Here is a 230686-nt window from a genome sequence, read left to right on the forward strand (position 1 = left end):
CGGATCTTCCAGCGCTTCCTTGATCGCCACCAGGAACTGCACCGACTCGCGGCCGTCGACGATGCGATGGTCGTAAGTGAGCGCGAGATACATCATCGGGCGGATCTTGATCTCGCCGTCGACCACCATCGGACGCTCCTGAATCTTGTGCATGCCGAGGATCGCGACCTGCGGCGGATTCAGAATCGGGGTCGACATCAGCGAGCCGAACACGCCGCCGTTGGTGATGGTGAACGTGCCGCCGGTGAGCTCTTCCAGAGAGATCGAACCGTCGCGGGCCTTCTTGGCGTACTCGCCCACCGCGATTTCGAGATCGGCGAAGCTCAGCGCCTCGGCGTTACGAATGACCGGCACCATCAAGCCACGATCGGTGGAGACGGCGACGCCCACGTCGTAGAACTCGTGATAAACGATGTCGTTGCCGTCGATGGACGCATTCACCGCCGGGAACTTGCGCAGCGCTTCGATCGACGCCTTGATGAAGAACGAGCTGAAGCCGAGCTTCACGCCGTGAGCCTTCTCGAACTTGTCCTTGTAACGCGCGCGGATCTCGTTCACCGCCGTCAGGTCGACTTCGTTGAACGTCGTCAGCATCGCAGCCGTGGACTGCGCCTGAATCAAACGCTCGGCGATACGAGCACGCAGACGGGTCATCGGCACGCGCTGTTCGTTACGCGAGCCAACGGCCGCTGGCAACTTCACCGCAGGAGCCTGCTTGGCCGGAGCCTTCGCTTCCGCCGGAGCGGACGACTTGCCCGACATGTGTTGAATCACATCGCCCTTGCTCACGCGGCCATCGCGGCCGCTGCCAGCGATCTGCGTGGCGTCGAGCTTGTGCTCTTCGACCATGCGCTTCGCGGCGGGAGCGAGCTTGCCGCCGGCAGCTTTGCTCTCGGCAGCAGCCGGAGCTTCAGCCTTGGCTTCGGTCTTCGCAGCCGGAGCGGCGGCAGCAGCGCCCTCGCCCGCTTCCAGAATCGCGAGCACCTGGCCGCTGGTGACAGTGGCGCCGTTCTTGACCTTGAGCTCCTTGATCACGCCGGCCGAGGGCGCGGGCACTTCGAGCACCACCTTGTCGGTTTCGAGATCGACCAGGTTTTCATCGCGGCTGACGGCCTCGCCCGGCTTTTTGTGCCAGGAGACCAGAGTAGCGTCGGAAACAGACTCGGGTAGTTGCGGAACCTTGATTTCGATTGTCATCACTTGATCCTGTTATGCGGCGTTACTTGTTCGCGGCCTTGAGGCGCGTGGTATGCCGCAGCGACTCTTCGGTGCTGGTGGAGCGCAGCGCGGCGTCGACCAGCGCCTGCTGTTGTTCCTGGTGCATCTGAGCGATGCCGGTGGCGGGAGCGGCCGCCGGAGCGCGGCCTGCGTACAGCAGCTGATGATCCTTCGACAGCGACTCCTGCAGACGATGGCGGATCTGATACCAGGCGCCCTGATTCTGCGGCTCCTCCTGACACCAGACGATTTCCTTCGCGTTCGAATATTTCTTGACGATCGCCGCGTATTCCTCGGCCGGGAACGGATACAACTGTTCCACGCGCACGATGGCGATGTTGTGCAATCCGTCGCCGCGACGCGAGTCGAGCAGATCGAAATAGACCTTGCCCGAGCAGAACACGACACGCGTCACCTTGCTCGCCTGGATATCGTCCACCTCGTCGATGACGGTGCGGAACGAGCCCTGCGTCAGATCTTCCAGCTGCGACACGGACAGCTTGTGACGCAGCAGGCTCTTCGGCGTCATGATGATGAGCGGCTTGCGGAAGCTCTGCTTCATCTGACGACGCAGCATGTGGAACATCTGCGCCGGCGTCGAGGGCACGCACACCTGCATGTTCTGCTCGGCGCACAACTGCAGGAAGCGCTCCAGACGCGCGGAGGAATGTTCCGGACCCTGGCCTTCATAGCCATGCGGCAGCATCAGCGTCAGACCGCACAGGCGGCCCCACTTCGCTTCGCCGGAGCTGATGAACTGGTCGATGATGACCTGCGCGCCGTTGGCGAAATCGCCGAACTGCGCTTCCCAGATGTTCAGGCTGTTCGGCTCGGTGGTCGAGAAGCCGTACTCGAAGCCGAGCACCGCTTCTTCGGACAGGAACGAGTCGTACACGTCGAAGCGCGGCTGGCTCGGCGCCAGGTGCTGCAACGGAATGTAGTTCTCGACGCTGTTCTGGTCGTGCCACACCGCGTGACGATGGAAGAACGTGCCGCGGCCGCTGTCCTGGCCGATCAGACGAACTTCATAACCTTCGGTGAGCAACGTCGCGTACGCCAGGTTCTCGGCGAAGCCCCAGTCGAGCGGCAACTGACCGGCCGTCATCTTCTCGCGATCCTGGACGATCTTCGCGACCTGACGATGCAACGTGAGATTCGCGGGCAACGTCGTGAGCTTGGTGGCCAGCTCGCGCAACTGCTCCACGCGCACGCCGGTCTTCACCGTCTCGGTGAGATCGACGTTGTGATACTTGGTCCAGTCGACGGTGTGCTTGTTGCCGATCAGACCCAGCGACTGCTTGGCCTGCGACTTGCCTTCGTCCATCTCGCGGCGGTACTCGTCGACCATCGCGTCGGCGTCGGCCATGGTGATCACCTTCTCGGCGACCAGGCGTTCGGCGTAGATCTGACGAGGCGTCTTCTGCGAGCGGATCTTGGCGTACATCACCGGCTGCGTGGCCGACGGCTCGTCCGACTCGTTGTGGCCGAGGCGGCGGTAGCAGACCAGATCGATCACGACGTCCTTGTGGAACGTCATGCGGTAGTCGAGCGCCAGGCGCGCGACGAACGCGACGGCTTCCGGATCGTCGCCATTCACGTGGAAAATCGGCGCTTCGATCATCTTCGCCACGTCGCTGCAGTACATGGTCGAGCGAGCGTCTTCCGGCTTCGAGATCGTGAAGCCGACCTGGTTGTTGATGATCACATGCACAGTGCCGCCGGTGTAGAAACCACGGACCTGCGACATCTGCAATGTTTCCATCACGACGCCTTGACCCGCGAAAGCGGCATCGCCGTGAATCAGCAACGGCATGACCTTGTCGCCCTTCGTGTCGCTACGGCGCTGTTGACGCGCGCGCACCGAGCCTTCGACCACCGGGTTCACGACTTCGAGATGCGAGGGATTGAACGCCATCGCGACGTGCACGTTGCCGCCGGGCGTCTTGATGTCGGTCGAGAAGCCCTTGTGGTACTTCACGTCGCCCGAGCCCTGCATGTGGTTCACGTCGTAGTGACCTTCGAACTCGGAGAACAGTTTCTGCGGCGACTTGCCGACCACGTTCACGAGCAGGTTCAGGCGGCCGCGGTGGGCCATGCCGATGACCATCTCTTCGATGCCGCGCAGGCCGCCCTGCTGAATCAGATCGTCGACCAGCGGCACCAGCGCGTCGCCGCCTTCGAGCGAGAAGCGCTTCTGCGCCGGGTATTTGGTGGCGAGATAACGCTCGAGACCTTCGGCGGCCGTCAGGTGACGCAGGAACGTCTTGCGCTCCTCCGCCGAGAAGCGGTTGGTCACGCGACCTTCCTGGAAGCGATTCTGCAGCCACAGACGCTCGGTGGAATCGGACACGTGTGCGAATTCGGCGCCGATGGTGCCGCAATAGATCTGGCGCAGCTGAGCGACGATGTCCTTCAGCTTCATGCGCTTCGCGATCGCATCGGTGCGGCTGCCGGTGAAGAACTCGGTCTCCAGATCCGCGTTGCTCAGACCGAAGTGCGACAGCTCGAGCACCTCGGGCACCGGGCGCTTCATCAGGCCCAGCGGATCGATGTCGGCGACCAGATGGCCGCGGTTTGCGTACACCTGCACGAGTCGGGACACAGCGCCTTGTTTCGCGAAGGCATCGTTCGTCGCAGACGAAGCCGCGGGGGCTGCTGCAGCGGGTGCACCGATCGAATAGGCGCGCTTGGCGAGCGCGTCTCGAATCGGGCCGTGCGCAACGTCGCTTGCGCCGCCTGCTTTACCGAGCCCAGCGAAGTAGTCGCGCCATTTCGGCTCGACCGACGCTGGGTCAGCTAGAAACTGTTCGTAGAGGGATTCGATATAGGGGGCGTTGCCAGCCCCGAGAGGCGTAGAGTCGAGCAAAGCTCGCAAAGAGTCGCTCATTGCGCTCGCAAGTTCCTGTTCGGACTATGGAAGGGTTGGCCCACACCGGGCGCACAAAACGAATAAGGGGTCATAAAGAGGGCCGGTAGTGTAGCCGAACCACGCCGTGGTTGAGAAACGCCGTGTGATCACTCACACGTCGATCGAGATAGATTTCACACCTGATGGCTCCGGGGCCTGGTCGCAGGGCTAGTCAACAGCCTGTCCATCATGGTGCATAGGTGGGGTCGGGCGGCGGAATTTCATCGTCCGGCAGTCAAACGAAACCGGGCTCAAGCCGCGGTGTTCTGGCGGGAGCTCACCGGGAATTGAGTGACATTGGGCGCGGCCTCGCCCTGCCCCGTCGCCGAATTGCGACTCATGGCGATGATGCGATCCGCGCCGACAACGGTGGCTCCGGGAGGGATATCGCGAGTCACGACTGCATTGGCGCCGATGGTCGCGCCATTACCGATGCGAACGTCACCGAGCACACGCGCGCCTGCGCCGATGGTGACATCGTCGCCGATGACCGGAGCGATGAGCTGATTGTGATCGCGTCCGCCGATCATCACTTGCTGCATGATGGTCACGCGGTGACCGATGACTGCCTGTCGATGCAGGACGATGCCGTACGGATGCGGCATGTGAACGTCGGCCGGCAGTCGACAGTGAATATCGCTGTTGAACAGCACGCGCACCAGCTTGCTCAACAGCGGCACATGCCGGCGACAGAAAAACAGCAGCACGTCGGTGGAGGTCGGATTGTCCTTGCTGGTATCGGGTAAGCCGAGACGTCGGGCGGTACGTCGCACGAGTTGAGCGACGATGGCGCGCTCGGCCTCCGCAGTGATCTCATCGAGCGGCTTGCTCGCATCCAGCACGACGACGTCTTCTCGACGACGAAGCACTTTGCGGTATTCGCTGCGCAGTCGTGCGGCTTCCTCGGCGGCCACTTCGCGAGTCCGCGTTTGCAGGACTTCGGAAGGAACATCGAAGACCAGCCACAACTCGGGTCGTGGAATCCAAGGCAACAGCCAGCGCGCCAGGCTGCGGAAGCGATCGATGCGGTAGTAGCTCGGGTCCACCAGGATGTCGTCGAAGTAACGATTCGACACCACCATGGTCGACGCCACGAGCTTGGGCCGGATCTGCAGCCAGTAGCCGAGCCAATAGTCGGCAACGAACATCATGAGTTTGGCCATGGTGCCGAACCGACCGCGCGGCACCTTGTTTTCAGGATTCACGGGCACCGGGTGCATGATGTGAGGACGCAGATCCATGATATGAGCGTCGGCGAATGGCGCGAGCGGTCGGGCGCCCAGTCGCTCCACGACGTTGGTTCGACCGCTGGCCTCGGGGCCCAGGCAGGCAATCAGCAATCCACACGGCTCGCGCCAGCGGTTCAACTGCTCCCGCTTGCGTTGCCACCAGCCGCCCGCCCTGGCGTTCGGATGTTTGACTCGCAATGAAACAAATTCGGGACGTTGCTCGGCGTCGAACCAGCCGAGCATGAACATCTGCTCGCCGGCGCGATGACAGTGATCCACCAGGCTCATGTCGTTGCGACGGCAGAATTCATGCAACACGCGCGGCAGCTGTGGCAAGGATTCCGCCGCTACCACCAGGCTCGCGCCCTTGTGCTTCGGCTCGCCCGAGTCGCCGTCTTCCTCGACGACCACGTGCTCCACTTGCTCCGCTTGTAAATGACGCAGCAAGGCAGCGAGTCGAGCCTCCGCCGACTGATTAGCAACCGCTTGGGCAATCGCCTCGGCCATGATCATCAGCCCATATCCATCGAATCCACCGAAAACTGGCGCCGTCTTCAGAACGGCAAATGAATGGCGCCGGTCTGCACCGCTTGGGCCGCTACCGCCAGCGCGCAGAACATCATCGTGATCCAGACGTGCAGTTGGCTTTTACGCATGGCTCTACCTTTCAATATGCATTGCGATCTCGCCATACCAGCGAAGCCGTTCGCAGCAGGATGACCAGGTCCAGGGCCAGGGACCAATTGCGCAGATAGTCGAGGTCGTATTCGACCCGACGCTGCATCTTGTCGACGGTGTCGGTCTCGCCGCGCAGCCCGTTGACCTGCGCCCAGCCGGTGATGCCCGGCCGTACTTTATGACGCAGCATGTAGCCTTCGATGATGCGGCGATATTCCTCGTTGTGAGCCACCGCATGCGGACGCGGCCCCACCAGGCTCATCGAACCGAGGAACACGTTGAACAACTGCGGCAGCTCGTCCAACGAGGTCCGTCGCAGGAAAGCGCCGAAACGTGTCACGCGCGGATCGTTGCGCTGGGCTTGCGTGACGGTGCCGCCGTCCTCGCACACCGTCATGCTTCGGAATTTGAAAACATTGATGGCTTCACCATACATGCCGTAGCGACGCTGACGGAACAGAATGGGGCCCGGCGAGCTCAACCGAACGCCGATGGCGATGAGCAGCAGCACCGGCCACAACATCAGCAACAGCACCGAAGAGAACACGATGTCGCTGGCGCGCTTGATGACGCCGTCGAGACCGGCGAACGGCGTCTCGCAGACGGCGAGCATCGGAATGCCGTCGATGTCGCAAACGCGAGCCTGCATCAGATCGAACATGAAAATGTCCGGGACGAAGTACACCGAGGCGGTCGTGTCCTTCAGCTCTTCGAGCAACTTCGTGACGCGCTCGTCCGCGCGCATCGGCAGACAGATATATATGTTGCTGACCGCGTTGAGGCGCACGTAGTTGACGATATCCGTCATGTCGCCGAGCAACTGCTCCATGGGCATGTCGGGCAGTCGCGCCGTATCCCGGTCGTCGAAAAAGCCTTTGAAGGGGCCCAGATGCGGATTGGCCATGATCCGTCGGGCCAGACGCGAGCCAGCCTCATTCGCGCCGATGATCACGTGGCTCTGCTGAATCTTGCCGCGCAGAGCCGAGAATGCCGCATAGCGTCGCAGAGCGGCTTCAGCAGCCACCACCACGAACGGCGTCACGGCGAACCAAGTAAGAATTACCCGACGTGAGAAGGTTTCGGTGACTTTGAATGCGAACGCCATCAACAGCAGCGCCGCCGAGACCAGCAGCCACTCGGCGAAGATCGGATGCTGAAGCAAACTCATCAAGCCGCCGTTACGCGCCGAGTTGTCCATCACCGGTTCGCTCACTACCTGCGAGGCGATCAGAAACGCCAGCGCCGCCAACGCGAAATACGGCGGAGTGAGCTTCTGCGAGAACAGGAACGCACACATCAGCAGCGAGAGCACGATGACCGAGGGATTTAGCACGTGTCTAAGCAGCGCTACGGTCGGCGGCTCGGAACTTCCCTGATGAACGCGCAGATTGCGACGCCTGAACGCCACACCGCTATCCACGCCATGCGCAGGTGCGCCGCGCGGGTCTGCGCGGGTGCTGTCTGCTTGGAGAGATTCGCGCATGACTCGTCGATCGGCTGACAATTTTTACTTGGGAAGCTGCTTTTTAACTGGCGTTGTCCCTGAAAAGTTCCGGATCGCATCGGCGTCTGCTTGCAGCTACGCCTGGATCGGATGACACATCGACGACGATCGCCTCCAAGGCGGCCACTGCAAAAAAACAACGACGCGCACCTCGCGATGCGCGCCGTCGTTAGCAAGGAAGCGAGGGCGTCGGAGCTGTGCTCAGGAGCGGGCCTGGCCCAGTCCCTCCTCGATGCGACGGACCAGCTCGACCAGACGCGGCCGCACGTCGTTGAGTAAATATTCCTGCGAAACCTTGAAGGCCGGCGCGCCGCAATTGATGGACATCGGCGGCAGACCGTTACCCGGGCGGAAGCCCACGGCGATCCCATTCACGTCCGGCTGCCACTCGCCGAACGAGCTGCACACGCCGAGCTCCTGGTACATGGCCAGCGACTTGTCGATGCCCTGCTTCAAGCCTGGCCAGGCGAGATGATCGAGCTCTTTCAACTGATCGAGCAGATCGGCGCGCTCGGTGTCGCTGCAAACCGCCAGATACGCACGGCCGATGGCGGCCGTTGCCAACGGCAGACGCATGCCGACTTCCATATTCAACGACAGCACCGCGTTGCCCTTGCAAACCTCGACGCACACCATGCTGAGCCGCTGCCGTGCGCCCAAAGCCACCGACGTGCCGGTCGCATCGGCGAGTTCCTGCATCAGCGGCCGTGCGAGATCGCGCACTTCGAAACGACCCAGCACCGCGCTCCCCAGCGCGAGCGTGGCCGTGCCCAGGCGGTACTTGCCCGACTCTTTTACGTAGTGGAGATAGCCCAGCTTGGTGAGCGTGTAAGTCAGACGCGAGACGGTCGACTTGGGCAGCTTGCACCGTTCGGAAATGTCCTGGTTACCGAGCAGCCGGCTGCCGCTACGGAAGCAGGACAAGACGTCCAACCCGCGCGACAACGCAGTGACGAAGTGTCGGTCCTGCTTGCCCACATGAGGTTTTGGCGCCGCCGCCGAGGTCCCCGTCGTCTCGATCATGCGAGTCGTTTCTGATGCTCTGGTAGCCATAATAATTTCCCGCCTTATCCGTAACCGCCCTGTTTATATTGCGAGGGATCGGGCATCCTGCCACGACCCTCGCGCTGCTTCGGAAAAAAACGTGGTTTTTTCCTCGCAGCCGCCGCCTGCGGCGGCGGGGTACATCCATGTACCCATACCTTGAAAATTTGCCGCCATTTAAACGGGCGCCGCCGCCCGCGCCGTTTCCGCTTCCTGCAACAAACGCCACTGCACTTTGCCGGTCGCCGACTTCGGCAGCGCCTCCACGAATTCGACGATTCGAGGATGTTTGTAGGTCGCCATGTTCTGGCGCGTCCACTCGATGATCTCTTCTTCCGTCACCTTGCCTTTGTGAGTCGCCCGCAGCACCACGACGGCTTTCACCGTCTCGCCACGATGCGCGTCCTTGGCCGAAATCACGCAGGCTTCCTGGATGGCCGGATGTTGGTACATCAGCGCCTCGACCTCGGCCGGCCACACCTTGAAGCCGGAGCAGTTGATCATGCGTTTGAGCCGGTCGACCAGGAAGAAATAACCGTCCTCGTCGACGTAACCCAGATCGCCGGTCCGGAAGAACTTCTTGCCGTCGAGGTGCATGAACGCGGCCTCGGTGGCTTCAGGATTGCGCCAGTAACCCTGGAACACCTGCGGACCGTGTGTGACGATCTCGCCCACGGTTCCCTGCGGCACTTCCTGCAAGGTCTCCGGATCGATGATGCGCGAGTCGGTGTTGAAAATAGGAATGCCCAGACACTGGCGCTTCGGCCGATCGGGCGGATTCACGTGAGTCGGCGCAATCGTCTCGGTGAGACCGTAGCCTTCGATATATGCAGAGCCGATCAACTGCTGCAGGCGTTCACCCACCGCCGCGGGCATGGCCGCGCCACCGCCCGATACCCGGACCAGCGACGACAAGTCATATTCATTGAGACGCGGGTTGGCGAGGAAGTCGATGACCATGGTCGAGATCGCGGTCCACGACATCAGCTTGTAGCGTTGAATGAGCTCGGCCGCGACTTCGCGGTCCCAGCGGCACATCAACACGATGGTGCCGCCCTGGTACATCGGTGCGTTCATGCCACCCTGCATGCTGGTGACATGGAAGAACGGCAAGACCACCAGCTGACTGGTGTTCGAATTGCCGCCGAACCAGAAACCGTTGGTGATCAATGTATGCATCACATTGTGATGCGTGAGCATGCAGCCCTTCGGCCGGCCCGTGGTGCCCGAGCTATAAGGAATCACGCACAGATCCTCGAAACCCATGGTCAACGGACCCGGCGTGCGTTTCGCCGCCAGCGCATTCGTCCACAACGTGACGTTGTCATCCGCGATGGCCTGCCTGGGCGCGCTGACGACCTCTGGCATGCGTAGCGTCGTGGCCGGATCGATGTAATCGCTATACGCCGCGACGACGGCGTGTTGAAGCTGCTTGCCGAGCAGCGGCTGCACTTGCGGATACACTTCCTGAGCGACCAGCGCCACCGTCGCGCCGCTGTCCTGCACGTAATGTTCGAGCTCCGCCGTGACGCTCATCGGATTCACCGGCACCACGACCGCGTTCGCGCGCAGGATGCCGTAGTAGCCGAGAATGAATTGCGGGCTGTTCTGCATCACCAGCAACACTCGGTCGCCGGCCTTCACGCCGAGGTCGTTCTGCAAATAGCCCGCGAGCCGCTCGGCCTCGTCCTTGAAACGGGCGTACGTGAGCGGCGCCTCGAAAAAGATCACGTATGGCTTGTCTGGAAATCGGGCCGCCGAGACTTCCACGTTGTAAAACACGTTGGTCGCCGGGGCCGTGATATTGCGTGGCAGGCCGACCGGCCAGAAATCGAAATGCTTTTGGGACATGCGCCCATTCCCCCACTAGTCCTTAGCAAAGCCAGATCGCTTCCACGCGCGGCCAGCTTGGCCAAGCCATTCGCTCGCGAGTCGATCGGGCACCCACAGCGCCTTTCAGGATTCTTCCGGAATGTCGCATTGGGTTCCACAATGCGGGCGCTTGTTCTGCCGAAAAACTATCACATCTCGCACAGCGCAACCAAGCCGCCCATTTGTCAAGGTATGTGAGCATCCAGAGGCAGGCAAGGAGCGAAAGTGCGGAACTCGCCGCTGTTGGCGCGAGTCTGCCCGAGGCTCGGAAGTTGCGGACGCGCCGTGCCCGCCCCTATGATCCCCGTCTGCATCGAGAACTATCATTCTGCACAGCAGCCAGAGAAAGGCCATTCCATGGATTTGAATTTCACGCCCGCGGAGCTGGCGTTCCGCGACGAAGTCCGCCAGTTCATGCGCGATCAGCTCCCGCAGGACATTGCTCAGCGGGTCAAGAACGGACTGGCGCTGCATGCCCAGGATTACACCCGCTGGCAGAAAATCCTGTATCAGCGCGGCTGGGGCGCCCCCGGTTGGCCGAAGCAGTTCGGCGGTCCCGGCTGGGGTCCGGTGGAGATGCATATATTCGATGAGGAAGCGGCCGCGGCCGGCGCTCCTCGGACCATTCCATTTGGCTTGAAGATGGTCGCGCCCGTGATCATGGCGTTCGGCTCGCCCGCCCAGCAGCAGCAGTTCTTGCCGGGAATCATCAGCGGTGAAGTGTGGTGGTGCCAGGGCTATTCGGAACCTGGCGCGGGCTCGGACCTCGCCTCGCTCAAGTGTCGCGCGGAACGTCATAAAGACGAATCGGGCGATCACTACATCGTCAACGGCCAGAAGACCTGGAACACGCTCGGCCAATACGCCGACTGGATTTTCTGCCTGGTGCGCACCGACCCCAATGCGCCGAAACCGCAGCAGGGCATTTCGTTCCTGCTGATCGACATGAAGACGCCGGGCATCACCGTGCGCCCCATCATCACCATGGATGGCGCGCACGAAGTGAACGAGGTCTGGTTCGAGAATGTGAAAGTGCCGGTGGAGAATCGCATCGGCGAAGAAAACAAAGGCTGGACCTACGCCAAGTTCCTGCTCGGCCACGAGCGCACCAACATCGCCGGCGTGGGCGCGTCCAAACGCGAGCTGGGTCGCTTGAAAGACATCGCGCGCAAGGAAACGAAGAACGGCCGTCCGCTGCTCGAGGATCCGCTGTTCGCAGCTCGCGTGGCGCAGGTCGAGATGGACCTGATGGCGCTGGAGATCACCAACCTGCGCGCTCTGTCCGCCGAATCGGAGAAACGCGCGCCGGGTCCCGAAGCCTCTATTCTCAAGATCAAAGGCACCGAGATTCAACAGGCCATTTCCGAGCTGATGATGTATGCGGTGGGCCCGTACGCCCTGCCCTTCGAGCGCGCCTCCATCGAGGAAGGCGACTTGCGAAGCGTCGCCGGCCCCGAGTACGCCGCGCCGCTGGCCGCGACCTATTGCAACGTTCGCAAGGTCACCATCTACGGCGGCTCGAACGAAATTCAGCGCAACATCATTTCCCAGATGATTCTTGGACTGTAAGAGCAGAATTCCATGGATTTCAATTTCAGCGAAGAACAGCAACTGCTGGTCGACACCGTGCAGCGCTACGTGCGCGACGAGTATTCCTTCGAAACCCGGCGCGACATTCTCAAGACGCCGCAGGGTTGGAGCCGCGAGAAGTGGCAGGCCCTGGCGGGCCTGGGACTCACGGCGCTCAACGTGCCGGAGGAGCATGGTGGCTTGGGCAGCGGACCGGTGGAAACGATGCTGGTGATGAATGCGCTCGGCGAAGGTCTGGTTCTCGAACCTTTCCTCGCCGCCGCTGTAATGACGCCGGTATTGGTGACTCATCTCGCAGACAAGGCCGCAGCCGAACAACTGCTGCCGGACATCGCATCGGGCGAGCGCATCGTCATCATCGCCCATCAGGAGCCGCAGACGCGCGGCGAGATCAATTACGTTGCCACCCGCGCGGAGAAAACATCCAGCGGCTACGTGCTCGATGGTGTGAAGAACGTCATCGTTGGCGGCGGCGCGGCCGATGAATTGCTCATCAGTGCACGGACCAGCGGTCGCGTCGGCGACACTGATGGGATCAGCATCTTCCGCGTCGATCCGAAGGCCACCGGGGTCACCGTGAAAGACTACGGCACCATCGATGGCCAGCGCGCCGCCGACATCGAGTTGAAGAAAGTCTCGCTGCCCGCCTCTAGCCTCGTGGGCGCGGAAGGCAAAGCGTTCGCGGCCATCGAAGCTGCGCACGATCAAGCGCTGAGCGCGCTATGCGCCGAAGCGGTGGGCATTATGAAAGCGGTGAACGCCACCACGCTCGACTACACCAAGAGCCGCAAGCAGTTCGGGCAGCCGATCGCGCGCTTCCAGGTCTTGCAACATCGCATGGCGGATATGTTCCTGCACAGCGAGCAGGCCCGCTCGATGAGCTATCTCGCCGCCATCAAATGCGTCGAGACGGATGCCGGTGAGCGCCGACGCGCGCTGTCGGCCGCCAAGGCGATCATCGGCCAAGCGGGTCGTTTCATCGGCCAGCAGGCGGTGCAGCTGCATGGCGGTATGGGCATGACCGACGAGTTGATGGTGAGCCACTACTTCAAGCGGCTGACCGCCATCGATCTCACGTTCGGTGACGCGGACTTCCACACGCAGCAGTTCATTTCTGCGTCGAACGCGGCGTAACTGTCACAAATGCGGGCGACTGGCGCTGCAGTCGCCCGCTCACTTCAGCTTATAAATCAGTTTCGGTCCGCGCTCGGTTTTCGACTCCAGCGCGAGCCATTCCTTCTGCTCCGAATACCACAGGTCGATCGACAGCTTGAAGCTGCGTAGCTCATAGCGCCGCGCCGGCGTTTTCACGCCCCGCACATCGATGGAGTCGAGCCCCGCGTCCGTGATCTTCACATCGACGTAATCGCCATTCTGCGAGTTCAGCAAGCGCGTCTGCTGCAGCATCGCGGGGTTCCAGTAAGCGAAAGTCATCACGCACTCGCCCAGCCACTGCACTCCCTTGCCGGGACCCTCGAGCCTTTTCACGATCGTCTCGCGATTGGCGCGCTTCACTTCGATGCGGTGTTTCTCACCGTTGTCGTCGGTTTTGGACGAAAGCGTGTTCAAACACTCGCCGTCCCAATGCTCGACATCGTGGTGATCGTACGTGTACGCATTCAGGAACAGCACCTTGACCTTCATGCGCGCCTGGCTGGTGAGCTGACGCTCGGCGCCCTGTTCGATGAGATCGAAACGATGAGTGCCGATTTCTTTGTCGTCGAGGAACACCCGGAAGTCCCAGGTCTGATCGGCGCGCGCCGCGGAACCCAAGCTCACAGCCAACAGGGTCGCCAGCAAGCCGGGTCCGAGAATCTTGCGGATCGAGTTCATCTCAGCTAGTCATTGCATCCCCTGACGGGGACAACCTGAACGGACTTCGCTGAACCGACGGCTTAGGATTCGCCCAATCCCAATCGACCATGCGCTACGACAGTGCACACAGGGATACCGATCGCCGTCGCACGCCGATCTGGATGGCTCAAACGACATACGCGTCATCCGCAATCCCGGCCCGGCTGCAATGTGAATTCGCGGCAGCGTGCTACGATTCGGCCCGCTCTCAACGACAAGTCCGGCAGCGGCATCGTTGGGGCATCATCGGGGAGGCATCATCGTGCGTGATTGGTTGGCGACGTGCCTTTGGGCGCTCGGCGCCTGCCTGCTGGCCATGCCGTCCGTCGGCAGCGCCGCGGCTCCCGTGGTAGGCGGCGGCAGTCTGCACGTAGAGATGCTGGATCCCGCCGCAGCCGATGTGAGCATCGAGTCATTGACCGGCGGCTCTCTCGATTCGCGTTTCCGACCTTTCGATTTCACCGCCGCCCGCAAACGCGACACCGCTTTCTGGTTGCGACTCCGCGCCGAAGAGAGCTCCGCACCAGGCTCGGTGCCGACGCTGAACGTCAGCAAGGGCCGTCATCTGCAGATTCAAGCCTTCACGGTCGAGGGCGATCGAACCGTTCAGCTGCGTACGGCCACTTACCTGCCCGGCTTCCGCGGCATGCATCAAGCCGTCTTGGCTTTGCCCGACCGGCTGTCGCGTGGGCAACTCCTCTATGTTCGCGTCGATCCTCAGGGCGAAGGTTGGGAAGGATTGCAGTTCACCGTCTCCACGCTTGAACAGACGCTGGCGACGGGCGCCGAGCGCGCACGAATGATCGCCCTCGCCTTTGGCGCGCTGATGGCGATGGCAGTTTCGTCGATGCTCATCTGGCTCGTGCTCTCGGACCGATTGCTGTTGTTCTACGCGGCGCTGTTCTCGCTGCAAGCCTTGTACATCGCGTATCTCTCCGGACAGGGCTTCGAATGGCCGGTGCTGGCGCTGGGCGCTCCCGTCATGTCGTACACATGGAATGTGACCGCGGCGTTGAGCGGCGCCGCTGCCTGTCTGTTCGTGCGAGAGATAGCCGAACTGCGTCTGTACTCGCCGCGCGTCCACACGATCTTCGGCTGGATGGCCGCTACCTTCGTGGTGCTCGCATTCGCCAACCTGGCTCAGCACATCGGCCTCGGCGGCGTGGTCGCCGCCATCGGCAATCTGGTCTTCATGGGCTCCGCGATCTTCACGCTGATCGTCTCCTTCCTCGCCTGGCAGCGGAACAACCGGGCCGCCGGCTGGTTTTTGATCGCCTGGGGCTTGCTGGAAGGCTTCACCATCGCCGTGGCGATCCGGTTGCTGCTTACCGATCCGGAGGGCGCCGAAGGCCTGCTCTATTACGGATTGCCGCTGTCCATGGTGGCCGCCGCCGTGTTGATAGCGCTGGGCGTGGCGGACCGCCTGCGAGACCAACGACTCGCACTGTCGGATGCGGAGCTGCGAGCGCAGACCGATCCGCTGACCGGCGTGTTGAATCGCCGCTCGCTGGTGGAGCGCCTCGAAGCGGCGTGCCTGCGAGCGCGAGCGCGCGGGCTGCCGATCGCGCTGCTGTTCATCGATCTGGACCACTTCAAGGAAATCAACGACACGCGCGGACATCAGGCGGGCGACGCGTGTCTGCGCGCCGTCATCGATCCCATCCACAAGGAGCTTCGCCAATCGGACGTCATCGGACGCTACGGCGGCGAGGAGTTCGTGGTCATTCTGAGCAGCGCCGATATCGAAGCCGCGGGCCCGATCGCCGAACGCATCCGGAATCGGGTCGCGGAAGTGCGCGTGGAGGGTTTCGGCGAGCCGATCCGGCTGACTTGTAGTATCGGCGTGGCCACCAGCGACACCCTCGGCGTCTGGGGCGAGCACCTCATCGCTCGCGCGGATGCGGCCGTCTATGATGCAAAAAGGTCTGGTCGGAACCGCGTCCAGATCGCCGGAGCGTTACCGGCGTGACGATTCTGTCCAATCGCCCCAAGACCGACAGCAGCTGCCGAGGCACTCAGGCGGTCCCCTACGATCGACCACAATTAATTGCCCTAACCCTTGGATTTTTCACGGCCAACCCCATCGTTGGCCAACGCCCGGCGAGCGCTCCGACACATCCGGAGCCGCGGTCGTGAGCGAATTGAGTGCGAATCCGACCCCAAATTGAGTCGAATCCTGCGTGAAACTGGCGTTAGAGGCGGTCCCAGCGGCCGCTTTTTGGCATACAATCCGCGCCCCGAAAATTCCCGCTGCCTTGTCTGCCTGAAGATCGGCCCGACTATTGGCCCAGAGACTGTGTAAGACCCAATCCGCGTTGGACTGATTTTTTGGCTTTGCCGGCGAGCTTAGTTTTGTCTACCCCCCGTAACCAACCCCAGGAAGTGAATGTGGAACAAGCGCAACTTGAGCTGCAGTTGAAAGTTTGGAAAGAGCTTGCGATCAGCAAGCAGATTTTGATGCGGTCGGCGACCGACGCCTTGAAGCTGGATCCCAACTGCTCTCAGGATGAACTCAAAGTAGCGCTTGACGCAGTCATCAAGAAGATCGCCGAGGCCGACTCGAGCGTCGCCACTGCCCGCCAGGAGGCCAAGCAGGCGATCGCCGAGATGGAGAAGAAGCTGCAGGTCGCCGAAAAGGCGCGCACCGTCGCCGAGGCCACCTCTGCCGAAGTCCGCGCCGCGCAAGAGAACGCCACGCGCCAGATCGAGATCGAGCGCGCCAACTTCACCAAAGAAATGCAGCAGATGAAGGCTGTCGTCGCCGAGAAGGACAAGACAGTCAAGGCGATCAATGCCGCGCTGGCGGACACGCCCGAGAACGTGGTGAAGAAGCTCAAGGCGCTGCGCAAGGAGAAGCAGGACGAGGCCGATGGCCGCCGTCAGGCCGAGTCCAACATGGCCACGCTGCGCAAGGAAAAGCAGCAGACCGAAGAGCAGCTCACCAAGGCGAACGAAAAGAACGCCAAGCTGGTCACCGCTTACACCGAGACGCACGCATTGGCGAGCAAGCTGCACGAGCAGCTCAAGCCGCTGCTGACGGACGAGAAGGATCTGCCCGCCCTGCCCGAGCTCGACAAGAGCCTGACCGAAGAAGCCAAGGACGAGCCCGCCAAGGGCAAGAACGGTAAGAAGTAAGCCCGGCACGCGTCATTCGTTGCGAATGACGCGCGCATGCAACGAAATCGGCGATGTAACATACGTTATCTAAAAGGTAACCTATGTTATATCGCGCGCCTCAGGCGCCCAGCTGACGCCCGCGTACCTGCCGAACGACACCTGTCGCCGTTCTTCTACGCAAAGACCATTGTAAAATGGACCTCAGCAGGCATAAGGTGATCCTCCCGAAGAGATTAGCGGACGGAGGTTCCTATGTACGCCACTGCCATCCCTGCGGGAACGCTGACGATTCGCGCCTCGCGCGATAACACGAGCTGCGAGTTGTGGCTCAATGACAATTTCGTGGGCTCGTTTCCATCGGCCGCCGCCGCGGCGCAGAGCGTGAGCCGCCACAATAGCGGTTGCGAATTGATCGACGAAGGCGGCGCCAAGCTGCCCGAGAGCATCGATGCGTGGCAATGGATCAGCGTATCGAAAACGGGCAGTCAGCCGATGTTCCTGGTGAGAGCTTCTGTCCCGACGGTTTGACGCGCTTCTTCGCATTCCCCGCATCCCGCGCCGACGGGATGCAAGAACAACAGCGGGTCAATGGACAGATGCTCGACGGTCACGCTGACGATGTCTCGCGAGTTTGCCAGCCGCGCGTGAGCGTGACCGACCTGCCCTTCCGATTGCAATCCCCGCGCACGTAACCATTCATCCGCGAATGCGAAGCGAGAACAACAGTGATTGTTCTCGCCGTAGTCGATGCGCTTGATCTGACCCTTCTCCAGCACGGTGCAATAACTCGGCGTTCGATAGGGAACGCCAGCGATCAGCTCCGCCAGATGCATCGTGGTGTTCGCGTCATGCCCCACGCCGAGCAGCAACACTTGTCCATCGGCGTCACGCACTCGACCGACGGGACTCGCAGGGATATGCGGAGGCAGAGGCAGCGGATCCGCAGTGATGAATTGCGCCTGCGGGCCCACGGCCGCGAACGCATGAAAGTGATCGCTGCGAACGACGTCCGGCAATCGCCAGAACATCTGCGCCGTAACACCCAGATCCGTCGCGCTTGGCGTGGTGAGCGGATCGAAGGGTTCGTCGTCCAACTCGGTCCACGACGGCATTACCAAAGTGCCGTCGGTGCCGAGCGCATCGCGTAAGGCTTCGATCAAGCCCAAGGGTCCGCGCTCGACTGGCCGGACCGCGCGGAACGACGTATGCACGAGCAATACGCCGCCACGTCTGACTCCGAGCCGACGCAGCTGTGACGCCACGTCGGCCACGCTCAACTCGCTCTTCAATCTAAGCCTTCTCCATCATCGAACGTCACAAGGTGGCGGCGAGCGCCGCGAGCTGATCGGTGCACAGACCCCAGCCCTGGTGAAATCCCATCTTCTCATGGGCGTCGCGATCCTCCGCGGACCAGTGCTGCACGCGTGCAGTGTACTTGCTCCCGCCGCCGTGCTCCTCGAAGGTGATGATGCCCACCATGAAGGCCTTCTGCGAAGGCTCCCAGGCGTTGACGAACGCGTCGGTGAACACCAGCTTCTCGTTCTTGACCACGTCCAGATACACGCCACGATTCGGAAACTCGGGTCCCTCGGGGCCACGCATCACGATCAGGCTCGAACCGCCCGGGCGCACGTCGATCTCGGCAGTCGGCACGGTCCACGGCGCCGGCGCAAACCACTTCTTGATCAGCTCCGGCTCGGTCCAGCAGCGATAAAGCTTGGCCCGAGGCACGTCGATGATGCGGGTCAGGACCAGCTCGCGCTGAGCGATGGGGGCAGCAGCTTCCGTCATGTCGTCACTCCGTTGGAAACAATCTAATGCGAATCGTTACAGCTCAAGAACGCTGGGGCCGCGGAGTATCCGACATCCGTTGCAAAATTTTTAGCGCCCCGTTTTATCCGTACTTACACGCTTCACTTTTTAGAAACAGGCGCATTCCTGCGATTTCGCGCGCTCGGACGCCTGCGCCCCGTATTGTGCATTACTGCCGAAATATTTTAGCCTTCCCATCGGGGTTCTTCAGCCTGAGAAGATAACGAGCAGACTCATGCCGACATTCGAACAAAAGATGAGCTCGCTGCGTCGCGCAATCGGACATTGCCTCAGTGGTATCCGGTGGCGGAACGTTCCAAAAGCGGAGGCGCCGAAGCTCACACCCGACGCTGGCAACCCGCCCGACATAGTGAGCAGCATTCTCGACCGCACCGCTGCGGATCTGCGCAAGCTATCGGCGTCGGACGAGGACTTCGACGCCCGTCCCATCATCGACCGCGCCGTGCAGGAACTCGGCCAGCTCGGCTTCCAGTCCCGGCCTGTCGAAGAAGCACTCATGGACCGTTACCTGGAAGAGCTGCCGGAAACCGATTACCAGATCCTGCGCCACTTCAAGCAGGGCATGAAACACAGCGAGATCGCCGAACTGATGGGCACCGACGTGCGATCGGTGCGAAGCTCGCTGATCAAAACCTATTCGGACCTGCGCATGAGAATGCACGGCTCGGACGATGGCGGCGGCGGACTGCCCGCCGAAGAGCCGCCGCACTCGAAATCGATGCACAAGCCGATGAAGCTGACCTCGCTTCACCCATAACTGAACCACTCCGCCGATCCACGCATCGGGACGCGCACGAACCTGTGCGCGCGAGCTCATATTTCACACGCGCCGGGCCGGCGCAACGAACCTGTCATCTTGGCGCACTAAGTTAGGCGTCCATCTCAAGCGTGAGATGTGCCATCGATGCCGATGTCTGCGTCCCCGTTCGAACTCGCTGGACCGCTCAAGCGCGTGCCCGCAGTCGGTCCGCTCATTCTCAACGTTGCCGAGCGCGCCCTCGCCCTGCAACGGCTGGCGAACATTCATCGCCAGCTCGCGGGCCGCGATCTCAGCCCCGAGCAGTTCGCGGGCGAGGCGCTGGAAATATTGCAGGTTCGTTTCGAGATCGACGCCGCGCGTCTCGATCTCATTCCCAAGAGCGGCCCGGTCGCGGTCGTCGCCAATCATCCCTATGGCGGGCTCGAAGGCCTGTACGTGCTTCAGTTGCTGCTCGGCTTGCGCCCCGACAGCAAGCTCATCGGCAATCAGCTGCTGCAACGGATCCCGGAGTTGCGCGACGTCATCATTCCCGTCGACGCGTTCGGCGGGGCTCGTGCCGCGAAAGCCAATGGACGCGGCATGCGAGCAGCGCTGCGACATGTGCAGGATGGTGGATTGATCGTGCTGTTTCCGGCTGGCGCGGTGTCGCATTTGCATCTGTCCGCGGGCCGGGTCTGCGATCCGCCATGGAATCCGACGGCCGCGCGTTTCCTGCGCATGGCGGGCTGTCCGGTGGTTCCAATGCATTTTGGGGGCGGCAACAGCTCGATCTTTCAAACGCTGGGTCTGCTGCATCCTCGGATGCGCACCGTCATGCTTACGCACGAGTTTCTCAACAAACGTAATCACGTCATTCCCGTGACCGTGGGCCGTGCGATCAAGGCAAGCACACTTCGCGACGAAACCGACGATGTGGCGCTGGCTCGATCGCTACGCCTCAGCACGTACGCGCTCGAAGCTCATCGCACGGTTCAGCGTCGCGTCGCTCGCACGCCGGAGCCGACCGCCGAGCCCGTGGCCACCGCGCTGATCGAGGCCGAGATCGCCAATTTGCCGGCGCAGAACATGCTGGCTGCGACTCAGGGCGCGCAAGTCATGTTCGCGCGTCCCGAACAGATCCCGTGGACGCTGCGTGAAATTGGCCGGCTGCGTGAGATTGCTTTCCGAGCGGTGGACGAAGGCACCGGCCGCAGTCGCGATCTGGACAAGTACGACGAGCACTACGTCCATATGTTTTCGTGGGACACGCAGCGGCGCGCCATCATCGGCGCGTACCGCATCGGGCATGTGGACGAGATTCTCGCCAAGCACGGCCGGCGCGGGCTCTATACGCATTCCCTCTTCTCTTATGGCGCGCCCTTCCTGCGGGCCGTTGGGAATGCGCTGGAGCTGGGCCGCTCGTTCATCGTGCCCGAGCATCAGAGAAATTTCGGCGCGCTGTTGCTGCTGTGGAAAGGCATCGCGCAGTACGTGGCGCGTCATCCGCGCTATCACGTGCTGATCGGACCGGTCAGCATGAGCGCTGAGTATCGCCCGCACTCGCAGGCGCTGCTGGTGGACTTCATCAAGCGCCGCTGCTTCGACCATCAGCTCGCCCAACTGATTCGCCCTCGCCGCCCATTCCGCCGGACGCACTCACTGGCGGCGTTGAGCGGCGACCTGGCGGGGCTCGGCGATATCGAAGGCCTGTCCGAGCTCATGGAAAAGATCGAGCCCGACGGCAAGGGCGTGCCGGTGCTGCTCCGTCAGTATCTGAAGCTGGGCGGGCGTGTCGTGGGCTTCAACGTCGACGCCAACTTCAGCGACGTGGTGGACGGCATGATCGTCGTCGATCTGACGCGCGTCGAACCGCGAGAGCTCTACAAGTACATGGGCCGTGAAGCGGCGGAGACTTTCCTCGCAAGCCAGCCGGCAGCGACCAGGCTCAGCCAGCAATCTTGACGCCCCGCCGAGCCCCAGCGCATTCTGGCGCCGGGGGGCTCATTCGAGGCGGAGACTCAGCTGGCTACGCGGGCAGAAAAGCGGCGACCACGCCGTCAAGTTCAAGAAGTGACCATCGACGACGTGGCGGCTGCGGCCGGCGTCTCACGCATGACGGTATCGCGTGTCTTGCGAGGCGGGCATCTGGTGCGTGCGCCGTTGCAGGAACGCGTGTTCGCGGCGGTCAAGAAACTCAATTATCGACTCAACGTTTCGGCCCGCGCCCTCGCCGGCTCCGGCCCTTCGCGCGTCGGCCTGGTGTATTCGAATCCCAGCCAGGCGTTCTTGAGCGAGCTGCTGACCGGCGCCCTCAGGGAATCGAGCAAGCTGGGCATGCAGCTGACACTCACGGCCGATGCCGACACGCACGACCGCACAGCCGAGATCGCCGCGCTCCTGCGCAGTGGCGTGCAATCGTTCGTGTTGCCATCGCCTGCCTGCGACGCCCCCGACGTGCTGAAGTTGCTTCGCGAGGCGCAGGCACGCTGGGTGGCGATCTCGCCCGCCAATCTGGAGATTCATCCGCTCAGCATCTCGGCGGACCACTTCGATATCGCCGGCCGCATGACCGCGCGGCTCATCGAGCTCGGCCATCGTCACATCGGCTTCATCGCCGGCGTTCCAGCCTCCAAGGGCGCAGCCGAGCGCCTGCGCGGCCACATGCGCGCGATGGCTGCGGCCGGCATCAAACGATGTCCCGTCGAACAAGGCTACTTCACGTTCCAATCGGGCCTCGAAGCCACCGAAAAGATGCTGGCCTCGTTCCCGGAATGCACGGCCATCATCGCCTGCAACGACGACATGGCCGCCGCCGCGATCTCCGTCGCTCATCGACATCACCTCGACGTGCCGCGAGATCTCACCATCGTCGGCTTCGACGACACACCCATCGCCTCCATCGTCTCACCGGCAATTACCACCGCCCGCCAGCCCATTGCCGAAATGGCCCAGAGCGCCATTCGCCTGCTGCACTCGGCTGCCATGGCCGCTGGCGCGGACGAAAACAAGCGAACGCAGAAGGTGCTGCCGTGTACGCTGATCGAACGGGAGTCGAGCGCACCGCCGCGGCCGACGGCAAAGACCAAGTAGCCTTCAAAGCTTGGGATCGAGCAAGTGCTCTATATGCTCAAGATTCGTATTGAGCTGCTCCAGCCGATCGCCGTCGCACATGAGCACGAACACTTGATCCAGCAAGTGTTGCAAGGCTGACTGATACAACAATGGCTGGATGTGCGAACGCTCGTCATGCGCCGACACCAGCAGCGTAGCATCCGCATGCGCGCGAAGCGGATTGGAGGTGTGGCGCGTGACGGAGATGACCTTGCCGTGCCGCTCCCGAAACTGGCGAGACAGCTGATTGAGCGCCGCTTGCTGGCCCTGCTCCGAGAACACCATCAGCACATCGCCACGCTCGGCGCTCGAACTGGTGGCGGTCATGCGCACCGGATCGGCGTGATGAACCGTTAATGTTCCTAATAGCGCCAGGCGCTGGGCGAATGCCTGCGCGGCGCTGCCATCGTCGCCCAGTCCAATGCAAAACACCCTGCCGGCGCGGCCGAGCATCGAAGCAATCTCGCTGAGCTTCTCTGCGTCATTGATGAGCCGTGTTTCCTCCTCGGCTCTCGACTTGCTTTGCCACAACGTCTCAGCGAGCGACTCGCGCGCCGCCGCGCGAGTGGACCTGGCCGCCGTCTTGACCTGCCCGTCACTGGCGCGCGCGACAGCCTCGCCGACCGAATATTTGAGATCGGGATATCCCTTGAAACCCAGCTTCTGGCTGAACTTCACCACGCTCGACTGGCTGATCTGCAACGCGTCGGCCAGCTGCTGCGACGAGTAGTCGCGCAGAAGGTGCGCGTTGTCGAGCATGAAATCGGCGATGCGGCGCTCGATCGCCGACATCTGATCCCGTTCCGCGCGAATTTTCACGAGCGGCGACATTTAACTCACAACCTCTCCAGACCTCGAATCTCCCGAATGCCCAGACCCGGCGCATCCGTGATCGAAATCTCCGATTCGTTGAAAATCACACCGCCATCGACCGGATTGAACGCGCACAGCGACGGACCGTCGAGGTCCACCTTGGTGATCACGTTGGCCTTGGCCACCGCCAGGTGCACAGCCGCCGCCACGCTGATGCTGGTTTCGAGCATGCAGCCGATCATGCACTCCACACCATAGAGCGCCGCGATGTCGGCGATGTGAATGGCGCTGGAGATGCCGCCGGTCTTCATGAGCTTGATGTTGATGATATCGGCGGCGCGCATCCGGATCAGCTCGATCACCTGCGTCGGACCGAACACGCTTTCATCCGCCATGATGGGCGTATGCACCCGCTCGGTGACATAGCGCAACCCATCCAGGTCCTGCGCCTTGACCGGCTGCTCCACCAGTTCCAGCCTCACCCCCGCGTCTTCCAGCGTCTGCAGCGCGTACACGGCCTGCTTCGCCGTCCAGCCCTGGTTTGCATCCAGCCGCAGCAGCGCCCGATCCTCGACCGCCGCGTAGATCGCCTTGACGCGCTCGATGTCGACGCCGATGTCCTTGCCCACCTTGATCTTGAGCGCCTCGAAGCCCCGCTCCACCGCCTGGATGGAGTCGGCGACCATCTTATCGATGTAATCCACGCTGATGGTGATGTCCGTGGTCACGACCGGATCGCCGCCGCCGAGCATCTTGTACAGCGGCGCGTCGTACAGCTGCCCGAACAAGTCATACACCGCGATCTCGACCGCCGCCTTGGCGCTGGAGTTTTTTTCCAGCGACGTCTGGATCAACTGCGTGATGCGATTCAGATTGGCGATGTTCTGCCCGATCAGGCGCGGGGCGATGAATTTGGCGATGGCTTCGACGATGGAGCCGTGCGTGTCGCCGGTGATCACCGCCGTGGCCGGCGCCTCGCCATAGCCGATGTGACCCGTGTCGGTGTGAATCTCGACGACGATGTCTTCGACGATATCCACGGTGCGCAGCGCTGTCTTGAACGGGGTCTTCAACGGCACGCGCAACATGCCATACCGAATATCCGTGATCTTCATGATGGTCTCAGTGCCGGATTCGCTGAATGCTGTAAATGCGGTCGATCATGGGCTGGCCCTCGCTCTGCAATAGAGGCAGCAAGGGCGTGACCGAGACGCCGTTCAATCTGGCGCGCTCGATGTCACCCGCGCCGCGACGAAAGCTGATCCCGGTCGTGTCGTGAATCACATAAGGACCGCTCGGGTCCTGGCCGATGACCATCATCACGTGCCCGGGAATATAAATGAGATCGCCGACGTGCGCCTGTCGCAGCAGCTCCACGCGTTTTTCATGATCGTCGGCTTGCGTGAGCGCGATGCGATTGAACGCGGGGCTCACGCCTTGATCTCGGGTATTGCGAGGCAGCTGCACACCGAAGCTGCGGTACACCTCGGAAACAAAACCGCTGCAATCTCGCGCGTCGTACGAGTGCCCCCAGCCGTATCGCTCGCCGAGGAACTTGAACCCCTGGCGCACAATGTTCGCGCGGGTCAGCGGCAGATAATCGGATTGCACGTCCTGCCGCTTCGGCAGCAGCGCCGGCGAGAACTGCAGTGAACCATCGGCGGCGCGATACGGCAGCTCGATGACATGCGAGGTGTATGAATGCTGACCGTTGACCGGCGCCTCGATGGGCCAGTCCGCCATCACGGGCACGCGCGCGCTCATCTCGAGTTGCACGCTGGAGACTTCAGGCCGCTCAGGCGTGAAGACCGTGTGCACCTTCGCGCCCGTCACGACGAGGTACGGCGACTTGCGCGGATACGCAAAGACGATCTCACGACTGCCTTCGGCAACGGCCTCCTGCTCTATCCAGGCACTGTAGAGGTCGCTGACGACAAACAGCCATTTCCCGTCGCGGCTCGCGTGCGCAATCGCCACGGGCGTTCCAGGAAACAACGCATTCTCTTGAAAGCGATCGATGTCGGTGTCGTCCGTGCTGGAGAACACGCGCGCCCTGGTCGGAAACGTGCGCAGGTCGGCTCGCCGCACGACCATGGCGTAACGTGTCGGTTGAGTCGAAGGAACCGCGTCGAGGTTCAACGCGGCCATCCACTCATCGACGCGCGCCGCAGCGACTTCTTGTCCTTCGGCATCGAATAGCTTCCGCTCCGGCCGCGCCGACATGGCCCCGATCCACTGACGCACGTCAGCGGCTGTCAGCGAGGCAGGCAGACGTTCGATATCGCGCACCGATGGGTCGGTTTGTTTCAACCGCTCGTTCTGCTCGGCAATTTCCGCCGCATCGAGCACGATCGCATTCGCGCGCGGGGCGAGCCGAGTCCAGTATTCCGGAGTGAGATGAGTAGCGTCCACGCCGATAACGCCAGTAGTCGATCCAGTGTCGGATTTCTCGCCCGGCGCGCCAGCGCAACCCGCGACGAGAACCACCAGCGACAACAATAGCGAATGCCTGAGCATCATGCGGCTCCCGCCGGGGCCAGCGCCGACAGCACGCTTGCCATGAACAGTCCCATGCCGGTCCCGAGGATCAGCCCGAGCATGGCCAGCAGAATGGCGATGGGAACCAACACTGGCGAATATGTAGCAGCGAGCACCGGCGCCGACGCCACGCCGCCGATCTGCGCGAGCGAGGAGATGCCGCACAAGTACATGTCGAATCGGAAGACGCGCGCCAGCACCGCGAGGATCGCGATGTGCAACAACATCGTGGTGAAGGCGCAGAGAATAAAGAGCGGCGCGGATGCCAGGCCACGGAAATTGCTCTGGGATGCAAGAACGGCAACGAGCAAAGCCAACAGCGCTGAGCCGGTCGTCGCCGAGCCTGGAATACGAGCGAACCGCGTGCGAGCGACGATCAAACCGGCGGCTGTCGCAAACAGAACTGTCCACGACGTCTGCGTCAGCATCGTCGAGGTCGGCATGATCGTGGCGACGCGACCAGCGCCCATGCCGACCACCATCCCCAGCGCCAGCCACAACAGAATGTTTGCCGCCTTGGCCGGCCCGGTCGAAGCCACCGGCGCCAATTGCGGATACTCTCGGCCGTCACGATCCGCCCGCGTCCATCGATTGAATATCGGTGCGAACGCGCCGGTGGAAAACAACACGAGCACCCAGACCGAATAGCACAGTGCATCGGCCAGGAGCACGGCGGGCAACGCGTTCTCCGACAGGCCAATGACCTGCTTGACCGCCACCAGATTCGCCGAGCCTCCAGTCCAGGTGGCGCTCAATGCCGCCAGCATCTTCCATCCTTCCACTGGCAGCAGCGATCGGAACAGCAGAAAGGTCAGAACGATCGCCACAAGAATACTCAGCATCGCGCAGGCAAAGACCGCCAGCACCCGCGGCCCGACAGCGAGAATGGCTCGCAAGTCGCAGGTGACCATCAACAGAAACAGCAGAGCCGGCAGCAGCAGCGAAGTCAGCGTCCGCTGCGCTCCCTGAATCTCAGGCGTCGCGTTCCAGACCCCGGCCACCGCCAGCGCCGTGACAAACAGATAAGTCCAGACGATCGGCGGCAGCACGTTGAACACCCGCCATTGGAAACGCTTTTCCAACGACGGGAACACTCCGGCGGCCAGCGGCATGAGCGCGAGATACGGCCAGACCGTCTCGATCATCGCGGCACGTCGTCTGAGTTGGGGTCCGCTCGAGTCGTTCGCATGGGTTCAGAATATTCGCTTCTTCTTCGTTTTGAATCAAGAATAAATTATTGACCACGACTTCGGCGGCGTGTTACACCATTACTACACCGCGCCTGAGCCAACCTTCGCCGACGTGGACACCCTCAAGTGACTGCTCGAACGCATTCTGTCGCAGTACTGGCGTTGATCGCCGCCATGAGTTGCCCAGCGCTCAGCGCCGACGGGATCTCCACGAACCCGCAGCCCGTGGCTGCAATAGTACAGCTCGTGGACGACGGCGCATTCAGCGATGCCCAGCGCGCCATCGACAACGCCCTTCGCTCCTCCTCTCTTTCTTCCGAGCAACGGAACGCTTACGAGTTCGAACGTGAGCGCATGCGGCGCATTCTGCTGGATTTCAGCCTCACGGCGATGGATGCGCAAGCGCGAGTCCGCAAACAAATTCCGGATTTGAAGGATGCGGAGTTCGCGGCCTGGGATGCGGCCGGGTTGCTCGAATCCCGCGTCATCGATGGCAAGAAGTGGTACTTCAATCGCGCGCCCTCGAATCTGTTCCGGCTGAGCGCGGAAGCACGCGCCCGTCGAGCGAACCCAACGCCATTCAACGACAGCCCGCTGGAGCAACCGCATGCTCACCACCGCGAGGTGCTGGAACAGGCGAAGAAGACCGGTCGCGATGCCGTCGCGCCACGTCGCGTGCGCATCACGCAATCGATCTCAGTCGATGCCGACGCCGTGCCCGCCGGAGAAACCCTTCGAGCCTGGATCCCCTACCCGCGCTCCATTCCCGGCCAGCAAGAAAACATCCAGTTCATTCAGAGCACACCCGCCAAGCATCAGATCGCGCCCGAGTCGGCGCTACAGCGCACGGTCTATTTCGAGCAAGCGGCGACTGCGAAGAAACCCACGCAATTCTCGCTGACCTATGAGTTGACCATCTATGGGCAGCACCGGCAGATCGACGCTGACAAAGTCGTTCCAGTGACAACGTCGGCGGCGTTGGCTCCGTACCTGGGCGAACGCCCTCCGCACATCGTGTTCACGGACGAGATGCGAAAGTTTTCGCGTGAAGTCGTCGGCGATGAAAAGAATCCGTATCGAATCGCGCAGAAGCTGTTCGCAGCAGTGGATCGCATTCCGTGGGCTGGCGCTCTGGAATATTCGACGATCAGCAACATCAGCGACTATGCATTGCGCGCCGGCCATGCGGACTGCGGTCAACAGACGTTGCTGCTCATGACGCTGTTACGGATGAACGGCATTCCGGCCCGCTGGCAATCGGGCTGGATCTTCTCCGACGGCGCCTACAACAACATGCACGACTGGGGCTGGCTGTACCTGGCGCCGTACGGCTGGGTGCCGATGGATGTGACCTTCGGCCGGCTGAATTCCGGAGAGCCCGCGCTCGATGCCTTCTACCTCGGCTCGTTCGACGCCTATCGCGTCGCCTTCAACGACGACTACAGCCAGCCATTCGTACCGGCCAAACAACATTTCCGCTCCGAAACCGTCGATCTGCAACGCGGCGAGGTGGAGTGGCGCGGCGGCAATCTGTACTTCGACCGCTGGGATTACGACTTCGAGGCGACGCTGCTGCCGTCGCCGCAGGATGCAATTCTCCGATAACAAACACTGGCCGGGAGGGTGTATGAAAACAAACATGTCGCTCAGAGCTGCGCTGAAGGTGGCGCTGAAACTGGGTGCCACCGCTGTATTCGCGGCGACGCTGCCGCTGCACGTATCGCATGCCGCGAGCGGCGACGGCTCGCTCGTCGGCAAGATCATTGCCAGCGATCAAGGTTCGCTGGAAGGCATCGAAATCACGGTGCGCAATCCGGAGACGGGATTCACACGCACGGTGAAAGCCGAAGCCGATGGCTCCTATCGCTTTCCCTACTTGCCAGTGGGCAAGTATATCGTCGAAGGGTCGCGCAATGGCTCTGCGCTGGGCAAGCTCACGGAAGCGACCGTCGGCCTCGGCACCGCGACGACCGCCGACGTGACGGTCAATCTCAGCAACGTCGAGGAAATCTTCGTGGTCGGCAGCCGCGTCATTCGGGCCGTCGACGTCCGTTCGACCGAGTCCGCAACCAACCTGACACGGGACGATCTGGAACGCCTGCCGGTCGGACGTGACATTCAGTCGGTGGCGCTGCTGGCGCCGGGCCTCGCCAAGGGCGACAGCGGCCTGTGCGACAACGACTACTGCGGCGTCTCCTTCGGCGGCTCGTCGATCGCCGAGAACACGGTCTACATCAACGGCCTCAATGTCACGGACTTCTACAATCGTGTCGGCGCCTCGGCAGTGCCCTACGCGTTCTACAAGGAGTTTCAGGTCAAGACGGGCGGCTATTCGGTCGAGTTCGGCCGCACCACCGGAGGCGTCATCAACGCCGTGACCCGCTCCGGCACCAACGAGTTCGAGTACGGCACCGAAGTCGCCTGGGAGCCGCGCTCGCTCCAGAGCAGTAAAACCGATCGCTTCAACGGCGACGGCTCGCCACGACTCATTGGCAGCCAGGACGAGTACGACAGGACCACCGCGACATTTTACGCCTCCGGCCCCATCGTCAAGGACAAGCTGTTCTTCTTCGCCTTGTACGAAGCGCGCGACTATCAGAACGACTACACCACTGACACTGCCAATATCATTTACGAGGCGCAGGAAGACAACGGCTTCTGGGGCGCCAAGATCGACTGGCAGATCAACGACAGGAATCTGCTCGAGCTGCTGGCGTTTTCAGATGAGAACGAGGAAGAGCGCGACGCATTCGGTTTCGACTATGCCGCGCGCGCCAAGGGCAATTACCAGCAGACGCGCTTCACCGAAAATGGCGGATTGAACTGGTCTGCTACTTACACGGCCTACCTGACCGACAACTTCTCGGCGAAAGCGCTGTATGGCGAGAACCAACGCGACTACTCCCGTTACAGTCAGAACGACCTGGAGTGTTCGCGCGTGCGGGATTTGCGGCCAGGCGGCGCCGGCGATGTCGGGTGTACCACTTCGGGTAGCGTCAGCTCACGAGACGACACGCGTGAGGCCGCACGTCTCGATTTCGAGTGGGTGCTCGGCGAACATCAACTGCGCTTCGGCCTGGATCACGAGACCAACACTTCGGATTACATCCAGTACTACCCGGGACCGGACCGCCTGCTCTATGACGTCAACCGGGCGATCTCGACCAACGTCAACTTCGTGCCCATCGGCATCGGCACCGATTACGTGCGCGTGCGCCAGAACGAGGTCGAGGGTGTGTTCGAGACCATCAACTCGGCTTACTACCTCGAGGACAACTGGTCGATCACGCCCAACCTGCTGCTCAATGCCGGCATCCGCGTCGAAGCGTTCGACAATAAAAATGGCGAGGGCGACACGTACATCAAGATGGATGACATGATCGCGCCGCGCTTCGGCTTCTCATGGGACGTGAAAGGCGACCAGCGCAGCAAGATTTTCGGCAACGCCGGCCGCTACTTCCTGCCGGTCGCCAATGTGATCAACATCAAGCAGGCCGGCGGCTTCCTCGATCGCCGCACCTTCTACTACTTCGAAGGCTTCGAGCCGTTCGACTATAACGGCGTGACACGCTATCGGCCGATTCTCGGCGCTCAGTTCGGCGCGGTGGACGATTCGCAGGGTGACGGCACGGTCGGCGATCTGCGCGGCGAAGTCGATGCCGACATGGACCCCGTGTATCAGGACGAACTGATCCTCGGATTCCAGTCGATGCTCGGCGAGCAGTGGTCATGGGGCGTGCGTGGCATCTATCGCAAGCTCAACAATGCCATCGACGATATGGAAATCACTTCCACCGGCGTCTTCTGCGACGGCGAGCCGGTCTCGGCGGGCTACGTGATGGGCAATCCGGGAGAGCCGGTCACCATCTATTCGGACACCAACTGCGACGGCGAGAATGACGGCTGGGTGACTGTCGACACCGGCAAGGCCGGCTGGGCCTTGTACGATGACGCCGGCAACTACCTCGGCGATGTCGGCTATCCCAAGCCGAAGCGCAATTACAAAGCGCTCGAGCTGATGATCGATCGCGCCTGGGACGACCTATGGTCGTTCAACGCCGTGTACACGCTGTCCTGGGCCAAGGGCAATGCCGAAGGCCCCATCAACTCGGACACCAACTTCGGCGATACCGGACGCACCGAGGCTTTCGACAACCCCTGGGTGAACTTCGGCTCCTACGGCTATCTGCCCAACGACCGTCGTCATCAACTCAAGGTGCGCGGCGCTTATGCGCTCGGCGAGCATTGGGAGCTTGGCGGCACGCTCACGGTGCAGTCGGGTCGTCCCAAGAACGCGCTGGGCGAGTGCAATCCTTACGACGCCGAGTGCTTCTATAGCTTCTTCGTCCTCAATCAAGAAACGGGACAATACGAGTTGCGTCCGCGTGGTTCCGCTGGCACAACGCCGTGGCTGTTCGACCTCGGCGCGAATGTAACCTACAAACATTCGTTCTCGGCGGCGGATCTGCGCGTGCAGCTGTCTGTGTACAATCTGCTGAACCAGCAGCGTGTCACAGAAACGGATGACATGCTGGGCGCGGTGCTGCCGAACGGCAACAGCGACTATGGCGTCGGCACGGGTTATCAGCCAGCTCGTTATGGCCTGCTGACCCTGAAGCTCGATTTCTGACCCTCGGCCTTACGCACGATAGGGCGGCCCGCATGGAGCGGGCCGCCTTTATGCTTGATAGCCCAGTCCAGGTGAGCCATTTTCGTCATGCTTCGTTTGTTCAGCGCTGCGCTCGTGTCCGTCGGTTTGCTCGCCTCGTTGAGCTCGTGCTCGTCCAACCGCACGAGCAACGCCGCTGAGGAGAAGACGGACCGCGCCGCCATCGATCGCATCTTCGATGAAGTCATGGCGAGGTATCGCCTGCCCGGCATGGCGCTAGGCGTGATCGTCGACGGTCGCATCGTTCACACGCGCGTGGCCGGCGAATTGATAGCCGGTTCCAATCAGGCGATCGATAACGACACGCTGTTCAAGATCGCCTCCAACAGCAAGGCCATGACCACTGCCCTGCTCGCCCGACTGGTGGATGCCGGCAAGCTGCGCTGGGACGATCCGGTGGTTCAGCATTTGCCCAAATTCAAGATGTTCGATCCGTGGGTGACGCAGCAGATTCAGGTGCGCGATCTGCTGATTCACAACTCGGGCCTGCGCGAAGGCGCGGGCGATCTGATGTTATGGCCGACGCCGAATCGATTCACACGCGCCGACATTCTTGCGGGGCTCGCGCATCTGAAGCCTCAGCAAAGTTTCCGCTCGCAGTATGCGTACGACAATCTCATGTATGTCGTCGCCGGCGAAGTGGCCGCCGCCGCGGGTGGTGCAACCTATGAAGAGCTCATGCGTCGTGAGGTTTTCGGACCGCTCGGCATGACGCGCTGTCAGGTCGGTGAGTGGGATCGCGATGTCGTCGGCAACGTCGCTCAGCCGCACATGCGCCGCGGCGACGGCAACGTCGTCATCCGTGCCGACAGCAAACTCATTTCCACCGACACGGCCGCGGCTGCGGGCGGCATTCGGTGCAGCTTGAATGACATGCTCACCTGGATGCGCGTTTGGCTGAGCGCTGAGATGTTGTCGACTGACGGCGCGAGCTGGCTCTCGTCCGCACAACGCGAAGCGCTCTGGAGCGCACATACGCCCATGCCACTCGGCAGACGGCAACGCGCGTGGGATGGCAGCCACGTGAATGCCTATGGCTATGGTTGGCGCTTATCGGACGTTGACGGCGTATGGAGGGTGGCTCACACCGGCACGCTCGCCGGCATGTATTCGGCGGTGAACCTGTTTCCGGACAAGCGTGCCGGGTTTGTCTTCATGATCAACGGCGAAGGCTCGCAGGCTCGCATCGTACTCAACAGCGCGCTGGCCAAGTTGATCACTGCGCCTGACAAGCTTCGCCCCATAGCATCGTATGCGGACGAACTCGCGGCGGCGCACGTCGATGCCTCGACATCGACCAAGGTCCCCGACACTTCGTCGCGAATCCCAGTCGCGAGCGCGAACATCGAGTCGTGGTTGGGTATTTATCGGGACCCGTGGTTCGGTGAGGTGTCGGTCTGCCGTCGTGATGGCGCTGTTGTCTTCTCCTCCGAGAAGTCGCCGCAGCTCACTGGCAAAGTCATGCAGGTCGGGCCTCGCCCGCTCGTCGATTGGTCGCAGGACGACATCGACACCGAAGCATGGCTGGTCTTCGCGCGCGCCGGCCTTCCAAGCGCACCGAGCACCGCCACTCTGACCATGAGCAAGGTGGACCCCGACGCGGATTTCAGTTATGACTTCGAAGATCTGGCCTTCACTCGCAGTGGCGAGTGTCCAGCTCAAAGCCACGCGGAGACCGGCGATATGCAATCTCGAGTCGATCAACCGATGAGCCGCTACGACGGGGCAGTGCCGGGCGCCTCACTGTTGATCGTGCAGGATGGCAAGCCGCTCGTGCGCCGCTCTTACGGACTGTCGAATCTCGAAGAGCAAACGGTCGCCACGCCTGATACGAACTACCGCCTCGCCTCGGTCACGAAACAGTTCACGGCCGCCGCCATTCTGTTACTCGCCGAGGACGGCAAACTTGACCTCGACGACCCGCTGCGAAAATGGTTTCCGAGCTTGCCGGAGGTCGCCACGAGAATGACGCTTCGGCATGTGCTGACGCATACCTCCGGCCTCATCGACTACGAGGATGTGATTCCACCCACGATGACCGGCCAGTTGCACGATGCGGACGTCCTCGAGATTCTCGAGACTCAGAACCGCACGTACTTCACTCCTGGCACGGCTTATCGGTATAGCAACAGTGGCTATGCACTGCTCGCGCTGATCGTCGGCAAAGCGTCCGGTAAGGACTTCGCCACCTTCCTCAAGGAACGCATCTTCGTGCCGTTGGGCATGACGAACACCGTGGCGTATGAAGAAGGCGTGTCGAGCGTCAATCGTCGCGCCTTCGGTTACAGCGAGGAGCACGGGCGCTGGACCCGAACGGATCAAAGCCAGACGAGTGCGGTGTTGGGCGACGGCGGCATCTATTCCTCCATCGACGATCTCGCCAAATGGGACGTCGCTCTCTATGACGATCGCCTGCTCAGCGCTCGCTCGCGACAGCTTGCGTTCACCCCGGTCGTCGACAGCGACGATCCCAACGTCCGCTACGGCATGGGTTGGCGCATCACCGAGGAACAGATTGGCGGCAGCACGCTCTGGCACTCGGGCGAGACGATCGGTTTTCGCAACGTGATCGTCCGTTATCCCGAACGACGCTTCACCGTCGTGCTGTTGAGCAATCGCAACGATCCCGAGCCGTATCAGACCGCGCGAGCTATTGCGCAGTTGTTCTTGAGGTAGGTTCTGCGGCGCTCGCTGCTCGCCATTCTTCAGCGAGCTTTTTCATCAACTCGCTAGCCGGCATCTCGCGGGCGAGTGGCGCGCCCTGCCCGGCCCAATAAGCGGCGAATTCATGATTGCCTTTTGCGCTCGCCGCCGCGTGCAAGGCCTTTCCCGCATCGTAGGCAATCGGATAGTCCGGCAGCAACGCTTCCGACATCTCGTACATGCGATTGGGCAGCCCTCGCGCGGGCCGGCCGGAGATCGCGGCAGTAATTCTAGTGTGATGCGCCCGTCCGCTTCTCATCTGTTCCCGGTAAGCGGCATTGGCCGACGACTCCGGGCAAAGAACGAATGCCGTGCCGAGTTGTACCCCCGCCGCTCCCAACGACATGGCGGCCGCAATTCCCTGTCCATCCATGATTCCACCCGCCGCGACGATCGGCCGCTGGTACTGTTGCGCCAACATTCGAACCAGCGCGAACGTACCGATACCGTCATCGCCAAGGTCTGGCTCGAACACTCCTCGATGCCCGCCTGCCTCGATACCTTGCGCCACTATCGCATCGACACCCGCCCGCCCGCACTCGTTCGCCTCGGCCGCATTGGTCGCGCAGCCCAGCGTCACAATTCCCGCCTCGCGTAGCCTGCTAATCCATTCGGGCGCCGGCAATCCAAAATGGAAACTCACAACCGCCGGCCGCTCCTCCAGCAGCATCGCCAACATGGCCTCGTTGCCGATGAACGTCTCGTAGATCTCCCGCAACTTCACCGGCGGCTTCGCCCCAAACTCCGCGAAGATCGGCGCGAGGTGCGCAAGCCATTCGCTCTCACGCTTCACATCCGCGACAGCGCGCCGATGACAAAACAAATTGACGTTAAACGGCCACGATGTGAGCCTTCGCGTGTCGCGAATCGAAGCCCTCGCCTGATCTACGCTGCTCGCGCCGAGTCCCAGCGAACCCAGCCCACCGCTATTCGATACTGCTGCCGCCAGCTTCGGCGTGGAGACGCCCGCCATCGGCGCTTGGATGATCGGGTGCTCGATGCCCAGCAGAGCGAGCAGTGCTTTGGTCTGACTCATGCATCGATAGTAACGCGAACTATCGATGGCGAGTAAATGCTACCAACGTCGCGAGACCTACTCAGAGTTCTCGCCCTGCCGCTGCCGATCTGGGTCAGACACACAGCGTCCATTGAGCCTGACCTTCATATTGATGTAGCCGTGGCCTCGGCATTGACCGCGTGAGTCTGGGCCGTAGTCCGAATATTTCAGAGTCAGTCGCACACAATTCAGCATCGACTCGTCGCGCTCGACCGAGAAGCTGTAGTTTTGACCTTCCATGGGCATCTCTTCCCAATTCGTGACAGCACAGCCTGGCTCGAGGCATAGATCGAACGAGGCCGCCACCTTGTCTTCCACGCAACTGCCGGCGTTGCCCGCTTGCCGGCTGAAAACCTGACTAACACGTTCGGAGGTCTCGACCCTTCGTTTCGGAACTGAATCCGCTTGCTGCGCCAGTCTCCCCGTCGGCGGCACGAACGCCGGGGCCAGACTCACCAGGAATCCCACCAGAATCAGGGCAAGCGCCACCAGCGTCGTATTTGTGACGATTCGCTTGATGACACCGTAGGTTCGCTCCTCGCTCAGTTTCTGGAAAATCCTGAGTGAGAGAATCTTCCCGAGAACCAGGGACAGCATCACGGCTGCCAGGCCGATCAGCGCGAGGGGCTCGCCAAGTTCCGCTACGATCGGGATAAGTCCGTCCACGGATCACTCCCCAACTAAACCGGGGCAGTGGGGAGCCAGGGGAGCCAGGGAATTCGAGGAAACGAACGCGCGCAGCATGATCTGCCCTACAATTCTCGACCGCGTCGACGTCCGCATGACAGTCCTTCGAGCCGCGACTTCTCACTACAGGCCGGAGTGTCGACGGTCTCACCGAACGTCGTCTCGATGAGAGTTAAGGGGAGCGCCTGTTCTTCTCGAAGCGCACCCACATCGCGGGTGCGGTAGCTTGTCTGAAAGACCGGCCGTCGAATGGCATTCGCCCCTCTAAAGATGCGCGCGGCAAAATCCGCGTACTGCTCTCCGAGAAATCGAAATTATTCTTTCGATAAAACGTTCCGATCGGAATATGGTCAGGTCTTCTCTGTAAACGGGGCCGAAACGACGTTTGCATCATCCGTAGTGACCGAAATGATTCGGTCGCACAGGGGGTCAGCCCGAATATCTCACGGTCTTATGGTGTAAGTAGCCGAATTTATTCCCGAGCGAAGGCTGTGCAGTACAACGGAACCAAAATCGGCCGACATTTGACGCTGGTGCGGGAGCGAGCCGGTCTCAAGCAAGCGGACCTGGCCAAACGCATGGACTTGAGTCAGGCCGTCTTGTCCCGCATTGAAACAGGCGAGCGGCCCCTCTCCCTGCAGGAAGCACTGGCCGCCCTGGAGCAAATCGATAGTCCAGAAGCCCGTTCTCTGGCCAACGCCCTGAAACGTTCATGGCAAATTTTGCCGCAACCTCCGCTGGACCATACTGAACAGGATCTGCTGTGGGATGCGGAGAACACCCTCAGGGACCTCATGGCGGTGCGCGACCGGCCTGAGGAAACTCAGCTGCGCGTGCGACGCGCTTCTGAATACATATCGGAGATAAAACGCGGTAGCGCACGCTTGCTCAAACGCGATCATCCCATCGTATTCATGGGCAGCATCGGCATGGGCAAGACTCAGGCGCTATGCCAAGTGCTCGAGTTGTTGGCTATCGCGCAAGATGGCTCACGGGTCCCTGCACTCGAGGTCGGCGGCGGTGGCACCACAGTATGCGAGGTTCACATCCGAACCGGCCCGCAGTATGGCATTTTGGTCGAGCCCCGCACGGCATGGGAGCTTCGCCACGATATCGAGGATCTGGCCGATCAAGTTCTGGGCGACGGCAGCGACAGCAGCTCTCCCATCGCCACTGAATCGCAACGCCTCAACAACGAAGTCTCACGCGCGATACGCAACATGGCGGGTCTGGCCGTGCAGCGGGTCAGGCAGAGCGATGGCAAGCGCATCGTCCACGATCCGCTGAGCACCCTCGCCCTCGATTTTCCGGATCGTGGCGAGCTCGTCATCGAGATTCAGAGCCGCATGGAGCTCCATCAACGTGGCCGGCGGGATATCTGGTATGACAGTGCCTGCGGTAAATCGCCGATGGTCTGGTTGAAGGAAACATTTTCTTCCATCAACAACGGTCAGAACAAAGAATTCCCGCTGCCTAAACGCATCGAGGTCGTCAGGCCGCCACTACCTGGGGACGTACCGGACCTGAACCTGAGATACATCGACACCAAGAGCATCGACCGCATGGTCGCCCGCGAGGATCTCGAGTGTCACTTCGACGATCCACACACGCTGGTCGTGTTGTGTTCCGCCTTCAACAACGCCCCGGCGGCCGAGACGCGCCTGCTGATCGAACGCGCCCGGGACGCAGGTCACCGGAATCTCAAAGCACACATCGCCATCCTGGTACTACCCCGGCCTGGCGAAGCGTTGGCGATGAAGGACGATGCCACCTCGGAACCGGTGCAAAGCGTCCAGGAAGGATACGAGCTGAAAGACGAGCAGATACGCCGTGCCCTGAGCCCGCTACGACTGGAACACATCGGGCTGAGCTTCTTCAACGCCGTGGAGGATTCGCCCACAGACCTGCAGCGGTTCCTGGTGGAACGACTCCGGGAACTGCGGTTCACCTTCAAGGAGCAACTGCAAGCAGTGATAACCGGCGCGCGCGCGTTGATCGATGATGACGAAAAGAATGCGTCGGCTTCGGCGCAGGATGTGAGACAGGCGATGTATGGCTGGGCCGCCACACACGGCAGGATGGATCCGGTCCATACGCACGTCCACGACAGCCTGCTGGCCCAGATCCAAGTCGCCTATGCGAGTACGATCCGTGCATCCATTCGACGGCAAGGCGAATGCTCGGATCTGAGCTACGATCACCATATCGGTTATGGAGCGCGGCGGCTCGCATTCGCCGTGCTCGGCAAGTCTGTTACGGAGTTTCACAACCACTGCAACAGTCTCTTGAATGACTCCCACTATGCCGACGCCAGGGAGCTCATCGAGCAGGCCAGGCGAGTGCTCGATCGCTCCTATGAGGATCTGTTGAGGAAAGTCGAAATGGCAGCTCAGTTCATATTCCGAGAGACTTCGCAGTCGTCTCCGTCGCTCTGGCGCGAGTGTTCCTTGGAGTGGAGCCGCGGCCCGGGGCTCAAGGAGCGAGTTGCGGAAAGAAACCGTGCATGGTTCGTCTCGGAACAGCCGCTTCGCATGGAAAGACAACTGATCGCGCTGATCGAGCGCGAATGGAAAAAAGCCTTGAACGCCGTGCTGGAGTTGAGCTCGACCGATTCCTCCTTGCAACCCATGTCACAGACTCGAACCTTGGAAGTTCCGGTCAGCCTGGCAGGGCCGCAGAGGGTCGCAACAGGATAAGCGGCGTAGCTCCGCCTTCAACGCTGCTTACGGCCGATGAACTCGACCATAAGCGACGCAGCTGCGCCCGCGTGCGTTTCCAACATGAGATGCCCGGCATCGAGAATGTGAGCCTCCATCCTCGGCAGCGCCTGCATCCATGACAGGGTCTCGGCGATGTCGAAGAATGGATCGTGTCTTCCCCACAGCATCAGGGCCGGCGGCTGTCGGCGTTTGAGATATTCGGCGATAGCATCGAAGCGTGCGACGTAGTTCCCATAGTCCAGGAGCAGCGCGCGATGCATTCCCATCCGTCCGGGCAAGGACATCACACGCCAATCTTCCTTCCAACCTTCGCCTGAAATCCGGGCGGCGACGTCCGAGGGAACATTGCCGAAATACTGATATTTCGTACCCTCGAATGTCAGATGCGACGTGGCCGCCGCTTCAGTCTTGGCGTTCGGCTGCGCCCAGAACGCTTGCGTGTCGGCCCATTGCGGCCCAAACCCGCTTCGATGCGCGTTGGCGTTTTGAACGATCAGGCCCAGGACTCGCTCTGGCGCCTGCATGGCGATGTGGAAGCCCACGGGAGCGCCGAAATCATGCAGGTAAATGTAGCGCGGCCCGATCTCTAGCCGAGCGAGCAACTCCGAGATTGCCTCCCCGTAGGCGGGAAACGAAACTGTCGGCAGAACATCCGATTCGCCAAAGCCCGGCAGATCGGGCGCGATCACGTAAGCGACCTGCGAGAGCTCGGGCACAACGTCCCGAAACGTTTGCGCAGAGGTAGGAAATCCGTGCAAAAGGAGCAATGCGGGCTTGGACGCCTCACCCGCCGTGAAGTAGGACAAGTCGCTGCCGCCTGACAAGCGCAGTCGTTGACGCGTCGCTGTGCGCATGTACCAAATCCCTCCTGATCGTCCGTGCCGAACTCAGACCTTTCTGGGCGGAACCACCTCTTTCCACGCTGGGTTCGACTTCCAGCCCGGTTCCGTGGGCGGCTCCCCGTCGCGAGGCACATAGGGCGACGGTTTGCCGGCCGCTAAATCGGGAATGTATCGCGGGCAGTTGGGAAAAATGTCGATCGGCGTAACGCGAACCAATCCCTGCGCGCCCACGAACTCCCGCATCAGCGGATCGTTCAACACGACTTCCGCGCGTCCATTGACACGCAGACGCTTGGGGGCCTCTCCCATGCGAATGAACAACAAACCTACGAACGGGTTGAGGCTGATGTTCCCCAGACTCTTGAACATGCCGTTACCGTCGTAGTCCGGCCACACCAGCAGATCGGGTCGCACGATGCGTACGAAACCGGGCGCCCCGCCCTTGAAGGAACAATCGGGCTGGCCGCCCGGCGCGGCGGTGGCCAGAAAGAAAAACTCCACCGAGTGAATGAACGCCCTGTCTTCATCGTTGAATTCGGACCGGCGCAGACGCTCGACCAACCGGTCGGCCAGAGCCGTCGAACCGAACTGCTGCTGCAGTTCACGGTTACCGTTGTGAAACATCGCCATGGGATGCCTCCGGAGAAGCCTCATTTATAATGAGTCAAGGTCGTTAGCTCGCTCCGAAGTTTCCTTGGATGGATGCGGCGCCTACTGCTTGTCGAACACCAGCACGTTGTCGGCCTTCTCGCCGTTGACCATGGTGAGCTGCATTTTCGAGGTCAATGTCTTCCCGTCCTTGGATACGGTACGGCTGGTGGTGCCGACGGTTTTGCCGCCCTTTTTCAATTTGAACTCGGCGGTATTGGCGTCGACCTGTTCGGCCGAGAGGCTGTCGAAATCGGGGTTTCCCATTACGGGATAGTCCTTGCCGTCGAGCTGATACGAGGTCCGGCTGGTCGCCTCCTTGCCATCGGCGCTCATCGACTTCATGACCAGCGAGATGCGCTGACCGGACTGTGAGTATGTCCTCGTCTGACTCTTGAGCGCCGGACCGGAGGTGAATGTGGACTTCGCGGCGTTGAGCTTCCAGGTGCCGATCACCGGGTCCGAACCCATCTCGGCGGCAACTGCCACACCGCTGACCGCCGCCACGAATGCAAACACCGCGGATATGAATAGCGCTTTCATGTTCGTCTCCCATCGCTTGTTCGATGTTGGACAGGCGTTCGCAAGCATGCTCGCAACCGCTTTGCGCAAACAAGGCAAGCGCAATGCAGCGTGGCGCGTTCGATCACGCCGGAATCCAGATTGCGGCGGCTGAATCGCCGAAACCCGTGACTGATCCTTTGAGAAAACAAACGCCCACCCAGGCACAGACGATCGCATCGATCACATCCTCGGCGGCCTTCTTCGAACGGCAGGATCGAATTGCCTCGGAGATCGCGGACTGGGCCCCTGCGATCTCGTGCTCCAATCGTTCAGCGATCTCCCGCCAGACTCGCAGCAGAGACTCTTTTCTTTCGGATGCGGTCATGCCCGGCCAGTACTGACTGCACTTCGACGCCTTGTACGGCAGGCGACGATCGCTCCTGCAGAGATGGATCAGGGCAGGATGGGGATACACTTCAATCAACTGTTTAGCTGACGTCTGCCGACGCATTGTTTGCAACACGTATCCTTGCTTTTCGAAAGCGCGCTGCAGATTACGACCATGGGCGCCCGGCCGCTCGACAGACGGGCTGTGAGTTCCCGCTCCCATCGCACCGAACGCACTCGACACAAGATCATCTGCCGCGCGCCTTCGTGAAATTGGCTCGGTGGATAGCGGCATATCAACAGCTATCAAGTCCGGCAGTCGCCCGCTCAGGCGAACTGTTGCCTCAAGGATTTCTTCTGCCTCCAACCGCGATCCTTTGCGACTCCGCCAGTCCACCTTGGCATCCTGCTTCAACTCACAAAAGGCAGCGTAGGATGGAGCCGCAGCGAGGAGCACCGCCCGGCGCCCGACGACTTCAACCACAGCCACTCCACTCGATCCCGCTTCCGTCCACCCCGCATCGATCCCGACCACAATGCGTTTCCCGCGACCAGTATTCGACCGAGAGCTTCGCTGACCTTCAGTCACGGAGAACTCCAATGCGTACTCGAAGCCTGCGCTAACGGTGGACGAAATTGCGCCACAGGCGCAGGATCGGCCCCTTGGGGCGTAACGTACAGGAGACTGGCGATGATCAAGGTCAGCGTTATGTATCCGCATCAGTCCAATGCCCGGTTCGACCACGCCTACTATCGCGACAAGCACATGCCCCTCGTGCAGGAGCGTCTGGGATCGGCGTGCCGTTTCTATACCGTCGACAAGGGGCTCGTCGGTGGCAGCCCAGGCGAGGCGCCCACGTACGTCGCCATGTGTCACATCTACTGCGATTCCGTCGACGCGTTCAATAAAGCGTTCGCTCCGCATGCCAACGAAATTCTCGGCGACATTCCGAACTACACCGATCTGACGCCGGTCCTGCAGATCAGCGAGGTCGTGGTCGGTCAGCCATAAGTCCCAACGCGCTCACAATTCGGATGCGAATCATTCGCATTCGTGTATAGTCCCATCCCGTCCGCCGAGGTCGGCGTGGAGACGGGACATGGATTCGATGGGATTTCGCAGCGGTTTCCGGCGTGATTTGCCGAAAAATGCGGTGGCGCTGGCAGTCGCTTTGGCACTGATGTCGGGCGACCGCGCCAGGGCGGCTGAATCGCTGGAAGAAGTGGTGGTCGAGAGCACCTACACCACCGGCGATCGGCTCGACACTGCGACGGGGCTCGGTCTCACGATCCTCGAGACGCCGCAATCGGTCTCGGTGATGACGTTCGAGCGCATTCTCGACCAGAACCTGCGGTCGCTGTCCGATGTCGTGAACAGCGCGCCCGGCGTCTCCGGCAAATTGCGAGACAGCTCGCGCCATGCGTTCTCGGCACGCGGCTTTGACATCGACAACTATCAAATAGACGGCGTGCCGATGGAATGGACCTCCGGCGGTGACGCCGGCGAAACCGAAAGCGACACGGCGCTGTACGAGCGCATCGAAATCGTACGCGGCGCGACGGGCTTGCTGACCGGCGCGGGCGATCCTTCGGCGTCGATCAACCTGGTACGCAAGCACGCGGACAGCAGGGAATTCGAAGGCTTCACGACGCTCGGCTTCGGGCGGTGGAGTCAGCGTCACGCGATGCTCGACATCGGCTCACCACTCGCACTCGACGGTCGAGTGCTTGGCCGCGCCGTGTTGAATTACGAAGAAGGCGACTCCTTCGTCCGGCTGCTCGGAAACAAGAAATCCGTCGGCTACGCGGTTGTCGATGCTGACATCACCGATCGAACGTTGATCCGCGCCGGCTTCAGCTATCAGGACAACGATCCGACCGCTTCGACATGGGGCGGCTTGCCCTCTTGGTACGCCGATGGCAGCCGTACCGATTTCCCGGCCTCGCATACGATCGGCGCGCGCTGGACACGTTGGGCGTCGACCAATCGCAACTACTTTGTAACGGCACGCCAACAGCTCAACGACCGTTGGGACATTCGCATCGATTACAACAACGCCCGCAACGACGCGGAACTGGCGCTGCTGTATCTGTTCGGCTCGCCGGATCGAGACACCGGCCTCGGACTCGGTGCATCACCCTATCGCTCCGACACCAGCCGCGAGCAATACAGCATCGGCGCGCGGTTGTCCGGCAGTTACGATCTATTCGGGCGCACGCATGAGCTCATCGCCGGCTATACATACATCGACCAAACCTACTTCGCCGACAACCGCGCCGCCATCTCAAGCACGATCGCGCCTATCGGCGACTTCAACGAGTGGGACGGCAACTATCCCGAGCCGACCTGGGGTCCGGCCAGCACCGACGTCGATCAGGATACGAAACAATCGGGGTTCTATCTCGCCACTCGCATCTCCATCACCGAGCCCTTGAAAGTAGTGGCCGGCGCGCGACTCGCCGAGTGGGAGCAAACCGGCTTCGCCTATGGCTCGGACACCGATTACGGCGACTCGAACGTATTCATTCCATACATCGGCGCGCTCTACGACGTCACCGAGAGTCATCGCGTTTACGGCAGCTATACAGAGATCTTCAAGCCGCAGAATGCTCGAGATCGCAATGGCCGGCTGCTCGACCCGATTACCGGACGCGCCTCTGAATTGGGACTCAAAAGCGCGTTCTTGAACGGCGCCCTGCATACCACGGTCGCGATCTTCCGGATCGAACAGGACAGTCTCGCACAGCCTGATCCCGGTGGCTTCCTTCCAGGCACGAACCTCCCGGCATCGCGAGCCGCCGAAGGCGCCCAAAGCGAAGGTTTCGAAATCGAAGTGGTCGGCCGTCCGTTGCCTGGCTGGGAAGCGAGCTTGAGCTATACCAAGTTCAGCGTGAAGGATGCGCAAGAGGTGGACGTCAACACCGATCAGCCCCGCGAGCTGTTCAAACTGTTTACGACCTATGAGTTCCTCGACTCCCTGCCCCGCCTGACCATCGGCGGCGGCGTGAACTGGGAAGGCGGCAATTACACCGCAACCGCCAACCCCATCACCCAGGCACCCGAACGTCTGGAGCAAGACGCGTTTGCACTGGTGCACTTGATGGCGCGCTACGCAATCAGCGACACAATCTCCGCGCAATTGAACATCGATAACCTGCTGGACGAGGACTACTACGACCAGATCGGTTTCTACAACCAGCTGGCATTCGGCGAGCCTCGCAATTACAACTTCGGCGTCACCTACCGGTTCTGACAACTGGTTTTATACAACTGCGGCGAAGTGGAGCTACCCCGCGGCGGTCTCGCGTCCTCACACTGCAGCGCCTGACACGGGCAATGCAGGAGACATGAGACATGGAAAAACTGATCAAGTTATCGCGCCGTTACCTGGTCGCAGCGGCGGCCGGTATTCTCATCGCAACCGCGAGCGCCGCTCCAACTCACGCGCAAACAAGTGAGCTGGGTGGCGCACGCTGGGTCGCCACCTGGAGCGCGCCGCTCATGGCGAACGGCACGAGTTATGGCGATGCCTCACGATCTTTCGACAATCAAACCGTACGCCAGATCGTTCCCATCAGTGTGGGCGGCACGAAAGTACGCGTACGTTTGTCGAATGAGTATGGCGAAGCACCGCTGATCATCGGATCCGCCAGCGTGGCCGTGCCCGCGAGTGGCTCGGCCATCGTGCCGAATTCGTATCGTCCGCTGAGATTCCGAGGGCAGACGTCGGTCGTGATTCCGCGAGGCGCGGTGGCGCTGAGCGATCCGATTCAGATGCAAGTGCCAACGAACAGCCAACTCGCAATCAGCGTGTACGTCGCGCAGGACACGGGCATGGCCGCCTATCACCCGAACGGCAACCAGACGGTCTATATTTCCTCTCCGGGAGACTTCAGCGACGCCGCCGACTTTCCGACCCAGGCCATCACACGGTCACGCTACTGGTTGACCTTTGTCGAAGTGTTGTCGCCGCATTGGGTTGGCGCACTCGCCCTATTCGGCGATTCGATCAGCGAAGGCTCCACTACCACACAAGACGCAAATCTCCGGGTCAGCGATGTTTTGTCGCGGACGATCAACTCTCCGCCAGGTGGCGCGCGGCTCGCGATCCTGAATCAGTCCACTGGTTGCGCACGGCTGTTGTTCGATTTCTGTGGACCGAGCGGCATTTCACGATTTGAGCGTGAAGTGCTGAACGCGACGGGCATCACCCACGTGTTAATCGAGCTCGGTTACGTGGACATCATTTATCCCACGGTGTTTGGCGCTCCGGCCGAGACCGTCAGCGCGGATCAGATCATCGCAGGCCTGCGACAACTGATACGTCGCGCCAAGCTCAGAGGGCTTCGAGTCTACGGCGCCACGCTCTTGCCGAACGGCGGCTCGATTTTCGAGAACGTCTTTACTCCCGAGAACGAAGCCAAGCGGCAGGCCGTCAATCGTTGGATCCGCACCACGCGGGAGTTCGACGCCGTGGCGGACTACGATCTGGCCCTGCGCGACCCGAGCGAGCCCACGCGAATGTTGGCAGCGTACGATACCGGCGATGGCCTGCATCCGAACGATGCCGGTCACGCAGAACTGGCCCGCACGATCGTGCTTTCGCTGCGTTGATCGCCAGTTCAATATGATCGGGAAGGATGGCCGCGTCGGTGCCCATGCAGAGCCGATGCGGCCTTCGGCGCATCGCTCTTCAGGGAAGACGAGTCATGGCCAAGATCGTCACGCTGCCGATCCGCATCGAACCTGCCTGCGGTCAAACGCTGCAGGATCAGATCTACGCCTGTATTCGCAGGTCCATCATCGAGGGCCTGCTGACTGCGGACAGCCGCTTGCCCTCCACTCGCGCGTTGGCGGCCGATCTTGGCGTTTCACGCACGACGGTGCTGCTGGCCTTCGAGCAATTGAAGGCGGAAGGCTACATCGTGCCCAAGCCGGGTTCGGGCATTTACATCGCCAAAGAGTTGCCGGACCGGCGACCTGATCTGCACGTCGTGACCGCGGCGTCGACAATGAAACATCCGCTGCTTTCCGCGCGCGGTCGGTCGCTAGCACGTGCTCGGGCCATCGATCGCCGCATGCCGTTACCGCCTCGCCCGTTTCGAGTGGGCACGCCCGCCGTCGATTTGTTTCCTGTTCGACTGTGGTCTCAAATCGCCAGACAGTGCGTGCGATCGTTGTCGCCGGCGCGCCTGGATTACTCGCGACTCGCCGGTCTCAACAGGTTACGTCAGGCGATCGCCGAACAAATGCGCTCACGCGGCACGAGCTGCGACCCAGAGCAAGTACTCGTGGTGGCCGGGGCTCAACGCGGGATCGATCTGGTGTTTCATCTGTTACTGGATGTGGGCGATGCCGTTTGGATCGAGGATCCTGGCTATCCAGGCGCGCATAGCGCTCTGCTCTCGGCGGGCGCGACTGCAGTGTGCATGCCGGTGGATTCGGAGGGAATGATCGTTGCGCGACAAAGCGCCGCTCGCCTCGCATATGTCACGCCGTCGCATCAGTTCCCGCTCGGCATGCCGATGAGTCTCGAACGGCGGCACAGCCTGCTCGCCTGGGCCAGCGAGTCGCTCGCGTGGATCCTGGAGGACGACTACGACTGCATCTTCCGTTACGACGCTCAGCCACTGCCCTGCCTGCACGCGCTCGATCCGGACGGCCGCGTCATTTACGTGGGCTCGTTCAGCAAAACTTTGTTTCCAGCGCTGCGCCTCGGCTTTCTGATCGTGCCCAGCGATCTGGTGGACGGCTTCAGCCGTGCGCGAATGGCGAGCGACGTTCATCCACCGCTGCTCGATCAAATGATTCTCTCCGAGTTCATCACGCGCGGTCACTACCAGCGACACGTCCGTCGCATGCAACTCGAATATGCGGAGAGGCTGCAGGCGCTACGAACAGCCATCGAACGTACCGGCGCGCCGTTACGCCTTCGACCGGTGCACTCCGGGCTCCACGCAGTCGCCGATCTCGAAGGCGTCGATGCCGAACGGGCCTTTTCCCAGGCCGCCGCACGCAACATCGAGGTCACGCCACTGTCGGCGTACAACTATGGCAGCGGCCCAAGTCAAAACGCGCTGATGCTGGGATTCGGCGCGTGCCGGCCAGCGGCGCTTCGCGCCGGCATGTGGCAACTCGCTGCCGCCATCGATGCAGCCTGACGCCGCTGACGTAGGTCTGCTTCCGCTTCCGTTCATGGCGCCAGAGGGCGCATGCTTGCACCTTCGCCACCGTTCGAAGGCAAGTCATGCCGCAAAACGACGACTCCGCCAGCTGGCCGCCGCTGCCCTATCAAGCGTGGCGCGATACGTACCAGACGCTGCATCTGTGGCTGCAAATCGTGGGCAAGATTTCTCTTGCGCAATGCTCGTGGATCAATCACTCCTGGCACGTGGCATTACTCACCACGGCGCGGGGGCTCAGCACGCGCCTCCTCGGTACGGGCGACAAGGCATTCCAGATCGACTTCGATTTCGTGGAGCACGTGCTATCGATCCGACTCCTGAACGGCGCCGTCGTCGCCATTCCGCTCGAGCCCCGATCGACAGCGAGCTTTTACAGAAAGATCATGGACGCGATGAAACAGGTCGGCGTGCCCGTGGCGATTCACACCATGCCTTCCGAACTGCCCGATGCGATCCCGTTCGACACCGACGAGGTGCATGGTTCATACGACCGCGAGTTCGCCAATCGATACTGGCGCGTGCTGGCTCAAACGTCCCGAGTGTTCGAGGACTTCCGGGCGCGCTTCATCGGCAAATGCAGCCCCGTGCACTACTTCTGGGGCAGCGCCGATCTCGCCGTCACGCGGTTTTCCGGTCGGACAGCACCACCGCATCCCGGTGGAATTCCCAACCTGCCGGACTGGGTGGCCCGCGAAGCGTATTCGCACGAAGTCAGCAGCGCTGGATTCTGGGCGGGTAACGACCAGAACCCCGAAGCAGTCTTCTATTCATATGCCTATCCGGACCCTCCGGGGTTTGCCGATGCACGCGTGTCCCCGGAAGCAGCGCATTTCAGCGCCTCGCTGCGTGAGTTCGTGCTGCCCTATGAAGCCATGCGCACTGCCCGTGCTCCTGAACAGGCGCTGCTCGCCTTTCTGCAAAGCACGTACGAGGCGGCCGCAACCTTGGGGCAGTGGGATCGCAAAGCGCTGGAGCGTGCTTCGGATCGGCAATAGTTATAACATCGTGGAGCTTGACGCCCCGGCCAGGCATTATGAGTCAGTCTCCCCATTCCATTCAGAGGCGAAATCCAGAGGCGACATGAGCTCGAAAGCACCCGCGAAAAAGGCCAAGACCACCGCCAAGACCGCGTCCCGCAAACCCAAGGCCAGCTGGGCGGAAACCATGAAAAAGGCGCTGGAAAAGAAGCAGCCGCCGGGCGGCTTCCCAGATCAGGGGAAACCGCGCGACTCCACGGTCCAGAAGGTGAGAAAGAACGCCTTCTGATCTCAGAAGCTATGACGAAATCCGGTATGGTCGGACGCACGTCGCCGCAGTCACGGATGACGCGATCGGGAAATGCTGTCAAGAAGCGAAGCGCACGGCTGACGCCTTGCCGCCGTTCATATATTCATTCAAGGCGGACAACACCTGTCGCAGCGACGCGAGTGCCGAAGGATCGGTCAGGCGTCCTTCGGCATCGAATGCCGAATGAGCATTCGCGAGATAAAGCGCTGGCCCAGTCAGCACGCACGCCTCGGTAGCAAACAACACCTGCCGCAGAGCTGCCTGCGCGAGTCGTGTTCCCCAGCGGCCGGCGCTGGCGCCGATCAGCGCAACCGGTTTGCCGACGAGCACTTCATTCGGACCAGGACGCGACAGCCAGTCGATGGCATTCTTGAGCACACCCGGCATCGACTGGTTGTACTCGGGCGTCGCAATCAGTAGCGCGCTCGCAGACGCAACTTGATCGTGCAAGCCGCGAACCGGGCCCGCTGCGAGCTCCGTCGCTTCAATATCTTCATCGAACATCGGCAGCGATCCCAAGCCCTCATACACCTGTATATGCAGCCCTTCGGGAGCGCAGGCCATCGCCGCCTGCAATAAGCGGCGGTTGAACGAATTGCGACGCAGACTTCCGGCGATTGCCAGGACGTGTCCATTTGCAGGACCAGGGCCAAGAGAAATATCTATCATCGTTTCAACACTCCTGGGGATCATCGCTTGACGAGTAATGCGATCGCCGATGCGGCGAGCGCCACGCCCATCGCGCAGTCGAATCGAGCGCGCGCCGCCGCATCCTTCAGCATGCGCGCAGCGAGGCGACCGAATGCGGCCCACGCGATGAGACAAGCCGACGGAATCGCGACGAACAGTGCGAACAGCATCGCTGTCGTTGCAAATCTTCCAGCATCGTCAGCCGCCGGCATCGCCGCACTGACGGTCAGCGCCAAGGTCCACGACTTGGGATTGGTAAACTGAAAAACAAACATTGCGAGGGCGCCATCGGGCACAACCTTCTCAGGCCGCCCAGCGTCCGGAGCACGCTGCAAGCCGCGCCAGACAAGAGTTAGACCGAGCCAGGCCAGATACGTCCCGCCGCACACGGCAATCGCGCTCCGAACCCACGAGTGTTCCTCAACCAAAGCCGCAAGCCCGAGCTGCGTCATTCCCAGCATGGCGAGGCCGCCGAGCACGATACCTGCCATGGCGGGAAACGCGGCCGGCATGCCGTGCGCGACTGTGATTCGTAGTACGGCCAGATTGTTTGGGCCAGGCGTGATCGCTGCCACAGCGATGAGGCTGGCGCCGGCGATCAGCGCTTCCATCGACGTTCCGCCCATTCCACAGAGTTCATAGCCCGCACTCTGCGGCTTTGAGGTGGTCCATGGACGACCTTCCCTGGTCTAATATCTGGACCATGCTCCCGCTCAACGCTTTACGGGCCTTCGCGCTCGCAGTGGAAAAAGGTGGCGTGCGCGCCGCCGCTCGCGAGCTCGCCATCTCCCACTCAGCCGTCAGCCGGCACGTTGCCGAGCTCGAACGCTGGCTGGGAGTTGCCTTGCTCGAACGCGGTCACGGTCCTCGCGTCTTCGCCGTAACACCGCAGGGCCAGCGCCTGGCGCGCGTGACGCTGAATGCACTCGACGATGTTCGTCGCGCGGCAGACGCGCTTCGCGAGCAGCGATCGCGCTATGCGGTCACTGTGTCGACCACGCCTTCGTTTGCCGGACGTTGGTTGTTACCGCGACTTCCGGCATTGGAGCGGGCGCATCCGAGATTGGAAGTGTCCATCGTGGTCGATCAGCGGCTCGACGATCCGCAAAGCTCGGCCAGCGATTTCGCCATCCGTACAGGCGCCGGCGATTGGCCGGCCGTCGTCGCGGAACCGCTCATGGACGATGCGCTGTATCCCGTCATGAGCCCCACTCTTTGGAAGAACGTCGGCCGTCCGCGCGCACTTACCGACTTGCGCCAACTGCGCCTGCTGCATGATCGCGATCCCAACGCCAGCTGGCAGCTGTGGCGCGACCAGCAAGGTCCTGCGGACCTCGATGTCCGCAAAGGCACGCGCTTCACCTCATCCGATCTGGTCCTGCGCGCCGCAGCCCAAGGCCTGGGCGTCGCGGTCGCACGGCATCGCCTGGTGCTGGAAGACCTCGAAACAGGCGCCTTGGTTCGTCCCTTCGCTTCGCACGCAATCACACTCGCCAATGCTTACTGGATCGTCACGCCGTCCGCAGCCGCTCCGCGTGAGGCGGTAAAAATTCTAATCGCATGGCTGCGGCGAGAAGCAAAGCGTCAGCGACGGCCCGACGCTTGATCGATTAGACTCCGCCCCCTCAGAACGAAGCTGCGTAGCTTCACCTATGTCAAATCCTTCAAGGGTACGCGTGGAACGATGGCTTCGGGATTAGCAGCACTACTCGATGACGTGGCGGCGATCGCCAAACTGGCGGCCGCATCCCTGGACGATGTGACTGCCGCGGCGGGCAAAGCCGGCTCGAAGGCCATAGGTGTCGTGGTTGACGATGCCGCGGTGACGCCCGGCTACGCCATGGGCTTCACCCCCGAGCGAGAACTGCCCATCGTCTGGAAAATCGCGCTCGGTTCGTTACGCAACAAGTTTTTCTTCCTGTTGCCCGGCGCACTGTTGCTGAGCGCGTTCGCGCCTTGGGCGGTGACGCCGATTCTCATGCTCGGCGGCGCCTATCTGTGCTTCGAAGCCACCGAGAAAATCCTCGAGGCCGTTGCCAAGACGACTGGTCAAGCCGACAAGCAGCCGCACATCGAAGAGCTCGCCCTGAGCTCGGCGGAGATGGAGGCGCAGAAAGTATCCGGCGCGATTCGCACGGATCTCATTCTGTCAGGCGAGATCATGGCGATTGCGCTCGCCACCGTCGCCGACCGTCCCTTCGCGATCCAAGCCGCCGCGCTGGTGGTCGTGAGCTTCGCGATCACGGCCGCCGTGTATGGCGTGGTTGGCTTGATCGTGAAAATGGACGACGTGGGCGTCCATCTGGCGCAACGTTCGTCGACGGCCGCGGTCGGGCGAGGCTTGGTCAAATCGATGCCTCACTTGCTGAAAACGCTGAGCTTCGTCGGCACCGCCGCGATGCTGTGGGTCGGCGGCGGCATCATCGTGCACGGCCTCGAGCACTTCCACTTGAACGCCGTGCCTCATTTCATCGAGCACCTCTCCGAGATGGCCGGCCACATTCCTGCCCTCGGCGGCGTCGCCGCCTGGCTGACATTCGCCACAGGCTCGGCCATCGTCGGATTTATCATCGGCGGAATCATCGTTGCAATCGCGCACGCGGTAGCCAAAGGCAAACATTGAAGCTCGCCGTTTCTGCGCCTCGCAGGTGCCGGTGCTAACCTCAGCTGCATGTTGACGCCCGCCGCCAGAGATCAGCGACCGCCGAAAGACACCGTCAAGCCGGCGTAATAGAAGCGCCCGACCGGGCTCACCGGGAAGATCGTGGTCAAGTCCGGACGTTCGTCCGTCAGATTGTTCACACCCGCGTAGACACGGTAATCCTCGAGGAAATCGTACGAGGCCGACAGGTCGTGCAACTCCTGCGCGTCGTAGTAGATGTTCGCCGGCGATGCCTGGTCGGGATTGCCGGCCAGCGTGAGTAACGTGTAACGCGAGGTCTTGCTGAAATAGTTATAACCGTAGTTCACGGTCAGGCCGCGATATTCCCACGTGGTATCGAACGCAGTCGTCCACTTCGGCGCGTACGTGCCACTCTGCAAGTCCGCCGTCTTGCGACTATCGATCTGTTCCGCGCCCAAGGTCGGAATGGTGGTCAGCCGATCGAGCCGGCTGCCGATCAGCGACAGTCTGAACGTGCCGATATCGGCATTCATGCCGAGGCGCGCCGGATCGAGCAGATAATTGACGTTGAAGTCGATGCCGCGCGTGCGGAACGAAGCGACGTTCTCCGGCTGCACCACGAACGTGCTGATGGCGCCAGTGCCGGCTTCGCGCGCTAGCGAGTCGCAGAACACATTCTCGATGGTCGGCTGATCGACGCAGTTGTCGGCGACGTCCTGGGCGTCGGCGGTGCTGATGGCTTGCTTGATGTTGATGTCGTAATAGTCGATGGAGAGCGCCAGCCCCTCGGCAAAGCGCGGCCGGAACACTGCGCCGAAGGTATAGCTGCGCGCAGTCTCTTCGCTCAACTCCGAGTTGCCTGTAGAGACGCCCGCCACCGTCGCCGAATTCGGATCGGTGAACCCGACGGGGTCGACTCCGAGCTCAGAGAGAATGGCGGCACAATTGGCCGCACGGTAGCTCGTGCCATTGGCGAGCTCGGCCGCATCGCAAGGATCGGAAATGGACTCGAATGTTTGACTCTGCGGGCTGTACAGCTCGGCAATATTCGGTGCACGCACCGATTCGGCGACGGTGCCACGGAAACTCACATCTCGCACCGGCGCCCACAACAAGCCGGTGTTCCACGTCGTCGTGCTGCCGACCGTCGAATAGTCCGAAACACGAACCGCGCCCGAAACCTGCAGCATCTCCGCGAACGGCAGATCGGCCAGGAGCGGCACACGCAGCTCGGCAAACGCTTCCTTGACGTTGAACCCGCCGTCGGTGGGGAAGATGACGTTGCCGAACGTCTGCCCCAACTGATCTTCGATCGGCGGCTCCGAGCGGCTGCCTTCGCGACGCCACTCCACACCGACCACCGCATCGATCTCGCCCGCCGGCAGTGTGACGCCCGGCACCGGGCCCGACAGAAACGCGTTGAAAACATTCTGCGTCAGGCGCGACGACGTCTCGTTGTTGAGCATGATCCACGCGAGCGCCGCCGGATCGGCCACACCCTCGCCGAAAATATTCAAAGGCCGGCAGCCGCTGCCGGGCGTGAATGACAGCGGACCGGAAAAATCGAAGCCCTGATAAGGCTGGTACGGCAACGCGCTCGGATCGAGATTGGAGCGACACGTCGGTTGACCGGTGGCCGGATCGGTCACTACGTCGATCGCGGCCAGAAAGCGATCGCTATAACGATTGTTGAGCGCGAGCGAATCGATCTCGGACTGACCGTAGGTGTACGAGACTTCGTAGTTGTAGTCCCCCCAGATATCGCCGTTCACGCCCGTGACGAAGCGCATCGTGTTGCGGGTGGCCTCTTCGCCACGCACGCCGAAGTCGAAATTATCGCGACTGACCAGCACGCCGTCAGGCGCGGCTGGGTCGTCAAAGCTGTCGGCGGCGGCGCCAGGAACGATCTGCGCCGCCACGGCGTACGGCAGGAACGGATTGTCCGCGCTCTGGAACACATAGAAGTCGAAGGTCGGCTGGCTGTATGCGGTGGCCTTGCCGCGCACGAACTTGGCTTCACCGAAAACATTCACCGCGTCGCTGACGCTGAAATTACCGAACACGCTGGCCACGGTGGTCTCCGCATCCGGCAACAGATCGCCGATGTAATCCGCGATGGGCGTGCCGCTGCCGCCTTGGGAATAGAACGGCGAGACGAAGCGCGGGATCTGGAAAGCACCGCCGTCCGGCAGCGTGTCCGGCACCGTGTCGAAGTCGAGATCGATGGCGCCTGCGCGCGCACTGTCGAAAAAGCGGATGTCATTCAGCGGCACTTCGTCCGGGACGTTCGGGTTATCGCCCGCGTCGCTCGGATTGCGCCTCATCGTCGTGTAGTTGGCGCCGCGCAGGTAGCTGCGATCGCTTGCCCGCAAGCGCCCACGTTCGGTGTGTTGAATGGAGCCGGAAATGTTTCCGCTACCGTCCGCGAAGTTCATTCCGCCCGTGACCGAAGCGTATGAGTTCCGGGCGCCGCCTGCGTCCGCGCCACCGTACTGCACGCGCCCCACCAGGCCTTCGAAGTTTTTCTTCATCACGAAGTTCACGACGCCGGACACCGCATCCGCGCCGTAAACGGCGGACACACCGCCAGTGACGATGTCCACCCGATCGATCAAGTCCATCGGAATCGTGTTGATGTCGACCGCCGCGGTTTCGGGAAGCTGCGCGACGTGGCGACGACCGTCGACCAGCACCAGGGTGCGCTCTTCGCCGAGGTTGCGAAGATTGAGCAGGTTCAAACCGGTGCTGCCGATGAAGCCCTGCGAGCCTGTGTTCTGCAGATCGTCCTGCGACGAAGTGAGCGCCGGCATGGTGCGCAGGAAATCGGTGAGGTTCGTCGTGCCCGAGCGTTGGATTGCGTCGGCCGAAACGGCCACCGTCGGTGTCGGGGCGTCGAATTCGTTTTGCTTGATACGCGAACCGGTGACGAGGACCTCGGTCACTTCACCATCGTCCTGCGCATGCACGGAAGTAAAACCCAATACACACGCCGTCACGACCGCGAGCCGGCGGTCCTTCCGTGATATTTTTTTCACGAGCAACTCCTGACACAAAGCGAGCTCAAAAAAGCGCGCTACTGTAGCAGTAGTAATGTCCGCCCTACGATTCGCGCTTCCACCGCATGTCTGCGGCCAGGCCAGCCGTTTGTGCGTAGAGAGTCGCAACGTGCTGTGCCGTGACACGCCGACGGCAATGGCAAAAACGCCACGGATGCCGCAGCCGCCCGCAAATCTCAAATCCTGAGTGAAATCGACGACTTAAGCTCGTATGGCGGGCGCGGCACACGCCCGGCCATCATTTTTCGTCAAAATATTTCACTTTCGATCAATAACTGTCATGATGAGGTTACTCGGACAAATGCTGAATGCCACCGGTGTCAGCCGATCCGGGATCAAGCTCATAACGAAGCCAGATTGGGGGACCTATGTCGATGTCGAAGTACGGTCGATCCTTGGTTTGCGCCGCTGTTTCCGCGGCACTTGGCAGTGCGTCCATCCTCCCGCTCGCAGCGTCAGCCGCCGAAACAGGCGGTGACACCCAGCTAGAAGAAGTCGTGGTCACCGGCTTCCGTGGTTCGCTGAACACGGCGCTGGCTGAAAAACGCTCGGAGACTTCAGCTATCGATGTCATCGCAGCCGAGGACATCGGCAAATTTCCAGACAGCAACCTTGCCGAATCCATGCAACGCATTCCCGGCGTGACGCTGTCACGAGGCGATGGCGGCGAGGGCCGTAATATTTCGGTGCGCGGTCTGGGACCTTTGTTCACACGTGTGCGCATCAACGGAATGGAAGCCGCGGCCCAGACCGGCTCGAGCGACATTTATGGCGCCGGCAACAGCGGGCGCAGCTTTGACTTCAACGTGTTCCCGACAGAAATCTTCTCCGAGCTCGCGGTTCGCAAAACGCCCTCGGCTGACGTCGAAGAAGGCTCGCTCGGCGCGACCGTCGATTTGAAAGCGCCCCGCCCCTTCGATTTCGATGACGAAAGCGTGGTCACTTTGACAGGCCGCGGCGTGTACAACACGCTCACCGAAGACCTGGATCCGCGCGCCTCCATGCTGTTCTCGCAGAAATTCCTGGATAACACCTTCGGCGTGCTCGCCTCCGCCGCGTTCCAGAAACGTAACATTCGCGAAGTCGGTTACTCGGCCGTCGACATTCTTTCGGCCAACACTAACGCCAACAACATAGGCACGCCCCAGAGTCCCATCTGGCTGCCCTACTGCACGCCGGTCGGTTGGACCGCGACCGCGCCAAGCCCGGTCCCCGGCACTCGCGGCGCGACGGACGCGAATTGCAGCACCAACAATCCTCGCAGCAGCGACCTGGCGGCTTATCAGACCGTCTACAACTTGCGTCGCGCCAGTCTGCCCGACGTACCGGGCAGCGGCGCATTCCTGCCACGCTTGCCGCGCTACGTGAACTCGGAGCAGGACACCGAGCGCACCGGCGGCACGCTCACGCTGCAGTGGATGCCGAGCGAAAATACAAACATCGTTCTCGATGGCTTGCTGTCGCGCTATCAGGTGGAACGTCGCGACAACTACATCCTCGGCCTTTCGTTCGGTCGTAATCTCACGAACAACGGCCAGCCGATGGTGTCGGTCCGTGACATCTCGTTCGATGAGCATGGCTCGGTGCAAAGAGCCGTGTTCGACGGCGTCGACGTGCGCTCCGAAGGGCTGGTGGATCAGTTCGTATCGACGTTCGAGCAGGTCAATCTCACGTTCGAGCATAGCTTCAGCGATAAATTCAAGATCACCGGTCTCGCCGGCCGGTCCAACTCCATCTGGGACGGTCCGATGCGACTGCAGACCTTCCTGGACGCCATCGATACCGATAACTTCGCGCTGGACTTCCGCGGCGGCCGCGAAACTCCGTTGATCGGTTTCGGCATCGACGTGAACGATCCGAACAGTTTCCAATACGCGCCTAGTCCCGATGGCAATCAAACCGTGTTGGGCGGCTTCTCCACGCAAGGCAAACCCTCCCGCAACGTGACGCAGATCGCCAACTTCGATCTCGCCCTCGAGTGGCAGGCTACGGACATGTTCGCGTTTACCTGGGGCGGGCAGTATCGCGAGAACGATTTCCACAGCAGAAATTCGAACCTCGTGCCATCGCAAGTTCCAGTGCAGGCGCTGCCCGCCGGCGTGACCGTCGCCGATATCTCGCGCCAGATCACCGGTTTGGACGATCTGTTCGGCTCCGGCGCGCCGGCCAGTTGGGTGGCCGTGGATCCGAAGAAATGGCGCGATGTTTTCAACTTCGCGGACATGGATTTCTGCGGCGTGGAGTGCGGTGCTGCGCAGTCGCAGATTCTCGAAAAGGTCACGAGCGGCTATTTCATGGTGTCCTTCGAGAGCGGCAGCGACTGGTTCATCCCGGTCCGCGGCGACATCGGTGTGCGCTACGTGCAGACGGACCAGAGCGCGGTCGGTCACATTCCAGTGAATGCGCCCGCCGGTGCGCCCTTCCCCACTGTTGGCCAACGCAATCAGGTCGATCGCGACTACAGCGACACGCTGCCCTCGTTGAACGTGGTGTTCGATCTGACGCCCGACCTACTGGCGCGCTTCTCGGCCGCGAAGGTCATGTCCCGGCCCGAGCTGGGCAATCTGACCCCGACCGCGACCATCACGGCCACGACGCGAACCGGGACGGTCAACAATCCGTTCCTCGATCCCATTCGCGCCAAGACCGCCGATCTGAGTCTCGAGTGGTACTTCCGCCCGGGCTCGCTGCTGTCCGTCGCCTACTTCTACAAGGACATCGAAACTTACATCCAGCGCATCACCAGCCCGGTGGTCTATACCGAGCTAGGCCTGCCCGATGCACTGCTGGCAGGCACCCCGGCATCGCCGACCGATGTGTTCAATGTGAGCCGCCTGGAGAACACCGACGGCGGTCCGCTCAAGGGCTTCGAGCTCAATGCCCAGGTGCAGCTCGACATGCTTCCCGGCTTCTGGAGCAACTTCGGCGTCCTCGGCAATTACACGCGCGTTGAATCTGAGATCGAATACATCTTGACGAGCGTGGGCGGCGTCGTGACTTCCTCGACCACGGCCGATCTCGTCGGACTTTCCAAGAACTCCGCGAGCGGCACGCTGTTCTACGATGACGGTCGCTTCAGCATCCGCGGCACGGGCACCTACCGCGACAAGTACATTCGCGGCATCCCGGCTTCGGCGGGCAGCGACCTGCAGGGCAACAGCGACACCTTCTACGTCGATGCCGCTGCCTCCTGGAACTTCAACGACAACCTGACGCTGATCCTGGAAGCGCAGAACCTCACCGAGGAGCGCAACACGTTGTTCATCGACAGCGTGCGTGAGGACACGTTGTTCCAGACCGATATCGGCCGCACCTACACGTTGGGTGCGACGTATAAGTTCTAGCTCGACAGTGTCACGGCGACCGCAGATCGGTCGCCGTGACCTGCCTCGTGCACGACGACCAGAAAAACTGTCCCACTCCATCGCTCCTTTCCCAAGCTCATTGGCGTTAAGCGCCGCTAAGTTTCGTTGTGGATCGCCATCTGCCGGTCTAAAGCTGCGCCTCGATAGCCAGCAGCGCGCTTGGAAGGAATTTGCGCCAAAGGCAACGAAATGCGCGAACGGAAACCGGGCGAATGTCGTCAGGCTGCGAAACACTTCCCAGCGACGGGAGCTAAGAAAAACACGCAGAAAATGACCCTTGCCAACCACAAGTAGTGGAGTCATCGGGACCCTCAGGCAACTATTAATGTTATATCCCGTTATGGGATTCCCTAGAATCCGTCCAGGAGTCGAAAAAATGTCGAGTAGCGACGGGGTCCTCTATGCCGCCAATGACAGCTCACAAAGGATACGTGTACATCCTCAGCCATCCGTGCATGCCTGGGCTGCTCAAGATCGGCAGCACCGATAGACCGCCCGAAAGACGCGCCCGCGAACTTTCCTGCGGGTCGGCTATACCCGGAGCGTTCGTGGTGGAGTTCGAAGTCTTTTGCACGAACCCAAAGGAAGTCGAGCAAGCAGTTCACGCAAGGCTCGAGGCAGACCGGGAACATCCGAAACGCGAGTTCTTCCGGACGAAGCTCGGCGTAGCCATCGATGCGGTCCGGTCCGCGTCGAAGATGCTTTCGACGCCCACTGCAAGCGTCGCTCCGGCGGCTCCGTCATCTCGAATCAGTGTGGATGTCGAATTCAGTTATGAATTCATCGAGGAGATCAGCAGAGCTCCGCGCCTGTCTCGGGGCAAGACCCTCCGCCTGCAAGCCATTCTGAAGCTGCGGCATAAAGGTAATCGTCGAACCAGATGTGAGGCATCGTATCGGCCTGCTCCATCCACTCGGCGACGGTAGCCCCGAGTTAAAGGCTCCAACGAACGCCAGCCCGAGGCAGGATGCCGCGCGACTCGAATCCGACGAACTGCTCGTAACGTTCGTCAGTGAGATTGTCGATCGAAACGTAAGCTTCAACGTGGTTGGAGAGCTGCCAGACGGTATCGAAGTCGACGCGGGTGTAGCCGGGCAACCGCACGTCGCCTGTCGCAATCGAAGAATCGAAGGAAGATCCGACGTAGGTCGCGGCCATCGAAATAGTGAACGCCGGCGCAGGCGCCCAACGAACGCCGAGTGCGCCGCTCCAGTCAGGTCGATTGCGGAGCTCGCTATCGGTCGCAGTGATTCGGCTGCGGGCATGAGTAACGCTCGCGTCGAATGACCATTGCGTGCCCGCTCTCACTCGACCGGCAAGCTCGACACCGCGCGAACGAACGCGATTGCGATTGACGAGCTGCGGCGGCGGGCCGGAATCGAAATCGATGGCGTCGCGGAACTCGCTGTCGAACCACGTTGCGCTCCAACGCCCCGCCCCCAATTCCTGCGACAGCTCGATTTCATACGAACGACTGCGCTCGGGCGCCAGCGTCGGATTGCCGACGAGCGGATGCCCCAGCGCGTACAGGCTGGGCAACTTGAACGCCTTGCCCCAACTCAACGCGATCGTCACATCTTCAGGCATCGCGTAGGCGACGCGCACACGCGGACTCGTCACCGAGCTCTCGCTCTCCGGCATGTCAACACGAGCGCCGGCTTGTGCTGACAAGCCCATCGAGGACTGAACGCGCATCTCAGCAAACGCAGCCCAGTACGAACGCGTCAACTCGAACGAGGTGGGCGCGAGGAAACCACCAAAGTCGAGCTGGCCATCGCTCGCCCCCTCCTCGCGCTGCCAATCAACGCCATAAGCTACGGATACAGCACTCGACAGCGGCTGTGTAGCGGACAATGTCGCCGAATATCGGGTGAGATTGGTATCGACGAGGCTCGCCGGCACGCCAAACGGATCACGAATGCCCGGCGCCACGCCGGGCGAGTCGATGCTTTCGTCGCGTTCGAAATATCCAAGCGTGAGCGACACAGTGGCGTCGCTCACGCGCTGTGTGAGCCCCCCGCCGAACAGAGCTTCTCGAGACTCACGAAGTTCCAAGTCTCGCAAGGCGGCATACTCAAACCCGCCGCTGTCGTCTGGAAATCCCTGCCGAGTCGCTTCGGAGTATCGGCCCGACAAACTGAGATCCGTGGTTTCGCCGAGCGGCGCTTCGACACCGCCCGAGACACGCTGCACCTCGAACTCATTTCCCCGAACCCGATCTCCTTCGTCGGCTTCACCAACCCCAAAATGCCAGCGAGCTCGCTCAGTCGGCAACGTAGCACGCAGCGAAAGCTCACTCGTATCGTAAGCGCCCGCGGCTGCATCCACCGTCATCGTGGGCGTCGTCGCCTCAGAACGCGTGATGATGTTGATCACCCCCGCCAGCGCGTCGCCGCCATAGATGGCCGAATACGGCCCGCGCGCAATCTCGATGCGCTCGACGTCGCCGATATCCAACGCGGACAGGTCGAACGACCCGCCCCGTGAATTCGTCGGATCGTTGACACGGACGCCATTCAACAACACCAGCGTGTAATTCGGATCCGCGCCACGCATGTAAATCGAACCCGTGCCACCACGCCCACCGACCGTATCGACATGCACGCCTGCGACCCGGCGTAACAGATCGGCGAGCTCTAACGGTTTCTCGGCGTCGAAGTCGTCACGCCTGAGCACGGTGACACTCGCTGCGAGATCCTCGTTGGACGTGGGAACCCTGGAACCGATGACGGTTACTTCGGGCTGCATGGTCGCCGCGGCCGCCGCCGCTAGAAAAAGAACGATTTCCACAGGGTTTCCTGAAGCTCCAGGCCGGACTTGAACCCAGGGATTCTAGCAGCTCACCGCGCCATCCTGACGACGCCGGCTCATGTAGACTACGGTGTGTGTCCGCAAGGACCTGCGATCCACTCGAGGCGAACAAGCATGACGCTTCAGAGACATATTATCCCCGCCGGTCACGGCGCGGCCCTGCGCCTGGCTCGGGGCCAACATTTGCGCCTCATCGATCCAGAAGGCGGCCAGAGCGGCGATCTGTTCGCCGTGTCCCAGGATGGAAGACAGCGCCTGTCGAACGGCCGCACGTTCGATTTCGGCGGCACGCTTTATCTTTCCACGGGAAATCAGCTGTGGTCTGACGAGAGCGAGCCACTACTGACGATCGTCGCCGACGACGTCGGCCGTCACGACTTCCTCTATGCGCCATGTAACGACGACATGTATCGCATCCAGTACGGGCTGACCGACCACCCCAACTGCTACATCAATCTCACCGCCGCGCTTCGCACGCTCAACGTTCCTCCGTCACCTCTGCCCACTGCTTTCAACTTCTTCATGAACGTTGAAATCGACACGAACGGAAAGCTGCACATTCGTGCGCCGAGATCGCGCGCAGGCGATTCGATGGTACTGCGCGCAGAGATGGATCTGGCGATCGCACTGTCCGCCTGCCCCGCCGCGACTTGCAATGGCGGGGGGCCGACGAAGCCAGTGGCGTATGAGGTCTTCTGAGCCTCTCCGCCTACGCCAAATGTATGTCGAGCCCTTGCCGTCCCGCGCTCAACGCTTCCTTCAACTCCATCGACGGGATCTCGTAATCGCCGCCATTCTGCATGCGGTAAGGGATGGGCGCCGTGGTCGCCAATGTATCGAGGCGTTCGCCCAACTCGGCGAGCGTCTGTCGATGGCGCGCATCGTCGTATTTGCCGGTGCGATAGAGCACATACGGCGGCAGCACATCGAAACCAGGGTAATAGAGGACGCCGTGATTGATGGGAAACAACAGGTCCTCCATGCGCCCGTTGACCCCTCGCTCGGAGTAGTGCGAAGCCCAGCCTCCGGTCGTCACGATCAGCATGGCGCGCTTGCCCTTGAACGTACCTTCGCCGTAACGATCGCCCCACCTTCGATCCGAGTGCTCGCCGACACCGTACGCGAGCCCGTAGGCGTACACGCGGTCGACCCAGCCCTTCAGGATCGCCGGCATGGAGAACCACCACATCGGGAATTGCAGGATGAGCACATCCGCCCAGAACAACTTGCGTTGCTCAGCCGCGATGTCGGCCGATTGCGCCTCGGCTTCGTAGGCGCGCTTGGATGCGGCCTCCACCTTCAATGGCTGACCGGTTTCGTGATTCAGGAAATCGGCGCTATCGACGACTGCTTTCCAGCCCATCGCGTACAGGTCCGACACGATCACTTCGTGACCGGCGCTTTGCAGCCGATCGACGGCGAAATTGCGCAAGGCGCCGTTCAATGAGCGAGGCTCTGGGTGTGCGTAAACGATCAATACCTTCATTGGCGTGAGCTCGAATAGTTGCCTGACGTGCTCACTATGCAATCCGGCGAGGTATAGTGGAAATGAATAGTCTTGATACCCCATATAGCGATGAACAATCTCCGCAACGTCGATCTGAACCTGCTGGTGACGCTCGAGACGCTGCTGACCGAGCGCAGCGTCACTCGCGCGGCCAAGCGCCTGCATTTGAGCCAACCTTCGGTCAGCGTTCAACTGCGTAAGCTGCGCGAAGTCTTTGCCGATCCGCTGTTATCGCCCGCGCCAGGCGGCATGCTCCCGACGGCGCGCGCTCAAGCGCTGCTACCGCAGATACGTGCAGCGTTGGATCAAGTCAGAAGTGTGGTCGCCCGAAGCGCGCCGTTCGATCCGAAGACCGCGCAGCTGACGTGGCAGATCGCGGCTGCGGACTATGCTGAGTATGCGATCGTACTGCCGCTACTTGCGAAGCTGCGACGATTGGCCCCAGGGATACGCGTTTCGCTCCGCCACGCCGGCCACGCCAAGATGTATCGACAACTGGAGAGCGGCGCGATCGACCTAGCGTTGCTGGCAATGGACGGCCCGCCCGACCACCTGCATCGCCGCGTCCTCTACAAAGAAGACTATGTCGTGATCGCTCGCAAGAAACATCCCGCGCTCAAGCGCAAGCTGACCGTCGACGCGTTCTCCAAGCTCGAACACATCGTCGTGTCGCCGGAGGGCGGCGGGTTCAAAGGCGTCACCGACACCATGCTGGAAAGCCGCGGACGCAAGCGGCAGGTGGTGCTTTCCACCCAGCATTTCCTGTTTGTCCCCGAAGTCGTGGCGCACACCGACGTCGTCGCCGTCGCTCCGCTGCGCCTGGTCCGGGACCGCGCCGACCGGTTGCAGATCGTCGCCCCGCCCTTACCTATCCCTTCCTACGAGATGGGCATGATCTGGCACGATCGCTCGCACGCGGATCCAGCGCACGTCTGGCTACGGGAGCAAATCGCGCTCAGCTATGAGCTCAGGCCGCGACATCGCGAGCGAACGCCACGCATGCGTGCGCCGGCAACTCGAGCGTGACGGCTCCTTTCTCGAAACGCTCGGATACCTCCGCACGCACGATGCCTCCCGACGTTTCAACCAGGTAGAGATAACGCGCGCCGAGAAAGTCGCGCTGCAGAATCCTGCCCGGAATGAAGTTGCGACAGCCGCTCGATGGGCCAGGCTCTTGCTGATGCAGGATGACGTTCTCGGGCCGGACCGCAATCGCAGCGGCACTGCCGTTGCTCGGTTTCAGAATCTTTTCGACCGCGAGCAAGTGCTGCCCGAAGCGGATCTTGCCGAAGCGTGCCTCGGCTTCCTGCACGATGCCATCCAGCAGGTTGCTGTGGCCGACGAAATCAGCGATGAACGGCGATTGCGGCTGTTCGTACAGCTCCACGGGACTGGCGAGTTGCTCGATGCGGCCGCCCTGCATGACAGCGATGCGGTCACTCAGCACCAATGCTTCGGTTTGATCGTGCGTCACGTAGATCGTGGTGATCCGCAGCTTCTCCTGTAATTCCTTGAGCCAGCCGCGCGCGCGCAACCTGAGCTTCGCATCGAGATTCGACAGCGGCTCATCGAGCAGCATCAGACGCGGGCCATAGACGACAGCTCGCGCCAGCGCGACACGCTGCTGCTGACCGCCGGAGAGCTCGTGCGGATACCGATCGATATACGGTTCCATCTCGACCAGGCCAAGCGCCCAGCGGATCTTCTCTTCGCGTTCCGCCGCGCCCACACCTCGCATGCGCAGAGGAAACGCTACGTTCTCGCGCACTTTCATATGCGGCCACAACGCGTACGACTGGAATACCATGCCGATCTGACGTTGCTCCGGCGGCAGGTTGCAGCGCCGGGTCGCGTCGAAAATCGGCTCGCCGTCGATCAGAATGCGCCCGGCTGTCGGCGCGTCGAGGCCGGCGATCGCCGATAACATCGTGGTCTTGCCACAGCCGCTCGGCCCGAGCAGGGTCAGGAACTCGCCATCCTGAACTTCGAAAGAGACGTCGTTGACCGCAGTCTGCGCGCCGAAGCGTCGCGTCAGATGCTCTACAGTGAGCTTACTCATACATCCGTACACCCATCAGACGTCTGACCATCAGTACCACCACGACTGTTGCCGTCACTTGCACGACGGCGAGCGCCGCCACCGGACCGAAGTTGCCATTGGTCCAAAGTTGCAGCATCACCGTGCCCATGATTTCGCTGCCCGGCGCGAACAGGAACACCGCCGACGCGTATTCTTTGAGCATCGACACGAACGCCAGCATGTAGGCTGCGAGCAAAGCGGGACGCGCGATCGGAACGATCACCCGCAGGCTGGCCGTCGACCAGTCGGCGCCGCAGGTGCGGGCGCTCAGGTCGAGCTCCCGGCTGATCTGCGTCAACGACGGCGCGATGGCGCCGAAAGCTGTCGGCAGATCGCGCATGCTGAAAGCAAGCACCATCGCGAACAACGTACCGTGTATCAGCGTGAAGCCTGGCACGGTGAGTCCGATCCACAGGAACCCGATACCTACCACGATTCCGGGAACCGCTCGCGGATACAGCGCGATCGTCTCCAGCGTCTTCGCCAATGGAAACGTCGAACGCTTCACGATCAGCACCACAACCATGACCAGCGCCGTGACGAACGCGGCGCCGAACAACGCCACCACGAAGCTGTTGGTGATCGCGCGCACATACGAAGGTTGCTCGATGAGCGAGCGGAAATGATCGAGGGTGAACAGGTCCCACGGCGGCACGAGAGGCGTGAGGAACTTGACGAAGGAGCGAAACACCAGCCCGACGAGCGGCAACAGGATCACGATCGTCACGTAGGCAGCGACTGCGAAAAACGCCACCCAACGCCACCGACCCAGATCGATAGTATGCGGGCGGGTCGCTTTACCCTTCACCGTCGTGAATCGATGCGTGTTACCGAGCACGCGCGAGTGCAAGCTGACGAGGACTGTCATGAGCAGCAACAACATCACCGACGCAGCAGCCAGCAGACCGTAATCGGGCTCGGTGCGACCGATGCCCTCGCGAAACAGGAAAGTCGTGAACACCTCGATGCGCTCCGCCGTGCCGAAGATCAGAGGAATCGAGAGCACCTCGATGCTGCCGACGAAACACAACAGCAGGCTGTAGAGAATGGCCGGCCGCATGAGCGGCAGAGTGACCCGGTAGAGCGCACGCACTGGCGATGCGCCCGTCGATCGCGCCGCGTCCTCCAGCGAAGCATCCATCAGACGCAACGTGGCCGAACAGTACAGAAACACCACGGGAACCAGCGAGAAGCCCGCCAGCACTCCGATGGCCGGCAATGAATACAGATTCCATGGCACGCCGCCGAGGAACGTCACGGAGGCGAGCGATATGTAGCCCGACGGTCCGTACAGCATGTACCAGCCAAACGCCATCACCAGCGAAGATACATACAAAGGCGCTTGTAACAACTCGCTGAAGGTACGCCGCCAGGGAATATTGGTCCGGATCAATACGATCGCCAACGCGGCGCCGATGACGGTCGCCGTCAGCGACCCGAAGATCGCCAGCGCCATGGAGTTGCGCAACGCCTCCCAGAATCGCTCGTTGGTCAGCAGTCGAACATAGTGATCGAGCGTAAAGGACCATTCCGACTCATACAGCGGCGTGCTACGCACCGATTGCAGCAATGCCACCGCAATCGGCGCGAACACCAGCAGCGCCGTGAAGGCCGCCACAGACCACTGGACCCAGTAGTCCCGCGTCCAACGGACGCGGGAGCGGATAATTGTGAGCTCAGTAGCAGCCATGGCGCGTCAACGCTTCAGTCCGTAAGACGCCTTCCATTGCGAGAGGAACTGATTCTGTTCCTGCAGCATCGTGCGGTCATAGCCCACGAGAATCACGTTGGCTTCACCGACCGTGTCCCGCACCGAATCGAACGTCAGAAACGGCACGGCGCTCTTCGGCACATCCGGACGATACGGCGTGAGACCGCCCTTACCCACGGCGATCTGACCTTCACGTGACAGCGCGAAGTCGACAAACAGCTGTGCAGCAGCCTTGTGAGAAGCGGCCCGCGTGATCGCCATACCGCGCACCATCACGGGAGTGCCATCGCGCATCAGCGCCCATTCCAGCACCTGCTCGCGCCCCTCCTCTTTCATGCGACGAAGAAACGTCACGCTGGAGCCGAAGTACGCGCCGACATACTCGCCAGCCGTGATCTTTTCTACCATCGTCGCGCCGCCGCCCTCCGGTCGCGTTTGCGGCCCGAGCGTACGCAGCGTCTCCCAGCCCTTTTGACCGCGCTGATGCACGTATGCCCAATGCAACGCATAGGCGAACGGATGGGAAGTCGCGTCGTAAGTGGTCAACCGCTTCGCATACAACATCGGCTGCTTGCGCACTTGTGCGGCGAGCCCGTCGAGGGAGTCGGGACGCTGCTCCTTGGTCTTCAACAACAGCTTGTTATAAATCAGCACCACCGGATCGGCCGAGATCGTGTACACGCCCTTCACTGGCTTGCTCCACTCGGGGAGCGCCGCCGCTTCCGGCGTGACATACGGCTCGACCTGATCGCGATCGATGAAACGCATCCACGTATCGGGAGCCGCGACAGCGATGATGTCTGCAGTCCGTCGCTTGACCGACGCCTCCGAGTAGTAGCGCTCGAATGCCTCGGCGGGCCCCAGATCCAGCGCCTCGACCTTGAGCCACGGATATTTGGCGTGGAACGCTTCGATGATCGGGCCCCAGTTGTACGCGGCAATGTTCGAATAGATCAGCACGTCGCGCTCGGACTTCGAACGCTTGACGGCATCGGCGTCGGCGGCCGACGCCGACAGCGGCGCCAGTCCAGCCAACCAGGCCAGACAACTCAACAATACAGATCGAACAGGTGAACTCATGGACATCTCCGCTCGCCGTGGGACTCGTCTCTAGAACTCGACTTCGTACTTGACCGTCGCCGTGGCGCCGGTCGCCTTGTTGTAGGTGTCGTTGCGGTTGAAGCCCTCTGAATAGTTGGTGTAGTAGTCGTTGTTGAACAGATTGTTGATGCCGAGACTGAGACGGCCCTGCGGCAGCTGATAGGTCGACAACAGATCGAACAACGAGCCCGATGTGACGCGGCCTTCGTGGAAACGCTCGCGGCCGACGCTGGCCGGGAACTCATTGCGGCCATCCCACCACACGCCCTGCAAACGTACGAACCAGTCTTCGGTCAGCGAGTGCTCCACATAACCGGTGACCTTGGTCGGCGGCACACGGCGGTTCTGCAACGGCGTCTCGTAAGAGCCGTCGTTGTTGTTGTCACCCTCGCCTTCCATCCACGCAGCGTTGCCGCCAATCTTCCAGCTCGCACTGATGGTCCAGTCACCCGACAGCTCGACGCCTTTCACGCGATCTGGCGCGCGCACCACGCTCGCATCGGTTGGGTTCGCCGGATTCAGCACATAGCTCACTCCGTTGGTCGATTCGACGAAGAAGAACGCCAGCTCCGCCTTGACGCTGTGATTGCCGAAGCGCACGCCCGTCTCGTAGCTGTCGATGATGTTCGGGCGCGGCTTGGTCGATGAGTTACGCAGGTCGATGTCGGCCGGTGTATCGCGCCACAGGAAGCTGAACTGCTGCACTTCGAAGCCTTCCGAGTAACCCAGGAACACATCCCAGTCCTCGTTGATCTCGAAGGACGTTCCCAGGTTGATTGGGGTCGCGTCATAGTCGAGCGATGCGCCGATGACGTTGCGCAACGTGAACAACGACTGGAAATTGCCGATTTCCAGCGTCGCACGCTCGTGACGCACGCCAGCCGTCACCGACCAGCGCGGCGTGATATGCGCGAATGCCTGGACGAAGGCCGCGTAGCTGTCCAGCTTCTGCGGCAGGCCGAAGGCGCGCCCATCCGTCAGCGGCGCCTCGGTGTCATCGTGCAGATAGTCGAGACCGTACAGCAGCTCGCCCTGATCGAGGCCGAGACCCGCGAAGCTGCGATTGAAGTCGAGCCGCACCCCGTGTTTCTTGGTCACGTTCATGCTCTGACCGTCGGGCTGCGAGGTGCGCGGAAAGCGATTGCGCACGAACTGGAACACGCTCTCCGTATCGAGATAGTAGAGCTGCGCCTTGAAGTCGCTGCTCCAGAAGAGATCCGGATGCAGGTACGCCACATTGGCGATCAGGCTTTCGTTACGCCGCGGCTCCTCGCCGGGCAGCAAGCCGGCAGGAATCGTGGTCGTGGGCGTGCCGTTCAACACGCTGCCGGGGACGAGCTGATACTGCGCGCTCTGCTCCTGGCGATGCGTGTTGATGCTGGCTTCGATACGGCCGTTGCCCACGAAAGCGCCGACCTTGCCGAAAAAGCTGCGGAACTCGGAGTCAGAGGTGCCGTCAGGCTGCGGTGGAATACGATCGCCGTTGGCGTCGAAGAACGAGTTGGTCTCGCCGTAGTGCGCCTCGGCGAGATAGTCCCAGTTGTCGGTCCCGCCCGATACCCCCATGCGCGCCGAAGGCTGACTGCTATCGCTGAAGTGCGTGAGCGAAGCGCCCATGCCTGCTTCCAGAAACAACTTGGTTTCGCCGGACTTGCCGCGCTTGGTGATGTAGTTGATGAAGCCGGCGCCTGCGCTGTTGCCGTAAAGCGCCGATGAGCCACGCACGACCTCGATGCGGTCGATGGTCCACGGATCGATCTCGCTCATCTCGCGAGACACATCGTTGAGCGTCGAAGTCATTGGGACGCCGTCGACCAGAATGACCGGCTTGCGACCGCGCAGCGACGTATAGGTATTGATGGTGGCCTGGTTACTCAACGACAAACCCGGCACCAGCTGAGCCAGCACGGCTTGCAGATCCTGGGTGACGCCGAGCTGCTTGCTCAGCTCCTCTTCATTGATGATGTTCACCGAGATCGGCATGGAGGTGATCTCGGTCGGCAACCGCGACCCCATCACCGTGATCTGCTCCACCTCCGGTGCGGCGGCCTCCTGCGTCCATGCCGGAGCCGATGCAGCTGCCAGCAGCACGCTCACACCCAACGTTTCAGCCCGCAGCCCGAGTACACGCGATCGAGTGCCCATCGTACGACTCCCCATTTATAGCTATTGGCCAGCGAAACCTCAGTAGCCAAAAGAGTAGCCAATTATTGCTAACGTCGCAAGACTGCCCTACGATTCCGTTCCAAGGCCGGTCCCAAAGGCCAAATTTCAGGAATAAGGAGATCGCCGTGTCGGCAGTCGATCATCAGGCCCACTTTGCGCTGGGGCGCACTCCGAGCTTCGCTTGTCAGGCGGATCCGAGGTTTTCGTACTGGATGCACGTACCCCGCTGCTATCCGCACGAGATCCCGGCGCACCGTTCGATGGTCGTGGCCCTGCACGGCACCGAGCGGAATGTGCCGCTGCTGCGAACTCTGTTCGAAGAGTTCTCCGAACGATTCGGTGTGCTCGTGGTGGCCCCGCACTTTCCTGCCGGCATCGGCCACCCGCGCGACGTCGACGCGTACAAATATGTGCGGGCGCTCGGGGTGAGCTACGACGAGGTGCTGCTCCATATCGTCGACGAAGTCGCTGCGCGCTACGATTGCGATCGCGCCAAATTCATGATGTTTGGTTTCTCGGGCGGCGCTCATTTCGCGCATCGCTTCTGGTATCTGTATCCCGAGCGGCTGCGCGCCCTCGCGGTGGCGGCGCCAGGCTCGGTGACGCTGCCGACGCAGGACAGCGATTGGTGGGTGGGCGTCAAAGACATGCCACAGCGCTTTGGTCGCGAAGTGAATTTTGCCGCGATGAGCACTGTTCCCACGCTGCTCGTGGTCGGCAGCGACGACACCTCGACCGAGTTGATCACGCACGACCGCGCGAGCCCTTACTGGATGGAAGGCGCCAACGGCGCCGGCCGCACCAGAGTAGATCGCCTGCGCACCTTGCACGGCGCGCTGCGCACTCGAGGCATCGAAACCACGCTGCTGGAATTGCCGGGCGTTACGCACACATATGCTCCTCTGGTCACGGCGGCGACTGACTTTTTTGCCAAATCCGTGACCGGGCTGCAGTCCCTGGCGGAGCGTTGACCTGGCAACTCACCCGCCACGATGAGCTACGCCAGCAACTTTCATTCCATAGGCTATCGCTTCGACGACCTGCGCGACTTGCTCGGCAAAGCCGGCCCCGCGCGTTCCGGCGATAGCCTCGCCGGCATCGCCGCCAGTTGTGCCGAAGAGCGCGTGGCCGCGCAAATGGCGCTCGCGGACGTTCCGCTGCGATCTTTTCTCAATGAAGCTCTCATCCCCTATGAGCAGGATGAAGTAACACGACTGATCCACGACTGTCACGACCGCGCCGCCTTCGCCGCGATCGCCAGCTTCACCGTAGGCGATTTTCGTAACTGGCTGCTGTCGGAGCACGCCGATGAGCAGGCGCTCGCCGCCGTCTCGACCGGCATCACACCGGAGATGGCGGCGGCCGTTTGCAAGCTCATGCGCAATCAAGACCTGATCGCGGTGGCGCGCAAGCGGCGCGTGGTGACCCGCTTTCGCAACACATTGGGGCTGCGCGGCCGCATGGCAGTCCGACTGCAGCCGAATCATCCCACCGACGATCCCCGCGGCATTCTCGCCAGCACCATCGATGGCCTGCTGTACGGCGCCGGCGATGCGGTGATTGGCGTGAATCCCGCATCGGACGACCTGCTGAAGCTACGCCCCGTTTGGGACTTGCTGGCCACCCTGGTCGAGCGGCTGGAGATTCCGACTCAAACGTGCGTCCTCACGCATGCGACACGACAGATCGAAGCGATCGAGCGCGGCGCACCCATCGACTTGATGTTCCAATCGATCGGCGGCACCGAGGCGCTCAATCGCAGCTTCGGCGTTTCATTGGCATTGCTGCGTGAAGCGCAGCAGGCAGCGCTGTCCTTGCAGCGAGGAACCGTCGGCAACAACGTGATGTATTTCGAGACCGGCCAAGGCAGCGCGCTCTCGGCCGATGCGCATCACGGCGTCGACCAACTCACTTGTGAAGCGCGAGCTTATGCCGTCGCGCGCGCATTCGATCCTCTGCTGGTCAATACCGTGGTCGGCTTCATCGGACCAGAGTACCTGTTCGATGGCAAACAGATCGTCAGGGCCGGACTGGAAGACCATTTCTGCGGCAAGCTGCTCGGCGTGCCGATGGGCGTGGACGTTTGTTACACCAATCATGCGCAGGCGGATCAGAACGACATGGACGACCTGCTGTTGCTGCTGGGGGCGGCTGGCGTCAACTACATCATGGGCGTGCCAGGCGCCGACGACATTCTGCTCGGCTATCAAAGCACGTCGTATCACGATGCGCTGTACGTGCGTGAGACATTGGGCCTGCGCCGCGCCCCCGAATTCGAAAGCTGGTTGCAAACAATGGGATTGATCGACGACGCCGGACGACTGACCAACGGCGCGGCTCACGCTTCGCCCGCACTCGCTCATGCGATGGAGCTGCTGAAGTGAGCGAAACCAGCGTCGATCACTGGCACTGGCTACGCGACTTCACTGCGGCGCGCATTGCATTGGGCCGAGCGGGCAATGGATTGCCGACTGCGCATGTATTGAGTTTCGCACTGGCTCATTCGCGAGCGCGCGACGCGATATTCACCGAGCTCGATGTCGACTCCCTGAAGGCCGAATGCGAGCAGGCTGGCTTGACGACCATCCTCGTGCGCAGTCGCGCGCATGACCGGCGAACGTATCTATTGCGCCCGGACCTGGGGCGGCGCCTCGATCCAGAGAGCGCAAATCTGCTTTCGCTGGCGCGTGCTCCACACAGTGACATCGTGTTCGTGGTGAGCGATGGCCTCTCGGCGACCGCCGTTCAACGTCACGCCTTGCCCGTGCTCCGCGACGCGCGCGCATTGCTTCGCGACTTCACGATCGGGCCAGTCGTCATTGCTACACAGGCGCGCGTGGCATTGGCCGATGAGGCGGGTGCGCTACTCGGCGCGCGCATCGCTGTAAGTCTGATTGGCGAGCGGCCCGGCTTGTCTTCACCTGACAGCCTCGGCATCTATGTCACCTATCGTCCTCAAGTGGGCAACGTCGATGAAGCGCGTAACTGCATTTCAAACATTCGCCCAGCCGCCCTGACCCCGGCAAACGCCGCACGCGAGCTTGCGCGGCTGCTGCGCGCCGTGCACTTCAATGGCCGCTCCGGAGTTGGATTGCCGCTCGATACGGTGGCGTTGCCAGACTGACGACTATCGGGCGGCAGCCGCTAGAGCGGCCCTTGCGCCACCCTGCAAGAACCCGACGTCGCTACCGACGGTGACGAAACTGCACCCCGTGGCCATGAGCTCGGAGGCCGTGACGCCCGGCCAGGTGGTTGAACCCAGCCATTTGCCCGATGCTTGCAGCTTCGTTGTCAACGCATCGAACGCGGCGCGCAGCCGCGGATCGTCGAATTGGCCCATGTAGCCCATGTCGGCGGTGAGATCCAGCGGGCCGAGAAACAACATGTCGATGCCGTCCACCCCGGCAATTTCGTTCGCGGCCTGCAATCCGGACGCACCTTCGATCATCGCGACGATCAGCAACTCATCGCGATAGTCCTTCAGGTAGTCCGTCGCCGCGCCGCCCCAGCGAGCCGCACGCGAAACCGTGTAGTGCGCGCCCCGCATGCCGAGCGGTGGATAACGACAGGCGGCCACGAGTGCACGAGCCTGCTCCGCACTTTCCACCTTCGGCGCGAGAATGCCTTCCGCGCCCGCATCAAGGGCGAGCTTCACGAAATGGGGCTGAATGTCGGGGATGCGCACGAGCACCGTGCTGTCGCCGGCCGCTGCAATCGCCCGCATCTGAGCGATGGTCGACTCGATGCCGTTCGGCGAATGTTCCTGATCGATGATGAGCGCATCGAAGCGCTCCAGACCGATGATCTCCGCCACCGCGGGATCGCCGGAAAACAACCACGCGCCCAGACAGCTGCGGTTGGCGGCCAGCGCCCGTTTCAGCCGGTTCACACGCCACATGGAAAGCTTCCTACGATCCCTCGCCGGCCGGGAGGAATTCGCGCCAGCGGTTGAGATGACGATAAACCGAGTGAGCCAGAGCCTCGCCATCGCGCCGTCTCAACATCTCGAGCATTTCGAGATGATCGGCGTTGCTGCGGCGGACGCCGGCCAGGTTATCCCACGTGCCTGAGGCAAAGCCCGAGCCGCGCTCACGCAACTCTCGGATCTGATCGGCCAGCAGATCGTTGCCGCTGGCGCGGTACAGTTTGTCGTGCAGCTGGAAATTCAACTCACGCAGCTGCTCACGGCCGCCGTGCTCAATGGCGTGCTGGAACCGATGCACTAGCTCGGCGAACGCATCGATATCCGCATCGGAAATGCGAGTGACCACCAGCCGTGCCGCCGCCGTCTCGAGGATGCTGCGCGTCTCGTACAGCTGATCGCGCTGCCGATCGCTCGGCTTGGCGACGCGGTACCCGCGGTTGGGAATGTGCTCGAGCAGATGGCGGGCCGCGAGTTCCGACAGGGCGATCCGCACCTCGAACCGGTTCGCCTTATAGAGCGCTTCCAAGTCCGCCTGTTTCAGCCACTCCCCGGGCCGAAAGCGCCCCCGCAACAGGTCCGCACGCAACTCCTCGTTGAAGGCCTTCTCGGCTGTTTCCAATTCCGGGCTTGTCATAGGGGCAAATAGTAGCCAATATTGTCTTTAATTCATAGCCGCCAAGTGTGGACCATGACAGACGCGAAGCCTGCTACCGGCCTGGCCGGATCGTTTCACTGCGCCTGCGTACAGATGATCAGTGGTCCGGACGCGGCCCGCAATCTGGCCGAGGCGCTCGAGTTCGGCCGATCGTCAGCCGCCGCTCGCGCCGATTTCCTCGCCTACCCCGAAGCGGTCGACCTGCTCGATCCCGATGCCGACCGGGTCAAGGCCCATGCACAGCCGCTCGATCGGCATGAGTTCGTGCTCGGCATTCGCCGCCTCGCCGTTCAACAACGGCAATGGATCCTGATCGGCTCGGTGACCGCGCGCTCCGCCAACGGCGCCATCGTCAACCGCAGCGTGCTCATCGAGCCCCGCGGCGAGATCGTCGCGACCTACGACAAGATTCATCTGTTCGATGCGCCGGTCAACCGCGACAATCCCGTTCCGGAATCGGTGCTGTATCGAGCCGGCGAAACCGCGCGCGTGTTTTCTCTGCCCTGGACCTCGATCGGCTTGTCGATTTGTTACGACCTGCGCTTTCCCCTGCTGTTCAGGGCGCTGACGCGGCACGGAGCCAAGGTGCTGTGCATCCCCGCCGCCTTTTTGCAGAGTACCGGCGAAGCGCATTGGCACACTCTGCTGCGCGCTCGCGCCATCGAGAATGGATGCTACGTCATCGCGCCCGCCCAAGTCGGAGTGCCGCATGAGGGCCGGCGCAATTACGGGCACTCGCTCATCGTGGATCCGTGGGGGCGCGTGCTCGCCGATGCCGGCGATCGACCGGGCGTCATTAGCGCCGACATCGACCTGGCCGTCGTCGACGCTTCGCGCGCAGCGCTGCCTTGTCTGATCCACGAAAGAACATTCACGATGAACGCGCCGGGTGTCGCGGAGGTCGATGTCAATGCGCACGCCTGACGAAACGTCCTTTTTGACTCTGCGCAGCGGCCATCGCATTTGCGTGGATCGCTATGGCCCCGCCATCTCGCCAACTTCTGAGGTCGTGCTGCTCGCCAATGGTGGGCCCGGCCTGCCCTGCGATTATCTGCGCGACGCGCACGTGCGCCTCGTGGACCATGGCTACTCGGTGATCGCCTACGATCAGCTGGGCTGTGGCCGCTCTGACCGACCGACGGACGCTTCGCTATGGACGCTCGAACGATACGTCGATGAGCTCGCTCAGCTTTGCGCCATGCTCGCGTTGCCGCGAGTGCAGCTGCTGGGTCATTCATGGGGCACGTGGCTCGGCACGGAGTTCTGTCTGCGCCATCCGCAGCGAGTGAAGAGTTACATCGCCGCCGACGGGGCCTGTGACATTCCGCACCTCGTGCAAGAACTGCATCGACTGCGCTCGGCTTTGGGCTCGGAAACCGCGACAATGATGATTCGCCGCGAAGCCGAAGGCACGATCGATCATCCGGAGTATCACGCCGCGATCACATTGCTCAACTACCGTCACGTGTGTCGGCTGGACCAGTGGCCCGAGTCGCTGCAACGCTCGCTGGCCGATTGGAACATGGGTCCTTACGTCACCATGCAGGGCCCGAACGAATTCACTTACACCGGCAACATGAAGGACTGGAACCGCCTCCCCGCGATGCGTGCCATCGAGATCCCCTGCCTGGTGATCGCCGGCCAATACGACGAGCTGACGCCGGCCTGCGCACGCAAGATCCATGACGCGCTTCCAAACTCGCGGCTGGTCATTTTTCGAAACAGCTCGCACATGCCGTTCTACGAGGAGCCCGCCGCCTATTTCGACGTGCTGCTACCGTTCCTGGACGCTCAGCGAGCCGTTAGCGCTTGAGCTGCTGCGTGACTTCCTCCACCGCATCGCATGTGATTGCCACGATCTGGTCGGCATCCGCTTGCGTCAGTATCAACGGGGGCGCGAAGCCAAGGATGTCGCCATGGGGCATGGCCCGTGCGATCAGACCACGCTTCCGCGCGGCTGCAGACACTCGGGCTCCCACTTTCAACGCTGGGTCGAAACGACGCTTGGTGTCACGATCGGCGACGAATTCCACTGCCGCCAACATGCCTACGCCACGGACTTCCCCGACAAAGTCATTCGATGACAGCTCGCTGAATAGTTGCTCACGCAAATAGCTGCCGACGCGCTCCGCGTTGTCAGCCAGCTTTTCGCGCTCGAGAATGTCCAGGCAGGCATTCGCCGCCGCGGCGGCCAACGGGTGACCGCTATAGGTGTAACCATGCGAGAACGCACCAACCTGCTCGGCGCCATCACGCACGACGTTCCAGATGCGCTCGCCAATGATCGATGCGGACATGGGCACATAGGCGCTGGTCAATCCTTTCGCCGCCGTGATCAGATCCGGCTTCATGCCATATCGCTCGCTGCCGAAGCGCGTGCCGATCCGACCGAAACCGCATACCACTTCGTCGGCGATGAGCAGAACGTCATACCGCTGCAGCACCGACTGGATCTCTTGCCAATAATCTTCGGGCGGCGGAATCAAACCACCCGTGCCCAGCACGGGTTCAGCGATGAACGCCGCGACTGTCTCGGGACCCTCGGCCAGGATCAATGCTTCCAGCTCGCGGGCGCGCCGCTTGGAAAACTCCCGCTCGGATTCACCGGGCTGCGCTCCCCAATAGTGATGAGGCACTCCCACGTGACGGATGATGGGCAGCGGCAGGTCCATGTGTTGGTGATAGAACGACAGGCCTGTCATCGAGCCGGAAATCACCGAGCATCCGTGATAACCGCGCTCCCGCGAGATGATCTTTTTCTTGCGCGGCAGTCCGCGCAGATTGTTGTAGTACCAGACCAGTTTCGCATTGGTCTCATTGGCGTCGGAGCCGGACAGACCATAGAACACTTTGGCCATGCCGGCCGGCGCCATCTCGATCAAGCGCATCGACAAGCGGGCCAGCGCCTCGGTCGTGTGGCCTGCGTACGAGTGGTAATACGCGAGCTTGTGCGCCTGGGCCGCGATGGCATCGGCAACCTCGCTGCGCCCGTAACCGACGTTCACACAATACAAACCGCCGAACGCATCGATCAACTCGCTGCCGTCCGCGCCTTTGATGCGAACGCCCGCCCCCGATTCCACGACGAAACACTCGGCGGCACCCGACGCATAGTCCTTGGCATGGGTGAAGGGATGCAGGACCGTCGCGCGATCCATCGATTGAAGCTGTGCCAGCGTCGTCATGGGTGTGCCCTCGGAAGACGCGATAAAAACTAGCCGACGGGCGTGCGATAAGTTCGCAAGATTCGCCCTGCAATGATAAAAATTGTCGCTGCCCCTGCATGGATACCCAACTCGACCAAGCTGACTACCGATTGCTGGAGTTGCTCCAGGCGGACGCACGCACCTCGATCGCGAAACTGGCCGAAACTGTCGGCTTGTCCGAACCCGCGTGCTATCGGCGCATCCAGCGGTTGAAACGCTTGAAGATCATAGAGCGCGAAGTCGCAGTGGTCTCACCGCGCACCATGGGTTGGCCGCTCACCATGATCGTCCTGGTGACGCTGGAGCGTGAACGAACCGCCATCCTCGATCGATTCATTCGCAAACTGCAGTCCGTTCCCGAGATCGTCGACGTCTGGTACGTCACCGGCGACTATGACTTCGCACTGCGTGTGGTGGCGCGAGACATGGAAAGCTTCGAGACCCTGACGCGCGAGGTGCTGTACGCGGATAACGTCGTCAAGAACTTCAAGACGCTGGTGACGATGCGCAGCGTGAAGAGTCAAGCGCCGCTCGTCGCGGCATCCCGGGATCTGGAGTAGTCAACGGCTCTTGCGCGGACTGTTCGCGCTGTTGTAGACGCGTGGCGTTATCTGCTCGATCTGCAATGACACCGGCTACGACCCGCTTCCCTTCGCACATCCGGACTCAATGCGCCGACACGGAAGAGCTTGCCGAAAATCGGCCCCGGGGCTGTCAGGAGGATCATGATTTACGAGTGGACGCTTCGAGTGCTTCGAGCTTTTCAACGTCGGCCAGGTGCTGGGTGCGGCCGCTTGCCCTCTTGTTGGCGATCAAGTCACTCATGGAGATGACCGGTACGTCGAGGCCGTCGACGTTGACGACGTTTCGCTTGGCATAGGCGTTCTCGAAATCGATGCCGCTGATACGCGTGAGAATATCGATGCGACGAGGGCTATTACCGATCGAAAGACAATTCCCTCAGAAGCGAAATCCGACTCCGAGATTCCGGTGAGCGGCGCGCCGAACCGACTGAGCGCTCGCATCAGGCTCGACGCGTTCACCGGTGACGCCCGTACGAACAAGTCGATATCCTTGGTTGCTCGCGGGTAGCCGTACACCGCAAGCGCGTAAGCGCCGACCAGCAGGAAACTAACGCCTTCCTCGGATAAGCACTCCAACATCTCTTTGTAGTCGGGATTCAGCATCTGCTTGCTGGGAAAAAGCCCAGACCTCACGCGTCAATTCCCATACTTCCAGAAGGCGCTCGGCCGGAGTACCCGGCATGAAGCCGCCATCATCGGCCTCTCGAGAAGACTTGTGAATCGTAACTTGATGACGATTAACTGAGGACATCGCGCGCCATCCCCCGACTGTGAAAGTCGATAGTTGGCGCCCCCGGCCGGAGTTGAACCGACGACCTACCGCTTAGGAGGCGGTCGCTCTATCCACTGAGCTACGGGGGCGACGGGCGGCATTCTAGCAGCTCCCGCCGCGTCATGACGTCGCTGGGTCATTCTTCCTCGCCCCGCGAAGATTGAGGATGAACAGGCCGACTTGCAGCACGATCAGGGCCAGGGCGTCCTCGTGCCAGCCCCAGACGATCCAGAGCACGTTGCTGACGATGAAGGTCCAGAAGCCCCAGCTGCGGCGGGCGCGGGATTGGGAGGCGACCAGCCAGGCGGCGGCGAGGGTCACGACCATCGCGGGCCATTGCAGTAACGACAACACATCCATGAAAGCCTCGGAGCGGATTTGACAGGGGCAAGCAAGCGCCGAGAGCAACCGTCAAAACCATGGACGAGTTCCGGGGCCATGAGCATGCTGTCGGGAAAGCACGCGCTTTGCTAGATTGGCCGCTTTGCCAGGGGCGGGGCTCTCTCGGCGATTCCATGCTCGTAAGACGCATCCGCAAGTGGTACGAAGCCACGCAGTTTCTGCGTGAGCACGGCTGGCTAGGCTATGCCTTTGCCGTGCTCAGCAGCACCGGCGCCATGTACGTGCGCGTGCTGCTCAGTGGCGTGCTCGAAGGCTTTCCCTTCATCACGTTCTTCGCCGCCATCGTGATCACGGCGTTTATTTTCGGCTGGCGGGCCGGCGCGCTGGCGGGCGTGCTCGGCGGGATGATTTCCGCGTATTTCCTGCTGCCGCCGGACTGGTCGCTGGACGGGCACGGCGTCTCGAATACGATCGGTATGGCCTTCTACGTCGTGCTAGTCAGCGTGATTCTGCTGCTCACGGCGGCGATGCACCGGGGCTTCGCGGAATACGCGCAGGACGATCGGCAACGCCAGCAGCTCAACGAGCTCTTGGAGTCCCGGGTTGCCGAGCGCACAGCCGAGTTGCAAGCCGCCAATCAGAAGCTACGCGACGAAGCGCGATCTCGCGCCGAGGCCGAAGCCCTGGTCAGGCAGATGCAAAAGATGGAAGCGGTGGGCCAGCTGACAGGCGGCATCGCGCACGACTTCAACAACATGCTCGCCATCATCATCGGCTCGATCGACATGGCGAAAAAATACACCCAGCGCGATCCAGCGAAGGCAGCGAGAGCCATCGATCATGCGATGGAAGGAGCGACCAGGGCCGCCGAGTTGACCGCTCGCCTGCTGGCATTCTCGCGCCAGCAACCGCTCGATCCGCGCCCGGTGGACGCGAACAAATTGGTCAGCGGCATGTCCGAGCTGCTCACGCGAACACTCGGCGGCAACGTTCGCATGGAGACGGTGCTAGCCGGCGGCCTCTGGCGCATGTTCGCGGATCCGCCGCAGCTGGAGAGCGCGATCCTGAATCTGTGCGTGAACGGGCGGGACGCGATGCCCGACGGCGGCAAGATCACGCTCGAGACGATGAACGCGCACCTCGACGACACTTACGCCGCCACGCACGCCGAAGTGCGCCCCGGTCAGTATGTAGCGATTGCAGTCTCGGACACGGGCGAAGGCATGTCAGCGGACGTGCTGTCGCGCGCATTCGATCCGTTCTTCACCACCAAGAAGCCCGGTCAAGGCACGGGACTCGGCCTGTCGCAGGTGTATGGCTTCGCCAAGCAGTCGGGCGGCCATGTGAAGATCTATTCGGAAGTGGGCCAGGGCACGACGGTCAAGCTCTACCTGCCCCGCTACGTTGGCGACGACCTGCCGGAAACAGTCACGCTGCCAAAGGATCGACCGCTTGAAGGCGCGGCGTCGGAAGTCATTCTCGTCGTCGAGGACGAAGATCGCGTTCGTCAGATGTCAGTGCAGCTGCTGCAGGACCTGGGCTACCCGGTGATTCACGCGAATGACGCAAAACACGCGCTCGCCATGCTCGATACGGACGTGACCTTCGATCTGCTGTTCACTGACGTGGTGATGCCGGACATGAATGGCAAACAGCTCGCCGACCGCGTTCGTGAGCGGCGGCCCGGAACCAAGGTGCTCTACACAACCGGTTATACGCGCAATGCCGTCATTCACAACGGCATGCTCGACCGCGACGTCTCCTTCCTGCCGAAGCCGTTCACGATTCAGCAGCTCGCCACCAAGATTCGCCAGGTGCTGGATCAGAAGTGAGTCACACCGGGCCGGGAGCGATACGGTCGATGGCCGCGAGCTCCTCGCTGGTAAAACTCAGCTGATTCAAAGCGCCAAGATTCTCGCGCACCTGCGCGGCGCTGCTAGCGCCGATGATGGTCGACGTCATGCGACGATCACGCAGCACCCACGCGATGGCCAATTGCGCGAGCGATTGGCCACGCGCCTTCGCGATCTCATTCAGCGCCGCCGCTTTCTGAACGACCGCATCGGAAACAGCCTCGGGCCGCAAGAAACGAGTGCCGCGCCCCACGCGTGAGCCAGCAGGAATGCCCTGCAGATATCGGTTCGTCAGCAGTCCCTGCGCGAGCGGCGAGAACGCGATCATGCCCGCCCCCACCTGCTCCACTGCTTGAAACAAACCGTTCTCGATGGTGCGGTTGAAAATGCTGTACGAGGGCTGATGGATCAGCAGCGGAACCTGCCACCGACGCAGCAGCGCTTCGAACTCGATGGTGTGCTGAGGCGAGTACGAAGAGATGCCGACGTACAAAGCCTTGCCCTGCTGGACTGCCGTAGCCAGCGCCGAGGCAGTTTCCTCCATGGGCGTCTCGGGATCGAAACGATGCGAATAAAAGATATCGACGTAGTCGAGCCCCATGCGACGCAGGCTTTGATCCAGGCTCGCCAGCACGTATTTACGCGAGCCGCCGCCCTGCCCGTACGGCCCCGGCCACATATCCCAGCCGGCCTTGGTGGAAATGATCAGCTCGTCGCGGTGGGCGTGAAAATCTTCTTTCAGCAACCGGCCGAAGTTGGTCTCGGCGCTGCCGTACGGCGTGCCGTAGTTGTTCGCGAGATCGAAATGCGTGATGCCGAGGTCGAACGCCGTGCGCAGGATCTCACGCTGACGCTCGATCGGCGTGTCGTTACCGAAGTTGTGCCACAGCCCCAGCGACAGCGGCGGCAGCTTCAGCCCGCTGCGACCGACGGGGCGGTAGGCGAATTGTTCGTATCGATTGGTGGCGGGGAGGTACGCAATGGCGGGTTGAGTCATGAGCGCAATGTAACGGCCCTGGTGAGATCTTCACAAGGGCCGGCGCGCATCGCCTGAAAACGTCAGAACGAAACAAGAAATGCGATGCGGATCCGATCCAGCCAATCGCCGACGGCGTTGCTGCCCGCGTCGATCGCGTTCTCCGGCTTGTAGTGATACCACCAGGCCGTGAGCAACGTCTTCGGCATCGGCACGTAATCGAGCGTCAGTGCGTGCAGCTCGTAGTTGGTGCCGATCCCCGTATTGTCGTGCGAGAACGCACCGAGCACCGCGTCCGTCTCCGCGACCGAGTAGCCATACGTCACGCGCCAATCATGCGGCTGCGTGACTCGGCCGATGCCGAGATCCATGCCATAGCCGGTGTCCTCCGACGTCTCGGCGCCGAAGTTCTTCACGTAGTCGCCGACGAACCGCACCGGCCAACGCGAGCCGAGGCCGGACCAGGTGGCGCCAACGATCAGGTCGCCGAGATTGAAGTCGGAAAGATAGCTGCCGTCGGGCCGGCGAAGGTTGTTCCTGAAGTCGCCGGCGTCGGCGCCGACGATGCTGCCCAGCGTGTAATCGTAGTACGCGCCGGAGACCTCGAATTTGAAATCGCCGAGCTCGGCGGTGTCGTAGCCCAACTGCGCGCCCGTCATGGTGCTGTCCGCGCCGCCCGCATCTTCATCGACGATGAAGAATAGACCGTTGGCGCGCAACGCCGAACCATTGCCGAACTTGTGCTTGTACATGCCGCTCACGCCGTCCGGATTCACATCGCCGTCCCAGACGAGGTCGGTGCGCGTGAAGGGCTGCGGAATCTTGCCGCCGTAAATATTCAGGTCGCCGAAATTGATCTGCGCGTACGCAAGATCGAGGCTCACCTGAAAATCGTCGTCGAAGTTCGACAGCTGCACGTCGGTGCTGTTCGGATCGTCCGCATCGCCGGTCACCAGGCGAGTGCCCAGGGTGACGCGATCGTTCACCGCGTAAGTAGCGCCCAGGCGGCCACGAACCTGTCCACTCTTGCGAGCGCGGACATCTTCATCGGAGTAGTCGCCCTGATAGCGCAGGCGCAGATCGCCAGTGACATTCAACTTCGGCTTGCCATCGGCGACCAGCGGAGCCGCCGGTGCAGTGGGCGCAACGGCCGGTGCGGTTTGTGCGGGAGGACTGGTGACACCGACACTGGCTTCCAGCGCCCGAATCTTTTCTTCGGTCTGACGCTGCATCTCGCTGATGCGCGCCTGCTCGGCTCGCAGCGCTTGGATCTGCGCGCGAACCGCGGCAGCATCGGCACTCTCCGCGGCGAAGGCACCCTGGCTCAGCATTGCAAGCAGAATTGACACGCCGAGCAGGCTTCTCGCCCTACCGTCTTCGAAATTCATGAACTCTCCCGGTAAAACTCATGCGCGAGGTTCGCGCTACCGGGGCATGATGCCGAAGCCGTCCTGACGTTAACCTGACACCTGATTTGTATCGGATTGCTCAGCTGCCCAGATCGAACATGCCTTCGACCGCAGCCTTGGTGAACACACGGAATGCGATCATGGTTTCGGTGAGCTGCACGCCCGGCAGCTTGCGGATCTTGTCGCTGACCACCTCAGCCAGCTCCTCGTTTTCCTTGACGCGCACGATGGCCACCAGATCGTACTGGCCCGCCACCGAAAACACTTCGGCCACGCCCTTCACTTCCACCAGCTGTTGCGCAAGCTCGTTGACCGAAGAAGTTTCGGCCTTGATGAGGACCACTGCACTGACGCCGCCGATCATGATGCTCTCCTGAACGATTCGTTACTCAGCTCGATACGCGCTATCGCAGGCACGACATCAGCGAGCCGCGATGCTTGATGGTTTTCATGCAGACGGTGGTCTCGACCTTTTGCACGCCCGGCAGGCGCGAGATCTCCGCTCGCAACAGCTCATCCAATTCTCCGATGCCTCGAACCAGGACGTGCAGCAGGTAGTCCGCCTGCCCGGCCGTGGTGAAGCACTCCAGCACCGAAGGATGACGGTTCACCGCCGCCTCGAAATCGGTATGGCGCGCCGAGTTGATGGTCACCTGCACGAAGGCATGCAGTTCCAGCCCGACCGCCGACGCATCGATGTCCGCTCGGTAACGCCGGATCACGCCCCGACGCTCCAGCTCGCGCACCCGCGACCAGCACGGACTCTTCGACAAACCGACCTTTTCGCCCAGCTCGGCGTACGAGAGCCGTCCGTCGTCTTCCAGCAATTTCAGGATAGCGGTTTCCGTTTTGTCCAGCATCAGGACGTTTTCCTTCGAAATGGCGTAACTGTACTACTATCGTTCTTCCCGAGCCTTTGCAAGGCCCGCTTTCCGGAACAATGTCTTGCAGCCCCGGCGCGACACTCTGCGGACGGACAGTCAGACGGCGTGGGGGCCGGCCGATGCATCGCAAATTCGACAAGATCACCACCATCGAGCGACGAGATGCGATTACCTACCCGGCGATCCGCCGCTGGGACCAGGAAGACCCCCTGCGCCACCGGCGTGAAGAGTTCGAGCTGCCGGGCGGCATCATTTATATGGACGGCAATTCGCTCGGCCCGCTGCCCAAGGCGACGCGCGCCCGCATCGACGAAGTGGTCGCCAAGGAATGGGGTCAGGGTCTGATCCGCAGCTGGAACGACCATAACTGGATCGATGCGCCGCTGCGCGTGGGCGACAAGATCGCGAAATTGATCGGCGCTCGCAGCGGCGAAGTGGTGGTCGCCGACTCCACGTCGGTGAACTTGTTCAAGTTACTTGGAGCCGCGCTCGCTGCGCGCCCGGACCGATGCGTCGTGTTGTCCGAGCCGGGCAACTTCCCCACCGATCTCTACATGGCCGAAGGCGCCATCGGCACGCGAAACTGTTCCTTGCAACTCAGGCTGGAACCTGCCGAACGCATCATCGATGCCATCGACACGAACACCGCAGTGGTCATGCTCACGCATGTCCACTACAAGACCGCCGCCATTCATGACATGCGAGCCATCACCGCGAAGGCTCACGAGCATGGCGCGCTGGTCATCTGGGATTTGAGTCATAGCGTCGGCGCGATCGAGGTCGATCTGAACGGCTGCGAAGCCGATATGGCCGTGGGGTGCGGCTATAAATATCTGAATGGCGGGCCGGGCGCGCCGGCGTTTTTATTCGTCGCCGAACGGTTGCAGGCCGAACTGGCCTCGCCGTTGCGGGGCTGGATGGGCCACAACCGCCCGTTCGAGTTCATCGATCAGTACGAGCCGGCCAACGGCATTCGCCGCTTCCTGTGCGGCACGCCGTCGGTGCTCGGCGTGCTCAGCCTGGAAGTGGGCGTCGATCTCATGCTTCGCAGTCGCATGCAGGACATCGTGCAGAAGTCCCGCTGGCTGAGCGAATTGTTCGTCGACCTCATTGCTGACATTTGCCCCTCGCTGCAGCTGGTCAGCCCAGCCAACGTGAACGAGCGCGGCAGTCATGTTTCTTTCGCGCATCCTGACGGCTACGCAATCATGCAGGCGCTGATCGAGCGCGGAGTGATCGGCGACTTCCGTGCGCCGGATCTGCTTCGCTTCGGCTTCACGCCTTTGTATCTGCGTTACCAGGATGTTTGGGACGCCGCCTACACCGTCGCCGACGTAGTTCACAGCGGTTGTTGGGCGGATCCACGTTATGCAGTTCGCGCCGCGGTGACATGATGCTCGCGCAGACACTCCGCATGCCGTACACCTCACACGTGGATGGATTTGCACGGGAGCGCTTGCCGCCGCCGCATCTCTGGCCGGAGTTTCGTTTCGATTTACCGGAGCTGCAGTATCCGGAGCGCATCAACTGTGGCGTCGTCCTTCTCGACGACGCCGTCCGCGAAGGGCACGGCGAACGCGTCGCGCTCTACTCGGACAGTGGTGTGTGGACTTACGCACAACTGCTCGATCGCACCAATCGCATTGCCAATGTGCTCGTGAAAGACATGGGCATCGTGCCCGGCAACCGCGTTCTGCTGCGAGGACCGAACAATCCCACGCTGGTGGCCTGCTGGCTGGCCGTGATGAAGGTCGGCGCCATCGCAGTCACGACCATGCCAATGCTGCGTGCTCATGAGTTGTGCGTCATCGCCGAGCGAGCGCAGGTGGATCACGCATTGTGCGACTCACGTTTCGTACAGGAGCTGCAACACGCGGCCGAGTTGGGCGGCCGGTTTAAGAACATCGTTTGCTATGGAGGGGATTCTGGGGGTGGTCGACTGGAGAAAATGATGAACGGGCAGGCTTCGACGTTCGACAACGTCGACACTGCCCGTGACGATGTCTGCCTGCTCGCGTTCACCTCCGGCACGACGGGCACGCCCAAAGCCACGATGCACTTCCATCGCGATGTGCTTGCCATGCGAGAAGTCGTGGCGGGCCATCTGCTCGAAACCTCGCCCGACGATATTTACATCGGCAGTCCTCCACTGGGATTCACATTCGGCTTGGGCGCGCTGCTCGTGTTCCCGCTCGGCCGGCGGGGCGCGAGCGTGTTGGTGGAGCAGCCCAGCGGCGAGAATCTGCTGTCGGCTGTGCAGCGCTTTCGGGCGACGGCCATGTTCACCTCGCCGACCGCGTATCGCGCGATGATTCCGATGGTGTCGAGATTCGACATCTCCAGTCTCAAGCGCTGCGTGTCCGCGGGCGAAGCGTTGCCCAAGGCGACTTCGGATGCCTGGCATGCGGCCACGGGCATCCGGATCATCGATGGCATCGGTGCGACCGAGCTCATCCATATATTTATCTCGGCCAAGGGCGATCAGATTCGTCCGGGCATGACGGGCAAGCCCCTGCCCGGCTATCAGGCCTGCATTCTCGATCCGGATGGCCTGCCGCTACCGCCGGGCAAAGTCGGCCGCCTGGCGGTGAAAGGTCCCACCGGCTGCCGCTATCTCGACGATCCGCGGCAACGTGATTACGTGCACCAGGGTTGGAACGTCACTGGCGATCTGTACTCGCAGGACGAGGATGGCTATTTCCATTTCGAAGCGCGGGCCGACGACATGATCATCTCGTCCGGTTACAACATCGCAGGCCCCGAAGTCGAAGCCGCGCTGCTGGAGCATCCCGCCGTCAAGGAGTGCGCAGTCGTCGGCATGCCCGATGAGGCGCGCGGGCAGATCGTCAAAGCTTTCGTCGTGCTTCAGGATGGCAACGTAGCGTCGCCGGAGATGGCGCGGACGCTGCAGCAGTTCGTCAAAGAAAACATCGCGCCGTACAAGTACCCGCGCGCCGTCGAGTTCCGAACTTCACTGCCGAAGACGGCGACTGGGAAGCTGCAACGCCACGCATTGCGAGCGCCTCAACCTTAGAGCAGCCGGCGCCAGAAGAACGCCGCGAGCGTCACGGCGCCGCTCGCGAGGATCAGCAGCATCACCCACCAGAACGCGTGCCCGCCATGCAATCCGGGCAGGCCGCCGACGTTCATGCCGAAAATGCCGGTGACCAGCGTCATCGGCAGCAGCACCGCGGTCAGAATGGACAATACATACAGGTTGCGGCCAGTGCTCTCGGCGAGGCGCGACGCCAGTTCTTCCTGCAGCAGCTTGGCGCGCTCGTAGAGCTCGGAGATTTCTTCCAGCGCGAACGCGAGCGTATCCGTGCACGACTGTAGAGCGTCACGATCGTCCGGTTCCAGCGCACCGCTCGGCCGGTGCAGAAAGCGATTCAAGTCGGATCGTTCCGGTGCGAATTGACGCCGCATTCGCGCGCACAGTCGGCGGTTACGACCCAGCAACTCGCGTTGCTGCTCGATCTTGCCGGCCAGAATCTTATCCTCGATGTCGTCGAGCTGATCGGTCATCTGGTTCGCCAGGCGCTTCACTCGACTGGTACGCAGGTCGAGCAGCTGTGCCGCCAGGTCGATGCCGGAGGTGGCCGTGAATTGGGAACGCATCTGCAGACGCAACTCGTCGGCGCTCCGCAGCGGATGCAGCCGCGCCGTGATCAGCAAACGCCGATTCGCGAAACACCACAGCGGCGCGACCTCGGAAGGATCCGAGGCGTCGTCGTAAGAGAAATCGTTGACCACGAGCAACAGGCCGTCCTCGACCATCTCGACGCGGCGATTGCCATCGTGATCGCGCCACAGCTCCCGTAGCGCTTCGGGAAGAAAGGTCGCATCGAGCAGCCAGCGACGGGCCCGGGCGTCGCTCAAATTGAAGTGCAGCCAGACAACCGCGTCCGTCGCGCCACTCTGGATTTGTGACAACGCCGGCGCGACGCCTTCCGCGGGTATCTCCTGGGGCACGCCACCCGGCCGCAGCCGATAGCCGCAAATCAGCCCGCCGTCCGCACCCAGCGTCTCGCTGAGCGCGACCGGTAAGGGCCTGGGCCCGACACCCGAGTTTTCCGTGGCTTGTTGTGACACTGGCGAGTCATGTTGTAACGACTCCGCCAAGAATACCGCAGCGTCCCGCCCGGTCATCGTTACATTTAACGATGCCCACCGCGGTTTGTGGCGGCGGGGTACGTCCTTGTACCCGGGCGGCTTTCCCTACCGAACAGCTGACTCTTAGTTGGTGCGCGTGATGCGGCCTTCGATGGCGGCGTCAAACGGCTGCGGCAGCGATTCCACATACTCGACCAGCGCATCGAGATCGACCGGACCCACGACCCGGTTCGTGCCCGAAGGCAGCACCAGGAAATTGTCGCCGCCGGCAGCGATGAAGCTGTTGACGGTCACGCGATAGGTCGCGTTCGGATCGAGCGGCGTGGCGTCCGAAGTGAGAATCTGCGTCACGCGATCGCCGACCGGCCGCGCGTTGTCCCAGGTATAGGTCAGGCCCGAGGGCTTCAGGATGCGAGCAAAGGTCTGACCCTGCCACTGCTGTTCGAGCAGCGTCTTGATCTGTGCGCCGGTGAGATCCATCGAGACCAGATCGTTGCCGAACGGCTGGATGGTGAACAGCTCGCCCCAGGTCACTTCGCCCGTCGCGAGATCGGCGCGAATGCCGCCCGGATTCATGAAGGCGAAGTCCGCATCCGTCGTCACGCGCTGTGCGTCGGCAATCAGATTGCCGAGCGACGATTCGCCGGCGCTGTTTTCAGTACGCGTCAACGCGCTCGTGACCGTGCCGACGACGCGATTCACCAGCGGCGCGACGCGCTCATCGGCTTGGGCCACGAGCTCGGCGACTTTCACATCCGGCACGAGGCCGGGACCTTCATCGCCCCAGGTCGTCACGATGGCGGCGGACTTCTCCACCACGTCGTCGCTCTTGCGGCTGATCGACAGGTCGATGTCGCCGTAAGCCGTGCTGGCCGAGAACGCCTGCGTCAGCAGAATTTCCTTGCCCTTGTCGTTAGCCACCAGCGCGTTGGTGAAGCCGTGCGCATGACCCGAGATCACCACGTCCACTTCGCTATCGAGCCGCTTGACGATCTCGGCGATGGGACCGGTAGGCGGCGCCACTTCCGGATCGGTGGGACCGGTGTAGCTGGTCTGGCCCGTGCCCTGGTGGATGGTGACCACGATGGTCTTCACACCGTGACGCTTCAACTGCTTCACCGACGCGTTGATGGCGTCGGCTTCGTCGATGAACTTGAGCCCGGCCACCCCGGTCGGCGTGACGATGGTCGGCGTTTCCTTGAGCACGGCGCCGATGAAGCCGATCCGCACGCCCTCAACGGTCTTGACTGTATGAGGCGGCAGCACCGAACGACCGGTGGACTGATCGATCACGTTGGCGCTGATGTATGGAAACTGCGCGCCCTGCCAGCGCTGTTCGAGGAAAGGACCGTCCTCGTGATTGCCGCCGTACACCAGGCGCAGCGCCTCGCCGATGCCCTCGTCGAACTCGTGATTGCCGAAGGTGCCGACGATATTACAGCGGGGCTGGGTATAAGCCTGAATGTCATAGGGCAGCTTGCGGAACAGGCGCACCGGCAAGCAGTGCTTGTTTGCAAGCTCGTTCATCACGCTGATGGCCGGCTCATCCTGCAGGAGGGCCGAGTTCGGCGGCGAGGCGCCGACGTGATCGCCAGCGTGCACGATGAACGCGCCATCCTTCGCCGACTCCGACGCTGCACGCAGATAAGAAGCGAGCACCGCCGCGCCACCCGCCGGACGGGAAGCGACGGCACGCGGCGAGAGCTGACCGTGAAAGTCGTTGATGCCCAGCAGTTTGATCTTCACCACCGGGTCGTACTTCCAACGCGAATCGCGCCAGGTCAGTCGCTGAGCTGCTTTGGTGCGCGCTCCCTGCCCCTCGAGCCGTTCTTCGAATTTATCGGCTTCGTTGGAATGGGAATGTTGATCGTGCGAATGAGCGGCAACGGAAAACGTCGCGGCGACAGCCGCGGCCAGCCACAGGGACTGCGAACGCATGGCAACTCCTTAACCAATGGCGCAATGACGGCGCACTCTGCCGTCGCCGCTTTACAGAATCGTCGCGGCCAGATTGCAATCTGATGGCGATCCGGGCTCGGAACGGTTCACTCGGCCGGCAAACTCCAGTACAGTGAGAACCATTCGCATTTAACCCAGGCGTCACGGGGCCTGCACCGGCATGGCGCCCCTGAATGGATCCTCAGTGTCGGCCACCGAGCTCGCCCCACAGCAACAACTCACCGCGCTGTACAGCGATCACCACGATTGGCTGCAGCGCTGGCTGCGTCGCCGGCTCGGCGATGCGGCCGATGCGCCCGATCTGGCGCAGGATGTGTTCATTCGTCTGCTGGCGCGGCGGCAGGCCGTCGCGACTCGCGAGCCGCGGGCCTATTTATCGACGATCGCACGCGGGCTGGTGATCGATCACTGGCGGCGACGCGAGTTGGAGCAGGCGTGGATCGCGACACTGGCGACGATGCCCGAACCGGAGGCTCCCTCGTCGGAGCATCGCGCATTGATCCTGGAAGCGCTGATCGAGATCGATCGGATGCTCGACGCCCTGCCTCCCCCGGTCCGCAAAGCTTTTCTGCTGGCTCAACTCGACGGCATGACTTGCCCGCGGATCGCACGCGAGCTCGGCGTCTCGTTGGCCACCGCCGAGCGCTACATCGCCAAGGCGCTGCGTGCCTGCTATGAGTTGCAGTTCGAATCGTGACCGACGCGAATCCAGATGCCGCCGTGCTGCCGTCGCAGGTGATCGACGCGGCCATCGACTGGTGCGTCAGGCTCGACTACAGCGATGCGACTCCGGATGTGCGGCTCGCATTCGAGTCCTGGCTCGCAGCCGATGCCCTGCACGCCCTCGCCTGGCAGCGTGTCCGTTCTTTGAATCATCCATTCAAGAAGGTGTCGCCGCGGCTGGTGCGCGCCACGCTTGATTCAGCGGCCGCGGAACGAACCAAACATCGCCGCAATGCTTTGAAGCTGCTGGCCACCGGCGGATTCCTGCTTGTCGGGAGCTCGTATCTATTGCGTGAGGTCACTCCATGGGAGCGATTGCTTGCCGATGCAAGCACGCGCGTTGGCGAGCGCCGCACCGTGCGGCTCGCAGATGAAACCTTGCTCGAGCTGAATACGGACAGTGCGGTGACGACTGACCTGACCGGCGCACGACGCCTCGTGCATCTGAGGCGCGGCGAGATGCTGATCCAGACAGGCGCTGACTCGCTGGCAGGCCATCGCCCGTTCTGGGTTCGCACTCCGTTCGGCACGATGCAGGCGCTGGGCACACGATTCAACGTGCGTTTGGAGGAGCAGAGTGCGCGCATCAGCGTGCAGGAAGGCGCGGTCGAGTTGCATCCAGCAGGCAGCACGGCTTCGACGATCGTCCGCGGGGGAGAAAGCTACCAGCTGCATCGTGACGCGGCGCTGCGCGCCGAATCCACTGGCATCCGTGCCGATGCATGGGTCGATGGCGTAATCGTCGCCAAGGACGCCCGCCTCGCCGACGTGCTCGCCGAATTGGCCCGCTATCGAGTCGGCGCGATCACCTGCGACCCGCAGGTCGCAGATCTGAGGCTCTCCGGAATCTTTCAGGTACGCGACACCGACAAAACATTGCAATTCCTCGTTGAGACGCACTCCCTGCGCATTAGCTATCGCAGCCGCTTCTGGGTCCGGGTCGCCGCTGCCGGACGCTGAGCGAAATATTTTTGCCAAAGGCTGAGGGGATTGGCCCGCTCGTCCGGCCTGACGAATGACACCCCGTCATTCATTCCTCAAGAGATCCCGGCGCCATGTCCGTGTCCTGCTCGATTTCATCCTTCCGGCTGACCTTCGCGATCAAACAAGCGCTGCACGCAGCGCTCGCGGCGACCCTGCTCGGCGGCCCGGCGGTCAGTTCGGCCCAAGCCGGGCAGAGCACGACGGACGAACAGAAACACGACTTCAACATTCCGGCCGGCGCGCTCGACGCCGCATTGGAACAATTCGCCCTGCGCGCCGGTGTAAATCTGAGCTATGAGCCGTCGCTCGTCCTAGCGCGTCAGTCCGGAGGACTGACCGGCGAGCATACCGTCGCGAGCGGGCTGGCTCGCTTGTTGATGGGCACAGGGGTCGAGGCGGTCGCGCAATCCGCCGGCGGCTACGTGCTGCGCGCTTCCGCCAACGCCGCGCAACCTCAACAAACGTTGCCTCGCGTGCGCGTGGTGGAAGCGGAAGATGCACCGGAAGTGACGAGCGCATACGCGGGCGGTCAGGTGGCTCGCGGCAGTCGTGTCGGCATGCTCGGCAACCGAGACTTGTTCACGACGCCGTTCAGCACCAAGTCCTATACCAGCGATCTGATCCGCAATCAGGGCGCACGCAACGTCAATGACATCGTCGCCAACGATCCTTCGATTCGCAACAGCCTGGCGCCCACCTCGCCCATCGATCAAAGCTCCATTCGCGGCTTCCTGGCCAACAGCGATTCGTATCTGTTCGACGGCCTGGAAGGCTTCGTCGCCTACAGCGGCGTCCGGATCAAACATTACGAGCGCTTCGAGATTCTCAAGGGTCCGGCCGCGGCGCTGGCCGGAGCGGCCGGTTATGGCACGGCCGTCGGCGGAATCTTCAATCTGGTGCCCAAGCGCGCTACCGACATCCCCGTGCGCTCGGCCATGCTGTATGTCTCCGACGACTCGTTGTTCGGTACGCACCTCGACCTCGGCCAGCGCTTCGGTAGCGATGGACAGTTTGGCGCCAGGCTCAATGTGACCGCCGAGGACGGCGAGCTTTACGATGGCGCCGAGCGGCAACAACTGTCGCCCCAACTCGCGCTCGACTATCGTGGCGAGCAATTGCGCGTCACATTCGACGCGGGCCACAACCGACAGAAATCGTCTCCGATCTTCAGCCACTGGCGGCTCGCGGCGGGGCAGCCTCTGCCCGCTCTGCCCGATGCACGCTTTCATCCCAAGCCCGCGTGGGAACTGCTGGATTTGAAGCAAAACTTCGCGCTGCTGAGCGCCGAGTGGGATTTGAATGAGCAACTCACCGCCTACGCCCGCCATGGCCGGCTCGAAGAGGATCCGCAGACGCGCATCTACATCGATCAAACGACCATCGATGGCGGCGGCCGAGTCAGATACACCAGCGCATCGAGTTATCTGTGGCAGCTGGAGAATCGAGTGACCGATGCGGGTCTGCGCGGCGATTTCCAGTTGGGCGGGACTCGGCACCAGATCACGCTACAAACCGTGCGGCAGCGACAAAGCACCTACGACGAGCGGCTGCTGACCGTGCAATTGCCCCAGCCGGTCGCCGGCAGCATCTACGAGCAGGCCGACATTCCCAATCCGTTCGTGAACCTCGATACGGCGACCGGGACGCGGCTGGCGAATTCGATTTTGTATCTCGACAGCGTCGCGCTTGCAGATACGATCACGCTGCTCGATGAGAGACTGTTTACGACGCTAGCCCTGCGGCATCAGACCATCGAGAAAGGTGCGTACGATCAGTCCGCCACCACACCAACGGTCGGTGCGTTATACAAAGTCGGCGGCGGTTGGTCGATCTACGCCAACTACGCCGAAGCGCTCTCGCAAGGCGCAATCGCGCCAGCCGGTACGACCAACGTGGGCCAGCAACTGCCGCCTTTTGAGTCCAAGCAACACGAACTGGGCGTGAAATGGGACGGCGGCAACTATGGAATCACTGCTGCCTACTTCGACATCCGCCGCGACACCGCGTTCATCGATTCATCCAATACATTTCGCGCGGCCGGACGCCAGCAGAACAAGGGCGTGGAGCTGGAAACATTCGGCGAGATCTTCACCGGTTTGCGGCTACTCGGCGGCGCGGCCTGGATCGATGCAACCATGACGCGCACTGCGGGCGGCACTTTCAACGGTCGGGACGCCATCGGCGTACCCGATCTCACCGTGAATCTTGGAGCGGAATACGATATCCCCACCCTGCCCGGCGTGACCGCGACGGCGCGTTACATCAGCACCGGCGATGCGTACATCGATCTGGCCAACACGCAGCGGGTGCCGTCGTGGGACCGGGTGGACATCGGCGCGCGTTACACGACCACGGTCAACGGCCGTGCGCTGTTATTCCGAGCCGGCGTCGAGAACCTGTTCGATGACGTGAACTGGACCATCGGCGGCCGCGACTTCATCTCGGTCTCCGCGCCGCGAACCTGGAATGCGTCGGTGTCGATGGACTTTTGAGTGGGAGGCTCAATCGAAGATCTTGCCCGGGTTCAGAATGTTGTTCGGATCCAGCGTGCGCTTCAGCGCCCGCATAACGTCCACGGCCGGCTTGCCATGCTCCGCTTCGAGAAACCGCTTCTTGTGCAGGCCGACGCCATGCTCGCCCGTGCAGGTGCCGCCCATGGCGATGGCGCGATGAACCAGTCGCTCGTTGAATGTCTCGGCCAGCGCCCATTCACACTGACTGGTGGGATCGATGACGAGCGAGACGTGGAAGTTGCCGTCTCCCACGTGTCCCAGCACCGTCGCCGTCAACCCGCTGCCCGACAGGTCCGCTCGGGTCTCGGCAATACATTGCGCGAGCTTGGATATCGGCACACACGCATCGGTCGAGAAAACCCGGCATCCCGGCCGCAGCTGCATGGTGGCGAAGTAAGCATTGTGACGCGCGCTCCAGAGTTTGGTGCGCTCCTCGGGCAACTGCGTCCAGCGGAAGTCCTCGCCGCCATTTTGTTTGGCGATCTCCTCGGCCGCGGTAGCTTGCTCGGCCACCGAAGTCTCGCTGCCGTGGAATTCCATCAACAGCATGGGTCGCTCCAGCAAGCTGAGCTTGCTATGGCGATTCACCGCCATCACCGTCATCTCATCCAGCAGCTCGCAACGCGCGATCGGCAGGCCGAATTGAATGATCTCGCTGGCGGTGCGAACGGCCGCATCCACATCGGGAAAATGCGCGACCGCCACGCTCGACGCTTCCGGCACCGGACGCAACTTCACCACTGCCTCTGTGACGATCGCGAGCGTCCCTTCGCTGCCGATCAACAAGTGCGTGAGGTCATAACCGGCAGACGATTTGCGAGCACGCGTCCCCGTCCGAATGATCTCTCCGGACGCCGTGACCGCGGTCAGCGATAAAACATTGTCTCGCATCGTTCCATAGCGAACCGCATTCGTGCCGCTGGCGCGCGTGGCCACCATGCCGCCGATCGTCGCATCGGCGCCAGGATCGACGGAAAAGAACACGCCCTCCTGTCGCAACCGTTCGTTCAGCTGCTTGCGCGTGACGCCTGCCTCCACGACGGCGATGCCTTCGGCGGCGTCGACTTCGAGGATGTTGTTCATGCGTGACAGGTCGAGGCAGATACCGCCTTGCACGGCCAAGAGATGCCCTTCGAGCGACGAGCCCGCGCCATAGGCAATGACCGGCACGCCATGTCGATTGGCCAAGGCGAGAACGAAGGCGACTTCGTCGGTCGTCAATGCATAGACGACGGCATCGGGCGGTGTGACATCGAAGGCGGATTCATCACGACCGTGATGCTCGCGCACGGCGGCCGATGTGACATAGCGTTCGGCAAAGCGCTCGCTCAATCCAGCAGCCACGGCCGGCGCCAATGGCCGCCGCAGGCCCGCCACCACCGCTCCGGCTGCACTCGTCGACGACATCTCATCCTCCGCAGGTCGAACCTCACGGAGGATCATACCCCGCCTATCTCTTCTTGGTCTTGCCCTTGGCCCGACCATTGTCGTTGCTGGCCTTGCTGGTCTTGCCCCGCGGCTTCTGCGCCAGTCCACGCAGCTCCGGGGCCAATGTCTGTTCGAAGAAGCGAATGAACCCTGCCTGGTCCGGCCCCACGCCCATGAGCACCAGATGATCGAACCCCGCGTCCAGCGCCTTTTTCACTTCCTGGACGTACGGCTCCGGATCGGGACCGTGCGGAATGCTGTCTTTCAGATCCTCGGGCTTGATGTATTTGGTCGCGCCCTCGAAGCCTTTCACGCCGGGCAGCTCCGCCAGCACTTCCCAGCCGAGCGCGCCGAAGCGGGAGTACTCATGGGCAAGTTCGAGCCCTTCTTTTTCGGTTCGCGCGTAAGCAAACGAAAGCTCGAGGTAGCGGGCGCCATCCCCGCCGCCAGCGCTCTGCCAATCCTTGACCAGGCTCTGTTCGGCTTCGACCGCCATGATGCCGACGCCGAGCTCGCCCGCCAGCGTCGCGGACTTCTTGCCACTGATGCCGACGACGATCGGCACGGGCTCGTCGGGAAGATCGTAAACGCGCGCGCTTTCGACTTCGTAGAACTCCCCGCTGTGAGAATACAGCCCGCCTTCCCACAAGCCGCGCATGATCTCCACCGCCTCGCGCAACATCTCGTGTCGATGATGCACCGGAGGCCATCCATAACCGACGACGTGTTCGTTGAGTCGCTCGCCCGCGCCGAGCGCGAGCGTGAATCTTCCTTCGCTCATCACGCCGATGGTCGCAGCGGCCTGCGCGATGATGGCCGGATGATAGCGAATGATGGGACAGGTCAATCCCGTGGCGATGCCGACACGCTCCGTGGTCTCGGCGATCGCGCCCAGCACGCTCCATGCAAACGGCGAGTGCCCGTGCGACTCCAGCCAGGGAAGATAATGATCGGACAGCCCGACGAAATCGAAACCCGCGTCCTCGGCCAGCCTGGCGTTACGGACCAGCTCCTTGGGTCCGGTGGTTTCCGACATCAGCTTGTAACCGAATTGCACCCCCGCACCGCCGGACTTCGCCATGACACCGCTCCTGTTGCTGGACCGGCCATAACGCTCCCCGTGCGCCAAATGATCCGAAAGGCGCTCTGCCCCTTAGCAAACTTCCTTCGTCTCTAGTGCGCCTTGCGCTTGCGATCGGCATCCTTGATGCGCTCGTGCGGCGAGCGCTGCGCCTCCGGTGGGCTGGCGGTGGCCTTCGACCGACGCTGCTGATGACGGACGTTGGCCGACAACACATCCTTCATCGTGCCCGGGGTCTTTTTGCCGGTCTTCGACGTGTGAGTCGTGGTTTTGTGAGTCGCCATGACGCGTCTCCTCGCTGCTCCACTGGTGCTGATCTTAAGCAGCCGAGGACGCCGCGGGTTCCGCCGAAATTACACTCAACACCTCGCGAGACACGCGCTCGTCGATCTCGGCCGCATGCTGCAGCTCGACCGGGTAGCGCACGATCGCGTCGACGCCTTCGGCCGAGAAACGCAGCTGAACCTGCGGCTGCGCATCGCCGGTGCCGTGAGCCGATGCGGTGCGCTGGATCTCCTGCGTCTGCCGGAGGATGTCGTCGCGATAGTCCTTGAGCACGCCGCTGACCGCTTCGATGAGCCGGGTCTTCAACGCCGCATGATCGGCGCCCGTCGGCAGCCGCGCTGTAATCTCGTGCCACGCCAGGTTGATGCCCGGGATCTGTTTGAACAGTCCACCGGACGCCTGAAAGATGATGGAATTGGCGAACGCCACGACGCGCCCGGTCGGGCTCATCGCGCCGCCCTGCCCGCTCAGCTCCATCAGATGCAGGCGGACCAGGCCGAGGTCGATGACCTCGCCGGTCACGCTACCGACCTGCACGCGATCGCCCACGCGAATGCCGTACTTGCCGATGAGGAAGAAATAACCCACCACCGACACCAGCACGCTCTGCATGGCCACGGCCAGACCGGCGGTGATCAGGCCCGCGAACGTGGCGAGCGAGCCCAACTCGGTCGCAAACGTCGCCGCTGCAATCGCGACGACCAGGGCCCACAGCACGATCTTCCTCAACAACAACAGACGCGAGCGCCGTCGCACATCCGTGACGTAACGAAACACCGCACGACGCCACACCTCGGCCGCGGTAAACACCAACGCCAGCAGCGCCCCAAAGAGCACCAGCCGCAAACCCAAAGCCCGCCACGCTTCGCGAGACTGTCTTTGGGTGGCCTCGCGCCAGTTCTCGAGGTTGTTGCGATATTGAGTCAGCAGCACTTCAGCCTTGCTGAGCGGCGTGACGATGGACGATGTTTGTTGGAACAACCACGCGATGGTGTCGTACTGATCACGCACTCGTTTCAGGCTGGCGCGATCTTCCGAATCCGCTTCAGCGGCCAACGCATCGCCGCGCGCCGCCAGCGCCTTCAGCTGTTCCAACGGCAGACTGCGAATCTGCGTGAACACTTCCTGCAACTCCGCCGTGCGCCGATCCACCGTTTCGATGGTTCGCGCTTTCGCCGATAGCCGCAGGACCGTCGCGGTCAGATCCCAGATACCGAACTGGCTGAGCGACGTGCTCACGGCCGATGTAACAGAGGTTGCATTGGCGGCGGGCCCGGCGGTCGTCGTGGTGGTCGTCGTGACAGGCGCGCCGCTTGCCGAGGGAATGGAAGCTGCGATCGCATCGATGTGCGCCTTGAGTGCATTCGCCCCCGCGTTCTCGTTGGCGTACTGGGTCATGTTCGCGAACAGATTGCGTCGCGCGTTGATCAAGTCCAGCTCGCCTTGCAGGACTGCGAGCTTGGCCTGCAGATCGCCTCGATCCTGCGCCGAGGCCGCGCCCATCTGTCGGCGGACGCCTTCGATCTCGGATTGCAGCTCGGTGCGCTGCTCGTCGAGCTTCTGCTTGATTTGCATGAGCGACTGCGACTCGGGCGAGCTCGCCTCCTGCTGCTCCTGCTGAGCGCCGGCTTCGCTGCTGATCAACTCCGCATTGGCCCGTGCGATCTCGAAGGCCAGGGCCATGACCTTATCGGCGGTCTGACGGTTGGCGTACAGGATCAGCAAGTCGCTGGGCTGGGTGGCGGCCTGTTGCTGGGTGCCGAGCGTGCGGTACCAATCGACGGTCTCGTCGAGGATCTGCACCACCTGCTCGCCGGTCATCACCGCCCGCGACGCGATCGGGTCGGCCTGCTTCGAACTGGCGGCTTCCTCGGCGCCCTGGGACGGCATCGCCACGGACCCCAGCAGCGCGGTGAACACAAGAAATCGAGCGAGCATGAATAGTCTCTTGCCATCCATAGAGCGGGACGCCGCGAGACTATAGAGGAGCGCCGGATCCGCCAAGAGGGAGGCGCCTTCGGGTCGCCGAACGCCGACATGATCGGCGTGTCATCTCTTCTGCAGCCAGGCCTCGAAACGTTCCGTGAGCTCGCTGGAATGCTCGACCCAGAACTGCGCATCCAGCTCCACGGCGTGCGCCAGGTTCCCGGCATTCGAGGGGGTATCGACCCGCAGCGCCGGCTCCAGGCTGGCGATGGCCTGTCGGTTGGACAGACCCGTCGGAATGAAATGCGCCAGCCGTGCCTCGTGCTCCGGCTGCTTCATATACTGGACCAGTCGCAACGCCTGCGACTTGCGCCGACTGCCCTTCATGATCACCCAGAAATCCACCGCGTAGATGTTGCCGTCCCACACGACTTTGAAGTGACGGCCCTCGTCGCGATTGGCGACCAGCAGCCGCCCCGGACTGGTGACCGAGGCGATCACCCGCCCCGAGGTGAGCAGGTCCGGCACCTGCGAGATCGACGTCCACCACACCGCGTGCGGTTTGATCTCGTCCAGCTTGCGGAACGCCCGATCCACTCCGGCCTCGGTGCGCAAGACTTTGTAAACATCGTCGGGCTCGACCCCGTCGGCCATCAACGCAAATTCCAGGGTGTATTTGGGCGTGCGGCGCAGGCCGCGTCGGCCGGGGAAGCGTTGCACGTCCCAGAACTCGGCCCAGTTGCGCGGGCCATTCGGCATGCGATCGGCGTCGTAGCCGAAGAGCTGCGACCACACCATCGCGCCGACTCCGCAGTCCTGCACCGACGGCTCGATGAATGCCTCGCGTCCACCGAGCGCGCGCCAGTCCATCGGCTCGAATAATCCCTCGGCGCAGCCGAGCAGCAATTCCTCCACTTCGACTTGCACGATATCCCAGTCGCCACTGCGGGCCTTCTCACGCAACACGTCGATACCGCCGTGCCAGGTGTCCTCCTGCAATGGGATACCGGTATGCACGACAAACGACGTCCAATACGCATCACGATGAGCACGCTGCGAGCTGCCGCCCCACCCCACCACGGTGAGCGGCTGCGAGGGTTCTTCTGCTTCGCATCCTGCCAGTAACAAACAAGCGGTCAGTGCGATGGCGCTCCGTTGCCAGCGTTTCAACCCCATACCTCTCGATAAACACGCGCGAAATTGCCGCCCAGCAGCTTGTCGATGCGGCGAGCGGGCCAGCCCCGGGCGCTCAGGTCCTGCGCCAGGCTCAGAAAACGCCGCGGATGGTTGTATTCAAGGATGAACTGATGCATGTCCGGCGATTCGCCGGGCGCGGCTATTCCCTGCGCCACGCGGTCCTCGTAGTCCTTTCGCATGTCCTCGCGATACCGCTCGTCGATGAGCGTGGCCGAGACATTTCCGTCCGTGCCCAGACCCACGTGGTCTTCACCGCACACATCCACTGCATGCTCGATGTGACGAATCAGGTCGGCTTGGGTGGCGTTTCCCCGCGGCACGAGAAAGGGCATGAAATAGATGCCGACGACGCCACCCTTATTTGCCAGCGCCTTCAGCTCGGTATCGAAAACATTCCTGGGATGATCGTGCAGGTAGCGACAGCCGGTGTGGCTGATGACCGGTGGCGCTTTGGCTTCGCGAATCGCTTCGGCGATGGTGGCGCGACCGCCATGACTCAAATCCATCACGACGCGCGTGCGGTTGAGCTCGGCCACCAGGTCGCGACCAAGATTGCTCAAGCCGCTGTCGGCGCGTTCCAGACAGCCGTCGCCGACCAGGTTGCGGGTGTTGTACGTCATCTGCATCACACGCAAGCCCAGTGAGCGGAGCATCGTTACGCGAGACAGATCGTTCTCCAGCAACGATGTGTCCTGCACGTTGTAAATCAGCCCGAGCCGGCGCGTGGCCTTCGCCGTGCCCAGATCGGCGGCCTTGCGCACTCGCATGAGCGCATCGGGCGCGGCGGCGACCATTTCATCCAGGGTGGCGATGCGGCGGATCGCCTTTGCAATCCGGTCGCCGGTGCTGCCGACACTCAGGGTGACACTGACCGCCGTGAGGCCGGATGCGCGCAGATCGTCGAGTAGCCGTGTCGAGGGTTCCGATTCCGTCGTTGCGGCGGGATCGGGATCGCTGATCGCGCCTAACGCGTCTATGACGACCACGCGCTCATAATCTTCAGCCGTGTACGTGCTGCGTCGGGACCCGGCCTGCGCGCTCATCGCGGCAGTCATGGCGGCGGTGCTCATCGCGATGAATCGGCGTCGGCTCCACATGTTTCTAGTCCTGAGCGTCGACGTACACGACGCCGGCTTTCATGACGAAGGTCACGTGCTCCAACTCGCTCACGGCTGCCAATGGATCGCCGTCGACTGCAACGATGTCGGCCAACTTGCCGGGCGCGAGCGAGCCGATCTCTTTCGACAATCCGAGGTGGTCCGCCGAACCCACGGTCGCAGCACGGATCGCTTCGAGCGGGGTGAGCCCGGCCTGCACGAGCAGTGAGAGCTCGCGAGCATTCGTACCGTGCTTGGCCACACTTGCGTCGGTGCCGAACGCGATCTTCACCCCGCCCGCGTGCGCGCGCCGGCCCATCTCCAGCATCTTGGGTCCGACCTCGAGAGCCTTTGCTTTGGCCGGCGCGCTCAGGAAACTTTCCGGATCGTTGGCCCACGCCGTGACGGTGGCTCCCGCAAGCAAGGTGGGCACGAGATAGGCGCCGCTCGCTTTGAACAACTTGATGGACGCGTCATCGAGAAACGTCCCGTGCTCGATGGAATCGACGCCCCCTCTCAACGCGGCGTTGACGCCGTCGGTACTATGAGCGTGCGCGGTGACACGCCGGCCCATGCGATGCGCTGTTTGAACGATGGCTTGCAGCTCTGCATCCGTGAACTGCAAGCCAACTCCCTGTGCGACGTCGGCGAGCACGGAGCCCGTCGCGACGATTTTGATGATGTCCGCGCCGCGTTGAATCTGATTGCGCACCACGCGGCTGCAGTCGTCTGCCCCGGAACAAAGATTGGACCGCCGGATCGTTGCAGCGACATCCGGGCGATAGCCATGCACGTCACCGTCGCCGCCATGAGGGCTGAGCACGTGGCCAGCCGCGACGATGCGCGGTCCCGGAACATCGCCGCGCTCGATGCCATTGCGTAGAGCGAAAATGGCGTCGTTCTCGTCGCCCAGATTGGCGACTGTCGTGAATCCGGCTCGCAATGTGATATTGGCGAAGCGTGCGCCTTGAATGGCCCAATCGGCCGCAGTCATGGTGACGCGGTTCATGCGGTCGTTCGGGCCGTTCTCGTGGCACAGATGCACGTGGCTATCGATCAGTCCTGGCAACACGAACTTATCGCGCAGGTTGATTTCACGTCCCGGCCCATCGACGTAGCCGCCGCGAACCTCCGCGATTCGGCCGTGGCGGACCACGATGGTTTGTTCGGCGAGTACCCGGCCGCTCGCCGGCTCGGCGAGGACGCGCCCGGCGTGAATGTAAATGTCGTTCGCTGAAGCCGCCGCCGACGCTAATAACGCCGCCGCGAAGAAAAACATTGCCTTGCTGCTTGCCCGGACAATCGCAGCTGCGGAGAAAAGCATATTGCTCATGCTGACGGTGTAGCGCCATTATTCACGGCCACGCTCCGCTTTGATCCACGCGTCGACGTTTTCTTCGAGCATCGGCAACGGCAGTGGCCCGCTGCCGAGCACGATGTCGTGGAAGCGTGTCAGCTGAAAGCGCTTGCCCAGCGCCCGCTGCGCGCGTTCGCGCAACTCGATGATCTTGAGCATGCCGACTGAATAAGACGTGGCCTGACCCGGCAGCACGATGTAACGATCGATCTCGCGTTGATTGTCATAGTGCGAGCCCGGCATGTTGGCGTCCAGATAAGCCACGGCCTGTTCCCTGCTCCAGCGCTGATCGTGCAGCCCGGTATCGACGACCAGCCGCGCGGCGCGCATCAACTCCATCGTGAGGCGTCCGAATTGTTGATAGGGATCTTGATACAACCCCATCTCCGCCGCCAGCCGCTCGGTGTACAGGCCCCAGCCTTCGCTGTACGAGGCCACGGAATTGAGCTTGCGAAACCGCGGCAGCCCGGCCAGCTCGTATGAGATCGCCACTTCCAGGTGATGACCAGGAATGGCTTCGTGATACAGCACCACGGGCAGCAGATAGCGCGGCTGCGCTTTCATGTCGTAGAGATTGATATAGAACACGCCGGGCCGAACGCCGTCTTCCGAAGGATTGTGGTAGTACGCTTTCGCCGATGACTTCTCGCGCCACGCCGGCACTGGCTTCACGACGACATCGGCCTTGGGCACGCGGCTGACCACATGGAGCTGTCGGCCCTTCACCACCTGCAACAGGGCATCGGCATCCTTCAAGTACTGCGCTCGGCCTTCCGCGCTGTCCGCATAGTAGTAACGCAGATCCTCGCGCATGTGAGTAAAGAACGCTTGCAGCGATCCGGTGAAGCCGACCTGCTTCATGATTGCCCGCATGTCATCGTGAATGCGGGCAACCTCCTTCAAGCCCAGCGCGTGAATCTCGGCTGGCGTAAGCGGCAAGGTCGTGTAGCTCTCGATGCAGAAGCGGTAATAGTCCGCCCCCTTGGGCAGCTTCCAGACGCCGTCCGCATCGGTCGCGCTCGTTTGCGCACGCCGCAGTTCGGCAATGAGCGCTCGATAACCCGGGCCGAATCCTTCGAGCAGTGCGGCCTCTGCTTGCTTCAGCAGCCCCTGCGCATCGGCGCCCGGGAACTTCGCTTGTGCGAGCTTGGCGCGAAAATCCGCCAACACCGGACCGTCGCTCGCCACATCCTCGAACGGCCGGCCCTTCAGCAAATTCTCCGCCTCGCTCAACGTGAGGTCGTAAACAAAACGCGGCGGCTGCACGCCCTTGCTGGCCTGCGTTTGCAACTGCGACACCAACTCCATCATCAAGGGCCGAACACCACGGAGTCGCGCGATATACGCCTCCGCGTCGGCGCGCTCGGCGATGGAATGTTCGTTCAGCAGCGTCGTCGCTACCCGCCGGTGTAGCCCGCCCATCTGAGTGATCAGGTAGCCCGAGTGCCGCCATTCGTAGGCCCGCAGCGCCTCCCGTGAATTGCGCTCGAACAGTCGATAGCTGAGCTGGGCGGTCGAATCGAGCTTCGCGAAATCGAAGCGACGCAACCCCTCCAGGTCACCGCGCACCAGTTCGACATCCTCGAGCTGCCGCCGCTCGCTGATGTCATCCCAGCGATCCTGCTGAGTCTTCAAGCCGAGGCGCGTCTGACGCAGCGGGCTGCGCATCAGCGAACGTTCGAACACTCGTTCGAAGAATGCATTCAGGCGCTGGGTCTCAGTGGGCGCGGCGGACGCCACGCCCGAGACCGCCAACGTCAGCCACATCGCCGCGACCGCGACTATTTTGTTCATTGTTTGCTCACCCAAGGATCAAAAGTGAGTGAACAACGTCAGGAAATAGCGCCGTCCGATCGGGTCGTAGCCCGAGAAGCCATTGGGCAAGGCATTGAGCGGCACTTCTTCGTCGAGCACGTTGACCGCGCCGAGCTGAGCACGCATGGCGTCGTTGATTTGATAGCCGAAGGTGACGTTATGCAGCGCATACGACGGGATCCGGCTCGCGGCCAGCAACTCCGGGTCGATGTCCACACCCACGTCCACCGCACTCTTCCACAACGTCTGCCAATCGACATCCAACCGCTTCCAGCGATAGCCGAGGTTGAACTGCACCGAATATTCCGGCACGCCGCGCAGCCCTGCCTGGTCGACGGGCTCGTCCCCCGCGAACACCGTCTCCTCGAAGCGTGCGGTATAGAACACCGTTGTCCCGACACTCAATGATCCCGGTCCCGCCTCGAACGCCGATTCCGTCGAAACGATCAGCCCTTCGAAATCGATGGTGGACAGGTTCACGTAGGTCTGCTCGAACCCATTGGCGAGATCGCCCACCTGCCGGGCGGGAAACGTGGGCGGTAACGCAGCGATGTCAGCTGCGGTATAGCGAGTGAAGCCGTCGCAGGCGGTATTTGGAAACGTGTTGCTGTCGTAGCAGTTCTGCACGCGGCGCTCGATGCCGATCACCTGGATGCCGCCTTCCAGCTTGATATCGGTCCAGTCGATGGCCATGCGAAAATTCGGCCAGGCGACCGGCTGGAACACGATGCCCACCGACCACGATTCGGCGATCTCGTTGTTCAAGTCCGGATTGCCGACCTGACTGCCCGAGGGCGAGATCAATCCCGTCGTGCTCCGGGTGTCGAATGCCGCTGGATTGGCGACACCCGCTGCACCCAGCGCCGCCGCGCAGTTCGCGGCGCGCGCCGATGGATTCGGACCGCTGGTGATCGCACGCGAATCGCAGGGGTCATCGAAACTTTCCGTCACCGGCGTGTTGGTGAACAGTTCGGTGATGGCTGGCGAACGGATCGCCTCGGTGTACACGCCACGAAACATCACGCCATCGCCCCAGCCCGGCAGGCGCGGAGCGATACGGCCACCCGTCGACCACGTGGTTGCGCCGCCGGTCAAGGAATGATCGACGTAACGAACCGCGCCTTCCAGGCTCGCGCTCTTGATGATGGGAACCTGCGAGCTGTCATCGATCATCGGGACTACCAACTCGGTGTAGACCTCGTTGGTGTCGAAGCCGCCCGAGATGGGAAACGACGCGCCAATCTCCCCCGGCGGCCCCAAGATGATATTGCCCGCCCGGAACGCCGAGTCCGGTGAGAACGAGCCCGTTTCCTCCCGATACTCGTAACCTAGATTGAAGGCGATCGGCGCGGCCACGCCGAACGGCAAATTGCCGCCAACGTTCGCCGTCGCGACACGTTGGGTGTTGACTGTGATGCCGGTCGCCGGATCGCTCACGAAATCCAGCGCGTCCTGGCTGAAGTTGTTCACGCCGAACAGGTTCAGCGGCGCGCAGTCGTTGCTGGGATCGCTGCAGACGATCTCCCCGGAAGGAGTCACGGTCACGTCGATCGCCTGCAGCAGCCGGTCCGGATTGATGTAAGTCAGCTCGGAGACGCCGCGGCTGCGGCCATAGTTGAATGACACGTCCCACGACAGTCGCTCACCCCAGGCGTCGAACGCGCCTTCGAATCCACCGACCATTCGATAAAGATCGACCGCCGTGCGGCCGCCGCGCCGATCGGTCAGATCGTTCAAGTTGCGATTCAGATCGAACGTCGCGTCCGCCCCGAGGTTCGCGATCAACGTGTCGCGCGCCTGCTGGCCCAGAAAGGGATTGTTCACCGAAAACGTCAGACGCGGTCCGCCGAGCAGACCGGGCGCGACGAACGAATACAACTCGCTCAGCTCGCGGCCGCGCGTATTCGCATACGACAACTCGAAGATGGCGCGAACGTGATCGTTGATATCGAAGTGCCCGATTGCATTGATGAGCGTGCGCTGCGTGGGCGACAACAGCGAGAAATGTTCGGCGGGATTCATGCCATCGCCGCCGCTGGCGAGCGTCGGTAGCAGGCCGCCAGAATCGTCGATCACGGTTCCGACGTTGAAAGGGATCAGCTCCCCGTTGGCGCCGAAGTGGAGCGGCCGGCCCTGCGAATCGTAGATGTAATTCGGGCGCGTGAAGAATGGCGGGAACACCAGACCGGGCAGGCCTCCGCCCAGCGCCGGCGCGAGCGTATTCGCGTGCGGCAGGCCGCCTTCGGTCAGAAATGGATAGCGCAGCGTGCCCACCACCTGCGCAGGAATGCCATCGTTCGGCCCGGTGTCGGCGGCGTTTGGCAGATGACTGTAGAACTCGGCAAAGCGGTCGGAATACAACAGGCCCTCGGTTTCGGTGTACTCGACGCCGACCGCGATGTTGCCGCGGTCCTGCATGAAGTTACCGCCCATCAGCGCGCGAAAGGTCTTGCTCTCGCCGCCGCCGTGCTCGGTGTCGCCATATTGAGCGGAGGCGTCGAAGCCTTCGTAATCTTTTTTCAGGATGATATTGACGGTGCCTGCGATGGCGTCCGAGCCGTACACGGGCGCGCCGCCGATCGACACCACTTCCACGCGATCCACGAGGCCCACCGGAATCGTATTCAAGTCGACCTGCGCGCCGGCCGCGCCGCCGATGGTCGGCGCTTTCGACGTTACGTACCGTCGCCCGTTCACCAGCACCAGCGTGCGCTGTGAGCCGAGGTTGAACAGATCGACGAACGTTTGACCGACCCCGTGCGTGTCCTGCGTGGTTCCCACCGTGTCGGCGCCCGAACTGCCAAACGTCGGCAACGCATTCAGCGCTTCCGCCACGTTGGTGTAGCCGCGACGCTCGATCTGCTGCGAGTTTGTGACCAGCCCCGTCTGCAAGGTATCGAAGCCGGCCCGTTTGATGCGGGAGCCGGTGACCACGACCTCCATCAACTGTCCCGCGTTGAAACGTTCATCCGGCGGCGTGCCCGGCATGTCGCGAGGGTTGGCGCGACGGATGGTGACGGTGTTTTCGCTGCTGGCGACGACTTCGAGCCCGGTCCCCTGCACCATCAGCTGCATGGCTTCGATGGGCGTGTAGTCGCCGTGCACCGGGTTGGTCTTGATGCCTTGCAGATGTTCCTCGGCGGCGAACACTTGCAACCCTGAAGCGCGCGCCCAAGTCTGAATAGCCGCCGACGCGGGCTGCGCCGGAATGTCGAATGCAACTTTCTGCTGCGCCAGTGCAGTAGAAACGGCGAGCGCCAATGTGAGCAGCCCGCCGGCGAGTTGTTTTGATCCCCTTCTGCGCATGTGTTTCTCCCACGCGTTGTTCTTGGGAGATACGATGGGCCGCGCCGCAAATTCCGCTACTGAGTCAGCCGCAAAGTTTGATCTTGTTCGACGACTCGCATCTCGAAGGCCGCGGCGGCGGCATGCGCGAAGCCGCGCGCATCGCCGATCTTGAACGTGCCGACGAATGCTTTCTGCGCAAGCTCGGGATCGTCCACGACCACACGCAACGCGGAGTAACGATTCACCTCTTCGATGGCGGCGGCGAGCCGTTCGCCGTCGAAAATCAAGCGGCCTTCCTGCCAGGCGAGGCGGCGTTCGATGGCCGCATCGCTGAGCGGCGCCACTTCGATGGGCCGCTCGGCTCGAGCGATGACTTCTTCGTTGTGAGCAACGCGGCGAATGGCGGTCTTGCCGGGATCGTCGGTGCGCAGAATGTCCACGATGCCTTCAGTGACCGTGACTTCGACGCCTCCGGGCTTCATGCGAACGTTGAACGCCGTGCCCACGGCTCGCACCGACACATCCCCGGCCTGAACGATGAACGGCCGCTGCTCGTCGTGCGCGACCTGGAACGTGGCTTCACCGCTGCGAAGTACGATGCGACGTTCGTCGTCATCGTACTTAACTTGCAGGACGGACTGAGTATTGAGCGCCAGCGCCGAGCCGTCATCGAGCATCAAGCGGCGCGTCTCGCCGCGATCCGTGCTTTCACGACCGGCGAGATATCGATTCGACACGCCGACACTCGCAAGCGTCAGGGCCAGAGCGCAAGCCGCGATGGCGGCAGCACGCCGCAATGAGGCGGCGGACCAACGGGGCCGCGGCGCGCTCAGCAACTCGCCTGAACCCAGCGCGGCAACACGATCCATATCGCACCAGATCGCCTGCGCGCGAATGAAGGCGCCACGATGGCGCGAATCTGCCGCCAGCCACGCATCGAGATCGCGCTGCTCGGCCTCGCCGAGCTCGCCACGATCCATTCGCATCACCCAGCGGGCGGCAATGCCGTCGATGTCATCTTTGCCGATGACGGTATTCATGAGCTTTCACTTTGGACTGGACGACCGCGGCGTCGGCCGCTCGTATTTCATTCATGAGCAGGCGCAGCGCCTTCACCAGGTGCTTCTCCACCGTGCTCTCCGATAGTTGCATGCGCTGCGCGATTTCCTTCTGCGACAGCTCCGCGAATTTGCGCAGCTCGAAGGCTTCGCGGCACTTGGGCGGCAGCTTGGACAATATCTGCTGAATGCGCTCGATTTCTTCGCGGCCGCTGATGCGACGCTCGAGCCCGACGTCCTCGTCGGCGATGTTGAGCGACTCGATATCGGCGATGGCTTCGATGGAGACGACGCGCAGCCGACGTAGCAATTCGCCAACGACGTGGCGGGCGGTCACGAAGAAATAGGCGCGCGGATTCACGATGCGCTCGGGGCCGGTCGCCCACAGCCGGGCGTAGGCTTCCTGCACGATCTCGTCGACGTGACAGTCGGGCAGGCCGCGCACCCGTCGCGCCAGCCAGCGCCGCACGTCCGCTTCGTGCGGCAGCACTTCGCGCGCGAACCAGCGAACATGTTCACCGCGTTCCATTGGCATGGGCCAATGTTACTTTTCCGGAATCCTGCGCACCACTTTGCCCGTTTCATCGAGGAATTCCACGCTGGGTTCGCCCGCCCCGTCCACCTTCAGCACCAGGCGCGGCCGGCCTTGCTTGTCGGCGAGGCGCACGACGGAATCGTCCAGCACCTTGCCCGCGAACAGGCGCTCGCCCTGCGGTCCCCAGGTCTTGGCCAGCTCCATCATCTCGCCGCGAATCTTCTCGCGCTCGGCATCGGTGCCGGCCTTGGCGGCCCGGTCGCTCAGCTCGATGGCCGGCAACATATTGGCGTTCGGCCGATCCCAGACCCTGAAACCCGCGGCGCGCTTGCCGTTCTGGTCGCTATACATGACGCCGACGGTCTGATCCTGCTGGTACTGATCGAAGGTCAGACTGGCGCCGGCGCTGTATTGGTCGCCTTTCTTGTCGGCATCGAAAGTCATGCCGCCGACTTCGTCGCCCTGCTGGTTGAAGAACAGGAAGCCGCCGGTGTCGCGGCTGTGGTGTCTGTATTCCTTGCCGCCCCAGTACAGGCCGGGAAACAGCTTGCGATTGGAAATGACGACCCGGGGCTTGCCATCCGGCTCCACCACGTTGATCCGCTGTACGTTGATCTGCTCGAACGTCGCCATCTTCGCGTCCGAGTGGGCCTGGCTGATGGCCACGAAAGCTAGCGCCACCGTGATGAGCGCGAGCCAGCCGAACACCAGATGATTTCGAATCGTCGTCATACGGTCGCCCCTCCCCGAATCCTCGATCCCCGTTGGCTACGATGAATAGCCGCGCGAAATCCGCTATCCGATCCAGCTAATAGTTCCAACTCGCCACATCCGCCCCGGCCGGCGCGTTCGTTTTTACGTGGGCGGCCATCTCGCGGATCATGTCGGCGAAGTCGGTCAGGTGCCAGCTGTGGCCCTGCCTGGGCCGGCCATACTCGAAACGGCCCGGATAGTGCGGGTTTTGGGTGGCCTGGAGCATGGCCTGGAAGTCGTACACCGCGAGGTTCAGATAAAAGTTATCCATCTCGCCGCTGAAGAAGTTCAACTTGCCGACCAGTTTCGGGCCGAGCGTCGCCCAGTTGCGTCGGGTGTACTCGGTCAGGTCATAACCGTGTTCGCGGTAATAGTTGGCCACGTCCTTGTCGATGGCGCCGGTCTTTTTGTCGAAGAGCATGACTGGATAGCCGTCCGGACCCACCGGCCCGTGCACGCTTTGCCAGCCATCGAACTGAAAACCCGAGCGCCCTTTGCTGCCCAACGCCGCCTCGAGCCGCGCCACCTCCCGGAACGTATGCGTGACCTGGCCTTCCACCGTCCGCCGCATCGGACGCTCCGCTGTCGTGAACGATGAGTTCGCTACCGCAAAGGCGTTGTCGTCTTTGTAAATATTCAACAGCTGGTAGTGCGTGAAGTCGATTGGATCGGGATTGAAGATCCACGCCCCGCCGAAGAAGTCTGGATATTTCAATTGCAGCGCCAGGCTCTCCCAGCCGCCGGTCGAGGCCCCTTCGACGATGCGCGCGTAGCTCGCCAGGATCAGCCGGAATTTCTTTTCGAGATACGGGATCAACTCCTCGATGAGCGCCCTGCCGTACGGACCGTTGTTGGCCGAGTCCACCGAGTAGGCTTCCAGGAAATACGGGCTGGACTGCTCCATGACGATGACCACGAAGCGCGGAAAGCCATCGCTCGTCCAGCTTTGATAGAACTCGTAACCGGTCTGCACATTGTGGGCGCGCAGTCCGAGATCGCCTTCATGGCTGGCCGGATCCGGATTGAAATAGAACGGCCGCGTGCGTTCCTGGCTCTGCGCGTACAGCGTCGGATACCTGGTTTTCGGATGTTTGTCGTAATCGCGAGGCACCAGCGCCGTCGCGCCGAGATACACCGGCGTTCCCCAAAACTCGCTGAGGATCTTGCTCTTGATGCGCACGTGGCGCAGCCATTCGGTGTCCTTGGGCTCTTCCACCGGCGCAATCGCATCCGTCAATTCGAAACGCGCCGTGCTGGTCTGCTTGGGATCCAGTTGCAGCTTCTGGACCTTGCTGAACAAATTGCCCGGCAACAGGTGGAACGGCAAACGGCGATGCTGGGTCGGCACCCAGATCGTGTGACCATCGGCGCGGCGCGCCTGACCGTAGCGAATCAACGTCGCCTGCACGAAATATTCCCCGGCCGGCAGATCGTTCAAACTCGGCAGCGGGAAAGTCTCCGCCTTCACATTCACGGTTGCTGTCTGCCCTGGCGCCAACTGCTCCAGATCGACACCCGCGATCATCGGGCCCGTCAGTCCGATGGCCAGCCGCGGCTCCGGCGTCTCGCGCTTGGAGATGGCGATCAGCAGCCGCCCCGTCACGGGCTCGGACGAGACACTCCGCGGTATCGAGACATCGAAGCGCAAACCTTCCGCATCCGCGCGAGAGCCCGGCAGCAGCACCACGGTCAGCACGAGCAATGCCAGCCAGGGCATGCGATGACTCATGAATCTCCCCTTGGTTGATGTTCGTCCGATGGAACGATGCGCGAGACACGAGATTCCTCCATCTGCCGTGGGGGAAATCGCCGCGTCATGCATCGTGCATCGATGAGCCCATAACAAGATGCGGGGATCCGACCGATGCCACGTGGCTGCAGCGCTCTGCTGATGATGTTCATGTTCGCGGTGACGCACGCCGCCGCACCCAAACCCGCGCACTACGATGTGCACGCCGAATTCAACGCAGCGAATGGCGAGTTCAAAGCCGATGTCACGGTCACACTGCCGCCGGAGGAGCTGAAAGATCCGGCGTTCCTGTTCGGCGGCCAGGTGACCATCGACGATGTCGACGTGGGCGCCGGCGGTACCCGCCGAGTCGATCCGGTCGAAAAGCCGCTGCCCGGCTTGAAACTAGTGACACTGCAGTTCGAGACACCGCCGACTCGAACCGTCAAAGTGCGCTTCCGCTATCACGGCTCGGTCAACGCAGAGCGCGAAGAACCGGCGTTCACGCCGAGCGGCGTCGAGTTGCGCCTGGAGCATTTCTGGTTGCCGGTGCGACGTGACCTCGGTTTGTTCTATACCGTGCGCGCCAGGCTCGAAGGCATGCCCGAAGGCGTGACAGTCGTCGCGCAGAACAAATATCGCCAGCGCGGCACGACACTGACGGTTGATCGCACCACACCTGACAACGATCTACCCATCGCAGGCGTGCGAGGCATGATCAAGCAGACCACTGACGACATGGAGTTCTACAGCGCCGCCCCGGAAGATCCGCTAGTCGCTCACATGTATAAGCACGCGCGAGGCGCGGCGGAGTTCTTCCACCGCAAATTCGGGCCATTGCCGGAGCCCTTGCGGTTCGTCGTGATACCGCGCTCGACAGGCAGCGCGTACGCGCGTCGGCATTGGATCGCAGTCTCCTCCTTTCCCATCGGCGCGCCGACACCGCAATTCGACCCGCTCACCGTGGCACGAACCATCTCGCACGAGATTTATCACGCCTGGCTGCCGAGCCCCGAGGGTGGCGGCGAGAATCATTGGATCGCGGAATCCACCGCTGAATACTCGGCGCTGCGTTATCTCGAGGTGGCGTTCGGCGAGCAGGACATGCGCAACTTCCTGGCGCGGAAGATCCGCCCGGCGCTCGAAGGCGGTTCGATGCTCACCCCTGATCGCCCCAGCCGCGCGGCGCTGTATCAGAAAGGTCCATTGCTGCTATTCAAGCTCGAAGATCACATCGGGCGCGAGACCCTCGATGGGATTCTGTATCGACCGGATCGACCTCGCAGCACCACGGCCTTCATGAACCTGCTGCAAGCCGCCGCTGGCGACTCAGTGGCCGGCGAATTCCGCCAGCAGTTGATTCAAACCGGATTGCCGGCGGAGTTGGTCACGCCCGCCCGCTATTCAGTCGTGATGTCCGGCGTCATCAAGGGCGAGCTGACCGTCATGCCCGCCACCGGCAGGGAACGGCGCACGAAATTGCAGTTCGACGATCGTGGCCGCGGCCCTGAGATGGAGATCGTCAGCCGTCATGATGAGCGCGGCATGCTGCTCGGCTATCGACTGCAGGGACTCAACTACGCCAAGCGCCCGATCCAGGAAACATTCGCGGTCGCCGACGGCAAGGCGCACTGGACCAGCAACGCCGACAGCGGCGAAGCGGAAGCCAACGCTTATTACCTGCCGAACGAGGCCAACGCCGAGGACATGGCGGCGCTGGCTCGCGCCTTGATCCAGGCAAAAGGCGCGCTCGCCCTGCTGCCCGCCGGCAAAGCGAATATCGAGAAAAAACAGCAGCTGACGGTCACCGGCGCAACCGGGGCGATGAACGTTACTTTGTACTTGCTCTCCGGCATCCAGCTGCAACCGCAGCCACTGTGGCTAGATGCCGACTACGAGCTGTTCGCGACCGCATCGACTTGGCAAAGCCTGGTTCGCGCCGGCTTCGAGAACACCTTGCCCGAGTTGATCGCCGCGCAGGATGAAACGCTATCGGCGTCGCGCATCGCCCGCGGAAAAGAGTTGCGAAGACAGCCGCAACGCCCGGTGCTCATCCGCAATGCACGGATATTCGATGCCGAACAGCGCACGATGAAAAACGGCATGTCGGTGCTCGTCAAGGGAGATCGGATCGTGTCTGTGGCACCGACCGCCGATCCGATCGCTCCGAGCGATGTAGAGATCATCGATGCCAGCGGCCAAACGTTACTGCCCGGTCTGTGCGAGATGCACGCGCATGTGCTCGCTGAAAGCGAAGGCGTGTTGAGCTTGATGGCCGGCGTCACCAGCGATCGCGATCTTGGCAACAACCCCGACGCCTTGCAGCGCTTGTCACAACTGTTCGACGACGGCGCCCTCCCCGGCCCCTGGATCACCAAGGCGGGATTGATCGACGGCCGGGGACCGATGGCCGCACCGATCGGCGCGCTGGTCGGCACGCCGGAGGAAATGCGCGATGCCGTGAATGCCATCGCGGACCGCGGCTATCCCCAAGTGAAGTTCTACAGCTCTTTGTCACGCGAGTTGCTGGAGGTGGGCATCGCCACCGCGCGTCAACGAAATCTTCGAATCAGTGGACATGTGCCCGCGGGCATGACCATGCGCGAAGCGATCCTGGCGGGCTATCAGGAAGTCAATCACGCCAACTTCTGGTTCCTGAACTTCATGCCGCCCGACGTGGTGAAAGTCACCAACACGCCGGTGCGTTTTTCGGCGGTGCTGGAGCATGGCCACGAGCTCGATCTGAAATCAGCGAAGGTGCGCGAGTTGATCGCGTTGATGAAACAGCGAGGCGTCGTGGTCGATCCGACGCTGGTGACGTTCGAGAACATGTTCACCGGCTACAAAGGCGAGATGGCGCGATGGATGATCCCGTGGGCGGATCGTTTGCCGGCCGCCGTCGTGCGCGGCGGACGATCGGGCGGTCGCGCTTCCACACCGGAGGAACGGGCGGCGTACACGAAGTCGTTCACTCGGATGAAGCAGATGCTGAAGATGCTGCACGATGCGGGCATCCCCATCGTGGCCGGGACTGACGGCACTGCGCTGCTCTACGCGCGCGAGCTGGAGTTATATGTCGAGGCCGGCATCCCCGCCGCTGACGTTCTTTACATCGCCACGCTCGGCGCCGCTCGGGTCATGGGACAAGATCGGGAGGTTGGCTCCATCGCCGCAGGCAAGCGCGCCGACCTGATCCTCGTCGATGGCGATCCGCTCGCGAACCTCGGCGCCCTTCGACGCACGAAGCTGGTCATCAAAGGAGGCGCACTCTACGAGGGCGATGCGCTGGCCCGCGCAGCGGGCCTCGGCCCCAGCTCGTGAAGCTGTAAGCCGTTGTCCTACTTAGGATTTAGAGCGAGTGGGGAGAAGTTGGTGGACCCGAGGAGGATCGAACTCCTGACCTCCTCATTGCGAACGAGGCGCTCTCCCAGCTGAGCTACGGGCCCACCGAAGGGCGCGAATTGTAGCACCGGTCTTGCCGCTGGCAAGGGCAGCGTCGGCTCAATAGCGCAGTCTCACCACTTTGGTCTTGGAGACCTGCGGCACGAACACCATGAACATCGTGTCGTACTCGTCTTCGCCCAAGGTCACCGTCTCGCCGCTCAGCGCCTTCACCAGCTGCGGGATGCTGCTCGGATTGCCCGCGACCAGCACATACTCACCCTTGTGCTCGCGGGTGATGCGGCGGGCGAGTTCCGACCAAGTGGCCGACGGTACGACGTTCACTGGCAGTGCCAGAGTCTCGGACAAGGGCGTTACCGTCTGGTGAGCACGGCGAAATTCAGAGGCAAAAATAGCGTCCAGCCCACGCACCGGGCGGGCCTTGGAAAGCATGGTTGCAAGCCGCGCCGCACGCTCTCGGCCCTGCACACTCAGCGGCGGGTCCGCATCGTTGCCCGCTTCCACTTCGGCATGACGCACAACGAACACGACGGTGGTCGCACGGGCGTCGAACAACCAGGCCGCGGCCGCCACCAAAGCGATGAACAACAGTACCGGGAGCACCAGCGGAAAAAAGAACGGCCGCCGGCGCATCTTGTCGAGATCTCGTTGCATGGCCCGGATTGTAGCATTCGGGCCATGAGAGCCTCGTGAATCGCCCCACGGCCTCCCCGGAAGGTCGGGTCAGCCGGTCTGCGAGTCGAAGCCGCGAACCGTCTCGAGGATGGCGCGAGCCACCTCGGCATCGCTCTTGTTGCCAATCAGGGGATCGAGAAACACCGGATATGACTTGATGGCGAACACCGCGATTCCCATCGGCCCGGCCGGCACTCGCACGGTGAAACAGTCGCGCCGGTCGCGAATGAACGCTGCCGCCGCGCGGACGGCCTCATGCTCCCGCTCATCGGTGTGTTCAGGATAGGAAAAGCGCCATTCCCGCACTCGTTGGTTGATGACGCGCTTGTCGTCGCCGCCGGCCTCGATGCCCGCCGCCGCGAAGATCCGGCAATCGTAGTCGAGACAGGTCTGCGGCCGGTCGGCATAGATGGAGCACTTGCCGCCTTCCAACATGGGACACAGGCCGCTCGACAGCGGACGCACCGTGAGATGACCTTTCGCAAATCCCGGCGCGCTCACTACAAACGTCGCCGGAATCCTCGCCGCGGCCCTGTGATCCTCGGGCCGCAACTGCACCGAATACCCAGACACGCAGCAGCCAACGCAGTCCCCGCAGGGCACATCCATTCCTTCGTTGCCAAGCAGAGAGCGGCGCATTCGTCGCAGCCAGGCGCTGAACGGGCCCGCGGCGACCACAGTTTTCGGAGAAGGCTGAGTCATGAGCGGGGCGCTAGATAGCACCGCCGCGCCGCGGGCGCAAGCACAAACAAAAACGCCGGCGCCAAAGGACGCCGGCGGCATGGGAGTCACTTAATCAGAGCGCGGGGGGACGTGACGACAACGGCACCCAGGCGACGCCGAGTTGGAAGCCGATGTCGGGCGTGTTGTTGATGTTTTGCAGATTCTCGGTGATGCCGAATGTCACCAGCACGTTGTTACGCCGATGGCGGACACCCAAGCTCAGCTGGTACTTCTCGCCCAGCAGTTCCTCGAGATCGGTCTCGTCGTGCGAGTACACGCTCTTGCTGATGTAACCCTGCAAGTTCACGTTGGTGCGCGATGTGAGCATGCGCTCGTAGCCGACGATCAACGTCGGGATCAGCTGCGCATCCTGCTCCGAGACCTGGCTTGCACCGTCGTAGTACACGGCCGCGGCGTCGACATAAAACGCGTGGTGCTGCCCCTTGCGCTGTAACGAAACCTGCATGCCGTAATCGGTGCGTCCGGTGGACAACAACTCTCGACGGCCAGCCACCGGAACCTTCACCGCAACCTCGGTGGCCAGATGCCACTTGCCGGGCAGCGTCCAGCCGGTGTAACGCACGCCTATGGTGGGATCGAGCAAGCCGCCGTCGGTGGGATTGCCGAGGCTCGCATACTGACTCGACTTCAAGTCATAGATCAGGTTGACCTGATTGCGCGTCACCGCCGGCCGGCCAAAGCTGCTGAAACCGAAACTGTCGTGAAAGCCTTCGATGGTGCTGTCGAGGAAGCCGCCCTGATAGGACACGCCGCTCGCGATCAGATACGCCGTCCAGACATTCGAGATCTTGTAATGGAAGGTGACGTCGAGCAACGCCAGCTCCAGATCGATCAAATAGTTCTCGCCGGGCAGATCGCGAATGGCTTGCAGCTCGGCTGCACCAAGATCGCGCCGGCCGCGCGACTCCAGATTGGTCAGATATTCCTCGACGTTCGGGCTCAACGCCCAAGTGTTCTGATACGCCACTTCGGTTTCGATGGCAAAGGCGCCCGGTTCGATCGACACGGCATGCGCCGGTCTCATGTCCAGGCGCAGGAAGCCGAAGGGTGTGAGATCCCGACTGCGTAACAAACCATAAAGCTGACCGTCGTCCTCGGCATGCGCCGCCGGCATGCCACAGGCTAGGCCCGCGAGCGTCAACAGCGTCGCTGGCAATTTTTTCACGTTGAGTCCTTGAAGAATGGCGATTCGAGCTTGCACTGAAGGCGCGAGGCGCGTCTTGGATCGCAGTGCTGCCGCAGTCTTATAGTCGATTTCGCGGGCGAGAATAAAGTTGTCGCCGCGCTCGAACCGCGAACGGAGAGTTATTGCCCCAAGTTATCGCGAGCGGGGACCCTGGCGCCGAGCGAGCATCCGCTCGTGCAGGCGACAGATGCAATCGCTACCGGTGCGCACGAACAGAAAAGGCAGCAACGCGTGCACCAGACAGGCAAGCCCGGCGGTGACCATCTGGAAACCAAAACCGGCGGCCGTGCGCAAATGGGCCAGGTACGTTTCCCCTGCGGCGGCGGGATGCTCGGTGAACGGATTGGCGCGCAGAGTGTTCATGACGGTGAGCCTACCGAAGCGCGCCGGCGACACGATTGCGAAATCGTGGACAGCCGCCCCGCCGGACGCAACAATGTTGCTCAATCCCGCCGCTCGACACTCGCATGGACCGATTGGATCGCCGCATTCTTGACCTGCTGCAACACGACGGTTCCCTGACCGCCGCGGACATCGCCGAGCGGGTCGGATTATCCAAGGCGCCCTGCTGGCGAAGGATCCAGCGGCTGCAGGAAACCGGCGTGATCCAGCGCACCGTGGCCCTGCTCGATCCCAAGGCCGTGAATGTCGGCACGACCGTGTTCGTCACCGTCAAGACCTCGAACCACAGCGCCGCCTGGTTCGAACAATTCGTACGCACGGTGCGTGATATTCCGGAAGTGACCGAGATTCATCGGGTCAGCGGCGAAGTGGATTATCTGTTGCGCATCGTCGTGCCCAACATCGACGCGTACGACGTGGTGTACAAGCGCCTGATCGCCGGCTGCGCGTTCCTCGACGTGAGCGCCAGCTTCTCATTGGAAACCATCAAACAGACGACTGCCATACCGCTGAACTACGCCGCCATCGACGATTGAGGAGCGCGCATGACGACCGGGACGTCCCCCATATCGGCCGCGGAACATTTCGATGTATTGGTGGTGGGCGCGGGATTGTCCGGCATCGGCGCGGGATATCACCTGCAACGGCATTGTCCAGGCAAGCGCTACGCCATTCTCGAAGGCCGCGATTGCATCGGCGGCACCTGGGATCTGTTCCGCTACCCGGGCATCCGTTCCGATTCCGACATGTACACGCTCGGCTATTCGTTTCGCCCCTGGCGGGACGCCAAAGCCATCGCGGACGGTCCGTCGATACTCAAGTACGTGCGCAACACGGCGCGCGATCACGGGATCGATCAAAAAATCCGGTTCAATCATCGCGTGAAGCGTGCGGCGTGGTCGTCCGAGACCGCGCTATGGACTGTCGAAGCCGAACGAGCGTCGGGCGAGATCGCCCACTTCACCTGCGGCTTCCTGTTCATGTGCAGCGGTTACTACAACTACGACGCGGGCTACACCCCCGAGTTCGCTGGCACGGAGCGGTTTAAAGGCCGGATCGTCCATCCCCAGAAATGGACTGAAGACATCGACTATGCCGGCAAGCGCGTCGTCGTCATCGGCAGTGGGGCGACAGCGGTGACACTCGTGCCGGAGCTCGCAAAGACGGCTGCACACGTGACGATGCTACAACGATCGCCCACTTACATCGTGGCGCGGCCGCAGGAGGACGCGATCGCGAACTGGCTGCGGCGGCGCTTCCCTGCCAAGTTCGCGTACGGAGTAACTCGCTGGAAGAACGTGCTGCTCGGGATGCTGTTCTACAACTTGTGCCGGCGCGCGCCCGAGCGCATGAAACAGAAAATCATCCAGCTCGTGAAAGACGAGCTCGGCGGCGCTTGCGACGTGGATCGACACTTCACGCCCCGCTACAACCCGTGGGATCAGCGGCTGTGCCTGGTGCCCAACGGCGATCTGTTCGTGGCGTTGAAGGAAGGCAAGGCGTCGGTGGTGACCGACCAGATCGACACGTTCACCGAGCGCGGCTTGAAGTTGAAGTCGGGCGCCGAGCTCGCAGCAGACCTCGTGGTCACCGCCACCGGCTTGAACCTGCAGGTGCTGGGCGACTTGCAACTCAGCGTCGATGGCCGGCATGTCGATCCGCCGCGCACCATGAGCTACAAGGGCATGATGTTCAGCGACGTGCCGAATCTCGCAGCGGCATTCGGCTACACCAACGCCTCATGGACGTTGAAGTGCGATCTCACCTGCGAGTATGTGTGCCGGCTGTTGAAGTACATGGACGAGCACGGCTATCGGCAATGCACGGCGCATAACGAGGACGCGTCCATCGCCCCCACGCCGTGGATCGACTTCACCTCGGGCTACGTCCAGCGCTCCATCGACCGCTTTCCCAAACAGGGCTCGAAAGCGCCGTGGCGTCTGTATCAGAACTATGCGCTGGATCTGATGAACCTGCGCTTCGCCGCCATCGACGACGGCGTGCTGCGCTTCAGCTCACCGGCTGCTCGCTGACCATGGTCAGCACGTCGTAGCTGGCCACGACCTCGCCGTTCTGATTGGTGATCTCGGTGTCCCAGGCCACTTCGCCATAACCTTTGTCGGCGCGCAGGGACTTGGACTTGCACGTCAGCCGCACTTTGATCCGGTCGCCGGGCTTCACCGGTTTCACGAAGCGCAGATGATCGATGCCGTAGTTCGCCAGCACCGGCCCATACGGCGGATCGACGAACAAACCTGCTGCCGCGGAGATCAAGAAGTAGCCGTGCGCCACGCGTCCGCCGAACAGCGGATTGCGAGCAGCCGCCGCTTCATCCATGTGAGCATAAAAAGTATCGCCCGTGAGCGAGGCGAACTTCTCGATGTCGTCGAGCGTCACTTCGCGCTCGGCCGAGTTCAAGCTGTCGCCGATCTGCAGCTCATGGAAAGCTTTGCGGAACGGATGACGACCGGGATCTTTTTGCACGGCGCCGCGAGTCCAACGGCCTGTGACTGCGGCGATCGTCTGCGGGCTGCCCTGAATCGCCGTGCGCTGCATGTAATGCATGAGCCCGCGAATGCCGCCCATTTCTTCACCACCACCCGCTCGGCCCGGACCGCCGTGTACCAGCATCGGCAGCGGCGAACCGTGCCCGGTCGACTCCTTCGCACAATCGCGATTAACAACCAGCAGGCGCCCGTGCAGCGGCGCGAGACCAAGTACGAGCTCGGTAGCCAACGCGTCGTCCGCAGTGAACACGGACGAGACCAGACTGCCCTCGCCCATGCGCGCAAACGAAATGGCCTCTTCGGTCGATTCGTATGGAACGACCGTGCACACCGGCCCGAAGGCTTCGATGTGATGAAGCGCTTTGGCCTTTCGCGGCTCCCGGCAATAAAGCAATGCCGGCGGCACGAACGCCCCGCGGTCATGCTCTGCTCCGGCCAGATCGATGTGCTCGGAGGTAATCAGCTCGGCTTCACGTCGCAACTCGGCGATGCGACCGAGCACTTCACGACGCTGTGATAACGCAGCCAGCGGCCCCATGCGAACATTTTCGAGCCGCGGATCGCCGACGACGACCTTTCCGAGCGAAGCCTTCAACGCTTCGGCCACTGCGTCGGCATACGACGCTGGAACGATGGCTTTACGAATCGCCGTACATTTCTGTCCTGCCTTGGTGGTCATTTCGCGCGTGACTTCGCGCACGAACAAATCGAACTCGGGCTGGCCCGGCTTGGCGTCTTCGGCCAGCACGCAGCTGTTGATCGAGTCCGTCTCGCTGATGAAACGCACCGAGTGCGCGACCACGCTGTGATGAGTACGCAGCTTCTGCGCCGTGCTCGCCGACCCGGTGAAAGAAACCACGTCCTGACACGTGAGGTGATCGAACAGATCGCCCAGGCTGCCGCACACGAGCTGCAACGAGCCCTCCGGCAGAATGCCCGACTCGACGATGCGCCGGACCACGAGTTCCGTGAGATAAGACGTAGCCGTCGCAGGCTTCACGATGGCAGGCACACCCGCCAGCAAGGTCGGCGACAGTTTTTCCAGCATGCCCCACACGGGGAAGTTGAAAGCGTTGATGTGCACGGCCGCGCCTTCGAGCGGCACGCAGATGTGCTGACCGACGAACGTACCGGTCTTCGACAACATCTCGACGTCGCCATCCACATAGACGCGGCTGTTCGGCAGCTCGCGTGAGCCGCGGCTCGCGTAGGCGAACAACGTGCCGAAGCCGCCGTCGATGTCGATCCACGAGTCGGTCTTGGTGGCGCCGGTGGCGTAAGAAAGCGCGTAGAACTCTTCCTTGAACTCGCCCAGCTTTTTCGCAAGCTGCTTCAGCAGCGCGGCGCGTTCATGGAATGTCAGCTTGCGTAGCGCCGGCCCACCAACCTCACGCGCGTAACGCAGCGTGGCGCGGAAATCGATGCCCGTCGACGACGCCGAGGCGATCACCTGGCCGGTCGTGGCGTCGCGCAGCTGCTGCGCCTCGCCTTCGCCCGCAAACCAGCGGCCTTGAATATAGCTCTGCAATTGCATGTTCATCCCCTCGCCTCCGACCGGCGCTTAGCGACCGGTGAACTTCGGCGTGCGCTTTTCAGTGAAGGCAGCGACGCCTTCTGCGTAATCCTGCGAACGTCCCAACTCACGCTGGAAGTCGCGCTCCTGGTCCAGCTGCTGCTCCAGCGAGTGGCTCCAGGATTCGTAGATAGCTTGTTTGGTGCGTGCGAGCCCGCGGGTGGGCGCAGCGGCCAACTGGGTCGCGAGCTGATCGACCGTGTTCTTGAACTCTGCGTCTTCGACACAGCGCCAGATCAGTCCCCATTGCGCCGCCTGCTCAGCGGGCAACTTATCGCCCAACAGAGCGAGCCCCATCGCGCGAGCATTGCCAAGGAGCCTTGGCAGGAACCAGGTTCCGCCCGAGTCAGGCACCAGCCCGAGCTTGCTGAAGGCTTGCACGAAGCTGGCCGACTTGGTGGCGATGACGAGATCGCAGGCCAGTGCAATGTTTGCTCCCGCACCGGCCGCGACGCCGTTGACGGCCGCGATGACCGGCATGGGCAGATTACGAAGCGCGAGCACCAACGGCTTGTAATACGTCTCGATGGAATCGCCGAGATCGACCCCCTGCCCACCCGGCGCAACGGCGCGATCGCCCAAATCCTGCCCCGCGCAGAAGCCGCGCCCCGCACCGGTAAACACCAGCACGCGCGCTTCGTTGTTAGCGGTGAGCTGCGACAGTGCCTCACGCACTTCCGTATGCATCTGCACGTTGAAGCTGTTGAGACGATCCGGCCGATTCAAGGTCAGCCGCGCTACTCCCCCGGAGACTTCGAACAGAATCGTTTGATAGCTCATGTCAGCGCTCGTCGTAGGTTAGCTCGAGCTCGCGACTGGTCGGTCTCGCCTGACAGCACAGCACGAAACCGGCCTGCACTTCCCAAGGCTCGAGTGCGTAATTCACTTCCATCTCCGCGGTGCCGCTGGTGACTTTGACACGGCACGTCGAGCATACGCCCGCGCGACAGGAGTATGGCAACTCCATGCCGACTCGTTCGGCGGCGTCGAGGATGGTCGCATCGTCGTCCAGCATTGCGAACGTACGCTGGCGGCCATCCATCGTGATGGTGATCTCCGCGACCTCTTCGGCCACCGCTCGCTTCGGCTTGGCCTGCGCCACAACAGGCGTTGCCTGCGCCGTGCCTGCCGGCATGTCGCTGGCAAAGCGCTCGGTGTGAATGCGAGTGGCGTCGACGCCTAGACCCAGCAACGTGTCGCGCACGCTTTCGATCATATTGCCCGGGCCGCACAGGAAGAACGCGTCCGTTTCCAACGGATCGAACACTTCGCGACTCAACAACGTGACCTTCTCGGGATCGAGCCGGCCATTGAACAGTTCCACTTCCTGCGGCTCGCGGCTCAACATGAAATACAACGATAGCCGCGAGGGATAGCGATCTTTCAGCGCCAGCAACTCCTCGGCGAACATGATGGTCGAGGTGGTGCGATTGCTATAGAACAGCATGAACCGGCTCTGCGGCTCGCTCGCCAGCAGGTTCTTCACAATGCCCAGAATGGGCGTGATGCCGCTGCCGCCCGCGAATGCGCAGTAGGTCCGCGCGGCCGACGGCTGCGGCTCGGCGAAGAAACGACCGGTCGGCGTCAGCACTTCGATGCTGTCGCCCGCCTTCAACTGACTCGCCAGATACTGCGACATGCTGCCGTTATCGTGGATGCGCACGCCGATGCGCAAGTGACTATCGTCAGCAGCGCTGCAGATCGAATAGGTGCGACGCACTTCCTGGCCGCCGATCTGCGCACGCACGCCCACGTGCTGCCCGGGAAGAAATCGATACGCCGGACGCAGCGCTTCGGGCACTTCAAACGAAATGCATAGCGCGTCGCTACCCTCGGGACGCACGTCGGCCACTTTGAGCGGATGAAAGGTCAGCATGTTTCAGATGCACTTGAAGTATTCGAAGGGCTCCAGGCAGTTGGAGCAGCGATACAGCGCTTTGCATGGCGTCGAGGCGAATTCACTCACCTTGGCCGTCTGCGCCGATGAGCAGCGCGGGCACGTCACCTTCGGCTCGCGGAACAGATGCTTCGCATTGCTCACCGAATGCGCCGGCGGCGCGATGCCGTATTCCTTGAGCTTGCTGCGCGCACTGTCGGTGAGCCAGTCGCTGGTCCACGGCGGCGACAGCACCGGTTCGACCTTCGGGTTCTCGTAGCCTTCTGCTTGCAGCCGCGTCTCGATGGAGCGAGCAATCACTTCCGTCGCGGGGCAACCGGTGTAGGTCGGTGACACACCCACCGTCACTCTGCCGTCGGCGACTTGCACTCGCCGGATGACTCCCAGCTCGACCACGTTGAGCACGGGAATCTCTGGATCCGGCACGTCGGCCAGAATGCGCCATACCTCACGCTCCGCGGGAGTCGCGACTCGATCGGCGAAGTTGGCGGGCGCCGTATTCATGACTTACCACTGCGAACCTGAATAGGTCCGCTGCATGAACTGCATCTCGGCCAGCAAATGGCTCAGATGCTCGGTGTGCTGCTGGCGTTTGCCGAACCAGCGATAAGGGCCGTAGGCCGGCTTCTTCAACGTCGCTTCGTTCAGCACCTGCTCGACATTGGCGACCCACGCTGCACGGAGCGACGCCGGGTCGGGACCCAAGCCTGCGGCAGCAGCTTCTTCGTCTGCCGCGCCGGGCGCGAACATCTCGCCCGTGAATTTCCACAGTGCATCGAGACCCGCCTGCACGCGCTTGTGACTTTCTTCGGTGCCGTCGCCGAGACGCACCATCCAGCCCGCGCTGAAGCGATAGTGATAGCGCGTTTCCTTCAACGCCTTCGCCGCAAGCTCTGCGAAACGCGGCTCGGAAGAAGCCTGCAGCTTCTCGAACAGCTCCAGCTGCCACGCATCGACCAGGAACTGCCGCACGATGGTCTGACCGAAGTCCACATTGGGCTGCTCGACCAATGCCAGATTGCTGAAGTCCGACGGATCGCGCAGGAACGCGAGATCGTCTTCGCTGCGGCCCTTGCCTTCGATCTCACCTGCGTACGAAAGCAGATAGCGCGCCTGACCCAGGAGATCCAGGGCGATGTTGGCCAGCGCCAGATCTTCTTCCAGCGCTGGCGCATGACCGACCCACTCGCCCAATCGTTGCGCGAGAATCAGGCTCGTATCGCCGAGATACGTGGCGTAACGGAAGCGCAGATCCGGCGAAGCGTTGGTGCTCACGATGGCAGCCGAGGCGCTCATAGGTTCTTCACCTCATCCGGAATCGCATAGAACGTCGGATGACGGTAGATCTTGTCCTTCGCCGGCTCGAACAACGCTTCGGCATCGCCCGGATCCGACGCGGTGATTTCCGACGAGCGCACTACCCAGATGCTGACGCCTTCCTGACGGCGCGTGTACAGATCACGAGCATGCTCGATGGCCATGCGCGCATCGACTGCATGAATGCTGCCGACATGCTTGTGCTCCAGGCCCGAGCGCGCCCGAATGAATACTTCGTACAGCGGCCACTGTTTGCGTTGCTCACTCATGTTCGTCTCTCTCAAGCCGCCTGCGTTTCGCGGGCGCGCTGCTTCTCCGCATGGGCTAGCGCGGCCTCACGCACCCAACGGCCTTCATCGTGCGCGCGTCGACGTGTTTCCAGACGCTCGCGATTGCAAGGGCCGTTGCCTTTCAGCACTTCCTCGAATTCTTTCCAGTCGATGGGGCCGTGAACGTAGTGCTGAGTCGCCTCGTCCCAGCGCATGTCGGGATCCGGCACTTTGAGGCCGAGGAACTCCGCCTGCGGGACGGTGATGTCGATGAACTTCTGCCGCAGCTCGTCGTTGGTGAAACGTTTGATCTTCCAGCGCATGGACTGCGCGGTGTGCTTGGAAGTCGCGTCGTTGGGGCCGAACATCATGATCGACGGCCACCACCAGCGATTGAGAGCATCCTGCGCCATGCGATGTTGCTCGGGTGTGCCGCGAGCCAGCGTCATCATGATTTCGAAGCCCTGGCGCTGGTGGAAACTTTCTTCCTTGCAGATGCGCACCATGGCGCGGGCGTACGGGCCGTACGAGCAACGGCAGATCGGAATCTGATTCATGATGGCCGCGCCGTCGACCAACCAGCCGATCGCGCCCACGTCCGCCCAGGTCGGCGTTGGGTAGTTGAAGATGCTCGAATACTTGGCGGTGCCGGCGAGCAACTGCTCCAGCATTTCGTCGCGGGAGATGCCGAGGGTTTCAGCGGCGCTGTACAGGTACATGCCGTGACCGCCCTCGTCCTGCACCTTGGCGATGAGCACCGCCTTACGACGCAGCGACGGCGCGCGCGTGATCCAGTTGCCTTCGGGAAGCATGCCGACGATTTCGGAGTGGGCATGCTGGGAGATCTGGCGAATCAGCGTCTGACGATAGGCGTCGGGCATCCAGTCCTTGGGCTCGATGCGCTCGTCCGCGTCCACCTTGCCTTGAAAGCGCTGCTCCAGCACGGCGGCGTCCGTGACCTGATGCAGGCAATCGGCGCCCAACGAGTCCAACCCTTGCGTGTACATAAAGCCCCCACGATCCGACCCGAACAATGTGACACAGAATGACACGGCAATCAATTTTTTCTGTGTCAGATGGCATGCGTACTGATTACCCTGGCTGCGCTACCATCCGACCATGTCCGCCAAACCGAACTCGGCTTTCGTCACTCGCACCAACGCCCTCGTCACGCGCTTTCGCCGGCAGCGCCCGCTGCGGGGTGGATCGCTATTGGTGACCATCCTGGGCGACGCCATTGCGCCGCGCGGCGGCACGATCGCGCTTGCCAGCTTGATCAAGCTCGCCATGCCTTTCGGCCTGACCGAGCGGCTGGTGCGAACATCGATTGGGCGCTTGGCCAACGAGCAATGGGTGAGCTTCGAGCGCGCTGGCCGCGCGAGTTTCTACAGCCTCACCACGAACGGCCGCGCCCGCTTCGCCGAAGCGACACAAAGAATCTACGGCGCGCCTCCGCAGGATTGGGACGGCCTGTGGACCATGGCCATCGTCCCGCCCACGCTGAAAACCCGACGCGACGATTTGCGAGAAGAGTTGCTGTGGCTGGGCTTCGGCCAGATCACGCCGGGCGTGTTCGCACACCCCACCTACAAGGAATCCGCCATCAACGTCCGGCTCGACGAGTTGCAATCTTCCGGCCAGCTCGTCGTCATGAAAGGATCGATTCTTTCGCAGGCGGCGAGCGCCAACCTGGTCGCCATGGGCTGGGACCTCGACGATCTTGCCCGCCGCTACAAGCGCTTCATCGATATGTTTTCGCCGGTCGCGGCAGCCTTGGATAGCGCGGGCAACGTTCCACTCGCCGGCGACGTGGCCTTCATCCTCCGCACACTGCTGTTGCACGAGTACCGCAAAATCCATTTGCGTGATCCGCTGTTGCCAGCCGCACTCCTCCCCGACGATTGGGCAGGCGCCGACGCGCAGAAACTCTGCCGCGACCTGTACGCGAAAGTGTTTCCAGCTTCGGAGCAGTATTTGTCGGCAACGGTGCAGACGCAGGCCGGCGCGCTGCCGGCCCCGGCCGCCGAAATATTCCAACGTTTCGGCGGCCTGCCCGGCAACGGCGACGCTCGCTTGGATTAGCTCCAGTTCTCCAAGCGCTCGACCAGCACCTGCAAAAACCGATTCGCGCGATGGCCATCCATCACGCGATGATCCAGCGTCAACGTGATGAAACAGCGCGGCTGAATCACGATGCGATCCTCATCATTCTCGGTGACCACCACCGCACGCTTCTCCAGCTTGCCGACGCCAAGAATCGCCGACTGCGGCTGATTGATGATGATGGGCGTCGCCACCAGACTGCCGCTCACGCCATGATTCGAAATCGTGAACGTGCCATCGCGCACATCGCTCGGCGTGAGCTTATCCGTGCGCGCCCGCTCGACGACTTCACCCAGCTCGCGAGCGATATCGAACAAATCCAGCCCCTGCACGTTGCGAACGACCGGCACCACCAGGCCCTTGCCTTCCAACGCCGTGCCGACGCCGATATTGATCGTGTCCGGCACGATGAGCGCATCCTCGGTCCAGCGGCTGTTCGCCTCTGGCACTTCGCGAATCGCATCCACGCACGCCGCCAGGAAGTAAGCCGTAAACGTCAGCGAAACGCCCTTGCGCTGAAACTCTTCCTTGTGAGCCGCGCGATGGGCGATCACCGCGGACATGTTCGCTTCGAACACGGTTGTGACATGTGGCGCGGTGTGTAACAGGCTCTCGACCATGCGCTCGGCAATGCGCTTGCGCAGAGTTGAATGTGGAACCTTGCGGCCTGCGACGGCAGCTTCAGCCTCCGTCGGCATCGGCTGTTCCTTGCGCTGCTGCGTCCCGCGCTGAGAAGCAACATAGGCGAGCACGTCATCGACGGTGACTCGACCACCCGCGCCCGTACCACGGATGGGCGCTGACTCGAGACCATGCTCGGCAATCAGGCGGCGAACGGCCGGACTGCTACGTCCCGTAGACAAAGCTTCAGCGTGAGCCGTGAACGCCGCCATGCGCACTTCCGCACCGGGCGCAGCGGGCCGGCTCGCGGGCGTTGCGGTTTGCTGAGACGCCGCACCCTCGGCAGCATCCAATGAGGATTGAATCGTACCCAGCAGTTCGCCCGGCTCGATCTCCTCCTGCTCGTGCTTGAGGATCTCGCGCAGCACGCCGCCGGCCGGCGCGGGAATCTCGATGGTGACTTTGTCGGTTTCGACTTCGATGAGCGGCTCGTTTTCGGCCACCGTCTCACCGATGTTCTTCAACCAGCGCTGAACCTGCGAGCGCGTGCCCTCGGACTGCTCGCTGGGCGCGCGCACTTCGATCGTTGTTGTCATTGTGAGTCTCTCGATTAGATGCTTGCGAGTTGGCGGATGGCATCGGTGATACGAGCAACGCTCGGCACCACCGAGTCGAGCAGCAGCGGACTGTGCGGGCTCGGCACGTCCGGCATGGTGACGCGCTCGATCGGCGCGTCGAGATCGAAGAACGCCTCCTTGGCCAATGTCGCCGCAATCTCCGCACCGAAGCCGGCGGTGAGATTGTCCTCGTGCACGATGAGGCAGCGCCGCGTCTTGCGCACCGATGCAAGCACCGCCTCGCGGTCCCAAGGCATCAACGTGCGCAGGTCGAGCAGATCGACATCGACGCTCGATAAATGCGCGGCCTCTTCGCACCGTTCGACCATCGCGCCCCAGCTGACGACGGTGAGCTCCGAGCCTTCACGCAGTCGCTTGGCCTTCCCAAACGGCACGACGAAGTCATCACCCGGATAAGGCCGCCGCGCCCACGCGCCGTCGAGCATGGCGCGATGCTCGAAGAAAATCGTCGGATCGTTGCCGCGCAGAGCACTTCGTAACAGACCGACCGCGTCTTCCGCGTTCGACGGCATGGCCACCCGCCAGCCAATCGCGTGCACGAACTGAACCTCGTTGCTCTGACTGTGCCACGGATCGCCGCACTTGAAGAAGCCGCCCGGCATGCGCACGACCATCGGCGCGGCAAAGCGATTTGCAGTACGCCAGCGCATCGTGCCGCAATCGTTCAACTGCTCGACCGCGGGATCGGCATATTTACGGAACTGAATCTCCGGCACCGGCATCAGGCCCGCGAGCGCCATACCGACGGCGCGACCGATGATGCCCTCTTCAGAAAGGCTCGTATCGAACACGCGAGACGCGCCGAACTTTTCCTGCAATCCCAGCGTGGCCGCGTGCACGCCGCCCTTGCGACCCACATCCTCGCCAAACACGACGACGCGCTGATTCATCGACAACTCGTGCTCCAACGTGCGTCGAATCGCCGTCACCATGTTGATGCGAGGACCTTCGGACCGCGGCGTTTCGTTGCCCTCGGGTGGCTTCACACCGGCATTCAACAGACCACCCTGCTGCTGCAGATCGACGCCCCCATTCTCGGTCTGCTCGGAGAACACATAGCGCGTCGAGCGCGTAACGTCGGGAACTGCACTCGCTTCGACAGCAGCCAATGCGGCCTGCACATCTTCGTGAGCACGTTTCTCCAACGCTTTCCATGCCTGCTCCGAAATCACGCTGGGCACGAGTTGCGCACGCAATTGAATCAGCGGATCGCGAGCACGCTCCGAGCTGATCTCTTCAGGGGTTTTATAGGTCTGCGTATCCTGGCCAGAATGGCCCGACAAGCGCGGAACCAACACACGCAACAGCACGGGACCTTCGCCTGCGCGCACGGCCTCCACACCCTGAGCAATCGATGCCGCCGCGTCGATGGGCTTGGCGCTGTCCGCTTCGATGATGCGCAGATTCTTGAAGCCCGACAGATTGGCGGCGATGTTACCGCCCGGCGTCTGAAAGTCGGACTTCACAGAGATGCCGTAGCCGTTGTCTTCGATAAAGAACAGGATGGGCAGACGCTGCGTGGTTGCGATGGTCAACGCAGACCAAAAACCGTTGGTGGCCGCCGAAGCGTCACCTCCGTGAGCCACGGCGATGCTGCCGTTGGCTTCGGCTTCGCGCAGGACTTGCGTTCGATACTGTAATGACTGAGCCCAGCCGACCGCGGGCGTGTACTGAGCGCCGACGCCACCACAGGCGGGCAACACGCAGACGCCATCATGTCTGGGCAGGTTGAAAACGACGCCGATGTCACGGCCGTCACTGACGCTGCCCGAGCGCATCATCGTGGAAGCCAGCGCATCCTTGAGCGACAGACCCACGGAGAGCATCAACGGCCGGGAGCGGTAATAAACGCCGACGCCATCGCGCGCACCGGTCAACAATTGCCCAAGCAAAACCTGCGTAACGTCGTGACCACGCGCCGTAAATTGATACAACACTTTGCGAGCCGGCAGCAGCTGAGTCTCTTCCAGCTCATCCAGAGCCCGCGACACCAGGATCGTATGCACCACGCGCTGCCAGTCAGGCTGCGGCGCCTTCCGCGTGCCTGGGCCGACGCCGGTGCCAAATAGCGAATGTCGTTCTGCGCTCATGAGCTCGAGTCTTTTTACAAGCGACGCTGGTGCCGCATACGCCAGCCTACGCTCGTCCTGGAAGCGGAAATCAACAAAGTACGGCGGGTTTTGCGCGCCGATTGGTGATAACCTCCACGGCAACGGGCCAAATTAGCCGATTCCACTCCGGACGCCTGCCATGGACTTAGACCGCTACGACGCCGCCATTCTCGACGAGCTGCAACGGGACGGCCGGCTGCCCATCGTCGAGCTCGCCGAAGAAGTGGGCCTTTCGAGCACACCCTGCGCCCGACGCGTCAAGCTCATGGAGCAGGACGGCATCATCCAGGGCTACACCGCCGTCATCGATCCCAGTCGCCTGGGGTTGAAGGTGCAGGCGTTCGTGCAGGTCCGCCTCACTCGTCATACCGACGAGAACATCGAGCAGTTCCGTCGCGCCGTCGACAGCATGGAAGAAGTGGTGAGCTGCCACGCCATGACCGGCGCGTATGACCTGCTGCTACAGGTGGTGGTGACGGACCTTGAACAGCTCAGCAACGTGGTATTGAAGAAGCTCATGCATATCCGCGCTGTCCGCGACGTGCATTCGAGCATCGTGCTCAATACCATCAAGCGCTCGTCGCGCGTTCCAGTGCGTCACCTGGTGCGTTGAGGAATCATGAGCAAGGCCGCAGGCAGAATTCGCGCCGGCATCGGCGGCTGGACCTACGAGCCCTGGGAAGAGACCTTCTACCCTGCCGACCTCCCGAAGAAGTCGCAGCTCAATTATGCGAGCCGCCAGGTCACGGCCATCGAGATCAACGGCACATTCTATCGGCTGCAGAAGCCCGACGTGTTCGCCAAGTGGCGCGACGATGCGCCGGATGACTTCGTGTTCTCGATCAAGGCGCCGCGCTATCTCACGTATCGCAAGGTGCTGTCCGAGGCTGTTCCCTCTGTCCCCAAGTTCCTCGCGAGCGGGCTCTCGTCGCTGCAACACAAGCTTGGCCCGATCCTGTGGCAACTGCCGCCGAGTCTGCACTTCGATGCGGCCGATATCGCCAAATTCCTCGAGGCCCTGCCCCATACGCTGGATGATTTGCCGTTACGGCACGTTCTCGAAGTGCGTCATAAGAGCTTCATGGATGCGGCTTACGTCGAGCTGGCGAGGAAACATTCCGTCGCCACCGTGTTCGCCCACACGGACGAGTTCCCCAACTTCGCCGATGTCACCGGCGACTTCGTCTACGCCCGCCTTCGAAAAGCCGAAGCCTCCGAATCTACCGGCTACTCCAAGCCTGACCTGCAAGCCTGGAGCGACCGCGCGAAACTTTGGGCGTCAGGCGGCGCGCCTACGGACCTGCCGTATGTGACTAGCACCGCACCTGCCAAGAAGCCGCGCGATGTCTTCATCTTCTTCATCAATGGCGCAAAAGAAAGAGCGCCCGCTGCCGCTAAGCATTTGTTGACGCTGGTTTGACTGACTTCGACGTTTCCGCAGAAACGTGGAAACGTGAGGCATCGACTCGCGCATCTTCGAGCTGGGGAAAGGTGGGGGTCTCGTGAAGTTCGCCAAGCCGCGATCACGGTAAACCGCTCGTCATTCAAGCAAGCCGTTGCAGGGTTGGCACACCACCAAGGCGGCGCGTGGCAGCTTGCAGCGCGTTAGCGCGAGCAAGCGACACTGAGCGTAAAGCCAGCCGCTGAGCAAATCGTGCGGTAGCCATCGAGGACGATAAGATGCCGCCAAAGACGCTGGGCGAGTTTCACGAGACCCCCACCTTTCCCCAGCTCTGCCGACAGGCTGCGCGCACCGCGAAGCGCGGCCGCGTCAGCGCAGCGCTCAATCGCGACAGCGACGAAGCGCGACCCTACTTGGACAGCAGGAACTTATAAACAACGAAAAGGACCGCGATCGTGCCCAGGAAGGCGATCGTGGCGACGACCAGGCTCTTTCCCTTGGTTTCTTCATCGAGGCGGGGCTCGAGCATGCGTTGGGACGCGGTGATGCGAGGAGCGCCGGTGCCATCGGTGTGGAACACGCATTCCACCGGGCCGAAGCGAACGCGGTCGCCGGAGGCCAGATAGCTCACATTGGCGCGCTTGCCGTTCACGAACGTGCCGTTGGCCGACATCTGATCGAGCACTTTCCAGCGCTCGCCTTCGTTGACGATCTTGGCGTGCAGCGCCGACACGCCGCTGTCCATGAATTGCACTTCGCGATCCGCCTGGCTACCGATGGTCCATTCGGCATTGCCCGAATCCCCCACCGCCAGTCGGATGTTCAAACCGGTGCGACTGCCGGACACGACCTGCAGATGCGGCCCATCGACCGCGCTGGGATTGGCGGCGATCGGGGAGGCGTTCGCCATTTGTTTCATCTGGGCGGGGTCGATGAACTTGGTCTTGTTGATCCCAGCATCGCCGAGCGCATCCGGATCCGCCCACGCGCCCGGGCGCTTGAACACCCCGCTGCTCTCAGCCACTACCGCGGCCGACTCCGGCGCTCGATATGCCGTTTTGTCCTCGCGTGCGACCGTGGGCTGCGAGCGCGTTACCGGCGCCTGCGAGTGGATGCGGAAATCGTATTCCTCCACGTCGAACCGCAGCCGATCGCCTGAAGCCAGACGCACGCGTCCGTTGATGCGCTTGCCGTTAATGAAGGTGCCGTTAGAAGAGCCGAGGTCTTCCAGCCAGTACCCGTCCTCGGCCTGCAACAACTTGGCATGCCGACGCGAAGTGTGACCTTCCGTCAGCAACACGTCGCACTCGGCCTGACGGCCCAGCACCGTCTCCGGTTTCAAGGCAATCTCACGATTACTGCCGATTTTAATGAGGACTGCGTCAGCGCCCATAGAACCACCACCACATGACTGCCACCAGCGTAGCCGCCGCCATGCCGCCGATAATAGGTAACATCGGGCGGAGTTTCTGCGACCTTGCACTCGAAACCCCGACAGCATCGGGCCCGTCGTATTCCACGACCACGGCGCTGACGTTGTCACGCCCACCTTTGGCCAATGCCGCTTCGATCAAAGCCTCTGTAGCCTCTTCCGGCTGAGGATGCGTACGTAGCACCTCCGCGATCTCGCGATCCTCCAACTCGTCATTGAGCCCGTCGCTGCACAGGAGCAACCAATCCCGCCTTTGCAACGGCAGGGTTGCCACCGAAGGCTCCGGCGTGCCAATCCCCAAGGTGCGCGTCACCAGGTTCCGGTTCGGATGGCCTCGCAACTGCTCCTCGGAAAGCCCCTCCTGGACCCGCAACACTTCCAGATAGGAATGATCGCGCGTCACCGCGCTAAGCGTCCCGCCACGCCACAGATAAGCACGGCTATCGCCGACCCAGGCGATCTCCGCCTGTCGCTCTAGGATTCGCGTCGCGACCACGGTCGATCCCATGTTGTCGTAAGCACTGTTCGTCTTCGCGGTCGCGGCCACCGTCTCGTGCGCCTTGCGAATCGCCTCGACCAGCGGCAATGACAGCGCCTCGCCGAGCAATGTTTCTTTCACGACGCGGCTGGCGACATCGCCACTCGCATGTCCGCCCATGCCGTCGGCGACGAACCAGAAGCTGGTCGCTTCATCCCAACCGATCGCGTCCTCGTTCGGCCCCTCTCGGCGGCCTGGATGGGTGCGACCCGAAAATCGTTTGTGGTCTGCTCTGAAGCGCACGGTGGGGGCTCGTTCAGAATGACCGCTGCGCGTTGGCCGCGGCAGCAGCGAACTGTTGCGGGCTGAACGTCGTGTCGTTCTTGACCGCGTTGTACAGCGCGTCCAGCGCTGCTTTTTTGCTGGCGCGATCGCCGATCGTGTAGCTCAGGCTTTCCAGCCCCAGCACGATCTGCTCCGCCGCCGCGTAATCGCCAGCTTTATCGCTGGTCGCGTAGCGAGCGAGTGTCTTGCGCATCTTAATTACGTCCGCGCTCGAATATTGTTTGCGAGCGAGCGCATCGCGCGGCTCGAGCCAGTTCAGCAACGCCTTCGCCGCCTCGTTCACCGCCGCGCGATCGCGCTGCCCGGCGCGGATCAGCGCGTTGGTGAGCTCGGCGAGTTGTTTGGTCGCGGTCGGCTCGAAAGCATCCATGAGGGCCTGCAGGACGATGAGATTCTGGGTCTGCAAACGCACCGTTCCCGGCTTGATACCGGCGCCTGCGCGCGCGGAATTCCAGCGGATCTTGTCCATCGGATGGTGGCAGCTGTGGCAGTCGTAGAAGGCCAGCTCCGGAAACATATCGCCGCCGTGAAACATGTTTGTTTGCAACAGAGACAGATACCGGCGCGTGGTCTCGATCTGGCCCGTGACCCACAGGTTCATGCCTTCAATCTTGCCTTTGCGCTGGTCGTAGTCGGCGTCGACGATGAAATGCGCCGGCTGATTGGTGGTGTAAGCCTCCAGCTCGAAGCTCAGCCGCGGATGGCCCGCGCCCATGATGGCGTGCGTGGCGAACTGATCCTTGGTGCCGAGGTGACATCCCAGGCACACCTGAACGCGTTTCAACGGCTGCTCGGTTGGATACATGCCGCGCGCCACGTTGTCCTTGTGAGTCGCCGTCTCGGCGGCGTGACTCTCCAGCCATTTCTCCGAGCCGCCGTGGCAACCCTCGCAGCCCACGCCATCGCTGATCTGAAACTTCGGGCCGCGCTTGTCCGCCGGCACATTGTCGGCATGACAGTCCAGGCAGATCTTCGCCGCCGTCGCGTTGGGCAACCCCAGGTTGGCGGCGATGCGCTTGGACTCGGGCAGTTCGAGCGTCCGATAAGCCTGCGCGTGCCGGTCCTCCTGCTGCCAGATCCGATACTCGTTCAACGCCACGTCTTTATCTGACTGCGGCGCGAGCTTGCCGTGGCAGACGCTGGTGGCGCAGCTCGCCACCCCCATGTGTTTGTAATCGGCAATACCGGGCTCGATGGCGAGCGCGGGCGCGCTCGCTCCCAGCAGCGCTGCGATCAGCCACAGCGCTCTTGTCTTTGAGAAGGCGCTCCGCCTCCACCCCATAGAGTTACTCCGCTACTTCAGCGTCACCCTCTGTTCTACTTGGTCGGTGACATACCACGGCTGTCCATTGTCATCCAGGAACAGCTTGCGCATTTCCTGCAGGTTGAGCGGCCGCGAGCCGCGTCGGCCGAACACGGCGATCTGTCCGCCCGTCTCGTCCACGCCGCGGTCGCGCTCGAGCCCCTTCGACAACGCAAGCGCCGGCTTGCTCGTTGAATACATCGCGATCAGCTCCGGCTTGGGCTCGGGGCTGAAGCCGTAGAACTTCGGCTGCGACGCGGGCGATGTGAGCTGCACGACTTTGAGACCGCCCTCGCCGTCCGCCACATACATGAAGAGCGAAGCGTTCGTCGTCGCGACGATCACATCACGCGCATCCGTGATCTTGCCGCCCGCGCTGAAGCGCTGATACTCGAACATCCGCTCCGGTCGCTCGACGTCGACGATCACGACGCCGTCGCTGCCGCCGGCGACATAGGCGTAGGTTCGCGCCACGAACACACGATTCGCGTTCTTGATGCGGATGGTGTTGTCGGGGACGAGCCGCGGCGCTCTCGGATCGGTCACGTCGATGACCTTCAAGCCATCGGCATCGGTGACGAACAGATAACGGAACTGCAGCGCCGTCGCGCGCGCATCCTTGAGCGGCACCTCCGCCACCATCACCGGCTTCTTCGGGTCGTCGACGCTGACGATGGCAAGACCCTTCGCCGTCGTGATGTAGAGGTAATAGCCGCCGACGGTGATGTGCCGCGCGCCGTTGAGCACGCCGCCCGGATTCCAGGTCACCGCGCGCTTGAGGAAGTTATTGCGCGGCTCGCCGTCGGCCATCGTGTTGACGTCGACCAGAATCAGACCTTCCTTCGAATCGGTCACGTAGGCGTAGTTGTAGAGCGGATGGAACGGCTGCTCCATGTTCGCCACGCGCATCTTCTCACCCTGGTTTCGCGGCGGATGAATCGGCTGGTTGGTCGGCAGCGCGACGCAGGTCGCATCCTTCGTGTTGACCTGAGTGTCGTGGCCCAGCGGACTGAATGGCGCAGTGATCAACCGCTGCGAGACGCCCTTGTTGCCCTGGCTCGCAACGTCGTACACCTGCAGTCCGCCGCGGCCCTCGGCCACATACAAGTACTCGCCGCGCAACTGCAAGCAGCGCACTTCTCCCGCGTCGTGGCTATAACCATTCTGCAGCTCGCGCTCATCCTCGTTGTGCTTGTTGAACCAGTCAGGATAGGCATAACGATGCAGGTAGCTGCCGATGACGGCCTGCGGCTCATCCCATTCGGTCACGGTCACGGCGCTGATCTGGCCATCGCCGCCGACGTACGCGTTGTAACCCACGAAGTTGATGAAGTTCGTTCCCTGCGCCAGCAGCTGCGCCATGATGGCGTTGTTGTCGTTCTCCTTCGACAAGTGGCAGTCCGAGCAAGTCTTGGTCTCGGTCTTGCGTTCCGTGTGCGGGTAATGCGGGTTGAACGCCTGCGAGCTGTAGCCGCTCGCCGCGATCGGCGGCTGCTGTATGTAAATCTTCTCTCGGTTGGCGTTGGTCGAAGATAGCACTAGCGCCGAGCTCGACCGTACCGGTGCGATCTTGCCGCCGGCAGCCGGCTCGCGACGCCCCAACAGGAACATTTCATCGCGCGCGACCTGCGGATTGTAAGTCGCGAAGTTACGAGTCTCGCCGCCCTCGTAGTGATTGCGAGTCGTCTTGGCGTTCGCCTCGATGGGCAAGTGACAGCCGCCGCAGCTCGTGGTCCACGAGGTGTGGCACATGTAGCACTCGACGTTCTCGTCGGTGTGCGCGAGGTCGTTCGGCGCGATGCCCTTGCCCCACTGCTGCGACGTCGTGTTCTTGCTCATCAGCTTGGCGCGCGCCGCCTTCGGGTTGTACTCGGCGCTCTGCGGATCGACGGACCGTTTCACCAGACTCATGCGCCATTCGACGCCGGGCTCCATCATCGAGCGCTGATACAAGGTCTCGCCCACCCACTCGAACCGACGGCGGCCGTCCGGCGTCCGCAACGTCGTCATGTCCACGCCGCCACCGAGCGCAGCCGGCCCCGAAGTGTAGAGGTTCGGTAGCTGCAGGGCCGTGCCGTGGCAGTCCTTACAGTCGATCTCGACCGCGGCGGCGACTTCACCGTAGATATAGCCGTTGCCGTGATTGTCCTGCGAGAAGTGGCAGTCGACGCACTGCATGCCGACATCCACGTGGATCGACGACATGTGCACCGCCTTCTTGAACTTCTGCGGATCTTCGTCGCTCACGATGCGGTTGTTGGCGTCGAGCAGGTTGCCTTTGCGATCGCGTTTGAACACTGCGCGGAAGTTCCAACCGTGGCCGTGGTAATCGGCGAACTGCGTGTCCTTGAGCTGCGGATTCAGCTCGGACACCTGCTTCAGGAAGTTCACATCCGACCACTTGCCGCGCGTGGCCGCGCCTTCCGGATTGCGATCCAGCACTTTGCGAATCTGCTCGAGATCCGGGTACTGCTGCTTCTCGGGCCACATGAACGGCGCGTCGGACTCGTAGTCCCACATGGTGTAGCCGAGGAAGCTGTTCATGAACATGTTCGGCTGGTGCATGTGACAGACCATGCACTGGCTGCTCGGCACCGAGCGAGTGAGCGTGTGGCTCAGAGGATGGCCGGGCTCGGTTTTGCTGATGGTCGGATCGACAGTGCGCGTCAGACCTTCATGGCCGAACTTGGCGTAGATGCTCGAATGACGCTTGTCACGATCGTTCGCGTACACCACGTGGCACGAGGCGCAGCCTGAATGGCGAAAGTCGCCCGGTTGATCGTTGGTGCCGATGAACCACGGCAGCGGATCGTTCAAGCGCGTCTTGGTGATATTGATGACCGGCACGGCAATGCGTGCGCCCGTTCCCGGACCGCGGTTCGACTGCCGGAAGTCGGGGCGACCCGGCTCTTCGATACGTTGCAACTGGCCTAACGCATTCGGCAGGCCCGTCTCAGCGAACAAGTTAGCGATGTTTCGACCGCCTCGCTCGAACACACGGAAGATGTCGCCGGGATAGATCGTCTCCCACGACGGTAGCGGATACAGCTGCGGCAAGATGCCCGCGATCGCCGCCTGGTTCACCAGGTGGTCTGGAATCTTCGGTCCCTTGAGCAGCACGCCCTGACCGTTGCGATCGTACGATTCGCCCAGGATGTATTGCTTGAAATCCAGAATGCCGTTGTTATAAGCCGCGCCACCCCACAGCATCGCGCCGGTGGTGTGCATGCTGCGCGAGGTCGCTTCGATCACCTCCATGTGACAGGCGCCGCACGACTCGCGCACGATGCGGTAGTCGGACGGGTTGATGAAGCGAATGAACTCGGGACTTTCCTTGTTGAGCAGCGTGTAGGTGCGCTCCGGATTCGCGCTCGACGGATACTTCCACTCCTCCGGAAAACGCGGCAGCACGTGAGCGAGCTCCTGCTGCTTCATGTAACCATCCGTGCCGCGAACCACGCCGGGCGCGAGACGAACATTCGCATCGCCACCGTGACAGTCGGTGCAACCCAGCTTCACCGCCGGGTTCAAATGCATGGTGTTCGAGTCCGTCTGCGTGTGACAGGTCTGGCAGCCTTCGGTCTTGGACCGGACCATCTCGTCCGTCTGGCTCTTCGGCGCCGGCGGCGCAGTCACATACTTCGGCTCGTCGCTGCCGAACAAACCTGCGGAAGCCACGCCGCTGAACGCGCACAGCACGAGCAGCGCCAGCGCCTGGCCGACCTCACCGAGTTTGGATTTTGGCATCTGTCGCATGATCCGCTTCGCAACTCAGTAGGCGAAAATGGCGTTGAGCAGGAAGTAGCCCGGATCGTCGTCGTCCGGGAACAGCGCATCGAAGCCATCGCCGGCAATCAAGGTCGCATACGACGCCCGCACCACGATGTTCTGGGACATCATGGGTCGATAGATCAGCGAAGCCGACACGTCGTAACCGATGTGCTTGTCGATGGGCCCCTGATTGCGCGCCACCTCGATCACCGTCGGATCGTCGAAGTACAGCGAGTTCGCATTGAGCGACACGCGCAGGGTGGGCATCACGTCCATGTCGACGCCCAGTCCGGCCAGCATCACGCCAGGATTGGTGAAGTTCGACTGCCCTTGTTCCTTGCTCGAGCGCAGGTTATTCAAGACGCCATTGCGCGTGGCCAGCGCCACACGGCCGCCGCCGATCAGCGGCACGGCCTGACGAATGAAGTAGCTGGTGTCCGCGCCCGCGAACTGCGGATTCTCGAACACAGCATCGAAGCCGTTGGCCTCGTCGTCGAACGGATTGTCATCGCCGCTGCCATAGAGCAGCGACAGGCGCGGGCGAATCCAATCGAAATCCACCGACAGCTCGGCCGCCGCGAACACGGCGCTGATATCCACTTCCTGATTCACGAACACGCTCGGCGTTTCGTCGCCAAACGCGTAGTACACCGAGGTCGTGAGATTGAGGCGCCCGAAGTGACCGTCGCCGTTGTAGCCGACGTAAGTCACATCGTATTCGCGCAGGTTCTCCAGCCCGAGCGACGACGGCCGCTCGATGAAGCCGTTGGCGTTGTAGAAAATCTCATCGTCGCGGTTGCGGTTGTGAAGCACCGTGCCCTGCGAGGTGAAGCCGAGCACCGGAAAATCCTGCCGATACAAGTTCACGACGAATACGTCGTCCTTGCGCGGCGTCTCGCCCACGTCGTTCAAGCCGCTGTTGGTGTCTTTTTCCAGGCGGCGGAAGTACGCGATGTTGTACTGCCACTTGTTGTTGTCGCGCGTACCGAACAGGCGCGCGCCAAGCTGGTTGTCCTGAAACAGGAACCCACGGAAGTCCGACGAGAACGGCTGAATGCCGATCCGGAAACTGTCGAAGTCGTAGTTGTCGGAAACATTGCGAATGTGTCGGTCGACGAACGCCGCCTGCAAACCGACGAAGGTGTCGTCGCGATCGAGGCCGCGCCGGGCATCGGCATTCACAGCCTGCACTTCTTCCAACTCGGTGTAGTTGTACGAAAACACCGGCGTGACGCGGAACTCCCAATCTGGTGGCTTGAACACCGTGTTGCCCTTGTAATAGACAAACTCGGCGCTGACGTTTTGACCCATCGACCACTGATCGGTGCTGCCGAACACATCGATGCCGCCGGGCTGATCGGTGGAGATCGCGCCGACGGGCGTCGGCACTTCGCGCAGCTCATACACCGTGTCCGAAATCAGGCCGAGATTGAAAAACCAATCCTCGCCGACCACCGGCTTGTCCGCCTTGAGCACGTTGCGGTTGTAGGGATCCCACCAGCGCTCCTTGTAGCCGAGCGTATCGACGATGCGCCAACGATCGGGCATCGGCACGGAGTCCACGAAGTCCGCGAGACCTGGTCGCGGAATGGGAGAAATCGATGAAGGCGGCGCACGCTCCATGACACGTCGACGCGCAGCGCGGCCCGTATCTTCCAGCGGCGGCACCGGCACCACCCGCTGCGGTTCGGATCGCGGCGCTGGCACAACGTCCTGCACGTCCGGCGGCGGCGGCACGCCCTCGCCCCTCGGAGATGGTTGGGGCGATGCTTGAGGCGCGGCGCCCTCTTCCGGACAAGGCACTTCGGTATAGCCCGGTCGACGGCGCTTCACGATGCGCCCCGTGTCGTCCTGATAACAAACTTCCTGGGCGCTCGCGCTCGTCGACCACGCCGTCGCGGTGACGACGAACGTACTGAGCGTCAGCAACGAGGCAGTCAGTGGTTGACGTCTATTCTTCACGTCACTTCCCTCCACACACGTTGTCATCCGTGGCATCGATGAATGGCGCTTGCGGACACTGCACGTAGCGAAGACGCACGCCCATGGGCGTCAGCGTGTCGGCACGCATGGCAGCCGGTGCATTGTTGATCGCGCCATTCAGCGCCACGCCTGCGTTGTTCAGGCCCATGAACGCGATCATGTCGTCCTGATCGACGCCATCGCCCGAGACGCCGATGCCGCCCACCAGCGTGCTGCCGCGATAGACGGGCACGCTGCCTGGGAAGATTTGCAAGCCATTGCCGAGGCGCACACCGGTGATCGTCTGTCCGACGCTGCTCAGATCGTTCGCGAGCTGCACGCCGGCGCAGCCCGGCGCGACGTCGGGTACTCCCAGGCCAGACACGAACAGCACGTGCTGCAGGATGGCGTTGATCGACAGATCCAGCTGCATGCCGGTGGAGAACGGACTCCACTGGCCCTTCGGCTTGCTCAATGGACCCTGGTTTTCGTAGTTGATGCCGTCCGGGAAGAACGGCCGCGCCAGATTGCCGTACGCACGATCGGTATAGGCGATCGATCCGTCCGCCAACGCATTGGGATTCCCCATGAATGCCTGGAACGCGCTGACGTAGCTATTCAATGGAATGGCGGTCGTGACCGTGGCGCCTGCATCGGTCGTGGCGAGATATTTCGCATCGGGCAACGTCGCGACGAACGCGGCGGCCGAGCTCGATGACATGAACGCTGCGGTACGCGCCTTCTGCAGCGACACGTCCGTGCCGAACAGCGGTGCATCACGCGTGCGGGCGATGCCAAGAATTTCACCGTTCGTGTCAACGACCGAGATCGTCACGCGAGCCTGCGACCCCACCGGACGACGAATCTGCGCACGAGCGCGATTGGCCACGTCCAACGCGGACTGCAACAACGCGCGCACTTCAGCCTCGGTGAGCACCGCCCCGCCAACGACAGCGGCGTCAGTGCCAGTGCGCGGCGGGTAACGCAAAGCGTTCGTCGCATCGACCAGCACGAATGCATCGCGGCCCGGAAAATTCTGATCGCCATCGGGTCGTATGCCCGATGCGGGCATACCGAACATGGTGCCGTCGCGAATGACGCCGTCGGTGTAACCCAGCACGGGGATCACCTGCCCGACCGTGGGACCCAGCGTTGCGAAGCCCGGCGCGTTCTGCGGATTCGTGCTCAGCTGCGCGAACTCCACATCCGTGAAGCGCAACACCTTGCCATCGACGGTGACGCGATCGGCGCGCCGATCGACGGGTGCGCTGAAGCCGAACGTGGCAGCCAGCGCAATCGCTTCATCGATGTCGCTGTCTCGATCGAGGATGCTCTTGTCGATGGTGTAGAAGCCATCGGCCAGCACGCCGACGCCGCCAACCACCGTCCCACCCTTGTACAGCGGGAACCCACCCGGATCCGCTGACAGTCCCAACGGCGTGCGTTGTGGGCCGACGCTCGGTGCGCCGTTGAACTGGCGGACGAGATCCGAGCACGCGAGTGAGCTGAACTGCACGCCGAACAGCGGACCGGCGGGCTGGAGCTGCTCGCCCGGATTGAAATTCTCCTGCACGATCTGACTGGCCACGCGGGTCGAGAACGCGTTGCCTTCGGAAGACAGATAGGCGCCCGTCACCGCCTTGGCGATGGCAGCGGCATGATCGATGAACAACTGCAGCGTCTGCGTCGGCAGACGAATGCCTTCGAGTCCACCCGTAACCGGAGCATCACCCGCTGGCGACGTCGTGACAGTCACCGAACGCGTCGGCGCGTCACCCATGCGATACACCGCCAGCACGTTGCCGACGCGATCCACGACCGCGATCGTTGCGTTGATGCCGCGTGCCTGCGCTTCGGCCACGCCCTGCGCGATCACTTGTTGCACGTCGGCGACGGTGAGATTGAATCCTGTGTTGGCGCAGCTGCCCGTGCAGTTCTGATTGCTGTTGTCGGTGCCCGTCGCAGGCGTAACCGAGTCACCGCCTGAACAGGCCGCGAGGCACACTGCCGAAAACGACAGTAGCAACAGCCGCCACGCGCGCAGTTGGGTGGAATTATGTTTCATGATCCAGCGAGTTCGCCGCGAGCCTCGGTTTCGGTTTCGCGTCTCGTTGTCTGAGGAGTGATTTGCGTGCTCAGCGCGTCCAGCAACTTCGGCTCGCGCGGGTGATATTCGTGGCAGCTCACGCATTGCACGGTGACCTTCTCGACGGTGGCTTTGTCGGCATGACACTCGGTGCATTTCGTAATCCCGGGCACCATCAGATCACTGCTGTCCTGTGATTTTTTGGCGGCGTGACACGACAGGCACGCGTCGTCGCCAGTCAGCTTTCCCTGAATCTGATGGCTGCGATGGTCGAAGCGATTGGCCGGGAAATAATCGCGCGCAAAACGGATCGGCACGACCTGAAAGCGGTCGAACACATTCGCGACCTGCGTGTCGATCACTGCGTGACAACCGATGCAGCCACGACGCGTGAACTGACTTTCGATTTCCTTGCGAGCGCTGCGCATGGCGCAATCGAACGGCTCGCCCGTGCAGGTCTCCTCTTCCCGCTCCTGGCCTGGCAACCGGCGGCGCTCACGCGTCGCTACACGGCCGAAATTCGGATCGGAGAACTTGCGCGTGAAATAGTCTTGCAGCGTCAGCACCACTTCGCGTGGCTTGCCGTGCGGCAGCTGGCGATCCGGCGCGGTCGGGTCGAACGTCAGCTCGTGACACTGCGCGCACTGTTTCTCCTGAGTGATCGGTTCGAAGTGCTCGCCATCCGGCTCCAGGCTATGACAATCGGCGCAGTTCATCGGCTTGCTGTCGCCGCGACGTAACACCCGATTCGGATCGAGGTGCTGGCGATGCGAGAACTTCAGATTGGATTGCTCCATGGCCTTGTCCAACTCGGCGACGACGGTTTTCCAGTCGTACGCGAAGCCACGGCCCGCGGGCGCAGCCACCGATGCAAGCAGGTGCGGCTCGAATTCGGGATGTCGTTCGAGATCGAATCCGTTGACCGGATCGATCTTGATCTGACCGAAGCCGTGCTCGGGCTCGCCATGGCAATCGATGCAGCTGCTGTCGCTGTTGTTGACGAGAAATGTCTGCGGCTCGTTGTGCTCGCGATGGCAGGTCGCACAGCGCGGCGTCGGCCCAAGCTCCGTGAGCGCGAGACGCGCCGGCATGATGTGATCGTGCGTAGTCCGGTGACACGTCTCGCAGGCCGAATCCTGCACGCGTTGAAACAACTTCTCGTGGCAGGTATCGCAACGATCGCCGATGGCTTGTTGATGCACCTGGTGCAGCGGCCCGCTGTTCCAGAACTTATCGCCGGGAAACCAGGCCGGCACGGGGTTGTCGGCGCGATGCGCCTTGAACACCAGCAACGGTAATAACAAGCCGAACACCAGCACCACCACCACGCCGGCCCAGGCCATGGCGCGCTTGCCGAGCCAGGTCTGCGACAGATCGGTGCGAAACGCGCTCTCGAACGTGCTGGCGTCGATTTGATCGTTCGGCTGCAGCTCGATGGCCGCGGAGAATCCCGGCGGCGGCTGAGCGATGCGCAGGAGGTGGCCGCCCAGCTCGATGACGTCGCCCACGGAGAGCCGGGCCGACTCCTTCTTCTTGCCGTTGATGCGAACGTACTCGCCCCTCCGGCATTCCAATACGAGCTGCGCTCCAGCCTGGCGGATGATGGCATGCTCGCCCGCGATGCCGCGGCCCAACAGCTGGATATTGCGATCGGCGGCGCTGCCGATCGTCAGCTCCTTGCTGGAGATCTCGGTATCGTAGTACTCGGCGATACCGTCAGGACCCTCTCGAAGCTCGCGTAGTAGTGCGTCCATACTCTGTGTGCCGCGCTACCAGTAAAAGAAGGTCACGACGATGTGCAGCACCAGCGCGATGAGCAGCGCGATGGTGACCGGCACATGGAAGTACAACCAGATCTTCAACCACCCATACAAACGAATGTCACGCCGGATTCGTCGCAAGACGGCCTGCCGCCGGCACAACAGCACGATGAGTTGTTGCAGGTTGGCAGCCTCGGCGCCCTTCGCCGCTCGCGGCAACCGGGCGCCGACGAAGTCGATGACCTGTTGCTGATCGGTGTTGCGAACCGGCTTGCCTTCGCCGCGGATGAAATAAGAATCGTCGCGGCTGAACAGCTGCGAGTAGATGCCGCCACCCAACGTGGTTCGTTCGATGCTGCTGTCGACGGCGATCGCAACGTCCGGCGCGCAGCGGCTCGCTACCGAGCGTGCGTTCCGATCCAGCTCGAACAACTCCGCAAACAACTCCGAGCGCGCCCCGCCTTCGCGATTCTTAGAAATGAGCTGCGGAAAGCTCATGTACGTGTACAAGCCGAAGAAGCCGCTCAGGATCACCACACACATCAGCACATACGAAAACGTGTGCAGATTCCAGCCAATCTGCATGCCGGAATGCAGAGTGGCGATGACGATGAGCGCCGAGCCCAGATAAACGTGCGCCGAGGTCCAGCCCTGCACCGTGCCCATGGTCCAGCTGTAACGGCGCTTGCGAACGCCCAGCATCGTCAGCCACGCGATCAGCAACGCGCCGATCGTGCCGAGCACATAGCCCTGCCAGGTGCCGCCATTGGGTGGCTGCGCATCGCCCTGCGTGAGATACAAAACACACGACGCGACGATCAGCCCCAGCGACCACCACAGGTAGCGGGCTCCCCGATAGGAAAGGAGATTGCGGTGAATCACCGCTTACGCTCCTCGACCAGATCGATGAACTGCTCCGGGCCGATGCGGATGGCCGCGCCGGTCGGGCAGGCGCGCACGCATGCCGGGCCGCCCTTGATGCCGACGCAGGCGTCGCACTTGGTGGCCTTTTTGCCTTTTTCCTTGGCCTTGGCGGACGGTTTGTAATCAGGCTCCTCGCCTGGGCCGCTGCCGGCCGCGAAGATCATCCACGACACCAGTCCCGGCTTCTTCGGCGCGTCGTAAACCATGCGAATCACGCCGTACGGGCAGTTCGCCTCGCAATTGCCGCAGCCGATGCAGGTTTCGTTGATGTATACCTCGCCGCTCTCGGAACGGCGCAACGCGTTCGGCGGGCAGTCCTTCATGCAGTGAGGCTGCTCGCAGTGTCGGCACGAAATGGGAATGTGAATGTTCGCGAAGGTCGCGCCGGCTTCGCGATCCAGCCGCGAGACGCCTTCGTGTGTTTCCGCGCAGGCCTTTTCGCAATTGTCACAGCCGACGCAGAGCGCTTCGTCGATCACCAGGACGTTGGTCGCCTCGCCGAGGCCCTCGTCCATCAGGAAGTTCATCAGCGTGCCCGCTTCGGGCCGCACTTGCATGCGTGCGTTGTCGACGACGCGCCGGCTCACATCTTTCTGCAAGGGATCCAGGCGGGCGTCATCGCGACGCGTGAGCTCCAGGAACTCGCGGCGTCGGATCTCGATCAACTCAGCGGCGACGTTCGCGGTGGCTGTCTCGCGTCGAACCGGGTCGCCCATCAGCGCCATTTCGCCGATCAGCTGACCGGAGCGAACCTGCGACACCAGCTTGTCCGCCTCGCCCTGGCGACGTAACAAAGTGATAGCGCCGGAGCGCAACACGAACAGCGAGTCGCCCATCTCGCCTTCGCTGAAGAGGATCTCGCCCGCCTTGAGCTTTCGCAGCGTCACGCGGGTCGCGATATTCCGCAGCTCACGGAGCGTGGCAAACGGCGCGAAATGCCGCTGCAATTCGCGCACGATGAATATCCAGTCGATGCCGCTGCGAACTTCCTCGTTGGAGTTCATCAGCTTCAGCATCGTCCGGCGCGGCGTCTCCACGAGGATGCAACCCGGACCCGCCACGGCCTTTTCCAGTCGGGGGCGTCCCGAGAGCAAGCTCATCTCGCCGAAGAACTCGCCGCGCCCCAGCCGCGTGCGGATCTTCTGCGGACCGGTGGCTTCCAGCAGCACTTCGCCGTCGACGATGGTGAAGAACGATGTGCCGAATTCGCCGGGCCCGTAAATTACTTCGCCTTCGCGGATCACCCGCGTCATGCGCGGCTGAGGATCTTTCTTGGCCAGCTTCTTCTCGAGCTGAGCCATGCGCTTGCGCGCATCGTCGAACTCCGCGCCCGGCGGGAACGCCACCATCAGGTCGCTTTCGATCACCAGCTCGCGAAACGCCAGCGCATTCATTTCACGAAACATCGGGATCAGCGTCTGGAAGCGTTCGACGATCTCGTCGACCGTGCGCTCGAACGGCAGGCCGAAGAACTGGTACTCGAGCAACGGATGATCGGCCGGCTTCACGTCGTTGCCGTTGATGAACTCGACCACGTCGTAGCCCTGGTTCATCGCCTGCTTGATCAGCGGGAATCCCGCCAGCGAGCCGATGATGTATACACCGGGGACGTTACTCTCATAGTGACGCGACAGCGCCGGGATCGCATCGGCCCGCTCGTTGGGGAATTTGATGCCGATGGACTCGACGAATTTGCGCGGTGGAATGGCGCCCAGGCGCGCGACGATGCGATGACACTGCACCGTCTTCTCACCCGCCGGCGTCTGCATCACGACGCTGAGCGGCATGGTCGCGCCACTCTGAGTCACGCTCTTGATGCTGGTCTCGTAGTAACAGTTCAAGCGCCGGCGCGGATCGGTGATCGCCGCGACCACGGCGTTGAGGTTCGCATCCTTGGCGCGGCTGAATTCCTTGCCGCGGTTCAAGATCCAGACGTCGTTCTGCTCGGCCAGCGCCAGCGCGTTTTCGATAGCGGAGTCGCCCGCGCCCACCACCAGGATGGTTTCATTGGTGAATTCCTTGGGATCGTCGAGCTGATATTGAACGCGCTCCAGGTCCTCGCCCGGCGCGCCGAGCTTGCGGGGATTGCCTTCCAGACCGATGGCGAGCACCACGTTCGCGGCCTGGATGACCTCGCCGCTGACCAGTTGAATCGAGAACGCGCCCTTGCCGCCGCCGATCTTGCGGACTTCGGCGTTATAACGAATGTTGACGCTGAGCTGACGCAGACCGTCGCTCCACGCCGACAGAATTTTCTCGCGGCTGCCGGCGCCGAAGCCCAGATCGCTGCGCAGATCCAGGAAGCCGGGCTCGGCCATCACATGCTTGCCTTTCTGGTAGCGCTGGATGGTCTTGGCGTGGGCGCTGAAGCCTTCGAGCAGTATGTAACTTGGGCTGCTGCGCCTCGCCTGCCGATCACGCGCGGCGGCGCGCGCGGCTGCGCTCAGGCCCGCGGGGCCAGCGCCGATGATTGCGATTTGGTACATGCAGAAACAAATGCGCCCGCACTTGCTCCTCCCTGCGATTGCTTGCGACTTGCCGCCATCCCGGAATGTTTCGCGCTGAGTATTGTTAAATTCGCGATGGATGCTACCGGCCCGGCGACGACGCTCGCAAGATGTTCGGCGTGCGCTACGTCACGGAATCCAGGACGTTTGTGAGGGCGAATGGGTGGATGACCGAATGGGATGACTGGAGCCGATTCGCGCGCCGCCTGCATTCGGATTTTTCGGACTGCGAAAGCGGCGCGAGCGGATCGCAAAACATTCATCGGCCGTACACAAAGCGCGTGCTTACCTTATGTTGAGGGGCGACGTAAACTCGTCGAGGGTCTGCAAGGAATCGCTAATGAAATTGCTCGTTGCCATCGTGCTGTCCGCCCTGGTCGCCGTCCCGGCGCTGGGACAGTCGCGGGAATACCAGGGTCCGCCGCGCTCGCCGCCGCCGGACACCACCGATCAGATCATCGTGAAGTGGCGCAGCAGCGCCAAGCAGACGCTGTCGGCCACCGCCTCTCAGCGCGCCAGCAAGCTCGCCAACAGCTCGGGCACGGCGATCCGGCACAAACGCCGCAGCACCCCGACCACTGAAGTCTTCAAGCTCGACCATCGCATGAGCGGCAGCGAGCTGCAGGCTGTACTGGATAGGCTCAATGCCGACCCGGACGTGGAGTTCGCGGTCGCCGACAAGCGCCGCCAGATCCAGCAGATTCCGTCCGACCCGCTGGTCACCAACCAGTGGTACTTGCTGAGCGCTCAACCTGCCGCCACTCGCACCGACCAGGCCTGGGACATCACGACCGGCAGCGCCGGCACTGTGGTGGCCGTGCTCGATACCGGCGTGCGTTTCGATCATCCCGATCTGGTAAGCAAGCTGATCCGTGAAGGTTACGATTTCGTGTCCGACCCGCTGAGGGCCAACGACATGGACGGCGGCTGGGATGAGGACGCCAGCGATCCTGGCGACTGGGTGAATCAAACCGATCGGAACAACGCCGTCTTCAGCGGTTGCACGGTCCGCTCGAGCTCGTGGCACGGCACGCGGGTGTCGGGGCTGATCGGCGCCGGCTCGAACGACGGCGTCGGTCTCGCTGGCGCTGCCTGGGGGGCTCGCATCCTGCCGGTGCGAGTGCTCGGCAAATGCGGCGGCGACGACTCGGACATCATCGACGGCATGCGCTGGGCCGCCGGCCTGCCGGTGGAAAACGTGCCGCCCAACATGAACCCGGCCAAGATCATCAACATGAGCCTGGGCGGCAACGACGAGTGCAGCGCCGCTTATCAGAGCGCCGTCGACGAAATCACCGCGGCCGGAACATTGATCGTGGCGTCGGTGGGCAACGACGGCCTGCCGGTCGGCACGCCCGCGAACTGCGCGGGTGTGCTGGGCGTCAGCGGTATTCGTCACGCGGGCACCAAGGTCGGCTACAGCAATCTCGGCCCCGGTGCGGATATCGCCGCGCCTGCCGGCAATTGCGTGAACGATGGCCCGCCCTTCAGCGAGGCTGCGCCCTGCGTGTACCACATCCAGGTGCCGCTCAATACCGGCACAACGGGTCCGGCCACCGATGGCAACATTCAGAGCGACGCCGTCAGCCGACCTAACTTCGGCACCAGCTTCTCCGCGCCGCTGGTGGCAGGCGCGGCGGCCTTGATGCACGACGTGAATCCGCGACTCACGCCGGCGGCGTTCACGACGTTGTTACAGGAATCGGCCATGCCCTTCCCCATGTCGAGCGCGACGACGACGGCGATCTGCCGCGTGCCGACGAATTTCGTACAGGGCGGCGAATGCATTTGCACTACCTTGACTTGCGGCGCCGGCATGCTCAACACGTTCGCCGCGGTGACCGCCGCGCAGAAACCTTTCGGCATCGTGCAATCGACCGGCACCTTCGATCCGAATGTCGCCGTGAACATCAGCGGCAGCAACAGCTTCGGCGCGCGGGATCGCACCATCGCTTCGTATCAGTGGAGTGTGCTCAACGTGACGGGCGCCACGCCGAACATCGTCGACACGGCGGCCGCGTCGACGACGTTGCAAGTGAATGGCAATAGTCGCTTCACCCTGCGACTGCGGGTGACGGACGATCAGGGCGCCACCGACGACACCGACTTCGCGATGGTGACCACCACGGCGCCCGAGCCGCAGCAGCCACCGCCGGCCACTACGCCGATCGGCACGGGCGACGGTGGCGGCGGTAACTTCGATTGGTGGTTGCTGTTCCTGGGCCTGTTGCCGCTGGCGCTTCCAGGCCCCCGCCGCCGTAAGGTGGCGAACAGCTCAGCCGGTCGCAGCCACCGGCGTCGTCGCCGCAATCACTTCCCGGAGTGACTTCTCGATGATGTCGAGGCCTTCGTTGACGATGGCATCGGAGGCCGTGAGCGGCACCAGCAGACGAATGACGTTGCCGTAGACGCCGCATGACAACAGCACCAGGCCATTGGCCGCCGCGCGCTGAACCAGCGCCTTCGCAAGATCCGCATCGGGTGCATGCGGATCGCGATTACGCACCAGCTCCATCGCGACCATCGCACCCAAGCCACGCACTTCACCAACGCAGCTGAACTCGGCCTGCAGCTTGCGCAGCCGCTGAGTGAGGATCTCACCGACCTTCACGGCACGCGCCGGCAGCTTTTCCTTTTCCATCACTTCGATCACGGCAAGCGCGGCCGCACAGCTCACCGCCGAGCCCGCGTACGTACCACCGAGGCCGCCGGTAATCGGCGCGTCCATGATCTGCTGTTTGCCGACCACGGCCGCGAGCGGGAAACCGCCGGCGAGGCTCTTCGCCATCGTCATCAGATCCGGCTCGACGCCGTAATGCTCGATAGCAAACATCTTGCCGGTGCGCGCGAAGCCGGTCTGGATTTCGTCGGCGATGAACACGATGCCGTGCTTGTCACAAAGCGCGCGCAGCGCCTTGAGGAACTCGGGAGGCGCGGCGTAGAAACCACCCTCGCCCAGCACCGGCTCGATGATGATGGCGGCGACGCGCGAAGGCTCGACGTCGGTTTTGAACAGCTGATCCAGCGCCGCGAGGCTGTCTTCAGTCGACACGCCGTGGTAAGTCACGGGATACGGCACGTGATAAACATCGCCAGGGAACGGACCGAAACCCACCTTGTATGGAGACACCTTGCCAGTGAGCGCCATCGCCATGTAGGTACGGCCATGGAAGCTGCCGCCGAAAGCGATCACCGCGGAGCGACCGGTGTGAGCACGCGCGATCTTGACGGCGTTCTCGACCGCTTCCGCGCCCGTGGTCACCAGCATGGTCTTCTTCGGCGTCGGGCCCGGCGCGATCGCGTTGAGCTTCTCGGCCAACTCCACCGCCACTCGATACGGCGTGATCATCACACAAGTATGTGTGAAGCCGGCGTCGAGCTGCTTCAGCACCGCAGCCTTCACATGTGGATGCAAGTGCCCGGTGTTCAACACCGCGATACCGCCGGCGAAATCGATGTAACGGCGCCCGTCGGCGTCCCAGACCTCGGCGTTCTGCCCCTTTTCGATGTAAACGGGCAGCATGGTGGACATGCCCTTGGTGAGCGCAGCGTTGCGCCTATTATGCAGGTCTGAGTTGGCTGACATGATTGGTCTCGAAAGAAACAGACTCGAAAGAGACGGATGAGTACGAAATGGCCGCGAGCCCGCCAAGGCCCGCGGCCAAGGAAGTTATAAACTAGCTCTTGGGCGCCAGCGTGGTCGTGGCGAGGTTGCGCAGATAATCGTGGAACTTGGTGCCGAGGCTTTCGTGCTTCAGGCCGTACTCCACCGTCGCCTGCAGATAACCGAGCTTGCTGCCGCAGTCGTAGCGCTTGCCCTCGAACTCGTACGCGTACACCGACTCTTCGCCGAGCAGATCGGCGATGGCGTCGGTCAACTGAATCTCGCCGCCCGCGCCGCGACCGGTGTTCTCGAGCTTGGCGAAAATCGTCGGCGACAGCAGATAACGTCCGACCACCGCCAGCGTCGACGGCGCATTCGACGGACGCGGCTTCTCGACGATCTGTTTGACGGTGCTGATGCGGCCTTCGCGCTCTTCGGTCGCGACGATGCCGTACTTGTCCGTTTCGGCGCGCGGCACTGTTTCCACGCCGAGCACACTACCGCCACGCTCCGCATGCACTTGAGCCATCTGCCGCAGACACGGCGTGGGCGCGTCGATCAAGTCGTCCGCGAGGTGCACGAAGAACGGCTCGTCGCCCACCACGGGCTTGGCGCACAACACGGCGTGGCCCAGACCCAACGGCGAGGGCTGACGGATATAGATACAGCTGGCCCACGAGGGCACGATGTCTTTCAACGCTTTGAGCAGATCCTTCTTGCCCTGCGCCTCCAATGCCTCCTCCAGCTCGTGATCCGAATCGAAGTGATCTTCGATGGCGCGCTTGGAGCTGCCGGTGATGAACACCAGCTTGCGCGCGCCGGCCGCGAGCGCCTCTTCGGCGGCGTATTGGATCAGCGGCTTGTCGACGATGGGCAACATCTCCTTGGGGCTGGCCTTGGTGGCCGGCAAAAAGCGCGTGCCGCGCCCCGCCACCGGAAACACCGCCGTCCTGATTTCTGTCGTCGATACTTTCGCCACTGCACATCTCCGCGTTAAGGCTTAAAAGGAGCGACGCCGATAATATCGCATGCCGATTACACCCAGGGGGGTGACAAGTGCCCAGTCGGTGGTGACCGGGCACGGTTGTCGGCGTTTAGCCCCATCAGCTGCCTTTGCGAGATTCGGCTGTCGCCGAATCCATACGGATGTTGGCGCGGTTTCGTTCCAGAGTTTTGGCGCCGATGCCTTTGATCTTGCGCAGCTCGTCGGCGCTCTTGAAGGCGCCGTTCTTTTCGCGGTAGGCGACGATGTCCTCCGCCTTGCTGAGCCCGATACCTTGCAGCTCCTTGGCGATGGTGGCGGCGTCGGCGCTGTTGATGTCCACCGGGCCGGCCCAGACCGTCACCGGCAGCAGACTGCAGATCAACAGTTGCATTGCGTATCGCATCGACATGATTCGCTCCTTGAATGCAGATGAATGAAGGTAGTTGAGTCGCGGATGCCCCTCGGCGTCCGTCGCGGGAGATTGTCGAGCGTGTCGCGCGGCCCGAAATGACCGATAACGGGGCAAAAGCCCAATTAATCGCTCACACAATGCTCACTGATTGAGCTAGCGACGGTGCATGCCCGGTGTGAGATCGAGCAAGGCGACGGGTGCGAAGGCGTCCCAGCTGCGGCAGCCGGGGCATTGCCAGAAATGTGAGGAGCTCGCGAAGCCGCAGTCCACGCAGCGATAGCGTTGTGTGCGGCGGAGGATTCGTCCCAGCGCGGTGGCCAACGCCGTACGTTGCTCGGCTGTGAGGTGCGCAGGATCGCCGCTGATGGCGGTGATGATTTCACCGAGCGTCGGGTCTTCACGCAGCAGGTCTGGCAAACATTCGCGTACGAACGGCTCTTGTTCCAAACCCGCGACGATGGCGGAGTATGCAAGCTCGGCGCGCGCCACTGGATCGGGCCGCATCCACGCGCGAAAGCGTCGCTCGATTTCGCTCGCGTCGGTGTCGCGCATTGCACGCATCACCCGTGGCAAGGCCAGCGTCAGCAGTTTTGGATGTAACTCCACCGCACGCTGGCACAACAACGCCGCGAGCTCCGGTTGATTCATATCGAGCGCGATATCGGCTCGAATTAGCGCGCCCCGCGGAAAGTTACGTTGCTCCTCACGCGCCAGGTGCAGCTGGTGCCGCGCGCCCTCGAAGTCGCCTTTGGCGCGCAGTTGCTCGGCAAGCTCGCAGTGATAGTGAGCGATAGCCGTGGGATGTTCCGGAGACGCCACCGCGACCAGCCGTCGATGCACGGCGATGGCCTGCTCCCAATCGCGCTGCTGCTCATAAATCCGTAACAAATAACGCAACGCCGGTACGTGCCGGCCGCCGCCGTCGGCGAGCTGCAGAAACAAACGTTCGGCGCGATCGAACAGCCCGGCGCGGAAGTAATCCTCGCCCAATGCAAACATGGCATGCACGCGATGCTCGTCGCTGAGCGATGGGCGCGCCATGATGTTTTCGTGAACGCGGATGGCGCGTTCCACTTCGCCGCGCCGGCGATACAAATTGCCCAGCGCGAAGTGCGTCTCGACCGTGTCGTTATCGACATCGACCATGCGCAGGAACACTTCCAGCGCCTTGTCCGGCTCTTCGTCGAGCAGGAAGCCCAGCCCCCGGAAATATTCTTCCGAGATTTTGCTGGAGACTTTGTTGCCCGCGGGCCCGGAACGGGGAGCGGAACGATAGCGGCCGAACAGCCAGCCGGCGGCTGCGGCGACGAACAGCGCGGCGATCAGCAATAAGGACGGCGGATCAGCCGGCATTTTCCCCGGTCGCCGCGGCGGCGCGCGCCTTCTGCTCGGCCAGCCGCAACGCGCGTCGCAAGCGGCCCCGCTCGTTGAGCAGTTCGGCCACCCAGTAGACACGCCAGATCAAGCCCGCCACCAGCCCGGCGACGAACGCCACCACCAGCGCCAGCCCGAGCGGCGTCGCGATCCGCAGGAACGCCAGCTCCACCTCGACGCGATCGAGATTCATGGCGCTGACGAACAACGCCACCAGCGCAGCCAATGCAACCGAGAAGAAAAAGACCACGCGGGACATAGGTCCCTAGTCTAACAACTGGAGATGAAAATTAGTCCCGGATCGGGCTATCCGCCCCATCGTTGACGCGCTCGCGCAGATCCTTGCCGGGTTTGAAGTGCGGCACGTATTTGCCAGACAGCGCGACGGTCTCGCCGGTCTTGGGATTGCGGCCCTGACGCGGCGGACGGAAATGCAGGGAGAAGCTGCCGAAGCCACGGATCTCGATGCGGCCGCCTTGCGCGAGCGCATCGCTCATGATTTCCAGCACCTGCTTCACCGCCAGCTCCACGTCCTTGGCTGGCAAATGTTTCTGCTTGGCTGCAATGAGCTCGATGAGTTCCGATTTGGTCATGCTCGGGCCCGTTGTTGTTCTTCCACGGAACCTGCCTTTGAGCGACAAGCACGGCGGTGAAGGTCCACCGCCGTGCCGCTGAGTGTCGCTCGGAACAGGTTAGTTGTCCTGGCTTCCGATGTGCTCCTTCAGCAGATCGCCAAGGCTCGTGCCACTGGAGGTCTCGCCAGTGCGGTAGTTGGACACCGCCTCGGCTTCCTCGTGGATTTCCTTCGCCTTGATCGACAGAGCAATCGTCCGGCTCTTGCGATCGACGTTGGTGAAGCGGGCTTCCACTTCCTGGTCGACCTTCAGCACCGTACGAGCGTCTTCCACGCGGTCACGCGACAGCTCGGAAGCGCGCAGGTGGCCTTCCACGCCGCCGCCCAGGTCGATGATCGCGCCCTTGGCGTCGACTTCACGCACCGTGCCTTTGACGATCGTGCCCTTCGGATGCTCGGCGATCCAGGTCGAGAACGGGTCCTTCGCCAGCTGCTTGATGCCCAGCGAAATACGCTCGCGCTCCGGATCGATCGACAGCACCATGGCTTCGACCTGCTGACCCTTCTGATAATTGCGCACCGCCTCTTCGCCCGGGATATCCCAGGAGATATCGGACAGGTGCACCAGACCGTCGATGCCGCCCGACAGACCGATGAAGATACCGAAATCGGTGATCGACTTGATCTGACCGCTGACCTTGTCGCCACGGTTGTAGTTGTCGCCGAAGTCCTTCCACGGGTTCGACTGACACTGCTTGATGCCGAGGCTGATACGACGACGCTCCTCGTCGATGTCCAGCACCATGACTTCCACTTCCTGGCCGATGTGCACGACCTTGGAAGGATTCACGTTCTTGTTGGTCCAGTCCATTTCGGACACGTGCACCAGACCTTCCACGCCCTCTTCGATTTCCACGAAGCAGCCGTAGTCGGCGATGTTGGTGACCTTGCCGAACAAGCGCGTGCCGGTCGGATAGCGGCGGCCGATGGCCTGCCACGGATCGTTGCCGAGCTGCTTGATGCCGAGGCTGACGCGCTGACGCTCGCGATCGAACTTCAGGATGCGCACGTCGATCTCGTCACCCACGGTGACGACTTCCGACGGATGCTTGACGCGCTTCCACGCCATGTCGGTGATGTGCAGCAGGCCGTCGATGCCGCCGAGGTCCACGAACGCACCGTAATCGGTGAGGTTCTTGACCGTGCCCTTGACCACCGCGCCTTCCTGCAGCTTCTCGAGCAGCTCGGAACGCTCGGCGCTGTACTCCTGCTCGACCACGGCGCGGCGCGAGACCACGACGTTGTTGCGCTTCTGGTCCAGCTTGATGACCTTGAATTCGAGGGTCTTGCCTTCGAGGTACGAGGGATCGCGCACCGGACGCACATCGACCAGCGAGCCGGGCAGGAACGCGCGGACGAAGTCGATCTCGACGGTGAAGCCGCCCTTGACGCGGCCGTTGATGATGCCCTTGACGATCTCCTGCTTCTCGAACGCCTGCTCGAGACGCGACCAGGTGCGGGCGCGCTTGGCTTTTTCGCGCGACAGGCGCGTTTCGCCATTGCCGTCTTCGACGCTGTCGAGGGCCACCTCGACGTCGTCGCCGACGCTAACTTCGATTTCGCCACGGTCGTTCTTGAATTGCTCGACCGGAATCACCGCCTCGCTCTTCAGGCCGGCGTTGACGAGCACCACGTCGGGCCCGACTTCCACCACTCGGCCGGTGAGGATGGCGCCTGGCTTGATCCGTTGGGAGGCCAGACTTTCTTCGAACAGTTGCGCAAAACTTTCGGTCATGAGTATTTCCAGGGCCACGATGAGCCCGCGTGTTTATCCTGTCGGCATCCGGTCCGAGCAGGGGTTGTTGCATCGAGCCGCGCATCCGGCGCGGTACCAAGAAATCAAGACAGAAACACTTTCAGCTTAGATCAGCCCACATTCATCAGATGTGGCCGAAGCGCGCGGCGGCCAGCTCCAGAACTCTGGCCAGGACGGCGTCAATCGTCATCGAGGTGGAGTCCACGATCAGCGCGTCATCCGCAGGCTTTAGCGGGGCGATCGGGCGGCTTGCGTCGCGTCGGTCACGCTCGGCGATGTCCAGCGAAAGGGCGGCGAGGTTAGCATCCAGACCCTTGTCTTTCAACTGGTTATAGCGGCGACGGGCGCGCTCTTCGGCGCTCGCCGTGAGGTAGATCTTGAGGGCGGCGGAGGGAAAAACCACGGTGCCCATGTCCCGGCCGTCGGCCACCAGCCCGGGCGGCTTGGCAAATGCACGCTGGCGCTCTAATAGGGCCGCACGGACGCCCGGCATGGCCCCCACTCGGGAGGCGCCCTCGCCGGCCTGCTCGGTCCGGATAGCCTGGCTGACCTCCTGGCCTTCCAGCCAGATCTGCTCGCCCCCGTCCGGGGCCAGGCCAAATCTGACATCCAGCTGCTCGGCGACGCGTTCGTGCGCAGCCTGGTCGTCCCGCCCGAGCCCCCGACGCTGCCCCGCGAAAGCGACCAATCGGTACAAAGCACCGCTATCGAGCAGGTGCCAGCCCAGCTGATCGGCGACCCGGCGGGCGATGGTGCCCTTGCCCGAGCCGCTGGGGCCGTCGATGGTCAGAATCGGAACGCTATCAGTCATGCACGACGACTTTCAGCCCGGCGGACGCGGCCGTACCCGGGAAATCGGGGAACGAGGTGGCCACGTTGGCCACATCGAGAATCTTGATCGGCGCGGCCGCGCGCAGGCTGGCCACCGAGAACGACATGGCGATTCGATGATCGCCATGGCTGTCGACGGTGCCACCCGAGAATACTTTGCCTTCCGGACGGCCTTGAATGCGGATGCCGTCGGGCAGGACTTCGCAAGTCACGCCCATGGCCTTCAAACCCTCGGCCATCACAGCGATGCGATCGCTCTCTTTCACACGCAGCTCTTCCGCGCCGGTGACGATGGTCTCGCCCTGCGCGCAGGCGGCGGCCACGAACAGCACGGGGAATTCATCGATGGCCAGCGGCACCAGATGTTCCGGCACATGAATGCCTTTCAATTGCGCCGGACGCACTTCGATATCGGCGACCGGCTCGGCGCCCGCGGAGCGGTGATTCACTACGCGCAGATCCGCGCCCATCAACGCCAGGATGTCCAGCAAGCCGGTGCGCGTCGGATTGACGCCGACGCCGGTGATGGTCAGCACCGCATCCTTTTTGGGATTGATCGAGCCCGCAACCATGAAGAACGCCGACGAGGAGAAATCTCCAGGCACTTCCAGAGTGCACGCTTTGAGCTTGGTGGGCGGCGTCAAGGATACTTCGCCGTGAGCCGCGTCGACCTGGCAGCCAAAGGTCAGCAGCATGCGCTCGGTGTGATCGCGCGTGATCGCAGGTTCGATCACAGTCGTCGGCGTGTTTGCATATAACCCGGCGAGCAGCACGGCGGATTTCACTTGCGCGCTGGCCACCGGCAGTTCGTAACGAATGCCCTTCAACGTCGGGCCGCCTTTGATTTTCACCGGCGGCTTGCCGTCGAGCGTCTCGATGCGCGCGCCCATCTCACGCAGCGGCTTGGCCGCGCGCTCCATCGGTCGCTTCATCAGCGACGAGTCGCCGATCAGCTCGCTGTCGAACGACTGGCCCGACAACAGGCCGGTCATCAAACGCATCGCCGTGCCCGAGTTGCCCATGTCCAGTGCATGATTCGCCGGCTTCAAGCCGCGCATGCCGACGCCATGCACGCGCACTGCCTGCGGCCCGATCTGCTCGATGCGCACGCCCAGCGCGCGCATGGCTTTCATGGTCGACAGGCAGTCTTCGCTTTCCAGAAACCCGCTCACCTCGGTCACGCCGTCGGCGATGCTCCCGAGCATGAGCGAGCGATGAGAGACGGACTTATCGCCCGGTACGCGGACCGCGCCGGAGACGCCAGAAACGGGCTCGACTATGTAATGGGACATCGAATTCTTACGAGGGGGTTGCCAGTGTGGGTAGGTTAACTCACAGCACCGCGGCCGGATACGAGCCGAGCACGCGGAACAGCGTCGATGCCTGTTTCAGCTCTTCCAGCGCCGTCTGCAACGGCGGCTGTTCGGCGTGACCGACCACGTCGATGAAGAACACATAGTCCCACTTGCGCTTGCGCGACGGCCGTGACTCGATGCGCGTCATGGTGATGTTGTTGGCGGCCAGCGGGCCGAGCAGCCGATGCAAGGCGCCGGGCGATTGCGTATCGCCGGCCGAGACCAGCAGCGTCGTCTTGTCTTGACCGCTGGCGCTGAACAGCTTGCGACCGATCACCAGGAAGCGTGTGGTGTTGTCCGCCGTGTCCTCGATCTCAGGGACGAGCACGCTCAGCCCGTAAACTTCGGCGGCGGCCTCGCCGGCAATCGCGGCGGTCCCCTCTTCGTCACGTGCGCGACGCGCTGCTTCGGCATTGCTGGTCACCGGCACGCGCTCGATGTTCGGCAAATGCTCATCCAGCCACTGACGACACTGCGCCAGCGACTGCGGATGCGAGCACACGCGCGCGATCTTCTGCAGGCCTTTCATCTTGCCCATCAGGTGTTGGCGGATGCGCAGCTCGATCTCGCCGCAGATCTTGAGCGGCGAGTTCAGAAACATATCCAGCGTGTGATTGACCGTGCCTTCGGTGGAGTTCTCGATGGGCACCACGCCGAAGTCGGCGTGCCCGGCCTGCACTTCCTCGAACACTTCGCTGATGGCCGGCAGCGGCAACGCCCGCACCGAGTGGCCGAAGTGCTTCAGCACGGCTTGCTGAGAGAACGTGCCTTCGGGTCCCAGGAACGCGATCTTCAGCGGCTCCTGCTGCGCCAGGCAGGCGGACATGATTTCTCGGAACAGGCGCACGATTTCGTCGTTGCGCAGCGGTCCGTTGTTACGCTCGATGGCCTTGCGCAATACCTGAGCTTCGCGCTCGGGCTTGTAGAAGTCCGCGGTGCTCAGTCCCTCGCCGCGCTTGGAAAGACCCACTTGCTGGGCCCAGCGTGCCCTTTCGTTCAACAGCTCGTGGATGCGCTGATCGATGTCGTCGATCTGCTCGCGAATCGAGCTCAGCTGCGGGCTCGCCGGCACCGGGGCCAGTTTGGGAGCGGCGGGCGCCTTTTTCTGCTTGCCGGGAGCGGGGGACTTGCCAGCTTTGGCCCGTCTTAATTTGGAATGTTGTTTCATCCCGCCATTTTGCCAGCGTCACCGGCTATAACGCACGTACGTTCAGCACACCCTCGATTTTCCGGATCTGCTCCAGCACCGGGGCCGGCACGCTGCCGTCGATGTCGATCAGCGTGTAGGCCAGCCCGCCCCGCGACTTGTTCAACAGGTCGGCGATGTTGAGGTTGGCGGCGGCCAGCGCGGTGGAGATCTGTCCGACCATGTTCGGCACGTTTTCGTTGGCGATGGATAGCCGGGTCGCATTGAGCGTCCGCGGCAGCACGGCCTCCGGGAAATTGACCGAATGGCGGATGTTGCCGTTCTCCAGGAAATCCTTGAGGGTGTCGGCGACCATGATGGCGCAGTTTTCCTCGGCCTCGCCGGTCGATGCACCGAGATGCGGCAGCGCCACGACCTTTGGATGGTGCTTCAGCAGGTTGGTCGGGAAGTCGCAGATATAAGCACCGAGCTTGCCCGCCTCGAGAGACTCCAGGATCGCCGGCTCATCGACGATGCCGGCGCGCGAAAAGTTGAGCACGACGCCCTTCTCTTTCAGCAGCCGCAACCGCGCGGCATTGACGAAGCCACGTGTCTGTTCCAGCAACGGCACGTGCACGGTCACCATATCGCAGCGTGAGAACAGATCGTCCAGCGACAACGCCTGCTCCACGCCGGAGGACAGCTGCCATGCTCGCTGCACTGTAATTTGGGGATCGAACCCCAGCACGCGCATGCCGAGCAGATGCGCCGCGTTCGCTACTTCGACGCCCACCGCACCCAGGCCGATGACACCCAGCGTGCGCCCCGGCAGCTCATAGCCGACAAACTTCTTCTTGCCCTGCTCGACCGCGACATCGATCTCTTCGTCCGAGCCCTTGAGCGTGCGCGCGTAGTCCCAGGCCTGACAGATGTTGCGGGCGGCGAGAAACAAACCGGCGATGACGAGCTCTTTTACAGCGTTCGCATTCGCGCCCGGCGCGTTGAACACCGGCACGCCGAGCTTGGAGAGACGAGCGACGGGAATATTGTTGGTGCCGGCGCCGGCCCGGCCGACGGCGATCACGCTGGAAGGAATGTCGAGAGAGTGCATGTCCGCCGAGCGGACCAGCACGGCGTCGGGATTACTCAGCGCGGAGGCCACTTCATATCGATCCCGTGGCAGACGTTCGAGTCCGCGCACGGAGATGTTATTCAGCATCAGGATCCGATAAGCCACATCGCTCCCCTCGACGCTTCTGACCAGTCCTTGGTCAATTAGAGTGCCCGTTTAAGCGTGCTTGCGCTCGAATTCCTTCATGAAGTTCACGAGCGCTTCGACGCCCGCCAACGGCATGGCGTTATAGATACTGGCGCGCATGCCACCGACCGAGCGATGGCCTTCCAACGTCACCAGCCCCGCGTCCTTCGCTTCGGCGGTGAAGGTCTTGTCCAGCTCCGGCCGCGCCAGCGTGAAAGGAATATTCATCCACGACCGCGCATCCTTCGCCACCGGGTTCTTATAGAACGACGAGCTGTCGATGGTCGCGTACAGCAACTCCGCCTTGCGACGATTGATCTCGGCCATGCCCTTCAAGCCGCCCTGACGTTTCAGCCACTGGAACACGAGACCCGCCATGTACCAGGCGTAAGTCGGCGGCGTGTTGAGCATCGAGCCTTCCTTCGCCATGGCGCCGTAGTCCATGAACGCAGGGGTGCCCGGACGTGCGTGACCGAGCAGGTCTTCTCGCACTATCACCAGCGTGAGCCCGGCCGGGCCGACGTTCTTCTGTGCGCCACCGTAGATCACACCGAACTTGGAAACGTCGATAGGCCGCGACAGCAGGGTCGAAGACATATCGGCAACCAGCGGCACGCCGCTTTTCAGCTCGGGCACGAAATGAAACTCGACGCCGCCGATGGTTTCGTTCGGCGTGTAGTGCAGATACGCGGCGTTGTCGTTGACCTTCCAGCTCGACAGCCCGGGGATCGAGGTGTACGGCTCGCCGGCGTCGGCGGCGACATTCACTTTCGCGTAGTGCTTGGCCTCGCCAATCGCCTTCTTCGACCAGGCGCCCGTGTTCACGTAGTCCACGACGCTGTCGGGCTTGGACAGGTTCATCGGCACGGCCGCGAACTGCCCGAACGCGCCGCCTTGCAGGAACAGTACCTTGTAGTTCTTCGGCACCGACAGCAGCTCGCGCAGATCCGCCTCGGCTTGCTCGGCGATCGAAATGAACGCCTTGCCCCGATGGCTCATTTCCATGACCGACATGCCGGTGCCGCGCCAGTCGAGCAGCTCCTCGCGCGCCTGCTCGAGCACTTCCTGTGGCAACACGGCCGGACCGGGAGAGAAATTGAAAACTCTCATGTCGGAAACCTGTTCAGTTACTCGGCGGCTCCGCCGCCATCGTTACCTTCGGATGGGCCGTCAGAAGGGCCTTCGCCAGCGCCTTCGGATCCTTCGCCAACGTCTGCACCCTCGCCGCCCTCAGCACCCGCTTCTCCAGCAGCGCCGTCGGAAGCGATGCGCTCCAGGCCGACCAGGCGATCGCCTTCATCGACGCGAATCAGGCGCACACCTTGAGTGTTACGGCCTTGCACGGAGATTTCGTTGACCTGGGTGCGCACCAGCGTGCCGCCGGAGCTGATCAGCATGATCTCGTCTTCCGGCTTGACCAGCAGCGCGCCCACCATCCGACCATTTCGCTCGCTGATTTGCAATGCGATCACGCCCTGGCCGCCGCGACCGTGCACTGGGAAGTCCTCGATGGCGGTGCGTTTGCCGTAGCCATTCTCGGACGCGGTGAGCACCATGCCCTGCTCGTCGACGATGATGAGCGAGATGACCTCTTCCTTGGTGGGCACCACTCCGTCCGCGGGAGCAGGCGGTTCCGGCAAGCGAATGCCTCGAACACCGGCGGCTGTGCGCCCCATCGGACGCACGTCGTTCTCGTCGAAGCGGATGGCCTTGCCGCCGCTCGAGCACAGGATGATCTGTTTGGTGCCGTCGGTGATGTCGACGCCGACCAGGCGATCGCCCTGCTCCAGCTCGATGGCGATGATGCCGGCCTGGCGCGGGCGCGAGAACGCTTCGAGCGACGTCTTTTTCACCGTGCCCGCCGCGGTCACCATGAACACGAACTTGTTCGTTTCGAATTCGTGGATGGGCAGCACGGCGTTGATGCGCTCGCCTTCCTGCAGCGGCAGGAGATTCACGATCGGCTTGCCGCGCGAGCCACGGCTCGCCTGCGGCAGCTGATACACCTTCAACCAATACATCTTGCCGGTGCTGGAGAAGCACAGCAGCGTGTCGTGGGTATTGGCGATGAACAGCTTGTCGACGAAGTCCTCGTCCTTCATCGCCGTCGCCGCCTTGCCTCGGCCGCCGCGACGCTGCGCCCGATATTCCGTCACGGGCTGCGCTTTCGCGTAACCGCCGTGCGACAGTGTGACCACCACGTCCTGCTGTTCGATCAGATCTTCGATGGTCAGATCGGAATGATCCTGGACGATTTGCGTGCGACGCGGATCGGCGTACTTGGCCTTGATCTCTTCCAGCTCGGCGCGGATCACCTGCAGCAGCCGCTCCGGGCGCGCCAGGATGTCGCTCAGATCTTTGATCTGCTCCAGCAGCTCCTGGAACTCGGCGATGATCTTGTCCTGCTCGAGACCGGTCAGGCGGTGCAGCCGCATGTCCAGAATGGCCTGCGCCTGCGCATCCGACAGCCGGTAGCCGCCTTCGACCAGACCGAACTCGATCGACAGCCCTTCGAGGCGCGCGTTCACGCCGCCGGCCCGTTCCAACATTGCGGGCACGGCGCCCGACGTCCACAGCCGGCCCATCAACGCGACCTTCGCTTCGGCCGCGTTCGGCGAGGAGCGGATCAGGGCGATGACTTCGTCGATATTGGCCAGCGCGACCGCGAGGCCTTCCAAAATGTGCGCACGCTCGCGCGCCTTGCGCAGGTCGAAAATCGTGCGACGAGTGACGACTTCGCGGCGATGACGCACGAAGGCTTCGAGCATCTCCTTCAGGTTGAACAGCTTGGGCTGTCCGTCCTGCAAGGCGACCATGTTCATGCCGAACACCGTTTCCATCGGCGTGTGCTTGAACAGCTTGTTGAGCACGATGTCGGCCACCTCGCCGCGCTTGAGCTCGATGACCACGCGCATGCCGTCCTTATCGGACTCATCGCGCAAGCCGTCGGAAGCGATGCCGTCGATGATCTTCTCGCGCACCAGCTCGGCGATGCGCTCGAGCAGACGCGCCTTGTTCACCTGGTACGGCAGCTCGGTGATGATGATGGCTTGCCGACCTTTGTCGTCTTCTTCGATCTCGGTGCGGGCGCGGACATAGACGCGGCCGCGGCCGGTCAGATACGCCTGGGCGATTTCCGCTGAGCCGTTGATGATGCCGGCGGTCGGAAAATCCGGGCCCGGCACGAGCTGCATCAGGGCGGCGATGGAGACGTTGGGATCGTCGATGAGCGCGATACACGCGCTGATCACTTCGCCCAGGTTGTGCGGCGGGATGTTGGTGGCCATGCCGACCGCGATGCCGGCCGAGCCGTTCACCAGCAGGTTCGGCACGCGCGTCGGCAGCACGACCGGCTCTTGTTCCTTGCCGTCGTAGTTGTCGACGAAATCCACGGTCTCGCGGTCGATGTCGGCGAGCAGCTCGCTCGCCAGCGCGGTCATGCGGCACTCGGTGTAGCGGTAGGCCGCCGGCGGATCGCCGTCCACCGAGCCGAAGTTGCCCTGGCCGTCGACCAGCTGGTAGCGCATCGAGAAGTTCTGCGCCATGCGCACCAGCGCGTCGTAAGCCGACGTGTCGCCGTGCGGGTGATATTTACCGAGCACGTCACCGACCACGCGCGCGCACTTCACATACGGGCGGGAGTAGACGTTATTGCTCTCATGCATCGCGAACAGGATGCGACGATGGACCGGCTTCAAGCCGTCGCGCACGTCGGGCAGAGCGCGCCCGACGATGACGCTCATCGCATAGTCGAGATACGACTGACGCATCTCGTCTTCTAGGTTGACGTGCAGAATTTCGCGCGCGATTTCAGCCATGCGGAGCTCGACAGAGGAAGTGCCGAATCTTATCACATCGTGCGTCCAAAACAGGGCGCTCCGTTATACTTCCGGCCGCATGGAACCTATCGACACGCTGCTCTCGGCCCGCTGGATCATTCCGATCGAACCGGCGGGCTCGGTGCTGGAAGCACACTCGCTGGCGATTCACCAGGGACGCATCGTCGCGGTGCTGCCCACGGCCGAGGCAAAACAGCGTTTTTCGGCCCGGGAAGAGATCGAGCGGCCGGCGCACGTGCTGCTGCCGGGCTTTGTGAACGCGCACACCCACGCCGCCAGCAGCCTGTTGCACGGGGCCGTCGGCGCCAGCTCCTTCGAGCAATGGGCGCACGGCATCCGACTGCTGCAGCAACGCTGGGTCGATGCTGAATATGTCCGCGACGGCACGGAGCTGGCGATCGCCGCTGCGTTGTCGAGCGGCACGACATGTTTTGCCGACCAGCACCTGTTCCCCGAAGTCGTCGCGCAAACCGCCGCCGACGCACGCATGCGCGTCTGCGTCGGCCTGCCCGTACAGGACGCGCCGTCGGTGTGGGCCGGCTCGGCCAGCGAATGCCTGGCCAAGGGATTGCAGCTGCGGGACGAGTATCGCGACGATCCCTTGATCACCACGGTGCTCGCGCCGGTCGAGCCTGCGTTGCTCGGCGATGAAACGCTGGAGCGAGTGCGCCGGCTCGCTGACGAGCTGGAACTGGCGATCTGCATGCACGTGAACGAAAGCCGTGGCAGCGCGCCCTCGCTCGAGCGGCTGGAGCAACTCGGCTTGCTGTCGCCCCTGCTTGCCGCCGTCCACATGGTCAAACTCGATTCCGCCGATGTGGAGCGCGTCGCCGCCGCCGGCGCAAGCGTCGTGCACTGCCCGCAATCCAACCTCAAGCTCGGCAGCGGTCTGTGCCCCGTGCCTTTATTCAAGGATCGCGGTGTAAACGTTGCCCTGGGCAGCGGCGGCGTCAGTAACAACGATCTGCTCGCCGAGCTGCGCAGCGCCGCTCTGATCGCGAACAGCATGTTTCCCAACGCCACGCCGGTCGACGCGCACGAGTGGCTTCAAACAGCGACACTGAACGGCGCGCGCGCCCTGGGTCTGGCCGAGTCCATCGGCTCGCTGACGCCAGGCAAGTGGGCGGACATCTGTTGCATCGACCTCGGTCGTCCCAATACCCAGCCCACGTATGACCCGGCCGTGCAGATCGTGTTTGCCGCGTCGCGCGAGCAAGTCTGCGATGTCTGGGTCGCCGGTCGCATGCTGGTGCGTGATCGCGAGCTGACGCATCTGGACACGACCGCGGTGTTGAAGCGCGCCGAGCTATGGCGAGAGAGAATCGCTGCCGAGATTAAAGAGTCATGAACGCAACTGCCTCCAATCACGATCCCGCCGAGATCGCCCGCTTCGACGACATCGCGCAGCGTTGGTGGGATCCCCGCGGCGAGTTTCGTCCGCTGCACGAACTGAATCCGGTGCGCCTCGCCTACATCGACGAGGGCGCTTCATTGCGCGGCAAGCGTGTGCTCGACGTCGGTTGTGGCGGCGGCATTCTCAGTGAAGCGATGGCAAAGCGTGGCGCACAGGTCACGGGCATCGATCTCGCGCCTCAAACCATCGAAGTCGCCGAGTTGCATGCGCTCGAGAGCCAGCTCACGATTCGTTACATGCGCGAGTCGGCCGAAACTCACGCCTCTCATTCGCCGGGCGCTTACGATGTGGTCACCTGCATGGAAATGCTGGAGCACGTGCCCGAGCCCGCCAGCGTGCTGCGCGCTCTGCATGATCTCGTGCGTCCGGGCGGCGACATCTTCGTCTCCACGCTGAACCGCAACTTGAAGGCTTATTTGCTGGCCGTTGTGGGCGCGGAATACGTGCTGAATCTCCTGCCCCGCGGCACGCACAGCTACGAGCGCTTCATCAAGCCTTCCGAGCTGAGCCGCTGGGCGCGCGGCGCGCAGCTGAGCGTCGTGGATATCGCCGGGTTGGCTTACGATCCGTTACAACACACCGCCCGACGCACCAGCGACGTGAGCGTGAATTACATGATGCATCTAAAAAGAGACTCCTGAGTTGGTAGGTACTTCGATTTGGTTGGTCGTATCTGCCGCGCTGGTTGTGGGCGCGACGCTTGGCGCGTTGATCAGCAGTCTTCGCGCTCGTCAGCGTGCGCAGTCATTGCATGTCGAGCTCGCCGTGCTGAAGGCTCAGCTCAAAGGCGAGGAACAGCTGGAGCAGGAGCGGCAGGCGGCGCTCGAACGCTCGATGGAGCAGCTCAAGTCGTCCTTCGACAGCATTGCCAACAAGTCGCTGCACTCGAACAGCGACTTGTTTCTGAAGCTGGCGCGTGAGCATCTCACTCAGCATCAGCAATACGCCGTCTCTGCGCTCACGGCACGTGAGAAAGCCATCGAGACCATGCTCACTCCGATCCGCGAGGCCCTCGGCAAGACCGAGCAGCAGATCCTGCGCATTGAAAAAGAGCGCGCCGAGACCTTCGGCAGTTTGAAGTCGTCGCTCGAGTCGGTGGCGCTCGGTCAGCAGGCGCTACAAAAAGAAACCCGCACGCTGGTGAACGCGCTGCGTCGGCCCGAGGTGCGCGGCCAGTGGGGTGAAATGACCCTGCGCCGCCTCGCCGAGCTGGCCGGCATGGTCGAGCACTGCGACTTCAAGGAACAGGTCCATGTGCGCGTCGAGGACGGCAATCTCCGCCCCGACATGATCGTGCACATGCCCGATGGCCGAGACTTGGTGGTCGATGTGAAGACGCCGCTCGATGCTTATCTCGAAGCCGTCGATGCGGCCACCGACGAGCAGCGCGCTTTGGCGATGCGTCGCCACGCCAACGCGATTGCCGAACGCGTCAAGCAGCTGGGCGCGAAGAGTTACTGGAGTCAGTTCGAGCGCAGCCCGGACTTCGTGATTCTGTTTATTCCCGGCGATCAGTTCCTGTCCGCGGCGCTGGCCGAGCAACCCAACCTGCTGGAAGACGCCATTCGCCAGGACGTGATCATCGCGACGCCGTCGAGCTTCGTCGCCCTGCTCAAGGCAGTGGCCTACGGCTGGCGACAGATGGCGCTCGCGCAAAACGCCGAGACCATTCGCACGCTGGCGGAGGATCTCTACAAACGGTTGGCCGTGTTCACGACGCACCTGAGCAAGCTCGGCCGCAATCTTGGCAACAGCGTCGATCATTTCAACGCCGCCATCGGTTCGCTCGAACGCCAGGTGCTGCCCGGCGCGCGCAAGTTCACCGAGCTGGGCGTCCGGCCCGATCGTGAAATGGAAACGCTAGAGCCCATCGACAAGCTCGCCCGCGAGCCGGCGGACACTGGCCAGCTGCCGCTGCCGGGCACCGCCGACAAGGGCCCGCAGACCAACTGATCAGACCCATGTCGGCCATCGATAACGAACTTGTGAATCGCACGGCCCCGCCGGGCTCGATGCGCTACTTCTCGCTGCTGTATTCGCCGGAGGAGCGCCGCGAGGTCGTGCTCGCTTTATATGCAATCGAGACGGAGATTCGTGAGTCGGCGAAAAGCGCAAGTCACGATGTGGCGCACACGCGCTTGACGTGGTGGCGCGCCGAGACCGATCGGCTCGTCAACGGCAATCCCCAACATCCGGCGACGCGCTTGTTGCACGAACGCACGTCGAGTCACCGCAGTGTGTTCGCAAAGCTTCACGAAGTGCTCGCCGCCGCCGACATGGACCTGGCGCGCATGACGTTCACGAATCAGCAGGAGTTGCGCGCGTACTGCTCTCGTAGCGGCGGCGCCATTCAAGAGTTGGTCGCTTCTCAGTTAGTCGCCCCGGACGCGTTGGATGAAACGGCCCGGGCCGCGGCCAACAAGCTTGGCGTCGGCATTCGAATGACAGAAGTGGTGCGCGACCTGCGCCAGGATGCTTACGACGGTAATGTTTATTTGCCGCTCGACCTGCTGGATAAGCACGAGCTGAAAACGGACCATCTGCGCGCACGGGAAGTCGATCCGAAGTTGAAGGACGCGCTTCGCACCGTTCGCAGCAGCGCCATCGCCGAGCTGGATCTGCCGCCTCGTGGCGTGCACACGGAGCATCTACGCCCGGTGTATGTCCTGGCCGCCCTGCACCGCAAGCTGCTCGACCGCATCGCTGCCCGCAACTACGATGTCGCCACCGAACGCATCGACCTCGGTCCGCTGCAAAAGCCGTGGACTGCCTGGCTCGCGGCGCGCAAAGCATAAGCACCGGAATCTCCCCAACATGACCGACCCTCGCAGCTATCAGCCTTCCAAGGACGCACTCAAAGATCGCGTCATCCTCCTCACCGGCGCGAGCGACGGCATCGGCAAGGCAGTGGCGATCGCGGCTGCTGCGCACGGCGCGCAGGTCGTGCTGCACGGTCGAAACGTTCGCAAGTTGGAAGGCGTTTATGACGCCATCGTCGCTGCTGGCGGCCCGCGCCCTTCCATCCTGCCGCTGGATTTCGAGAAGGCCGGCCCGGAGGAATATGAAAAGCTGGTGGCCGCGCTCGATCAGGAATTCGGCCGGCTCGACGGCCTGCTCCACAACGCTTCGATGTTGGGCGAGCGCGCGCCCATCGAACATCACGACGTCGCGAAGTGGATGCGCACCATGCACGTCAACGTGAACGCGCCCTTCATTCTTACGCGCAGTTGTCTGCCGCTGCTGAAGCGCTCGCCCGATCCGGTGATTCTGTTTACTTCGAGCGGCGTGGTTTCCAACCCGCGTGCGTTCTGGGGCTCGTACCTCGTCTCCAAGTGGGCCAGCGACGGGCTCATGCACATGCTCGCGCAGGAACTGGAGAATCAGCCCGCCATGCGGGTCAACAGCATCAACCCCGGCAAGGTGAAGACCAACATGCGCCTGCAGGCCTATCCGGCCGAAGATCGCAGCACCCTGCCCGAGCCCGAGGCCGTCGTTCCGGCGTATCTTTATTTGCTCGGGCCGGACAGCCGTGGGGTGCAGGGCCAGACCGTCAACGCCCAATAGTTCGAAGATTTTTGTCGGGGCGTGTCGGGTCCGGCACGCCTGGCTCGTCCTAGCAGCGAACGACGCTGATTTGGCACAGACAACTCTCAGGAGCCGACGATGAGCGCAGCACAGAACGACGCTTCCTACCCCAACCCCGAAGTCAAAGGCGGGCTGGTCCCCTATCTGCAGGTCGACGGCGCCAGCAAGGCGTCGGATTTCTACGCCAAGGCGTTTGGCGCCACGGAAGTGTTTCGTTATCCGGTGGATGAACAGGGCCGCACCATGCACATCCATCTGTACGTGAACGGCTCTTCGCTCATGCTGAGCGATCCTTATCCCGATCACGGTCACCCGCTCGAAAAGCCGCAGGCGTTCAACCTCACGCTGCAGGTCAAGGACATCGACAGGTGGTGGCAGCGCGCGGTCGACGCGGGCGCGACGATCGTGTTGCCGTTGCAGGATATGTTCTGGGGCGCGCGCTATGGCCAGCTGCGCGATCCGTTCGGCGTCTTGTGGTCGATGAACGAGCCGAAGTGATTCTCTTTTTGTCGAAAGCTGCCGAGGCCCTTTCGACTTTTTCGGTCGAAAGCGGCCAAGGCCCTTTCGACTATCGCTTCTTCGGCTTCCTGCGCCGATCCGGCGGCGGCCGGCGGCGCGGCCGCTGCTGACGGGCGGCGGCTTCGGGCTTGGGCGGCGGGGTCGGCAATGCGAGATCGACGCTCGCATACAACGCGGCTACGTCGCCCTCCGACAACTCTCGATGCTTGCCGCGAGGCAGATCTCGCGGCAGCTCGAAATCGCCGAACTTCACCTGAATCACGCGACTGACTTTCAAGCCGCGGCTGTCGAACAGCGCGCGAACGGCTGCACGACGATGTGCGCGATGTGACTCCACGCGGAACCAACGATTCGTGCCCTCGCCGCCCGCGGGCTCGATGCTTTCGAACTCGATGGTTTCGTTGTCGTACTGAACTACGCGAGGAATGGATTCGACGTCGTAGTCGGGCGTGGGCACGAGCACGCGTGCGACGTACGCCGATGGCGTCGTTTCCGCCCGGCGGCGCAAGGCGTCGGCCAATCGTCCATCGCTCGTCAGTAATAACAATCCGCTGTCGCCGGCCTGCATGGTGTTCACGACCAGCCAGCGCGAGCCACGCAATGACGGCAGCGATTCCATCACCGATTTGCCGGCCACTTCGCCATCTTCTTCCGTGGCTGTGGGCGTGATCGGCTGGCCTTGCGGCTTGTGATAAAGGATAACTTTAGGGGCCGCGAAGACCTGCAGCCGCGCGCTCACGTCCTTGCCGTCGATGCTGACGCGATCGCCCGGGTTGTAACGATCGCCCGGCTGCGCCGGCTGATTGTTCAGCTTGACGCGGCCTTCCAGCATCCATTTCTCGATCTCGCGACGCGAGCCGAGGCCATGCTGGGCCAGAAGTTTGTGGAGGCGTTCGGACATGATGGAGGCGCCGCGGCTGAGACTCGCGGCGCCGTTGGTTGATTAGCTTTCGCTCGGCGGTTCGCCGATGCGGGCGCGGTCCTGTTGGTCGTCTTCGTCGTCGTCGTCGGAGGCCACCATCGGTGGCGACGCGTCGGAGTCTTCGTCGCCGTCGTCGGCGTCGGCTGAGAGCTCGTTCTCGTCGTCGGCGTCGTCGATGTCGCCCTCTGCGTCACCGTCATCGTCGTCGGGGTCATCAGAGTCGCCGTCGTCGGCGTCGGCCGATAGTTCGGTCTCGTCGTTCGACTCGTCGCTGTCGTCGTCTTCAGCGTCGTTGTCGGCGTCTGCTTCGCTTTCTGCTTCAGCCTCGGCGAGGATTTGCTCCTCCGATTCCGATGCCAACTCGCCTTCGGCGTCGCTCGGTGCTTCGCTCGATTCGGCGGCTTCGGTGCTGGCGACGGTTTCTTCCGAAGTCGCGGCGGCTTCGACGCCGTCCGTGCCCTCGGCAGCTTCGGCGGTTGTCTCGCCCTCGGCACCCTCGCCGCCTTCCGGCGACTGGGCCTGGTCGGCCGGCAGTTCCAATTGCACGCCGATGGTTTCGACGTCCTTCAGCTCGGCCAGCGTGGGCAGCTGATCCAGGCTCTTCAAGCCGAAGTAATCCAGGAACTCACGTGTCGTGCCCAGCAATTCCGGACGGCCCGGGACTTCGCGATGACCGACAGTGCGAATCCAGTTGCGCTCCTGCAGGGTGCGCATGATCGTCGAGCTGATCGACACGCCGCGGATCTCTTCGATCTCGCTGCGAGTGATGGGCTGGCGGTACGCGATGAGCGCCAATGTTTCCAACAGCGCACGCGAGTACTTGGCCGGACGTTCCGACCACAGGCGCGACACGACTTCGGCGGCTCGCGGACGCACCTGAATGCGCCAGCCGCTCGCCACTTCGACCAGCTCGATGCCGCGAGACTCGTAGTCGACCATCAGCATGCCGAGCGCGGTCTGTAACGTCTCGGGCGTGGGGCGCTCGCGTTCCTCGAACAGGTCCAGCAGTTGCTGCGTGGTGACCGGCTTACCGGCCGCCAGCAGCGTCGCTTCGATGATGTGCTTGAGATCTTGTTCGTTCATCTCGATGGTTCCGCGTCCGAATTGTCGGCCTCGCTGGAGGACCCGGTCACTGTGTCGTCGTCGACGGACAGCTCGGTCGTCTCCACCGCCACCGCGTCCTCGACCAGGACGTTGGTCGTTTCCACTGCAGCCACGTCCTCTGCGGCGACTTCAATCGTCTCCAGCGTCGGCCCTTCCTCGGCCACAACGTCAACCTGCTCTTCAGGCTGCGCATCCTCGGCCGCAACCTCGATCGTCTCCAACGCGGGCGCTACCTCAGCTTCGGCAGCAACCGCTTCCAACGGCTGTGCATCCTCGATCACCACGTCGGTCGCCGCTAAGTCGTCAGATACGACCCCCTCGTCAGCGATCTCTGCCGTCTCGTCGATTCGAGCAACGAACTCTTCCGTCGTCTCGACCGTCTCGTCGGCGACGATCTCGTCGCCAACTTGCGCGGTCTCCGCCAGTGCGACGCTTTCCTCGCTCGCCGGCTCGGGCACGATGTGCTCTTCGATCACGTGCTCGGGAACGACGTGTTCCTCGATCTCGTGCTCCTCGACCACGTGCTCTTTGACGACGTGCGATTCGTCCGCTGCGATGACTTCATCAGCAGCGACAACTTCGGCCGCGCTCTCTGCGACGGCTTCGACTACGTCGACAGGAGCAAGCGGATCCGCGTCGAGGCTGTCTTCAGCGCCTGCGTCTTCGAAGGCGACAACGCCTTCGGCAATCGGTTGTTCCTCAACGACCGGCTCTTCGAGAATCGCCGACGCTTCGATCTGCGCAGCTTCCTCAGTAGCGATGGTATCGACCGCACTCTCAGTCGACGCGAGCGCCTCCGACACAGCGGCATCGACAAAGCCAGACTCGCTCGCCGGGTTGTCAGACTCGACGCTGTCGACAGCAATCGAAGAAGCAGCAGCGACATCCGCAACCGCCGCCTGAACAGCGATGGCGGCTTCATCCGCGGCCGGCTCGTCATCCTCGTCAGGAATATCGTTCTCACCGGCCAGCTCGGGCTGCGCGAGCGCGGCCGCATTCTCGGCGTCAGCTTGATCGGCGAGATCCGCGGCGGCGCCACCCTGAACGACTTTCAAATGACGCTGAGCCGTGCGCACATGAATCGGCGCATACGCCTCAGCTTGCACGATTTCGATCAAGCCTTCCTTCATCAACTCCAGAATGGCGATGAACGTCACAGTGACGCCCATGCGCCCTTCCTCGACCTTGAACAGTTGCGAGAACTCGAAGAACGCAACCGTCTGCAATCGCGACAGGATTTCCGTCATGCGCTCACGCTGCGACAGCCGCTCGCGCGAGATGTGGTGGTGCGCGAACTTCTCCGCCCGCGACAGCACGTCGCGGAAGGCATCGAGCATTTCTTTCAGCGTGACGTCCGGAGGACGAGTGACGACCTTGCGCTCCTCGAGCTCGGCCGACGCAGTCATCGTGTCTCGCTCCAGGCGAGTCAGACGATCGATGTCTTCGGCCGCCTTCTTGAAGCGCTCGTACTCCTGCAGACGACGCACCAGCTCGGCGCGCGGATCCTCTTCTTCCTGGCCTTCAGCCGTCGGGGGCCGCGGCAACAGCATGCGCGACTTGATCTCCGCCAGCATCGCGGCCATCAGCAGATATTCGCCGGCGAGCTCCAGCTGCATCTCCGCCATCACTTCGATGTACTGCATGTACTGACGAGTGATCTCGGCGATCGGAATATTCAGGATGTCGAGGTTCTGCTTGCGGATCAGGTACAGCAGCAGATCGAGCGGACCTTCGAACGCGGTCAGGAACACCTGCAACGCATCCGGCGGGATATACAAATCCCGCGGCAGCTGCGTCATCGGCTCGCCTTCCACCACGGCGAACGGCATTTCGCTCTGCTGAGGCGGCAGCTCGATGCTCAGGTCCTCGTCCTGCAGCTGCGAGCCGGTGTCTTCCACCAGCTTCAGTTCGGGCTTGGACTTGCTCACCGGTAATTCATCCCCATCGCCTGGTGCACCTCGTCGAGCGTCTGGCGCGCGACGTCGCGGGCCTTCTCGTTGCCCTCGGCGACGATGCCGCGGACGAGGTCGCGATTCTCTTCGAATTCCTTGGCGCGCGCCTGGATCCCGCGCAGCTCGGCCACGACCGCATCGATGACCGGCTTTTTGCAATCCAGACAGCCGATGCCAGCGGTGCGACAACCCTGCGCGGCCCAGGCCTGCGTCTCGCCGTTCGAATAAATCTTGTGCAGATCGAACACCGGACACTTGTCCGGATCGCCCGGATCGGTGCGCCGCTGCCGCGCCGGATCGGTCATCATGCCCTTCAGCTTCTTCGCGACCGCATCGGGATCCTCGCGCAAGCCGATGGTATTGCCGTAAGACTTGGACATCTTGCGACCGTCGAGGCCCGGCACTTTCGGGGTCGTCGTCAGCAACACGTCGGGCTCGACCAGATAACTGCGGCCCGTGCCTTCGAGATAACCGATCAAGCGCTCGCGATCGGCCAGCGTGAGGCGCGCCGTGCCTTCCAGCAGCGAGTGCGCTTTGGCAATGGCCTCGGCATCGCCCTTCTCTTGATAAAGACGCCGCAACTCGTTGTATCGAGTGCCGTTGCGAGTACCCAGCGCTTTGAGTGCTTTCTCAACTTTGGCTTCGAAGTCGGGTTCGCGGCCATAGATGTGATTGAAGCGACGCGCGACTTCGCGGGTGATCTCCACGTGCGCGACCTGGTCCTCGCCGACCGGCACGAACGCAGTCTTGTACAGCAGGATGTCCGCGGCCTGCAGCAGCGGATAACCCAGGAAGCCGTACATCGCCAGATCCTTGTCCTTCAACTGCTCCTGCTGATCCTTGTAGGTCGGCACGCGCTCCAGCCAGCTCAGCGGCGTCACCATCGACAGCAGCAGATGCAGCTCGGAATGCTCGGGCACACGTGACTGAATGAAGATGGTCGACGACGCGGGATTCAGGCCAGCCGCCAGCCAGTCGATCACGACGTTCCAGACATTGCTCTCGAGCTGCGAGGTGTCTTCGTAACCGGTCGTCAGCGCGTGAATGTCGGCGACGAAAAAGTAGCACTCGTACTGGTACTGCAGCTCCACCCAGTTCTTGAGCGCGCCGTGATAGTTGCCGAGATGCAGGGCGCCCGTCGGTCGCATGCCGGACAGGACGCGTCGGTTGGTAGCGGGAGTCGCGCTCAATGCTTGGCCTCAGGCCCGTTAAATCAAAGCGTTAGCGGGTGTTGTTAATACGAGAAATCAGCAGCTTGCAAAGCTGGGCGCATTATACGCAGCTTGACAGGCAAGCTTGATAGCCGTCATCCAAAGGCGCTGACGTCGCCCTTGCCCCGCCTCACCACCACCGGCGCCGGCCCGGCCAGATCGATCACGCTGCTGGGCTCGAGACCACAGTTGCCGCTGTCGATCACGGCGTCCACGAAGTGGTACAGCCGCTCCTGAATCTCGCGGCCGTCGGTCATTGGATGCTCGTCGCCGGGCAGGATCAGCGTCGAGCTCATGATGGGCTCGCCGAGCTCGTCGAGGATGGCCATGGGGACCGGATGGTCGGGCACCCGGATGCCGATGGTCTTGCGCTTTTCGTTCTGCAAGCGTCGCGGGGTTTCCTTGGTCGCCTGCAGAATGAAGGTGTACGGGCCGGGCGTGAACGCCTTGAGCGTGCGGTACTGCGCGTTGCTCACGCGGGCATAGTTGGCGATCTCGGACAGGTCGCTGCACACCAGCGTGAAGTGGTGATGCCTGTCAGTCTCGCGGATGCGCGAGATGCGCTCCATCGCGGCCTTGTCGCCGAGGTGGCAGCCCAGCGCATAACAGGAGTCGGTCGGGTAAACGACCACCCCGCCCTCACGAATGATCTCGACCGCCTGGCGAATCAGGCGGAGCTGAGGGTCCGTGGGGTGAATCTCCAGATAGCGGCTGGTCATCCCGGTATGATAGCGGCCCTGTCAAATTCGCCGGCGTGTCCGATCCGGCAAGGCCACTGTCCTCGCATGCAGTTGTTGTTCGATTTCTTTCCAGTCATCGCGTTTTTCGGCACATATCAGCTCACGGGCGACCTGTTCACGGCCACGGCGGTCATCATCGTCGCGGTGATAGCGCAGACCGCCTGGCAATGGTTCCGCCACCGCAAGGTCAGCCAGATGGCGCTGGTCTCGGGCGTGCTGGTGCTCATTTTTGGCGGCCTGACGTTGCTGATCCATGACAAGGCGTTCATTCAATGGAAGGTCACGGTGGTGAACTGGTTGTTCGCCGCGGCGTTCCTCGCCAGCCGGTTCTTCGGCGACAAGCTGATCATCGAGCGCATGATGGGCCAGAACCTGCAGCTGGAGCGTTCGCTGTGGCAGACGTTGAATTGGGCCTGGATCGTGTTTTTCATCGCGCTCGGCGCCCTCAATCTGTATGTCGCCTACAATTTTTCCGAGGCGTTCTGGGTCAAGTTCAAGTTGTTCGGCATGCTGGGCCTGACGGTGGCGTTCGCCATCGGCCAGACGCTGTGGCTGTCTTCTAAGATGCCGGCCGAAGACGCTTCCGCCGAGTCGGGGAAGTCACAATGAGCGCCGTTCCCACACGCGCCGAGCGCATCGTCAGCGAGTTGCGCCGGGCATTGCACACCGATCAGATCGAGTTGATCGACGACAGCCACCTGCACGCGGGCCATGCTGGCGCACGCGATGGCAGAGGTCATTTCCGCGTGCGCGTGGTGTCGGCGGATTTCGCCGGCCTGCGGACTCTGCAGCGCCATCAGCTCGTGTACCGCTCGTTGGGCGAGCTGATGCAGACCGACATCCACGCTTTGAGCATCACCGCGTTGACACCGGACGAAGCGCGCTGACGAATCGTCTTACTTTCACACCATCAAGGATTGCCATGAATCGCCATCTTCTTCTCGGCCTGCTGCTGCCTTTCACGCTGCTGGCCGGGTGCGGCAAAGCCGCCGATAACAGCGACTCCGCCGCCAAGGACGCCGGCCCCGCGGTCGCGGTCGTCAACGGCAAGAACGTCAGCAAGTCGGAGTTCGATCTCTACGTCGAGAACGTCGAACGCCAGTCCAAGCGCCAGGTCGCCGACGCAGAGAAGTCGACGCTGCTGGATCAGTTCATCAGCATGCGCCTCGCGGCCGAGGCGGCGCAGAAGGACGGCATCGACAAGGATCGGAAAGTGCAGGACCAGCTGGCGCTAGCGCGGCTCAACGTGCTGGTCGATTCGGGCCTGCAGAAGTGGCTGGAAAAGAATCCGGTCACGGACGCGGAGCTGCGCCCGGAGTACGACGAGCAGGTCGCTCAGATGCCGAAGGAATATCACGCCCGTCACATCCTGGTCGACGACCAGGCGAAGGCCGAAGCCCTCACCAAGCAGCTCAAAGGCGGCGCGGACTTCGCCAAGCTCGCGGAGAAGAACTCCAAAGATCCGTCCGGGAAGAACGGCGGCGACCTGGGCTGGTTTACGCTCGAGACCATGGTCAAGCCGTTCTCTGATGCAGTCGCCGCGCTGCAGCCGGGGCAGATGACAGACGCGCCCGTGCAGAGCCAGTTCGGCTGGCACATCATCAAGCTCGAAGAGTCCCGCGGGACTTCTGCGCCGCCGTTCGAAGAAGTGAAGGATCGCGTGAAGATGCTGGTTCAGCGCAAGAAGCTGCAGACCTACCTCGAGGATCTGCGGAAGAACGCGCAGATCGAGAAGAAGATCTAAGTGTCTCGGGAGGGCCGCAATCGCGGCCCTCTTATTCTCCGGCGAGCAGCTTCAAGAACGCGGCTTCGTCGAGAATCTCAACGCCGAGTTCCTGCGCCTTGGTCAACTTCGAACCGGCTTCCGAGCCCGCAACGACGTAGTGCGTTTTTTTTGAAACGCTGCCCGTCACCTTCCCTCCCAACGCAGTGATGCGATCGCCCGCCTGATCGCGGCTCATGCTTTCGAGCGTGCCGGTCAAAACAAACGTTTTGCCAGTCAGCGGCCCTTCGGCGGCAGCGGCGCGGCGAGTTTGCGCGGGCCAGTGAACGCCTTGGTCGCGTAGGGCTTGAACGACTTCCCGGTTGTGCGGCTGTTGGAAGAACGTGTGGACGTGCGCAGCCACCACGGGTCCGACATCCGGCACCTCCTGGATCGCAGCCTCATCGGCGTCCTGCAGCGCCTCGATCGACGCGAAATGATTAGCGAGCGCGGTAGCCGTCGACTCGCCCACATCCCGAATGCCGAGGGCGTAGAGGAAGCGAGATAGCGTGGTCTTCTTGCTCTTCTCCAGCGCGTCGACCAGATTCTTGGCCGACTTCTCCCCGAGTCGCTCCAAGCTGGAGAACTGCTGCACCGTGAGCTCATAGAGATCCGCCGGGCTGCGAACGAGTTTGCCGTCGATCAGCTGATCGACGATCTTCTCGCCCAACCCATCGATATCCATCGCGCGGCGGCCCGCGAAATGTAACAACGCGCCTTTGAGCTGCGCAGCGCACGACAGGCTGCCGCTGCAACGGGCGACGGCTTCGCCCTCTTCGCGCTCCACGGCGGAGCCGCAGATCGGGCATTGCTTGGGCAGCTCGACCAGCTTGGCATTCTTCGGTCGGCGCTCCAAAACAACTTTGACGACTTCGGGAATCACGTCGCCCGCGCGCCGGATGACGACGGTATCGCCGATGTGAACGTCCTTTCTCTTCACTTCATCCATGTTGTGAAGGGTGGCGTTACTCACGGTCACGCCGCCAACGAACACCGGCTCCAGGCGCGCCACCGGCGTCAGCGCGCCAGTACGCCCAACCTGAAACTCCACGTCGCGAACGATGGTGTTCTCTTCATGCGCCGGAAACTTATGCGCGATCGCCCAACGCGGCGCGCGGGAGACGAAGCCCAGATCGCGCTGCTGATTGAAGCGATTGACCTTGTAGACCACGCCGTCGATTTCATACTTGAGCGAGCTGCGCTTCTCGCCGATGTCGCGGTAATACGCGAGGCAGCCTTCGGCGCCCTGCACGACCTTGGTCAACGGCGACACTTTCAGGCCCCACTCGCGCAACTGCTCGAGCACCTCGCTGTGCTTGCCGGGAAGTTTCCAATTGCCGTGTTCGCCGACCGCATAAAAGAAAGCATCCAGCGGACGACTCGCAGCCAGGCGCGGATCGAGCTGACGCAGCGTGCCGGCCGCGGCATTGCGCGGATTCACGAACACCTTCTGGCCCTTCTCCAGCGCGCGCTGATTCATCGCTTTGAAACCGGCGAGCGTCATGAAAACTTCGCCGCGAACGTCGATCACGTCCGGCACCTTGCCGCGCAATTGCGTGGGCACGGCTTTGATCGTGCGAACGTTGTGAGTGACGTCCTCGCCCTTCATGCCGTCGCCGCGCGTCGCGGCGCGCACGAGACGACCGTTCTCATAACGGAAGCTCACGGCCAGGCCGTCGAGCTTGGGTTCGGCAACGTATTCGATCTGCTGTGAGGTCTCGAGGCGCTCGCGTACGCGGCGATCGAAGCCCACCAGATCGTCTTCAGTGAACGCGTTGTCGAGCGACAGCATGGGCGTGGTGTGCGCCACTTCCTGCAGCTCGCTGACTGGCGTCGCGCCGACGCGCTGGGTCGGCGAGTTCGGCGTGATGAGATCGGGATTGTCCGCCTCGATCTGCTTGAGCTCGTTCAGCAGGCGGTCGTACTCGGCGTCGGAGACTTCCGGATCGTCGAGCACGTAATAACGATAGTTGTGATGCTCCAACTGGCGGCGCAGATCCTCTGCGCGCGCCGCAGGCGAAGGCTGAGTCACTCCCGATTACTCCTGATGACCGCGGGCGCCCGGTGGCCGCTCGAAGTCGCGAACTTCCTGCCGCATGCGTTCGATACGATGCACCGTCAGCGGCACACCCCGATCGTCCTGAAGCACGCCGCCCAGCGACTGATGCAGGCGGCGCGCGCACGCCACCAGCTCGTTGAGCGCATGCATGCCGGGCACCGGCCCCGGCAACTGCGCGAACAAAGTCACGCCCGGATACAGCGTCTCGCCCATCTTCTCCAGATCGAAGCTGCCGGGCTCGACCATGCTGGCGACGCTGAACACGCTCTGGCCGTCGCTGTGCAGCCGATGGAAGATCTCGTACTTGCCGTGAGTGAGCAGCTCTTCCTGCAACACTTCCTGCAGCTTCGCGCCTTCGACCCGCTGCGGAGCCAGGCTCAAGCGCAGCGAAAGAATCTTGCGAGCGTTCGACCGACGCGGCGGCGGTGTCTCGCTGGACGAGAGCGTCGGCGCCGGCGTTATCACCGCCGTAGCCGTCTCTCCCGCGGCCGGTTGCACACGCAGCTCTTCAGTCACCACATCGGCGCCGATGGTGGGCTCGACGCGACCGCGCCGGAAATCAGGCAGAGGCCGCGCAGGTTCGCCGCTCGTGCTTGCTGCCGGCACAATCTCCTTGAAGGCGGGACGCGGCGCCTCGCCCCGTGCAAGACGAGCCTCGCTGCGCGGGCTCACCTGCCGCGCAGCTGTTACCTCATAGTCATCAGCTCGGTCCAGTTGGCGCGGAGCTACGGCAGCCGGCTGCTGATCTTCTTCATAGGGTTCGTCTTCATACGAAGGCGATGGCGCATCCGCGAAACCGTGGGGCTGCATCGCCGGCTCGGGCCTGCCACCTCGCAGCGCCACGTCCTCGGCGACGGCAGCACCGCCCCGTCGCCCCCACAGGTAAATGCCCGCGAGCAGGACGATGCCGAACCCGATCAGTATCCAACGCAACTCGCTCATGCAGGCTTACATCGCCGCCAGACGCACCGCTTCGTCGACATCCACCGCCACCAGGCGCGACACGCCCGGCTCGTTCATGGTCACGCCCACCAGCTGCGAGGCCAGCTCCATCGTGGTCTTGTTGTGGGTGATGAAAATGAACTGCACGCGTTCGGACATTTCCTTGACGGTGTTGCAGAAGCGGCCGACGTTGGCTTCGTCGAGCGGCGCGTCCACCTCGTCCAGCAGACAGAACGGTGCGGGATTCAGTTCGAAAATCGAGAACACCAGCGCCACCGCGGTCAGCGCCTTCTCGCCGCCCGACAGCTGATTGATGGTGCTGTTCCGCTTGCCCGGCGGGCGCGCCATGATGGACACGCCGGCGTTGAGAATGTCCTCGCCCGCGAGCTCCAGATACGCATGACCGCCGCCGAACAGGCGCGGGAAGCGCTCCTTCAGGCCGGCGTTGACGCGATCGAACGTATCCTGGAAGCGCTGACGCGTTTCCTTGTCGATCTTCTGGATGGCCGTTTCCAACGTCTCCAGCGCCTCGGTCAGGTCCTTGAACTGGCTGTCCAGATATTCCTTGCGCTGGGACTGTTCCTGATATTCCTCGATGGCCGCGAGGTTGACCGCGCCGAGCCGGCCGATCTTGTCGGAGAGATCGTTGAGGGTTTCCTCCCACGCGCCGATCTCGGCTTCCGGCGGCATCTCCTGATACACCGTCGCGAGATCGTACTGAGTCGCCGCGAACTGTTCCTGCAACGTCTCACGCCGAACTTTCAAACCTTCGGCAGCCATGCGCAGATCGTCGAGGCCGGCGCGCGCCTGTTCGATCGCGTGCTCGCGATCCATGCGCTGCTGATCCATCGTGCGCATGAGATGTTCGGCGCCTTCCAACGCCTGACGCGCGACTGACAATTCCTGCTCGACTTCGACGCGCTGTTCGAGCTTCGCTTCGAGCTGCTCTTCGAGCAGATTCAACGGCGCTTCGCCTTCGGCGAGCTGCTGGGTCAGATACTCACGGCGCTGTTCGTACTGCTGCAACTGGTTGCGCAGGCGATCGAGGCCCGCGGAGATGGAAGTCAGCGCGGAGCGCCGCGACTCCACTTTGATCGCCACTTCCTGCGCGCCATCGCGATCCTGCTGCGCTTGTGATCGACGCAAGGCCAAACCTTGGCGACGCTCTTCGCGCTCATTTTCGAGGCCGACACGCGCGTCCTCGAACTGGCCCATCGCTTCCACGCCTTCCTGCAAGCGAGCGCGAGCTTCGGCGATGGCTTCGGAGCGACCTTCGTAATCGCGATCGAGCTCTTCGATTTCGCTGGTGACACGACGCAGGCGCTCAGCGGTCTGCTCCGCCTTCGCGCGCAGCGCCGTCACTTGCGAGCTGAACTCGCTGTGCGAGCGATGCAGGCGATTGACGTCGGCCTGCAATTCATCGCGACGCTGCTCGAGTGCGTGGAAGCCGTCACGGCATTCCGCGAGCTGAGATTGAACGGTCTCACGCTGCTCTTCGGCCGCGCTGACGCGCTCGCGCAGCTCGGCCATTTCCTTCTCACGCTCGATGACGCCTGCGTGGACGTCTTTGTCACGGCTGACGCGCAGCCAGTCGCGACCGATCCACACGCCGTCGCGCGTGATGATCGACTGGCCGTCGGCCAGCGAGTGACGACGCTCCAGGGCTTCCGGCAACGAGTCGACGGCAACGATGCCAGTCAACAAAGCGGAGATCGCCGACGGCCCCCGCACGCGCGACAACAGACTGTTGCTGTCACTGCTCTGAGTGCTGCTGGCGCCGGCAGTGAAGAACGAAACCGTGCCGACCTGCAGCGAGTCGATGCGTTGTGCGATGTCGTCGAGCGCATCGACGGACACTGCTTCGAGATACGAGCCCAGCACCGTTTCGACGGCGCGCTCCCAACCCGGATCCACGACCAGTTGCTGACCGAGGCGCGGACGATCGCTGAGCGTGTTCGACGCCAGCCACTCGCCGACCTTGCCCTGAGCGAGACCCAGCGCGGCCTGCTGCAGGGCTTGCAGCGACATCAAACGTCCCTGCGCTTCCTGCAAATGCTTACGACTGCTGTCGTCGGCGCTCACGAGCTCGCGCTCGCGTTCACGCAAGCGCTGCAATTCTTCTGTCGCTTCACGCAACTGGGTCGCCGCGGCTTCGCCTTGAGCGGCCGCATCCTCGACTTGAGCTTCGAGCATGGCGATGCGTTCGGCGGAATCGCCCATGTCGAGCTGGCTCAGCTCGGTGCTCAGACGCTCACGCCGCGACTGCAAGCCCGTCAGCTGATGTTCCAGCTGCTCGATACGCGCACGCTCGACCTGCGTCTTTTCGCTGGCCGCGCGGGAGTCGCGGTTGAATTCTTCCCAGCGCTCCTGCCACTCCTGCATAGCCTCTTCGGCCTGCGACAGCGCCTCGGCGGACGCACGCTCACGCTCACGGGCCGCTTCGAGGCCAGGCTCCAACTGCTCCAGCTCGCTGCGCAGCTGATCGACCTGCGACTCGTCGCGGGTCAAGTGCATCTGGGCTTCGGCCGCGCCCTCCTCGGCCTGCTCCAGATCCTGGCGCTGACGTTGGCGCAGCTCGCGGGTGTGCTGAATGGACTGTTCGTTGCGGGAGATCTCGGAGCCGATCTGGTAGTAGCGTCCCTGCACGGCATTCAGCGCTTCGGACTTTTCGGTGAAATCTTCGCGCGAGGTTTCGATCGACGACTCGATGGCGCGCAACTCGGCGATCAACGCCTGCATGGCCGTATCGCGCTCGCTCAGCACGCTTTCCTTGGACTGGGCGTCGTGCTCGATGGCCTTCAGGCGCAGGGCGATCAACTCGGCGTTGACCTTGCGCTCGTCCTGTTTCAGGGCCTGATAGCGACGGGCGGTCGCCGCCTGGCGCTGCAAGTGGCGCAACTGCTTGTCGACTTCCTCGCGGACGTCGCTCAGGCGCTCCAGGTTCTCCTTGGTGGCGGCGATGCGATTGGCGGTCTCGCGACGGCGCTCCTTGTACTTGGAGATGCCGGCGGCCTCTTCGATGAACCCGCGCAACTCCTCGGGGCGCGCCTCGATGACGCGGCCGATCATGCCTTGCTCGATGATGGCGTAGCTGCGCGAGCCCAGGCCGGTGCCCAGGAACAGCTGGGTGATGTCCTTGCGGCGGCAGCGCGCGCCGTTCAGGAAGTAGGCCGAAGTGCCGTCGCGCGACACCACGCGCTTCAGCGACACCTCGTTGAAGGCGGCATATTGGCCACCGAGCTTGCCGTCGGAATTGTCGAACACCAGCTCCACGGAGGCCGTGCCCACGGGCTTGCGCGAACTGGAGCCGTTGAACACCACGTCCGCCATGGAGTCGCCGCGCAGGTGCTTGGCGGAAATCTCACCCATCACCCAACGGACCGCGTCGATGATGTTGGACTTGCCGCAACCGTTCGGACCCACGACGCCGATCAGGTTGCTCGGGAAATTCACTGCGGTCGGGTCCACGAAGGACTTGAACCCGGCCAGCTTGATCTTATTGAGTCGCATCGCGCCTCGAATGCAAAGGGGGGTATGAAAACGGGCGGTAGTGTATGTGAAACATTCTCGCCTGTGGACGCGTTGACGCAGGCTGAGCGGGTCACTGATTCGACTATTCGGGGGCGATCGACGGGACTCTGTACGCTTCAGGCGCGGTCTGTATAATCGCGCCCCTCTTTGGCGAACGATTGTCGGGAATTTGTTCAAGGGTTTGGTCCAAGCTGTTGTTTAGGCTTGACGCCTCGCTCCGGCGGGGGTGAGCTCCAGCGCGAGGTAATCGCGGAGGCATAGTAGATGGCCGCAAAAAAACCGTCGGCGAAAGCGACGAAGGCCAAGCAACCGGTGGTGAAGAAGACCCAGGCAGCTAAAGAGTCGGCTAAAGACACTGCCAGGAAGGCTGCGCCGGCCAAAAAACTGCCTGCCGCCGCCGCGCCCCGTCCCAAGCCAGCGGCTGTCGCTCCGGCGCCCCGCCCGACACCCGCCACCGCCAAAGCCGACAAGTCCGAGAAAACCCTGGAGTCTCACAAACCCCAGCCACCGTCCACCGTAGAGAAGCCAGCCGAACGACCTGCCGCCAAACCGGCAGCCGTCGCTGCGGCGGCCAAACCGGCCCACAAGCCGGCTCCGAAACCGGAGCCCACAGCCGCACCGGCGCACCCGGCCGACGAAACGTCGGACACCGCGCCGGCCCTAGCAACCTCCGCGAAGCCAACGAATTCCAGACCCGTGACTTCTCATCCATTGACCCAATCCCAGGACATTGACGCCACCGGCGACAATGAGGACAGCGAAGGCCAGGACCTTTCCAGCGTCAATCTGCTGGCCGGTCCGCGGAATGTAAAACCCTACATTCCGCGGCGTGGCGAGCAGTACATGAACAAGGAGCAGCTCGAACACTTCCGCCAGATCCTGAACACGTGGAAACGGGATCTGATGCAGGAAGTGGATCGCACCGTGCTCCACATGAAGGACGAGGCCGCCAACTTCCCCGATCCCAACGACCGCGCCACCCAGGAATCCGAGTTCAGCCTCGAGCTGCGCACGCGCGACCGCGAGCGCAAGCTGATCCGCAAGATCGAGGAAGCGATCAAGCGCATCGAGGACGGCAGCTACGGCTACTGCGTCGAGACCGGCGAGGAGATCGGCATCAAGCGGCTCGAAGCCCGCCCGGTCGCCACGCTGTGCGTGGAAGCGCAGGAGCGTCGCGAGCGTCGCGAGAAACAATACGGCGATCGCGACGACCGCTACCGCTGATCTCGTGACGGACGCGCCCGTGCTCGACGGGCCACGCAAAACCTATCGGGGCCGGTTCGCACCCTCGCCGACCGGCCCCTTGCATTTCGGCTCCCTGGTCGCCGCCGTCGGCAGTTATCTGTCGGCCCGGCAGGCAGGCGGCGAATGGCTGCTGCGAATCGAAGACCTGGACACGCCCCGCGAAGTGCCCGGCAGCGCCGATCTGATCATCCGCACCCTCGATGCGCTCGGCTTCGAGTGGACTGGTTCTATCTTGCGCCAGAGTTCACGTCGTGAAGCTTATGAGGCGGCGACACAACAGCTGTTAAATAACGGTCAAGCATTCCTATGCTCGTGTACGCGCAGTGAACTGCAAGCCGCGCAATCTTCCGAACCGCGTTTATTTGATACCGACGAGTTGCGTTATCCAGGATGGTGTAGGGAGGGTCCGCGCGTACCGGGACGAAAGACCGCTGTCCGTTTGTTTGTGCCCCTGGGGGAAACCGCAGTTACAGATTTGCTGCAAGGACGCTTCACTGTTGACGTGTCAGCAGAGGTTGGGGACTTCGTCATTCGTCGCAGAGACGGGCTGCATGCATATCAGCTCGCCGTTGTGATAGACGATGCTTTTCAAGGGATTTCCGCGGTCGTGCGCGGCGCCGATCTGCTACACAGCACGCCTCGACAGGTGATATTGCAACGCATGTTAAGTCTGTCGTCACCGGTGTACGCACATTTGCCGGTAGCAACAGATGTTAATGGGATCAAACTGTCGAAGTCGGCAGGCGCTGCAGCAATCGACATTGCCCGCCCCACGTACGAGTTGTGGCGGGCGCTGGAGTTTCTGCAGCAAGCGCCGTCTCCCGAACTGCGTCGCGCCGGATTGGCGACGTTGTGGGAGTGGGCAATAAAACACTGGCAACCGCAACGTTTGAACGGACTGCGTCAGGCAGCGATCCGGGCCGGGCGCGAGGATGGACTAACATGAATGCGCTAGAAACAAGATTGGCTTCTAGCTCGGAACTGCATCGGGGAGCAGTGATGGGCGAGCCCAAGATCGACAGCAAACAGGAGAACATATCAAGAGACAACGGACCGCGAGAGAATCAACCCAGGGTAGTAAAGAAATATCCCAACCGCCGCCTCTATGACACGGTCGAAAGCCGTTACATCACCCTCGCCGACATCCGTCGACTGGTGATGGAGAAAATCGACTTCGTCGTGATCGACAAGAAATCTCAGGAAGACATCACCCGCTCGATCCTGCTGCAGGTGATCGCCGAACAGGAGCATGCCGGCGAACCGCTGATGAGCCAGGATTTCCTATCGCAGGTCATCCGCTCTTACGGTGGCGCCATGCAATGCCTGGTGGGCAGCTACCTGGAGCAGAGCCTGAAGTTGCTGTCGAGCCAACAGCAGCAGATGCGGGACCAGATGCGAGGCGTATTCGGCAACGATGCCTACGACAGCATTGCTACGCTGACGCAGCAGAATCTCGAGCGGTGGCGCTCGGTGCAGGACGATATTTTCAGAGTGATGAGCGGAGCCGCCTCGGCGTCCCGCAAGGACCAGCGCGCAGAGCACACGGAAACGGAGTCGCGCGGCTAAACGGCAAAGTAGCCAGTATTTCGACCGGAGGCAGTGGCCACTGCCCCCGGTCCGATCCGGCTTGATCTGAGAGAACTAACTTAGGTTAGGCAGCGTCGACATTGCGCATGCTCAAACGCACGCGGCCCTGACGATCGACTTCCAGCACCTTCACGCGCACCACGTCGCCTTCCTTCAGCTTGTCGCTGACGCGCTCGACGCGCTCGTCGGAAATCTGCGAGATGTGCACCAGGCCGTCCTTGCCCGGCAGGATGGTGACGAACGCGCCGAAGTCCATCAGACGCGCCACGCGGCCTTCGTAGACGCGACCCACTTCGACTTCCGCCGTGATCAGCTCGATACGACGCTGCGCCTCGCGGCCCGACACGCCGTCCACGGAGGCGATCTTGACCGTGCCGTCGTTCTCGATGTCGATCGTGGTGCCGGTCTCCTCGGTGATGGCGCGAATGACCGCACCGCCCTTGCCGATGACTTCGCGGATCTTCTCCGGATCGATCTTGATGGTGATGATCGAAGGCGCCCACTCCGACATCTGCGGACGGGCTGAGGGGAGGATCTTGTCCATCTGCTCGAGGATGTGCAGACGGCCGGCCTTCGCCTGTTCCAGGGCGACCTGCATGATCTCCTTGGTGATGCCGTTGATCTTGATGTCCATCTGCAGGGCGGTCACGCCGTCGCGCGTACCGGCCACCTTGAAGTCCATGTCGCCGAGGTGATCTTCGTCACCGAGGATGTCGGTGAGCACCTGGAACTTGTCGCCCTCCTTCACCAGGCCCATCGCGACGCCCGCGACCGAAGCCTTGATCGGCACGCCCGCGTCCATCAGCGCGAGGCTGGAGCCGCACACGCTGGCCATGGAGCTCGAGCCGTTCGACTCGAGAATTTCCGAGACCACGCGAATGACGTACGGGAACGTGGTCATGTCCGGCATCACGGCGTTGATGCCGCGACGGGCCAGGTTGCCGTGGCCGATTTCGCGGCGCTTCGGCGAGCCCATCATGCCGGTCTCGCCGACGCTGAACGGAGGGAAGTTGTAATGGAACATGAACGGCTCTTTGCGCTCGCCGGTGAGCGCATCGATGATCTGCGCGTCGCGGCCGGTGCCGAGAGTCGTGGTGACGAGCGCCTGCGTCTCGCCGCGAGTAAACAAAGCGGAGCCGTGAGTACGCGGCAGCACGCCCGTCTTGATCGTGATCGGACGCACCGTCTTCATGTCGCGGCCGTCGATACGCGGCTGACCGGTGATCACGCGATCGCGCACGATGCGGTATTCGAGGTTGGCGAATTCTTTGGAAACATCGGCGGCGAGGAACTGCGGAGCCTCGCCCGTCGCCAGCGCCGTGAGCGCGGCGGCCTTGATCTCCTGGACGCGGTTACGACGCTGCAGCTTGTCGATGATCTGATAAGCCTCGGTCAGGCCGCTCTTCGCATTGGCGGCCACAGCGGCTTCCAGCGCGGTGTTGGCCACCGGCGGCGCCCACTCCCAAGCGGGCTTGCCGGCTTCGGCCTTGAGCTCGTTGATCGCCTTGATCGCGACCTGCATCTGCTCGTGGCCGAACACCACGGCGCCCAGCATCACGTCTTCCGGCAGACGATCGGCTTCGGACTCGACCATCAGCACGGCTTCGGCGGTGCCGGCGACCACGAGGTCGAGCTTGGAAGTCTTGAGCTGCTTGGCGGTCGGGTTGAGCACGTACTGGCCGTCGATGTAACCGACCTTGGCGGCGCCGATCGGGCCCATGAACGGCACGCCGGACAGCGCCAGCGCCGCGGAGGCGCCGAGCATGGCCGGGATATCGGCGTCGATTTCGGGGTTCAGCGAGACGACGGTCGCGACCACCTGGATCTCGTTGAAGAAGTGCTCGGGGAACAGCGGACGGATGGGACGATCGATCAGGCGCGAGGTCAATGTTTCTTTTTCGGACGGCCGGCCTTCACGTTTGAAGAAGCCACCGGGGATGCGGCCCGCGGCGTAGGTCTTCTCGACGTAGTTGACGGTCAGCGGGAAGAAATCCTTGTTCGGATCGGCCTGCTTGCGACCCACCGCGGTGACCAGCACCACCGTGTCGCCCATCGTGACCACGACCGCGCCGTCGGCCTGGCGGGCCATCTCTCCAGTTTCCAACGTGACTTGATGCTGACCGAAGGCGAAGGATTTTTTAATAGCGCTCACGATGGTTCCCACGTACTGAATGGATGGCTCAGCAGCTCATCGCGCAACACGAGGGCGCAAATTGGCCGAGACACGAAGTTGTATCGAAGACTAGAGGCGGCGAACGGAACGGCATGACGACGAGTCTGAGGACTTGAGCCACGGTTCGTGTACGTTCGGGTGGCGAGCCGGCGGGAGATGACGACCGGCTCGACACCATGATCATCTCCCGGCTGCGCCGAGGCGGCTTAGCGCCGCAGACCGAGGCTGCTGACGACGGCGGTGTAACGCTCGGGGGCAGTCTCTTTGAGGTAGTCCAGCAGCTTGCGGCGCTGATTCACCATCTTCAGCAGGCCGCGGCGGGACGCGTGATCGCGCTTGTGAGCGCTGAAGTGCTCGCCCAATCCGTTGATGCGCGCGGACAAGAGCGCGATCTGAACTTCCGGCGAACCGGTGTCTTTGGAATTGCGGCGGTATTGGGCGACGATTCCGCCCTTCTGGTCGGTCGACAATGACATCTGCTTTACCTCAGGTGCGGCGTACGAATCGCCGCGTGAAGAATCGGGGGCTGTTGCTGGCAGCCCTTTCGAGAGGCGCGCATTGTACCCGCGCGGCCCGGAATCTCAAGTAAAACCAAGAATTACACCCATCAGCGGCGGCTACGGCCGGTTCCGTCCGGGACCGAGACGAACAGCCGGGAGGGTTTCACCCGGCCGCCGGGCTGACCTTCGCCCAGGCCCAGGAAACGCCCGGCGAGGCCATAAAGTCTCACTTCGCCGATCGGCGCCGGCGTTTCCCCGGTGACAGTCCGGCCCAGCAGGAGACTGTGCACGGCGGAGTTGTCCAGATCCACGCGTGGGAGGTCGGCAAACGCCGTATCCACGGACAGCAGCCGTCCCGTCAGTTGCTCCTGCGTCTCGCCCGAGAGGGTCTCCAGCGTGACCATGGGCAGGTCGCCGAAAGGATCCACTGACAGCCGTCTCAGCCCTTTGACATAGCCCAGCGTGCCGAGCTTCACGGCCACGTCCGCGGCCAGGGTGCGGATGTAAGTGCCCTTGGAGCAGTACACGTCGAACTCCAGCTGGTTGGCTGCGAGCCCCTCTTCCGTGCTCACCCGCGCGATCTTGTGGATCACGATGTCCCGAGGCGGCCGCTCCACAGACTCGCCCTTGCGCGCCAGTTCGTACAGCCGCTTGCCTTCGAACTTCAGCGCGGAGTGCATCGGCGGGATCTGCTGCTGATTGCCCAGGAACTGGGCGAGCACGGCGTCCACGCCTGCCGCCGTCAGCGGCGGCACGGGCGCGCGTTCGATCACTTCGGTTTCAGCATCGCCCGAGGGCGTCAGCTCGCCGAGCTGAACCAGGACCCGATAGGTCTTCCCAGAGTTCAGCAGACGGCCGCAGACCTTCGTGGCCTGCCCGAAGCACACCGGCAACAGGCCCGAGGCGAGCGGATCCAGGCTGCCCGCATGGCCAGCCTTTAGCGCGCCATAGACCACGCGCACCTGTTGGAGAGCGGCGTTCGAAGACACGCCGAGAGCCTTGTCGAGCAGCAGGATGCCGTCGACTTCACGATGGAAGCGCTTCACGAGAGTCCTTGGGTTAGCGCCCCGTCAGCGCCTGGGTGAGGACGGCTCGTCGTCCTCGTCCGAGTCGTAGTGAGCGTCGTCGTCCGCGTCGTCCGACTCATCGTTGTCCGCCTGGTCGGCGTCCTCGGACGGCTCTTCGTCAACGTGACGGGCTTCGTCGTCCTTCACGGCCTGATTGATCAGCGCCGACAACCGCGCCCCGCTCTCGATCAGCTCGTCGGGAACGAACCGCAGCTCCGGGCTGTGCCGGATGCCGAGCGCGCGACCCAGCGGGCCGCGGAGAATGTCCGCGGCCTGCGTGAGGATCTGCTGGGCGAGATTCGGATCGGCGCCCAGCACCGAGTAGTAGACCTTCGCGTAGCTCAAGTCGGGCGACATGCGCACGTCGGTCAACGTGATCATGCCGAGCCGCGGGTCGCGCAGCTCCCGTCGGATCAACTCGCTCAAGGCGCGTTGAATCTGCTGGCCGACCCGCTTGGCGCGGGGAAAGGACTTCGCCGCCATCAATCCTCAATTATCCATTTCAAGTGGTCATCAAGCTTCGAGCGTACGGGCCACTTCGACGCGCGAGAAGCACTCGATCTGGTCGCCCACCTGCACGTCGTTGTAGTTCTTCACGCCGATACCGCACTCGGTGCCGGCGCGAACTTCATTGACGTCGTCCTTGAACCGACGCAGCGATTCGAGGCCGCCCTCGAAGATCACCACGTTATTACGCAGCACGCGGATGGGATTGTTCCGACGGACGTAACCGTCCGCCACGATACAACCGGCCACCGTGCCGAACTTGCTGGAGCGGAACACTTCGCGCACCTCGGCGAGGCCCACGATCTGCTCCTTCACTTCCGGCGCCAGCATGCCCGTCAACAGCGCGCGCATCTCGTCGATGGCTTCGTAAATGATGCTGTAGTAACGAACGTCGATACCCGCTTCCTTGATCATCGCGCGAGCCGAGCTGTCGGCGCGCACGTTGAAGCCGATGACGCGGGCGTTGGACGCCTGAGCCATCGTGATGTCGGATTCGGTGATGCCGCCGACGCCGCTGCCGATGACCTTGACCGCCACCTCGTCGGTGGACAGCTTGGTGAGCGAGTCGCGCAATGCTTCGGCCGAACCCTGCACGTCCGCCTTGATGACGACGTGCACGGTCGCGACCTTGCCATCGCCCATCTGCGACAACATGTCCTCGAGCTTCGCCGGGCCCTGCTTCGCGAGCTTGGTGTCGCGGAACTTGCCCTGACGATACAACGCGACTTCGCGAGCCTTGCGTTCGCTCTCGACCACGAGCAGCTCGTCGCCTGCATTCGGAGCGCCCGACAGACCGAGCACCACGACCGGCAACGACGGACCTGCTTCGGTCACAGCTGCACCAGTCTCATCGAACATCGCGCGAACGCGACCGAACTCGGTGCCGGCGATGATCGGATCGCCCGGCTTCAGCACGCCGCGCTTCACCAGCACGGTGGCGACAGCGCCGCGGCCCTTCTCCATGCTGGACTCGACCACGACACCGGCCGCGAGGCCCGATTTCGTCGCCTTCAACTCCAGCACGTCCGCCTGCAACAGAATGGTGTCGAGCAGCTCGTCGACGCCCTGGCCAGTGTGCGCCGACACGTTTACAAACATCGTGTCGCCGCCCCACGCTTCGGGCAGCACGTCGTGCCGGGAGAGATCGTTCTTCACCTTCTCCGGATCGGCCTCGTGCTTATCGACCTTGGTGATCGCGACCACGATGGGCACTTCAGCCGCCTTGGCATGCTGAATCGCTTCGATCGTCTGCGGCATGACGCTGTCATCCGCGGCCACGACCAGCACCACGATGTCCGTCACCTGCGCGCCACGAGCACGCATCGCGGTGAACGCCGCGTGACCGGGCGTATCCAGGAACGTGATGATGCCCTTCGGCGTCTCGACGTGATACGCACCGATGTGCTGCGTGATGCCGCCCGCTTCGCCCGCCGCCACCTTGGTGCGACGGATGTAGTCGAGCAGCGAGGTCTTACCATGGTCGACGTGACCCATGATGGTGACGACCGGCGGACGCGCTTCGAGCTCGTGCGAGGCGTCGGTGGCCTGCAACTCGTCCTCGATGGCGCTCTCTTTGTGAATGATGGCCGTGTGACCCAGCTCTTCCACCACCAGCACCGCGGTGTCCTGATCGATGGGCTGGTTGATGGTGGCCATCACGCCCATGTTCATCATCACCTTGATGACTTCGTTGGCCTTCACGGCCATGCGCTGCGCCAGCTCGCCGACGGTGATCGTCTCGCCGATCTGCACGTCGCGCTTGACCGGAGCGGCCGGGCGTTCGAAGCCATGCTGAGTGCCGACGTTGATCTGCGCCGAACGCCCGCGCGTCCTGGCAGTGGTCGCCGCCTGCTGTTTCTTTTTCTTGAAACGCGCACTGGCGTCGCTCGACATGTGCAGCTCGGTGCGTTGCGGACGACCATCGCCGCCGCCGGCGGGGCCGCGCTTGCCGCCGCGCTCCTGTGTGCGAGCTGGCGCAGCCGCAGCCGCTTCCTGCTGTTTGCGCTCAGCTTCGGCGCGCGCAGCGGCTTCGGCCATGCGGCGAGTCTCGTCTTCGGCCGATTGACGCGTTTCCGCGTCGGCCATGCGACGAATTTCGTCCTCGAGCCTCTTCTGCTCGCGAGCAGCGAACTCACGCGCTTCCGCTTCAGCCTGCTCTTTCTGCAGACGAGCGGCTTCCTGGCGTGCCGCTTCGGCCGCAGCTTCAGCAGCAGCTTGAGCGGCGCGCTGAGCTTCGGTCTGCGCTTCATTCTGAGCCGCGGCCTGAGCCGCAGCGGCCGCTGCTTGAGCGGCCTGTTCCGCGTCGGCTGCTGCCTTCTGAGCAGCGGCGGCAGCGTTTTGAGCCGCGAGACGTGCGGCTGCTTCCTCGGCCGCCGCACGATCGGCCGCGTCGTCATGAGGCGTCGCCGGACCGCGCGCCTGAGCCTGCTCTTCGAGCACGCTGCGATTCAGATACGTTTTCTTGCTGCGAACTTCGACGTTGACCATGCGCGCACGGCCCTGCGCCGAGGCGACTTTGATTTCGCCCTGGGATTTGCGCTTCAGCGTGATTTTGCTGGGCGCAGTCGTGCTCTGCTTGCTGCCGTGCGCACGGCGCAAGAACGTCAAGAGCTCCATCTTGGCGTCGTCGCTGATCGTGTCATTCGCGCCGGAGACTTGAATCCCGGCTTCATCGAGCTGCGTCAGCAGCCGCTCGACGGGTACTTTCAGTACCTCGGCAAATTGGCTAACCGTCACATCCGCCATATACGCCCTCCCGACCCGCTACTCAGTTCGACCCCGCTCAAGCCTGTTGCCCCGCTGAGTCGAACCAGTGCTTACGCGCCGCCATGATGAGCGCGCCCGCGCGCTCGTTATCTACGCCTTCGATCTCCGTCAGGTCATCGATCGCCTGCTCGGCGAGATCCTCACGCGTCACGATGCCTCTGCTGGCGAGCTTCCGCGCCAGGTCGTCGTCCATGCCGTCCACCTCCAGCAGATCCGCTGCAGGCTCGGCACTGTCGATTTCTTCCTCGCTCGCGATCGCCTGCGTCAGCAGCACGTCGCGGGCGCGGTTCCGCAGCTCCTTGATGATCTCTTCATCGAACTCCTCGATGTTGGCCAGCTCGGAGGCCGGCACATAGGCGATTTCTTCGATGGTCGAGAAACCTTCCTGCACCAGGATCTGCGCCACGTCCTCGTCCACGTCCAGCTGCTGCTTGAACAGGTCGATGAGCTTCTGCGACTCGCCTTCGCTCTTGGCTTCGGCGGCCTGCTGCGTCATCACGTTCAATTCCCAGCCGGTCAGCTCGCTGGCCAGACGGATGTTCTGGCCGCCACGGCCGATGGCCTGCGACAGCTTCTCCTCCGTCACCGCGATATCCATGGAATGCGAGTCCTCGTCGACGACAATGGACACCACTTCCGCCGGCGCCATGGCGTTGATCACGAACTGCGCCGGGTTCTCGTCATAAGGAATGATGTCGACGCGTTCGCCGGCGATCTCGTTCGAAACCGCCTGCACGCGCGAGCCACGCATACCCACGCACGCACCGACCGGATCGATGCGGCTGTCGTTGCTCTTCACCGCGATCTTGGCGCGAACGCCCGGATCGCGAGCGGCGCCCAGGATCTGAATCAGGCCTTGGCCGACTTCCGGCACTTCGAGCTTGAACAGTTCGATCAGGAATTCTGGAGCCGTGCGGCTCAGAAACAACTGGGGACCGCGCTGCTCGGTGCGCACGTCCGCCAGATAAGCCTTCACGCGATCCTGCGAGCGGATCGGCTCGCGAGGAATCATCTGGTCGCGCGCGATAAAACCTTCGGCGTTGCCGCCCAGGTCCACGAACACGCCGTTACGATCGACGCGCTTCACGATGCCGGACACCAGCGTGCCCTGGCGCGCCTTGAACTCATCGACGACCTGCGCACGCTCGGCCTCGCGCACTTTCTGCACGATGACCTGCTTGGCGGTCTGCGCGGCGATACGACCGAACGCAACCGACTCCATCGGCACTTCGACGTAACCGCCGACTTCGGCGTCTTCGGAAATATCCTTGGCGTCTTCCAGGCGCAGCTCGCTGTCCGGGAATTCCAGCTCGGTGGAGTCGTCGGCGAACACCTTCCAACGGCGCCACGTGTCGTAGTCGCCGCTCTTGCGGTTGATGGAGACGCGCACGTCGATTCCTTCGCCGTGACGTTTACGAGTCGCGGACGCGAGCGCAGCTTCGAGCGCCTCGAAGATGATTTCCTTGTCGACGCCCTTCTCGTTGGAGACGGCATCCACAACCATCAGAATCTCTTTGTTCATCGTGCGAACTCCGCTATACGCCTTCCGCGACTCCCGTCGCGCCTACACATCCGGGACCAACCGCGCCCGGTGAATGTCCTCGATCGGCAAGCTCACCTCGCCGCCGTCCATCTCGAGCGTAATCTCGCTCTCCCCTACCTGTTTCAACCGCCCCTGGAATCGCTTCCGGCCGTTGATCTGCTGGATCATCTCGACCTTGACCCGCTCACCGGCGAAACGCGCGAAATGGGCCTGAGTCCGGAGCACCCGATCCAGCCCCGGCGAGGACACCTCCAGGGTGTACTCGTTGGGAATGGGATCGGCCTCGTCCAGCACGGCGCTGACGGCCCGACTCACCCGCTCGCAATCGTCCAGAGAAATGCCGTCCGGGCTGTCGATATACAGCCGAAGCAGCCCGCCGCCGGCGCGCGGCGCGTACTCGATTTCCCACAGCTCGTAACCCAGACCGTGCACGACCGGACCGAGCAGCTCGCCCAGCTGATCTCGCAGCATCGGTCACCTCCGGTTTGACTGTGGGGCTCCAACCGTCCCTTCGGCTGGCCCTGCTCCGGCGCTGTGCTGTTTAGCGGCGCCGGAAGAGCTCCGCCGGGCCGGTTTTTACCGTCGCCGAAACGAAAAATGGGCCCCAAGGCCCATTCTCACTCTCCGTCCCTTCCTGCCAGGCGGCCTTGGAGGCGCCCAACTCCCCGAATTCTTCGTCTAGGTTTCGCCCCGGGCCCCGTTCCTGGCTGCCTTCAGAAGCGAAAAAGGCCCTTCGAATCGGGCCCTTTCGTACCCGGACACCTTATATATGCCCGGAAGCGCTACCTACAACCCCCGTCCTCAGCCTCGACACCTGTGTCCAGGAGGAGACGCTTGGCAGGGGCCGCGGAGTTTAAGGGGATGGGGGTGGGGATGGCAAGCGGGGATGGTGACTCCGTGCCGGTGCCCCCACACGCCACGAGGCTACTGACTCGCTTCGTCGCGTGGCGACTTTGATGCCGATTCGTCATCGGCCACCCGGGAGTAGTTCAGAACACTATTTCGACTAAATAGTGAGGCTTTGAGCAGGGGTGGAGATGTATCTGGGATGCCGAGCGCTCGCTTGAGGGCTAAATTAACCGAACGACGAAGCACCTCGTTGTATCTCTCAACATCGCGCGTACCGGCTAGTGTGAGCCTCCCCTTCCCATGAACGACTTGGCGAAACTCTCGGATTACTTTGATCTCCCCATCGGCCACGCCAAGCTGACTCATAAAGCTAGCAACTACTGCCGCCTCGCCGGTTGGAGTCCTCGCCAATGCCTCACCACATCCGGGGCATTCATGAATCTCATAGCCGCATGTATGCCGGAAAGGCACCGGCACAAGCTCAGGCCTAGCGGCCTTTGCCAATATCTCAAGTGAGATCCAAAAAAAAATGAATCGATCTATGTCATACGCAGTCTCCATTCCCTTGTGATACCACCGAAGCGCAGCCCGCCGATTCTCGCAGAACGCTTCGGGACGATCGATCAGGGCGAAAGGACACTGCCACGTTGCGTGCAAGCCCACAGCTGTCTTGCGAAACTTGGGAATGTCCATTGGCTCGCCAACGCTGACTTCCCGGCCGCCAATCACTTCGATCTGCTGAGTAATAATTGGTATGTGACAAGCAAAGGAAAATGCCAAGTAGTCGATCACCCACTCGGTCGCATCTAGCGCCGTTTCCGCCGCCTCGGACGTCGAACCAGCGGTGACGAATACAGTAAGTGCTCTGGGATCTCTGCCAGGAGGGAATTCGATTGGGCCTACGTAGCGTCGCATCTGCACTACGTTTCCGCCAATTGTTACATCTAGGTCTGTGGGAAGAACCGATTGGTAGCGAATTGACTCGCCCACGTTCTTTGGAAAGCTCGCTGACATTGCCAACTGGAGCACGCTCGTGACCGAGTACTTTGCTGACACGGCAATTACCCGCACATTGAGATTCTATGGGGTATCAACACGAACTGTGCATGCGCATATCGCTTCGTCATCCTCGTCGTGCACTACCACTCCGTGATCACGCAGACGTAGCGGCCACGGCGGTCACTGGCACTGCAGAATCGATTGCTTCGGGAGCGGCCTCCGTTTCCTTTTCTCTCTGCGCCTTCCTGGTCGCTCGCTTGACCTGCTTTTGCGCCGTAGCCGCCCGCTCACCCTCCAGTATTTCGCGCTTGATGACCTCAGTTTGAATGACGGACTTGATCTGATCGAGGTCCGTTTTTAGGCCAGGCGACGTAAGTCGAAGCTGGCGGCGCACGACTTTGAGGACAGGGTCCGAGAGCATGATTGCGCTCAACGTGTATTTGCTGAGCGCTTGCTTGTGCGAGTGATATTCGCCGATGTGGGCTTTTTGCCAGCCTTCTTTAGCCAGCAGCGCGAGCATCTCCATAGCGTCGGTATCGCGATGGCTGGTTGTCAGCAGATCGAACTCGACGACGACTTCGAAATCGATCGGTTTGTTAAAACCCACTTTGTAGACCCGCCAAACGATACCGTTGGTTAATCCGACCCATTCGATGCCTTGATTGGCCGCATAGTCGATCGCTTGCTTGACATGCTGATCCTTCAAGTCGGAGCCGATTGCTTTGACCTCCAACAGGAAAGCGAGGCTGCCACCAATCTTTACAGCAAGATCGCAGAAGGTGCCACGAATCATGTGCTCCGACGTGATTTCCGAGTACTTGTCGTACCCGAAGACATACTGCAGCAGGTCGGTGACTATGACGACAGTGTCGGATTCGTTGACATCTCGAGCCCTCGCGGCCGCGATGATTGGCTGGAAACGTTTGAGGCTGTCGCGAATGCGATCAGCAGCCTTTGCGGGTATTGAAACCATGGGCACCTCTCACAATCCCTCAGAGCCCCAAATCATTGTAACGACGAAGACTGCGACAATGCTGAAGCTGCTTCTTTCGAGCAGTTCACACCTGATGATTGGTGCATTGCATATCTATTTTTCTGATCCATCTCAATTCTATGCATTGAGTGAAGTGAAGTTAATAGAGGAGATGCGCATCGGCTCATGACCGGTCGTATGTTTTCGAATCAGCGTACCTTTGCACCGCTCAACCGGACATGGGTCACCATACGAAGATCTCTCGTATTAGGTTGACCAGTCCCCGCGGCCTCGATAAGTTACGCAAGTGGTGCTCAAAACACCCTTACTCGAAGCGGCTCACCGCTCCCGACAGCCAGCGGTCTCTTCTCACAGGAGACCATATGTCGCGTACGTTCTCGCCTCCGGCCGGCCGTCAGTTAAAAGTTAGCTCCAGCCGTTATGACGTCCACATGCGTCACTGGCCCCTACCACGGCCCGTCCCTTTCATCGCCTCCGAGGATACTGGCTCGACAAGGCCGGCTTCGGCGTCGGCAAACGAGTAAATATCCAGGTCACCGACCGCTGCATCACCATCGTCCCCGCGGACACCTGACATCACGATCACCGCGAGCGGATGGACTCCCTTTTCATCCGCTCGCACTCCAGCTGGAGTGCGCACTGTTAAATTCCGGCCTCCGCGCGCACCCAAGCGGCGAACTCACGCACGCTCCGCGCGCGGCTCGCCGCATTCGAAGCAACGTTTAGCGCGCGGCGTGCGCAGAGGCTTCCCACAGGCGGTGCACGGCGCGCCGTAAATCGCGATCTGGTGATGCCACAGGGCGTTCGGATTGGTTTCCGAGAATCTGGTGATCTCTCGGTAAAGATGAAGAGCTTCCCAGGATGCCAATTTCAACGCATCGCCCAGCGGCACTCCGTGCCGCTCTCGCACATCTTTGATCGTTTGCATGGGCGCAAGCAGCGCACGGACACGCGACCACTCCTCGTCGTCGAGCATCGGAACATCCATCTTGCAACGCCAGCAGTACATCGTTTTGGCCATGGATCCATCCATCATGTTCTCCCGCACCGCGTCTTTGTACTCGCGCGTCGAGCGCGAAGCCCAGAAACAGCAAAGGCCCAGACAATGTCTGAGCCTTTGCGGCGGACCCCTTACGAAGACCTCGTGGGCTATGCCCAACGCCCATCTTACTCAGCAACATCGAACTGTCTAGAAGATACGACTCATCAAGCCAAGAATTGCTCAAATTCTTTTGCCTGCGCATGAGTGTCAGAAGACGAGCAAACAGCCACGTCACTAACCGCGACATCACGATCGTCCTCGTCGAACCTGATTACCACCATCAAACGCGAGCGAATGAATGCATCATTTATTCGCTCGCACTCCAGCTGGAGTGCGTACTGTAAAATTCCAGTCGAGCATTACTGCCTACCGCTGCGTTTCCGCGGAAAGCGATTGTTTCTCATCTACAAATCCATTCGTGACCGACGCGATCATCTTCGACCAAGAGATCGAAGCAGGACGACATACGACTGTTGCACACTCATCCGCCGAGGCCCGCGCGAAGCGTAGAAACAACAAAGGCCCAGACAGTGTCTGAGCCTTTGGAGCGGCCCCCATACGAAGACCTCGTGGGCGATGCCCGCGACCATCTTACTCAGTGAGGTCGAGTTGTCCAAAGGAAACATTCATCGCCAGCCTGTTGGTGCTGGAAAATCGATCAGTCGTGTCGGACCATTGCTTGCGACGAGCGCGCGGCGATACACGCGCAACTCACCGCGGCGAGCCAGCATTGGAATAGCGCGCCGTCCGCGTGCGCGAGTTTGCGCGCGCATTCTCACGTCCGCCTCCCGATGCCGTACACTCGCCCCCATGACCTCCCCCTTCACCCCACTCTCCTACGCCGAGATCGACGATCTCGCCGACTTCCTCGACGCCCTCCCGAGTCCGGAGGCGATGAACATCGAACGAATGGACGGATTCTTCTGCGCACTGATCGTTGGGCCCGAGCTTGTCATGCCGAGCGAGTACTGGCTGTATGTCCTGGGTATTGAGGCGGAAGAGACTGCGTTCGATACGGCGGAGCAAATGGGCAAGATCATGGAACTGGCGATGCGACATTGGAACACGATCGCCCGCGCACTCAACGAGGGCGACGAGTACTTGCCTCTCATCTTTGATGATGAAAATGGCGACCCACGCGGTAACGACTGGGCGAAGGGATTCATGGACGGAGTAGCCATACGAGCCGAAAGCTGGCAGCCGCTGCTGGAAGACGAAGATCACGCCGACGCTGTCGTCCCGATGATGGCGCTCGCGCATGAGGACAATCCCGATCTGAGGTCGAAATTCGAGCCGCTGCTGCGTCAGGATCGCGAGGATCTACTGGAATTGATGGTCACTGGCATCGTAGAGATATACGACTACTTCGCCCCAATGCGCGCGCAGTCGGCGATGCCGACCCAGCCCTTCGTACGTGACGAACCGAAGATCGGTCGCAACGAGCCCTGCCCATGCGGCAGCGGAAAGAAATATAAGCAGTGTTGCATGGCGCGAGCGCACTAACTGACCTGACAAACGCGTCTCGCACTCCCGCTGGAGTGTCTACTGTTAAATCCAAAGCGGCGCGGCCCGGCTCATCGGCGCGACTTGCTCGGCGTCGTACTGGTCCTGGCCTTTTTAAGCTTCGGCACAGGCTCTTTCAAATCCTTCGGCGGCAACGTCTTCACGAACGCACGACATTGCAGCACCCACTCTTCTAGTTCCTCATCACCCGCGATCCCCGCCGGATTGACGTACACGTAACCTTTCATCGGCTTGCCCGTGAAGTCCATCTCGCGGACGTGCTTGCGCTTCAGCGCCGCGGCGTAGTTCTCGGGGCCGACGCGAGCCATGAGCACGTCGCCGAGGATGCCGACAAACATGTGCCCGTCCGCCAAGAACGCGATGCCGCCGAACATGCGTCGTTCGGTGATGTGAGGAAGCTTACCAAGGACGTCGCGAATTCTTCCGGCGAGACCTTCATCGAACGCCACACATCCTCCTCATTCCGCCTGACGACCGCCTATCGCACTCACAGTTCACACTAAGAATTCCGTCGCGCGATTGTAATGGAACGCGCGCGAATCAGTTGCCCACGCGCGATCGACTAAATCCTCCAGCTGGAGTGTCTACTGTTAAATTCCAGCCCGTCGCATACGTACTGATCTTATATACAGTCGCTCAGGATTGCGATAGCCTCCTCCTCAGCATGAGCCGTGTTCCGATGGGTGACCAATGGAAACATCACTTGCTGACGATTATCGCGCACGCGCCGCGCGCATCGACGAAACGCGCGCAATCGGCGACGAGATCACGAAACTCGCGGGCCATATCAACGCCGCCATGTATCGTTTCCTAACTCTGATCGCCGAGTTCGATCGACGCGGCGGTTGGTCGGACGGATCCACCCAATCCTGCGCGCATTGGCTGAACTGGCGATGCGGCATCAGTTTCTGCGCGGCGCGTGAGAAAGTCAGGACGGCGCGAGCACTGGAGAACCTGCCGAAGATCTCCGCGGCGATGGAGCGCGGCGAGATCAGTTATTCGAAGGTGCGAGAACTCACGCGCGTCGCCTGCCCCGCCACAGAAGACTACTTATTGATGATCGCCATCCACGGTACGGCACATCACGTGGAGCGACTGGTTCGCTACTACCGTAACGCCAAGGAATCGGAAGAGCTGACGCGAGAAGCTCGGCAGCAGAAAGATCGGATGCTGCAGTACTTCTACGATCACGATGGCTCGGTAGTCATCAAAGCTCGCTTGCCAGCGCAGTCAGGCGCACTGTTCATGAAGGCCATCGACCAAGCCGTCGACGACCTCTGGCGTACCGAGCCAGAAGCCGTGGAGTCGGACACTCCAGCTGGAACGCCGAATGTAAAATTCCTGCCAACGCGAACCAAGCGCGCGGACGCCCTCGAACTGCTCGCCGAGAGCTTCCTCCAGAACGGCGCGGCGACGTTAAGCGGCGGCGACAAACATCAGATCGTCGTGCACGTCGACCTGGAAACGTTGCAAACCGGCTGCGCGGGTCGCTGCGAGATCGAGCACGGCACGCACATCGCCGCAGAAACCGCGCGACGGCTCGCGTGTGACGCGAGCGTGGTCGGCATCGTTGAAGACGAAAACGGCGAACCGCTCAGCGTCGGCCGCAAGACGCGAAGCATCCCACCTGCCCTACAACGCGCACTTCGCTCGCGTGACAAAGGCTGTCGCTTCCCGGGCTGCTGCAACACCCGCTATACAGATGCGCACCATGTGACTCACTGGGCACACGGCGGCGAAACCAAGCTATCCAACCTCGTAACGTTGTGTCGCTTCCATCACCGCGCCGTCCACGAGGGCAAAGTCATTGTGCAAACCTTGGACGACGGTGCAGTTCGTTTTCTACGACCCGACGGCGAGAGCTTCGACAGTGTAGCGCCCGGCCACAATCAGCCGATCGGCGACTGGCGCGAGCTCCCACGGCAACACGAACAAAAAGAAATCGTCATCGACGCCCGCACCGCCGTCACACGCTGGGACGGCGGCCCGATGGATTTTGGAATGGCCGTTGGCAGCCTGCTTCACCGACTGCGGAAGGCCAAGAGTCCTCCACGTGGAGGATTGGGCGAGTGGTCATGAGGCTTGCAGCTCGGCAACCATTGCTGAATGAGGAGGAAGACCTCGCTGCTATCGTGCCCATCATGGCGTTCGGGCACGAGGACAACCTCGAACTGAACTCGGAATTCGAGCCGCTGCTGCGCTGGGATCGCGAGCGTCTACTCGACTTGCAGGCAGATGGCATCGTAGAAATGTAGGCACCTCGCAGAGCTGCGCTTACCCGCGAGTTGAGAAAGACCGTCTACTTCCGCTTCCTTGCAGGCTCGATGAGTTCGTTCGATACGACGGAGCAAATGGGCAAGATCATGGAACTGGCGATGCGACATTGGAACACGATCGCCCGAGCCTCAACGAGGGCGACGAGTATTTGCCACTCATCTTCGATGATGAAAATGGCGACCCACGCGGTAACGACTGGGCGAAGGGATTCATGGACGGAATAGCCATAGGAGCCGAAAGCTGGCAGCCGCTGCTGGAAGACGAAGATCACGCCGCCGCTTAAGCAGTGTTGCATGACGCGAGCGCATTAACCGACCCGGCAAACGCGTCTCGCACTCCAGCTGGAGTGTCTACTGTTAAATTCCAGCCCGCACCACATACGCACGGGCGCGCATTTCAGCGAAGGCGGCTTCGGCGCTCGTACGAGGGATCGCCGAGCCCACGGGACTACATTGCGATAGCACCCAGGGATCAACTCAGGTCACAAACCGATCCTTGTTTAAAGGATCCTTCTGAATCAGCGAGTGGTCATACCGTCGCGCTAAACGGAATGGGTGACGGCATGCCTGGCGATGGCGAAAACACGCTGTATAAAAAATGGCAGGTCAAACTCGAAAACCTGCCGGCGATCGCCGCACTGAAGATCGTAGGAGTCGCAGTTGCGGTGTTGCTTGCGATCCTCGCCGATTTCAAGAGCGTCATGGCGCCGTCGGAAAAATTGCCCGCTGCCGCCACTTCTGAATCGACCCGCATGGAAACCGCCTCGCCGCCATCGCCATCACTGCGCGCACAAACGCCTGCCGCCAATGCAACGTCGAGCATAGAAGCCATCCCGAGCAGTTCCCCACCGGCGCCGTCGATTAGCCAGCAACCGAGCATTTCGGCACCGACGCCAGACAGCACGCCGGAAGCTACAGCGCAGAGCCATGACGACCTCGTCGTGCTGCTCGACGAGCCCTGCGGCGCGCCATTTCATCGCTTCGATGCTTTGAAACTGAGCAACGCCATCAATGAGGACGTCCGACTTCGAGGCGGCCAATCGCAGGGCATGCTGGTCCGGGTGGCGGCTGGATACAGGCCGCAACCCAGCCTCGAGGATTCGGGGACGACGATTCGCGCTTACGCGAGCATTGCTTTGTGCGAGCAGGCGGACGAGTCACCGAGCTGCAATCCACCCGCACCGGACTGTGACAACTCGTGCCCGTACGGATCGAACCGGAGACAACAGGGCAATATCGAGGATGCTCTGGATTCCGTTGCCAGGCTGGCAGCCGACTTGCTGAGAAATTCACAACATCGTCAAGGAGCAATCACATGCCCAAGGTCACCACCCCGCTAGCCTTGCTGCTAATCTCCATATGCGCCGGTGTCGCAGCCGATAACACCGCTACTAACAATGCGGGTGCTCTGAAGCTGACCGTGAGCACGGCGGTCATCACGAATTATCCCGGGTACCCGACAGATACCTGGCTGCTCGCAACGCTCGGCTTGAACATCGAGAACACCGGGACCACTCCGGTGCGCATCGCTCTGCTGCGGGATCTGAGTCTGCAGATGGAGGATGGCGATGGCGCGACCTTCAAACTGGGTCAGTTGAATGGGCTCGCTGACTGCCGCCATCGCAAAGTCGCCGAATGCGACCGCGAAAGTGACGATTTCGAAGTACTCGCTCGGGGCCAAAAGACCACCGTCAACGTGGTATTGCAGGCGAATCTCGGCCGGCGACCCTTGGGGCGGGTGAAGTCAGCTCGTGTCAGCGGCTCCCTGTTCATCAAGAACCAGGAGACCGGTCAGAGTTGGCCGTTGCCCGTCAGCGTCACTGGCATCCCAGTCACCATCAATCTTTGACGCAAGCGGTGAGCGGTGTAGCGCTCGCGCCGGGATTCAACGAGTATCTGGCCGCAGCGAAGAATGCCCATGCGTCGCGCGTTTAGCGTAAGGCGACCGACATGAGTCGCCACCGCAGTCACTCGCCATCCCGGTGCTCCTCGACAAACTCCTTCGGCGACCGCCCCGTCTCACGGCTGAAGGCTGTGCTGAAGGCGCTTGCGGATTGATAGCCGACGGCGAAGGCGGCTTCGGCGACCGTCATTTGCTCATGAGCGAGCATGTTCTTGGCCACCGCGATCCGCCACTGAAGCAGGTAATTGAGCGGCGTCATGCCGATAACGCGCGAGAAGCGGTCAGCGAACGACGATCGCGACATGCCGGCCTGACGAGCCAGAGCTTCCAGTGTCCACGGATGTGATGTTCTCGAGTGAATGCCCTGCAAAGCAGCTGCGAGCTGCGCATCACGCAGTCCTGCAAGCAGGCCCGTAGATTGGATCTCCGGCGGCGCTGACCGAAGCGCCTCGACAAAGATGATCTCGATCAACCGGGTCAGCACGAGCGCCTGCCCTGCGCGCTTCTCGCTCGTCTCACGCTTGATCAGTCCGACGATGGGCGCAATCCCATCGATCGCTGGATCGGTGGCACGGATGTGCAGCATCTTGGGCAGCAGATCGACGAGCACCGACGCGTTGATCGGGTCGAACGCGAAGCCACCGCCAATCAAGGTCACGGATGGCTCCATCGTAGGATCGCCATGAACAACCTCGTTCGCGTGATCCTCAGGGCGCGGGATCACCATCTGCTTGGGCTCGACCTCGAGATCGCCCGCCAAGGTGAAGCCCGGCATCGCCGAGAACAGAATGAAGTCGCCCGAATGCAGCGTGAATGCAGGCATGCCCTCGGCCGCCAACCAGCACGAGCCGTTGAGCACGAGCGCGAAGCTTGGGTGGCCGTACGCTGGGTAACGAACACCCCATCGCCCACCTGCCCGCACGATCTTCGAGAGCAGCGTTTGTGGCTTCAGCAAGGTGACGACGGCGGCCAGTGCATCCATGGGCGTGTGTTCGGACGATCTCGAACGAATCTCGGACTGGCTCTTATAGCTCGTCCGAGTCCGCGCAGCTACTGTTCCGAGCACCAAGGAGAAACCAACATGCCCTCTACTGTGCTCATCACTGGCTGCTCGTCCGGCTTCGGCCTGGCCAGCGCGAAACTGTTCCTCGCCCGCGGCTGGAACGTCGTGGCGACCATGCGCTCGCCGCAGCCACACCTACTCGACGAGAAAGACCGTCTGCTAGTGACCGCCTTAGATGTGACGAATCCGTCCAGCATCGCCGCCGCAATCGAGCGGGGCATCGCGCGGTTCGGGCAAATCGACGTCATCGTCAACAACGCCGGCATCGGCTGGTTCGGAGCAGCCGAGGCCACGCCTGACGAGGCGGTGCGTCAGGTGTTCGAAACAAATACTTTCGGGGTGATCGCGACGACGCAAGCCATCATTCCCCACCTGCGCGAGCGAGGCTCCGGAACGATCGTGAATGTGACGTCGAGCGTTGGCATTGCGCCGATGCCTCTAGTAGCCGCCTATACCGCAAGCAAGTTCGCGATCGAAGGCTTCTCGGAGTCGCTCGCCTACGAGCTCGGCTCGCTCGGAATCCGCGTGAAGATCGTGCAGCCGGGCTTCGCACCCACGACCAACTTCGCAAGCAACTTCCGCGGAAACATGAGCGATCTGATTCCCGCCGCCTACGCCGACTTTGCAGGCCGGTACTTAGCGTCGATGCAGAACGAGCCAACGGCTTACACCACAGGAGATGATGTCGCGGCGGCCGTCTACGCTGCCGCAACCAGCAAAGATGACAGGCTGCGCTACCCGGCTGGCCCTGACAGCGTGATGCTCGCGGAACTTCGCCGGGCGTTGCCGGAGGAGGCGTTCATGGCACGGATTCGGACCATGGTGGGCGCATCATCACCGCCCATGCACTCCTGATCGTGACGATGCCGCGTTACCCGCTTCGTTCCCCGCCTCCTTCGTCAGGAACCGATTCAACCCGCGCGCGTTCGCGTCGGTATGAAGCAGCAGACCTTCACGCAGCCGCCCGGCGGGCCGAGCGTCGTGGCGAGGAACATCGAAGCTCTGCTGCAGAGACAGAGTCGAGAGCAAGAAGCGCGGACGCGGCAGCAGCGGATCGCCGACGCGATCACCGGCGCGGCGGGGAGCCTGCCGTTTGTTTACGTACACCTGGCGATCGTGGTGCTCTGGACGGTGGTGAACGTCGGGTGGACGCCGTTGAAGCCGTTCGACCCGACGTTCGTATTGCTTGCGACCGCAGCTTCGGTCGAAGCCATCTTTCTGAGCACGTTCGTGCTGGTCACCCAGAACCGCATGCAACGTGAAGCCGATCGGCGAGCGGATCTCGATCTGCAGATCAGCCTGCTCACCGAGCATGAGTTGACGCGCGTCATCCAGCTCGTGGACGCCATTGCTGCCAAAGTAGGTGCGCAAGTGCCCATCCCGGAGCTCGAGGAGTTACGGCGCGACGTCTCGCCAGAGCAGGTGCTCGACGCCATCGACAACGCCTCGACGCGCGGCTCCGAATGATCGCGACTTTACTACCCCGCCGCAGCGAACGCCGGCGCGTAGCGAAACACTGCCATCGACAAAACTGCGAGCCCAAGCAAGATACCTGCGAGGCGCGAACTCCAAGCGACCCTGCCACGTAGCGATGCGAGCTCCGCCAAAGTCGCGGCGGATTGATTCGATCCTTCACTCTGCAGCTTCGCCATGCGAAGTCCGGTGGGCCGCCCGATCAGGACACCGACGAGCAGCGACAGCACAGCAGCAGCTGCTCCTGCTCCAAGTACGATGCCACCTACCGACATATCACCCTTGTGAAGCGTTGCGAACAAATACATGCCAGAGAGCACGGTGACCACGGCTGAAATTCCCGAAACAGGCCCCAACCGGCGCGAAACCTGCGCCGTCCAGCGACCGGCGCCGTCATCGGCGTGGCGCGCGGCGATTGGTATGATCGCAAACGAGAGCGCGAACATGCTGCCCGCCCAGATCACGCCACCGAGGATGTGAAGCACGCGGGCCAGGAGCAGGAGCGTGACCGTGGTCATGGAGATCCCTCGCTTTAATTGTCTATACACACTGTATAACGAAATCTATGGCAGTCAAGTCCAAACGCAGGGTTTATCGTAGCGAGGCTCGCGCGGCTTCAGTCGATGAAGGTCGCGCACGAATGATCGAGGCGGGACGAAAACTATTGACCGGCGGCAAGGGCGTGCCTGCGTTTTCGATCGACGCTCTTGCCCGCGAAGCGGGTGTCACGCGCGCGACGGTCTATAACCAATTCGAAACCAAACAAGCCTTGCTGGGGGCGATCTTCGACGCCATTGCCCAGGAAGGCGGATTGTTCGACTTGCCGCAAATCTTCTCGGAGTCGGATCCCGATAAAGCGCTGCGACGCGCGGTGGCAATATTTGCGAAGTTCTGGGGAACGCACGCGCAAGTCATGCCGAAGTTCGTGGCGTTCGGTCAGTTGGATGAGGAAGCCCGAGCCATTCTGAGCGAGCGCGCCGAACGCCGCCGTAAATTGCTGGCCGCCATCGTCGGGCAAATGAAGTCAGTCAAATCGCCTGCGGATCTTGTCGATGTGTTATTCGCGCTGACGAGTGCGGAGTTTTACCGCTTGCTAGCGGTGCACGGCCGCAGTGCGCGGACGATAGAAGAGCTCATCTGGCAGGCCGTGGCCGATGCGGTGGAGCGCTTTCGTACCTGACTACCGGGGCGGCGCTGCCCCGCTCTTCGATCCACTCCCGCAGCATCTTCGGCACGAGCAGTCGATGCTGAGCACGGGTGACTGCGACGTAGACCAAAGAGCTTGCGGTAGCACGAACAGTCGGCAGCTCGCTCCAAAGATCGGCAACCACATTCGGCGCCAGCATCACTTCGGGAAACTCTAAGTTGCGAACATCTTCGATCAGTCCCAGGGCGTACCCGCCGCTCGCACGCGGATCGACGTGATTGGCGGTCCGAGCCCAATGTTCGCGCTGATAACCCTTCTGCAGCAGCTCATCGAACTTCTGAAATCCGCGATGCCGCCCCAAGGTTCTGCGGACATCGTCCCAGGAATGAAAGCGAAACAGCGACGCGTCCCGTGGACGAGTGCCGCGCGAATAGAGCTCGATGCAGTCTTCCACCCACTGCCCCAGCCGGGCAAAGTCGCTCAATGGTCGGATGGTGAGCCCCCCCGCCGCCAGCCGTTGCGCCCAGTCGAACAGTTCCCACAGATCCTGCGCCAGGATCGTCACTGGCCGAGTCGGGATCTCCAGCGCCGAGTAATACATCACTTCAGCTCGAAACTTGCGGTGCCCGAGAAATGGGTCCTTGGTCTCGCCTGGATGCGCTTGAATGAGCGGATTGGCAATCGCCTCGATCGCCTTGGCCGAGCGCACGGAATGTGTGATGAGACATCGCCTGATCGTGCTGGCGCGGGAGTAAGCCCGCCCACGCAGGTGCTGGTACTCATCTCCAAAAGAAATAGCCGCCTGCCGACTAACGTCCAGGATCTGCAGTAGCGGCTTGGACAAGTCGTGGCACTCGTCCAGCAGAATATGCGTGTACTTCGCTGGAATCTTCCACTGTTGAAGCGCCGCAAGCTTGATGCGATGAACTGCACGGAGCGGTGGCCGGAAATCACTGGCGCCAGGGGCAATCGTCGCCATCCACAACTCGCTCGAATGATGCAGAACGACCTGTCGTGCGACTGGATCCTGCAGCTCCGCCGGCAAGTGCTGCTCACCGATGTCTCTATCTCCAGTCGAACAAAAGGCGGCAACCGTTCTGCGGGCGAGTTGAACGAGCTGGATCGCCGAGAAATCGCCGACGGGGTGCACGCCCAGATGACGAACCATCACCTCGTCATACATCGGATTGCGGCTGTTATTTTCGTAGTACATGCCGCGCTGGCCTTTATGTATCAAATCGGCCGGCGTGATCTGCGTGGCCAGCTGACCAAAGGTCAGTCCATCGACCCGATCGAACCCCTCGATGCCGGCCATCAGCGCCCGCAACTGACGCGGCCGCTCAGCCAGCACGAGCACTTGTCGCTCCTTGCTTCGTAACAAATCCAGCAGCGCGTGGATGAGCAGCGATTTACCGCTGCCGGCATAGCCCTGCACGTGCAAGTGATCGTCCGATTGCGCGACCACCGTCCGGTAGACCCCGCTTTGCTGGCTCGTCAGTAATCGATCCTCACCCGATGGCAACACCACGCCTTGAAGCGGCTCGTGCAGGCGCTGTCGATGACGCTCGCAGAAGCCTGGATCCCACTCATGGTTCTCATTGAGATAGCTGCGCCAGCCAACCAGTTCGTGCTCCAGCAACGCGATTCCGTAGTCATCGATCAACCGATATCCCACGTTGACTCTCACCCGCTCCAGTTCGGAGCTCAGGCCGCGTCGAAAGTCAGCCAGGCCCACCTCAGCGGTCTGCGCATTGACGAGTTGAATTGCGTGGCTGAGCAGGTACTCCGCCCGGGATGCCTGCTCTATCGGAAGCGACGGCAGGGAATGCAGGACTATCAACGACGCGAGCTGTGGCGCATCGAGCGTAGCGATGGACTGCTCGAGATCTACGCTCTCGTCCAATACGAGGCTCAGCTGTTGCTCGCTGATAGGTAGATAGAGGTGTGCGTCGAGCGCCGACAGGGATGACATGGCGCGCAGCTTAACCCGAACCTCTGGAAAATATCCGCCGAAAGGTAAGGTTCACCCGCGGCCCGCACGGTTGACTCACCTTGTTTATGCCGTGCTTCCAGTTGTGCTGGGTCGCGCCCTTCATCAACAGCAAGCTGCCGTGATCGAGCGGCAGAAGAACGGACTTCAGTTCTTTCTTGTGTTTATGTTTCAACACCAGCGTACGCTGCGCGCCGAGGCTCACGGAGGCGATGATTGGGTTCGTGCCCAGTTCGGGCTCGTCGTCGCTGTGCATGCCCATGCTGTCGCGGTGGTCTCTGTAGTAGTTCAAGAGGACGCTGTTGAACGTAGCCCCTGCCAACGCTTCAACGTGATTCCGGAGCATCGATAGCAAGCTCGTCCACGGTAGTGGATCGAGCGACAGGCCCGAGTACGTGTAACGCGCGTCCGCATCTCCGAACCACGCCGCCAAGCGGGGTTGTTGATAGTCCTTGCCCCAAAGATTGATCGTCTCCGTGCGCCATGGGATTTGCTCGACGAGCTCTTCCAGGATGCTGTCGGGGTCAGCGCCCAGACCCACGTTGGGCGAGTAGTAGATGTCGGCGTCGGGAATGTCGAGCGGTTCCAACGCGCCAGTTGCAAAGAGATCTCGCGTCATTGTCGTCGCTCAGACTCCAGCTGGAGTGCCAACTGTTAAATTCCAGCCTGACCTGCAGGCTTTTGCATGTCAACTGCCGGCAGCAAGGTGCTGCGACAGAAACTTTTCCAGCTCCGTCAGCAACGTCAGGCGATCCGACTTACGAGCCAGCTGGTGAGTTGCATCCTTGAGGAAGATCGCCCGGTGAGCTTTGCCTGCACCCTTCAGGGCCGAGGCCATCTGGCGCGAGTGCTCCACGTCGACCTGGATGTCGCGGTCGCCATGGATGAGGAACACCGGGGTATTGATCTTATCGACGTGCCGCGTCGAATGTCGCCGGAATTGTGACTACTGCTTCGGAGTCTTCCACGCCGGTAATGAAGAGCAACTGCTGTCCGTCGGGCGAGATCGCCACGTTGCGAATCGCGGGCATGCGCGCAAATGCATCGATTGGCGGCGGCGGCGTGGCGGCGGTTGCAGAGTCAAACAGCAGCGCTGCAAGCAGCACGGGCACGAGCGATCGAACGCATCCGAGCGTCGAATGAGACATCGGGGAAACCCTGAGAACGATGGGTGAGTGCGCCGGTGGCGCGAGCGCGATGATAGCGGATCGAGAGTCAACTCGCCGAACGCGTGATCTCTTCCAGCATCCAATCGCGCAAAGCCACGACGCGCGGATCTTCGGCGCTGCTGTCTGGATACACCAGGTGATAGGCGTAACCCGGTGCGGGGGTGAGTTCGACGTCGAACAATTTTACTAATCGGCCCTGTGCCAGATCGCCGGCGATCATCGCCAGCTCCACCAGGCCGACCGCATTGCCATCGAGGACGGCCTGAACGACATGGCTCGAATCCGCGAAGGCGACGCATCGGCTATCGTCGAAATCACTGAAGCCTGCTGCGTCCATCCACATGCGCCAGTTGGGCCAGACCATGTCATCGACTTTGCAGTCTACGTAACACAGCGTGTGTTGAAACAAGTCGCGCGGCTCCTGCAACTTGGGGCCGTTGGCGAGCAGCGCCGGACTGCAAACCGGCGCGACGACGGCGTCGAACAAGCGATGCGAGCGGGTGCCGGCATATTGGCCGCCGCCGAAGCGGATCGCGATGTCGATATCGTCCGCGTCGAAGTCGCGAAGCTGATCGGTGACGTCGAACGTCAACTCCAACCCTGGATGCGCCGCTTTGAATTTTGGCAACCGCGGCAGCAACCAGTGTGTTGCAAACCTGGGGCCGACCGTCAGCCGCAATTCGTTCGAACCGCGAGCCATGCGCCGCGCGCGACCAGCGGCGCGCTGTAACCTGGCCAACGCGTCGATCGTCGCCTCGAACAGCACCGTGCCCGCGGGCGTCAATTGAATGCTCCGGCTGGTGCGAGCAAACAAGACGATGCCCAGCTGATCCTCGATCTCCTTGATCTGGTAGCTGACGGCCGCCGGCGTCAGCCCCACCTCGTCGGCGGCGCGCGTGAAATTCAAGTGCCGCGCGGCCGCCTCGAAGGTTCGGAGCGCTCGCGTGCCCGGCAGAGTTCGGTTCATCGATCTTCAAGCCAAATTTGTCGATGCGTCGAAAACTACTCGTTTCCCGGCGGCGATTCAAATTCCTAGGATGACGCTATGACTACCGCATCCAACACTTTCGTCGCGCACATCAATGGCCGAGCGGCCAGCGCCGACAACCTCGCTCCCCTCGCCTTCGCGGGCTTCGCTCACTTCACGGCCATGCAGGTGCGCGGCGGTCGTGTGCGAGGGCTCGATCTTCACTTGCAACGACTTCGCACGGCTTCGGTAGAGCTGTTCGGCCGCGCGATGTCGGATGATCGGTTGCGGGCCCATCTCAGGTCGGCGCTCGAATCCGGGCCGACGGATGCGTCGTTGACAGCGACCATGTACTCGCGAGCCGGCGAGTTCACCTCAACTGAAACAGGAAGCGAGCCGCACGTCCTGATTCGCACGAGCCCGGCCGCGTCCGGCCCCAAAGGTCCGTTGGCGCTCGCTGTGTTCGAACACGAGCGGATGCTCCCCGCCATCAAACACGTCGGCGAAATCGCCAAGACCTACCTCATGCGCAAGGCGGTCGAGCAAGGCTTCGATGACGCTGCCTTCATGGATCGCGACGGCCGCTTGAGCGAAGCATCGATCTGGAATTTAGCGTTTTGGGATGGTGAGTCGGTGGTCTGGCCCGAGGCCGCCATGCTTGTCGGCACCACGATGAGCATCGTTCGCCGGCAACTGCATGGCCTCGGCATTCCCCAGCGCGTTCAGGAGATCTCGCTCGCGAACTTGCCGCAGCTTCGCGGCGCAGTGGTTATGAATTCGTGGACGCCTGGCGTGCCGGTGAGAAAGATCGGCTCGGTGGGATTACCCGAGGCGCCGGCTTTTGTCGACTTACTTCACCGCGCTTATGAGGCAGAGCCGCTCATCGAATTGTAGGCGCGGGTTACTTCTCCGACTTCATCGCCTTCTTGGCTTCCTTGGCGCCTTCCTTGACCGCCTGGCCGACTTCCTTGGCGGCGTTGCCTACGGCCTTGCCGACCTTTTTCGCGCCTTGGCCGACTTCGCGGGCTGCGGTTCCCACGGCGTGGCCCACGTCGCGAGCGCCTTCCTTCAGGGTGTTTTCCTCGGCCAAGGCAGGCGCGGCGATGCCAGCGAGCGCCAGAAGAGCGGTCACACGAAGTAGCTGGGTGGGCAATTTCATGGTGGATCGCCGTATGGAATGGGACATGCGGCAGATTTACCCGCCCTACCCCCGCTTTGTCCATAGGTCGGTCCCGGATCGGTTATATTCTGTGCGGACGCGCACCCGGCAGCTTTCGCATGTCGCACCTGGCACCGCATATGGACTGGCTCAACCGCCGATCGAGACATCGGCTGGTCGCCATTGCCATTTTCGCGCTGCTGGCGTGGATGCTGGAGATTGCGACCCACAGTCACCTCAATGACACGGCTGGCGCGAACCCGGTTCAGAGCATCCATTGCCAGTTGTGCTCCGGCTTTCAGACTGGCGCAGGTCCGATAGCTTCAGCGGCGTCCATCGAATGGCTGGCAGAAGCCGCGCCCGCGCCGCTCCAGCCTGAACTGTCACGCTCCGCCAACACCACCTCCCCGTATCGCAGCCGCGCACCGCCTCGCGCGTGATCCTGCGAAGTTTCCTGAAAATTTAAATCTATTGGTGCCGCACAGGTCTGCGCGTTCGCTCGCGCGGACGGTTGCGCATGCCCGCTTTGCCGCCCGAGTTGACTCGGGAGGGAGGAATTCGTGCGTTTCAACTTTATGAAATACGCAGCGCTGGCTGCTGCGTGCTCCGTTGCCGCTAATCCCGCTTTTGCAGAAGAGAAAGATGACGTCGAGGAGATCGTGGTCACGGGCACCAACCTTCGCGGTCTGCCGAAGGAATACGTGGCGAGCCCCGTGTTCACATACTCGACCGAGGACATGGAACAATCGGGTATGGGCTCGCTGTCCGAGTACATCCAGACGATTCCGCAGAACTTCATTGGCGACTTGAGTGAAGCCGCGACCACCGGCGTCGGTTTCGGCACGGGACTCGGGGGCGCGGTGTCACAGAATCAGTTCGATGGATTCGCTGCGTTCAGCCTGCGCGGTCTGGGCTCGGATGCGACGCTGACTTTGTTGAATGGACGCCGGCTGCCGAATGCCGGAATGACGGAGACGCCGAGCGTCTCTTTCATCCCCGCGGCGCTCATCGGGCGCATCGAGATTGTTCCCGATGGCGCTTCGGCGACGTATGGCGCCGATGCAGTCGCTGGCGTCGTCAACCTGGTTACACGCCGCGACTTCGACGGCGTCGAGATGCGCGTGCGCGGCTCATCCGCCACCGAAGTGGATCGCGACGAATATCAGGCCAGCATCACTGCGGGTCACGCCTGGTCCACAGGCAATGTTTACGGCGCAGCGGCCTGGCAGGATCGTGAGCCTCTGGTCGGCGATCCGGTCCCCGTATTCGGGGACGACTATCAGATCACGGCGACGCCGGACGAGACGGTGCAAAGCATCTTCACCGGTGTGAATCAGCAGATCGGCGACGCCCGGTTGTCCCTCGAAAGCAGCTACTTCACCAGTGACCGTAGCTCGTTCCAGCTGACGCTGCCGGATAACAACCGCACGTTTGTCACTGAATCGAACGGCTACTCCGTGTACAGCAGCCTGCAATGGCAGGCGGGGCCGGCGACGTTCTTCGACGTGATGCTGGACTATCACGAGAACGAATCGTTGAACGAGACGCGTCGTCGCGGCAGGTCGCAAGGCCGTCGTCATCACGACAATCGCTTGATCTCAGCCGAAGCACGCGGCCAGACGGAGTTGCTGTCCCTGCCCGGCGGCCGCATCCGAGCCGTCGGCGGCCTGCAGTACCGGCGTGAAACATTGCGGACGGACGCGACAATCTTCTTCCAGCACGGCGGTGGCGAGACCGAAGTCAGCTCGGCATTCGCCGAAGCATACTTTCCGTTCGTGGGAGCGGATCAGCGCATTCCTTTGGTCCGTTCGCTGGTGCTGTCGACCGCCGCTCGCTATGACGATTTCGGCGCTCCGATGGGCTCGGAAGTATCGCCGAAGCTCGGGCTGCGCTGGGGCGTAACTGATGACTTCTCCCTGCGCGGGACCTACTCACGGTCCTTTCTCATTCCGAAGCTGAGAGATCGAGTGGGCGTTGCCGAGCAGATCTCGTTCCTGGCTCGGCGGGACGCGTTTCTGGATCCCAGTGAACAAGATCCGCGGTTGCCGGCAGGTTATTCGCTCGCGATGTTCCGCGCAGGATCGAATCCCGATCTCGTCCCACAGGATGCGGAGACCTTCACCGCAGGTTTCGATTACTCGCCGACGCTGCTCGAAGGGCTCGAGATCAGCGCAGGCTATTACCGAACCAAGCTGACGGATCGCGTTTCGAATCCCTTTCCCGACGACATCCTGACGAACGCAGGATTTCAGTCGTTCACGATCAGAGATCCGAGCGCCGCTGAGCTCGCCGGGCTGCTCGGCAATCCCGTGGTCAACCGCTTCTTCGCCTCGGGCGTGCCGTTCATCGGCAACGGCGATGTCGTCATCTTTCCCAATCTCGAAGCAGTGCCGGCGGACCTGATCGCAAGCGTCCAGGTGGTGGCGGATGCACGAACTCAGAACTACGCGACTCAACTCACCGACGGAATCGATCTCGAGGTGAGTTATGCCACGCCGCTGTTCGGCGGCGATGCGTCAGCGCGCATCCGAGGTCAGTACATCCTGACCTTGGAGCGACAGACCACGCCGGGCGTACCACCAGTGTCGCGACTCGGCACGATCTATAACCCGACCGATCTCACATTCAGCGGCATGCTCGGTTGGCGACGCGGACCGCTCTCCATCGGGTCGGTGATTTATCACAGCGCCGGGTTCACTGATGTTCGCGCCAGTCAAGAGAATGCGCACATCGGGTCGTACACCACGGCGAGCGTCGCCGTCGGTTGGGCTTTCGAACCGGACAACGGCTCTGCGTGGCTGGCGGATTCCTCGATAGCGCTGGTGATCGCCAACGTGTTCGACGAACAGCCGCCGCGGATTGCCGACGAGGTGCTCGAGTACAGTGCGCTGAATACGCCGGCCAATCCGCGCACAGTGGCGCTGATTCTGACCAAGAAACTATGAGCTCCGGCGCGGGAGGTTACGGCCTGCGGGTCGATTCGATGGAACACTCACGGCGATACATTCGTAATTTCGCTACACGACCGTAAGGAGCAGCCCATGCCTAGCAAGACCACGGTACAGCGTGCGAAGGCGGACCTTCGTGCAGGCAAGAAGCCATCGACGGCGGCAGGTGAGTTTGTGCGTGAGGAGATGGAGCACATTCGCGAGGGCAAGCACGGCGCCCGCTCCGCCAAGCAGGCCATCGCCATTGGTTTATCCAAAGCGCGTCGCTCTGGAGTCCCGCTGCAACCGCCCGAGGAAGGAACCACATCGCGGCGCACTCGCAAGAGCGCGAAGCGCGATCTGGAAGTGGGTCAAGGACGTCGCAAGCGTCGTTCGCCCTCTGCGCGACGCCGACGTGCGACCGCGAAGGCGCTGCGCAATGAGCCCAGATCGGCAGCCTCGCATCGTGCGCTTTCGCGGCAGGCGAAACAGGCATCTCGCCGTCGACGCCGCACGACGACTGCGAAGAGCACGCGACGGAAACGCGCCTCCCGCTGAGTCACTCGTTGGAAGTAACAGGCGCGCTGGCGACGGCAGGAAACGCCCGCGCCACGCGCCCCATCCAGCCCATCAAGTTGTTACTTCCGTAAGAGCAAGCGGGCCTGCGTGCCCCAACCGCCGATGAAAACATCGTCCTTACGGTCGCCGTTCAGGTCACCGACGGCCATGCTCCAGCTGCGGCCGACCACGGTCTCGGGCATGACATCGGCGGTGACATCCTTCAAATTGCCCTTGCCGTCGTTGGCGTAAGCGCGCGCCTGCAGTGGCTTGAAGCCCGGAACCGCGATGGCGCCGACGATCAGGTCGGGATGTTTGTCATCGTTGAAGTCGACCGCCATGCCGCCCCAGGCGGAGAACTCGTTGGTGGGCAGGCGCCGGGCGGACTCGTCGATGAAACGGCCGCGCCCGTCGTTGACCAGTAACCTCGCCTGCGGATCGCGCTCGCGCTGGCCGGCGTTGCTGGTGAGATTGAGAAAAAGAATGTCTGGCTTGCCGTCGCGGGTGGCGTCGAAAACGTGAACTTCACGTGTATGCAGCGGGACCGAAAGCACCATGCGGTCGGACGCTTCGGTGAACCGCCCTCGCCCATCGTTCAGCAGCAGGCGATTCGGCGGCACTTCGTTCGCGACCGCCATGTCGAGGTCGCCGTCGCCATCCAGATCCGCGAGTGCGATGTCCTGCGTAGCGTCGTTTACGTCAGGTAGATTCGTCCTCGTGGCGTCGATGAAATATCCCGGCTTGGCCGGATCACTGAGCCAAAGGAAGTTACGCGCGCCCTTGCCCGAGTTGCCGAGAGCGATGTCGGGAAAGCCGTCGCCGTTCACGTCGCCAATGGCGAAACCATTGCCTTCGCTGCGCGCCGGCAGGCGGTCGCTCACGTCCGTGAATCCGCCTTTGCCGTCGCCGAAGAACAGCTGATGGACCTGGTCGTCCTCGGCGATGAACATCACGTCCGCGATGTTGTCGCGATTGAAGTCGGCGCTCAGCACGTGCTCGGTATCGTGCGCGACCTTGCCGAAAACGCCCTGTCGCCAGGTGAGCTTCGCCTTGCCGTCGTTGATATAAAGACGATTCACATCGCCCTCGACGGCAAGGATCACGTCCAGGTCGCTATCCCTATCGACGTCGACGAACGCAGCATCCAGCGCATGTAGCTCGCTCGCAGTGGGAACATGAGTCGCCGTCGCATCCACGAACACCGAGGAAGCCGCGGCTGAAGCGCTTCCGAGAACAGCGAGGCACGCAACAGAACGACGCAGGTTCAGATGCCGGCGCATGCAATTCTCCTTTACTGAGCGCGTCGCTTGGTCATCGGCACGAATGTGATGTGCAGACCACCGGGCAAAGGATGCTCGATGGACTCGTCACCGACGTAGCCGCAGACTTCATATAGCCGCTTGCCCGGCAGCGTCGCCATCAGCGCGAACTCGGTGAAACCCGCCCGTGCCGCCTCGGCTTCGCATCGATCGAGCAACATGCGCCCCAGTCCTCGACGGGCGTGCCGTGAATCTATGAAGAAGGCTCGAATGCGAGCGGCATCTTTTACAGGATCGAGCCAGGAGTCGTCGCGCACTTCTCTGGTATCGCTGCCGAATAGCGTTTTCCGGCGGCTCCAACCGCCGCAGCCGACGATTTCGCCCGAGGCAGCCTCGATGACGAAGTAGGTTTGGTCGCGAATCAGCTGGGTATCGACGCCGAACGCGCCGAGCAATGCGGCTTCGATTTGCGCCGGGCTGTAATCGTCCGCGCCCAACTCTCGGATGGAGCGAGCGATCAAGTCACGAAGCACGGGCTCGTCGGCGACGGTCGCCAGCCGTAATTGATAGTCCACGCGTAATTTGCCTCATCGGAGCGACATCGGGCTCCGATGCTAGCAAAAGTTAAGTCGTTCCTGGACTGGCGGTTAAAAGCGCCGAAACGGTGCGTTTCGAAATGCCGGCAACCGCGGGCGCGGTGGCGGCGATAGCGGCGGCGTCGCCGCGTCCCAGAGTGTCGGCGTATTCGGCGGCGAAATCCTGCCAATGGGCGGCTTCGCGAGTTTCGGCAATCGAGCGGCCATCCACATTCTGCGTGGCTTCCGCCAGTATGGCCCGAACATCTCCGTGCGATTTACGAATCAGCTGCTGAGCGTTGGCGATTTCCTGCAAGGTGCGCCGAGTCGACGCGGCGTCGGTGCTGCTCCACTTCGAGGGTTGGATCGCCTGCTCCGGCACAACGACGCGGACGTGATTGAACTGACCGGTGGGAAAGCGGCGTCCGCCTCCCCGAATGGCGAGCGAATCGCGCACCTGCGGCCATTTCGCCTCGGACACGCTGAACGCCAGCTCTCCCTTCGCATCGCGAGTGGCGCGGACGCCCATCGGGGCGAGCGCCCGATCCAATGCGCCGACGATAGCGGTCTGAGACTGATTCGGATCGACGCTGATGGACGTGGACTGGCGAGACCAGCGGCCGACGGCGAAGCTCAAAGTCTCGGCGTCGCCCTTCTGCAATGTTTCGAAACTCAAGCCGCGCACCGCGAATTCTTGTTTCGCCTGCGAGTCAGCATTGAACTTCAGATTCCCATCCAGCGCGCCAGCCGTGGCGGCGGATCGCTGTTGCCAGAACTGGTTGAACTTCTCGATGGCGGCAGCTGCATCGCCCGAGTTCAGCTCTTTACGTAGCGCGCGCAAACGCGCATCAGCCTCGGACAGAAACTGCAGCGCCTGCTGCGCGCCCGAAACCTGACGATTTAATTGGCCATCGTAGGCCTTCAGTCCGCCGCGGAGCGTGACCGACGAAATGGGCTCGATCTTGGCGACCGGCGCGGTCGACTCGGTCCGCCCCAGCGAAACGCTTTCGACAGCGCTGCGCGAAGTGACCTGGCGACCGGAATCTACGACAGAGAGTTGCATTTAGAACACGTTGAACAGCGAGAGCTTGCTGACTTCCGCGTACGCCTTCTGCGTCGCCTGCACCGCCGTCGAGTAGCCGTTCAACTTCACCGCGGCGTCGGCGTAGTCGAGCTGGCCCAGAGTCAGCGCCGCTTGTTTGTTCGACAAGCTCACATTCGCGTGACTGGTTTCCAGCGTCGCGATGATGTTCTGCGCACCGCCCAGTCCAGCGATACGACCACTGATACTTTCCACGGCGGCATCCAGGCCGTCGAGCGCACCGTTGATTTCGGCACGCACCGCCGGATCGTTTACGTTCACGCCCGGCACCTGCAAGGTCGTCATCGCACGCTCCAGCTGATTGAGCAGCGTCGCGACTTCGGGCAGCGTGACGTTCGCAGGCTGGGTCATGCCCTGCCCGACGGCAACGCTCTGAAGTTCAGTGTTGCCGGTAAAGGTGTAGCGAGCGCCCACGGGCGCGGCAGGATCGTAGGTCACCGCCGGCGAATCGACCGCCGTGCCCGAGAAAACATATCGACCTTCCGCATCGGCACTGTTTGCCACGTAGAACAGACTGTCGAGCAGAGGCTGCAAGGATCCGGCCATGGCTGCAACGTCCTCCGAAGTGTTTCCGCCGTCCGCCGTCCACACCAGCAGATCGCGCACGCTCAGCATGTCGTTGGACATGCTGGTCAGGTAAACCTCGTTCTGAGTCAGGCGGCTCTGGAGGGCGCGGATGTTGTCGCGATATTGATCGAGCGCCGCTTCTTCGCGGTACAGACGCGACATGCGCACCGTGGTCACGGGGTGCTCGGATGGCAGCGAATATTTCTCGCCGCTGGCCATTTTCTGCAGAATGTCCTCGAGTCGATACGAGGCCTTCTGCAAGGCCGTGTTCATCGTCGTGTGATATTGGGTGCTGGAGATACGCATACTGATATCAACCCAGGATGGCCAACGTGCTGCTGAACAGCTCGTTGGCGACCGCGATCACTTTCATGTTGGCCTGATACATCTGCTGGTACTGCATCAGGTTGATGGCTTCCTCGTCCGTGTTGACGCCGCTGGTGGACTTCCAGCTCTCTTCGGCCTGGTTGCGCACGGTCTGCGCGGTATCCATGGCTGCCTGGTTCTGCTGGCTGTCCATGCCGAGCTTCGCGACCAACTGCGTCGACGCGTCAGCCAGTGACACTGAACCCAGGCCCGGCAATGTGACGGGCTGCGAGCGCAGACCGATCAGCGCTAAAAGGTTTTGGCTATTGCCGCCCGCCGTGGCGGTGGACGAGAACGCAAGCTCGCTGCCTTGAACGCCCGGACGCACACGAAGCATGCCGGTGGCCGTCGTGGAATCGAACTCAAACAACGGCGTGCCTGGCGTGCCGTCCGGCGCGAAGCCCGCTGCCAGCTGCGTGTTGACCGCGTCGGCGAGTTGCTCGGCCATGTCGCTGACGGACTGGATCATCGGCAACAGCGTCTTGGTCTCGTAATCTTCCAGCCCGCCGAGCTCACCGCCCAAACCGGACTTGGGCAAAATGAACGCTTCAGAAGCGAAAGCGACCTGCAACGTTTGCGAGCCGTCTGGATTGTTGGTCGCGCTCATCGTGGCCGCGCGACTGCCGACCACCAACGGCTGACCGCCGCGTAACGAAATACTGCGAGTGCCGTCGGCCTGGTCGACGACTTGCAGAGCCACGAGCCCTGCGAGCTCGTCGATTTTGCTATCGCGCGCATCGATCAGCGCGGACGGATTCACGCCGGTGCCTTGGGTGGCTGCGATCTCACGATTCAGCTCGGCGATGTCGCCGGTAAGCGTGTTGATCTGGGAGATCATGGTGTGCCGCTGCTGGACGATGGCCTGGCGCTGATTGGACATCACTTGCGTCAGGCTGTTGAAGCGCTGAGCCAGCGCATCGGCGGCGGTAATGATCTGCTGACGCAGCGGGCTCGACGTGGGATCGACGCTGGCGGCGTTCAACGCGCCAAAGAAGGCGTCCAGACCGCTGTTGATGCCGGACTCCTCGTCGCCCATCACCTGTTCGAGCTGAGTGAAGTAAGGCTGACTCGTGGTGCGTTGGCCGAGCTCGGAGGCGGCGCTCCACATCTGCAGGCTCTTATAACCATCGCTGAAGCGCAGCAGCGCCGGCACCGTGACGCCGCCGCCCGCGCTCAGCGTGCCACTCTGCAACGGCTGCACCGATGCAAGCAGAACGCCCTGGCGCGTATAGCCCGGCGTCATCGCGTTGGCGACGTTCTGGCTGGTGGTCGCGAGCGCGGCCTGCGCGGCCAGGGCTCCCGACAATGCGTTATAGATGATGCTCATTTGCTGGATCCAGAGCGACCAGCGCCGTCGGCGACTTAAATTTTATTGTTATCGGGGGGAAGCAGCTGGCGCACGATCACGTCGGCAATGCCGAACGCGCGCTGCTGAGACATCGCATCGGAAAAAGCCGTGTCCGCGATATCGAGCATGTCGGAGTGCGTGCTGTTGCTGTAGACGCTGTCATCGCCCGCGATTTCACGCGTGGCACTGCGCATCTGCCGGAGCATCTGGCTGATGAAGAAGCTTTCGAACTGTTCGGCCGCGCGCTGCACTTTGGCGTGGTATGCCGTGTCCTCGCCGGACGGAGCAATACCTTGCTCGTCTGGAGATTTAGCCGGCGTCGAAACAGAAGTAACCTTCAACATGGCGGCGTTCTTAGATGACCGTCAACTCGCCTTCAATCGCGCCCACCTGATCCAGCGCCTGCAGGATGGCCATGAGATCGTCCGGCGTCGCGCCCGTACTGTTCACCGTATCGATGATGGCCTGCAGGCTCACGCCTTCGGGCCACTGAAACATGCGCCCCTCATCCTGAGTGACCGACACATCGGACTGCGGCGTGACAACGGTCTGGCCGTTGCTGAACGGATTCGGCTGGCTTACCTGCGGCGACTCGCTGATGATGACCTTCAGGCCACCATGAGAAATCGCGGCGGAGCGTACGCGCACGCCTTCTGAAATAACCACCGTTCCAGTCCGCGAGTTGAAGACGACTTTCGGCAGCGAGCTGCCCACATCGACGGGCAACTGCTCCAAGCCGGCGACGAACGCGACTCGCTGGGTCGGATCCATCGGTGCGGCCACTTCGACGCTCGTGGCATTCCGCGTTGTCGCTACATCGCCATAGCGGCGATTGATGGCCTGCACGATGTTGGTGGCGGTCTGGAAGCTCGGCAGCTTCAGGCTGAGCAGCACGGTCGGGCGAGTGTCGAAGTCGGTCTCGATCTCACGCTCGATTGTGGCGCCATTGGGCACTCGGCCCGAAGTCGGAGAGTTCACAGTCACGCTGGAGCCGCTTGCCCCTTGCGCCGAAAGCCCGCCGACCACGAGATTGCCTTGAGCCAGCGCATAGACTTCTGAATCGGCGGCGCGCAACGGTGTGAGCAACAGCAAACCGCCGCGCAAGCTCTTCGCATCGCCCATCGATGAAACAGTGACGTCGATCTTCTGGCCGCGACGGTAGCCGGGAGGAAACACGGCGCTGACCATCACAGTCGCAACGTTGCGCAGTCGAGGATCGGTTCCTTCGGGGAGCTTCACGCCGAACTGCTTGAGCATGTTGGCCACGGACTGACCGGCAAACTTCACCTGCGTGCCGTCGCCCGTGCCCTGCAAACCAACCACCAAGCCGTAGCCGAGCAACTGGTTCTCGCGAACGCCTTCGACGCTGACGAGCGAGCGCAGCGGCTTGGTGGAAGGCATCGGCACATTCGCCGCGGCATTCCAGCTCGGCACGCTGACCAGTAAGGTCAGCGCTAACGCGCGCAAGATTCTCTGCATAACCATGGATCGGGTTCCTAGAACGGCATCCACGGACTGCTGAAGAAGCGCGTCAGCCAGCCCGCCGAATTAGCATCGGCCAGACTGCCGCGACCTGAATAGGCGATGCGTGCGTTAGCCACCCGCTGTGACGAAATTCTATTTTCAGCGTCGATGTCTTCCGCACGCACGAAGCCCGAGACGCGCAGAAACTCTTCGCCCTGGTTCAGATACAGACTCTTTTCGCCATGGACTCGCAGCAGTCCGTTCGGCAGCACTTCCTGCACGATCACGGTCAACGCGCCCTGGAGCGCGTTTTGCTGAGTGCTGGTCGCACCACCGGCGAACTCACGGTCGGCCGAGATGCTGGTGTTCGCATCGATAGTGCTGTGGCCGATGGTGAAGTTCGGGATCTCGACGCTGCTGCTCTTGCTGATGTTGGTATCGGCGCTCTTGCGAGCCTGCGTCGTTTCCTGCAATACCACCGTCAGCACGTCGCCGGGACGGAATGCACGCACGTCCGCCACCAACGCCCACGGACGCTCTGCCGTGAACACACCGCCCGACGTTCCCTTGGGAAGCGCGGTGAACGTCGGCAATGCGGCTTCCTCTTCTGCTGGCTTCTGACGCGGCAGCATCGAGCAGCCCGACAGCAGCAGCACGACAAGGATGGCGGACCAGTGACGAACGCTCATGAGCATTACCGGACAGCCGCAGCCAGATACTGGAGCATGTTGTCGGCCGAGGTCAGCACCTTGGTGTTCATTTCGTACGTGCGTTGGGCGGCGATCATGTCGACCATTTCTTCGACCACCTGCACGTTCGAACCTTCGAGCGCGCCCTGCTTCAGCTTGCCCAATGCGTCCTGACCCGGAACGCCTTCGGTGGGCACGCCACTCGCGACGGTCTCCTGATACAGGTTGTCGCCGAGCGCGAGCAGGCCCGCGGGATTCATGAAGTTCACCAGCGTGATCTGACCGACCTGCACCGGCTCGGTGTTGCCCGGCACGTTGGCCGACACTTCGCCGTTCTCGCCGATGACGACGTTGGTGGCATTCACGGGGATGGTCACTTCCGGCGCGATGGGCATACCCGTCGCAGTCGTGAGGCGGCCCTCATCGTTGACGGTCAGAGCACCGGCGCGCGTGTATGCGAATTCGCCGTTCGACTGCTCGACCTGGAAAAAGCCCTGGCCCTGAATCGCCACGTCGTAGGTCTGACCGGTGGTCTGCATGTTGCCGGTGGTGAACACCTTCTGCGTGCCGACCAGGCGCGTGCCGTTGCCGAGCTGCACGCCCGACGGCGATACGGTGTTGTCGTCGTTGCGGGCGCCAGGCGGACGCTCGACCTGATAAAACAAGTCCGCGAACACTGCGCGATCGCGCTTGTAGCCGACCGTGTTCACGTTGGCGAGGTTGTTGGCAATGGCCTGCAGCTTGGCGTCCTGCGCCTGCACGCCCGTCTTGCTGATCCACATTGCTGGATTCATGGGAGCTCCAAACTCATCTGTTAGCCGCCGACCAGGCGGTTGCCGCCTTCGGCCATGGCGTCGGCGGCGCGATATAACTTCATCTGAATCTCGAACTCGCGCGTGAGACTCATGACGGCGATCATTTCCTCGACGGCGGACACGTTGCTGCCTTCGAGATGGCCGCTGCGAACGGTGACGGTTTCATCGGCCGCGAACGGCTCGCCGCTACGTGAGACGAGCAAACCGGCGGAATTCTTGGTGACCGCTGCAGGATCGGGCTTCACCAGACGCAGCCGATCGACCTGCTGCGTCTCAACCTGTCCGGGCGCTTGAATCGAGATCACGCCATCGCTCGCGACCTGCACGCGAGAGAACTGCGGAAGAACGATCGGACCGCCGTCACCGAGCACCGGACGACCGTCAAGCGTCAGCTGCCCGTCTTGATCGACCATGAAGTGGCCTGCACGCGTGTACGCCTCGCCCTCACCGAATTGCACGGTGAAGAAGCCCTGGCCAGAGATCGCGACGTCGAGATCCTGGCCGGTCTGACGCAACACGCCTTCGCGCGAAGACACCGAGTTGGCCTGCAACTGACTCATATGTCGGGAGTCGTAGCCATAACCGGTATCGACGGGCTGACTGGTCGCCAGCTCGAGATCGGCGCGAAACCCGCCAGTCTCGAGGTTCGCGAGATTGTTGGCGTGAATGCGCTGAGCGCGCATGCTGCGCTCGGCGCCACTCATCAATGTATAGATCAATGCGTCCATGAGCGCGCTCAGACCGCCTGCATCAGCGCCTGCATCATCTCGTTTTCGGTCGCGATGACTTTGGTGTTGGCCTGATAGTTACGCTGCGAGCTCATGAGCTGGACCAGCTGCGCCGTCATGTCGACGTTCGACTGTTCCAGCGAGCCCGGAGTCAGCGTGCCCGCCATGCCCGAGCCTGGTGTGAAATACAACGGAGCACCGGACGCCGTCGAGGTCGTCCAGGCCGTGTCGCTGATCGGGATCAGCGCGCCTTCGGCTGGGAACGTGGCAACGGCGAGCGTGCCAACGCGCTGCTTCTCACCGTTGCTGTATTGGGCCATCACGCCGCCATCTTCGGAGAGCTGCAGGCCGAGATACGTGCCGGCGGCATAACCATTGGTGGCGTTCGTGGTCGTCGTCGCCTCACCCGCCGACTGCGTCGTGCCGGCGTAGCTCACATCGAGCGTCAGCGGAGCCGCGCCCGGAGGCGTGCCCAACGCGAGCGGCACGGTTCCGGCCGGAGCGACGAGCTGACCGCTGGTGTTGAAGTCGAGCACGGTAGTGGTCGGCAGAGCGACGCCGTCGCTGCTGTAATGAACCGTCACTTGATTGGTGCCGGTCTTCACGAAGTACTGTGTGACGCTGTGCTGGACGCCCAGCGAGTCATACACCACCGACACCATCGAGCCATTGAAGGACTGCGGATCGGTGCTGTCGAAGGGAGCCACGGTCGGCACCGTCCAATCGGCGGACAAGTTGCCGACATAGTTCAACGTCGTGCTGGGCTGCGCCGGGATCTGACCGGTCGGTATTTGCAGATCGCCGAAAGCGCCGAGCGCCGTGCTGTTCGCCACAGCGGCATAGCCCTGCACGCGGCGGCCGAAGCTGTCGGAGAGATAACCGTCTTTGTCGACGGAGAAAATGCCGACGCGCGTATAAACCTCAGCGCCCGTCGTATCGCGCGTGACAAAGAAGCCGCGACCCTGCAACGACGCATCGAGGCTGCGGCCGGTGGTGAGGATGCCGCCGCCGATGTCGATGCTCTGAGTCAGCGACGACGCCTCGGTGCCCATCGCCTGCGTGCCCGAATACATCGCGGCGAAGTTCGCGCGGCTGGACTTGAAACCATAGGTGCCGGCATTGGCGATGTTGTTGCTGATCGCGTTCAGCTCGGTGTTGATGGCGTTGATGCCGGACAGTGCGATATTGAAGCTCATGGGCGCTCCTGAAGAGACTTATTGAGACCGGCCGTTGAAGGCCGTGATGGCGCTGGCGCCGATGCTGCCCAGGTTGCTGACCTGGAGCACTGCGCCTTCGGTGGCGGAGATGCGTACGCTCTGCAAGGTGCCCTGCACTTCGATGGCAGGATCCTCGTTCGTCGCGGTCTCCACGCGCATGGAATACGTGCCGGGCGCAAGACCCAGCTCCTGAGGATCGATCTGGAAATCGACCGGGCCCGCCGCTTGCGTGCCGAGCTCGATACGGCGCTGCTGACCGGAAGCGTTCTCCAGCACCAGCGCGACCGAGGCGCTGCTCGAATCCAGCGTGAAC

192 protein-coding genes, 2 tRNA genes and 3 pseudogenes (2 of these 197 running past the window's edge) are annotated in these 230686 nt (G+C 62.3%); 70 read left to right on the plus strand and 127 right to left on the minus strand.

Features of this window, described 5'->3' with window-relative positions; translation table 11 throughout:
* The 6 genes from odhB to VGD45_RS22175 all read right to left on the minus strand — a co-directional run.
* Positions 1–1197, minus strand: the 5' portion of a protein-coding gene (odhB, locus tag VGD45_RS22150) for a 2-oxoglutarate dehydrogenase complex dihydrolipoyllysine-residue succinyltransferase (RefSeq protein WP_331157529.1). The gene continues 24 nt to the left of window position 1, outside the view; the window shows 1197 of its 1221 coding nt (coding positions 1–1197); the start codon lies at positions 1195–1197; its stop codon lies off the left edge, out of view.
* A gap of 22 nt (positions 1198–1219) precedes the next feature.
* Complete coding sequence (locus VGD45_RS22155) at positions 1220–4105, minus strand: 2-oxoglutarate dehydrogenase E1 component (protein WP_331157530.1); 2886 nt, start codon at positions 4103–4105, stop codon at positions 1220–1222.
* A 272-nt stretch (positions 4106–4377) separates the two neighbouring features.
* Entirely contained in the window at positions 4378–5868 is a 1491-nt protein-coding gene (locus VGD45_RS22160) for a hypothetical protein (protein WP_331157531.1), read from the minus strand.
* A 154-nt stretch (positions 5869–6022) separates the two neighbouring features.
* On the minus strand, positions 6023–7516 hold the full coding sequence (locus VGD45_RS22165) for an undecaprenyl-phosphate glucose phosphotransferase (protein ID WP_331157532.1): 1494 nt from the start codon (positions 7514–7516) through the stop codon (positions 6023–6025).
* Positions 7517–7738: 222 nt separating this feature from the next.
* Complete coding sequence (locus VGD45_RS22170; RefSeq protein ID WP_331157533.1) at positions 7739–8590, minus strand: IclR family transcriptional regulator; 852 nt, start codon at positions 8588–8590, stop codon at positions 7739–7741.
* 168 nt (positions 8591–8758) lie between these two features.
* Positions 8759–10432, minus strand: coding sequence for a long-chain fatty acid--CoA ligase (locus tag VGD45_RS22175; protein WP_331157534.1), 1674 nt, complete (start codon positions 10430–10432; stop codon positions 8759–8761).
* 378 nt (positions 10433–10810) lie between these two features.
* Between VGD45_RS22175 and VGD45_RS22180 the strand changes: the two genes are divergently transcribed.
* On the plus strand, positions 10811–12022 hold the full coding sequence (locus tag VGD45_RS22180; protein ID WP_331157535.1) for an acyl-CoA dehydrogenase family protein: 1212 nt from the start codon (positions 10811–10813) through the stop codon (positions 12020–12022).
* A 12-nt stretch (positions 12023–12034) separates the two neighbouring features.
* The gene (locus VGD45_RS22185; RefSeq protein ID WP_331157536.1) at positions 12035–13177 is read left to right on the plus strand and encodes an acyl-CoA dehydrogenase family protein; all 1143 of its coding nucleotides are present in this window, start codon (positions 12035–12037) and stop codon (positions 13175–13177) included.
* A 39-nt stretch (positions 13178–13216) separates the two neighbouring features.
* Here the strand turns inward: VGD45_RS22185 and VGD45_RS22190 are convergent, their stop codons facing one another.
* A complete protein-coding gene (locus tag VGD45_RS22190) occupies positions 13217–13876 on the minus strand; it encodes a DUF6134 family protein (RefSeq protein ID WP_331157537.1) in 660 nt (219 codons plus the stop codon).
* A gap of 283 nt (positions 13877–14159) precedes the next feature.
* On the opposite strand from VGD45_RS22190, the gene VGD45_RS22195 reads away from it, so the two are divergent.
* The 3 genes from VGD45_RS22195 (at position 14160) to VGD45_RS22205 (ending at position 17542) form a co-directional block, all read left to right on the plus strand.
* Positions 14160–15866 (plus strand): diguanylate cyclase, encoded by a 1707-nt coding sequence (locus tag VGD45_RS22195; protein WP_331157538.1) that lies wholly within the window; start codon positions 14160–14162, stop codon positions 15864–15866.
* Positions 15867–16285: 419 nt separating this feature from the next.
* The gene (locus VGD45_RS22200) at positions 16286–17032 is read left to right on the plus strand and encodes a hypothetical protein (protein ID WP_331157539.1); all 747 of its coding nucleotides are present in this window, start codon (positions 16286–16288) and stop codon (positions 17030–17032) included.
* Between the two features lie 234 nt (positions 17033–17266).
* Positions 17267–17542 (plus strand): hypothetical protein, encoded by a 276-nt coding sequence (locus VGD45_RS22205; RefSeq protein WP_331157540.1) that lies wholly within the window; start codon positions 17267–17269, stop codon positions 17540–17542.
* Here VGD45_RS22205 and aac(3)-IV read toward each other — a convergent pair.
* Complete coding sequence (gene aac(3)-IV, locus VGD45_RS22210) at positions 17500–18303, minus strand: AAC(3)-IV family aminoglycoside N-acetyltransferase (RefSeq protein WP_331157541.1); 804 nt, start codon at positions 18301–18303, stop codon at positions 17500–17502. The two genes, VGD45_RS22205 and aac(3)-IV, sit on opposite strands and share 43 nt — an antisense overlap.
* 25 nt (positions 18304–18328) lie before the next feature.
* Positions 18329–18805, minus strand: a complete 477-nt coding sequence (locus tag VGD45_RS22215; RefSeq protein WP_331157542.1) for an SRPBCC family protein — start codon at positions 18803–18805, stop codon at positions 18329–18331.
* Between the two features lie 256 nt (positions 18806–19061).
* Between VGD45_RS22215 and VGD45_RS22220 the strand changes: the two genes are divergently transcribed.
* The 3 genes from VGD45_RS22220 to VGD45_RS22230 all read left to right on the plus strand — a co-directional run bounded on the left by VGD45_RS22220 (position 19062) and on the right by VGD45_RS22230 (position 22676).
* Positions 19062–19604, plus strand: coding sequence for a sigma factor-like helix-turn-helix DNA-binding protein (locus VGD45_RS22220; protein WP_331157543.1), 543 nt, complete (start codon positions 19062–19064; stop codon positions 19602–19604).
* Between the two features lie 153 nt (positions 19605–19757).
* Positions 19758–21548 carry a lysophospholipid acyltransferase family protein gene (locus VGD45_RS22225; protein ID WP_331157544.1) on the plus strand — a complete coding sequence of 597 codons (1791 nt, stop codon included), beginning with the start codon at positions 19758–19760 and terminating at the stop codon, positions 21546–21548.
* 108 nt (positions 21549–21656) lie between these two features.
* Positions 21657–22676: a LacI family DNA-binding transcriptional regulator gene (locus VGD45_RS22230; protein WP_331157545.1), complete on the plus strand. Its 1020-nt coding sequence runs from the start codon at positions 21657–21659 to the stop codon at positions 22674–22676.
* Between the two features lie 3 nt (positions 22677–22679).
* Here the strand turns inward: VGD45_RS22230 and VGD45_RS22235 are convergent, their stop codons facing one another.
* Genes VGD45_RS22235 through VGD45_RS22250 form a run of 4 tightly spaced genes read right to left on the minus strand, consistent with a single transcriptional unit; the run spans position 22680 to position 27193 of the window.
* A complete protein-coding gene (locus VGD45_RS22235) occupies positions 22680–23528 on the minus strand; it encodes a MurR/RpiR family transcriptional regulator (protein WP_331157546.1) in 849 nt (282 codons plus the stop codon).
* Between the two features lie 5 nt (positions 23529–23533).
* Positions 23534–24625 (minus strand): dipeptide epimerase, encoded by a 1092-nt coding sequence (locus VGD45_RS22240; protein WP_331157547.1) that lies wholly within the window; start codon positions 24623–24625, stop codon positions 23534–23536.
* Between the two features lie 7 nt (positions 24626–24632).
* Entirely contained in the window at positions 24633–26030 is a 1398-nt protein-coding gene (locus tag VGD45_RS22245; RefSeq protein ID WP_331157548.1) for an SH3 domain-containing protein, read from the minus strand.
* Entirely contained in the window at positions 26027–27193 is a 1167-nt protein-coding gene (locus tag VGD45_RS22250) for a DUF819 domain-containing protein (RefSeq protein WP_331157549.1), read from the minus strand. Before VGD45_RS22250 ends, VGD45_RS22245 begins: the two co-directional genes overlap by 4 nt.
* Positions 27194–27412: 219 nt before the next feature.
* On the opposite strand from VGD45_RS22250, the gene VGD45_RS22255 reads away from it, so the two are divergent.
* The 4 genes and pseudogenes from VGD45_RS22255 (at position 27413) to VGD45_RS34190 (ending at position 34583) form a co-directional block, all read left to right on the plus strand.
* Complete coding sequence (locus VGD45_RS22255; protein ID WP_349263337.1) at positions 27413–28843, plus strand: transglutaminase-like domain-containing protein; 1431 nt, start codon at positions 27413–27415, stop codon at positions 28841–28843.
* 34 nt (positions 28844–28877) lie between these two features.
* A complete protein-coding gene (locus VGD45_RS22260; RefSeq protein ID WP_331157551.1) occupies positions 28878–31868 on the plus strand; it encodes a TonB-dependent receptor in 2991 nt (996 codons plus the stop codon).
* A gap of 87 nt (positions 31869–31955) precedes the next feature.
* Positions 31956–33092 (plus strand): annotated as a pseudogene (locus VGD45_RS34185) (serine hydrolase domain-containing protein); the annotation flags it as partial.
* A gap of 498 nt (positions 33093–33590) precedes the next feature.
* Positions 33591–34583 (plus strand): serine hydrolase domain-containing protein, encoded by a 993-nt coding sequence (locus VGD45_RS34190; RefSeq protein ID WP_349263338.1) that lies wholly within the window; start codon positions 33591–33593, stop codon positions 34581–34583.
* On the opposite strand, the gene VGD45_RS22270 is transcribed toward VGD45_RS34190, so the two are convergent.
* Together VGD45_RS22270 and VGD45_RS22275 are read right to left on the minus strand one after the other, a co-directional pair.
* Complete coding sequence (locus VGD45_RS22270; protein WP_331157553.1) at positions 34558–35646, minus strand: nitronate monooxygenase; 1089 nt, start codon at positions 35644–35646, stop codon at positions 34558–34560. The two genes, VGD45_RS34190 and VGD45_RS22270, sit on opposite strands and share 26 nt — an antisense overlap.
* A 57-nt stretch (positions 35647–35703) precedes the next feature.
* Positions 35704–36333, minus strand: coding sequence for a hypothetical protein (locus tag VGD45_RS22275; RefSeq protein ID WP_331157554.1), 630 nt, complete (start codon positions 36331–36333; stop codon positions 35704–35706).
* A 512-nt stretch (positions 36334–36845) separates the two neighbouring features.
* Here VGD45_RS22275 and VGD45_RS22280 point away from each other — a divergent pair.
* Positions 36846–39050 (plus strand): helix-turn-helix domain-containing protein, encoded by a 2205-nt coding sequence (locus VGD45_RS22280; protein ID WP_331157555.1) that lies wholly within the window; start codon positions 36846–36848, stop codon positions 39048–39050.
* A gap of 17 nt (positions 39051–39067) precedes the next feature.
* Here the strand turns inward: VGD45_RS22280 and VGD45_RS22285 are convergent, their stop codons facing one another.
* The 4 genes from VGD45_RS22285 to VGD45_RS22300 all read right to left on the minus strand — a co-directional run bounded on the left by VGD45_RS22285 (position 39068) and on the right by VGD45_RS22300 (position 41939).
* Entirely contained in the window at positions 39068–39928 is an 861-nt protein-coding gene (locus VGD45_RS22285; protein WP_331157556.1) for an alpha/beta hydrolase, read from the minus strand.
* A 33-nt stretch (positions 39929–39961) separates the two neighbouring features.
* Positions 39962–40546 carry a pyridoxamine 5'-phosphate oxidase family protein gene (locus VGD45_RS22290; RefSeq protein ID WP_331157557.1) on the minus strand — a complete coding sequence of 195 codons (585 nt, stop codon included), beginning with the start codon at positions 40544–40546 and terminating at the stop codon, positions 39962–39964.
* 81 nt (positions 40547–40627) lie between these two features.
* Positions 40628–41107, minus strand: coding sequence for a hypothetical protein (locus VGD45_RS22295; protein ID WP_331157558.1), 480 nt, complete (start codon positions 41105–41107; stop codon positions 40628–40630).
* 103 nt (positions 41108–41210) lie between these two features.
* A complete protein-coding gene (locus VGD45_RS22300; RefSeq protein ID WP_331157559.1) occupies positions 41211–41939 on the minus strand; it encodes a DUF429 domain-containing protein in 729 nt (242 codons plus the stop codon).
* 207 nt (positions 41940–42146) lie between these two features.
* On the opposite strand from VGD45_RS22300, the gene VGD45_RS22305 reads away from it, so the two are divergent.
* The 6 genes from VGD45_RS22305 to VGD45_RS22330 all read left to right on the plus strand — a co-directional run bounded on the left by VGD45_RS22305 (position 42147) and on the right by VGD45_RS22330 (position 48907).
* Positions 42147–42467, plus strand: a complete 321-nt coding sequence (locus tag VGD45_RS22305) for an EthD family reductase (RefSeq protein ID WP_331157560.1) — start codon at positions 42147–42149, stop codon at positions 42465–42467.
* An 88-nt stretch (positions 42468–42555) separates the two neighbouring features.
* Complete coding sequence (locus tag VGD45_RS22310; RefSeq protein ID WP_331157561.1) at positions 42556–44709, plus strand: TonB-dependent siderophore receptor; 2154 nt, start codon at positions 42556–42558, stop codon at positions 44707–44709.
* Between the two features lie 101 nt (positions 44710–44810).
* On the plus strand, positions 44811–46070 hold the full coding sequence (locus VGD45_RS22315) for an SGNH/GDSL hydrolase family protein (RefSeq protein ID WP_331157562.1): 1260 nt from the start codon (positions 44811–44813) through the stop codon (positions 46068–46070).
* A 95-nt stretch (positions 46071–46165) separates the two neighbouring features.
* Positions 46166–47617 carry a PLP-dependent aminotransferase family protein gene (locus VGD45_RS22320; RefSeq protein WP_331157563.1) on the plus strand — a complete coding sequence of 484 codons (1452 nt, stop codon included), beginning with the start codon at positions 46166–46168 and terminating at the stop codon, positions 47615–47617.
* A gap of 86 nt (positions 47618–47703) precedes the next feature.
* Entirely contained in the window at positions 47704–48636 is a 933-nt protein-coding gene (locus VGD45_RS22325; RefSeq protein WP_331157564.1) for a DUF5996 family protein, read from the plus strand.
* 85 nt (positions 48637–48721) lie between these two features.
* Positions 48722–48907, plus strand: a complete 186-nt coding sequence (locus tag VGD45_RS22330; protein ID WP_331157565.1) for a hypothetical protein — start codon at positions 48722–48724, stop codon at positions 48905–48907.
* Positions 48908–48985: 78 nt separating this feature from the next.
* Here the strand turns inward: VGD45_RS22330 and VGD45_RS22335 are convergent, their stop codons facing one another.
* Both VGD45_RS22335 and VGD45_RS22340 read right to left on the minus strand, forming a co-directional pair.
* Positions 48986–49621: an NADPH-dependent FMN reductase gene (locus VGD45_RS22335; RefSeq protein WP_331157566.1), complete on the minus strand. Its 636-nt coding sequence runs from the start codon at positions 49619–49621 to the stop codon at positions 48986–48988.
* Positions 49618–50229 carry a LysE family translocator gene (locus VGD45_RS22340; protein ID WP_331157567.1) on the minus strand — a complete coding sequence of 204 codons (612 nt, stop codon included), beginning with the start codon at positions 50227–50229 and terminating at the stop codon, positions 49618–49620. Before VGD45_RS22340 ends, VGD45_RS22335 begins: the two co-directional genes overlap by 4 nt.
* A 59-nt stretch (positions 50230–50288) precedes the next feature.
* On the opposite strand from VGD45_RS22340, the gene VGD45_RS22345 reads away from it, so the two are divergent.
* Positions 50289–51224: a LysR substrate-binding domain-containing protein gene (locus tag VGD45_RS22345; protein WP_331157568.1), complete on the plus strand. Its 936-nt coding sequence runs from the start codon at positions 50289–50291 to the stop codon at positions 51222–51224.
* Between the two features lie 78 nt (positions 51225–51302).
* Complete coding sequence (locus VGD45_RS22350) at positions 51303–52241, plus strand: DUF808 domain-containing protein (protein ID WP_331157569.1); 939 nt, start codon at positions 51303–51305, stop codon at positions 52239–52241.
* A 71-nt stretch (positions 52242–52312) separates the two neighbouring features.
* On the opposite strand, the gene VGD45_RS22355 is transcribed toward VGD45_RS22350, so the two are convergent.
* The gene (locus tag VGD45_RS22355) at positions 52313–55276 is read right to left on the minus strand and encodes a TonB-dependent receptor domain-containing protein (protein WP_331157570.1); all 2964 of its coding nucleotides are present in this window, start codon (positions 55274–55276) and stop codon (positions 52313–52315) included.
* Between the two features lie 389 nt (positions 55277–55665).
* Here VGD45_RS22355 and VGD45_RS22360 point away from each other — a divergent pair, with 389 nt between their 5' ends.
* Together VGD45_RS22360 and VGD45_RS34415 are read left to right on the plus strand one after the other, a co-directional pair.
* Entirely contained in the window at positions 55666–58641 is a 2976-nt protein-coding gene (locus tag VGD45_RS22360; RefSeq protein ID WP_331157571.1) for a TonB-dependent receptor, read from the plus strand.
* Between the two features lie 431 nt (positions 58642–59072).
* On the plus strand, positions 59073–59588 hold the full coding sequence (locus VGD45_RS34415) for a GIY-YIG nuclease family protein (protein WP_414717591.1): 516 nt from the start codon (positions 59073–59075) through the stop codon (positions 59586–59588).
* A 7-nt stretch (positions 59589–59595) separates the two neighbouring features.
* Here the strand turns inward: VGD45_RS34415 and VGD45_RS22365 are convergent, their stop codons facing one another.
* Positions 59596–61452, minus strand: a complete 1857-nt coding sequence (locus tag VGD45_RS22365; RefSeq protein WP_331157572.1) for a TonB-dependent receptor — start codon at positions 61450–61452, stop codon at positions 59596–59598.
* Positions 61453–61587: 135 nt separating this feature from the next.
* Here VGD45_RS22365 and VGD45_RS22370 point away from each other — a divergent pair, with 135 nt between their 5' ends.
* The gene (locus VGD45_RS22370; RefSeq protein ID WP_331157573.1) at positions 61588–62172 is read left to right on the plus strand and encodes an urea carboxylase-associated family protein; all 585 of its coding nucleotides are present in this window, start codon (positions 61588–61590) and stop codon (positions 62170–62172) included.
* A 10-nt stretch (positions 62173–62182) separates the two neighbouring features.
* Here the strand turns inward: VGD45_RS22370 and VGD45_RS22375 are convergent, their stop codons facing one another.
* Positions 62183–62959 (minus strand): NAD(P)H-dependent oxidoreductase, encoded by a 777-nt coding sequence (locus VGD45_RS22375; protein WP_331157574.1) that lies wholly within the window; start codon positions 62957–62959, stop codon positions 62183–62185.
* A 90-nt stretch (positions 62960–63049) separates the two neighbouring features.
* Here VGD45_RS22375 and VGD45_RS22380 point away from each other — a divergent pair, with 90 nt between their 5' ends.
* The gene (locus VGD45_RS22380) at positions 63050–64006 is read left to right on the plus strand and encodes a LysR family transcriptional regulator (RefSeq protein ID WP_331157575.1); all 957 of its coding nucleotides are present in this window, start codon (positions 63050–63052) and stop codon (positions 64004–64006) included.
* On the opposite strand, the gene VGD45_RS22385 is transcribed toward VGD45_RS22380, so the two are convergent.
* The 4 genes from VGD45_RS22385 to VGD45_RS22400 are packed head-to-tail and all read right to left on the minus strand — an operon-like array spanning position 63948 to position 70017.
* Positions 63948–65039, minus strand: a complete 1092-nt coding sequence (locus tag VGD45_RS22385) for an ABC transporter ATP-binding protein (RefSeq protein WP_331157576.1) — start codon at positions 65037–65039, stop codon at positions 63948–63950. The genes VGD45_RS22380 and VGD45_RS22385 overlap by 59 nt on opposite strands.
* Positions 65032–66750, minus strand: coding sequence for an iron ABC transporter permease (locus VGD45_RS22390; protein ID WP_331157577.1), 1719 nt, complete (start codon positions 66748–66750; stop codon positions 65032–65034). The genes VGD45_RS22385 and VGD45_RS22390 overlap by 8 nt, the downstream gene beginning before the upstream one ends.
* Before the next feature lie 6 nt (positions 66751–66756).
* On the minus strand, positions 66757–67851 hold the full coding sequence (locus VGD45_RS22395) for an ABC transporter substrate-binding protein (protein ID WP_331157578.1): 1095 nt from the start codon (positions 67849–67851) through the stop codon (positions 66757–66759).
* Between the two features lie 30 nt (positions 67852–67881).
* Positions 67882–70017, minus strand: coding sequence for a TonB-dependent receptor (locus tag VGD45_RS22400; protein WP_331157579.1), 2136 nt, complete (start codon positions 70015–70017; stop codon positions 67882–67884).
* Positions 70018–70163: 146 nt separating this feature from the next.
* Between VGD45_RS22400 and VGD45_RS22405 the strand changes: the two genes are divergently transcribed.
* From VGD45_RS22405 to eutC, 3 genes are read left to right on the plus strand one after another with little or no spacing between them, the layout of a single operon-like run.
* Positions 70164–71009: a hypothetical protein gene (locus VGD45_RS22405; RefSeq protein WP_331157580.1), complete on the plus strand. Its 846-nt coding sequence runs from the start codon at positions 70164–70166 to the stop codon at positions 71007–71009.
* Positions 71010–71030: 21 nt separating this feature from the next.
* Positions 71031–72422: an ethanolamine ammonia-lyase subunit EutB gene (locus VGD45_RS22410; protein ID WP_331157581.1), complete on the plus strand. Its 1392-nt coding sequence runs from the start codon at positions 71031–71033 to the stop codon at positions 72420–72422.
* Complete coding sequence (gene eutC / locus VGD45_RS22415; RefSeq protein ID WP_331157582.1) at positions 72419–73162, plus strand: ethanolamine ammonia-lyase subunit EutC; 744 nt, start codon at positions 72419–72421, stop codon at positions 73160–73162. Before VGD45_RS22410 ends, eutC begins: the two co-directional genes overlap by 4 nt.
* 3 nt (positions 73163–73165) lie before the next feature.
* Here the strand turns inward: eutC and VGD45_RS22420 are convergent, their stop codons facing one another.
* Both VGD45_RS22420 and VGD45_RS22425 read right to left on the minus strand, forming a co-directional pair.
* On the minus strand, positions 73166–73936 hold the full coding sequence (locus VGD45_RS22420) for an HpcH/HpaI aldolase family protein (protein ID WP_331157583.1): 771 nt from the start codon (positions 73934–73936) through the stop codon (positions 73166–73168).
* Positions 73937–73946: 10 nt separating this feature from the next.
* Positions 73947–74582: a GntR family transcriptional regulator gene (locus tag VGD45_RS22425; RefSeq protein ID WP_331157584.1), complete on the minus strand. Its 636-nt coding sequence runs from the start codon at positions 74580–74582 to the stop codon at positions 73947–73949.
* A gap of 69 nt (positions 74583–74651) precedes the next feature.
* On the opposite strand from VGD45_RS22425, the gene VGD45_RS22430 reads away from it, so the two are divergent.
* Together VGD45_RS22430 and VGD45_RS22435 are read left to right on the plus strand one after the other, a co-directional pair.
* Entirely contained in the window at positions 74652–75542 is an 891-nt protein-coding gene (locus tag VGD45_RS22430) for a carbon-nitrogen hydrolase family protein (protein WP_331157585.1), read from the plus strand.
* Positions 75529–76431: a proline iminopeptidase-family hydrolase gene (locus VGD45_RS22435; protein WP_331157586.1), complete on the plus strand. Its 903-nt coding sequence runs from the start codon at positions 75529–75531 to the stop codon at positions 76429–76431. The genes VGD45_RS22430 and VGD45_RS22435 overlap by 14 nt, the downstream gene beginning before the upstream one ends.
* Here VGD45_RS22435 and VGD45_RS22440 read toward each other — a convergent pair.
* Positions 76421–77803, minus strand: coding sequence for an aminotransferase (locus VGD45_RS22440; protein WP_331157587.1), 1383 nt, complete (start codon positions 77801–77803; stop codon positions 76421–76423). The genes VGD45_RS22435 and VGD45_RS22440 overlap by 11 nt on opposite strands.
* Before the next feature lie 98 nt (positions 77804–77901).
* Between VGD45_RS22440 and VGD45_RS22445 the strand changes: the two genes are divergently transcribed.
* Complete coding sequence (locus VGD45_RS22445; RefSeq protein WP_331157588.1) at positions 77902–78384, plus strand: Lrp/AsnC family transcriptional regulator; 483 nt, start codon at positions 77902–77904, stop codon at positions 78382–78384.
* 809 nt (positions 78385–79193) lie between these two features.
* Here the strand turns inward: VGD45_RS22445 and VGD45_RS22450 are convergent.
* Positions 79194–79269, minus strand: a tRNA-Arg gene (locus tag VGD45_RS22450).
* A 31-nt stretch (positions 79270–79300) separates the two neighbouring features.
* Positions 79301–79540: a hypothetical protein gene (locus tag VGD45_RS22455; RefSeq protein WP_331157589.1), complete on the minus strand. Its 240-nt coding sequence runs from the start codon at positions 79538–79540 to the stop codon at positions 79301–79303.
* 155 nt (positions 79541–79695) lie between these two features.
* On the opposite strand from VGD45_RS22455, the gene VGD45_RS22460 reads away from it, so the two are divergent.
* The gene (locus VGD45_RS22460; RefSeq protein ID WP_331157590.1) at positions 79696–81354 is read left to right on the plus strand and encodes a response regulator; all 1659 of its coding nucleotides are present in this window, start codon (positions 79696–79698) and stop codon (positions 81352–81354) included.
* 1 nt (position 81355) lies between these two features.
* On the opposite strand, the gene mgrA is transcribed toward VGD45_RS22460, so the two are convergent.
* The 4 genes from mgrA to VGD45_RS22480 form a co-directional block, all read right to left on the minus strand.
* Positions 81356–82372 (minus strand): L-glyceraldehyde 3-phosphate reductase, encoded by a 1017-nt coding sequence (mgrA, locus tag VGD45_RS22465; RefSeq protein ID WP_331157591.1) that lies wholly within the window; start codon positions 82370–82372, stop codon positions 81356–81358.
* Between the two features lie 62 nt (positions 82373–82434).
* Entirely contained in the window at positions 82435–83739 is a 1305-nt protein-coding gene (locus VGD45_RS22470) for a putative porin (RefSeq protein ID WP_331157592.1), read from the minus strand.
* A 100-nt stretch (positions 83740–83839) separates the two neighbouring features.
* Positions 83840–84124 carry an Lrp/AsnC ligand binding domain-containing protein gene (locus VGD45_RS22475; RefSeq protein ID WP_331157593.1) on the minus strand — a complete coding sequence of 95 codons (285 nt, stop codon included), beginning with the start codon at positions 84122–84124 and terminating at the stop codon, positions 83840–83842.
* Between the two features lie 40 nt (positions 84125–84164).
* Positions 84165–84620 carry an Lrp/AsnC family transcriptional regulator gene (locus tag VGD45_RS22480; RefSeq protein WP_331157594.1) on the minus strand — a complete coding sequence of 152 codons (456 nt, stop codon included), beginning with the start codon at positions 84618–84620 and terminating at the stop codon, positions 84165–84167.
* Positions 84621–84763: 143 nt separating this feature from the next.
* Between VGD45_RS22480 and kynU the strand changes: the two genes are divergently transcribed.
* Both kynU and VGD45_RS22490 read left to right on the plus strand, forming a co-directional pair.
* Positions 84764–86038: a kynureninase gene (kynU, locus tag VGD45_RS22485; RefSeq protein WP_331157595.1), complete on the plus strand. Its 1275-nt coding sequence runs from the start codon at positions 84764–84766 to the stop codon at positions 86036–86038.
* A gap of 20 nt (positions 86039–86058) precedes the next feature.
* The gene (locus tag VGD45_RS22490) at positions 86059–87678 is read left to right on the plus strand and encodes an AMP-binding protein (RefSeq protein WP_331157596.1); all 1620 of its coding nucleotides are present in this window, start codon (positions 86059–86061) and stop codon (positions 87676–87678) included.
* Here the strand turns inward: VGD45_RS22490 and VGD45_RS22495 are convergent.
* Entirely contained in the window at positions 87675–88736 is a 1062-nt protein-coding gene (locus VGD45_RS22495; protein ID WP_331157597.1) for a CorA family divalent cation transporter, read from the minus strand. The two genes, VGD45_RS22490 and VGD45_RS22495, sit on opposite strands and share 4 nt — an antisense overlap.
* 144 nt (positions 88737–88880) lie before the next feature.
* On the minus strand, positions 88881–90695 hold the full coding sequence (locus VGD45_RS22500; protein ID WP_331157598.1) for a bifunctional metallophosphatase/5'-nucleotidase: 1815 nt from the start codon (positions 90693–90695) through the stop codon (positions 88881–88883).
* 181 nt (positions 90696–90876) lie between these two features.
* Between VGD45_RS22500 and VGD45_RS22505 the strand changes: the two genes are divergently transcribed.
* The 3 genes from VGD45_RS22505 (at position 90877) to VGD45_RS22515 (ending at position 94915) form a co-directional block, all read left to right on the plus strand.
* Positions 90877–91413 (plus strand): sigma-70 family RNA polymerase sigma factor, encoded by a 537-nt coding sequence (locus VGD45_RS22505; RefSeq protein WP_414717592.1) that lies wholly within the window; start codon positions 90877–90879, stop codon positions 91411–91413.
* Complete coding sequence (locus tag VGD45_RS22510; protein ID WP_331157600.1) at positions 91410–92399, plus strand: FecR domain-containing protein; 990 nt, start codon at positions 91410–91412, stop codon at positions 92397–92399. The genes VGD45_RS22505 and VGD45_RS22510 overlap by 4 nt, the downstream gene beginning before the upstream one ends.
* Before the next feature lie 95 nt (positions 92400–92494).
* Positions 92495–94915 carry a TonB-dependent receptor gene (locus VGD45_RS22515; RefSeq protein WP_331157601.1) on the plus strand — a complete coding sequence of 807 codons (2421 nt, stop codon included), beginning with the start codon at positions 92495–92497 and terminating at the stop codon, positions 94913–94915.
* A 9-nt stretch (positions 94916–94924) separates the two neighbouring features.
* Here VGD45_RS22515 and VGD45_RS22520 read toward each other — a convergent pair whose 3' ends face one another.
* The 13 genes from VGD45_RS22520 to VGD45_RS22580 form a co-directional block, all read right to left on the minus strand.
* The gene (locus VGD45_RS22520; protein WP_331157602.1) at positions 94925–96343 is read right to left on the minus strand and encodes an FAD-binding oxidoreductase; all 1419 of its coding nucleotides are present in this window, start codon (positions 96341–96343) and stop codon (positions 94925–94927) included.
* Between the two features lie 43 nt (positions 96344–96386).
* The gene (locus VGD45_RS22525) at positions 96387–97445 is read right to left on the minus strand and encodes a TIGR03557 family F420-dependent LLM class oxidoreductase (RefSeq protein ID WP_331157603.1); all 1059 of its coding nucleotides are present in this window, start codon (positions 97443–97445) and stop codon (positions 96387–96389) included.
* A 92-nt stretch (positions 97446–97537) separates the two neighbouring features.
* A complete protein-coding gene (locus tag VGD45_RS22530) occupies positions 97538–97729 on the minus strand; it encodes a hypothetical protein (RefSeq protein ID WP_331157604.1) in 192 nt (63 codons plus the stop codon).
* A 34-nt stretch (positions 97730–97763) separates the two neighbouring features.
* Complete coding sequence (locus VGD45_RS22535) at positions 97764–99668, minus strand: hypothetical protein (RefSeq protein ID WP_331157605.1); 1905 nt, start codon at positions 99666–99668, stop codon at positions 97764–97766.
* 111 nt (positions 99669–99779) lie between these two features.
* Positions 99780–100826, minus strand: coding sequence for an extracellular solute-binding protein (locus tag VGD45_RS22540; RefSeq protein WP_331157606.1), 1047 nt, complete (start codon positions 100824–100826; stop codon positions 99780–99782).
* The gene (locus VGD45_RS22545; protein ID WP_331157607.1) at positions 100823–101950 is read right to left on the minus strand and encodes a dipeptidase; all 1128 of its coding nucleotides are present in this window, start codon (positions 101948–101950) and stop codon (positions 100823–100825) included. The genes VGD45_RS22540 and VGD45_RS22545 overlap by 4 nt, the downstream gene beginning before the upstream one ends.
* A gap of 4 nt (positions 101951–101954) precedes the next feature.
* Positions 101955–103229, minus strand: a complete 1275-nt coding sequence (locus VGD45_RS22550) for an amidohydrolase family protein (RefSeq protein ID WP_331157608.1) — start codon at positions 103227–103229, stop codon at positions 101955–101957.
* A 72-nt stretch (positions 103230–103301) separates the two neighbouring features.
* Positions 103302–105101 (minus strand): DUF885 domain-containing protein, encoded by a 1800-nt coding sequence (locus tag VGD45_RS22555; protein ID WP_331157609.1) that lies wholly within the window; start codon positions 105099–105101, stop codon positions 103302–103304.
* Positions 105102–105119: 18 nt separating this feature from the next.
* Positions 105120–108428 carry a TonB-dependent receptor gene (locus tag VGD45_RS22560; protein WP_331157610.1) on the minus strand — a complete coding sequence of 1103 codons (3309 nt, stop codon included), beginning with the start codon at positions 108426–108428 and terminating at the stop codon, positions 105120–105122.
* A 56-nt stretch (positions 108429–108484) separates the two neighbouring features.
* Positions 108485–109450 carry a FecR family protein gene (locus VGD45_RS22565; RefSeq protein WP_331157611.1) on the minus strand — a complete coding sequence of 322 codons (966 nt, stop codon included), beginning with the start codon at positions 109448–109450 and terminating at the stop codon, positions 108485–108487.
* Positions 109425–110003 carry an RNA polymerase sigma factor gene (locus tag VGD45_RS22570; protein ID WP_331157612.1) on the minus strand — a complete coding sequence of 193 codons (579 nt, stop codon included), beginning with the start codon at positions 110001–110003 and terminating at the stop codon, positions 109425–109427. The genes VGD45_RS22565 and VGD45_RS22570 overlap by 26 nt, the downstream gene beginning before the upstream one ends.
* A gap of 9 nt (positions 110004–110012) precedes the next feature.
* The gene (locus VGD45_RS22575) at positions 110013–110735 is read right to left on the minus strand and encodes a hypothetical protein (RefSeq protein ID WP_331157613.1); all 723 of its coding nucleotides are present in this window, start codon (positions 110733–110735) and stop codon (positions 110013–110015) included.
* Positions 110736–110811: 76 nt separating this feature from the next.
* Entirely contained in the window at positions 110812–112485 is a 1674-nt protein-coding gene (locus tag VGD45_RS22580) for an alpha/beta hydrolase-fold protein (RefSeq protein ID WP_331157614.1), read from the minus strand.
* A 135-nt stretch (positions 112486–112620) separates the two neighbouring features.
* On the opposite strand from VGD45_RS22580, the gene VGD45_RS22585 reads away from it, so the two are divergent.
* Complete coding sequence (locus tag VGD45_RS22585) at positions 112621–115806, plus strand: amidohydrolase family protein (protein WP_331157615.1); 3186 nt, start codon at positions 112621–112623, stop codon at positions 115804–115806.
* 49 nt (positions 115807–115855) lie between these two features.
* On the opposite strand, the gene VGD45_RS22590 is transcribed toward VGD45_RS22585, so the two are convergent.
* The 5 genes from VGD45_RS22590 to VGD45_RS22610 all read right to left on the minus strand — a co-directional run bounded on the left by VGD45_RS22590 (position 115856) and on the right by VGD45_RS22610 (position 118939).
* Positions 115856–115931: transfer RNA gene (locus VGD45_RS22590), tRNA-Ala, on the minus strand.
* A 55-nt stretch (positions 115932–115986) separates the two neighbouring features.
* Entirely contained in the window at positions 115987–116541 is a 555-nt protein-coding gene (locus VGD45_RS22595) for a phosphoglycerate mutase family protein (protein ID WP_331157616.1), read from the minus strand.
* Positions 116542–116610: 69 nt separating this feature from the next.
* On the minus strand, positions 116611–117345 hold the full coding sequence (locus tag VGD45_RS22600) for a YkgJ family cysteine cluster protein (RefSeq protein ID WP_331157617.1): 735 nt from the start codon (positions 117343–117345) through the stop codon (positions 116611–116613).
* A 13-nt stretch (positions 117346–117358) separates the two neighbouring features.
* Positions 117359–118471 (minus strand): DUF3187 family protein, encoded by a 1113-nt coding sequence (locus VGD45_RS22605; protein WP_331157618.1) that lies wholly within the window; start codon positions 118469–118471, stop codon positions 117359–117361.
* Between the two features lie 153 nt (positions 118472–118624).
* Entirely contained in the window at positions 118625–118939 is a 315-nt protein-coding gene (locus tag VGD45_RS22610) for a DUF6356 family protein (protein WP_331157619.1), read from the minus strand.
* Positions 118940–118959: 20 nt separating this feature from the next.
* Here VGD45_RS22610 and VGD45_RS22615 point away from each other — a divergent pair, with 20 nt between their 5' ends.
* Both VGD45_RS22615 and VGD45_RS22620 read left to right on the plus strand, forming a co-directional pair.
* A complete protein-coding gene (locus VGD45_RS22615; RefSeq protein ID WP_331157620.1) occupies positions 118960–119430 on the plus strand; it encodes an Lrp/AsnC family transcriptional regulator in 471 nt (156 codons plus the stop codon).
* Between the two features lie 9 nt (positions 119431–119439).
* Entirely contained in the window at positions 119440–120927 is a 1488-nt protein-coding gene (locus tag VGD45_RS22620) for an NAD(P)/FAD-dependent oxidoreductase (RefSeq protein ID WP_331157621.1), read from the plus strand.
* Here the strand turns inward: VGD45_RS22620 and paaZ are convergent.
* The 7 genes from paaZ to paaA are packed head-to-tail and all read right to left on the minus strand — an operon-like array spanning position 120905 to position 127464.
* Positions 120905–122941: a phenylacetic acid degradation bifunctional protein PaaZ gene (gene paaZ, locus VGD45_RS22625; protein ID WP_331157622.1), complete on the minus strand. Its 2037-nt coding sequence runs from the start codon at positions 122939–122941 to the stop codon at positions 120905–120907. The genes VGD45_RS22620 and paaZ overlap by 23 nt on opposite strands.
* Before the next feature lie 21 nt (positions 122942–122962).
* Complete coding sequence (gene paaG, locus VGD45_RS22630; RefSeq protein WP_331157623.1) at positions 122963–123754, minus strand: 2-(1,2-epoxy-1,2-dihydrophenyl)acetyl-CoA isomerase PaaG; 792 nt, start codon at positions 123752–123754, stop codon at positions 122963–122965.
* Between the two features lies 1 nt (position 123755).
* Entirely contained in the window at positions 123756–124850 is a 1095-nt protein-coding gene (locus tag VGD45_RS22635) for a 2Fe-2S iron-sulfur cluster-binding protein (protein ID WP_331157624.1), read from the minus strand.
* A gap of 3 nt (positions 124851–124853) precedes the next feature.
* Positions 124854–125375, minus strand: a complete 522-nt coding sequence (gene paaD, locus VGD45_RS22640; RefSeq protein ID WP_331157625.1) for a 1,2-phenylacetyl-CoA epoxidase subunit PaaD — start codon at positions 125373–125375, stop codon at positions 124854–124856.
* Between the two features lie 3 nt (positions 125376–125378).
* A complete protein-coding gene (gene paaC, locus VGD45_RS22645; protein WP_331157626.1) occupies positions 125379–126167 on the minus strand; it encodes a 1,2-phenylacetyl-CoA epoxidase subunit PaaC in 789 nt (262 codons plus the stop codon).
* The gene (gene paaB / locus VGD45_RS22650; protein ID WP_331157627.1) at positions 126164–126457 is read right to left on the minus strand and encodes a 1,2-phenylacetyl-CoA epoxidase subunit PaaB; all 294 of its coding nucleotides are present in this window, start codon (positions 126455–126457) and stop codon (positions 126164–126166) included. The genes paaC and paaB overlap by 4 nt, the downstream gene beginning before the upstream one ends.
* An 11-nt stretch (positions 126458–126468) precedes the next feature.
* Positions 126469–127464, minus strand: a complete 996-nt coding sequence (gene paaA, locus VGD45_RS22655; protein ID WP_331157628.1) for a 1,2-phenylacetyl-CoA epoxidase subunit PaaA — start codon at positions 127462–127464, stop codon at positions 126469–126471.
* Positions 127465–127576: 112 nt separating this feature from the next.
* On the opposite strand from paaA, the gene paaX reads away from it, so the two are divergent.
* On the plus strand, positions 127577–128539 hold the full coding sequence (paaX, locus tag VGD45_RS22660) for a phenylacetic acid degradation operon negative regulatory protein PaaX (RefSeq protein ID WP_331157629.1): 963 nt from the start codon (positions 127577–127579) through the stop codon (positions 128537–128539).
* On the opposite strand, the gene VGD45_RS22665 is transcribed toward paaX, so the two are convergent.
* A complete protein-coding gene (locus VGD45_RS22665) occupies positions 128536–129777 on the minus strand; it encodes a dihydrolipoamide acetyltransferase family protein (protein WP_331157630.1) in 1242 nt (413 codons plus the stop codon). The genes paaX and VGD45_RS22665 overlap by 4 nt on opposite strands.
* A 14-nt stretch (positions 129778–129791) precedes the next feature.
* Positions 129792–131909 (minus strand): transketolase C-terminal domain-containing protein, encoded by a 2118-nt coding sequence (locus VGD45_RS22670; RefSeq protein WP_331157631.1) that lies wholly within the window; start codon positions 131907–131909, stop codon positions 129792–129794.
* 160 nt (positions 131910–132069) lie between these two features.
* Between VGD45_RS22670 and VGD45_RS22675 the strand changes: the two genes are divergently transcribed.
* Positions 132070–132543: an Lrp/AsnC family transcriptional regulator gene (locus tag VGD45_RS22675; protein ID WP_331157632.1), complete on the plus strand. Its 474-nt coding sequence runs from the start codon at positions 132070–132072 to the stop codon at positions 132541–132543.
* 6 nt (positions 132544–132549) lie between these two features.
* Positions 132550–133350 carry a DUF72 domain-containing protein gene (locus VGD45_RS22680; protein ID WP_331157633.1) on the plus strand — a complete coding sequence of 267 codons (801 nt, stop codon included), beginning with the start codon at positions 132550–132552 and terminating at the stop codon, positions 133348–133350.
* Positions 133351–133741: 391 nt separating this feature from the next.
* Here the strand turns inward: VGD45_RS22680 and VGD45_RS22685 are convergent, their stop codons facing one another.
* Genes VGD45_RS22685 through VGD45_RS22725 form a run of 9 tightly spaced genes read right to left on the minus strand, consistent with a single transcriptional unit; the run spans position 133742 to position 149879 of the window.
* Positions 133742–134674 (minus strand): FHA domain-containing protein, encoded by a 933-nt coding sequence (locus VGD45_RS22685; RefSeq protein ID WP_331157634.1) that lies wholly within the window; start codon positions 134672–134674, stop codon positions 133742–133744.
* Between the two features lie 40 nt (positions 134675–134714).
* The gene (locus VGD45_RS22690) at positions 134715–135545 is read right to left on the minus strand and encodes a PP2C family protein-serine/threonine phosphatase (protein WP_331157635.1); all 831 of its coding nucleotides are present in this window, start codon (positions 135543–135545) and stop codon (positions 134715–134717) included.
* A 13-nt stretch (positions 135546–135558) separates the two neighbouring features.
* Positions 135559–136869 carry a multiheme c-type cytochrome gene (locus VGD45_RS22695; RefSeq protein ID WP_331157636.1) on the minus strand — a complete coding sequence of 437 codons (1311 nt, stop codon included), beginning with the start codon at positions 136867–136869 and terminating at the stop codon, positions 135559–135561.
* Positions 136870–136881: 12 nt separating this feature from the next.
* Complete coding sequence (locus VGD45_RS22700) at positions 136882–140646, minus strand: hypothetical protein (protein WP_331157637.1); 3765 nt, start codon at positions 140644–140646, stop codon at positions 136882–136884.
* Between the two features lie 15 nt (positions 140647–140661).
* Positions 140662–142623, minus strand: a complete 1962-nt coding sequence (locus VGD45_RS22705) for a hypothetical protein (protein ID WP_331157638.1) — start codon at positions 142621–142623, stop codon at positions 140662–140664.
* 1 nt (position 142624) lies between these two features.
* Positions 142625–144688, minus strand: coding sequence for a heme-binding protein (locus VGD45_RS22710; protein ID WP_331157639.1), 2064 nt, complete (start codon positions 144686–144688; stop codon positions 142625–142627).
* Positions 144685–146463, minus strand: coding sequence for an FHA domain-containing protein (locus VGD45_RS22715; RefSeq protein ID WP_331157640.1), 1779 nt, complete (start codon positions 146461–146463; stop codon positions 144685–144687). The genes VGD45_RS22710 and VGD45_RS22715 overlap by 4 nt, the downstream gene beginning before the upstream one ends.
* Positions 146464–146478: 15 nt before the next feature.
* On the minus strand, positions 146479–147351 hold the full coding sequence (locus VGD45_RS22720) for a hypothetical protein (RefSeq protein ID WP_331157641.1): 873 nt from the start codon (positions 147349–147351) through the stop codon (positions 146479–146481).
* Positions 147348–149879, minus strand: coding sequence for a cyclic nucleotide-binding domain-containing protein (locus VGD45_RS22725; RefSeq protein WP_331157642.1), 2532 nt, complete (start codon positions 149877–149879; stop codon positions 147348–147350). Before VGD45_RS22725 ends, VGD45_RS22720 begins: the two co-directional genes overlap by 4 nt.
* A gap of 361 nt (positions 149880–150240) precedes the next feature.
* Here VGD45_RS22725 and VGD45_RS22730 point away from each other — a divergent pair, with 361 nt between their 5' ends.
* Positions 150241–152226, plus strand: coding sequence for a S8 family peptidase (locus VGD45_RS22730; protein ID WP_331157643.1), 1986 nt, complete (start codon positions 150241–150243; stop codon positions 152224–152226).
* Here VGD45_RS22730 and gabT read toward each other — a convergent pair.
* The 13 genes and pseudogenes from gabT to gyrA form a co-directional block, all read right to left on the minus strand.
* The gene (gabT, locus tag VGD45_RS22735) at positions 152176–153486 is read right to left on the minus strand and encodes a 4-aminobutyrate--2-oxoglutarate transaminase (protein ID WP_331157644.1); all 1311 of its coding nucleotides are present in this window, start codon (positions 153484–153486) and stop codon (positions 152176–152178) included. The two genes, VGD45_RS22730 and gabT, sit on opposite strands and share 51 nt — an antisense overlap.
* Before the next feature lie 91 nt (positions 153487–153577).
* Positions 153578–154483 (minus strand): UTP--glucose-1-phosphate uridylyltransferase GalU, encoded by a 906-nt coding sequence (gene galU / locus VGD45_RS22740; RefSeq protein WP_331157645.1) that lies wholly within the window; start codon positions 154481–154483, stop codon positions 153578–153580.
* Between the two features lie 124 nt (positions 154484–154607).
* Positions 154608–154898 (minus strand): helix-hairpin-helix domain-containing protein, encoded by a 291-nt coding sequence (locus VGD45_RS22745; protein ID WP_331157646.1) that lies wholly within the window; start codon positions 154896–154898, stop codon positions 154608–154610.
* 156 nt (positions 154899–155054) lie between these two features.
* Positions 155055–156254, minus strand: a complete 1200-nt coding sequence (locus VGD45_RS22750) for a tetratricopeptide repeat protein (protein ID WP_331157647.1) — start codon at positions 156252–156254, stop codon at positions 155055–155057.
* A complete protein-coding gene (locus VGD45_RS22755) occupies positions 156244–156534 on the minus strand; it encodes a hypothetical protein (RefSeq protein ID WP_331157648.1) in 291 nt (96 codons plus the stop codon). Before VGD45_RS22755 ends, VGD45_RS22750 begins: the two co-directional genes overlap by 11 nt.
* A 31-nt stretch (positions 156535–156565) precedes the next feature.
* Positions 156566–156916, minus strand: coding sequence for an integration host factor subunit beta (locus tag VGD45_RS22760; RefSeq protein WP_331157649.1), 351 nt, complete (start codon positions 156914–156916; stop codon positions 156566–156568).
* 51 nt (positions 156917–156967) lie between these two features.
* A complete protein-coding gene (gene rpsA / locus VGD45_RS22765) occupies positions 156968–158644 on the minus strand; it encodes a 30S ribosomal protein S1 (RefSeq protein ID WP_331157650.1) in 1677 nt (558 codons plus the stop codon).
* A 145-nt stretch (positions 158645–158789) separates the two neighbouring features.
* The gene (gene cmk, locus VGD45_RS22770) at positions 158790–159476 is read right to left on the minus strand and encodes a (d)CMP kinase (RefSeq protein ID WP_331157651.1); all 687 of its coding nucleotides are present in this window, start codon (positions 159474–159476) and stop codon (positions 158790–158792) included.
* Positions 159469–160779, minus strand: a pseudogene (gene aroA / locus VGD45_RS22775) (3-phosphoshikimate 1-carboxyvinyltransferase); the annotation flags it as partial. The pseudogene aroA and the gene cmk, both read right to left, overlap by 8 nt.
* A gap of 49 nt (positions 160780–160828) precedes the next feature.
* Entirely contained in the window at positions 160829–162019 is a 1191-nt protein-coding gene (pheA, locus tag VGD45_RS22780; protein ID WP_331157653.1) for a prephenate dehydratase, read from the minus strand.
* Between the two features lie 25 nt (positions 162020–162044).
* Positions 162045–163196: a 3-phosphoglycerate dehydrogenase family protein gene (locus VGD45_RS22785; RefSeq protein WP_349263340.1), complete on the minus strand. Its 1152-nt coding sequence runs from the start codon at positions 163194–163196 to the stop codon at positions 162045–162047.
* A gap of 69 nt (positions 163197–163265) precedes the next feature.
* Complete coding sequence (gene serC, locus VGD45_RS22790) at positions 163266–164345, minus strand: 3-phosphoserine/phosphohydroxythreonine transaminase (protein ID WP_331157655.1); 1080 nt, start codon at positions 164343–164345, stop codon at positions 163266–163268.
* A gap of 17 nt (positions 164346–164362) precedes the next feature.
* Positions 164363–167053 carry a DNA gyrase subunit A gene (gyrA, locus tag VGD45_RS22795; RefSeq protein ID WP_331157656.1) on the minus strand — a complete coding sequence of 897 codons (2691 nt, stop codon included), beginning with the start codon at positions 167051–167053 and terminating at the stop codon, positions 164363–164365.
* A 79-nt stretch (positions 167054–167132) separates the two neighbouring features.
* On the opposite strand from gyrA, the gene VGD45_RS22800 reads away from it, so the two are divergent.
* From VGD45_RS22800 to VGD45_RS22825, 6 genes are all read left to right on the plus strand, one after another.
* A complete protein-coding gene (locus VGD45_RS22800; RefSeq protein WP_331157657.1) occupies positions 167133–168422 on the plus strand; it encodes an amidohydrolase family protein in 1290 nt (429 codons plus the stop codon).
* The gene (gene ubiG, locus VGD45_RS22805) at positions 168419–169129 is read left to right on the plus strand and encodes a bifunctional 2-polyprenyl-6-hydroxyphenol methylase/3-demethylubiquinol 3-O-methyltransferase UbiG (RefSeq protein WP_331157658.1); all 711 of its coding nucleotides are present in this window, start codon (positions 168419–168421) and stop codon (positions 169127–169129) included. Before VGD45_RS22800 ends, ubiG begins: the two co-directional genes overlap by 4 nt.
* A 22-nt stretch (positions 169130–169151) precedes the next feature.
* Positions 169152–170441, plus strand: coding sequence for a DNA recombination protein RmuC (rmuC, locus tag VGD45_RS22810; protein ID WP_331157659.1), 1290 nt, complete (start codon positions 169152–169154; stop codon positions 170439–170441).
* Positions 170442–170449: 8 nt separating this feature from the next.
* On the plus strand, positions 170450–171283 hold the full coding sequence (locus VGD45_RS22815; protein WP_331157660.1) for a squalene/phytoene synthase family protein: 834 nt from the start codon (positions 170450–170452) through the stop codon (positions 171281–171283).
* Positions 171284–171302: 19 nt separating this feature from the next.
* Positions 171303–172052, plus strand: coding sequence for a YciK family oxidoreductase (locus VGD45_RS22820; protein WP_331157661.1), 750 nt, complete (start codon positions 171303–171305; stop codon positions 172050–172052).
* Between the two features lie 99 nt (positions 172053–172151).
* Entirely contained in the window at positions 172152–172571 is a 420-nt protein-coding gene (locus tag VGD45_RS22825; protein WP_331157662.1) for a glyoxalase/bleomycin resistance/extradiol dioxygenase family protein, read from the plus strand.
* Positions 172572–172641: 70 nt separating this feature from the next.
* Here the strand turns inward: VGD45_RS22825 and VGD45_RS22830 are convergent, their stop codons facing one another.
* The 5 genes and pseudogenes from VGD45_RS22830 to VGD45_RS22850 form a co-directional block, all read right to left on the minus strand.
* The gene (locus VGD45_RS22830; RefSeq protein WP_331157663.1) at positions 172642–173493 is read right to left on the minus strand and encodes a S4 domain-containing protein; all 852 of its coding nucleotides are present in this window, start codon (positions 173491–173493) and stop codon (positions 172642–172644) included.
* A gap of 42 nt (positions 173494–173535) precedes the next feature.
* Positions 173536–174597 (minus strand): SMC-Scp complex subunit ScpB, encoded by a 1062-nt coding sequence (scpB, locus tag VGD45_RS22835; RefSeq protein WP_331157664.1) that lies wholly within the window; start codon positions 174595–174597, stop codon positions 173536–173538.
* A gap of 1093 nt (positions 174598–175690) precedes the next feature.
* Positions 175691–176447, minus strand: a pseudogene (locus VGD45_RS34195) (segregation and condensation protein A); the annotation flags it as partial.
* A gap of 95 nt (positions 176448–176542) precedes the next feature.
* On the minus strand, positions 176543–177760 hold the full coding sequence (locus VGD45_RS22845; protein WP_331157666.1) for a tryptophan--tRNA ligase: 1218 nt from the start codon (positions 177758–177760) through the stop codon (positions 176543–176545).
* 116 nt (positions 177761–177876) lie between these two features.
* Positions 177877–178500, minus strand: a complete 624-nt coding sequence (locus VGD45_RS22850; RefSeq protein ID WP_331157667.1) for an L-threonylcarbamoyladenylate synthase — start codon at positions 178498–178500, stop codon at positions 177877–177879.
* Positions 178501–178566: 66 nt separating this feature from the next.
* On the opposite strand from VGD45_RS22850, the gene VGD45_RS22855 reads away from it, so the two are divergent.
* Genes VGD45_RS22855 through VGD45_RS22865 form a run of 3 tightly spaced genes read left to right on the plus strand, consistent with a single transcriptional unit; the run spans position 178567 to position 180265 of the window.
* A complete protein-coding gene (locus VGD45_RS22855) occupies positions 178567–179130 on the plus strand; it encodes a septation protein A (RefSeq protein WP_331157668.1) in 564 nt (187 codons plus the stop codon).
* The gene (locus VGD45_RS22860) at positions 179127–179408 is read left to right on the plus strand and encodes a BolA family protein (protein ID WP_331157669.1); all 282 of its coding nucleotides are present in this window, start codon (positions 179127–179129) and stop codon (positions 179406–179408) included. The genes VGD45_RS22855 and VGD45_RS22860 overlap by 4 nt, the downstream gene beginning before the upstream one ends.
* A gap of 35 nt (positions 179409–179443) precedes the next feature.
* Positions 179444–180265 carry a peptidylprolyl isomerase gene (locus tag VGD45_RS22865; protein WP_331157670.1) on the plus strand — a complete coding sequence of 274 codons (822 nt, stop codon included), beginning with the start codon at positions 179444–179446 and terminating at the stop codon, positions 180263–180265.
* 31 nt (positions 180266–180296) lie between these two features.
* On the opposite strand, the gene ligA is transcribed toward VGD45_RS22865, so the two are convergent.
* From ligA to smc, 3 genes are read right to left on the minus strand one after another with little or no spacing between them, the layout of a single operon-like run.
* Positions 180297–182315 (minus strand): NAD-dependent DNA ligase LigA, encoded by a 2019-nt coding sequence (gene ligA / locus VGD45_RS22870; RefSeq protein WP_331157671.1) that lies wholly within the window; start codon positions 182313–182315, stop codon positions 180297–180299.
* A gap of 6 nt (positions 182316–182321) precedes the next feature.
* Positions 182322–183284 carry a cell division protein ZipA C-terminal FtsZ-binding domain-containing protein gene (locus VGD45_RS22875; RefSeq protein ID WP_331157672.1) on the minus strand — a complete coding sequence of 321 codons (963 nt, stop codon included), beginning with the start codon at positions 183282–183284 and terminating at the stop codon, positions 182322–182324.
* 6 nt (positions 183285–183290) lie between these two features.
* On the minus strand, positions 183291–186794 hold the full coding sequence (gene smc, locus VGD45_RS22880; protein ID WP_331157673.1) for a chromosome segregation protein SMC: 3504 nt from the start codon (positions 186792–186794) through the stop codon (positions 183291–183293).
* A 285-nt stretch (positions 186795–187079) separates the two neighbouring features.
* Here smc and dksA point away from each other — a divergent pair, with 285 nt between their 5' ends.
* The 3 genes from dksA to phaR are packed head-to-tail and all read left to right on the plus strand — an operon-like array spanning position 187080 to position 189626.
* Positions 187080–188039 (plus strand): RNA polymerase-binding protein DksA, encoded by a 960-nt coding sequence (gene dksA / locus VGD45_RS22885; protein ID WP_331157674.1) that lies wholly within the window; start codon positions 187080–187082, stop codon positions 188037–188039.
* A gap of 4 nt (positions 188040–188043) precedes the next feature.
* Positions 188044–189006 (plus strand): tRNA glutamyl-Q(34) synthetase GluQRS, encoded by a 963-nt coding sequence (gene gluQRS / locus VGD45_RS22890; RefSeq protein ID WP_331157675.1) that lies wholly within the window; start codon positions 188044–188046, stop codon positions 189004–189006.
* A gap of 53 nt (positions 189007–189059) precedes the next feature.
* Positions 189060–189626, plus strand: a complete 567-nt coding sequence (gene phaR / locus VGD45_RS22895) for a polyhydroxyalkanoate synthesis repressor PhaR (protein ID WP_331157676.1) — start codon at positions 189060–189062, stop codon at positions 189624–189626.
* Positions 189627–189711: 85 nt separating this feature from the next.
* On the opposite strand, the gene pnp is transcribed toward phaR, so the two are convergent.
* From pnp to VGD45_RS22940, 9 genes are all read right to left on the minus strand, one after another.
* A complete protein-coding gene (pnp, locus tag VGD45_RS22900; protein ID WP_349263318.1) occupies positions 189712–191799 on the minus strand; it encodes a polyribonucleotide nucleotidyltransferase in 2088 nt (695 codons plus the stop codon).
* Between the two features lie 227 nt (positions 191800–192026).
* Entirely contained in the window at positions 192027–192296 is a 270-nt protein-coding gene (gene rpsO / locus VGD45_RS22905) for a 30S ribosomal protein S15 (RefSeq protein ID WP_331157678.1), read from the minus strand.
* A gap of 131 nt (positions 192297–192427) precedes the next feature.
* The gene (truB, locus tag VGD45_RS22910; protein ID WP_331157679.1) at positions 192428–193366 is read right to left on the minus strand and encodes a tRNA pseudouridine(55) synthase TruB; all 939 of its coding nucleotides are present in this window, start codon (positions 193364–193366) and stop codon (positions 192428–192430) included.
* Between the two features lie 24 nt (positions 193367–193390).
* The gene (gene rbfA, locus VGD45_RS22915) at positions 193391–193870 is read right to left on the minus strand and encodes a 30S ribosome-binding factor RbfA (RefSeq protein ID WP_331157680.1); all 480 of its coding nucleotides are present in this window, start codon (positions 193868–193870) and stop codon (positions 193391–193393) included.
* A 30-nt stretch (positions 193871–193900) separates the two neighbouring features.
* Complete coding sequence (infB, locus tag VGD45_RS22920; RefSeq protein WP_331157681.1) at positions 193901–196639, minus strand: translation initiation factor IF-2; 2739 nt, start codon at positions 196637–196639, stop codon at positions 193901–193903.
* A 37-nt stretch (positions 196640–196676) separates the two neighbouring features.
* A complete protein-coding gene (gene nusA, locus VGD45_RS22925) occupies positions 196677–198182 on the minus strand; it encodes a transcription termination factor NusA (RefSeq protein ID WP_331157682.1) in 1506 nt (501 codons plus the stop codon).
* A 42-nt stretch (positions 198183–198224) separates the two neighbouring features.
* Entirely contained in the window at positions 198225–198674 is a 450-nt protein-coding gene (gene rimP, locus VGD45_RS22930) for a ribosome maturation factor RimP (protein WP_331157683.1), read from the minus strand.
* Positions 198675–199127: 453 nt separating this feature from the next.
* Positions 199128–200108, minus strand: a complete 981-nt coding sequence (locus VGD45_RS22935) for a hypothetical protein (RefSeq protein ID WP_331157684.1) — start codon at positions 200106–200108, stop codon at positions 199128–199130.
* A gap of 97 nt (positions 200109–200205) precedes the next feature.
* Positions 200206–201024, minus strand: coding sequence for a hypothetical protein (locus VGD45_RS22940; protein ID WP_331157685.1), 819 nt, complete (start codon positions 201022–201024; stop codon positions 200206–200208).
* Between the two features lie 460 nt (positions 201025–201484).
* Between VGD45_RS22940 and VGD45_RS34420 the strand changes: the two genes are divergently transcribed.
* Positions 201485–201619 carry a SymE family type I addiction module toxin gene (locus VGD45_RS34420; protein WP_414717599.1) on the plus strand — a complete coding sequence of 45 codons (135 nt, stop codon included), beginning with the start codon at positions 201485–201487 and terminating at the stop codon, positions 201617–201619.
* Between the two features lie 105 nt (positions 201620–201724).
* Here VGD45_RS34420 and VGD45_RS22945 read toward each other — a convergent pair whose 3' ends face one another.
* The gene (locus VGD45_RS22945) at positions 201725–202066 is read right to left on the minus strand and encodes a hypothetical protein (protein WP_331157686.1); all 342 of its coding nucleotides are present in this window, start codon (positions 202064–202066) and stop codon (positions 201725–201727) included.
* A 597-nt stretch (positions 202067–202663) separates the two neighbouring features.
* Between VGD45_RS22945 and VGD45_RS22950 the strand changes: the two genes are divergently transcribed.
* Positions 202664–203590, plus strand: coding sequence for a UPF0149 family protein (locus VGD45_RS22950; RefSeq protein WP_331157687.1), 927 nt, complete (start codon positions 202664–202666; stop codon positions 203588–203590).
* Positions 203591–203661: 71 nt separating this feature from the next.
* Here VGD45_RS22950 and VGD45_RS22955 read toward each other — a convergent pair whose 3' ends face one another.
* A complete protein-coding gene (locus tag VGD45_RS22955) occupies positions 203662–204060 on the minus strand; it encodes a TfoX/Sxy family protein (protein WP_331157688.1) in 399 nt (132 codons plus the stop codon).
* Between the two features lie 241 nt (positions 204061–204301).
* Here VGD45_RS22955 and VGD45_RS22960 point away from each other — a divergent pair, with 241 nt between their 5' ends.
* From VGD45_RS22960 to VGD45_RS22980, 5 genes are all read left to right on the plus strand, one after another.
* Positions 204302–205690, plus strand: coding sequence for an HNH endonuclease signature motif containing protein (locus VGD45_RS22960; RefSeq protein ID WP_331157689.1), 1389 nt, complete (start codon positions 204302–204304; stop codon positions 205688–205690).
* Positions 205687–205866 (plus strand): hypothetical protein, encoded by a 180-nt coding sequence (locus tag VGD45_RS22965; RefSeq protein ID WP_331157690.1) that lies wholly within the window; start codon positions 205687–205689, stop codon positions 205864–205866. The genes VGD45_RS22960 and VGD45_RS22965 overlap by 4 nt, the downstream gene beginning before the upstream one ends.
* 128 nt (positions 205867–205994) lie before the next feature.
* Positions 205995–206171 carry a UPF0149 family protein gene (locus tag VGD45_RS22970; RefSeq protein WP_331157691.1) on the plus strand — a complete coding sequence of 59 codons (177 nt, stop codon included), beginning with the start codon at positions 205995–205997 and terminating at the stop codon, positions 206169–206171.
* Between the two features lie 267 nt (positions 206172–206438).
* On the plus strand, positions 206439–207227 hold the full coding sequence (locus VGD45_RS22975) for a hypothetical protein (RefSeq protein WP_331157692.1): 789 nt from the start codon (positions 206439–206441) through the stop codon (positions 207225–207227).
* The gene (locus tag VGD45_RS22980) at positions 207203–207736 is read left to right on the plus strand and encodes a hypothetical protein (RefSeq protein ID WP_331157693.1); all 534 of its coding nucleotides are present in this window, start codon (positions 207203–207205) and stop codon (positions 207734–207736) included. The genes VGD45_RS22975 and VGD45_RS22980 overlap by 25 nt, the downstream gene beginning before the upstream one ends.
* Before the next feature lie 118 nt (positions 207737–207854).
* On the opposite strand, the gene VGD45_RS22985 is transcribed toward VGD45_RS22980, so the two are convergent.
* Positions 207855–208772 carry an AraC family transcriptional regulator gene (locus VGD45_RS22985; protein WP_331157694.1) on the minus strand — a complete coding sequence of 306 codons (918 nt, stop codon included), beginning with the start codon at positions 208770–208772 and terminating at the stop codon, positions 207855–207857.
* Between the two features lie 45 nt (positions 208773–208817).
* On the opposite strand from VGD45_RS22985, the gene VGD45_RS22990 reads away from it, so the two are divergent.
* Positions 208818–209708, plus strand: coding sequence for an SDR family oxidoreductase (locus VGD45_RS22990; protein WP_349263341.1), 891 nt, complete (start codon positions 208818–208820; stop codon positions 209706–209708).
* An 81-nt stretch (positions 209709–209789) separates the two neighbouring features.
* Positions 209790–210320, plus strand: a complete 531-nt coding sequence (locus VGD45_RS22995) for a DUF1003 domain-containing protein (protein WP_331157696.1) — start codon at positions 209790–209792, stop codon at positions 210318–210320.
* A gap of 11 nt (positions 210321–210331) precedes the next feature.
* Here the strand turns inward: VGD45_RS22995 and VGD45_RS23000 are convergent, their stop codons facing one another.
* Positions 210332–210844, minus strand: coding sequence for a hypothetical protein (locus VGD45_RS23000; protein WP_331157697.1), 513 nt, complete (start codon positions 210842–210844; stop codon positions 210332–210334).
* A 47-nt stretch (positions 210845–210891) separates the two neighbouring features.
* Here VGD45_RS23000 and VGD45_RS23005 point away from each other — a divergent pair, with 47 nt between their 5' ends.
* The gene (locus VGD45_RS23005; RefSeq protein WP_331157698.1) at positions 210892–211506 is read left to right on the plus strand and encodes a TetR/AcrR family transcriptional regulator; all 615 of its coding nucleotides are present in this window, start codon (positions 210892–210894) and stop codon (positions 211504–211506) included.
* Here VGD45_RS23005 and VGD45_RS23010 read toward each other — a convergent pair.
* The 5 genes from VGD45_RS23010 to gcvA all read right to left on the minus strand — a co-directional run bounded on the left by VGD45_RS23010 (position 211460) and on the right by gcvA (position 215599).
* The gene (locus VGD45_RS23010; protein WP_331157699.1) at positions 211460–213445 is read right to left on the minus strand and encodes a hypothetical protein; all 1986 of its coding nucleotides are present in this window, start codon (positions 213443–213445) and stop codon (positions 211460–211462) included. The genes VGD45_RS23005 and VGD45_RS23010 overlap by 47 nt on opposite strands.
* 10 nt (positions 213446–213455) lie before the next feature.
* On the minus strand, positions 213456–214082 hold the full coding sequence (locus tag VGD45_RS23015) for an alpha-ketoglutarate-dependent dioxygenase AlkB family protein (protein WP_331157700.1): 627 nt from the start codon (positions 214080–214082) through the stop codon (positions 213456–213458).
* A gap of 69 nt (positions 214083–214151) precedes the next feature.
* Positions 214152–214358 (minus strand): alpha/beta hydrolase family protein, encoded by a 207-nt coding sequence (locus tag VGD45_RS23020; RefSeq protein ID WP_331157701.1) that lies wholly within the window; start codon positions 214356–214358, stop codon positions 214152–214154.
* Positions 214359–214371: 13 nt separating this feature from the next.
* Positions 214372–214611, minus strand: a complete 240-nt coding sequence (locus VGD45_RS23025) for a hypothetical protein (RefSeq protein WP_331157702.1) — start codon at positions 214609–214611, stop codon at positions 214372–214374.
* A 67-nt stretch (positions 214612–214678) separates the two neighbouring features.
* Positions 214679–215599 (minus strand): transcriptional regulator GcvA, encoded by a 921-nt coding sequence (gene gcvA, locus VGD45_RS23030; RefSeq protein ID WP_331157703.1) that lies wholly within the window; start codon positions 215597–215599, stop codon positions 214679–214681.
* Between the two features lie 78 nt (positions 215600–215677).
* Between gcvA and VGD45_RS23035 the strand changes: the two genes are divergently transcribed.
* Positions 215678–216493 carry an aminotransferase class IV family protein gene (locus VGD45_RS23035; protein WP_331157704.1) on the plus strand — a complete coding sequence of 272 codons (816 nt, stop codon included), beginning with the start codon at positions 215678–215680 and terminating at the stop codon, positions 216491–216493.
* 7 nt (positions 216494–216500) lie between these two features.
* On the opposite strand, the gene VGD45_RS23040 is transcribed toward VGD45_RS23035, so the two are convergent.
* Complete coding sequence (locus tag VGD45_RS23040) at positions 216501–216758, minus strand: hypothetical protein (RefSeq protein ID WP_331157705.1); 258 nt, start codon at positions 216756–216758, stop codon at positions 216501–216503.
* A 119-nt stretch (positions 216759–216877) separates the two neighbouring features.
* Here VGD45_RS23040 and VGD45_RS23045 point away from each other — a divergent pair, with 119 nt between their 5' ends.
* The 3 genes from VGD45_RS23045 to VGD45_RS23055 all read left to right on the plus strand — a co-directional run bounded on the left by VGD45_RS23045 (position 216878) and on the right by VGD45_RS23055 (position 220243).
* The gene (locus VGD45_RS23045) at positions 216878–217198 is read left to right on the plus strand and encodes a hypothetical protein (RefSeq protein WP_331157706.1); all 321 of its coding nucleotides are present in this window, start codon (positions 216878–216880) and stop codon (positions 217196–217198) included.
* A 120-nt stretch (positions 217199–217318) separates the two neighbouring features.
* On the plus strand, positions 217319–219703 hold the full coding sequence (locus tag VGD45_RS23050; RefSeq protein WP_331157707.1) for a TonB-dependent receptor plug domain-containing protein: 2385 nt from the start codon (positions 217319–217321) through the stop codon (positions 219701–219703).
* Between the two features lie 96 nt (positions 219704–219799).
* The gene (locus VGD45_RS23055; protein WP_331157708.1) at positions 219800–220243 is read left to right on the plus strand and encodes a hypothetical protein; all 444 of its coding nucleotides are present in this window, start codon (positions 219800–219802) and stop codon (positions 220241–220243) included.
* Positions 220244–220323: 80 nt separating this feature from the next.
* Here VGD45_RS23055 and VGD45_RS23060 read toward each other — a convergent pair whose 3' ends face one another.
* The 12 genes in view from VGD45_RS23060 to VGD45_RS23115 are tightly spaced (at most 49 nt apart) and all read right to left on the minus strand, a layout consistent with a single transcriptional unit that may run on beyond the window.
* Positions 220324–221523 (minus strand): VCBS repeat-containing protein, encoded by a 1200-nt coding sequence (locus VGD45_RS23060; RefSeq protein ID WP_331157709.1) that lies wholly within the window; start codon positions 221521–221523, stop codon positions 220324–220326.
* Positions 221524–221534: 11 nt separating this feature from the next.
* Positions 221535–222077: a GNAT family N-acetyltransferase gene (locus tag VGD45_RS23065; protein ID WP_331157710.1), complete on the minus strand. Its 543-nt coding sequence runs from the start codon at positions 222075–222077 to the stop codon at positions 221535–221537.
* A gap of 49 nt (positions 222078–222126) precedes the next feature.
* Positions 222127–223140, minus strand: coding sequence for a hypothetical protein (locus VGD45_RS23070; RefSeq protein ID WP_331157711.1), 1014 nt, complete (start codon positions 223138–223140; stop codon positions 222127–222129).
* Positions 223141–224052 (minus strand): flagellar hook-associated protein FlgL, encoded by a 912-nt coding sequence (gene flgL, locus VGD45_RS23075; RefSeq protein WP_331157712.1) that lies wholly within the window; start codon positions 224050–224052, stop codon positions 223141–223143.
* 7 nt (positions 224053–224059) lie between these two features.
* The gene (gene flgK / locus VGD45_RS23080) at positions 224060–225439 is read right to left on the minus strand and encodes a flagellar hook-associated protein FlgK (protein ID WP_331157713.1); all 1380 of its coding nucleotides are present in this window, start codon (positions 225437–225439) and stop codon (positions 224060–224062) included.
* Between the two features lie 35 nt (positions 225440–225474).
* Positions 225475–225804, minus strand: a complete 330-nt coding sequence (locus tag VGD45_RS23085; RefSeq protein WP_331157714.1) for a rod-binding protein — start codon at positions 225802–225804, stop codon at positions 225475–225477.
* Between the two features lie 10 nt (positions 225805–225814).
* Positions 225815–226939, minus strand: coding sequence for a flagellar basal body P-ring protein FlgI (locus VGD45_RS23090; RefSeq protein ID WP_414717600.1), 1125 nt, complete (start codon positions 226937–226939; stop codon positions 225815–225817).
* 17 nt (positions 226940–226956) lie between these two features.
* Positions 226957–227613 carry a flagellar basal body L-ring protein FlgH gene (gene flgH, locus VGD45_RS23095; protein WP_331157716.1) on the minus strand — a complete coding sequence of 219 codons (657 nt, stop codon included), beginning with the start codon at positions 227611–227613 and terminating at the stop codon, positions 226957–226959.
* A 5-nt stretch (positions 227614–227618) separates the two neighbouring features.
* On the minus strand, positions 227619–228407 hold the full coding sequence (gene flgG, locus VGD45_RS23100) for a flagellar basal-body rod protein FlgG (protein WP_331157717.1): 789 nt from the start codon (positions 228405–228407) through the stop codon (positions 227619–227621).
* A 20-nt stretch (positions 228408–228427) separates the two neighbouring features.
* Positions 228428–229156 carry a flagellar basal-body rod protein FlgF gene (flgF, locus tag VGD45_RS23105; protein ID WP_331157718.1) on the minus strand — a complete coding sequence of 243 codons (729 nt, stop codon included), beginning with the start codon at positions 229154–229156 and terminating at the stop codon, positions 228428–228430.
* An 8-nt stretch (positions 229157–229164) separates the two neighbouring features.
* Positions 229165–230352 carry a flagellar hook-basal body complex protein gene (locus VGD45_RS23110; RefSeq protein WP_331157719.1) on the minus strand — a complete coding sequence of 396 codons (1188 nt, stop codon included), beginning with the start codon at positions 230350–230352 and terminating at the stop codon, positions 229165–229167.
* Positions 230353–230370: 18 nt separating this feature from the next.
* Positions 230371–230686: the 3' portion of a flagellar hook capping FlgD N-terminal domain-containing protein gene (locus tag VGD45_RS23115; protein ID WP_331157720.1), read on the minus strand. It continues 341 nt past the right edge of the window; 316 of the gene's 657 nt are visible here — the last part of the coding sequence; its start codon lies off the right edge, out of view — the gene reads right to left on this strand; its stop codon occupies positions 230371–230373.

The organism is Steroidobacter sp., assembly GCF_036402275.1.
Taxonomy (GTDB): domain Bacteria; phylum Pseudomonadota; class Gammaproteobacteria; order Steroidobacterales; family Steroidobacteraceae; genus Steroidobacter.

Bases quoted from the DNA above. Each gene is read 5' to 3' on its own strand.
- VGD45_RS22155 (WP_331157530.1), bottom strand. From the start codon at position 4,105: ATGAGCGACTCTTTGCGAGCTTTGCTCGACTCTACGCCTCTCGGGGCT.
- VGD45_RS22160 (WP_331157531.1), bottom strand. From the start codon at position 5,868: ATGATCATGGCCGAGGCGATTGCCCAAGCGGTTGCTAATCAGTCGGCG.
- VGD45_RS22165 (WP_331157532.1), bottom strand. From the start codon at position 7,516: ATGCGCGAATCTCTCCAAGCAGACAGCACCCGCGCAGACCCGCGCGGC.
- VGD45_RS22170 (WP_331157533.1), bottom strand. From the start codon at position 8,590: ATGGCTACCAGAGCATCAGAAACGACTCGCATGATCGAGACGACGGGG.
- VGD45_RS22175 (WP_331157534.1), bottom strand. From the start codon at position 10,432: ATGTCCCAAAAGCATTTCGATTTCTGGCCGGTCGGCCTGCCACGCAAT.
- VGD45_RS22180 (WP_331157535.1), top strand. From the start codon at position 10,811: ATGGATTTGAATTTCACGCCCGCGGAGCTGGCGTTCCGCGACGAAGTC.
- VGD45_RS22185 (WP_331157536.1), top strand. From the start codon at position 12,035: ATGGATTTCAATTTCAGCGAAGAACAGCAACTGCTGGTCGACACCGTG.
- VGD45_RS22190 (WP_331157537.1), bottom strand. From the start codon at position 13,876: ATGAACTCGATCCGCAAGATTCTCGGACCCGGCTTGCTGGCGACCCTG.
- VGD45_RS22205 (WP_331157540.1), top strand. From the start codon at position 17,267: ATGTACGCCACTGCCATCCCTGCGGGAACGCTGACGATTCGCGCCTCG.
- VGD45_RS22215 (WP_331157542.1), bottom strand. From the start codon at position 18,805: ATGACGGAAGCTGCTGCCCCCATCGCTCAGCGCGAGCTGGTCCTGACC.
- VGD45_RS22220 (WP_331157543.1), top strand. From the start codon at position 19,062: ATGCCGACATTCGAACAAAAGATGAGCTCGCTGCGTCGCGCAATCGGA.
- VGD45_RS22225 (WP_331157544.1), top strand. From the start codon at position 19,758: ATGTCTGCGTCCCCGTTCGAACTCGCTGGACCGCTCAAGCGCGTGCCC.
- VGD45_RS22235 (WP_331157546.1), bottom strand. From the start codon at position 23,528: ATGTCGCCGCTCGTGAAAATTCGCGCGGAACGGGATCAGATGTCGGCG.
- VGD45_RS22240 (WP_331157547.1), bottom strand. From the start codon at position 24,625: ATGAAGATCACGGATATTCGGTATGGCATGTTGCGCGTGCCGTTGAAG.
- VGD45_RS22245 (WP_331157548.1), bottom strand. From the start codon at position 26,030: ATGATGCTCAGGCATTCGCTATTGTTGTCGCTGGTGGTTCTCGTCGCG.
- VGD45_RS22250 (WP_331157549.1), bottom strand. From the start codon at position 27,193: ATGATCGAGACGGTCTGGCCGTATCTCGCGCTCATGCCGCTGGCCGCC.
- VGD45_RS22255 (WP_349263337.1), top strand. From the start codon at position 27,413: ATGAGTTGCCCAGCGCTCAGCGCCGACGGGATCTCCACGAACCCGCAG.
- VGD45_RS22260 (WP_331157551.1), top strand. From the start codon at position 28,878: ATGTCGCTCAGAGCTGCGCTGAAGGTGGCGCTGAAACTGGGTGCCACC.
- VGD45_RS34190 (WP_349263338.1), top strand. From the start codon at position 33,591: ATGCAATCTCGAGTCGATCAACCGATGAGCCGCTACGACGGGGCAGTG.
- VGD45_RS22270 (WP_331157553.1), bottom strand. From the start codon at position 35,646: ATGAGTCAGACCAAAGCACTGCTCGCTCTGCTGGGCATCGAGCACCCG.
- VGD45_RS22285 (WP_331157556.1), bottom strand. From the start codon at position 39,928: ATGCGCACAGCGACGCGTCAACGACTGCGCTTGTCAGGCGGCAGCGAC.
- VGD45_RS22290 (WP_331157557.1), bottom strand. From the start codon at position 40,546: ATGGCGATGTTTCACAACGGTAACCGTGAACTGCAGCAGCAGTTCGGT.
- VGD45_RS22295 (WP_331157558.1), bottom strand. From the start codon at position 41,107: ATGAAAGCGCTATTCATATCCGCGGTGTTTGCATTCGTGGCGGCGGTC.
- VGD45_RS22305 (WP_331157560.1), top strand. From the start codon at position 42,147: ATGATCAAGGTCAGCGTTATGTATCCGCATCAGTCCAATGCCCGGTTC.
- VGD45_RS22310 (WP_331157561.1), top strand. From the start codon at position 42,556: ATGGATTCGATGGGATTTCGCAGCGGTTTCCGGCGTGATTTGCCGAAA.
- VGD45_RS22315 (WP_331157562.1), top strand. From the start codon at position 44,811: ATGGAAAAACTGATCAAGTTATCGCGCCGTTACCTGGTCGCAGCGGCG.
- VGD45_RS22320 (WP_331157563.1), top strand. From the start codon at position 46,166: ATGGCCAAGATCGTCACGCTGCCGATCCGCATCGAACCTGCCTGCGGT.
- VGD45_RS22325 (WP_331157564.1), top strand. From the start codon at position 47,704: ATGCCGCAAAACGACGACTCCGCCAGCTGGCCGCCGCTGCCCTATCAA.
- VGD45_RS22330 (WP_331157565.1), top strand. From the start codon at position 48,722: ATGAGCTCGAAAGCACCCGCGAAAAAGGCCAAGACCACCGCCAAGACC.
- VGD45_RS22335 (WP_331157566.1), bottom strand. From the start codon at position 49,621: ATGATCCCCAGGAGTGTTGAAACGATGATAGATATTTCTCTTGGCCCT.
- VGD45_RS22340 (WP_331157567.1), bottom strand. From the start codon at position 50,229: ATGGAAGCGCTGATCGCCGGCGCCAGCCTCATCGCTGTGGCAGCGATC.
- VGD45_RS22345 (WP_331157568.1), top strand. From the start codon at position 50,289: ATGGACGACCTTCCCTGGTCTAATATCTGGACCATGCTCCCGCTCAAC.
- VGD45_RS22350 (WP_331157569.1), top strand. From the start codon at position 51,303: ATGGCTTCGGGATTAGCAGCACTACTCGATGACGTGGCGGCGATCGCC.
- VGD45_RS22360 (WP_331157571.1), top strand. From the start codon at position 55,666: ATGTCGATGTCGAAGTACGGTCGATCCTTGGTTTGCGCCGCTGTTTCC.
- VGD45_RS34415 (WP_414717591.1), top strand. From the start codon at position 59,073: ATGACAGCTCACAAAGGATACGTGTACATCCTCAGCCATCCGTGCATG.
- VGD45_RS22370 (WP_331157573.1), top strand. From the start codon at position 61,588: ATGACGCTTCAGAGACATATTATCCCCGCCGGTCACGGCGCGGCCCTG.
- VGD45_RS22375 (WP_331157574.1), bottom strand. From the start codon at position 62,959: ATGAAGGTATTGATCGTTTACGCACACCCAGAGCCTCGCTCATTGAAC.
- VGD45_RS22380 (WP_331157575.1), top strand. From the start codon at position 63,050: ATGAACAATCTCCGCAACGTCGATCTGAACCTGCTGGTGACGCTCGAG.
- VGD45_RS22385 (WP_331157576.1), bottom strand. From the start codon at position 65,039: ATGAGTAAGCTCACTGTAGAGCATCTGACGCGACGCTTCGGCGCGCAG.
- VGD45_RS22390 (WP_331157577.1), bottom strand. From the start codon at position 66,750: ATGGCTGCTACTGAGCTCACAATTATCCGCTCCCGCGTCCGTTGGACG.
- VGD45_RS22395 (WP_331157578.1), bottom strand. From the start codon at position 67,851: ATGAGTTCACCTGTTCGATCTGTATTGTTGAGTTGTCTGGCCTGGTTG.
- VGD45_RS22400 (WP_331157579.1), bottom strand. From the start codon at position 70,017: ATGGGCACTCGATCGCGTGTACTCGGGCTGCGGGCTGAAACGTTGGGT.
- VGD45_RS22410 (WP_331157581.1), top strand. From the start codon at position 71,031: ATGAGCTACGCCAGCAACTTTCATTCCATAGGCTATCGCTTCGACGAC.
- VGD45_RS22420 (WP_331157583.1), bottom strand. From the start codon at position 73,936: ATGTGGCGTGTGAACCGGCTGAAACGGGCGCTGGCCGCCAACCGCAGC.
- VGD45_RS22430 (WP_331157585.1), top strand. From the start codon at position 74,652: ATGACAGACGCGAAGCCTGCTACCGGCCTGGCCGGATCGTTTCACTGC.
- VGD45_RS22435 (WP_331157586.1), top strand. From the start codon at position 75,529: ATGCGCACGCCTGACGAAACGTCCTTTTTGACTCTGCGCAGCGGCCAT.
- VGD45_RS22440 (WP_331157587.1), bottom strand. From the start codon at position 77,803: ATGACGACGCTGGCACAGCTTCAATCGATGGATCGCGCGACGGTCCTG.
- VGD45_RS22445 (WP_331157588.1), top strand. From the start codon at position 77,902: ATGGATACCCAACTCGACCAAGCTGACTACCGATTGCTGGAGTTGCTC.
- VGD45_RS22455 (WP_331157589.1), bottom strand. From the start codon at position 79,540: ATGGATGTGTTGTCGTTACTGCAATGGCCCGCGATGGTCGTGACCCTC.
- VGD45_RS22460 (WP_331157590.1), top strand. From the start codon at position 79,696: ATGCTCGTAAGACGCATCCGCAAGTGGTACGAAGCCACGCAGTTTCTG.
- mgrA (WP_331157591.1), bottom strand. From the start codon at position 82,372: ATGACTCAACCCGCCATTGCGTACCTCCCCGCCACCAATCGATACGAA.
- VGD45_RS22470 (WP_331157592.1), bottom strand. From the start codon at position 83,739: ATGAATTTCGAAGACGGTAGGGCGAGAAGCCTGCTCGGCGTGTCAATT.
- VGD45_RS22475 (WP_331157593.1), bottom strand. From the start codon at position 84,124: ATGATCGGCGGCGTCAGTGCAGTGGTCCTCATCAAGGCCGAAACTTCT.
- VGD45_RS22480 (WP_331157594.1), bottom strand. From the start codon at position 84,620: ATGCTGGACAAAACGGAAACCGCTATCCTGAAATTGCTGGAAGACGAC.
- kynU (WP_331157595.1), top strand. From the start codon at position 84,764: ATGCATCGCAAATTCGACAAGATCACCACCATCGAGCGACGAGATGCG.
- VGD45_RS22490 (WP_331157596.1), top strand. From the start codon at position 86,059: ATGCCGTACACCTCACACGTGGATGGATTTGCACGGGAGCGCTTGCCG.
- VGD45_RS22500 (WP_331157598.1), bottom strand. From the start codon at position 90,695: ATGCGTTCGCAGTCCCTGTGGCTGGCCGCGGCTGTCGCCGCGACGTTT.
- VGD45_RS22505 (WP_414717592.1), top strand. From the start codon at position 90,877: ATGGCGCCCCTGAATGGATCCTCAGTGTCGGCCACCGAGCTCGCCCCA.
- VGD45_RS22515 (WP_331157601.1), top strand. From the start codon at position 92,495: ATGTCCGTGTCCTGCTCGATTTCATCCTTCCGGCTGACCTTCGCGATC.
- VGD45_RS22520 (WP_331157602.1), bottom strand. From the start codon at position 96,343: ATGTCGTCGACGAGTGCAGCCGGAGCGGTGGTGGCGGGCCTGCGGCGG.
- VGD45_RS22525 (WP_331157603.1), bottom strand. From the start codon at position 97,445: ATGGCGAAGTCCGGCGGTGCGGGGGTGCAATTCGGTTACAAGCTGATG.
- VGD45_RS22530 (WP_331157604.1), bottom strand. From the start codon at position 97,729: ATGGCGACTCACAAAACCACGACTCACACGTCGAAGACCGGCAAAAAG.
- VGD45_RS22535 (WP_331157605.1), bottom strand. From the start codon at position 99,668: ATGCTCGCTCGATTTCTTGTGTTCACCGCGCTGCTGGGGTCCGTGGCG.
- VGD45_RS22545 (WP_331157607.1), bottom strand. From the start codon at position 101,950: ATGTGGAGCCGACGCCGATTCATCGCGATGAGCACCGCCGCCATGACT.
- VGD45_RS22550 (WP_331157608.1), bottom strand. From the start codon at position 103,229: ATGTTTTTCTTCGCGGCGGCGTTATTAGCGTCGGCGGCGGCTTCAGCG.
- VGD45_RS22555 (WP_331157609.1), bottom strand. From the start codon at position 105,101: ATGAACAAAATAGTCGCGGTCGCGGCGATGTGGCTGACGTTGGCGGTC.
- VGD45_RS22560 (WP_331157610.1), bottom strand. From the start codon at position 108,428: ATGCGCAGAAGGGGATCAAAACAACTCGCCGGCGGGCTGCTCACATTG.
- VGD45_RS22565 (WP_331157611.1), bottom strand. From the start codon at position 109,450: ATGAATACCGTCATCGGCAAAGATGACATCGACGGCATTGCCGCCCGC.
- VGD45_RS22570 (WP_331157612.1), bottom strand. From the start codon at position 110,003: ATGCCAATGGAACGCGGTGAACATGTTCGCTGGTTCGCGCGCGAAGTG.
- VGD45_RS22575 (WP_331157613.1), bottom strand. From the start codon at position 110,735: ATGACGACGATTCGAAATCATCTGGTGTTCGGCTGGCTCGCGCTCATC.
- VGD45_RS22580 (WP_331157614.1), bottom strand. From the start codon at position 112,485: ATGAGTCATCGCATGCCCTGGCTGGCATTGCTCGTGCTGACCGTGGTG.
- VGD45_RS22585 (WP_331157615.1), top strand. From the start codon at position 112,621: ATGCCACGTGGCTGCAGCGCTCTGCTGATGATGTTCATGTTCGCGGTG.
- VGD45_RS22595 (WP_331157616.1), bottom strand. From the start codon at position 116,541: ATGCAACGAGATCTCGACAAGATGCGCCGGCGGCCGTTCTTTTTTCCG.
- VGD45_RS22600 (WP_331157617.1), bottom strand. From the start codon at position 117,345: ATGCCGCCGGCGTCCTTTGGCGCCGGCGTTTTTGTTTGTGCTTGCGCC.
- VGD45_RS22615 (WP_331157620.1), top strand. From the start codon at position 118,960: ATGGACCGATTGGATCGCCGCATTCTTGACCTGCTGCAACACGACGGT.
- VGD45_RS22620 (WP_331157621.1), top strand. From the start codon at position 119,440: ATGACGACCGGGACGTCCCCCATATCGGCCGCGGAACATTTCGATGTA.
- paaZ (WP_331157622.1), bottom strand. From the start codon at position 122,941: ATGAACATGCAATTGCAGAGCTATATTCAAGGCCGCTGGTTTGCGGGC.
- paaG (WP_331157623.1), bottom strand. From the start codon at position 123,754: ATGAGCTATCAAACGATTCTGTTCGAAGTCTCCGGGGGAGTAGCGCGG.
- VGD45_RS22635 (WP_331157624.1), bottom strand. From the start codon at position 124,850: ATGCTGACCTTTCATCCGCTCAAAGTGGCCGACGTGCGTCCCGAGGGT.
- paaD (WP_331157625.1), bottom strand. From the start codon at position 125,375: ATGAATACGGCGCCCGCCAACTTCGCCGATCGAGTCGCGACTCCCGCG.
- paaC (WP_331157626.1), bottom strand. From the start codon at position 126,167: ATGAGCGCCTCGGCTGCCATCGTGAGCACCAACGCTTCGCCGGATCTG.
- paaB (WP_331157627.1), bottom strand. From the start codon at position 126,457: ATGAGTGAGCAACGCAAACAGTGGCCGCTGTACGAAGTATTCATTCGG.
- paaA (WP_331157628.1), bottom strand. From the start codon at position 127,464: ATGTACACGCAAGGGTTGGACTCGTTGGGCGCCGATTGCCTGCATCAG.
- paaX (WP_331157629.1), top strand. From the start codon at position 127,577: ATGTCCGCCAAACCGAACTCGGCTTTCGTCACTCGCACCAACGCCCTC.
- VGD45_RS22665 (WP_331157630.1), bottom strand. From the start codon at position 129,777: ATGACAACAACGATCGAAGTGCGCGCGCCCAGCGAGCAGTCCGAGGGC.
- VGD45_RS22670 (WP_331157631.1), bottom strand. From the start codon at position 131,909: ATGAGCGCAGAACGACATTCGCTATTTGGCACCGGCGTCGGCCCAGGC.
- VGD45_RS22675 (WP_331157632.1), top strand. From the start codon at position 132,070: ATGGACTTAGACCGCTACGACGCCGCCATTCTCGACGAGCTGCAACGG.
- VGD45_RS22680 (WP_331157633.1), top strand. From the start codon at position 132,550: ATGAGCAAGGCCGCAGGCAGAATTCGCGCCGGCATCGGCGGCTGGACC.
- VGD45_RS22695 (WP_331157636.1), bottom strand. From the start codon at position 136,869: ATGGGGTGGAGGCGGAGCGCCTTCTCAAAGACAAGAGCGCTGTGGCTG.
- VGD45_RS22700 (WP_331157637.1), bottom strand. From the start codon at position 140,646: ATGCGACAGATGCCAAAATCCAAACTCGGTGAGGTCGGCCAGGCGCTG.
- VGD45_RS22710 (WP_331157639.1), bottom strand. From the start codon at position 144,688: ATGAAACATAATTCCACCCAACTGCGCGCGTGGCGGCTGTTGCTACTG.
- VGD45_RS22715 (WP_331157640.1), bottom strand. From the start codon at position 146,463: ATGGACGCACTACTACGCGAGCTTCGAGAGGGTCCTGACGGTATCGCC.
- VGD45_RS22725 (WP_331157642.1), bottom strand. From the start codon at position 149,879: ATGTACCAAATCGCAATCATCGGCGCTGGCCCCGCGGGCCTGAGCGCA.
- VGD45_RS22730 (WP_331157643.1), top strand. From the start codon at position 150,241: ATGAAATTGCTCGTTGCCATCGTGCTGTCCGCCCTGGTCGCCGTCCCG.
- gabT (WP_331157644.1), bottom strand. From the start codon at position 153,486: ATGTCAGCCAACTCAGACCTGCATAATAGGCGCAACGCTGCGCTCACC.
- VGD45_RS22745 (WP_331157646.1), bottom strand. From the start codon at position 154,898: ATGTCGATGCGATACGCAATGCAACTGTTGATCTGCAGTCTGCTGCCG.
- VGD45_RS22750 (WP_331157647.1), bottom strand. From the start codon at position 156,254: ATGCCGGCTGATCCGCCGTCCTTATTGCTGATCGCCGCGCTGTTCGTC.
- VGD45_RS22755 (WP_331157648.1), bottom strand. From the start codon at position 156,534: ATGTCCCGCGTGGTCTTTTTCTTCTCGGTTGCATTGGCTGCGCTGGTG.
- rpsA (WP_331157650.1), bottom strand. From the start codon at position 158,644: ATGACCGAAAGTTTTGCGCAACTGTTCGAAGAAAGTCTGGCCTCCCAA.
- cmk (WP_331157651.1), bottom strand. From the start codon at position 159,476: ATGACTGATAGCGTTCCGATTCTGACCATCGACGGCCCCAGCGGCTCG.
- pheA (WP_331157653.1), bottom strand. From the start codon at position 162,019: ATGAAACAACATTCCAAATTAAGACGGGCCAAAGCTGGCAAGTCCCCC.
- VGD45_RS22785 (WP_349263340.1), bottom strand. From the start codon at position 163,196: ATGCTGAATAACATCTCCGTGCGCGGACTCGAACGTCTGCCACGGGAT.
- serC (WP_331157655.1), bottom strand. From the start codon at position 164,345: ATGAGAGTTTTCAATTTCTCTCCCGGTCCGGCCGTGTTGCCACAGGAA.
- gyrA (WP_331157656.1), bottom strand. From the start codon at position 167,053: ATGGCTGAAATCGCGCGCGAAATTCTGCACGTCAACCTAGAAGACGAG.
- VGD45_RS22800 (WP_331157657.1), top strand. From the start codon at position 167,133: ATGGAACCTATCGACACGCTGCTCTCGGCCCGCTGGATCATTCCGATC.
- ubiG (WP_331157658.1), top strand. From the start codon at position 168,419: ATGAACGCAACTGCCTCCAATCACGATCCCGCCGAGATCGCCCGCTTC.
- VGD45_RS22815 (WP_331157660.1), top strand. From the start codon at position 170,450: ATGTCGGCCATCGATAACGAACTTGTGAATCGCACGGCCCCGCCGGGC.
- VGD45_RS22820 (WP_331157661.1), top strand. From the start codon at position 171,303: ATGACCGACCCTCGCAGCTATCAGCCTTCCAAGGACGCACTCAAAGAT.
- VGD45_RS22825 (WP_331157662.1), top strand. From the start codon at position 172,152: ATGAGCGCAGCACAGAACGACGCTTCCTACCCCAACCCCGAAGTCAAA.
- VGD45_RS22830 (WP_331157663.1), bottom strand. From the start codon at position 173,493: ATGTCCGAACGCCTCCACAAACTTCTGGCCCAGCATGGCCTCGGCTCG.
- scpB (WP_331157664.1), bottom strand. From the start codon at position 174,597: ATGAACGAACAAGATCTCAAGCACATCATCGAAGCGACGCTGCTGGCG.
- VGD45_RS22850 (WP_331157667.1), bottom strand. From the start codon at position 178,500: ATGACCAGCCGCTATCTGGAGATTCACCCCACGGACCCTCAGCTCCGC.
- VGD45_RS22855 (WP_331157668.1), top strand. From the start codon at position 178,567: ATGCAGTTGTTGTTCGATTTCTTTCCAGTCATCGCGTTTTTCGGCACA.
- VGD45_RS22860 (WP_331157669.1), top strand. From the start codon at position 179,127: ATGAGCGCCGTTCCCACACGCGCCGAGCGCATCGTCAGCGAGTTGCGC.
- VGD45_RS22865 (WP_331157670.1), top strand. From the start codon at position 179,444: ATGAATCGCCATCTTCTTCTCGGCCTGCTGCTGCCTTTCACGCTGCTG.
- VGD45_RS22875 (WP_331157672.1), bottom strand. From the start codon at position 183,284: ATGAGCGAGTTGCGTTGGATACTGATCGGGTTCGGCATCGTCCTGCTC.
- smc (WP_331157673.1), bottom strand. From the start codon at position 186,794: ATGCGACTCAATAAGATCAAGCTGGCCGGGTTCAAGTCCTTCGTGGAC.
- dksA (WP_331157674.1), top strand. From the start codon at position 187,080: ATGGCCGCAAAAAAACCGTCGGCGAAAGCGACGAAGGCCAAGCAACCG.
- phaR (WP_331157676.1), top strand. From the start codon at position 189,060: ATGGGCGAGCCCAAGATCGACAGCAAACAGGAGAACATATCAAGAGAC.
- rpsO (WP_331157678.1), bottom strand. From the start codon at position 192,296: ATGTCATTGTCGACCGACCAGAAGGGCGGAATCGTCGCCCAATACCGC.
- rbfA (WP_331157680.1), bottom strand. From the start codon at position 193,870: ATGGCGGCGAAGTCCTTTCCCCGCGCCAAGCGGGTCGGCCAGCAGATT.
- infB (WP_331157681.1), bottom strand. From the start codon at position 196,639: ATGGCGGATGTGACGGTTAGCCAATTTGCCGAGGTACTGAAAGTACCC.
- nusA (WP_331157682.1), bottom strand. From the start codon at position 198,182: ATGAACAAAGAGATTCTGATGGTTGTGGATGCCGTCTCCAACGAGAAG.
- rimP (WP_331157683.1), bottom strand. From the start codon at position 198,674: ATGCTGCGAGATCAGCTGGGCGAGCTGCTCGGTCCGGTCGTGCACGGT.
- VGD45_RS22940 (WP_331157685.1), bottom strand. From the start codon at position 201,024: ATGGTTTCAATACCCGCAAAGGCTGCTGATCGCATTCGCGACAGCCTC.
- VGD45_RS22945 (WP_331157686.1), bottom strand. From the start codon at position 202,066: ATGGCCAAAACGATGTACTGCTGGCGTTGCAAGATGGATGTTCCGATG.
- VGD45_RS22950 (WP_331157687.1), top strand. From the start codon at position 202,664: ATGCCCGCGACCATCTTACTCAGTGAGGTCGAGTTGTCCAAAGGAAAC.
- VGD45_RS22960 (WP_331157689.1), top strand. From the start codon at position 204,302: ATGGAAACATCACTTGCTGACGATTATCGCGCACGCGCCGCGCGCATC.
- VGD45_RS22965 (WP_331157690.1), top strand. From the start codon at position 205,687: ATGAGGCTTGCAGCTCGGCAACCATTGCTGAATGAGGAGGAAGACCTC.
- VGD45_RS22975 (WP_331157692.1), top strand. From the start codon at position 206,439: ATGGGTGACGGCATGCCTGGCGATGGCGAAAACACGCTGTATAAAAAA.
- VGD45_RS22980 (WP_331157693.1), top strand. From the start codon at position 207,203: ATGCCCAAGGTCACCACCCCGCTAGCCTTGCTGCTAATCTCCATATGC.
- VGD45_RS22985 (WP_331157694.1), bottom strand. From the start codon at position 208,772: ATGGATGCACTGGCCGCCGTCGTCACCTTGCTGAAGCCACAAACGCTG.
- VGD45_RS22995 (WP_331157696.1), top strand. From the start codon at position 209,790: ATGAAGCAGCAGACCTTCACGCAGCCGCCCGGCGGGCCGAGCGTCGTG.
- VGD45_RS23000 (WP_331157697.1), bottom strand. From the start codon at position 210,844: ATGACCACGGTCACGCTCCTGCTCCTGGCCCGCGTGCTTCACATCCTC.
- VGD45_RS23005 (WP_331157698.1), top strand. From the start codon at position 210,892: ATGGCAGTCAAGTCCAAACGCAGGGTTTATCGTAGCGAGGCTCGCGCG.
- VGD45_RS23010 (WP_331157699.1), bottom strand. From the start codon at position 213,445: ATGTCATCCCTGTCGGCGCTCGACGCACACCTCTATCTACCTATCAGC.
- VGD45_RS23015 (WP_331157700.1), bottom strand. From the start codon at position 214,082: ATGACGCGAGATCTCTTTGCAACTGGCGCGTTGGAACCGCTCGACATT.
- VGD45_RS23025 (WP_331157702.1), bottom strand. From the start codon at position 214,611: ATGTCTCATTCGACGCTCGGATGCGTTCGATCGCTCGTGCCCGTGCTG.
- gcvA (WP_331157703.1), bottom strand. From the start codon at position 215,599: ATGAACCGAACTCTGCCGGGCACGCGAGCGCTCCGAACCTTCGAGGCG.
- VGD45_RS23035 (WP_331157704.1), top strand. From the start codon at position 215,678: ATGACTACCGCATCCAACACTTTCGTCGCGCACATCAATGGCCGAGCG.
- VGD45_RS23040 (WP_331157705.1), bottom strand. From the start codon at position 216,758: ATGAAATTGCCCACCCAGCTACTTCGTGTGACCGCTCTTCTGGCGCTC.
- VGD45_RS23045 (WP_331157706.1), top strand. From the start codon at position 216,878: ATGTCGCACCTGGCACCGCATATGGACTGGCTCAACCGCCGATCGAGA.
- VGD45_RS23055 (WP_331157708.1), top strand. From the start codon at position 219,800: ATGCCTAGCAAGACCACGGTACAGCGTGCGAAGGCGGACCTTCGTGCA.
- VGD45_RS23060 (WP_331157709.1), bottom strand. From the start codon at position 221,523: ATGCGCCGGCATCTGAACCTGCGTCGTTCTGTTGCGTGCCTCGCTGTT.
- VGD45_RS23070 (WP_331157711.1), bottom strand. From the start codon at position 223,140: ATGCAACTCTCTGTCGTAGATTCCGGTCGCCAGGTCACTTCGCGCAGC.
- flgL (WP_331157712.1), bottom strand. From the start codon at position 224,052: ATGCGTATCTCCAGCACCCAATATCACACGACGATGAACACGGCCTTG.
- flgK (WP_331157713.1), bottom strand. From the start codon at position 225,439: ATGAGCATCATCTATAACGCATTGTCGGGAGCCCTGGCCGCGCAGGCC.
- VGD45_RS23085 (WP_331157714.1), bottom strand. From the start codon at position 225,804: ATGTTGAAGGTTACTTCTGTTTCGACGCCGGCTAAATCTCCAGACGAG.
- VGD45_RS23090 (WP_414717600.1), bottom strand. From the start codon at position 226,939: ATGCAGAGAATCTTGCGCGCGTTAGCGCTGACCTTACTGGTCAGCGTG.
- flgH (WP_331157716.1), bottom strand. From the start codon at position 227,613: ATGAGCGTTCGTCACTGGTCCGCCATCCTTGTCGTGCTGCTGCTGTCG.
- flgG (WP_331157717.1), bottom strand. From the start codon at position 228,407: ATGAATCCAGCAATGTGGATCAGCAAGACGGGCGTGCAGGCGCAGGAC.
- flgF (WP_331157718.1), bottom strand. From the start codon at position 229,156: ATGGACGCATTGATCTATACATTGATGAGTGGCGCCGAGCGCAGCATG.
- VGD45_RS23110 (WP_331157719.1), bottom strand. From the start codon at position 230,352: ATGAGCTTCAATATCGCACTGTCCGGCATCAACGCCATCAACACCGAG.